We start from the raw sequence: 230,148 nt of genomic DNA on the forward strand, positions 1-230,148 counted from the left end.
CCTGCGCGACGGACGGGACCGCGGCCGCCGGTACGGCCACGATCACGAGGTCGGGTGTCCGGGGCAGGGCCGCGACGGAGGGATGCGACGGAACACCGAGGACCGAGGTGACGCTGGGGTTCACCGCGAACAGGTGGCGTGTGAAGCCGCCCGTGTGCAGCTGGTGGAGGACGGCTCGGCCCACCGATCCAGGCCTGCGTCCGGCGCCGACCACGGCGACCGTGGTCGGCCGCAGGAGCGGTTCGAGGCTGGCCACGTCGGCGGAGCGGCCGCGGGCCTCGACGGCCGACAAGTAGGTGTCGTCCTCATCGAGGCGAATGGTGCAATGCACCTCCGGACCCTCGAAGCGGCGAGCGGTGCGCAGGCCCAAGTCGGTGAAGAGGCGGAGCACTTCGTGGTTCTCACTGAGGGCATCGGCCGTGAAGGTGGTGATGCCCTCCGCCCGTGCCGCCGAGATCAGGTGCTCGACGAGGAGCGTGCCCACGCCCCGGTGGTGCAGGCCGTCGGCGACGGTGATGGCGATCTCCGCGCCGTCCTTCTCCCCTCCGGTGTCGTACTCGGCAAGCCCGATCACCCCGCCGTTCGCCTCCGCCAACAAGGCTCGGTAGCCGGGGCGGGCCGTGCCGCATGCCCGGTCGGCGGCAGAGGCGGCCGAGCGCCGGCTCGCCGTGAAGAACCGCAGTCGGAGGTTCTCCGGCGACATCTCCTCGTAGAGCCCTTGCAGTTGCTCGTGGTCACTCGGCAGCGCCGGCCGGATGCACACGGTGCTGCCGTCCCTGAGCAGAGCATGGACCGGGGGGCGGTCGTTCAGGTCGTCCGTCATCGCAGATCTCCTCCTCCATGGCTCTCGGCAGTTCGATCGTCCGGCGGAGCGGTGGACGGCCCCAGGGGCTGTCCGGGGGTGGAGCGGGGGCCGATCGGCCCAGCGGGCCGCTGCGGGTCCCTGCCCGCGGCACCCGGGTGGCAGGGGGTTCCGCGGGCCTCTCCGTCCGCGTCAGCCGTCCGACGCCGACCCCGTGGAGTCCATGAACCGGGCGGTGCAGCCACACTCCTTGTCGTGGCAGCCGAGGATCTCGGCGGGCGGACGGGGCGGGGCCGAGGCCGGTGATCTGCCGAACTCTGCCCCCGCTCCGTACGAGGAAGGATGCCGAAGGGCCGTGTCTCCCTCTCACGTCCGCTCGGGTACGACCGCGACGGCGCAAGCCGCGTGGTGCAGCACCCCATGGGCGGCTCGCCCCATCTGAAGACCGAGGTGCCCGGAGCGGCGCCGGGCACCGACGACCAGCAGGTCGGCGCCTTGCGAGGCGGCCAAGAGCACCCTGCGCGTGGGGCCCTCCACCGTGCGTCGGCTCGATTCCACGTCCCCCGGCACGGCCTTCAGCGCCTCGTCGAGAACCTCTACTGCATGCCGTTCGTGCAGTCGGGCGGGTTCGCCGGCGAGCAAGGGATGGTCGGTGGTCTCGTGCGCGGGGCACCGCCAGGCTCGCACGACGTCCAAGGTCGCGCCGCGCAGGCGCGCCTCCTCGGCTGCGAAGCGCAGTGCGGCGGAGCTCGTGCCCTTCTCGCCGACACCCACGACGACCCGCCCCTGCTTCCCGGCCCGGACCTGGTTGTCGTGGCTGCCACGCAACACGATGACCGGGCAGTCCGCGCGCCCGGCGACGCTCAGGCTGACCGAGCCGAGCAGCATCTCGACGATCCCGCTGCGACCCCGGGTACCGAGCACCAGCACGGCGGCGGCGCGTCCCGAGCGAACGAGCGCGTACTCGGGTTCCTCGGGCAGGACGTCGGTGGAGATCTCGACGTCCTTCTGGCGAAGGCGGGCCCGCTGTCCGGCGGCCTGCACGATGTCCTCGGCGATCACCTGCCCGGACTCCTTGCCGAGGTCCTCCGCGAGCGCGTCCCCCTCGTAGCGCTCCCAGAGGGAGGCGTACACCACCCGCAGCGGCGCCCCGCGCAGGGCGGCCTCGTCGGCCGCCCAGTCGACCGCTCGCAGGCTGGGCTCGGAGCCGTCCACCCCGACGACGACCGGAAGATTCATCGTCCTCACCGTCCAGTGCCGGGGTCGAGGACGATCCGGGCTGTGACCTCGCCGCGCAGCACCTCGCCGACGGATGCGTCGAAGGACTCGATCAGGGCATCGTCAGGGCGCTCGACATCGAGACCGAGAATGCCGGGCCGGAACGGGGTGGCGGCGGACGCAATGCCCAACGGCTCACTGCGATGTTCTTCAGCGGCTTCACGAGCCGCCCATTCGGCGGCGCGGCTCTCGGCCGAGCCGTCGAGACCCACGGTGACGGTGCGGAGCATGATCCCTACCTCCTGAGGACGATTCGGTTCCAGCCTCGAATCCGGGAGATTCGTTGTGCAGGGGCCACTGGTCCCGATCCGGGCCGACCGGCCCCCGCACGGTGCGGCGCGCTGGGCGAGTGGGTGGCCCACCGCTGTGCGGACTCAGCGGAGCCGGGCGTGGTCGCGGACGAACGGCAGCTTGGCCCAGAACCTGCCCACGAGGTTCGCGGCCACGGGGCTCAACGTCTCCACCCGCAAGGCCTGTTGGGCCTGTGCAGGCCATGCAGGCCGCCGTCCGGCCGGTCAGCACCGACTGTACGCACAGGCCCGTCCAGGATTCCTTCGACCAGGTCCCGCTGGAAGAGGACGCCGGGGAAGGTCGAGGTCCGGCCGCGTCCGTAGGCTCAGTACCGGGCCGAGCACACCGCTGTGCTCTCCGGCCCCGGCCGAAGGGCCACGCCCGGGTCGGTCCCTGTACCGGCAGCTCAGCCGGCTGAGAGATCCGGGCGGATCAAGGTGCCCGACCTGCCGTGCACAATCTCGTGCGCCGCGTCCAGCGAACCTATGGCGGCGAGTCCTCCCGTCCGTTCGACGAAGCGGGCAACGGCCTCGACCTTGGGTCCCATGGAGCCGTCCGGGAAGCTCATGCGGCGCAGTTGCGCCGGCGTGGCGTCCAGGAGGGGCCGTTGCGCGGGTGCTCCGAAGTCCTCGTACACGCACGGCACGTCGGTGAGGATCAGCAGGAAGTCCGCCTTGAGATCCTCGGCCAGCAGCGCGGCCGTGAGGTCCTTGTTGATGACGGCGTCCATCGCCGTCAAAGCCCCGGTGACGCGGTCCGCGGTGACGGGCACGCCTCCGCCGCCTGCGCAGATCACGAGGGCCCCACCGTCCAACAGGACACGGACCGTTTCGGATTCGAGGATCCGTTCCGGTGCCGGCGAGGGCACTGCACGACGCCAGCCGGTGGTGTCCTGCGCCACCTGCCAGCCGCGCCTGCGGGCGAGGGAGCGCGCCACCTCGCGGGGGTAGACCTGACCGACGAACTTGGTGGGCCGTGCGAATGCGGGGTCTCCGGCCCGTACGAGCGTGTGGGTGACGAGGGTGGCGATGTGGACGCCGGGCAGGGCGTTGTGCAGTGTGCAGGCCAACAGGGAACCGATCATCCCCTGGGTCTGGGCACCGAGCAGATACAGCGGGTAAGGGGCGCTGAGAGCAGGGTCGGCGACACTCTCCGCGGCGAGCAGGCCGATCTGGGGGCCATTGCCGTAGGTGACGACCACCTCGTGTTCATGGGCGAGGGCGGCCAGGGCGGTCGCCACGCGATCGATGTTGGCCTGCTGTACGGCGGCCTCGGGGCGTTCGCCACGGTGCAGCAGGGCGTTCCCGCCGAGGGCGACGACTATGCGCATGACTACAGTCCTCCAGGCTTGCCACACCCACGGCCATGACGCTGGGCAGCCGGGACGCCGCGAGGTCGAAGTCGAGCGACGCGGGCGGGAGGAAGGCCATGCCGGTTCTCTGCGGTCCGCCCTGGTCATGGGCGTCGAAGAGACGCCCGCCCAAGAACGTGCGGCGGTCGTACAGGTCCGGGCCGGCGATGCGTCCTCCGTGCACACGTCGCCGCGGATGGATCGGTCCGCACAGCAATGCTGCTGTGTCGTGCGGCATCGGGGCAGCGGGCCGGACGGCCCGCGAAGGTACCGAAGGTCCCGGGACAAGGCGTCCGCCCGGCTCGGGAGGGCGTCAGGCACAAGCGAGGCAGCACCGCTCAGAGCTCCCGTCGGGTTTCCGACGCGGACAGGCATGGATCCGGCAAACGGTCGGCTGTGGCGCTGCCGCAGCCCTCTTCGTGCCGAATGGCTCGGCCACTGGACCGGGCAGCCCATGCACTGCCCCGAGGACCCGGTACACGCTGGAGGTGGACGGCCGACAATCCGGCGCGCCGGGACGACCACGTCGCCCGAGGGCTACATCCGCAGGTTCTTCTCGTCCCGCTCGCGCACGGTCGGATCGACGACGAAGGACGAGCACAAACGGCGGCGATCACCATGTCCCAAGTCACTACCACCGATCTCTACGAAGTGACCATGGCCCTGTCCTACCTCCGGGAGAACATGCGGGCCCCGGCCACGTTCAGTCTCTTCGTCCGCGACCTCCCGCCCGGCCGGGGCTTCCTGGTAGCCGCGGGGCTGGAGCCCGCCCTGGACTTCCTGGCCGACTACCGCGTGGAGCAGGAGGACCTCGAGGAATTCGCGGATGTCCTGCACCGCCCGGTCAGGGACCTCGAACCGCTCCGCGGCCTTGCCTTCGAAGGCGAGGTGCGCGCCGTCCCGGAGGGCCGTGCGGTGTTCTCCGGCGAACCACTGCTCGAAGTGACCGCCCCGCTTCCGCAGGCCCAGCTCGTCGAGACGTATCTGCTGAACCAGGTCTGCCACCAGACGGTGGTGGCATCGAAGGCGGCCCGCTGCGTCCTGGCGGCCGCCGGACGACCCGTGGTCGACTTCTCACTGCGCCGCGCCCACGGCCCCTGGGCCGGCCACCAGGCGGCCCGGCTGGGCGCCCTGGTGGGCTTCGCCGGCACCAGCAATGTCGCCGCTGCCGCCGGCCTGGGCATCCCGGCCTCGGGCACCATGGCACATTCCTACGTCGAGGCGTTCCCCAGCGAGGAAGAAGCGTTCCGAGCCTTCGCCCGAGCTCATCCCGGCCCGGTGACCTTCCTCGTCGACACCTACGACACCGAGGAGGGCGTGCGCATCGCGGCCCGAGTACTGAAAGATCTGGACCGCGGTCCCGGCTGCGCGATCCGGCTGGACAGCGGCGACCTGGACGCCCTCGCCCGTCGGGCACGCGCCCTGCTGGACGCCACAGGGCTGAACGATGTACGCATCGTGGCCAGCGGCGGACTCGACGAACACAGCGTCGACCGGCTGGTGCGCGCCGATGCCCCGATCGACGTGTACGCGGTGGGAACGCGTGTCGGAGTGGCTGCGGACGCCCCGTACCTGGACGCGGCGTACAAGCTCGTCGAATACGCCGGCCGTGCAGTGATGAAGCTGTCCTCGGCAAAGATCACGGCCCCGGGCCGCAAGCAGGTCTTCCGCCGCACCCCGCAACCCGACGTCATCGCCCTGCGGCAGGAGGAACCGCCGGACTCGGCGCATCCACTGCTTCACACCCTGATGCGAGACGGCCGCCGGACAGGGCCGCCGGACCGCTGGCAGAACGCCCGCGAGAGGTTCCGCCAGGACATTGCCGGCTTGCCCGGCCCCGCACTTCGCATCGAGGACCCCGAACCGGTCCGACCTGTCCGGTCCCGAGCCCTGGAGGAGCTGACGGCCGCGGTGCGCGCGGGCATCGAGGCAACGATCCGCCCGGAGCGTCTCGCCGCAGCCTCCCGATCCGCTGTGCTGCCGACGGACGCGTCAGAGGCGACCTCGTGATGGGGCCGACCAGGACGGGCCGAGGACCTATGGCCCCTGGAACCTCGACCGCACCAGGTCTTGCATGAGATCGGCGGCGCTGTCCAGCGTCCCCCAGGGAGGAGGCGAGCGAGATGTCCGCTCCCGCACCGGCAGAGAACAACGACCGGACCGTACCGAGGACGGGACCTGAGGCGACCGGTGCCTCGATGCACGCCCGGGTCGGCGACGAGATCGTCGTACGGGGCACCACGGCCGGAGTCGTCGCACGGGACGGGGAGATCGTGGGGCTCCACCATCCGGACGGCAGCCCGCCGTACGACATCCGCTGGGCCGAGGACGGACGGGTGACCCTGTACTTCCCCGGCCCCGACGCCTGCGTCAGGCATCTGACGTCCGAGCCGCATCCGCCGAACGCGGACGCATCGTCGACTCTCGGCGAGCCCACGGCCGGCAGCCGTCAACCCGCACCCCGCTGATCGCCCGATCGCCGCCCACCTGACGGAAAGCCGTGCCCGGCTGGATGCCGGCGTCGAGGAGTTGGTCGTATGAAGGTCTCCGACGTCATGACCGCCCCACCGGTGTCGATCACGCCTCAGGCTTCCCTGCTCGATGTGACCCGACGGATGAACGAGTGCGCCGTCGGCTCCGTTCTCGTCGTCGAAGGCGGAGAGCTGCGAGGCATCGTCACCGATCGCGACCTCGCGATACGCGGCCTGGGCACGGACCTGGGCCCGGGGACGCCGGTCGATGCGATGATGTCGGCCGTCGTGGTCACGGTCGACGCGGACGCCGACCTCGAGACGGCCTACCGAACATTCCGCCGCACCGGCGTACGCCGTCTGCCGGTCCTCGACGGGAGCCGTGTGGTGGGGATGCTGACCATCGACGACCTGCTCCTGGACGTGTTCCGGCGGCTGGCCGACCTGCTCGGACCAGTCGCTTGGAGCGTGCTCAAGGAGCCACCCGGGCCGCCCCCGGCTACGGGAGCCGGCTGTGCGTCCTGAGCCGGCCGAGCGGAGAGGGATCCCACGTCGCTCGCCCGGGACGACGGCCCTGTGCGCCGACGACCCGTCAGCGGACGCCGGGGCGGCATCGGTCGTCGACCCGCCCCGTGGCGCAGCTGCCCCGTCCGTCCTGCCCCTCCCGGTCTCGGACGTCTTCGCCGCTCTGGACGGTTCCCCGAGCGGTCTCACGGCCGCCGAAGCCGCCGCACGGCTCGCCCGTTACGGCCCCAACGAGCTGCCCAGTGCGAGCCACCCCCATGTGTGGAGGCGTCTGGGGAGCCAATTCACCGACCTCTTTGCAGTGGTGCTGCTGGTGTCGTCGGCGATCACCTTCCTGGCCTACGGACTGCAGCAGCCCCGGGATTCGACAACCCTTCAACTGGCACTGGCGATCCTCGGCGTGGTCCTCTTGAACGCAGGCATCGGCTTCGCGCAGGAATACTCGGCCGAACGCACGGCGGAGTCGTTGCAGGCGATGGTGCCCCGCACCTGCCGGGTGTTGCGCGACGGGGATCCACGAGAACTGCCCGCTCAGGAACTGGTTCCCGGGGATGTCGTGCTCATGGAGGCCGGAGACGCGGTGCCGGCCGATTGCCGACTGGTCGAGGCGCACGACGTTACCGTCAACAATGCCGCACTCACGGGTGAGAGCGATGCCGTGGCCCGGGTCGCCGGGCCAGTGCCGACGGGGCCGCCGCTGCAGGCGCGCAACTGTGTGTTCATGGGCACCGACGTAGTGGCGGGCACAGGCAAGGCGGTGGTGTCCGCAACCGGGACCGCCACCGAGTTCGGGAGAATCTTCCGCCTCACTGCTGCGGCACCACGGCAGAAGACCCCGTTGCAGCGCCAGGTCGCGGTCATGGCGCGCCGAGTGGCCGGCGTCGCGCTCGCGACCGGGGCCGCAGTGTTCGCGGTGCGTGCACCCAGCGGGCAGCCGTTCGTCGACACGTTCGTGTTCTCGCTCGGGGTCATGGTCGCCCTCGTCCCGGAGGGCCTGCCGGCCACCCTCTCGGTGTCCCTGGCGATCGGTGTGCGCCGTATGGCCCGGCGCCACGCACTGGTCAAACAGTTGCTGGCGGTGGAGGCACTCGGCTCGACAAGCGTGGTGTGCACCGACAAGACAGGAACCCTCACAGAGGCCGAGATGACCGTCGTACGCGTGTGGGCGAACGGCGTGTCCCACACCGTGGCGGGAGTGGGCTATGCGCCCGTCGGAGAGGTGACCGAGGCACGTCCCGTGCGGGAGCTGCTGCGGACGGCGGCCCTGTGCAGCAACGCCAGGCTGGTGCCGCCCAGCGGACATGACAGTTGGCGGGTGCTCGGCGACACCACTGAGGGAGCGCTCCTGGTGGCCGCTTCGAAAGCAGGCATGGATCCCTCCGTGGAAGAGGCCCGCACACCACGAGTGGCGGAGTATCCCTTCGACTCCGTACGCAAGGTGATGAGCACCGTGCACCGCGACGAGAACGGCGGCTACTACGCGTGTGCCAAAGGTGCGCCCCTGGAGCTTCTCGCCCATTGCGACTTCATGGACCGGGACGGCACACGCACGCCGCTCACCGACAGCGGTCGGGCCGAGGTGGTCGCGATCGCGGACGACATGGCCGGGCAGGGCCTGCGCGTGCTGGCGGTCGCCCGACGGAAGGTGATGAGCCCTCGTCCGCCGCTCGGTGACGTCGAATCAGGCCTCACCCTGCTGGGGCTCGCCGGGATGTACGACCCGCCACGCCCGGAGGTCCGGGACGCCGTGGACGCGTGCCGGCGGGCCGGGATCCGCATTGTCATGGTCACCGGCGACCATCCTCTGACAGCCGAGGCTGTCGCCCGCCGCGTCGGCATCGTCCGGGGGCCGTCCCCAGCCGTTGTGACGGGCACCCAGGTGGACGCACTGGACGACGGCGGACTGGACGCGCTGCTGGCGGGCTCCACAGAACTGCTCATGTGCCGGGTCAGCCCCGAGCACAAGATGCGCGTGGTCACAGCGTTGCAGCGGCGCGGTGAGGTCGTCGCCGTCACCGGGGACGGGGCCAACGACGCGCCCGCGCTCAAACACGCGGACATCGGCGTCGCCATGGGCGCCTCGGGCACGGATGTCGCCCGTGAGGCGGCAGTGATGGTGTTGCTCGACGACTCGTTCGCCTCCATCACCGCTGCGGTAGGGCTGGGGCGATCCGTCTACCGCAACATCCGCAAGTTCCTGATCTATCTGTTCAGCCACAACATCGCCGAACTGGTGCCCATCCTGGCGGCCACCTTCGCCGGGTTCCCGCTGGTGCCGATCACCGCTGTGCAGATTCTCGCCATCGACCTGGGTTCCGACGTACTGCCCGCTCTCGCGCTGGGCGCCGAGCCGACGGAATCCGACGTCATGGACAGCCCACCGCGCTCTCGCCGAGAGCGGCTCTTCTCCACGGCCGTAATGGGCCGGATCCTCTTTCTCGGCGGTATCCAGGCACTCGGCGTGTGTGCCGTGTTCTTCTGGCACATCCACGCCTCCGGCATCCCCTACGCGGAATTCACCAGAGACGATCCCGTCTACCGGGAAGCGATCACCATGGTGCAGGCCGGGATCGTCGTCAGTCAGTTCTTCAACGCCCTCGCAGTACGCACCGACCGGCAGAGCGTCTTCCGGGCAGGGCTCCTGTCCAACCCATGGCTGATCGGCGCAGGTTGCGTCGGCATCGCTCTGATGGCTGCCATCAGTTACGCGCCGCCGTTGCAGGCGATCTTCAACACCGCGCCGCTGGCACCCGCCGACTGGGCGGTTCTCGCCGGGTTCGGTGCACTGCTGCTGGCCGCCGAGGAAGTCCGTAAGTGGGCTCTCCGACACGGGAAGACGCCTCGGAAGGGAGGGGCACCATGAGAGTGGTCATCGTCGGCTGCGGCCGGGTCGGTTCCACCCTCGCAGCGCAGCTTGTCACCGAGGGCCACGATGTGCGCGTCGTCGACCGGCAGCCCCATGCGGAAAAGCTGCTGCCGCCGAACTTCCCCGGTGTCTTCCACGTGGGCAACGGCTTCAGCCGCTCCGCACTCGAAGCAGCCGGAATCGTCCACGCGGACGCGTGCGTCGCGGTCACCTCGGGAGACAACAGCAACATCGTCAGCGCCCGGACCGCCAAGGAGACGTACCGGGTTCCCGTCGTCCTCGCCCGCATCCACGACCCGAGCCGCGCCGACATCTACAGCGACCTGGGCATCCCGACGATCTCCAGCGTCCGCTGGGCTGTCGGCCGCATTCACCAGATGCTGCTGCACCGGCACCTGACGCCGGAGCTCTCCTTCGGGAACGGCGAGACACTCCTGGTCCGCTCCCAGCTGCCGCGCTATCTCACCGGACACCGGCTGACGGAGTTCGACGTCGACGGGGAGATCCGCGTCGTGGAGATCACCCGCGCCGGACGGTCACTGCTGCCGGCTCATGGTGTCCTGGTCGAATCCGGCGACCTGGTCACCTTCGCCGTCGCCGCGACCGCGCTGGGACGCCTGCGCGGCTTCCTCGACAAGGAGCTGGGAACGTGAAGGTCCTGATCGCGGGCGCGGGCCGCCTCGGTACTCAGTTCGCCCAAGTGCTCTCCGCCGCACGCAACGACGTCACTCTCATCGAGCACGACGAGAGCCGATGCGCGGAGCTCGCGGCCATGCCGTCCGTACACCTCGTGGCCGGGGACGCCTGCGAGCCGGCAGTACTGGAGTGCGCGGGTGCGATGACCTGCGACCTCGTCGTGGCGGCCACCGGCAGGGACGAGGACAACCTCGTCATCAGCCTGCTCGCCAAGCGCCAGTTCGGCGTCGGGCGGGTGGCCGCCCGCGTCAACGAAGCGGAGAACGCCTGGCTCTTCGGCCCGCAGTGGGGCGTGGACGTACCGGTGCCCGCGACCACGCCGCTGATCTCCCTCATCGAGGAGGCCACCGGTGCCACCGACACGGTGGCATTGCTGCGGCTGAGCAAGGCGGGTGTCGAAGTCATCGAGACCGCGATCACCGAGGACTCCCGGGCCGCAGGCCACCTGCTCGGTGAGATCACGCTGCCCGCCGGCACCGTCGTCGCCACCGTCGTCCGCGACGGACGTCCCACGGTGCCGAGCCCCGATGAGCGGCTGCTTCCTGGGGACGAACTCCTACTCGTCTCGCACGAGGCCACCGAACAGGAGATTCATGGGGCCTTCCACTGACCGCCCCACCCGGCAGACCGACACCTGGCCTCTCCGGCGCGACTGCGGATCTGCCGTACGGACGCTCATGGGGCTTGATGGCCGCACGCAGGGGCCGTTCGACCCAGTGCGTGCGGGGCGACACCGACAGATGGTCGAAGAGGGGCCGCGGGAAGGTGGCTGGCCATGCGATGGGAGACGATCCGTAAGACCTCACCGCCGCGCGTCCGGCCGAATCTGGACAACTACGAAAAGGTATGTGCCGCCTTCACCTGGCCGCAGGCGCGCACATCGCTCGTGGGACTGCCCGGTGGGCGGGGACTGAACATCGCGCACGAAGCCGTGGACCGGCATGCGGCTTCGGATCACTCCGCGGCCGTCGCATTGCGCTGTGTCGGGCGGGACGACTCGGTGACCTGTGTGACCTACGGGCAGCTTGCCCGCACCACGGCACGGTTCGCCAACGTGCTCCGGACCCTCGGCATCGGTCACGGCGACCGGGTGGTGACGCTGCTGGGCCGCTGCCCCGAGCTGTACACCGTAGTCCTCGGCACGCTCAAGAACACCAGTGTCCTGTGCCCTCTGTTCTCCGCTTTCGGACCTGACCCGGTCGCGCAGCGACTCACGCTCAGTGACGCGCAGGTACTGGTCACCACGGCTGAGCTGTACCGCAGGAAGGTCGCTGCGCAACGAGAGAGACTGGCTGCCCTGCGTCACGTGCTGATCGTCGGCGAGGGCGCGGACGAACTGCCCGGTACCGCATCTCTCGAAGCCTTGATGGCCGAGGCGTCCGACCACTTCACCATTCCGCCGACCTCGCCCCACGACATGGCCCTGTTGCACTTCACGAGCGGCACGACGGGCTCACCGAAAGGCGCCGTCCACGTGCACGAGGCGGCCGTCGCCCACTACGTGACCGCGCTGTACGCCCTGGATCTCCACGAGAACGACGTGTACTGGTGCACGGCAGATCCGGGCTGGGTCACCGGCATGTCCTACGGCATCGTCGCACCGCTCATGCACGGGGTGACGGTCGTGGTGGACGAGGGTGACTACGACGCCCGCCGCTGGTATCGGATCCTCGCCGAGCAACGCGTCAATGTCTGGTACACAGCGCCGACGGCGCTGCGGATGCTCATGCGGACGACTCCGCGCTCGGGTCCGTACGACCTGCCGCGCTCGTTCGACCTCAGCGCACTCCGGTTCATCGCTTCCGTCGGTGAGCCGCTCAATCCGGAGGCTGTGGTCTGGGGACAGGACGTCCTCGGACTGCCTGTGCACGACAACTGGTGGCAGACCGAGACCGGCGCCATCATGATCGCGAACTTTGCCGCCTGCGAGATCCGTCCCGGGTCGATGGGGCGCCCGCTCCCCGGCGTGGAGGCAGCCGTGCTGCAGCGCGGTGAGAGCGGCCGGGCCCTGACGACCGAGGGCCACGTCACGGTTCTGGAGGAGCCCGGAGTGGAGGGTGAGTTGGCTCTCCGCACCGGCTGGCCGTCCATGTTCCACGGCTATCTGCACGACGAGACGCGCACTGAGGCTGCCTTCGCGGAGGGCTGGTACCTCACCGGCGACCTGGTGCGACGCGACGCGGACGGGTGGTACTGGTTCGTCGGGCGTGCCGACGACGTCATCAAGTCGGCGGGACACCTGATCGGACCGTTCGAGGTCGAGAGCGCTCTGATGGAGCACCCGGCAGTCGCCGAGGCAGGGGTGATCGGCCGGCCCGATCCCGTCGCCGGGAACACGGTCAAGGCGTTCGTCAGCCTACGGCCGGGCTTCGAGGACGACGTGCAGACCCGGCAGGAACTGCTGGCCTTCGCGCGGCGCCGGCTCGGCCCAGCCGTGGCACCACGAGAGATCGCCTTCGAACAGCATTTGCCCCACACTCGAAGTGGGAAGGTCATGCGCCGCCTGCTGCGAGCGCGTGAGCTGGGCCTGCCCGAAGGCGACATCTCCACTCTGGAGAGGGATCTGTCGTTCCGGGACTCCACGGAGGCCTCGACATGAGCACCACCCGCACCCCGCGCAGCACCCGGTCCTCGGCCAGGTCCCACCATCGGGCCGCGCACCGGCTGGCTCTGCTGGAGTCCATGCTGCGCGTCCGCAGGTTCGAAGAACGCTGCGTGGAGCTGTACAGCGCGGCCCGCATCCGCGGTTTCATGCACCTCTACATCGGTGAGGAAGCCGTGGCCGTCGGCGTCAACGAGGCCCTCACGGACGACGACGCCGTCGTATCGACGTACCGTGAACACGGCCATGCCCTCGCTCGCGGGGTCCCGGCCGGGGCAATCATGGCGGAGATGTTCGGCAAGGTCACCGGGTGCAGCCGGGGCCGCGGCGGCTCCATGCACCTCTTCGACACCAGTCGCCGCTTCTACGGCGGCAACGCGATCGTGGGCGGCGGGCTGCCGCTCGCAGCCGGCTTGGCCCTCGCGGACCGTATGAGCGGACGCAATCGGATCACCTGCTGTTTCTTCGGCGATGGCGCCTTCGCCGAGGGCGAGTTCCACGAGACCGCCAATCTGGCGGCTCTGTGGAGACTTCCCCTGTTGCTGGTCTGCGAGAACAACCTGTACGCGATGGGCACGGCCCTTGCCCGTCACCAGGCCCAGACCGACCTCGCGCTGCGTGCCGCCGCGTACGGCATGGTGTCCTGGGCCGTCGACGGCATGGACGTCTCCGCGGTGGAGGACGCTGCCCGGCGAGCGGCCGAAGGTGTGCGTGCCGGGAACGGGCCGCACTTTCTGGAGATGCGCACCTATCGCTTCCGCGCCCACTCGATGTACGACTCCGACCGTTACCGCGAGAAGGCCGAGATCGAGCACTGGAAGGAGCGCGACCCGGTCGAAGGGCTCGCCCGACAGTTGCGGGAGGCCAAAGAGCTCACCGACAAGGCCCTCACCGCCCTGGAGGACCGTCTGGCCGCCGAGATCGACGACGCCGTCGAGGCCGCCGAGCGGGCTCCCGAAGAGCCCGTCGAGGATCTTCTGAAGTACGTCACGAGTCCGGTGGAGGCGATCCGGCCATGACCCCCACCCACACCCCCACCGCCGCGTCCTCCGCGTCCTCCGCGTCCTCCGCGTCCTCCGGCCAGAAGACCACCTACAGAGAGGCACTGCGCGAGGCCTTGCGCGAAGCCCTGCGGACCGACGACCGCGTCTTTCTGATGGGTGAAGACGTGGGCCGCTACGGCGGCTGTTTCGGCGTCAGCCTCGGGCTGCTGGAGGAGTTCGGGCCCGAACGTATCCGCGACGCCCCGTTGTCGGAGTCCGCCTTCGTCGGCGCCGGCATCGGCGCGGCGCTGGCGGGCATGCGACCGATCGTCGAGATCATGACGGTCAACTTCAGCCTGCTGGCCATGGACCAGATCCTCAACAACGCCGCGACCTTGCTGCACATGTCGGGCGGGCAGCTGGCGGTCCCGATCGTCATCCGGATGACCACCGGCGCCGGACGGCAGCTGGCCGCGCAGCACTCACACAGTCTGGAGGGCTGGTACGCGCACATCCCGGGACTGCGCGTACTCGCCCCTGCCACGATCACGGACGCCCGCCACATGCTCGCCCCGGCGCTGGCCGACCCCGACCCAGTCCTGATCTTCGAGCACGGCAGCCTGTACAACGCCTCAGGCGACCTGTCCCCCCACGCGGGCCCCGTCGACATCGACCACGCCGCCATCCGACGGACCGGCACGGACGTCTCGGTGATCACCTATGGCGGCTCGCTGCACAAAGCGCTGACCGCCGCCGAGGACCTGGCGAGCACCGGCATCGACGCGGAGGTCGTGGACCTGCGCACCCTCCGCCCCCTGGACGAGGTGACGGTCGGCGACTCGGTCGCTCGTACGCACCGCGCCGTCGTCGTCGACGAAGGCTGGCGCAGCGGCAGTCTCGCAGCGGAGATATCGGCCCGCCTCGTCGAACGGCACTTCTACGACCTCGATGCCCCCATAGAGCGGGTGTGCAGCGCCGAAGTTCCCATGCCCTACGCGCGCCGGCTGGAAGCGGCCGCGTTGCCGCAACCCGCCAAAATCGTCGCGGCGGTACGCCGAGTGGTCGGCGATCCCGTGCCGAAGGGTGCGGCAGAGGTGACGGACGCCGGGAGGTCGAGCTGAGATGGCCGAGTTCACCATGCCCTCGCTCGGCGCGGACATGGCTGAGGGCCTGCTGCGGGAATGGCTTGTAAGTCCCGGGGACCGGGTACACAAGGGCGACGTCGTCGCCGTCGTGGAAACCGACAAGGCGGCCATCGAAGTGGAGTGCTTCGAGTCCGGCACCGTGGGCCGACTGCTCGTCCAGCCCGGGAATCGGGTGCCGGTGGGGACGCCACTCGCGTTGATCGAGGGCGAGGGCGCGCGCGTGCTCGCCGAGGCCGAGCCGGGACCGGCTGCACCGGGTGAACCAGCGCCGCCCCGGCGAACTGCTCACCATGGGCCGAGGTCTGCCCAGAAATCGACAGACACGCGATCCGGGGACAGCAGCGCCGTGCAACCCATTCACTTCTCAGGCACCCCCGCTCGGCGTCAGCCGAGGCCGGAGCCGGAGACCACCCCCTCGGCGACCGGCACAGGACCGCTGGTGCGTCACCTGGCGCTGCAGCGGGGCGTCGACCTGGCCGGTGTACACGGCACCGGACGGGGCGGACGGATCACCCGGGCCGATGTGCAGCACGCCGCGCCCGGCCCAGGGCCGAGGGTGCGGGCCACCCCGTACGCCCGGCGGCTCGCTCGGGATCTGGGCATCGACCTGACGACGGTCCGGGGCACCGGGGACGACGGAGCGGTGCGCGCGGCGGACGTGCACGTGGCCAGGCGTGCCCCCGCCGAGCGGCCCGAACGGGAGTGGGCCGGTGCGCGCCGACGGAACGACGAGCCGCGCGGTCCCGCTGCCGCACCGACGGACAGCACCGAGGACCGACGTACGGACGCCATGCGCCGTGCCATCGCCGACCTCATGAGCCGCTCGAAGCGAGAGATCCCGCACTACTACCTGTCCTCCACCATCGATTTCTCGGCGGCACAGGAGTGGCTGCGGCGGTTCAACCGCGGCAGAACACCCACCGACCGGCTCGTGCCCGCCGCACTCCTGCTGAAGGCCGCCGCCACCGCGGCGCGCGAGGTCCCGCGCCTCAACGGCTACTGGCAGAAGGATCAGTTCGTCCCGGGCTCCGCCGTCAACCTGGGGGTCGCGGTGTCGCTCCGGCGGGGCGGACTGCTCGCGCCGGTCATCCACGACGCCGACACACTGTCACCCGAAGACCTCATGGCCGACCTCAAAAACCTGGTCGAGCGCGCTCGCCGAGGCCGGCTGCGGGGCAGTGAGGTCTCCGGCGCCACCCTGACCGTCACCAACCTGGGCGACCAAGGCGTGGAGACCGTGTTCGGTGTCATCCATCCACCCCAGGTGGCCCTGGTGGGCTTCGGCGCGGTCGTCGAACGACCGTGGGCCAGAAGCGGCATGCTCGGTGTCCGCCCGGTGGTGACCGCAACCTTGGCAGCCGACCACCGTGCCACGGACGGTGCCGTGGGGGCGCGTTACCTGACGGCGGTCGGCCGACTGCTGCAGAAACCCGAGGAGTTGTGAATCGGATGAAACCCCTGGACGAGGCGGCAGCCATGTCGGTGGTCAAGGAGTCCATCACTTTGATCGTCCCCGACGCGGACTTCACACGGGTCGAACCTGACGACAAGTTCCGCGATGTGCTGGAACTCGATTCGCTCGACTTCCTCAGACTCGTGGAACTGCTCTCCGAACGCACCGGAATCCGTGTGGACGAAGAGGATTATCCCGAACTGACCACGCTGTCCGACACCGTGCGGTTCCTGGTCGGCAGGTCGAAGGACGGGACCGGTCTCACGGCGTGATCCTGCCAGACCCATCCGGCCTCCCGCCGAGCGGACTGATGTTCAGCTTGCACGGGCCTGCAACCGGGCCTGCAAGCATGAGTTACTGCATCAGGTTCCTGGAAGCAACGAGGGTGTCGCATGCCTGACTGGACGTGGGAGTGGACGGGCTACGACCCGGTGGGCGAGCAGTTGCGTGAATCACTGTGCACACTCGGAAACGGCTACTTCGCCACCAGGGGCGCGGTGCCCGAGTGCCGGGCGGGGCTGGTGCACTGCCCGGGTACCTATGTCGCCGGCTGCTACAACCGCCTGGAGTCAACCGTCGCGGGACGGCAGGTGGTGAACGAGGATCTGGTCAATCTCCCGAACTGGCTGCTTCTCCGGTTCCGTCTGCGCCGTGCCGGCGAAGCGTGGGGCCCATGGTTCTCCCCCGACCTTCACGCCCTCCAGGACCATCGGCACACCCTGGATCTGCGCCGCGCCACGCTCACGCGCTCCTTCCGGCACCACAACGACGCGGTGGGCGTGTTGTGCGTCGAGCAGACCCGCCTGGTGCACATGGCAGACCCTCATCTTGCCGCACTGCGGACAGTCTTCACCGCCGAGGACTGGTCGGGAGAGATAGAGATCGAGTCCGGACTCGACGGTGAGGTCATCAACGGCAACGTGCACCGCTACCGCGCCCTCAATCGCCGCCATGTGACCCGCGTGCGGACCGGTGCGCGGGAACCTCGCACCGTCTGGCTGAGCTGCCGGACCACCACATCCGACATCGCCGTCGCCATGGCCGCGCGAACGACGGTCGCAGCCGGCCCGGTTGCGGTCTCGTCAGTACTTCGTCCAGCACGCCACCGCGCTGTCCACCGTCTGGTGATTCCGGTCGCCCCCGGCCGGCCCGTCACCGTGGACAAGACCGTGGCGCTTCACACCTCACGTGACACGGCGATCAGCGACCCGCTCGGCGAGGCGCTCGACCGGGTCTCCGCGGCCGCGGATTTCCCAGGCCTGCAAGGATTGCATGTCACTGCGTGGGAGCGGCTGTGGCGGCGCGCCGACATCCAAGTGCCCGGCGAGGCCGGTCGCATCCTGCGCCTCCACCTCTTCCACGTACTGCAGACAGTGTCACCGCACACCGCAGACCTGGACGTGGGTGTCCCGGCACGGGGACTGCACGGTGAGGCGTATCGCGGTCACATCTTCTGGGACGAACTGTTCGTCCTGCCCTATCTCAACCTCCGCTTTCCTGAGGTGTCCCGTGGGCTGCTGAACTATCGCCACCGGCGCCTTCCACGGGCCTGCGAGGCGGCAGCCGCGGCGGGCCGGGCGGGGGCGATGTATCCCTGGCAGAGTGGCAGCAACGGCCGCGAGGAGTCCCAGGAGTGGCACCTCAACCCCCGTTCGGGGCGCTGGCTGCCCGACCACTCCCGGCTCCAGCACCACGTCGGCTCGGCGATCGCCTACAACGTGTGGCAGTACTGCGAGACCACCGGCGATACGGAGTACCTCCACACCAAGGGCGCGGAGATGCTGCTGCAGATCGCCCGCTTCTGGGCGGACCTGGCCGTTTTCGACCCTGGCTCGGGACGTTACCGGATACGCGGTGTCGTCGGGCCGGACGAATACCACGACAGCTATCCGGGTGCCGCCGTGGCGGGACTGGACGACAACGCGTACACCAATGTCACCGCCTCCTGGGTCCTCACCCGCACCTTGGATCTCCTGCGGCGCCTGCCCGTGTGGCGACGGGAGGAACTCTTCGAACGCGTGGGGCTGGACAGCGCCGAACTTCCCGCATGGGACGAGATCTCACGTCGGCTGCGAGTGCCGTTCCACGAGGGAGTCATCAGCCAGTTCGAGGGCTACGGTGCCCTCGCCGAGATCGACTGGGACGCCTACCGGACGCGCTACGGCACCATCCGCCGGCTGGACCGGATCCTCGAGGCCGAGGGCGACACAGTCAACCGCTACAAAGCGTCCAAACAAGCAGACGTCCTCATGCTGGGATACCTGTTCTCGCCCGCAGAGCTGAGGCAACTGTTCCTGCGCCTCGGATACGACCTGGACGACGAGGTCTGGCGCAGAACCGTCGACTACTACTTGCAGCGCACCAGCCATGGCTCCACACTCAGTGAGCTCGTCCACGGCCTCGTTCTCGCGAGGGCCAGGCGAGCCGAGGCTTGGCAGTACGTCCAGGAGGCACTGGAGGCGGATATCGCCGACGTCCAAGGCGGCACCACCGGTGAGGGCATCCACCTCGGAGCCATGGCCGGCACGCTCGACCTGGTCCAGCGAGGCCTGACAGGGCTGGAGACGCGCGAGGACTCCCTGTGGCTGGACCCGGTGCCCCTTCCTGCCCTGTCCGAGTACGGATTCGCCCTGCGCTACCGCGGTCACTGGGGTGTCAGCCTACGCCGCAGAAGTCGACAGTTGGAGATCGGTGTGCCGGACTCGGAAGAGTCACCGATCCGCGTGGTGCTGGGGGACCGTACGGTGACCATCGCACCCGGGGAGACCTGTCGGCTGACATTGCCGGAGGGGTGATCTCCTGCGCCACGTTTCCGTCGAGGAAGTGCCGGATCACCGGCCTCCCTGGCCACTGGGGCCATGGAGAGATGCTCTCGCCTGGCGCTCCGGCCACAACCGTGCCTGCACGCGCATCACCACGTGCCCAAGTCCGGACAGGGCACAGGCAATGGCAAGATCGCCAGGCGAAAGCGGTTCGGTGCCCAGCAGGTCCCGCAGGGCGGGCAGGTAGACACCGGCCGCCTGAAGTGCCAGAGCCACGCCCACAGCGATCAGCAGGAACGGATTGGCCAGGCTCCGCGGGCGCGCACGGGAACCGAGCGCCACGCCGAGCTGAGTCGCACCCAGAACCAGGAACATCATCGACTGCCACGGGCGTCCCGTCTCCCGGGCCCACACCCCGGCCACCAGAGTCACCGTGGCCAGGAAGGCCCCCATGAACAGGATCCGCGGCCACAGGCCGGCGCCCAGAACGCTCTCCTCTGGAGGTCGCGGCGAACGACGCATCGTGTCCGGTGCGACAGGTTCCGCGCCGAGTGCCACGCCGGGCAGGCCGTGCGTGAGCAGATTGATCCAGAGGATCTGCGCCGGCAACAGCGGCAGCGGCATCCCGAGGAATGGACCGACGAGCATGACCCAGATCTCGGCGGTGCCGCCTGCGAGCGCGTAGAGCAGAAAGCGGCGCACATTCGCATAGACCCTGCGTCCCTCTTCCACGGCTGACACGATCGTGGCCGGGTTGTCGTCGGCAAGGACGAGATCGGCAGCCTGGCGGGCCACCTCAGTGCCGCGCCGCCCCATGGCGACGCCGATGTCGGCGTGGCGCAGCGCCGGACCGTCATTGACACCGTCCCCCGTCATCGCCACCACATGTCCGGCGCCGCGCCAGGCCTGGACGATGTCCAGCTTCTGCTCAGGGGTGGTGCGGGCATACACCCGCACGTCGGTCAGCTCGCCCGCCGTGTTCTCCCGGATCCTCTCCCCCGTGGTGACGTCCTCCTCCCGGGCGGCGATCCCCAGACGCCCGGCCACGGCACGCGCCGTCATGGGATGATCGCCGGTGATCAACACAGGGACGATCCCGGCTCGCTTGCAGGCCGCGATGGTCGCCTCCGACGCGCTGCGCAGTGGGTCCAGGATGCCGACAAGGCCCAGCAGCGACAGGCCCGACTCCCACGTCCCCCGCGGTTCCACCGCCTCTTCGTGGTCTGCCGAAGCAAGTGCGAGCACCCGGTACCCCTCGCGGGCCAGCACCGCTGCCTGCGCCACCGCGCGGCGGACCAGGCCCGGCGGATCGGCCAGCATCCGAGGCCGGAGCAATGATTCCGGGGCCCCTTTGCAGGCGACCCGCACTCCTCCCCCGGGACGCCGATGCACGGTCGTCATCAGCTTTCTGCCGCTGTCGAACGGAATCTCAGCGACCCGGGGCAGTTCGCGGTCGAGCGCCGTCCGGTCCAACCCGAGGCGGGCTCCGGCCACGAGAAGAGCGGCCTCCGTGGGATCCCCCAGGGCGCGACTCTCCTTGGAGCGGTCCGACGGAGGTTCCAACGCCGCGTCGTTGCACAGCATCGCGACACGAAGCAAGGCCGCCAGATCAGGCGCATCGCCTTGTGCGACCGTCTCGCCACCGCGGATCACACAACCCTCGGGTTCGTAACCCGTCCCTTGGACGACGGCCTCCCCGCACGGTGTCCACAGTCGTTCGGCGGCCATCCGTCCTTCGGTCAGGGTGCCGGTCTTGTCAGTGGCGATCACAGTGACGGAACCCAAAGTCTCCACCGCCGGCAGCCTGCGAACAATGGCGTGCCGGTCCGCCATCCGCCGTGCCCCCAGTGCCAGAGCGAGGGTCACCACCGCAGGAAGTGACTCCGGCACGGCAGCGACCGCAAGGCTGATCGCCGCGACGATCATGAGCTCCACCGGCTGCCCACGCGCCAACCCCAGAGCGAGGACGACGGCACTCAACACGACGATGACGACGGCCAGAACCCTGCCGAAGTTCGCCAGGCGACGCTGCAACGGTGTCATGCCCGGTGCCGCGCCCATGAGGGATGCGATCTGTCCGAGCGCGCTGTCCGCCCCCGTGGCAGTGACCACCACGGTGCCCCGGCCTCGGACGATGACGGTGCCTGCCGACACCCCGGCACGGGACGGATCGCGGTCGGGCGCCTTGTCCACGGGAACGGACTCACCTGTGAGCGAGGCTTCGTCCGCCAGCAACATCGCTGCGGACACTACGTGTCCGTCCGCCGGGACGATGTCGCCCTCGCCGATCACGACCAGGTCCCCGGGCACCACATCCGCGGCCGGAATCGAGCTTTCCTGTCCGTCCCGCACCACCCTGGCGGAGGGAGCACTCATCTCGGACAGTGCCAGGACCGCTTGTTCCGCCCGTACCTCTTGCACCACCCCGACCACGGTGTTCACGACGATCACGAGAAGGATGACAGCGGCGTCGGAGAGATCACCGGTGGCGATCGTCAGAACCGCGGCCACCAACAGCACAAGGATCAGCGGATCGCGCAACTGCTGCCCGATCCGTCGCCACACCGAGGCCCGCGGGGCGGGGGGAACCTCATTGCGCCCGTAGCACGTCAGGCGACGCGCGGCCTCGGCCGCTGACAACCCGGCCGGAGGAAGTGTCGTCTCCGAAGGTTCGCCGGTGTCCGCATCAGGCTGTCCCCGCCCCCGCCGTTGCTCGCTCACGCGCCCGGGGGAGCTTGTCCGCTGTATGCCATCGACCACTCCTGTCACGCACAGACACCATCGACCGTTGACAGCCCTCACTCGCCAGGGTGCCACCGCGCGCCACGAGCGGTGGGGCTACGGCGCCGGCACGGGTTACGGACGGCGCCGCAGGACCGCGCCCGAAGGCAGACCGCTTGACTCGCTCTCCGTCACAGCACGGGGCGCGTGCGTGAACCGACTGTCGGTCTCAGTCTCCCTGCGGCACGACGGCCACTGGGCACGCGGCGTGATGGAGCAGGACATGGGCGACCTCACCGAGTTGGAGACCGAGGTGACCGTGCTTTCTCACCGCACCCACGACGACGACGTCGGCGTCGGACGAGGCGTCCAGGAGCACCTTGTGGGCGGGACCCTCGATCGTGTGGCGCTCCACGTCGACCTGCGGATGCTTCTCCACGGCCTCACGCAACGCTTGGTCGAGGAGTGTGGAGGCCCGCTCCTCGGGGGCGGGCACACCCTCGTCCACGTCCAGGGGACTGTCCACGTGCTCGTGGGCGGGGCGGCGCCAGGCCCGTACGGCGTGCAGGGCACAGCCGCGCACCTCAGCCTCGCGGAAGGCGAACCGCACGGCGGCCGAGCCCTCCGTGGAATCGCCGACGCCGACCACCACCCGCCCCGAAGAGCCCTGCCGATTCTGCTCCGCGCCGCGGACAACGATGACCGGGCACACCGAACGCCCGGCCACTTTGAGGCTGACGGAGCCCAGCAGGAGCCCGGCGACCTCGCCGCGTCCGCGGGAGCCGGTGACCAGAGCGGAGGATTCATGAGCCTCGTGCAGCAGCGCGCTCACGGCGTCCTCGGGCAGCGTCTCGCCGGAGACCTTCACCTCGGGGTTACGCAGCCCGGCACGTTCTACGCCGGACGCGATGATGTGCTCGGCCAGGACCTCTTCGGCCGGACGGTCGGTACGGAACGAGGGGCGACTTCCCTCGTACCGTTCCCACAGGGAGGCGTAGACGAGTCGCAAAGGCAGACCGCAGCGCGCCGCCTCGTCCACCGCCCAGTCCACGGCCTGGAGGCTGGATTCAGATCCGTCGAGACCCACCACCAGCGGGAGCTCCATGGTCTGTACCGCCCTTCTCCCCGGAACCCGCGAGAACCCTCTGGGAATACCGTCGCATCGCCCTGGAGCCATCGCGACATGTGGACGGAACCTCGGAAGAAGGTCCCGGCCCAGGTTGCGCAGTACCCGTTCACGACGATCGTGGAGTCATGCGGCCCGAACACCGCGATGCGTGTCGGCGCACAGCACCACCCATTCGCCCGGGTCCGGCGCTTCTGCCGGCGACATCCGGCTCACCGTCCGCGGGTACTCGACGGCCCGTCCGGGACCGACGCCACTCGCCACTGTTCGCCCCCGGAAGGGAGAGGCGTCATGCACCACCGTACGGTCGGAGAGCTCATGACCAGGGATGTCGTGCGAGCACGGCGTGACATGCCGTTCAAGGAGATCGTGAGGCTGCTCGCGGAGAACGACGTGACGGCCGTACCCGTGGTCGACGAACTCGATCGCCCCATCGGCCTGGTGTCCGAAGCCGACCTGCTTCGCAAGTCCTCCGGCCAGACCGATCTGCCGGGCCTGGCACCGATTCCGCATCCCGAGGCATGGGAACGTGCCAAGGCCGAGGGCGCCAGGGCCGAGGAAGTGATGTCAGCGCCGTGCGTGTGCGCCCGTCCGGACTGGACCGTCGTCGAGGCGGCTCGCCTGATGGAGGTCCACGGAGTCAAGCGACTGCCGGTCGTGGACGAGGCGGACCGATTGCAGGGGATTGTCAGCCGAGGCGACCTGCTCAGGATCTTCCTGCGCGACGATGACGCCATTCGCGACGAGATCACCCAGATCGTCCTGCGCGCAACACTGGGTCCCGCTGCTGCGGATGTAACAGCCGAGGTAACGGAGGGGCAAGTGAGACTCGGAGGATCCGTCGGGACGAAGACGCTCATCCCGGTGATCGAGCGCCTGTGCCAGAGCGTTGACGGCGTGGTCTCCGTCGCCCAGCACATCGTTGCGCGATCAGAGGATTCCCCGGACCCCGCCGCCGGCCGGTGACGGCTTGGCAGGGATCCCGGACAGGAGCAGGAGGTCTCACGCGGCCCTGCTGCCACGAGGGTGCCCACGTGGTCGAGCCGCGCGAAGGCCCCTCGAAGCGCTGCGACGGGCTGCTCAGTCGTGGGGAACCACGGCGACCGGGCAATGTCCATGATGGACGGCGGCCTGCGCCACTGGACCGAGATGGGGCGCCAGACCGGCACGGTGCCGGCGTCGGCCCACGACCAGCAGTGAGGCGCCCTCAGCAGCCTCCACGACAGCCTTGGCGGGGTTCTGCAGACGGAAGCTGTCCACCACTTCCACCCGCGGGTACTTCTCCTGCCACGGGTGCAGCGCTCTGCTCAACTGCTCGTGCACGTCCCGGGTCGTCTCCTCGCTGAAGCGGTGGTCCACTCCCCCAGGCGTGCGTACGCGAAGCGGCACGCTACGGCCGTGGACGGCGAGGACGGGAACGTCCCTGGCGACAGCGGTATGAAAGGCGAAATCGAGTAGGTCGTCCGACGATCCATGCAGTTTCAAGGCCACGACGACACGACTCGCGGCCGTGGCTGGTCTGCCCTCGTCCCGCGGTTCGGCGCGCACCAGCACCACGGGCCGCTGGGCCCGGGCCGCGACGGGCATGCTGACATCGCCGAGGAAGTAGCTGTCGACGGACTCGAGTCCCCCGGAACCCAGCACGACCATCTCCGACTCGGAGGCCGCTTGGAGCAAGGCGTGCTGGGCATCGTCGGCGACCAGACTCATGCCGATGACCAGGCCCGGGTGGCTTCTCCGGAGTTCTGCCTGCACTGTGTCGACAAGAAGCTTCGCCCAGTAGTTCTGTTCGACTTCTGCGGGGAGACGCGCCGGTTCCGGAACAAGCGTCGACCGCGCGTGCAGCAACCGGAGAGTGAGCTTTCGCCTCCCGGCCTCGTCGGCGGCCCAGCGTGCAGCGGCCAGACTCGCGGACGAGCCGTCGAGGCCCACGGTGACGACTGGTTGCATGACGGCGGTTCTCCGTCTCGTAAGAAGCGGCAGCAGACGGCGAATGAGTCCGATCTCGTATGGGCGGTCCTGACGTCGCCTCCGTACGAGGAGCGACGAATTTCTCCCCTTCGAGGATCTCCCGTTGCACGCGACGGCGCATGTGGGCCCAGGGGCGAGCGCGAAAGCGGGGCGAGCGGCAGGAATGGTGGCGAGCGCGGTGACGATCCCCGCGCCGTGGGGCCGAGTTCGGTTGCCGGGCCCTGGAGGCGGTGATCTACTCGGACTGGTAGGTCCGGCCGTGTGGAGCAACCGGCCCGACAGCCGTCGAGGCACGGCGAACGGTGCAGCCTGTCGGCCCCCAGAAGGAGGAGCCGGGAGCACTTGCCGACGCTCGTCTTCCGCGCGACCGGGGATGTGGGTTTCCGTGCTGGAAAGGAACGCGGCAATGGCCACTGCAGCCACCAACAACCGTCCCGGGCAGCGTCTGCGTGATCAAGTCACCGGTGTGGCGTCGACGATCGGCAAAGCCGCAATGGCGACAGGCAAGGTCACCGCAGACGCCGTGCGCCACCCGGGAGCAACGGCCGAGCGCGCCCGAAAGACATCGCAGGCGCTGCCCCTGATGTGGCGATCGGTCAAGCCTGTGTTGACCGGCCACGTGAGCGACTGGCGCCGGGAATACGCCTACACGCTCGGAGAGCAGGCCTTCGTCTACGGGTTCCCTTACATCTACAATGCCAGGCTCCGCCACCGGTGGGTGACCCGGGAGCCCGACACCGATGCGACGCCGTACGCCCCCGTCAACCATTTCTGGCACGCCCGGACGCTCTTCGACGCCTCCGACCGGCAGGGTCTGTGCCCCAACACCGACACGCTGTACTCGTTCGCCTGGGTGGACCTGAGCGAGGAACCCGTCATCCTCTCGCACCCGGACATGGGGAATCGGTACTTCACCTTCGAACTGGTGGGCATCACCTCCGACAACTACGACTACGTGGGCGGGCGCGCCACTGGCCCGAACGCCGGTGATTTCGCCCTCCTCGGGCCTGGATGGAGCGGAGACCTCCCCGAAGGGGTGCGACGCACGGCGACCGCACCCAGTCCCTGGATCCTCATCGTCGGCCGGACCCTCATCGAAGGTGAGCAGGACCTCTCCAACGTCCATGCACTTCAGGATCAGTACCGATTGGTCCCCCTCCACCTGTTCGGCACCAAGGGGGCACAGGTGCCGGCCCGGCGGGACGTGCTGGAACCGATCGACGCGGCACAAGACCGTCTCGGGCCGTGGAAGACCCTGAATGCCATGCTGGCCGAGAATCCGCCACCGCGACACCACGAGGTCCTGCTCAAGCAGTTCGCGGAGATCGGCATCGGGCCCGGGATCGACGTCGAAGCGCAGCCCGAATCCGTCAAGCAGAGCCTGATCCGAGCCTCGGCCACCGGTGCAGCCATGCTCGAACGGCAATTGCTCAGTGGGGACTGGGCTCATCTCGTCAACGCCTGGCGCTACCCGCCACCGCAAATGGGACGGTTCGGGGACGATTTCCTGCGGCGAGCCGCGGAGCAGTCCCTGGTAGGTGTCGCCGCCAACGATCCCGAGGAAGCCGTTTACCTCGCCGCCTTCGACGACTCGGACGGCGCGACATTGTCCGTGGGCCGCTACGAACTGCGCTTCGAGCCGGACGGTCTCCCTCCGGTCGACGCGTTCTGGTCCCTCACCGTCTACGGCGAGGACAGGAACCTTGTCGCCAACCCGATCGACCGATACTCCATCGGCGACCGCACCCCCGGACTGATCACCGACGCGGAGGGAACGCTGACCATCCGTCTGCAGCCCGACTCTCCGGGATCGGCCGAGGAGCCCAACTGGCTGCCCACACCGGCCCAGGGCACCTGGTTCGCCGCATTGCGCATGTACCTGCCACGACATGAAGTCATCGACACACGCTGGGAGTGTCCTCCGATCAACCGCGTCGCCTGACGACATGCGGAGCGACGCCCTGCCTGCGGTACATGGCGACTGTGCGCTGCGTCGGAGTTTCCCGATGCAGCGCAGTCTCCCTGCCGAATCGCCCTGTCGTGGGCAGGGTCAAAGGTCCCGGCGTCGTGCACCGGTCTGGAACCTGGTCCTCACCTGTGAGCGGAGGGATCGGGCCGTGTCCCGGTCGAAGGGTTCGGTGCTGGGGATGAGCATCGCTGCCGCTGCTGCGGCCACCCCCAGCGCGCAGGCGCTGACGGGATCCTCTCCCGCGGCCAGCCGCGTGGTGAGGGCGGCGACCATGCTGTCTCCCGCCCCGGCGTCGCTCAGTGGCTCGCCGGGCAGCGGCGGCGCGTAGAGCTCGGTGTGGCCGAGGCCGGTCGAGCACAGTGCGCCCAGCGCTCCGAGGGTGGTGACGGCGATCTCGGCGGCCCCTGTGGTGAGCAGGTGCTCGTTGAGGGCTCGGGCGTCGTCGAAGCCGCTGATGGCCCGGCCGGTCAGGCTCTCGGCCTCTGTCCGGTTGCATCTGAGCAGGAACACGCCCTCAGCGAGTGCGCCGCGCAGCGCCGGCCCGGAGGTGTCGAGGATCAGCCGGGATCCGGCTTCCTTGACACGGCGGGCGACGGCCGCGTAGAAGTCGTCGCGCAAGCCGCCGGGCAGGCTGCCGCTGGCCACGACGTACGGGCAGCTGCCGACGGCCCGCTCCAGCACTTCCAGGCACCGCCGCCCCTCACGGTCGTGCAGTTGCGGACCGGGAGGCACAAGGTGATAGCTGCGGCGCGACCTGGCCTCGAACAGCACGAGTGCCTCGCGGGTTTCGTCGTGGATGTCGACGGCGACATGGTCGACGCCTTCTTCGTCCAGCAGCCGGTTCAGGCGCAGGCCGACCTCGCCTCCGGCGGTGTGGACGGCGATGGCCTGTCCTCCGAGCCGCACGACATGACGGGCGACGTTGATCCCTCCGCCCCCGGCGGCCACGGACCTGACCCGGGCACGGTTCTTGCCGATGTCCTCCAGGTACCCGACCTCCCAGCAGAGATCGACCGCGGGATTCATCGTCAAGGTCAGGATCGACGGCCCGGCGGTACTCCCCGATCCCCCTGCAGCGTCGGCAGTCCCGGCTGTGGCGGGGTCCGGCACCGCGGCCCTGCTCATCGCGGTGCCCCGGTGGTCGCGCTGACCCCTGACCGGCGCACCGCCCGCCGGGGACCGCCCCGCTCGTGGCAGCCTGAGGAGATCGGGCCCTGCTCCCACACGCCGCGGTCGATTCCGATCCGGGCCACTGCCGGCGCCGGCTTCGGCTCCTGACCACCGTGCCGGGCTTCGAACGTGTGAGGCCCGGCGACGCCCGCTGTTCTCTCGTGCGGGGTCACGGAGGCCGTTCTCCGCCCCGGGCCGTGGCTGCCCGGGCGGAGGAAATGGTGACCGTGAGCGCTGCGTCGGCCACAGCTGCCCCGGCGTCCTCGGTCTTCGCTCCCAAGGCACTCGTGAGCTGGCACCTCGATCGACCAGAACGGCGTGTGCCGCGACCACGACACACGGAGGAATCGGTGCGCACGGCTGCAGACCTCGTCCAACTCCACTGGCCCACCGGTCCGTCGCCGCAGGGGAAGCGTCATCGCGCTCACCTCCGTGGACAGCGACACGTCCGACCGACTTCCATAGTGAAACAGTCCGACGTCACGTGCATGCCGGCTCACGGCTGGGCCTGCTTTCCGGCATGCCGACCGACCAAGAGCCCCTTGGGTGGCCGTGACACCGGGTTCCGGCGCCGCCGTCTCAGCGGCGAATCAGTTCCAGGACCTCGTCCCGTACCCGGGTGAGTGTGTCCGTGTCCACCGCCTCCACGTTGAGGCGCAGCATCGGTTCGGTGTTGGAGGGGCGCAGGTTGAACCACCAGTCGGCGGCGGAGACGGTCAGGCCGTCGAGCTCGTCGCTGGTCACCCCGGTTCGGGCGGTGAAGGCGTCGCGTACGGCCCCGATGGTGGACTTCTGGTCCTGGACGGTGCTGTTGATCTCCCCCGACGCCGCGTAGCGCTGGTAGCGGCGCACCAGGCGGGACAAGGGTTCCTGCTGTGTGCCGAGCGTGGCGATCACGTGCAGGGCGGCCAGCATGCCGGTGTCGGCGTTCCAGAAGTCACGGAAGTAGTAGTGCGCCGAGTGCTCACCGCCGAACACTGCGCCCGTGCGCGTCATCTCGGCCTTGATGAAGGAGTGGCCCACCCGTGTACGGACCGGTGTTCCGCCGAGTTCGCGGACCACTTCGGGCACGGTCCGGGACGTGATCAGGTTGTGCAGGACGGTGCTCCCCGGGTGCGCGGCCAGCAGCCGGGCGGCGATCAGCGCGGTCACGGCGGAGGGGGCGACGGCCTCGCCGCGTTCGTCGACCACGAAGCAGCGGTCGGCGTCGCCGTCGAAGGCCAGGCCGAGGTCGGCCTCGCTCTCGCGTACCGCGCGCTGCAGGTCGACGATGTTGGCGGGGTCGAGCGGGTTGGCCTCGTGGTTGGGGAAGGTCCCGTCGAGTTCGAAGTACAGGGGGACGATCTCCACCGGCACGTCGCGGAAGACGGCGGGCACGGTCAGGCCGCTCATGCCGTTGCCGGCGTCCACCACGATCTTGAGCGGGCGGACGGTGCCGACGTCGACGAGGCCCAGCAGGTGAGCCGCGTAGTCGGCGAGCATGTCGCGCCGGGTGACGGAACCGGTCGTGCGGCCCGGGGACGGGAGGGGCTCGCCCGCCGCCCAGGACTCCACGAGCGTGCGGATGTCACGCAGGCCCGTGTCCTGGCCGATCGGTGCCGCACCGGCCCGGCACATCTTGATGCCGTTGTAGCGGGCGGGGTTGTGGCTGGCGGTGAACATCGCGCCGGCCCGGTCGAGGTGGCCGCTGGCGAAGTACAGCTCGTCCGTGGAGCACAGACCGATCTCGGTGACGTCGGCCCCCTGCCCGGCGGCACCCTGTGCGAAGGCTCGCGCCAGAGCGGGTGAGCTGGGGCGCATGTCGTGCCCGGTCACGATGGCGGTGGCGCCGGTCGTCTCGACGAATGCGGCGCCGAACATCCGGGCGAGGTCCTCGTCGAGCTGATCGGGGACGATGCCGCGGACGTCGTACGCCTTCACCAGTGCGGACAGGTCGACGCCTGGGCCCTTGTTCACTGTTGGTACTCCTTGTAGGTGATCCAGACCGCGGTGTCCTGGGGGACGGCGCGTCCTTCGAGCGGTGCGCTGGACAGCAGTACCTCGGCGTGATCGTCCAGGGGGACGGGCCGCGGTGCGAAGTTGACCAGGCAGTGCAACCCGGGCGCCCGTTCGAAGGCGAACCACTCGCCGTTCTCGGGGCCCTGGATCCGCAGTGCGGTGTCATGTGCGGGATGGGCGCGGCGCAGGCGCAGTGCTGCCCGGTACAGGGCGAGCATGGATCGATCGTCCTCGCGTTGTGCCGCGACGGTGAGTTGCGCCCAGTCGGCGGGCTGCGGGAACCAGCAGTTCTCCGCGGCGGCGTCGCTGAAGCCGTACGGAGGGCCGTTCCCCGCCCAGGGCAGCGGTACGCGGCAGCCGTCGCGCCCCCGTTGGAGGTGCTCGGAGCGTATCCACAGCGGGTCGCGGATCCGGTCGTCGGGGACGAGAGCCTGGGGCAGGCCCAGTTCCTCGCCCTGGTAGATGTACGCCGCGCCCGGCAGGCCCAGCATCAGCAGCGCCGCCGCGCGGGCGCGTCGTCCGCCGAGCCGGCCGCCCCCGTAGCGGCTGACCGGACGGATCGCGTCGTGGCTGGAGAGCACCCAGGTGACGGGAGCGCCCACGGCCTGCATGGCGCGTGCGGACTGCTCGACGACCTCCCGCATCGCGGGTCCGTCCCAAGGGCATTCCAGGAAGGCGAAGTTGAACGTCTGCTGCATCTCCCCCGGGGCGACGTAGCGGGCCAGGCGTTCACGGTCGAAGATGCCTGCCTCGGCCACCATCAGGCGCTCGGGCGGGGCCACCGCCCCGGCGGGGGCGGGATGCCGGTCCAGCAGGGCACGCCAGTCACGGAACAGCGGGTGCAGTTCCTCCTGGTCGTAGTAGGGCATCAGGTGGTTGCGGTGGACGTCCTGGTGCTGGCCGGGGCCGGCGTCGGGCAGGCCCTCGGCCTTGAACAGGGTGTGGGCGACATCGACGCGGAAGCCGTCGACACCGCGGTCCAGCCAGTGTTTGAGGATGCGCTCGAACTCGGCTACCACCTCGGTGTGGCGCCAGTCGAGGTCGGGCTGCTCCGGTGCGTGCAGGTGCAGGTACCACTGTCCGGGGCGGCCGTCCGCCTCGTCGATTCTGGTCCAGGCGGGGCCGCCGAACGCGGACTGCCAGTCGTTGGGAGGCAGTTCGCCCTTCTCGCCGCGGCCTTCGCGGAAGATGTAGCGCGCTCTGGCCGGGGAGCCGGGGCCGGCGGCGAGCGCGTCCTGGAACCAGGGATGCCGGTGGGAGGTGTGATTGGGTACGACGTCGACCAGGACCTTGATGCCCAGCGCGTGCGCCTTCGTCACCAGGGCGTCGAAGTCGGCGGGTGTCCCGAGGTCGGGCGCGACGCCGGTGTGGTCGCAGATGTCGTAGCCGCCGTCCGCCAGCGGCGAAGGGTAGAACGGGGTGATCCACACCGCGTCGACGCCCAGGTCCGCCAGGTGGTCCAGGCGGGCGGTGGCTCCGGGCAGGTCGCCGGTGCCGTCGCCGTCGCCGTCGGCGAAGGCACGCGGGTGGATCTCGTAGCAGACGGCCTCCCTCCACCACACGGGGTGGCCGTCGTCGAGGAGCAGGTCGGGCAGCGTCATCCGATGCCTCCGGCCGGGGCGGCGGTGAGGGCGACGGTCCGACCGCTGTGCGCGGACGTGGTGGCGGCCCGCGCCACGGCCACGGCCGTCAGCCCGGCGCGGGCGTCGGCCTGTGGTGTGCCGCCGTGTGCCGCGCAGTGCAGGAGGTCCGTCATGGCCGCTCGCACGCTCTCGGCGTACACGTGCGGTTTGCGGTCCTCGCCGCCCAGGTCGACGACGCAGTCGACCCGGTGCGGGACGCTGCGCGTGATCCCTCTGCCGCGGGCCGGCCGGGAGGAGCCGGCGCCGCGTGCCACGGACACCGTGACGCGTTCCTCGCCGTGCGGGCGCAGGCCGGGAACCGCGAGGAGTTCGCCGGCCCGTGCGGGCAGCGCCTCCCAGCGGGCCGCGCCCGCCTCGTCGGTCCACACGGTGAGCGTCGCGTACGTCGGGATCCAGCCGGTGACCCGGGCTTCGGCGAATCCGTAGTCCAGTCGCATCAACTGCCGCTCGGCGCGGTGCGCGTGGGTGAAGGAGTGGGTGTGGGTGGCGACGGCGCCGCCGGGATGGACGGCCGTGGCCACCACGATGTCCACCGGGCCGTCCGGGCGCCGCACCTCGGTTCCCTGGACTTGGAGCGGGCCACTGCCCATCAGGGCGTTCGCGGCGTCGAAGAAGTGCACACCGTGCTCGACGTGGATGCCGCCGCTGTGCCTCGGATCCCAGAACCAGTGGTCCGGGCCGAGGTCCTCGTCGGAGGCGTCGTTCTCGAAGGCGAACCGGCGCAGCGGGTCCAGCAGTTGTTCCTGCCCGAGCCGTTGGAGCAGCCGCAGGAGGGGGTTGTAGCGCAGCACGTGGTCGACGACGAACACCCCTGGCGAGGTGCGGCTCACCGCCTCGACGCGCGCGGCGTCCTCGACGGTGAGCGCCATCGGCTTCTCGCAGAAGAGGTGTTTGCCCGCCCGCAGGGCGGCCACCGCGCCGTCCGCGTGAGCGGCCGGCGGGGTGGCCAGGACGACCACGTCGACGTCGGGGAGGGCGGCTACGTCCTCCACCCGTGCGTGGGCGGTGGTGCCGTGGCGGGCCGCGAGTTCCTCGGCCCGGCCCCGGTCGGCGTCCGCGCACGCGATGACCCGGAGCGAGGGGATGTCGCGTATCGCGTCCAGCACGAACGAGCCGAAGGCGCCGCAGCCGACCAGTGCGACGCCGTGCCCTGCGGGGCTCGGGCTCACTGGGATCGGTCCAGGCGGGCCACGCCGATGTGCGCGTCGGCCATCCCGTAGAACACGTAGCGCACGCCGTCGATCTCCTCGATCGCGGTGGGGAAGACCACGTTGGGGACGGTGCCGGAGCGCTCCTCCTCGGTCTCCGGGGCCATGAGCGGTTCGGCGGTGCGGGCGATGACGCGGGCCGGGTCGGCGGGGTCGAGGATCATGGCGCCGGCCGCGTAGTTGACCGTCTGCACCTGCGCGAACGGGTCCTCGATCGTGCCGGACACGCCATGGTGGATGAGCAGCCAGCCTTCGTCGACCCGGATGGGGGCCGGACCGGCGCCGATCTTGAGGTCTTCCCAGGGGTGTTCCGACAGCGCGACCAGACGGTGGTGGCGCGGGCGGGTCAGGGCGCTCAGGTCCTGCTTCACCTCGTCGACGGGCACGTACGAGATCCAGATGCCGGGGCGCTCGTCGGTCACGCCGGCGGGCAGGTGCACACCCTCGCCCGGCCGGAACCAGCCGAGGTCCCACATCGGGCGGTGCAGCATGGCGTAGCAGAGCGCGCCGTCCGGGCCCGGCACGGGCTCGGGGAAGTGCACGACGTCCTTGTTGGGGAAGAGGTTGAGGTCGGTGTCCAGGTCCGCCTGGTAGGCGAACTGGATGGGGCCGAGGCGTTCCCAGTCGAGGAGGTCCTCGGAGACGGCGAGGGCGGGCTTGGGGCCGAGCGGTCCGTAGGCCACATATGACATGACGTACCGGCCCAGATCCTCGATCCAGGTGGTGCGGGGGTCCTCCACGCCGGCGTTGTTCTTGCCGCGCTCCCAGCCGGCGTCGGGTGCGAGCACCACGCCGCGGCGCTCCACTCCCGTGGGGACACCGTCCTCGAGGGTGACTTCGGCGAGACCGACGCGAGAGACGTTGCCCTCGGAGACCAGGCGCGGCAGCAGGTGCAGCGTGCCGTCGGGGGTGCGGCCGGAGGCCGGGTTGAGAACGCCCTCGGCCTCGTTGGCCTCGCCGGGCAGCGGGGACATCACGACGCCGACACGGGTGAGGGTGTATGGGACAGAGGGGGTGGTGCTGTGAGACACGGAGTTTCAGCCCTTCGTTGCTGAGTCGATGTCGGTGGAGGTGAAACGGCTCTGGAAGATGACGTAGAGGGCCACGGCCGGTGCGGCGAGCACGCACGCCCCGGCGAGGATGGCGCCGAAGGGGTTGGCGGAGGCGGAGGCGACGGTGCTGATGTAGTTCGCCAGGGAGACCGCCAGGGGTTGCATGTCCTGCTGCTTGGTGACGAGGAACGGCCAGAGGAATTCGTTCCAGGGCCCGGTGAAGCTGAGCAGCACGACCGACAGCAGGGCCGGCTTGCACAGCGGCAGCGCGATGCGGAAGAGGATCTGCAGCTCGCCGGCGCCGTCGAGGCGGGCCGCCTCGAACAGTGCGGGCGGCAGTTGCAGGAAGAACTGGCGGAAGATGAAGACGGCACTCGTGTTGATCGCGAAGGGCAGGATCATGCCGAGGTAGGAGTCGGCGAGACCGTAGTCGCGCACGATGAGCACGTACAGCGGGATCAGCAGCAGTTGGAAGGGCACGACCTGGACCAGCAGCACCAGGGCGAAGGTCGAGCCACGGCCGCGGAAGTGCAGCCGGGCCAGGGCGTAGCCCGCGAGCAGACCGAACACGGTGGTGCAGATGATGACCCCGCCGGTGAAGATGCCGGAGTTCACCAGGGAGCGTCCCAGAGAGATCGCCGAGTTGATCGCCGCGTAGTTCTGCAGGCTCAGGTTCGCCGGGTTCGGGAACGCGCCGGACGGGCTGGAGTCGGGCTCCTTCTGCAGGGAGCCGATGATCATGTAGTAGAAGGGGAAGAGGAAGGCGAACGCGCCGATGAGCAGGGCGATCCGTGATCCGATCGACCGCGGACGGGTTCGCGGGGTGTGCTGAGTGGGGTGCTGCTCGTCGATGGGACGAGGCGCTCTGTCGGCGGTCATCTCAGTCCCTCTCCACGAGCCGTCGGTACACGAGTGAGATCGCGGTGACCAGGATGACCAGGATCACGCCGATGGCCGCCGCCTCGTCCGGGTGTCCCTGCTGCAGTCCCCGTTGGTACATCAGCAGCACGGGCGAGGTGGTCGCGCCGTCGGGTCCGCCGCCGCTGGTCAGCAGGTAGGGCTCGGTGAACAGGTTGGCGCCGGTCACGGTGGCGAGGATCAGGACCAGGAGTGTGGCCGGGCGCACCGCCGGGACCGTGATGGAGCGGAAGGTGCGCAGGCGTCCGGCGCCGTCGAGGGCCGCCGACTCGTAGAGCTCCTGGGGCACGTTCTGCAGTGCCGACAGGTACAGCACCACGAAGAAGCCCAGTTGCTTCCAGGCCACGAAGACCGCCACGAGCGGCATGGCGAGGTGCGAGTTCACCAGCCAGGACGGATGCGGCGCCAGCGATCCCAGTGCGTTGTTGACCAGGCCGTCGGAGTTGAACAGGAACAACCACACACCGACGACCGCGACACTGGCGGTGACGTAGGGGATGTAGTACGCCGTGCGGAAGAACGACCGGAAGGGCAGCTTCTTGTTCAGCGCGCTCGCCAGGACAAGGGACGCGACCACGGTCAGTGGCACGTTGATGACCAGGAAGACGGCGATGTTGTAGAAGGAGCGCCACACCGCAGGGTCGGTCAGCACCGTCGTGTAGTTGTCCAGTCCCACGAAGGGCCGGTCGACCTGGACGCCGGGGGCCGCGAAGAAGTAGTCGTGGAAGGACATCCACACGGCGAAGCCGAGGGGATACACGAAGATCGCGGCGAGATAGAGCACGTACGGGGAGACGAAGAGCATGCCGATGGGCTGATGGCCGCCGAGCCGCAACCGCCACGGCTGCCTGGGCCCCGGCTTCCTGCTCCCGGTCCCGGCGGCGTGCCGGGACCCGTGAGTGTCAGAGGCAGTGGACATGGCGGGTGCTCACTGGCCTTCCGCGAGCTTGTCCACCTTGGCCGCGGCGCCCTTGAACGCGGAGTCGAGGTCACCCTTGCCGAAGATGACAGCCTTGGTGTACGCGTCGCGGAACGTCTGCCACACCTCGACGGAGTTGGGCACGTTGGGTGCCTCGACGGTGTGCTCGGCCTGCTGTGCGAAGACCTCGTACTCCTTGTGCGACGCGAAGTAGGCCGGGTAGGCAGCCGCCAGATCGGCGCGCATCGGCATCTGGCCGGTCGCTTCGAGCAGCTTGCCGTCCTGCTCCTTGCCGGTGGCGAACTTCATGACGTCCCAGGCCGTCCCGCGGTTCTTGCAGGAGGTGTACATGCCGATGGACTTCTCGTCGCTGAAGGTGCCCTTGCCGGGGGTGCCCTCGGCGGTGGGCACCGGCACGGCACCCCAGTTGACCTTGTCGCCGTAGACGGAGACCGCCCACGGACCCACGGTGGCCATGGCGGCCTTGCCCTCGGCGAAAGCGTCGCCGTTGTAGGTCTCCTTGGGCGCCAGGCCGTCGGCGTACATGGTCTTCCACATCTGGGCGGCCTTGATGCCATCGGGCGAAGCGAACTGCGCCTTGCCGTCCTCGACCAGTTGCTTGCCGGTCTGCGCCGCGAACATCGGGTAGTAGTCGAACCAGGACTGGTAGAACTCCGACGTCGGAGCCGGCCAGATCGCGGCCTTGGCGGCCTTGCTGTCGACGAGCTTGCGCGACGTCGCGAGGAAGTCCTTGTAGCTGGACAGCTTGGGGTGCTTCGGGTCGAGCCCGGCCTTCTTGAACAGGTCCTTGTTGTAGAAGATCATCACCGGGTTGCTCTTCCACGGCATCTGGTAGTACTTGCCGTCCGGCGACGCGTACTGGGAGAGCCTGTCGCCGACCCGCTCCTGCAGGTACTTCTTGCCGTCGGGGAACTCGTCGAGCGACACGAGGCCGCCCTGCTTCTGGAATCCGGGCACGGCGGCCGGAGCGGTGTTGAGGACCAGACACGGCGCGTTGCCGGCGGTGATCGCCGCTCCGATGACCTCCTCGGAGCTCTTGCCCGCGGGGATCTCCTGAGCGGTGACCTTCTCCTTGGGATGGGCGGCGTTCCAGTCCGCGACCATCTTCTTGCCCCACGCGACTTCCTGCGCGTTGTTGGAGTACCAGATCGTGATCGGACCGTGCGCGTCGTTCGAAGCGCTGGAGTCCGAACCGCCGCCGCCGCACGCGGAGAGGGCGAGGGCGGCCACGGGCAGCATGGCGAGGAGGGCCTTCTTCATTGGAGGTTCCGTTTCTAGCTGAATGAATCTTGCGGAGCGGGACAGCCGGTGCTCGACTGCCCCGTCCCGGGGGCAGAGAGAGTCCGGCCGAGCCGCTGGGTCATACGGCTTTGCGGTCCGGTACGGGTCCGGTGGAGCCACGCACCACCAGGGCGGCCGGCTCCAGTTCCATGTCGGCGGTGGTGCCGGTCTCGATCAGTTCCACCAATGCCTGTGCGGACGCCCGGCCCCAGGAGAACGGGTTCGCACGGCACGTGGTCAGCGGAGGGTTGGTGTAGGAGGCCAGCGGCACATCGTCGAAGCCGACCACCGAGAGGTCTTCGGGCAGCCGCAGTCCGCTGTCCTGGGCGACCGCCATGCCCGCCGTGGCGGACAAGTCGTTGCCATACACAATGGCCGTCGGCGGGGTGGGCTGGTCGAGGAGCATGCGGGTGGCCCGTGCTCCGCCCTCGGCGGTGAAGCCCCCGGGCAGGAGCGTCCCCTCTCGCAGGCCTGCTTCGGCGAGTGCGTCCGCCCAGGCCTGGCGGCGGCGCCGGGCGTGCACGAACTCGTCGGGTCCTGCGACGTAGGCGATGTCCCGGTGCCCCAGACCGACCAGGTGTCGCACGGCATCGCGTACGGCGGGGCGGTCGTCGAGGTTGATCGCCGGCAGTCCCGCGCCCGCCTCGACCGACCCGACCGCCACGGCCGGGAGGCCCAGCTCGGCCACCAGCGCCGGACGGGAGTCGTCGACGCGCAGGTCTGTGAGGAAAACACCGTCCACGCGCCGGTCGGACGAGAGCCTGCGATACGTGTCCACTTCGCTTCCGGGCCGGCTCATCTGCAGCATCAGACCGTTGCCGGTCTCGGAGATGACTGCCTCGATGCCCGCCATGAAGGCCGGATAGAAGGGATCGGTGCCGATGAGTTCGGGTTCGCGGGCGAGGACGAGGCCCACTGCGCGGGCGCGCCCGGTGGACAGTGCGCGTGCGCTGCGGCTCGGCGTCCATCCCAGTTCCCCGACCGCGGAGCGGACGCGCTCCTGCGTCTCCTGAGCCACGCCGGGACGATTGTTGAGGACGAACGAAACGGTCGCGCGGGACACTCCGGCCAACTTCGCCACATCGGCGATGGTCGGACGACGGGACATGTGCGTACCGCTTTCTTCAGACGGGACTGTCACCACGCGCTCCCCGAGCCGAACGGCCCGACACTCGTCGACCTCGACCGACGAGGTCTGTTGCAGGACCTCACGATGAGGCGGAACCTCATGGAAGGAGAGCGGCGCGCCGGCGTTTAAACCGGTTTGAATGGCTGCCCCGTAGCTTCGGCCCAGGAACCGCGAGAAGTCAATAGGTCGAGGGAAAGAATAGTGCTTGCGTCATTTGCCGCTTTTGCCCCTCGCGGACTTCACTTTGACCGGCCGGGCGACGGCAACATCGGTGTGAGTGGGGGTCCGACCTCGACAGTCGCCCTGCAGTCGAAGGCCGCACGATCCCAGTCCGTGCCTTTTGTCACACTTATGATGGCCCTGGATCGGGTGGCTGCTACGTCCGTCGACGCTCATCGGGCGTGGTGCCTCTCCCCCGCTGTTCAGCCTCGACAGCCCGGGCTTGAACGATAAAATCCATCCGTCCGGCATGCGGGGCGCCGATCTCCGTTCATGCACATACGTAGGGGTCGACCAGCGGGGGATGCACATGACGGCCGGTTCCCATGGCCCACGGCCGACTCCAGGGCCATCCGTGACCATCTCGGACGTCGCCGAGGCGGCAGGAGTGTCACGGCAGACGGTGTCCAACGTGCTCAACGCGCCCGACCGGGTCCGTGCCGAGACGCGGGAACGGGTCAATCGGGCCGTCTCCGACCTCGGTTACCACCCCAACCGGGCGGCACGCTCGCTCAGGGCCAGCTCTCCCCGCATGGTGGGGTGCAGGATCCTGCCGGTCCATGCGGAGACGGTGGCCTCCATCCAGGACCGCTTCCTTCACGCGCTCGCCGAGGCGGGCCAGGCATGCGACCACCACGTGCTGCTGTTCACGGCGCCCGATGCCGATGAGGAGACCGAGCGGTGCACGGCGCTGTGGCGCGCCGGGGCCGTGAGCGCGGTGGTGCTCTACGACGTCACTCCGCACGACCCGCGTCCACGGCAACTGGAGGCAGCCGGAGTCCCGTTCGCCGCGTTCGGGCGTACGGCGAGCGGTGCCGACGGCTACAGCTGGGCCGACGTCGACAACACGGCCGGGACGGCCTCGGCGGTCGATCACCTGGTTGCCGCCGGCCACCGGCGCATCGGATTCCTGGGCTGGCCCGAGGGCTCCAGTGTCGGCGACGCCCGGGCTCACGGCTGGCTGGCGGCCATGGACCGGCACGGCCTGCTCGCCGAAAGCCACCGGCTCGACGTGCGGGGCGACGACACCATGTCGGGTGGTACGCGGCTCATGGCGGAGCTCCTGGACCGGCCGGCGCCCCCGACCGCTGTCGTCGCGGCGACCGACACCCTCGGAGTCGGCGCGCTGCACGCGGTGCGCCACCACGGACTGCGCCCCGGCGAGGACGTCGCGGTGGTGGGATTCGACGACACCCCGGCCGCAGCGGCGATGGGACTGTCGAGTGTCCGTCAGCCGATAGAGGAGGTCGGCCGGTTGATCATGGCCGAGCTGCTGCGGCTCATCGGCCGGAGCGCGGACAAGGACGTCGACGGCGCCGCCGAGTCTCTGCACCGGCTGCTGGTTCCGGAGTTGGTCGTGCGCGCGAGCTCGGCTCCGCTGCGCCGCGCGCACGGCGGCTGATCCAGCCGCGCGCCTCTGCCTTTGCCCCTGCCCCTGCCCCTGCCCCTGCCCCTGCCCCTGCCCAACGGTTACCGGTCTGCCACTGGTGTGCGTGTAGTGAGCCTGACCTCTCCCCCGGCTGGGACGTGATGGAGCTGTCCCGCGGCCTCCACCGGGAGCGCTTCGCCCGCGTGCAGCCGTACCGTCGTGGCGTCGTGCCGGATGTCGATGTCGAAGACGCGGCCCCTCCAGCGCAGCCGTCGCAGAGCGATGCCGTCCAGCGGGTCGGGCAGGATCGGTGCGAGGACGATACGGTCCGCGCGCCAGCGCAGTCCCGAGTAGCCGTAAAGGAACTCCTGCAGGAAGCCGCCATGACCGGTGAGGAAGGTGAAGGCTCCCCCGGTGCGGGTCTCGGCGAACTGCTCGAAGGGCGGCCGGAGGAAGGGCTCGACGCTGCGCCGGGTGTGCTCGAACGCGGCCTTGGCGTCGCCGAGTTCGGCGTAGACGACGGAGTGCACCGAGTCGGTCATCGACGGGCCGTCCTCGTGCGTACGGGGCACGTAGTACTCGAGGTCGGCCCGGGAGACCTCAGCGGGCTGCGGGTTCTCCCACGGGTAGGCGAGCATCACCACGTCGGCCTGTTTGATCTGTTGGCCTTCGTATCCGGTGAACTCCGGGTGGATGCCGAGGGCTTGATCGAACGGGACGACAATCCGGTCCGCGACGTCCGTCCAGCGCGGATCGGCCGGCTGCCCCGACGCCTCTGCGGCCCGGGCGGCGAAGCGAAGTGCGGCCCGGGCGGCGACGTTCGTGTAGACGGAGTCGTCGTGCGGCCCCTCCGCGTACTCGTCCGGCGGAATCACCCCGTTGATGTGACAGCGGCCCTCGGCGTCGGCGGTGACCCGGCTCGTCCAGAAGTCCGCGACCGCGCTCAGCACGGGCAGCCCCGACGTACGCAGCCATCGCTCGTCGCCGGTGACCAGCCAGTGCTGCCAGAAGGCCAGCGCGACATCGGAGCTGACGTGTTGTTCCAGACGGCCGCACGGAGCCCACACCGGGGTGTCCTCGTCGCCCGTGAGACCGCTCTCCCAGGGGAAGCGGGCGCCCCGGTATCCGCCGTCGGCGGCATAGGCGCGGGCCGCGTCGAGCCGCCGGACCCGGTAGTCGAGGACGCTCTCGGCGATCTGCGGGTGCTGGGCCAGGAGGCTGGGCAGCATCCAGGTCTCGGTGTCCCAGAAGACATGGCCGTTGTAACTGTCGCTGGAGAGCCCGGCGGGTGAGAGCGACCACGGCGAGTCCTCGCGCACGCTGGTCAGGAGGTAGAACTTCGAGGCCCGCACCTGGCGTTGCAGGCGTGCGTCGCCGCGGACGACGATGTCGCCCTGCCACTCCCGTGCCCAGGCCCGGTGGTTGTCGTCGGCGAGCCTGCCGTATCCCTCGAGGGCGGCCGCGTCGGCGTGGGCTCGGGCGGCGGCATACGGGTCGTCGGCGTCGTGCGAGGTCACGACGGACACGTACTTGGTGAAGGTGTGGGGGTGACCCGGCAGCGCTCGCACCGTGACCGTCTGCGCGGCCGTCTCCTCCCCCGATGGACACGACGGCTCGGCGCCCTCGGCGTCGAGAACGGAGACGGTCGCGGCCGCGATGCCGCTTCCCTCGGCCTCCGTGACGGTCCAGATCCGTCCCGCGCCGGCCCCCTGCCGGACCGGCGTCGCTCGGGAAGCCGCCCGGTCGTCGAGGGTGTCGACGACGACGAGCGTCCCCTCGAAGTGCGGGGTGACCGTCACGGTCACGGCGGCCACGTGCGGTCGGGACCGGTCGGTGAGCACTTGGTAGCGCACGTCGGTGGCCCGGCCCGCCGGCGAGGTCCAGCGGGCCTCCGTGGTGATCACTCCCGTACGCAGGTCGAGGGACTGCCGATACCGCTCGATGCCGCGAGCGGCTCCGGCTTCCGGGCGTGTCACTGCTGCCCAGTCGCCTCCGACGAGTTCCTCCGCCGTTGCGCGTACGGAGCTGAAGGCGTCGTTGAACGAGCCGCTGCCGTCGCTCACGTCGAGCGTCGTCCAGGCAGGCAGGGACGCCTTGCGGGACCATCCGCCGCGGCGGCCGGTGTAGAAGCCGGCGACATGGAACTGGGTGCTCACGGGAGCGTCGGCGAAGCCGTTGCCGGCTGCCGGCACACGCGCGGCCAGCCGGCCGTTGCCGGTGAAGGCGGGGTGGTAGTCGGTCAGCGGATCGTCGGTGCTCAGCACCCACTCGTCCGAGGCGGCGGACACCCCGCCGGCCGGGGCGCTTGCTCGGGCCGGCTCTCCCGCCGTGTGGGCGTCCACTATTTCAGTCCTCCTGCCGTGAGACCGTCCACGATCCGCCGCTGGAAGAACAACACGGCGACGACGAGCGGCAGGGTCACCACGACGCCGGCCGCCATCTGTGTGCCGAACGGCTGGTCGTACCTGTACTGGCCGGTGAAGAGCGACACGATCACGTTCGCGGTCATCATGTGACGGTCGTTCACCACACTGACCGCGATGAGGAATTCGTTCCAGGCGCAGATGAAGACGAGGATCGCCGTGGTGAAGACGCCCGGTGCGGCGAGCGGGAGCACGACCTTGCGGAACGCCTGCGCGGGTGTGCACCCGTCGACCTGGGCGGCCTTCTCGAGCTCCGCGGGCATCTGGCGGAAGAACGCGGTGAGGTTCCAGACGGCCAGCGGCAGGGCGAAGCTCATGCTCGGGACGATCATCGCCTGGTAGGTGTTGATCCAGCCCGCGTCCGTGAAGAGGTCGAGCAGCGGCACCACCAGGATGATCGGCGGGAACATCGAGGCCGCGATGATCAGCGTCAGGATCAGTGTCTTGCCGCGGAACCGCAGCCGTGCCAGCGCGTATCCGGCGAAGATGGCGACGACCAGTGTGACGGCGGTGGTGACACCGGCCACGACAAGGCTGTTGACCAGGGCCCGGCCGAATCCGTTGCGCGCGTCGAAGGCCGCGGAGTAGTTGTCGAAGGAGACCGGCGCGGGCAGCGGCGCGTTGGAGAACTGGTCGGCCGGTCTGCGCAGGCTGGAGACGACCATCCAGTAGAAGGGCGCGAGGCAGTAGGCCACGACCGCCGCGATACCGAGGCGGCGGGCCCAGGCGGTGCCGCGCCCGGCGCGCTTCGTGCCACGCCGTACGGAGGTGACCCGTCGAAGCCTGAAGGTCGTCGTACTCATGTCTCACTCCCGGTGCCCCGGCCGATCAGATCGGCTCCGAACAGCTTCACGAACGCCAGGGCGACCACGGCGACGTACGCGAACAGGACGGTCGCGTACGCGGCCGCGGTCCCGAAGCGCAGATTGGTCATCTCCTCGAAGGCGATCATCGAGAGTGTTTCGACCGAGTCCTTTCGCGGCCCCACCAGGACGTACGGCAGGTCGAACATGCGCAGGACGTCCAGGAGGCGGAAGAGGACAGCGACCACGAGGGCGGGGCGGACCAGGGGCAGGGTGATCCGCCAGAACACACGCCATGGAGAAGCGCCGTCGACGCGGGCCGCCTCGTACAACTCGCCGGGGATGATCTGCAGTCCGGCGAGGACGAGCAGCCCGATGAACGGCGCGGTCTTCCAGGTGTCGGCGATGACCACGGAGAGCCAGGCCTGGAATCCGTCGCTGCTCCACAGCACTTGGGTGCCGAGAATCTCGTTGGCGACCCCTTGGCTGTTGAAGATCCACTTCCAGAGCATGCCGGAGATCGCGGTGGGGATGGCCCAGGGCACGAGGACGGCGGCCCGGACGAAGGCCCGGCCGCGGAAGGCCCGGTGCATCACCAGGGCCATGGAGACACCGAGCAGGACCTCGAGGGCGACCGAGGCCAGGGCGAACGACGTGGTGTTCCACCAGGGCCTCAGCAGCCGGTCGTCGGAGAAGACGGACGTGTAGTTCTCGGCGCCGTAGGAAGTGGCGGTCACCCTGAAACCGGTGTGCGGGTCGATGGACTCGCTGGACACCTGGAAGGACAGCCGCAGGGCCGCCACCACGGGGTATCCGATGACCAGGACGAGGACCAGCAACGTCGGTGAGAGCAGGGCCGCGGCCAGACCGGCCGTCCCGGCCCGGCGCGACGAGCGCACGGGCCGGGAGGCCGCGGTCTTGCGAACGGGCGTCGGTGTCGTGACGGACACGTGGGCGGCCCGTCTACTTCGCAGCGATGGCGGCGGAGAGATTCTTCTGCATGTCGGCCAAGGCCTCGTCGACCGACTTGGAGCCGCTCAGTGCGGCCGCGGCACTCTCCTGGATGGCGGCCGTGGCATCGCCGTAGTGCACGACCACGGGCCGGGGCGTCGCCGTGTCCAGCGACTCCTTGAGTGTGGCCAGGTACGGGAACTGCTTGCGCAGCGCCGGGTCGTCGTAGAGGCCGGTGTAAGGCGGGGCCGCCGAGGTGACCTTGAGGTTGGTCCTGGCGTTGGCCTCACTGGAGAAGAATTTGATGAAGTCGAGAGCGGTCGCCTTGTTCTTGGCGAACTTGCTGATGGCCAGGTCGAGTCCGCCGAGACTGGACTTGCCGGGGCCGTCGAGGCCGGGCAGCGCGGCGACGCCGAACTTCCCCGCCACCTTGCTCGACCCGTCCTTGGCGTTCGCGAGAGCCCACTGGTAGGGCCACTGCCGGTGGAAGAGGAGCTTGCCCGCCTGGAAGGCTCGGCGGCCGTCCTCCTCCTTGTAGGTGGAGGCCTGCTTGGCAATGGTGCCGTCCTTGAACCCGTCGGCGAGGAACCGCAGACCCTTCTTCGCGGCCTCGGTGTCGACGGTGGCCTTGCCCTTGTCGTCGACGACGCTGCCGCCGGCGGAGGCCACGGCCTCGGCGAAGTTGACGGTCAGCCCCTCGTACTTGTCGAACTGCCCGGCGTAGCAGTCGACGCCCTTGCCTTCAGGGAGCTTTTGCACCTTCACGCAGTCCTGCTTCAACTCGGCCCAGGTGGTGGGTGGTTGGGCACCGATCCGGTCGAGAAGGTCCTTGCGGTAGAAGAGCAGACCCGCGTTGGTGTTGAAGGGGACGGCGTACTGCTTGCCGAAGTACTCGCCGGTCTTCACGACGGCGGGGATCATCCTGTCGAGCGGGAACTCCTTGGCGGGGAGCTCGTCGATCCACTGGTTGGCCGCGAACTCGGCGACCCAGATCGGGTCGAGGTTGAGCACGCTGTAGGTGTCGGACTTGGTCTGAGCGTTCTGGATGAACTGCTGGCGCTGCTGATCGGCGCTCTCGGGGAGCTCGACGAGAGTGACCTTCTGATCGGGGTGCTGCTTGTTCCAGCGTTCGAGCTGGCCCTGCAACGTGCCCGTGGTGTCCTTGCCGGTGGCCAAGGCGATCGGGCCGCGGTCCTGCGACTTCTCCGGCCCTCCGGAGTCCGTGTCGGAGGAGCCCGAGCCACCGCATCCGCTGAGCACCGAGGCGCACATCAGCGCCGCCACCACCGCGGCTGCCCGCCGCACCGGCCTCACGCCCGGGGGCTTCGGCCGGCCCAGTCCCGCGCCAACGGCTATCCGCGAAGACCCCACGGTGTCCTCCTCGTTGCTCACCGGCGGATGCAGATGCTGCGTCGACCGGTTCATGGCAGCGGCCCTGCCAACGGCTGAATTTGATCGTTCAAGATGCCGTCGATGCGTCCTCCCGTCAACCCCTGCGGCATCCACTGTGCTCGTTGTCTTCTCGCAGCCCTCACCAGGGAGTTGGTGCCACAGTCGGCCGGGACGACTGTCTCCGGATGGAGACATTTGATCGTTCATATTCGAGAAGGCGCCTGTGCGGCTCCCACCCCGGAAGGCGGGACACCTCACGTCGTGTTCGCTCTCACTCGGTCCAGGGGAAGCGACTACCGGCCCAGCGCGGGGTGTTGTCTGCGGTACTCACGCGGGCCGACTCCCTTCCACCGGCGAAACGCCTGGGAGAAGCTGGAGACCTCGACGTAGCCCAGCCTCCGCGCGATCTGTTCGACCGGAAGGCCGGCAGTGATCAGGAGTTCCTCGGCCATGTGCTCCCGGACCTCCGAGAGCAGCGCACGGTGGGACGTGTCTTCCGCGGCGAGCCGGTGCCGCAGCGTTCTGCTGCCGAGGTGGAGCAGGTCGGCCACCTCGTCCGCGTCCGGAGGATCGGACAGCCGGGCGACGAGAACATCCCTGACGCGGCCCGCCAAACCGGTCCGGGCCCGTCTCCGGGCCAGCAACTCCCGGCACTGCACGAGGGCGAGGGCGGCAGTGTGCTCGTTGGCCTGGGGCAGCGGGAGGTCCAGGAGACCCGGGTCGAGCCCTATGACGGTTTGCTGGGCGTCGAAGGCAGGGGCGACTCCGAAGACTCCGCTGCAGAGGCCGACGCCGTCCGCCGGGGGCGGGAAGGCGAAGTCCACTCGTCGGAACGGAACGGGTGAGGCGAAGAGTTCTCGCTGGATCGTCATGATCCCCGCGGCGTCGCGCTCGACGAAGAACCGCCGTGCGGAGGGCGGGACGTCGGGTGCGTCCAGTACGAGTTCTACGTTGCCCGCTTCTTCGCGCCGCTTGATGTTCCCCAGGGAGAACGACAGGTCGACGAAGCGGAGCGCCCAGGGATGCCGGAACGAGCAACTCTCAGGCCTCACAGTACCGGCGCAACCGTCCTCGTCAGCCCCACCCCATCCATCACTTTGTGTTATCGAAGGCGGCGCGCGCATTGCCGGATCGAGTAGCTCTTCGGCCGCTGAGGACCGGTTCCGGCGCGGCAGTCCTTCCCAAGGTGGACGGCGCGAAGGGAGCTACCGGATGGAACCGGGCAGGACCAGCTACTGCAGGAATCAGCAGGTCAACAGCGTGGCGATTGATCTGCCGGAGCGTCTCCCCGGCGAGTTCACGGTGCTGTTCACGACGCAGCCCGTGCCGACGGTGGCAGAGCGGACCGGTGAGTCCACGGCGTCGCTCCTCACGCTGTGCAACAGAGCGCTGTGGCAACCCTTGGACGGCGCTACGGCTTCGAGCAGGCTGCCGTACCGGCACGAGCTTCCCCTTCTTCTCGCACACCCCCGTCCGATGAAGCCGGCGACGCCGCGGGCGGCGGGCGACAACCTGCGGTCGGGCATGCCCACGCGCCCCTCGGCGAGGCCCTCAAGGGGGCCGGGCACGGACTCGCGGGCCACAGGGTCAACAGGTGAAGCCCCTTGGCCGCTCCCGCCTTCCACCGCCACCCTGCCTGATCGTGGTCAGGCCACACGAAAGAGCATCACCATGAACAAGGCCCCGGCCTCCACCCTGTAAACGCGACCAGCGGGCCTGGCGCGAGCTGCAGCAGTTCCTGCCCGAACGGCTCCGCCTGACCCGGACCACCGCGCCCGCCGAGGAGTTCTGGCGCTGGCAGGGCCACCGCGTCCACCTCGACCGCTACCCGAACCCCACCGCCAAGGCCAAGGTCGTCCTGCACCACGGCGTGGGCACCAATGGACGCCAGATGTCGCTCATCCTCGGCGCCCCGCTCGCCCGGCGCGGTTTTCGAGACCGTCGCCCTCGACAACCTCGGCTACGGCCTCACCCAGGTCCGCCGTGGCGCCACCCCCAGCTATGACGACTGGGTCGATCTCGTCGTCGACTACCTCGCCCACGAGCGGTCTCGCGACGACCGCCCGATCGTGCTCTACGGGCTGAGCGCCGGCGGCATGCTCGCCTACGACGTCGCGACAAAGGCGCCTCGCGGGACGCTGCGCGGCATCGTCGGCATGACCTTCCCGGACCAGCGCGATCAGCGGGTCCGCGACGAGACATCCCACGACACCCCTTTCCTGTCCCGCATCACGCGGGTACCGGTCAGCACCGTCATGCTCGACGGCGCGGGCCACTACCCCCTCGAAGAGCCCGGCCTGACACAGATGCAGGACGTCATCGCCGACTTCGTCACCCGGCGCACTTCCTGAACATGCCCTCTCAAGAACGGCCCTCGGGTCTCCGTCGCGGTCGCCGCCGCGAGCTCCGAGGGCCGGCCGAGGGTGGCGCAGACTCCGGCGGCTGCTCAGCGAGCCTCTCGCTGCTCCCCGGTGTCCGCTTGTGCACCCGCCACGGGCAACGCCTGCAGCACCAGGATCGAGAGGTCGTCCTCGACAGGGCTGGGGCCGAAACAATGCGCTGTCTGACGGATACGCTCGGCCACGGCTTTCGCACCCAGCCCGGTGCATTCGCGGAGCACCGCGGACAGGCCGTCGCCGTCATCCAGCTGCCGGTTCCCCCTTCGGCGCTCCGTGACGCCGTCGGTCACGCACAGCAACGTCTCACCTGGCGCGAGGCTGAAGGAGCGGGACTTGAAATCAGCGCCGTTGTCGATGCCGAGCAGCATCTTGGGTTCCGCCGCGGCCACGACCGATCCATCGGTCAAGAGGCGCAGGGGCAACGGGTGTCCCGCACTGGCGATCGTGCAGAGGGGGCCGTCGCCGCCCGGGCCGAGCTGCAGCTCCCCGTACAGCATGCTGAAGAACCGCCGGCGGGCCTGTTCGCCGCCGGTCGCGACGGCTCCCGCGCTCTCCTCCACCATGGCGGTGTTCAGCCTCCGGAGCACCGACTCGACGCCGTGGCCCTCGCGCGCCAGCAGTCTGACCAGGTACCTCGCGAGTCCGGTGACGGACATCGCCTCCGCATCCTTGCCCTGTACGTCGCCGAGCAGGAAACCCCAACGGCCCTCGCCCATCGGGAACAGGTCGTAGAAGTCGCCACCGACCGTCTGGCCCTCGCCGTGCGGCTCGTAGACGATGGCCGTTTCGACGCCCGGAATGCTGGCCAGGAACTCGGGCAGCTGGTTGCGCTGAAGAGCCCGGCTGATCGTCTTCTGCCGGGTGTAGCGGCGGGCGGTGATCAACGACTGCGCGATACGCCGCGCCACGTCCTGCACCACGTTCTCCAGACTGCCGGTCATGCGGAGCTGCCCGGACTTGCCCAGGAGGAGAACGCCCTGGCAGGCGCCGTCCGCGACCAGGGGAAACGCGAGCGCCGAGCCCCGCGTACCCGCGTCCCCGGCGGTCTCCGGCCAGGGCCAAGGGATGCTCGCCCTGCTCAGAACGGTGGGCGGCCGTTCTCTCTCCAGCTCGTGGCGCAGCGCGTCGATGCGCCATTCCTCGGCGTGCCAGACCTGGGACAGGCGCAGACGGCCGCCTTCCGCGGCCAGCCATACGCCGCACCAGTCGGCGAGCCTGGGCACGAGCAGTTGTCCCGCGAGTGCGGCGACCAGGTCCTCGTCGAGCTGGCCCGCGAGAAGTTCGCTTCCCTCGGCGAGGAAGGTGGGACCCGCGGGGTCGGGCCATTCGGCAATGAGCCCGTCACCGCCGCCGACCGATGCCGATGCGCCTGTCCCGGAGTCCCCCTGGACGCGCCGCGGGCACGCCGTGGGCTCGGGTGCCCCGCGCCGCTCCTGCCCCGCGGCCTCCAGGCGGAACCACACCGACTTCTTGTCCTGGCCGTAGGTCACGCCCCATGACGTGGCCAGCGCGCCCACGATCCGCAGCCCGAGGCCCCGCGGGCCGGGCAGGTCCTCGTGGGCGCGCAGTGCCCGTGTGGGGTGTCGGTCGGCCACCTCGATGATCACGGCGACGGGGGCGTCCTTGTCGTCCGCGGGTGCCGAGGCACCGGTCTCCTCCCGCGCGCCCGAACGGCTCCCGCCCCCTTCCATCGAGCAAATGACGTCGAAGTCCGTACCGGCGTGCATGACGGCGTTGGTGGCGAGTTCGCTGACGAGCAGCTCGGCATCCCCTCTGACCTCGTCGAACTCGTCCGCGACTGCCTGGGACCCGGTACCGACCACGGCGGCCTGCTCAGCGAGGGTGGCGTGCACGAACGCGCGCGCCTCGGAGGCCGCCCGCTGGTTCGCCTGCAGCGTCGTCCGTGATACGCACCTGTCAGGTTGCGAGATCAGAACCGATCCAGAGGGCAGAACCGACCGAGGAGGCATAGCGATCATTTATGTCCTAAAGAGACCTTCATCACATTTTTCCCTTACCGCCTATAGTGTGACGTATCTGCCCAGGTTGACGACAGGGGGTGGACTGCCATGGCGCTCGAACCGGTTTCGGCCGACGCGCGCAGCACGGCCGCGGACCCGCCCGAGGCCACGGAACCCGCTCCGTCCCCCGCGCCCCCGGGTGACGCATGGGTGCGCAGCAGCGACTTGCGTCCGGTGCTCACCGCTCTGCAATCACTGCGCGACGGTGACTTCACCGTGCGCGTCGACGGTGCGGAGGAGGGCGTCCTGGCGGAGGTGGCCGGCATCGTCAATCAGATCGCCGGGCGCAACGAGCATCTGGTCAGCGAACTGCAGCGGGTCCGCCGCGAGGTCGTACGGCACGGCAGACTGGACGAGCGCCTCTCGGCGAGCCCTGGGCAGGGCTCGTGGGTGACGGGCGTGGAATCCGCGAACACCCTCCTCGAGGCCTTGGTGGCTCCGGTGTCGAACGCCACGCGTGTACTGGACGCGGTGGCGGTCGGGGAGCTGACGCAGCGCGTCGACCTGCACGACGGCAGCCGCGAGCTCCGGGGCGATCTACGACGTCTGGCACGCTGCGTGAACCGCACGGTCGACCAGCTCTCCCTGTTCACCGGTGAGGTCACGCGGGTGGCGCGCGAGGTCGGCACCGAAGGCCGGCTGGGCGGGCGCGCCCACGTACGTGGTCTTTCCGGCGACTGGCGCCGGGTGATCGAGGCGGTCAACACGATGGCGTCCCGGCTCACGTCGCAGGTCCGGGACATCGCCGTCGTCACGACGGCGGTGGCACGCGGCGACCTCACCCAGCATGTGACGGTGGAGGCCACTGGTGAGGTGCTGGAACTGAAGCTCACGGTCAACACGATGGTCGACCAGCTGCGGGCGTTCGCCGACGAGGTGACACGCGTGGCCCGCGAGGTCGGCACCGAAGGACAACTCGGCGGCCAGGCACACGTCGGGGACGTCTCCGGGGTCTGGCGGGACCTCACGGACAACGTCAACTTCATGGCGTCCAACCTCACCTCCCAGGTCCGCAACATCGCCCAGGTCACCACCGCCGTCGCCACCGGCGACCTGAGCCAGAAGATCACGGTGGACGCGAAGGGCGAGATCCTGGAACTGAAGTCGACGATCAACACGATGGTCGACCAGCTGTCGGCGTTCGCCGACGAGGTCACCCGCGTCGCCCGCGAGGTCGGCACCGAAGGACAACTCGGCGGCCAGGCACACGTCCGCGGCGTCTCCGGCGTCTGGAAGGACCTCACCGACAACGTCAACTTCATGGCGTCCAACCTCACCTCCCAGGTCCGCAACATCGCCCAGGTGGCCACCGCCGTCGCCCAGGGCGATCTCGGAAAGACGATCACCGTGGAGGCGAAGGGCGAGATCCTGGAACTGAAGTCGACCATCAACACGATGGTCGACCAACTGTCGGCGTTCGCCGACGAGGTCACCCGCGTCGCCCGCGAGGTCGGCACCGAAGGACAACTCGGCGGCCAGGCACACGTCCGCGGCGTCTCCGGCGTCTGGAAGGACCTCACCGACAACGTCAACTTCATGGCGTCCAACCTCACCTCCCAGGTCCGCAACATCGCCCAGGTCACCACCGCCGTCGCCGACGGTGACCTCTCGAAGAAGATCACGGTGGACGCCCGCGGCGAGATCCTCGAGCTGAAGGACACCGTCAACACGATGGTCGACCAGCTACGGGCGTTCGCCGACGAGGTGACACGCGTGGCCCGCGAAGTCGGTACCGAAGGACAACTGGGCGGGCGCGCTCAGGTCGGCGGCGTCTCCGGCGTGTGGAAGGACCTCACCGACAACGTCAACTTCATGGCGGACAACCTCACCTCCCAGGTCCGCAACATCGCCCAGGTGGCCACCGCCGTCGCCCAGGGCGACCTGTCCAAGAAGATCGACGTCGACGCCCGCGGCGAGATCCTCGAACTCAAGACGACCATCAACACCATGGTCGACACACTGTCCTCGTTCTCCGCCGAGGTCACGCGCGTGGCCCGCGAGGTCGGCAGCGAAGGCCAACTGGGCGGCCAGGCACGGGTCGAGGGTGTCTACGGCACCTGGAAGCGGCTGACGACGAACGTCAACGAACTCGCCCTCAACCTGACCACGCAGGTACGCGCCATCGCCGAGGTCGCCAGCTCAGTGGCCCAGGGTGACCTCACCGGCTCGATCGCGGTCGAGGCCAGCGGCGAGGTCAACGAGCTGAAGAACAACGTCAATCTGATGGTCTCCACCCTCCGCGAAACCACCCGGGCCAAGGACTGGCTGGAGTCGAACCTCACCCGTATCGCCGGACTCATGCAGGGCCACCGCGACCTTGTCGAGGTCGCGGACCTGATCCTGCGTGAGCTCACCCCACTGGTCAACGCCCAGTTCGGGGCGTTCTTCCTGGCGGAGGCGGGTGCCGAACCCGGCCGGGGCCTGCAGTTCATCGCCGATTACGGCAGCGCCGAAGGCCCGGACGACAGCACCCACCCCGACACCAGGAAGCCGGTGCGGGGACTGATCGCCCAGGCCGCTCTGGAGAAGAAGCGCATCCTCGTCGACGCGGTTCCGCCGGGATACATCAGCATCGAGTCCGGGCTCGGCTCGGCGCCGCCGACCAGCATCGTCGTCCTTCCGATCCTGTTCGAGGGCGAGGTGCTCGGAGTCATCGAACTCGCCTCGTTCAGCAGGTTCAACGAGGTCCACCTGGCCTTCATCGACCAGTTCGTGAACACCATCGGCGTCTCGATCAACACGATTCTCTCCAACGCGCGCACCGAGGCCCTGCTGTCGGAGTCGCAGCGGCTCACCACGGAGCTGCGCCGTTCCAACGCGGAGCTGGAGGACAAGGCCGCCCTGCTGGCCAGCTCGTCGCAGTACAAGTCGGAGTTCCTGGCCAACATGTCGCACGAGCTGCGCACCCCGCTGAACTCGCTGCTGATCCTGGCCCGGCTGCTGGCGGACAACCCCGACGGGCATCTCAACGAACAGGAGGTGGACTTCGCGGCCACCATTCACCGGTCGGGATCGGACCTGCTCCAGCTGATCAACGACATCCTGGACCTGTCGAAGATCGAGGCGGGCCGGATGGACGTCCATCCCAGGAAGCTGCCGCTGACCAAGCTGCTGAACTACGTACATGCCATGTTCCGGCCGCTCGCGAGCGAGCGCGGACTGTCCTTCGACGTCACGATCGGGGACGGCGTGCCGAGCGAGCTGCATTCCGACGAGCAGCGGCTCCAGCAGATTCTGCGGAACCTGCTGTCCAACGCGGTGAAGTTCACGTCCTCGGGCAGCGTGGAGCTGCGGGTCGAGCGGGCAACGGGCCAGGAGATCGAGCGGGAGGGACTGCCGACGAGCGAACCGATCCTCGCGTTCCGTGTCGAGGACACCGGCATCGGCATCCCGCGGGAGAAACTGCCCGTCATCTTCGAAGCTTTCCAGCAGTCCGACGGCACCACCAGCCGCAAGTACGGCGGCACCGGGCTCGGACTCTCCATCAGCAGGGAGATCGCCGGCATGCTGGGCGGCCGGATCGTCGCCGACAGCGAACCCGGCGTCGGCTCCCGGTTCACGCTGTACGTGCCCGCGCGCTACAGCGCAGAAACCGCGCCCATGACCGAACCCATGAAGATCCCCGCGAGCCCGGGGGCGGAGACCATGCCGCCCGTCCCCCTTCTGTCGGCCGGGCCGCTCGCCGCTCCCTCGCCGGCGCGGACGACGAGCGTCCCGGAGCTACCCGTCGGCATGGCGGCAGCGGCCACCGGCCGGGACACATCGAGCTGGCCGGAAACCACGCGGCTCAAGGAGTGGATCACCGGTCGGCCACACAAGGTGCTGGCCGGGCGCACCGTCCTCATCGTGGACGACGACATCCGTAACGTCTTCGCGCTCATGCATGTGCTCGGCCGGGTGGGCATCACCGCCAAGTACGCCGAGAACGGACGCGAAGGTCTCGAGATGCTGGACCGCGTGCCCGCCATCTCGCTGATTCTGATGGACATCATGATGCCCGAGATGGATGGGTACGAGACCATCGCCGCCGTGCGCCGGTCCTCCCGCTTCGCCGATGTACCGATCATCGCGCTGACCGCCAAGGCCATGCCGGGAGACCGGGAGAAGGCCCTCGAAGCGGGCGCTTCGGAGTACGTTCCGAAACCCGTGGACGTGGACCACCTGCTGTCCGTGGCCTGCGATCTGCTCGACCCGCCGGGTCAGTCCGCGAGTCCGCGGCCCGAGCAGGCGCAGGATGTCGCCGAAGACGACGTGGATCCGTCGAGGCAGGGGTCATGACTACACACGCGACCGAGAAGTGCAACATCCTGATTGTCGACGACATCGAAGAGAACCTGATCGCGCTCGAGGCCCTGCTCGGCCCGCTCGGCCAGAAGTTGGTGCGCGCCCACTCCGGTGAGGAAGCGCTGAAAGCCATGCTGCGAGAGGACTTCGCCGTCGTGCTGCTCGACGTCCTCATGCCCGGAATGGACGGCTTCGAGACCGCCGCGAACATCAAGCGTCTGGACCAGACCAAGGATGTGCCGGTCATCCTCCTGACCGGGGCCGAGGTCGAGGCGGACTATGCCTACCGCGGATATTCGATCGGTGTTGCGGACTTCCTCACGAAGCCGTTCGACCCGTGGCTGCTGCGTACCAAGGTCAGCATCTTCCTCGACCTGTATCGGAAGAACCGCCAACTGGCCGCCCAGGCGGAACAGTTGCGCCGCCTCTTCGCCGAGGCCGGGACCGCCACGACCCTCAGGGACCGTACAGGGGCGGCCGAGGACCAGACCCCCGCCGAGCGCAGCGAGAATCGACCGCCGTCACCGGAGACCGCACCAAGTCCCACGACTGCATGGCCGGAGGAACGACTGGCGGAGATCGGCGAGCAGCTGGCACAGGTCGAACTCCTGCTGCGCGACACCAAAGGCTCTGAGGCCCCCACCCTGGCCAACCGCGTGGCCGAACTCGAACGAGCGGTCGGCGGTCTGCTCCTGCGACCCGAGTGACGGCAGGGGCCCGTCACCGGGATGGGCCGTCCACCGGCGCCGCCCTGACACCTGCCATCGACCTCCGGCGGCCCGCGCCAGGGCTCAGGGACCCGAGGCGGCCTTACCGGCGCACGGCACCCACCACGTGTCCAGAGCCTCGCCCCGCCCACCTGCCGGCGGGCGACCTCCGGGCCCGACGAGGCGAGGGCATGGCGTTTGTGCTTCACGCGATACGGGTCGATCCTTGAGACAGCGGGCGGGCCCGCCCGGCGACCGGGGTGGCGAAGGGCTGACGTGCCATGACCACACCATCGAGTGGTCCCGAGGCGGTCGGCCTCGGCGACAAGCAGAAGAGCTTCGAGACCGCCGCCGTCATGTTGGACCGGCAGGGAGTGGTGACCGGCTGGAGTCCGGAGGCCGAGCAGTTGCTCGGCTACGGCGCGCAGGAAGTGCTCGGGCACTCGATCGATACGCTGACGGCACAGGCCGAGGGGCAGGAGCCGACGGCATGGCTCACTCAGCAGCCGGCCTCCCGGTGTCGCCCCGACCTCACCTTCCGTCACCGCTGCGGCCACCTGCTGCGAGCCGCGGTGGTCCGCCACCGCGTTGCCGACACGGTCGCGGGTCCGGTGTTCCTGTTGTTCCTCACGGATGCCGAGGACTTCAGGGCCTGGCAGACCCAGCAGGCCGTGCTGCACGGCATCACGACGCAGTCCCCGGTGGGCATGACGATCTACGGCCCCGACCTGAGGGTGGCCTGGGCGAACGCCGCCGCCCGGCAGGAGCTGCCCGGGCCCTTCGCCGACTATCTGGGACGCAGCGAAGACGAGCTGTATCCGGGAAGCCAGGTGCTGTCCGCGCAGCACCCCACCACGGTCACCCAGATCATGAGCAGGGTGCTCAGCACCGGCCAGACCGTGGTGGGACTGCACTACCGGGGCCGCCCTCCCTCCGATCCGGACCACGAGCATGTGTGGTCGCTGTCCTACTACCGGCTGCAGGACGACGAAGGCCGGCCCCTGGGTGTGTGCGAGGAGTCGGTGGACGTCACCGACCTGTACCAGGCACAACGGCGCCTGGCCCTGCTCAACGAGGCCAGCGTCCTGATCGGCAGCACGCTCGACCTCGACCGGACCGTCCAGGAACTGGCCGAGGTGCTGGTGCCGCAGGTCGCCGACTTCGCCGCCGTCGACCTGCTCGCAGATGTACTGGACGACAGGGAACCCGACGCACGGTGCCCCGGCCGTAACGGCGCCATGCGCAGGGCGGTCCATCGCTCCGTGCGCGAAGACCTGCCCGAAGCCGTCGTCACACCCGGCCGGCCGGTCGGCTACCCGGAAGGTTCCCCTCAGAGGCACTGCCTCGCCACCGGCCACCCCGTCCTCAACACCGTCCTGGATCTCTCCAGCCCATGGCTGCTTCAGGACAGCGCGCGCAGCGCCCGCCTGCGCACCCTCGGTGTCCATTCACACCTGGTCGTTCCGCTGCGCGCACGAGGGATCACCATGGGGGTGGCCACCCTCATGCGCTGGCGCACCCCGGATGCCTTCGCCTCCGACGACCTGCTGCTCGTCGAGGAACTCGCCGCACGCGCCGCCGTCTGCATCGACAACGCGCGCCGCTACACCCGCGAGCACCTGTCCGCGCTCGCGCTGCAGCGCAGCCTCCTCCCGCACGAGCTGCAACCCCACCTGGCCGTCGAGGCCGCGTACCGGTATCTGCCTGCCGACACCGAGGCGGGGGTCGGCGGCGACTGGTTCGATGTCCTGCCCCTGGCCTGCGCCCGCGTGGGACTGGTCGTCGGAGACGTCATCGGCCACGGCATCCATGCCGCGGCGACCATGGGCCGGCTCCGCACCGCCGTCCACACGCTGGCCGACATCGACCTGCCGCCCGACGAGCTGCTCACGCACCTCGACGACCTCGTCCGGCGCCTGGCCGAAGAGGCCGACGCGGCACACCCCACCGGAGTCGAGGGCGTGGTCGGCGCCAGCTGCCTGTACTGCATCTACGATCCCGTCACGCGCCGCGCCACCGTCGCCCGCGCCGGCCACCCGCCGCCCGCCCTCGCCCACCCGGACAAGGCGGTGGAGTTCCCCGACATCCCCGTGGGTCCCCCGCTGGGTATCGGGGGCCTGCCGTTCGAGTCGGCCGAGGTGGACGTCCCGGACGGCTGTGTCCTTGCCCTGTACACGGACGGCCTGTTCACGGCAGCCGACGGTGACGCGGACACCGGACTGGAACGCATCAGCTTCGCTCTCGCCCACCCCGACAGGCCTCTGGAGGAAATCTGTGACACCATCGAGCAAGCTCTGCTGCCGGAACGTTCGCCGGACGACGTCGCCTTCCTCGTCGCGCGACCCCGCCCGATCGCCACCGAGAACGTCGACACCCTCAGCCTCCCCTTCGATCCCGCCTCGGTGGGACAGGCGCGCAAACTGACCAACGACTGCCTGGCACAGTGGCGGCTCGAGGATCTGTCGTTCTCCGCGGAGCTGATCGTCAGCGAACTGGTCACCAACGCCATCCGCCATGCCCAGGCCCCCATCGAGCTCCGCCTGATCCGCACCGAGAACAAGCTCATATGCGCCGTCTCCGACCACAGCAGCACCTCTCCGCACATGCGACGGGCCAGGCTGGGTGACGAAGGAGGCAGAGGACTGTTCCTCGTCGCCCAGTTCGCCCTGCGCTGGGGCACCCGCTCCACCGAGGACGGCAAGGTCATCTGGGCGGAACTCTCCCTCCCCGGGCCGGCCGGGCAGCGGTCCGCCTGACCCGTCACACGTTCCGGCAGCCGCACGGCGTGTGTGCCGACGCGCCCCACACCTGGCGCGGTGGGTGGGCGGGCATCGGTGCGGCGGCAGGGCCTGAGAGCCACGCTTGCGGACCCGCCTCCGCAGGTGGGCGACGGACGCCCGCATCGAGCGGATGCCCAAGACCTCCCAGCGTCCGGATCATCCGCAGGACAGCAAGCCTGCCTTCTGCTTGGCGTTCAGGACGCGATGCACGCTGGCATCCACTTGCCCGCGGAAGGTCGCGCTTTGCGTCATGCGACTCTGTACTGCCTGGGCCATGGCCGGGATCAGCTTCGGTTCGACCGTGAGGACCAAGTCGCCGCCGGCAGACAGGAACTTCACCGCCCGGTCGCCCGCGGGTACGGCCTTCACCGCCACCGCGTTGCCGAGATCGTCCGATACGACCACGCCCTTGAAGCCCAGAGTCTTGCGCAGCAGTCCTTGAATCACCGTCGACGAGAACGCGGCCCGATGAGTCGAGTCGATCTTGCTGTAGGTGGCGGACGAGATCATGACGAACGGCGCTCCGGCTTTGATCCCGGACTCGAACGTCGTGATGCTCGAACTTTCGCTCGTCGTCACGGTATCCACGACGTTGGCCGTGGTGTCGGTGTTGTCTCGTACGTAGCCGAGACCCGGAAAATGCTTGAGCGTGGCCAGCACGCCGGACTCGGCGGATCCCGCAAGAAACGCGTCGCTGTGGGGGGCCACGGTCGCAGCGGTGTACCCGAACTCGCGGTCGTACCGGCCGATCGGAGCGTTGGCCCTGCCCAGGCTTTCAGGTACGACGTCCGCAACGGGAGCCAGGTTCAGATTCACACCGGCTGCCTTGAGCTCCTTGGCCCAAACGGCGGCTTCGCTGCGCAACTTCGTCGTCGTCCAGCTTCCCTGCGTCAAAGCACTCGGGATGGTCGAGAACCCGGGCCCGCTCAGCACCTGCACCTGTCCACCCTCCTGGTCCGTCGACACCAGAAGGCCCACGCGGTGCCCCGCCGCGCTGTCAGCCTTGGCCTGCAGACCCTGGACAAGGGTGTTGGTCGCCGTGGTTCCGGCACTGCTCCGGCCGGCCAGGAACACCGAGCCGACGTGGTACTTGCGCATGAGGTCGATGCGCGTGCTGTCCGGAGCGGACGGCGTGACCGATCCCATGAAGAGCTGACCGACACGCTGCGGCACCGTCAATGCCCTGAAGGTCCTGTCGGCACACGTATTCGCCGCCAGGTTCTTGGGCGTCCCGGACGGGTCGACGATGGCGGCCTGCGAGATCTGCACGCCCGTCACTCCCGCCACCGCGAGCGACAGCGCCAGCGAGGACGCGAACCACACGGAACGCTTGGTGCCGAAGGGGTGGGCGAGCGACCGGTGCAATGCCATGAAGGGACTCCGAGTGTGCCTGCGACGGGCCGCTCGGATCATGAGCGGGTGGTCGGTTGCCGTAGGCATCGTATCAACGCGTGGGGAATCCGCCGCTGGAATGCAAGAGCCTTTCCCGTGTCGGCGGACCCCCGGATCACCCACGCCCGAAACGACGACGGCACCCGCTACAGCGCTGGAGAGATCGGCTGGATGACCGTGGAACCGACGCTGCCCAGGGGGAGGGAGTTGCGATGCTCGGGAGACGTGTCGTCAGTCGTGGGGCACGACGGCGACGGGGGCGGTGGCGTGGTGGAGGACGACGTGGGCGACCGGGCCGATGTGGGCGCCGAGCGGGCTTCGGCGAATCCTGCGGCCCACCACGACCAGGGACGCGTCGCGGGAGGCGTCCACGAGGTGCTCGCCAGGGGTGCCGAAGTAGCACTCCTCGGTGACCTCGACGTCCGGGTGCTTCTCGCGCCACGGGCTCAGGAGCTCGGTCAGAGCAACGGCCTCGCGGTGAGCGAGGGCACGGTGGAGTTCGACGTCGACGGAGAGGCCGTAGGCGTAGTAGGGAGGCGGGTTCCAGCCGTGCACGACCCTCAGGGACGTACCGCGGCGGGCCGCCACCGCGAAGGCGAACTCCATCAACCCCTCGTCCAGGCTCTCGATGTCGACGCCGAGGACGACGGGCAGGAACGTGGACGCGGCGGACGGGATACCGGCCGGGTCCCCCTCGTGTTCGTCAGCGGCCTGCTCCCCGGCCCGGACCAGGACGACCGGCCGCTCGCTGTGCGCCACGACGGAGAGCCCGACCGAGCCGACCATGAAGCCTCCGACGCCGCTCAGTCCGCGCGAGCCCAGCGCCAGCAGTTCGACGTCCTTCGCCACGTCCGCCAAGACGTCGGCGGCGTGTCCGGACCGTTGCTCGGTGGTGACGTCGAGACCGGGGTGTCGCAGTCGAATGCCTTCGGCCGCCACGCGCGGAATTCGCTCGGCCCAGTGCTGCTGCGTCTCCCCGCCGAGCAGCGGGGCCTCCGCCATCGGAGCGGGAACCGGCTCCCACACATGCACCAGTTTCAGCGGCAGGCCCAGCAACGCGGCCTCGCGGGCCGCCCATTCGGCGGCGGCCAGGCTCTCGTTCGAACCGTCGACGCCGACGGTGATGGTGCGGGTCATGATTTCCACCTCTTGAATCGGGGGCTCTGCTGCGAGCCTCGTCTCCGCGCAAGCCCCCGGGCAGGGGCCGCAGGTCCCAGCCCGGAGGCCAACCGGCCCAACCTGCAGGCGTTTTCGGTGCGGCGGACCCGCCGACCCCGCCCGCCCTTACGCCCCCCGGCTTCACGGCTTCCGACGCCTGGTGATGTCCCAGGGATGACGAGCTGACCTGGACGTGGACCTTCTGAAGCGGAAGGCGTGCTGCTCAGGGCTCAGTTCGTGACGTCCCATTCGTCCGACGTCATCGGTTCGGCATCCGGGTAGTGCTGTTGGATCTCGCTCAGCACCCACTCGTCCGCCGTGCGGACGTCCCAGCTTGAACTGTCGAACTCCCTCAGGGTCAGCACCAGTTCGCCGCCCTCATACCCTTCAAAGTCTGCGTCCACTGCTTGCAGGTGGGGCGCGTCCATGGCCAGCAGCTCAAGCGTGGGGATTCCCTCGCCGGATGAAGCCCTGATCAGGTCAGCGAAGCCGGGGTGTGGGTGATCACCGGAGAACCGAGCGCGCCAGGTGAGAGCGAGCCCGTAACTCCCCAGACGTACCAGGAGCTCCGCCAGGGTGACGTAGTGCCGATCGGCAGGGTTGCCCGCATGAGGAGCGCGGTTCCGCCAAGCCGCGAAGGAGACCATGCGCGGCGTGGATGGCGTTCGGGGCACAGGTTCACCAGCCTGCTCGGTTCTCGGAGAATCCCTGAATCAGAGAGTCGCCTGTCCACGTCACTCACCAGGCGTCAACCCTATGGCACGTGTGCGCGGTTGAGGTTCTGCATGGTAGCTTCGCAGCGCCGTGCACCACTACGAGCTTCGGAGGTGAGACCGATCAACGCTGTGACAGGTCGGGGCTCCCTCTCTCGCATGGTCTAGGGAGCGCCCGCAGAAGGCATCCTGAAAGGCCGGAATGGCTATGCGCTTCAGCTCTGCGACGTCGAGTGACGGCGTCCGCGAACAGCTCTTCACCCTCGGCGAGATACCCGGTGTGCTCTGGACCCCGGAAGCCGCCGTCGGCACCCGGCCCCTCGTCCTGATGGGACACGGGGGCGGCCGGCACAAGAAGGCTCCTGACATCCTTTCCCTGGCCCACCCGTTGGTGGCCACGTACGGATTCGCGGCGGTGGCCGTGGACGTGCCCGGCCACGGTGACCGGCCCACGGACGAGACCTACGACCGGATCGCGACCGAAAACCAGGCGCGCGTGACGGCCGGCGAGGAGCTGGCCCCGTTGATGGCCGACTTCCAGGCACTCGTGGCGCGCCGGACCGTCCCGGAATGGCAAACGGTTCTGGATGCGGTTCAGCAACTCGACCACGTCGGCGCCGGCCCCGTGGGCTACTGGGGCGTGTCGCTGGGGTGTGGACTCGGCGTACCGTTCGTCGCCGCCGAATCCCGTGTGCGCGCAGCGGTACTGGGACTCGGCGGAGCGCTGGCAGCAGCCGAGCCTGCCGGGCGCATCACCGTTCCTGTGCAGTTCCTGCTGCAGTGGGACGATGAGCGGGTGCCGCGAGACCAAGGCCTGGCCCTGTTCGACGCCTTGGCCTCGGCCGACAAGACCCTGCACGCCAACCCGGGCAGGCACGGCGAGGTTCCGGCCCACGAGCTGAAGAGCACCCTTCGGTTCTTTGCCAGGCACCTCGGCTGACACGTCCGGCCGCAGTCGATGACGTGCCGATCGGGACCAGGATCCCGATCGGCACGGTCAGCGCCCGAGGAACGCAGCGCCTCCGCCGCAAGGGGGTGCGGATCCGCGCGGCCCTTACGCCCTGCCGCACTCAGCCCAGGGACTCTCCTCAGACCTTGCGCTCCGCTGCGCGCTTTCGCGCCTCTTCGAGCGCGGCTCCCCATCGCCGGTTCACCTCATCGGGCCGCTGGTGCCCGCACTCGACGATATGGCCCGCCCGGTCGACGACCTCCGCGTAGCAGTCACCGGCCTCGATCCAGACGGCGACGTTCTCGATCCCTGCAGACCGGTCGTCGTCGTCCACCCAAAAGACCACAGAGAACGCCAACTCATCGCCGCTGTAGTCGGATCGGACTCGGAACGTCTCGTCAGGCCTGAGCCATCGATCCTCGCCGAGTGGCTCGAGCCACATCGTGAGCCAGCCTTTTGAATCGTTGCGGACTTCCATGACAGCCATGCCGGCACCCTAGCCGCGCCTCGATGAACCCACCTCGCGGTCCTCGACTGCCTCTCCTCCGCATCGCCTTCGCGGCGTCCGGCACGCGCGTACTGTTCGGTCATTGTTCGTACTCTGTACGTCTCTTCCGTGTGTCATGGCAGACGGTCGTGAACGAGGCGGGTGCAATCCGATGTTTGGGTGCGATGCTGGGTGTTCACTTCCGTCTCACTCTGGGTTGCACGCCCGGCGGCCCGAGATGACAACGTTGTCAACACGATGGGGTCGACCCGAGCGTGCGAAGAGCAACGCTGGAGAGGTTACGTGCCCATCAGATCCCATCCCCCCTTCCCTCGCGTGATCCCTGTGAGAGCCGCCGGCAGGCGTCGCCGGCCGGCGCGCGCGGCCATCGCGGCGCTGCTCACCGGAGCGCTCGGCGTCGCCGCGCTGGCGGGTGGCGGCGCGGCCGTGGCAGTGCCCGTCGCAGCCACGGCCGCGGGGTCCGGCGGGACGGACTACACGAGACTTGTCGACCCGTTCGTGTCGACCGCGGGCGATGACGGCAACGACCTGCCAGGCGCTCAGGCCCCCCACGGACTGGCCAAGGTCAACCCGCTGACCACGCCGGACCGCAATCACACCGGGTACGACCACAACGAGGACCACATCGCCGGGTTCACCGCGACCAACCTCGACGGTGTCGGCGGCTCGGGAGGCGGTGGCGACCTGCTCGTCGTCCCGACCTCCGTGCAGTACGACAAGCGGCCCGCCCCCAGCACGTACGCCCACGCGTACAGCCACGACGACGAGACCGCGACGCCCGGCTACTACCAGGTGGGCCTCGGGGCCATCTCCGGGACCGGGTCGTCGGTGAAGCAGGACTCCGGCACCATCAAGGCCGAGACGGCCGCGACGACGCGCACGGCGCTGCAGCGGTACAGCTTCCCCGCCGGGTCGGACCCGGAGCTCGTCCTCGACCTCGCGAACAACTTCACCAGCCGCACCCGCTCGACCATGAAGGCGACGACGCTCCCGGACGGGACCACGTCGATCACCGGGCTCATCGCGGGCTCGTTCAACGGCGCCTCGTACAAGCTGTACTACGACGCCACCACGAACGTCCCCGTCACCTCCCTGAAGAGCTGGGGCAGCGACGGCAGGCTGAGCGACGCGACCGCGCAGGACGGCTCCGACACCGGCGCCGTCCTCGGGTTCGACAAGTCCCACGGGGACGACGTCGAACTGCGCATCACGCTGTCGCCGATCAGCGCGGAGCAGGCCGCGACCGACCAGCACAGCGAGGTGGGCGACCTCACCTTCGACCAGGCCCGCGCGCAGACGAAGGCGGAGTGGAACAGCGCGCTCGGCGCCGTCGACGTGCGCTCCTCGGCGAAGTCCGACCCCGGGTCGACGCTCACCAAGGAGTTCTACACGCACCTGTACCGCATGTACGCACTGCCGGTGAACGCCACCAGCACCAGCGGTACGTACCGCGGCGCCGACGGCGCGGTGCACAAGGCGAACGGCTTCACGTACTACGACGGCTGGTCCACCTGGGACGACTTCCGCAAGTACTCCGTCGAGGCGTACATCGACCCGGCCACCTACCGGGACATGGTGCAGTCGCTGATCGTGCTCTTCGCCGACACGCGCACCTCGGGCAAGAGCCTGGGCAGCCTCACCCACTCGGTTCCGACCGTGCGCTGGGAGCGTTCGGCCGTGCTGGTCGCCGACGCACTGTCGAAGGGCTTCAAGAACTTCGACCGGCTCGACGAGGCGTACCCGGCGCTGCTGTCGTATTCCGGGTACTACACGGGAGCACAGCTGCGGCAGGGCTACGTCACCGGGGATCCCGGTACGACCGTCCAGCGCGGCTACGACCAGTGGGCCCTGTCCGTCATCGCCGACGCGCTCGGCAAGGACGCGGACGCGAAGAAGCTGCGTACCCGGTCGACCATGGCGATCGACAACCTCGTGAAGTCAGGTGCCTGGACCGCGTCCGACGGCACCAAGGTCGGTCTGCTCACCCCGCGCGCCGCGAACGGCGACTGGCAGAGCGCCGATTACGAGAAGTTCGAGGCGGCCGGCCTCTACCAGGGCACGCTGTGGCAGTACCACTGGTACGACGCGTACGACATGGGCGGCCTCATCAAGGCCATGGGCGGCGAGAAGGCCGGCAAGGCCGCGGTCAGGCACATGTTCGGCGAGGACTCCAGCGTCGACGACGGCTCGACCATGCTGCACTCCAACGCCAACGAGATCGACCTGCAGGCCCCGTACCTCTTCAACTACGTCGGCGAGCCGAGCCTGACGCAGAAGTGGGTGCGCGCCATCTACACCGGCACGACCTGGAACCGTTACATCGCGACGGGCTCGACGAACGAAGCCCCCAGCTCCGGCGGCCAGTTCACCCCTCCGGTCAGGACCCAGGTCTACAAGCTCTCCCCGAACGGCTTCCTGCCGACCATGGACAACGACGCCGGCACCATGTCGACCATGTTCGTCGGCGCCGCCCTGGGCCTGTTCCCGGTGACCGCCGGGTCCAGCCAGTTCCAGATCGGCAGCCCGTTCTTCGACTCCACGACGATCAGCTACGCCAATGGCTCCCGGTTCACGGTGAAGGCCGACGGCGTGTCGCCGAGCGACTACTACGTGCAGAGCGCGACCCTCAACGGCAAGCGGTTCGACAACACGTGGCTCGACTACTCGCAGATCATCTCCGGCGGAACCCTGGACTTCACCATGGGTTCCAAGCCCTCCCAGTGGGGCGCCCGCACCGAGCCCGCGTACTCGCTCGACACCGACTCCGGCGACACGGGTGACGGCGGCGCCGGAACGGGCAAGGGCGACACCATCGTCTCCGCCCGTCCGGGCACCGTCGACACCGACGCGGACGGCACCGTCGACGGCGCCGTGAAGCTCACCCTGTCCGGACCGGCGTCGTTCGCCGCCCGCAAGGGAACCAGCCTGACCAGGACCGGAGCGGCGACCGTGACCGGCCTGCCGGGCGGTGTCACGGCGGATCTCCGCGTCACCGGCTCGCGCACGGCGACGCTGTCGTTCACCGGCGCCACGCAGGTCGACGCGCACATCGGCATCACGTTCCACGACGAGTCCTTCGCCCACGGCGTACCGGCCTCGACGGTGCGTGGCACCGGGATATCCCCGACCGACCCGCTCGTCGTCTCCGCCGCCGCGGTGCACCGCAAGACCCTTCGGGCACTCGTCGACCAGGCGTCCCTGGTGCGCAGCGGCCACTACTCCGCCGGCTCCTGGACACTGTTCCGTTCGGCGCTCGAACGCGCGCGGACCGTCCTCGCGGACACCGACTCCGTGACGGGCACGATCATGGCCGCGGACGACGCGCTGCAGTCGGCCGTCGACACCCTCACCATCGACGAGGGCGGCTACGCCGTCCTGCAGGCCGAGTCCCCCGACCAGAAGGAAGGCCCCAGCCTCACCAGCGAGAAGAACAACTCGGACGGCAATCTCGGTGGCGTCACCGAGGGTTCGTGGGAGCGCTTCACCGAACTGGACTTCGGCGGGGTCGCCCCGCGGACCATCTCGGTCCGCTACGCGAACTCGCAGGCGCCCAACGCGAAGCCGAGCAGTGTCGACATCCATGCGGGCGCTGCCGACGGGCCCCTCGTCGCCACCGTCCAGCTTCCCGGAACCGGCGGCTGGCAGTACTACAGCACGGTGCAGGCGGCCGTCACCGACCCGGACGCCCTGATGGGTGCGTCCAGCGCGACGTTCGTGTTCCACGCCCCGGCCGGCCAGCAGTGGGTCTCGAACTTCGACTGGTACCAGTTCTCGCCGTACGAGGTCTCCACGTCCCCCGCGACCACACTCGCCACGCTGACCGCGGTCAACAGCACCACGACCGGCGGCGGTTCGGCTCCGCTCAACCTCTCGAACGGCATCTTCGAGAACGTCACGAACGGCGCGTGGGCGGAATGGAAGGACACCGACCTGCGCGACGGCGCCGACACCGTCACCGTCCGCTATGACAAACCTCAGTCGCGTGCGGCGTCGGACTCACACATCGAACTGCACCTCGGTTCGAAGGACGGCCCGAAGACCGTGAACGCCCCCCTCGACTACAGCGGTTCGGGCTGGGGAACCATCGCCACCACAAGTGTGCATCTCGACCCGAGCGTCTTCACCGGCGTCCAGGACGTGTACGCCGACTTCGTCTCCAGCACACAGTCGTCCTCCCAGCCCTACGTGGGGAACATCTACTCCCTGACCCTGACGCAGGACGCCGACGCCCCCGTCGGCTTCGACGCCACCGCGTTCCGCTCGAACAGCGGCGGCGGGCTCAAGAGCGAGCCGGTCGGCTGGACCGGCGCAGGTTCCACCACCGACCTCGGCGGCACCTACGACGGAGCCTGGCTCGACTACGGGGACATCGACTTCGGCAGCTCCTCGAAGAGCACCGTCACCATCACCTACGTCAACAACTCCGCCCGTTGCGGCACCGGTTCCGCCGTCCAGCTCTACCTCGACTCCTTCGACGCGGCCGACCCCGGCACGCCGTACGCGACCGTGCCGCTGCCGGTCACGGGAGCCGCGTGGTCGTCCGGAGGGACGACGAGCCTGACGCTGCCCAAGGCGATCACGGGCACGCACACCGTCTACCTGCGGCTGACGACGAACCCGGATTCCTCGCACCCGTACGTCGCGAACCTGGGCCGGGTCACCTTCGACCACGTCGAGACGCCCGCCGTCACGGACAGGTCCGCCCTGCGCAAGGCGATCGGGCAGTACGAGGGGCTCTCCGCCGACGCGGCGCGCTACGACACGATCGACTTCGGTGTGTACCGGCGCGAACTCGCCGCCGCCCGCACCCTCGTCGACGCCGACGCCACGACCCAGCTCGAAGTCGACACCCGGACCCGCAGCCTCACCCTCGCCGCCAAACAGTTGATGCCGTTGCCCAGGCTGCGACTGGAGGACCTGGTCACGACCGCTTCGGCCCTCGACAACGCGCGCTACACGGACGCCTCGTGGACGGCGTTCACCAAGGCACTCGCCGAGGCGAAGACCGCGCTGGTGAGCGACACGGCGACGGACGCGAGCCTGACGGCAGGGTACGACGCGCTCCAGCACGCCATGTCCGCACTCGCCACGAAGCCCAAGACGGTGCCCGCCGCGCCTGACGCGGTGTCGGCGACGTCGTCCGGCACGAGTGTGAGCGTCGCCTGGCCGGCGCCGAAAGACACCGGCGGCTCCCCGATCACCGGCTACAGGGTGACCCTGGACGACGGTCACGAGGTCGAGATCCGCGATCCGAACAGCCGGAGCACGACGTTCACCTGGCTGCGGACGGGCAAGCCGTACACGGCGCGCGTCCGTGCGGTGAACGACCTCGGCGCCTCGCAGCCGAGCGCGGCCACCGCACCCGTGGTGACCGACAGCGGCAAGCCGCAGAAGCCGACTGTCACGGGTGTGATCACCGACGGCGGACTGGTCCGTGTGACCTGGCGGCCGGCCGGCGACGGCGGGTTCCCGAACATCGGCTACACCGTCGCCCTCGGCGACGGCACCACGACACACGTCTCCGCCACGACGCACACGGCGCTGCTCGCGGCCGCGGGCAAGGCGAAGGCGCACACCGCGACCGTCACCGCGCTCACCCTGGCCGGAAGTTCGGACGACTCCCCCGCGACCACGCCGGCGCACACCTCCGCCGCAACCGTCTCGGCGGACGCCTCCGACCCGACGTACGTGCCGTCCCCCTTCCCGGACGACACACTGAACGCGACCTACGCGTCGGACAAGTGGCCGGGGGCCGGCGACGGGACCGACTACTTCTACGACCTGCTCAACGGTATCGACGACCTCGACTCCGACATCCTCGGCGCCAACACCAAGGTGTCTCAGGGCACCCGGCCGACCGCTGAGAACGACCGGATCGCCGTACGCATCAACAACGCGGCGACGCAGAAGGAGGTCGACCGGGCCGAGGTCGACGCGACCAACAGCTCCACCGTCACGATGGCCGACGGCCTCGGCTCCCGGCTCGGCCAGATCTACAGCGATGCCCTGAAGGGCGGCCGACTGCCGAAGACCAGCGCCCTGTTCTCCCGCGTCACGAAGAGCCTCGACAAGGGCGACGCGGCGAAGAACCACTACGGCTACCTGCGCCCGTATGTACGACTCGGGTTCGTCGGCGACGGCGGCCTCGTCTACGAATCGCAGGACGGCTCGTACGGAAGCCTCACCACCAGCGGCTCGTACCCGAGCGGCCACACCTACGGCGGCTACGAGGCAGGCACCATCCTCGCCACGCTCCTGCCGGAGCTCGCACCGTCGATCCTCGCGCGCACCTCGGAGTACGGGAACAACCGCATCGTCCTCGGGTTCCACTACCCGCTGGACGTCATGGGCGGCCGGATCTCCGGACAGGCCACCGTCGCGCACCGCTGGGCGGATCCCGAGTTCGCTGATCTGCTGATGCAGGCCCACACCGAGATGGAGAACGTACTGCTTGCGCAGTGCGAGCAGCAGGGATACGGCGACACCCTCGAGGCCTGCGAGGGCGACGCCTACGCCGGCCTGAGCAAGGCACAGGACGTCGACCTGTACACGCGGCGCCTGACCTACGGCTTCTCCCAGGTCGGGAAGGCCGGGCAGGCTCTCAAGGCGCCGTCCGACGCGGCGGCACTGCTGCTCACGTCCTTCCCCGACCTCACCGCGGAACAGCGCACCCAGATCCTGGAGCAGACCGCCACGGATTCCGGGTACCCGCTCGACCTCACCCGGGACGGCCGGGCCGGCTGGCAGCGGATCAACCTGGCGGCGGCGATGGCGGCCGAGGTGGTCGTGGGCGCCGACGGGTCGGTCACGGTGAAGAACTTCTCGGACGCCACCAAAGCCAGTGTCGCCGACGCCAGGTCGATCACCGTCGGAGGTGTCGCGATCGACGGGTTCGATCCGAACGTGTCCACGTATGTCGTCGACTGGCCGAAGAACAAGAGGATCCCGGCCGTGTCCGCCACTCCGGCCCAGTCCGGCGCTCGGGTCAAGGTCACCGACGGCAGTCCGGTCCTCTCGTCGGCCGGCTCCCGGTTCTCCACCCGCACCATCAAGGTGACCTCGGCCAACGGTTCGATCACCAGGACCTACACGGTCGGGTTCCAGCCCACGGACCGCGATGACCGGCCGGTCGCGGCCGGAGGCAACGGCGGTGACCGCGACGCCGGTGCATCCAGCCTGTGGAACCCCGCAGGCAACGGAGCAGGCTCCGCCGACGGCACCGGACTCTGGTCGCCGGCGGCGGAGTGGGCGGAGCCCCTCAGGACCCGCGGCGCCGGCGGCACGCGGTGATCCCGCGACCAGCCGGACGTCGTGGAGCGGCGCCAGGGTCCTGCTGATCCTCGCGCAGCGACGCCGGTAGCGATCGGCCCCTTTGGATGCACCACGGTGGTTCATCCAAAGGGGCCGCCGGCGTCGTGTCACCGCTGTCCACGGGCCCGTTCGGCGCTTTCGACACGCCGACCGGCCTGCCGGTCACCCGTCACTTCTCCGACCGGATCGGATCACCGCCGCACTCAGAATGGTCTCCACGGCGAGTACCGGGTTGAGAGGCTCCACGAGTTCCTTGGTGGCGACGGCCGCGAGGTGCGCGGGTGCCTCACCGTCCAGCAACGCGTTGACGTACTCGATGGCTTCCGCGGGCGAGAGCGAGGGCAGCCTCTGGCGCAGTGTCCGCACAGCGTGCATGCGTCCGCGCTCCGCGACGGTTTCGTGCAGCGCATCGTGCAGCTCGTCCACTGCGGTACGCACCGGCAGACCGCGTATCCGGGCTCGGTAGTCGGCCTCCCACTCCCCGGTCATCGCGGAGACGACGCCGATCTGGTGCAGTCCCCCGTCGACGCGGTCGACCAGGTACGGCCCATTGCCGGCCAGCATGTACTCAGGGTTCCGAGTGCGTACGAACTCCTCGGACTGCCAGGAGACGATCCAGACCAGCTCATGCTCTTCGACGTCGACCACGGCCATGCGCATCGCGTCCACGCTCACAGCCCGCCACTGCCGGTAGTCGCGTTCCAGCTGTGCTTCGACCGTCCGAACGGCGGCTTCTCGCTCGATCACGCGTGCAGCATCCCCTGAGCCCCGCTCGCGGGGCCAGCGAATTCGCACGGCTCAGAACCACGTGCGATGGGCCTGACGGACCTACGTGCTCAGGAATGCGACAGCCACGGCACAAGTGCGCTGCATCAGTACCGGTCTCGCCCGGCATGTGCCTTCTCCGAACTACTCGGGTTGTCCCGTCAGAGGGCGACCGGATCGTCAGTCCCCGGGAGAGGGGGTCGGCGTGGCGCCGGGGAACAGCCTCGCGAACTGCTGTGCACGGCGCGGATGTTAGCTTCTTTCCCGTGGTGGAACACCAGGACGAAACCAGGGCGGCCTACGACGGTGTCGTCGAGCTCTATGCGTCGATGTTCGCCGACCGGCTGGAGACTCAGCCGTTCGCGCGGGCCATGGTCGGCACCTTCGCCGAGTTGGTGCGCGAGACGGGGAACCTGCGGGCAGCCGATGTCGGGTGCGGGCCCGGACATGTGACAGCCATGCTGCACGACTTGGGGCTGGACGCCTTCGGGCTCGACCTCTCCCCCGCCATGGTCGACCACGCTCGGCGGGCCCATCCGGCGCTGCGGTTCGACGAGGCGCGAATGGAGGCCCTGCCGGTCGAGGACCGCGCGCTCGGCGGGGTCCTGGCCCGCTACTCGATGATCCATACGCCACCCGGCGAACTCCCCGCACTGCTCGCCGAGCAGGTGCGTGTCCTGGCGCCAGGGGGCCTGCTCCTGGTCTCGCTCTTCGGGACCGAGGGACCGGAGCCGGTCCGCTTCGACCACAAGGTGGCACCCGCCTACAGCTGGCCGGTGGACCGGTTCGCCGAGTTGCTGACCGGGGCCGGGCTCCTCACGGTCGCCCGGCTGCTCCACGACCCGGCCTCGGAGCGTGGCTTCCTCGACACCCATGTGCTGGCCCGCCGCCCTTAGTGGTCGGCGCTCGAAGTTCTTCGGGGGTTGATCAAGCCGCCAGTGCGACGGAGGATTCTTCCTGGTGATCGGCGGTGTGCCGGTCGAGTCTGGCCAGCAGATCGTCCAGGTCGGAGGTGGTGAACTTCCACTGGAACGGCTGTGCCGTGGCGTTGTAGCGGTCTTCGAAGGCTCGGAGCCGGTCCCCGACCTGGGTAAGGTCGGTGAAGTCGTTGGGCGAGACCACCTTGCGCTGGACGACGGAGAAGTAGATCTCCACCTGGTTCAACCACGAGGCGTGCACCGGGGTATGGACGAGCACCGCGTTGGGGAACGCCGCGGTCAGCCGCTCGGCGGCCTTCTTGCCGCGGTGGAGGAGCCGTTGTCGACGATCCAGAACACGCGCTTGGCACTGGCGTAGGGCTCGTTGCTCATGACCTGGGCGACCAGGTTCATGAACGGCTTGATGCCGGTTTTCGGCTCGGTGCGGCCGAACACCGTCGCGCTGTGGACGTCGTAGGCGGCCAGGTAGGCGAGGGCGCCGCCGCGTCCGTAGGTGTGGTTGACGCGCATGGTGCGGGCTTTTCCGGGGGCGAGGGTCGGGTGGCAGCGGCAGCGCGCCTGGATGGAGGTCTTCTCGTCGGCGCTGATGGCGTACTCGTCCGGTCCGAGCGGCCGGCCTTGCCAGGTGCGGGCGTAGAGGTCCAGCACGCGGGTCGCCTTGGGTCCGAAATCGGGGTCGGTGATGAAGATCCAGGACCGGTGCTGCCAGGGCTTGAGTGCGTCCTGGGCGGTGGCGGCTGACACGGACGGGGCGATGTCCCGCTGCACGGCCCCGCGGGCCAGCTCCGGGCACGACCAGCGCGAGACGGGACGCCGGTCTCGGCGGGCAGTTGGCAGGCCAGTGCCTTGACCTTGGCGGCCTGCAGTGCGGTGAACGAGGGTGGCCGGCCGGGGCGACGACGGTCGGCCATCCCGGCCATGCCCTCTTGGCCGAACCGGCCCCGCCAGGTTCGTACGGTGTCCACGTGCAGACCCGTCTCACGGGCGATGCGCGCGTTGGAGCGGCCCAGTGCCGCGTGGAGCACGATGTGCGCGCATTCGGCTCTGGTGGGCAGTCTTGTGACCGTAGGCCATCTTCTTCAGCCGGTGCCTCTGCGAGGCGGTCAGCGATATCGGGCAGGCAACAGCAACGGGCAAGGCAGGCAGGCCGATCAGCAGAAGTGGATCTTACCGACTGGAGCCTGCCGCACCACTGACACGGGCGACCAGGCAGGATGACCCCATGCCCATCGTGCCGGAGTCGACCAAAACCTCTCTCGCCCAGAAGCTGCCCGCGCGAGCCCGTACCGCCTGGCCCAAGCTCGCTGGCCTGGACGTCCGTTACCGCGGTCAGTTCGCTTACGTCGACGGCGAAGGGGCCGATGGCGAGTCCATCAAACTCATGCGTCTGCGCTATGGCGGCTCCGCCAGCACCTGGGGCTTCGCCCTCTACCTCGCCAGCACCGACACGTACGAAGACACCATCCTGCCCACCGGCAGCTTCGCCGGCACCCCCGAAGAAGCCTTCGACTGTGCCTGCGGCCTCTACCTCACCGCCCCCGGCATCTGGGCCCAGATCCACCATCGTTGATTTCGACTACGCCGACAGGAGCACACCTGTGACAGACGCGATGTCCTTCCTGCTCGAACGCCTGCATGCGGCCGGCCTGACCGACGTCGTCGCGGCCGAGCCAGCCGCTGGAGGCCTCGCCGCTACCGCGGGGCTCGCGCGCCGTGGTGACGGCACGCCGGTGTTCGTCAAGGCGTTCAGCGAGCCGCCGTCGGACAACGCCTTCGTCGCGGAAGCCGAAGGGCTCACCATGCTGCGCGAGGCGGGCGGCGTCGCCACGCCCGAGATCATCCTCGCGGACCACGACTTGCTCGTATTGTCCGTGCTGCAGCCCCGACCGGGCACCGAATCCTTCTGGGAGCAGTTCGCGCATGCACTCGCCCACCTGCACACCACCACGCGGTACCCCCGATTCGGGTGGCACCAGGACAACTGGCTGGGCCGTCGTCTGCAGGTCAACACCTGGGATGACGACGGGTTCGAGTTCTTCGCCCAGCACCGTCTGCTGCGCTGGCTCGGCGAGCCTCGCGTCCAGGAGGCGCTCGACGCTGCCAACCGGGCGGCGCTGGAGCGGCTGTGCGACCGGCTGCCCGAGCTGCTGCCAGTCAGGCCCGCGTGCCTGACGCACGGCGACCTGTGGGCGCAGAACGTCATGGCCACCCCCGACGGGCGGCCCGCGCTGATCGACCCGGCTGTGTCGTACACGTGGGCCGAGGTCGACCTGGCCCACCTGTGGACGACGGCGCCGCCGCCCGAGGCACACGTGTTCTTCAAACTGTACGCCGAGCTGACCGGGCTCGACCGCAACTGGCGTGAACGCATGCCGATCCTCCAGCTACGCCAGCACCTGGCCGTGATCGCCCAGTTCGACCCCGACTGGGGCGCCGCCGATCTCGTGCGCGCCACGCTCGCCCCGTTCCGGCAGCGGCCCTGAACTCAGCTGCGTAGACGCCAGACACGACACCGGCGCCGGAGTCAACCCCCGAAGGACTTCCGGAGCCGACCACTTAGAGCGTGCCCCGTGGCCTGGGGCCGGCCTGCGTGAGGGCGAACTCGGCCTGGCGAGCATCGCCCGGAGCGTCCGCTACAGCTCGCCGTACGCATTCACGGCCGCGTTCCGCCGCCACCACGGCGGACCACCCGGACCACCCTGAAGGGGGCCGAGCCATTGCCGGTGCCCCGCTGTCCCGCGCACCCGCGCGAACGCCGCGTCTCGGCTCCTTCTTCACGGTCGTGCTCAGCCGGCCGCATCCTCGGACAGCACCCACTCCAACTGAACGTCGCTCAGACCTGGTTCGAACCCGTCCGGGAACATCAGCATCACCGGCTGTGGCCACATGTTCTCAGGCCCGTGGTCTTCGCAGTGCAAGGCCAACAGGTGCGGCCCCTCCCCGCAGTGCTCGTGCCGGTGGACGCGGTCATGGGACCGGCAGAAGTACCGGAAGGTCGTGCAGTCGTCCTCGTCCGCCGGCTCGTAGAAGTCGGGGTCGCGAACGATCTGCGTCACCGGCTCCTGCTTGTTGAACCGGGGAATGGGACGGGGATCGGTCCACAGCAGGCGAGGAGGAAGCATTCGATCATTCTGCCTCCAGGACGCATTCGGGGCGCTGATCTGCACGATCGTCCTCTCACGAGTGAAGGCCCCAGTCACCCATCGCACGGTCGGAGCGGCGCGCATGGGCGTCATGGACCGCGACTACGGCCTGGAACTGCTCGCGTGCCTCACGGATGCGGCCCGTCGCCAGGTAGACGCGACCCAACCGGGAACGGATGTCCATTTCCAGCCAGTCGTAGCCGGGTTCCGTGAGCGGGGACAGCAAGTGATGCTGCAGGAGTGCCTGATGGTGGAGGGCTATGGCCGCGCTCGGGTCTCCCTCGCCCTGTTCGGCCGTGCCCAGCCGTGTCAGACAGCGCGCGCCGAAGTAGACGTCCCCCACCTGCTCGACGAGGTGGACCACCTCGCGGAGCAGGGTCTTGGCCGCACCGTACTGGCTGAGGCGGAGGTGGATGTCGGCCGCGCAGCTCAAGACCCTGCCGAGCGTGCGCGGTCTGCCGCCCTTCTCGGCGTGGGTCCGGGCGTCGGCGAAGCAGACGAGCGCCTCCTCGTTCCGTCCCGCGAATTGGTGGACGAGGCCGAGGGTGAGAAGTGCTATCGCCGCGACCCAGTCGTCGCACTGCCTCCGGGCCAAGTCCACGGCCGCGGTGAGATGGGAGGCCGCCCGGTCGCCCTCGCCCACGCTCAGGTCGACGGAACCCAGCCCGGCGAGGGCACGAGCCTCCTCACCCGGGTGGGGACGGAGCCGGCTGAGGTGCAGCGCCTCGGTGAAGAAGGTGCGCGCCTGTCCGTATCGGCGCTGATGCAGGCCGGTGTAGGCCAGACAGTTCCGCAGGGCGAGGGCCATCCGCTGGTCGGTGGCCTCGTCGACGTGCGCGAGTGCGATCTCCAGAGCGGCCCGGGACTCGTCGTAGCGGCCCTGCCGTATGAAGTAGTCGCACAGGGCCTCGGCGATCCAGCAAGCGTGGTCTATCTCGCCGAGCGCGGCGGCGAACCCGACGACGTCGACGAGCTCTCCACCGGCCGCTTCCAACCAGGCATCCGCGTCCCGCCAGTTCGCGAAGGGTACGTCGCCGGGTCGGGGTCCGGTCGGGAATCCGCATGAGCCCCAGTCGCTGGCGAGCCGGGCCGCGTTCAGGAACAGGCGGAGGACGGCCGTGCGGGCGGCCGCTGCCTCGGCGGGCGTAGTCTCCGCGAGGCGCCGTGCGTACATGCGCACCAGGTCGTGCAGTCGGTAGCGGCTCGGCTGCGGCTCCTGCAGAAGACTCGCGTCGACCAGACTCTCCAGAATCCGCTCAGCGTCGTGCAGCGGCCGATCGAGCATCGTTGCCAACGTCAGTACGTCGAACTCGACCGTCGGCACCAGGCCCAGAGCGCGGAATGCGCGCTGTTGCTCGGCGGCGAGCTGGTCGTACGACAGCAGGAAGGCCGCTTCCACGCTGCGGTCCCCGACACTCAGTTCACCCAGCCGGCAGTCGTCCCCCGTGATGCGGCCCACCAGGTACGCCACAGTCCAGGTGTGCCGGTTCTGCAACCGCGACCCGGCGATGCGCAGGGCCAGCGGCAGTCCGTCGCAGAGCTCGGCCAGCCGATGCGTCGCCAGCGGCTCCCTGCCCGCACGCTCCGCTCCGACGATGTGCGAGAGCAGTGACACGGCGTCCCCGCTCCTGAGGGGTTCCAGGGTGACTCGTCGGTCGGCGTCCAATCCCGCCAGCCGTCGCCGTCCAGCCACCAGCACCCGGCTTCCTCCTCCCGCCGGCAGCAGCGGTCGGACTTGATCGGCGTCCAGGGCGTCGTCCAGCACCAGGAGCAGTCGTAACGGGTTGGTCGCCGCGCGCCAGGCGGCGGTGAGTTCCTCCAGGTCGCTCGGCAGCTCTCCGTTGGTCTCGCCGAGTGACCGCAGCAGGCGTTGCAGCACCTGCTCCGGTGACTGCCGCCGCCGCGTGCTGTGTGCGCGCAGGTCCACGAAGAGGCAGCCGTCGGGGTAGCGGTCGTTGAGCTCACGGGCCGCGCGTACGACGAGCGCGGTCTTGCCGACTCCGGCCGTACCGTCCACGGTCACGATCGTCACCGACCCCGGTGCGGACGACGGATCGATCAGCCGCGCCAGCTCCGCGTCGCGCCCGATCAAGCGGCCGGCGTCGCCGGGCAGGTCATTGACCGTGCGGCGGGTCGGCCGGGGGTGAGCGGCGGAGCGAGCCGGGACCGGACCGAGCAGGCGTTCGTCGTCCTGGTGCAGGACCGCGGCATACGTCTGCCGGAGTCCTTCGCCGGGATCGACGCCGAGCTCGTCACTCAGACGCTTGCGCATGTCCTGAAAGGCGTTCAGGGCCTCCGCCTGGCGTCCGCTGCCGTACAGGGCACGCATGCGCAACGCGAGCACCGACTCGTCGAGGGGAGCGGACGCGGACAGCGCGGCAAGCTCGTCCAGGGTGTCGGCGGAGCGGCCGAGAAGGACCAGGCATTCCAGCTGCTCCTGCTGCACGGTGCGTCTGCGCTCCGCCAGCCGCTCCCGTTCGACTCGTGCGAAGGGGCCCGGCAGCCCGGCCAGGGGCTCGCCGCGGAACAGGGCGAGCGCCTCGGTGTACCGGTCCAGCGCGGTGGCCGGGTCACCGGACACCTTCGCATGGTGCGCCGCATCGGCCAGCCCGGCCAGCTCGGCGACATCGAGATGGAGATCGTCGGCGACGAAGAGATAGCCGTCCGTTCCCGTGCGGATCGCCGAGTGCTCCGGCCCGGAGCCCATCTCGTCGAGAGCCTTCCGCAACTCATAGACGTAGGGCGCCAGGACCTTTCGGCCGGAGTCCGGCGGCTGCTCCGCCCACACCCCGTCGAGCAGTTGCTCGCGGCTCACCAGCGTGCCGGCGCGAAGCACCAACGCGGCCAGCACCGCACGACGTCGAGGCGGGCCCAGATCCACAGGCCTCGTACCGTGCCAGGCCAGGACAGGACCGAGTAACGCGATCCGAAGCCGCTGCGTCTGCTGAGGAGATGCCCCGCCCACACCGAACCTCCACTCCCGTGCACGAGCTGAACTTCAGCACCGTTGCAGCACCGCGGCCATGGTGACGGACAGGACTCCGCCCGACCCGCAAAAGCCGAAGAAGGTGCCTGGTGACCGAAGTGGCGTCGGTGACCGTCGTATTGGCGCGCCAGTCTTCTCCGAGGACTGGGCCCGCGCAACATGAGGCAGAGCGGTGTCCGGGGTGGCAACAGAGGTTCGTCGGAGGGGAGAGCCGCCGTTGCGACGGGCGGGAACGACCGCGTCGACGGCGGTGTCGGCACCGACTCCAATGACGGCGGCGGAGCGGTGGCATGGTGCTGTGCGAGCACCAGCCGACGACGAGGAGTGGTGGCCGAGCTGTGAGTCTCTTCCCCGCGGATGTGTGAACGGATCGGCCTAGACCGTGATGATCACGTCATCGCCCCACGGCAGCCGGTTCCGGATCCGCCCGCTGGTAGCCTCTGCACGCGCTGACCAGCGCAGCCGTCCTGGAATCGATCCTGCGGCTCGGTTCTTCGAAAGAGTGACGTGATCAAGCGGGTGCACATGACCGCCGGAGTGGTTCTGGCGGCAGTCATAGGTTTGTCCGGATGCGGTGCCACAAAGTCGGGCGAAGCCACTCCGCAGCCCGCGCAAACAGCAAGGTCTGGCAGCACAGTCGGCGTCACCGGTGGCGACTCCGGGTCGGGTACCGGTGGAAGCGGCGACACACAGCGTTCGCGGCCGACCGACCGTTCCACCCCCACTGCGTCCCCCTCCGTCGCTACCGCCCGGCCCCTGAAGGACGGCACCGCCGTGCTCACACACTGCGCGAACACGGACGACCCCTACACGACCGTCAAGGTCGGGAATCCGAACGGGCGCGAGGGCCTCTTCGCCGTGAGGATCAGCTACAAGGACGCGCGCGGCTTCACCATGAGCGAGACCTACGATCAGGTGTTGGTGTCCGCGAAGAGCGAGACGAGAGTCCGGGTGGCCGCTGCCAGTGCGGGACCCGTGGACAAGATCGATCGCTGTGAGGTCAATCCACGGGCCACTGCCGTACGGTGACGGCCCACGGAGCTCACCTCGTCCGAAAATGGCGTGCACGGCGCACGCCAGTGGTGCGGCTGCGACACCCGTCTCAGCAGGATCGACCAGCAGGTTCGACCGCTGGAACTCGTCGAGGCGGCCGTCACGGGCGGGCATGTCTCCTTGGGGCGAGGCCGGCTGCGCCGGAGGTACCGGGCTACCGCTGCTGTCGCCGGTCGTCGCGCTGATCAAGGCGACCGAGGTGCCGCTCGCGACCGTGCGATGGCCCGGTCCCGGTCGGCACCGCCGGCCGCCGGCTGCGGGACCGTACAATTTGGATCCGAACGACATTCGAGATCCGACATGCCCCCGCGGCATCAAGGAGTGTGCCCGTGCCCGGCCAACGATCGATCACACAAGCCGAGAAGCTGGCGGAGGCCAAGCTCGGCGGTATCCCGATCCACCGTGAGCAGATGGCCGTCGTGGCCAACATCTACCGTGCCGCCTCCGCGGTCCGGCAGCACCTGGAGAACTCCGTGCTGCGCAGCGCGGACCTGACCTGGACGGCGTTCGTCGTCCTGTGGGTGGTCTGGGTGTGGGGCGAGTCGGAGACCCGGCACGTGGCGGAGGAGGCGGGTATCTCCAAGGGGACGCTCACCGGAGTATCGCGGACCCTGGAGAAGCGCGGGCTCGTGCAGCGGGCCGCTCACCCCACCGACGGCAGGCTGGTGCTGCTCAGCCTCACCGACGAGGGCGAGGAGCTGATGCGGCGGCTCTTCCCCGCGTTCAACCAGGAAGAGGCCTTCGTGGCCGCGCGGCTCAGCGACGACGAGTGCCGCGGCATCGCGCAGGCGCTGCGGCAGGTCGTGCTCCAGGTCGAGGAGAACGGGGAGGAGCGCCGGCTCTCCCTGCTCGACGGCGCCCCTCCGGCCCCGCGCCGCAGCGGACGCCGCGCACAAGCCTGAGCCGGACCGGGGCGGCCCCGGTCCGGCGGCAGCTCGTAGGAGCGAGTCGGTTCAGCCCCGCTCGCCGGCGGCCCGCACGAGCGCGTCGAAGAGGCCCTGCTGGGCCGGGTCCTCGTGGGCGGTGTCCTCCGGGTGCCACTGCACCGCGGTGAACCATCCACGGGCGCCCGGCAGTTCGAGCCCTTCCACGGTGCCGTCGGCCGCGCGTGCGGTGACCGTGAGTCCCGCGCCGGTGCGGCTGATCCGCTGGTGGTGGTAGCAGGACGCCTCCACCTTCTCCGCGCCCGTCGCCCGCTCCAGCAGGGTGCCGCGCCGGATCGCCACCGGGTGCACGAGGTGGCGGTGCTCGCTCTCCGGGCCGCCCATGTCCTGCTCCAGGGTGCCGCCGAGAGCGACGTCGACGACCTGGAGTCCGCGGCAGATCGCCAGCAGGGGCACGCCCGAGTCGATGGCCTGCCGGGCGAGTTCGAGGTCGAAGTCGTCCTGGAGGTCGTCGACGTCGTAGACGCTGTCGTGGGTGTCGGTGGCGCCGTAGCGGTGCGGGGCGAGGTCCCCGCCGCCGGGGAGCAGGACGCCGTCGAAGCGGGCGAGACGTCCGGCCACGTCGTCGGGGGCGGGATGGATGCTCGCCGGTTCGCCGCCGGCCCGCCACACCGCCTCGATCAGCGCACGGGCGTTGACCTCGGCGGCGTACCGCAGCGCGGAGGTGGTGGCGGCGAAGCGGGCGGGGATCGCGATCAGGGGACGGGTCACAGCTGGATCCAGGTGGTCTTCAGTTCGGTGTACTTCTCGAGAGCGTGTACGGACTTGTCGCGGCCGTTGCCGGACTGCTTCATGCCACCGAAGGGGACGGTCAGGTCGCCCTCCTCGTAGCAGTTGACCCAGACCGTGCCGGCCTTCAGGGCCCGGGAGACCCGGTGGGCGGTGGACAGGTCCGAGGTCCACAGGCCGGCCGCGAGGCCGTACTCGGTGGCGTTGGCGAGGCGGACCGCCTCGTCCAGGTCGTCGAAGGTGAGGACGGACAGGACCGGGCCGAAGATCTCCTCGCGGGCCATCCGCATGCCCGGGTCCACCTGGTCGAAGACGGTGGGCTGCAGGAAGCTGCCGCCGGTCTCGCCGGCCGTGCGGTCGCCGCCGGCGCGCAGGCGGGCGCCCTCCTCCAGGCCGGTGCCGATGTGGCCGAGGACCCGTTCCAGATGACTCTCGCCGACCATGGCGCCCATCTCGGTCGCCGGGTCGAGCGGGTCGCCGACCCTCAGCTCATGGGCCCGCCGCACGATCGCCTCGGTGACCTGTTCGGCTACCGAGGAGTGCACCAGCAGCCGGGACGGGGCGGTGCACATCTCGCCCTGGTTGAAGAAGATGCCCCAGGCGGCGGTGGCGGCGGCCTTCTCCAGGTCCGGGGCGTCCGGCAGGACGATGTTGGGCGACTTGCCGCCGAGTTCGAGCCAGACCCGCTTGAGGTTGGAGTCGGCGGAGTAGTGCAGGAAGTGGCGGCCGACGGCGGTGGAGCCCGTGAAGGCCAGGACGTCCACGCCGGGATGGAGACCGAGGGCGCGCCCGGCCACCGGCCCGTCGCCGTTCACCACGTTCAGCACGCCCGGCGGCAGTCCGGCCTCGGTGGCGATCCGGCCGAGCAGCAGAGCCGACAGGGGTGAGTTCTCCGACGGCTTCAGTACGACGGTGCAGCCCGCGGCGAGCGCCGGGGCTATCTTCCAGCCGGCCAGCGTCAGGGGGAAGTTCCACGGCACGACCGCACCGACGACGCCTGCCGGCTCCCGGGTGACCAGCGCGAGGGCGTCCGGGGCGGTGTGGGGGGACTCGTCGTGCAGCTTGTCGGCCAGCTGCCCGTACCAGCGGAATGTGGTGATCACGGCCCGCAGTTCGATGTCGTACGCGTCCGTGATCGGCTTGCCCATCTCCAGGCTGACGGTCAACGCCAGCTCCGCGCGCCGCTCTTCGAGCAGATCGGCGATGCGCAGCAGCATCCGGCCGCGGTCGGCGGGTGCGAGCCGCGGCCAGGGTCCGCAGTCGAAGGCGCGGCGGGCGGCGGCCACGGCCGCGTCCACCTCTTTCGCGCCCCCGTCGGCGACCTGGGTCAGCACCTGGCCGTCACGGGGCGAGACGGCGGCGAAGACGTCCCCTCCCCCGCCCTCGTCGGCGCCGTCGATGTGATGCGGGCCGGACAGGTCCAGTGCCTGGGCCCGGCGCAGCCACTCCGAGTGCGTGATGTCCGGCATGCGGAACCTCCAGAGAGTTTATTTGATTCCAAACGATATGGTGTGGGGAGAGCCATCACAAGAGTTCACGGACCGCTGCGGCGGATCCGCGAACCCCCGGGAAGGAACCCGCCGTGCGCGCACTCGTCATCCAGCACGACCATGTGACCGACCCCGGCCCGGTCGGGGCCCGACTCGTGGAGCGCGGCTACGACCTGACCGTCGTGACCGTCGTGCCCGAACACCGCCACCACACGCCGCAGGTGAGCTTCGACTTCCCCGCGGCCGACGACTGGGACCTGATCGTGTCGCTCGGCGCCCCCTGGTCGGTGTACGACGAGACGGCCGTCGGCCCCTGGATCGGCGGCGAACTGGCCCTGCTGCGCAAGGCCCATCACCTCGGCGTCCCGGTGCTCGGCGTCTGCTTCGGCGCGCAGGCGCTGACCACCGCGCTCGGCGGTTCGGTCGAGACGTCGCCGCGCGCGGAGATCGGCTGGGTCGAGGTCGGCACCGATGATCCCTCACTGATCGGCCCCGGGCCCTGGTTCCAGTGGCACTACGACCGCTGCCTGCTGCCGCCGGGGGCGAAGGAGCTGGCCCGCAACGCGGTGTGCACACAGGCGTTCCGGCTCGGACGCAGCCTGGGCGTGCAGTTCCACCCGGAGATCACCGCCACGACGGTGCGCCGGTATCTCGACAACGGCGGCACGGAGCAGTGCCTGCAGCACGGCGTGGACCCCGGCGACCTGCTCGCCCGGACCGAGGAGCTGGAGCGGACGAGCCGGGCGAACGCCCGCCACCTGGTCGACGCGTTCCTCGACCGGGTGGCGGGCGCGACTGCCGGCTGACGCGTTCCTCACGGCCGAGCGGGCCGGTCCGAGCCCGACGAACGGGAACCCGGACCGGCCGCACCGCGGGGAGGCAGCGGCCTGCTCAGGCGGCCTCGGCAGCCTGGGCGGACTCCACCGGCGTCCTGTTGCGCGTCACCTGGTCCGCGACGACGCCGAGACCCAGTACCACCGGCACCATGAGGCCGAGCCAGGTCGCCGTTGCCGAGTCCCCGCCGATGAGGGTCGTGAAGTTGGCGAGGATCAGCCAGATCGCGCCGGCGATGCCGAGCGCGCCCAGCACGGGGGCGATCAGGGTGTTCCAGGGGCGGGTGTCCAGCCGCTCGCGGCGGAAGAACGCGACCACGGACACAGAGGTCAGGAAGTACAGGAGCATGATCGCCAGCACGGCGACTCCGCTGAACCACGAGAACAGGGTCAGCACCGGGTCCTTGCCCAGCAGGGCGAACGGCATGACGAGCAGCACGGCGACCACGGACTGCACCACGCCGGCCGTCCACGGGGAGTGCCGCTTGTTCAGCTTGCACAGCCCGCGGGGCAGCAGACCGTCCCGGCCGAGCGAGAAGAGATAGCGGTTGGCGGAGTTGTGGAAGGCGAGGATGCCGGCGAAGAGGGAGGTCGCCAGCAGGATCGGCAGGACGTCGCCCACCCAGCCGCCGAACTGCGCGGTGATCGGCGCGAAGACCCATCCGGAGGCGTCACCGCCGCTCAGCGCCTTGCCGGCGTCGGCGGTGGCCTGCGAGGCGCCGTGGGCGGAGACCAGCATCCACGAGGTGAAGGCGAAGAAGCCGCTGATCACGACGACGGAGAGATAGGTGGCCCGGGGCACGGTCTTGCGGGGCTCGCGCGCCTCCTCGCCGTAGATGGCGGTGGCCTCGAAGCCGAACATCGACGCCACGGCGAACATCAGCGCCACACCGGGTGCGCCCTGGAGGGCGGCACCGGGCGAGAAGCTGTCGGTGAAGTCCAGTCCCTGGGGGCCGCCGCCCTTGAAGAAGGTGACCAGGGCGAAGACGAACAGGATGCTGAACTCCGCCAGCACGAACACGGCCAGCAGCTTGGCACCCATCTCGATCCCGGCGGCGCCGAGGACCTGGACGATCGCCATGGTCACCAGGACGAAGACCCACCATGTGATGTGCACATGCGCGTACTGCTGGACCAGGCCGCTGACGATGTTGCCGTACAGCCCGTACATCGCGGCCTGGATCGCACAGTAGGCGAAGAGCGCGACACCGGCGCTGCCAGAGCCGACGCGACGGCCGAGCCCCTTGCCGATGTAGGTGTAGAACGCGCCGGCATCCACGACATGCCGCCCCATGGCGACGAAGCCGACGGAGAACAGCAGAATGACGAGGCCGGCCACGACGTACGCGGCGGGCACTCCCGCGCCGTTGCCGATGGCGACGGCGATCGGCACCGCCCCGGCGATGCCGGTCAGCGGCGCCTGCGCGGAGAGGACGAAGAAGAGGATGCCCAGCACACCGAGTGAGTTGGGTTTGAGCCGGCCTGTCACGGAGTCGTCCTGCATCGTCTGACTCCTCTGGACCGTTTGACTGTCCACGCGGATCACCTGCCTGGGGACGTGGAAGGAGGATTATTTAGAGCCAAACGAGTTGCCTCATACTGAGCTGGAACTATCCAGATGACAAGGGGGTCGGGCGATGTTTTTTGCCGTGACGGCAGGGGCAACGCCCAGTGCACCCGCTCCCCGGACGGGAACGACGAAAGGCCCCGGACGCGAAACGTCCGGGGCCCTGCATTGCGCGGCACGTCAGCTCGTCACGAGCCGCCTCTGTCGCCGGGGTCGTCGCCCTCGCCGTCGTCGTGCAGGAGCCGCAGAAGGGACCGCAGTTCCTCCAGGGCAGCGACCGTGACTTCGGGCTCGCCGAAGACGAGCTGGTGCAGCACGAGGCCGTCGAGAGCGGCGAAGACCAGCCGGGTCAGCGCCTCGTCCGCGCCGGCGGGCAGCATGCGGCTCAATTCGCGCCGTGTGGCGTCGAAGTACTCGTCGTACAGCTCGCGCAGCGGTGGCAGCAGCTCCGGCCTGCGGCGTGCCTCCAGCAGGAGCTCGTACTGGAAGGCCTGGAGGTCGGGGTCCGCCGTGACCATCTCGGAGACCCCGGCCGCGAAGTCCGCGACCTCGCCGGTGCCGGGTTCGAGCGCGCTGGTGGTCAGCGAGGTGCGGATCGTGTGGGCGAGGGTCGCCTCGATCAGCGCGTCGCGCGAGCCGAAGTGGTGCACGACGAGGCCGTGGGTGACCCCGGCCTCCTGCGCGACGGCCCGGTAGGTGAGCTTGCGCAGGCCGCCACGGGCCACCACCCGGACCGCGGCGTTGAGCAGGGCCTCGCGGCCCTCGCCGTAGTGCAGGCGTTTGCGTGGCTTGCGGCTCTGGGGCGCGTCGGCGGACTCGGTCATGCGAGCGACCCTACCTGCGCGGACCCTCGCACCGGGCGGCTCGGTCGCGGGGCCGCCACGAGGCCGTCTCGTGGCCGGGGTCACCGCCGGGGCGGGCGGATGCCGCGGAACTCCCAGTCGCCGCCGAGCGCGGTGGACAGCACCTCCTCGGACTCGGTGGGCTGGGCGCCGACGTCGGTACGGACGGCGGTGGGGCCGGTGACGATGTGGTTGGTGAGCCGGCCCAGGCCCTCGACCTCGACCTCGACCACGTCGCCGGGCCGGACCGGGCGGGAGTTGGCCGGGGTGCCGGACAGCAGCACGTCGCCGGGGTACAGGGTGATGGTGCGGGCGATGTCGGCGACGAGGTAGTGCATGTCCCACTGCATCTCGTCGGTCGAACCGTCCTGCACCACCTCGCCGTTGACATATGTCCGCAGGCTCTTGCCGTGGAAGTCCCAGTCGGTGACCAGGCCGGGGCCGAGCGGGCAGAGGGTGTCGGAGCCTTTCACGCGGAGCATGGAGCCGGCGTCCGTGTCACGGAAGTCGTGCAGGCCGTAGTCGTTGGCGACGGTGTAGCCCGCGATGTACTCCCCCGCCTCCGCCGGCGAGATGTTCCGCGCGGTCTTCCCGATGACGATGGCGACCTCGCCCTCGTAGTTGAGCCACTTGCAGCCCTCTGGGCGGACGATGGCGCCCTTGTGGGAGTTGAGGGCCGAGGTCGGCTTGTGGAAGTAGGTCGGGGTGTCCGGCAGGCCGATCTGGAACTCGTCCACGCGGCTGCGGTGGTTGAGGTGGACGGCGATCACCTTGGAGGGCACGACCGGCGGCAGGTGCTGGGCCTGTTCGGTCTTGACGCGGCGGCCGTCCCCGGCGACGAGTTCGTCCCCGTCGACGGTGACCTGGACGGCGGCGCCGTCGAGGAGGATGCGGCGGTATTCGGGCATGACAGCCTTCCTAGAAGCGACGGTGCGGGTTGTGGGGTGCGGCGGGCACGGATGCGGACGCTTCCGTGCCGGTCCAGCCGTCGGCCGGGCGGTCGAACCAGAGGTGGACCTGGCCGGTGCCGATGGAGTTCTCGTACTCGCCGTACTGCCGGGCCTTGGCCGTGCAGGCCTGCTCGCCGAGGGCGCCGGCCATCATCAGGTAGTGGAAGAACTTCGCCTCGGGCTTGTACTTCCAGAACTCGTCCATGGTGTCGAGGACCTTGTCGTGGCGGCCCTCCTTGAACCAGGCGATCCGCTCGTGGTCCGCCTCGCGGGCCTCGGGCGTGAAGATGTGCGCGGTGTCGCTGGACTCGTGGTCGCGCAGCTCGCGCAGCGGCCAGAAGGTGTGCGAGAGGGCGCCGGAGGCGATGAGCAGGACGCGGCGGCCGGGGGTGGCGGCGATGCCGTCGGCGAGCGCCCGCCCGAGCCGCAGATGGTCCTCCATGTCGCCGGTCTGACAGACGCCGATGGTCACCCACCGCTTGGCGGGAAGGCCCTCTCCGAGGAACTTCCAGAGGTTGATGGTGGCGTAGTAGATCGGCAGATGGTCGTCCTCGATCGCGGTGATCCAGGTGCCGTGCTTGCCCGCGAACTTCTCGATGTTCTGGGCGAGTTCGGGATCTCCCGGGAAGTCGTACGGCATCCGGCACATGCCGCGCGGCAGCTCCTCGGAGGTGAAGAGCCCGGACCGGCGCTGCTGTGCGGTGACGACGAACTCGACGGTGGTCGCCCAGTGGGAGTCGAGGACCACGACGGTGTCGTAGTCGTCCCGCTCGAAGACGTCCTTGCGCAGTTGCTCGAGGCCGGTGACAAGGGTGATCTCCTTGCCCTCGTTCAGTTCCAGCCGTACGGCCTCGGGCAGCACGATGGTGGGGACATGGGCGAGCAGGCCCGCCCCGACGATCTCACCCATGGTCCTTCCATCCCTTCGGGGCGGTGACGGTGTTCTTCAGGTCGCAGTAGAAGTCGAAGCTCCAGTTGCCGCCCTCGCGCCCGACGCCGGAGTGGCGGGAGCCGCCGAAGGGCGCCTGGAGGTCGCGTACGAAGAAGCAGTTGACCCAGACGGTGCCCGCGACGAGTTGTGCGGTGACGCGCCCGGCGCGCTGCTTGTCGCCGGTGGCGACGGTGGCGGCGAGCCCGAAGCGGGTGTCGTTGGCCAGGCGTACGGCCTCGTCCTCGGTGGCGAAGGTCTGGAGGGTCAGGACGGGACCGAAGACCTCCTCCTGGACGATCTCGCTGTCCTGCGCCACATCGGTGAGCAGGGTCGGCGCGTAGTACTGGCCGTCCTTGCGGTGCCCGCCGATGACGGCGCGGGCGCCGGCCGCGATCGCCCGCTGCACGAAGCCGTCGATCTTCTCCAGCTGGCGGGGGTGGATGTTGGGGCCGATGTCGGTGGTCTCGTCGCGCGGGTCGCCCTGCACGATGCCGGCCGCCTTCTCGGTGAAGCGCCGGGTGAACTCCTCGGCGATCGACTCCTCGACCAGGATGCGGGTGGCGGCCAGGCAGACCTGCCCCGCGTTGTCGTACTGCTCCACCGCGAGGTCCACGGCGAGGTCGAGGTCGGCGTCGGCGAACACCAGCAGCGGGGACTTGCCGCCGAGTTCGAGGCTGAGCGGGGTGAGGTTGGCGGCCGCCGACGCCGAGATCCGCTTGGCGGTGGGCACCGAGCCGGTGAAGCTGATGCGGCGCACGTCCGGGTCCGAGGTGAGGGCGTCGCCGATCTCGGAGCCGTAGCCCTGGACGATGTTGAGCACGCCGGCGGGCAGCCCGGCCTCGGCGGCGATGTCCGCGAGGAGCGAGGCGGTCAGCGGGGTCCACTCGGCGGGCTTGAGCACCACGGTGTTGCCGGCCGCGAGGGCCGGGGCGATCTTCCAGGTCGAGAGCATCAGCGGGGCGTTCCACGGTGTGATCAGCACGCTGGGTCCGGCCGGGTCCCAGTCGACGTGGTTGGTGTGCCCGCGGGTGTCGAAGTCCTCGTGCTCCAGCGTCAGCAGCCAGTCGGCGAAGAAGCGGAAGTTGTGCGCGACGCGCGGCATGACGCCGCGGCGGTGCGAGCGCAGCAGGGCGCCGTTGTCGGTGGTCTCGACGACGGCGAGCTCTTCGATCCGCTTCTCGACCCCGTCGGCGACGGCGTGCAGGAGGCGGGCGCGTTCGGCGCGGGGGGTGGCGGCCCAGGCCGGGAAGGCGGCCTTCGCGGCGGCGACGGCGGCCGCGGCCTCCGTGGCGGTGCCGCGGGCGATCTCACCGATCACGCTGCCGTCGATCGGTGAGACGTCGGTGAAGGTGCCGGCGGAGGCGACGCGCTCGCCGCCGATCCAGTGCCGGGTGTCGACGGCGACTCCGGCGACAGTGATCTTGTCAGTCATGAGAACGGCTCCTGTTGAACGGGGAGGGAGTGCAGCCCACCTAGGGGCGCGGGGAACTGCGCGACCGGCCACAGCGGACCCGCGGCCGGTCGCCGACCTCACCCCGCAGACGCTTCCGACGTGCCGGACTCCAGCAGGCGGCCGCCGTCCCACACCACCCCGACCTGGCGGTGGTACGCGGCGATCGGCTCACGGATCTCCAGCCGGGCCAGCTCCTCTGTGGGCGCCTCGAACAGCTCCAGCTCGGCGTCGCCGACCCACGGCTGGCCACCCTCGAAGGACGCGGCGCCGGACTCGATCAGCTCGTCCAGGGCGAGCCCCTTGCCCTTCTCGATCGAGGGCAGCCAGCGGTGGTGGGCCATGGGGTGGCCGTTGACGAAGCCGTTCGTCTCCGAGGGCTCCCGCAGGGTCACCACGGCCTGGGCCAGACGCCGGTCGGCGGCGGCGAGGGTCGCGCCGAAGCGGGCGCCGGCCTCGATCCGCGGGGCGGGCCCGTACGGGTGCGGGCGCGTCTGGTGGATGGAGCCGAGCTTCTTCGGATAGCCCTGGTGCAGCCCGCGCGCGATCGCGAAGTCCTTGTCGACCCAGATGTACACGCAGCGGGTGTAGGTCTGCCCCTTGTACTTGCAGCGGACGACCGCGAAGGCCTCCTTGTACTGGGAGAGCACCGGGTCCAGCAGTTCGTCGCCGGAGGCGGAGCAGGACTGCCAGTCGGCCCAGATCAGCGCGACCGCGCCCGGGTCCTCGTCGGCCAACTCCAGCGGCTGGGGCAGCAGTTCACGCACACGCGCGGGGTCGGTGCGGTACTCGACGGTGAGCAGGTCGCCCGAGTAGCGCCACGGCGGGGACGGGATCAGCGACGAGGCGCCCGTCGCCGTCTTGGGGTGGAAGTAGCCACGGACAGCAGACATGAGGGAGGGTTCCTTACGCGGTGAGGGACGCGGTGAGAGCGGGCTGCTTCAGCAGTTGGGCGCGGTAGCGGGCGGCACCCATGGCGGCTGCCTGGCCGCCGAGCGCGACGACGCCGACGAGCCGGCCGTCGCGGTGGTAGCCGACGAGGACGTCGCCTCCCGGGTCGCCGTCCAGGATCCGTACGTCGTCCTTGCCGAGGACCGGGGCCCCGAAGGACTGCAGCCGGAACTCGTGCTGGTCGCTCCAGAAGGTGGGCAGTGGCGCGAAGGGCGCCAACTCTCCATCCTTGCCGGTGAGATGGGCGACGAGCGCCTTCGCGGCGTGCTTGGCCGTGTCCGTGGGGATCGACCAGTGCTCGACGCGGCGGGGCACGCCGTCGTAGCGGGCGTTGGGGAAGCGGGCGACGTCGCCCACCGCGACGACCTCGGGCCGGCCGCCGACCCGCAGCTGCTCGCAGGTGAGCACGCCGTCGCTGAGGTCGAGGCCGTTGCCCTGAAGCCACTCGACGTTGGCGACCGAGCCGACCGACTCCACGACCACGTCGGCGGGCAGCACGGTGCCGTCGCCGAGGACGACGCCGGTGACGCGGTCCTCGCCCTCGAACCCGGCGACTCCCGCCCCGAGTTCGAAGCGCACCCCGCGCTCCTCGTGCCGCTCGAGCAGGGCCTGGCCGAGGAGTTCGCCGAGCGGTCCGACCATGGGCAGGGGGAGCGGGTCGACGACGGTGACCTCACGGACGCCGAGTCCCACGGCGGTGGCCGCGACCTCGCAGCCGATGAATCCGGCGCCGACCACGACGACACGGGCGCCGGGGCGGGTCAGCTCCTCGCGCAGGCCTTGGGCGTCGGCGAGGGTGCGGACGGTGTGCCGGCCGGTGAGCGGACCCGGGCAGTGCAGCCGCCGGGGCCGCATGCCGGTGGCGACGACCAGTCCGTCGTAGGAGAGCCGCGAGCCGTCGTCGAGCACGACCGTGCGCTCGTCGAACCGGGCCTCGACGACCTTCGCGCCGAGCCGCCACTCCACATCGGCGGCGGCGGCCTTCGGGGTGAAGGCCAGTGACTCGAAGGGGGCCTTGCCGGCCAGGACCTCCTTGGACAGCGGAGGCCGGTTGTAGGGCATGTGGGGCTCGTCGCCGACGACCGTGATCGCCCCGGTCCAGCCGGCCGCACGGAGCTGCTCGGCGGCCCGGAGGCCACCCATCGAGGCGCCGGCGACCACGATACGGCCGCTCATGTCAGGCCTCGATCCGGATGGCCTGCAGCGGGCACACGTCCGCGGCCTCTTCGACCTCGTCGCGCAGCGCGTCGTCCGGGTCGGACACGTACGCCAGGTGGCCGGCCTCGTCCATCGAGAAGACGTCGGGGGCCGCGAAGACGCACTGGCCGTGGTCCTGGCACTTGTTCATGTCGACGACGACCTTCATGGCGGTCCTCCTGAGGGTGAGGGCGTCGGGCAGTGGAGAGGAAAGGGGGGCCCGACCCGGATGGGACGGGCCCCTCGGCCACAGGGGGACGGATTCCGTGGAAGCCGTCGCCCTGACTCGTTTGGCTTCAAACAACATAGGAACCCTCGGGACCCTGGTCAATACCTGTCCAGATGGATAAATTCTTTGGACCACCCTCTTGCGGGGCGGCGACTCCCTCCATACCGTTCGGGTTCAAACGACTAGCTCCGGGATACGTCCGTAGGCCCGGAGTACGCCTGGGAGTCCCCCACTCTTCCGCCAAGGAGACACCGGTGAGCGCATCCGACACCCCAGACATCCGCCGGCACATGGAGCGGCTCGCCGCCGAGGGCGTCGACGTGGTCAGGGTGGTCTACCCCGATCTGATCGGCACCGACCGCGCCCGCGACGTCCTGCTGGACCACCTGCCTTCGGCCTGCGATCACGGCCTCGCCTTCTGCCGGGCCGTCTACCACACCAGCCCGCAGGGCGATGTGGCCGCCGTCGCGGGCGGTCTGGACGCCGGGCTGCCGGACGTGACCGTGCGCCCCGACCTGTCCACCCTGGCCGTCCTGCCCTGGGAGCCCGGCGTCGCCGCCTGTCTCGGCGAGGTCACCGACCCGGCGACCGGGGCCCCGGCGCCCGAGTCGCCCCGCGACCTGCTGCGCACGGTCCTGGCCCGGGCCACCGAGCAGGGGCTGCGCCCCGTCGTCGGCCCCGAACTGGAGTACTTCCTGCTGGAGCCCGCCCCCGGCACCCCCACCGGCTGGCGCCGCTCGCCGGAGACCACCGGCTCCGTCTACACCGCCGGCCTGCGCGCCGACCCCGGCAACCACCTCCTGCGGACCCTGCGCCACCTGCGCGACCTGGGGCTCGGCGTGATCACCGGCAACCACGAGTTCGACGGCGGACAGTACGAGATCAACCTGACCCACTCCGCCGCCCTGGACGCCGCCGACCGTGCCTTCCGCTTCAAGGCGGCCGTGAAGGAACTGGCCCGCCAGGAGGGCAACATGGCCACCTTCATGGCCAAGCCCTTCGGCGACGCGGGCGGCTCCGGCTTCCATCTGCACCTGTCCTGCAACGACGCCGAGGGCCGCAACGCCTTCGACGACCCGGCGGGCCCCTACGGCCTCTCCGCCACCGCCCGGCACGCCGTGGCCGGCATCCTCGCCCATGCCCCGGCGCTCGCGGCGCTGGCCAACCCGACCGTGAACTCGTACAAACGCTTCGGTCCCGACACCCTCGCGCCCTGGCTGATCGACTGGGGGCTCGACAACCGCAGCGCCATGGTCCGCATCCCGCCGGAGCGCGGCAGCGGGGCCCGGCTGGAGCTGCGCCTCGGCGACGCCAGCGCCAACCCGTACCTGCTGATCGCCGGCACGATCGCGGCGGCCCTGCTCGGTGTCCAGGCCGGCGAGGAACCCTCGGCCCCCCTGGAGGGCTACGGCTACGACACAGCCCGTTCCGCCCTGCTCCCGCAGACCCTGTCCGCCGCGCTCGACGCACTGGAGGCGGACACCGCCCTGACCGAGGTGCTCGGCAAGGCCTTCACCACTTCCTTCCTCACGTACAAGCGCGACGAACTCGCACGCTTCGGCCGGCACGTCACGGACTGGGAGTTCACCGAGTACGCCTACCACCTGTAATCGGCGGCGCCCCCGAATCCGCCGCCCCGAAGCCTCGTTCAGGAGATCCACCGCCATGACCAGCCCCACCGTTCCCCCCGTTCCCACCACCCGCGCCGAGCTGCGCGCCGCCCTCGCCGAGCCCCTGCCCATCGAGCAGGTGGACCTCGCCGACCTCGACAACTTCGCCGACGGCATCACCCCGTGGCGGATGTTCCACACCCTGCGCCACGAGGACCCGGTGCACTGGCAGCCCGAGGAAGCCCCCAACTCCGGATTCTGGGCCGTCACCCGGCACGCCGACATCGCCACCGTCGACCGCGACCCCGAGACCTTCACCTCGACGAAGTTCGTCAACCTCGAGGAGGTCGACGAGGACCAGATCAAGAAGCGCGCCTCGATCCTGGAGATGGACGGAGTCCGCCACCGCGCGCTGCGCAGCGTGATCCAGCGCCAGTTCGGCGCGAGCGTCATCAACAGCTACAGCGACTTCCTGCGCGGCCTGACCGCGAAGACGCTGGACGCGGCGCTCGCCAAGGGCAGCTTCGACTTCGTGGCCGACGTCTCCGCGGACTTCCCCATCAACGTCCTCGCCCGTCTGCTGGACGTACCCACCGAGGACAACCAGCAGCTCATCGACTGGGGCAACCGCATCATCGGCAACACCGACCCCGACTACGCGGACGTGCTGCTGCACAGCGAGGAGAGCGAGAAGTACCGCGACCTGCCCTTCCGCTCCCCGGCGTCGATCGAGGTGTTCGAGTACGGCCGCGAGCTGGCGCGTCAGCGGCGCGGCGGCGACGGCACGGACCTGGTCTCGAAGCTGGTCAACACCATGCCGCGCGACGGAGTGCCGCTGTCCGCGCAGGACTTCGACAACTACTTCCTGCTCCTGGTGGTGGCCGGCAACGAGACCACCCGCCACACCATCACCCACTCCATGCTGGCCCTGCTCCAGCACCCCGAGCAGCTGGCCCGCCTCAAGGACGACCCGTCCCTGATCCCCACGGCGGTCGAGGAGTTCCTGCGCTGGGCCTCCCCCGTCTACCACTTCCGCCGCACCGCGACCCGTGACGTCGAACTCGGCGGCAGGCAGGTCAAGGAGGGCGACAAGGTCGTCATGTGGTACGCCTCCGGCAACCGCGACGAGCAGGTCTTCGGCAACCCCTACGACTTCGACGTCGCCCGCGAGAACAACGACCACGTCACCTTCGGCAAGGGCAGCCCGCACCTGTGCCTGGGCAACCTGCTCGCGCGCACCGAGATCCGCATCATGTTCGAGGAGCTCATCCCGCGCATCGCGGACATCCGCCTGGCCGGCGACGTCCCGCGCGTCCGCTCCAACTTCGTCAACGGCATCAAGAAGCTGCCGGTGGAGGTGACGCTCGCCTGACCTGGGCGAGTCCCTCTCTCCCGTCCGGGACCGCTCCCGGGCACCAGGTCCTCCCCACCTCACCTGACGGTTTCCCGCCGGGCCGCCCTTCGGGCGACGGCGGGAACGGTCAGGCACGTCCCGGCTGTATCGATCACGAGCGTGACTGACATTGACGGGGCTTGATCATGACGGAGACCTGCGGTGTGGTGGAGCCGTCCAGGACTGCACCGCACCGCACACCGACCACCTGTCACCCGCACAGCCCCGACCGGCTCCTGCGCTCGTCGCGGCCGTCCACCAGGTTCAGTCCATGGCGACCAGCACCTCTCCATCGTCGTCTCGCCGGCCGATGCTCACCGCGCCGTCGCAGTGGGGATGCTGGAGCCGCGACCACGTCTCAAGCCCACACCGCCCTGACCACGGCGTGGCCTGCTGCAGCCGCCCGCCCGTAGAACCCTTGGAGGTTCCTGTGATGTTCGAGGAACCTCTGCCTGACCTCCGCCTCGTCCCAGCCGGACCAGACGAGCTGGGCACCGGCGACCTTCCACAGCTCGTCGAAAGAGACACTCGCGAGGAAGCCTGCGGCTTGTGACACCCCAGGCGGCTCCAGAATCCCCAGGGGTGGGTGGGAGGGATCGGCATCAGCGCTGTGCGCCACGGGGCGCCCGCCGTAGATCGGCAACGTCCGGAGCTCGTCGGCATCCGCATCGAGGACATCGGCAGCGGCATAGAGGTCATTGACGGCATCCCAGACCTTGTCGAGCGAGACGGCGATGCCCGCTGTGTACTCGCCGGGGTGGTTCTCCCAGGCCTCCCACATGAACGCCGCGAGCCAGGTGTGGTCGTCCCTGATCGCGGATTCCGCGACGGCGCGCAGGTGCATGTGGATGCTCACAGCGACGTTTCCTCCAGCTCGGCGGCCCGCCTGTCAGGCCGAACGCACAGAACCTACTCGACGACACTGACGGCGAGACCTCCCCTCTCCTGACGCGGGATCCCAGGCGCTGCGAAGACGCCCTCCGGCACCCGAGCGCCGTGTGTCGTCGACACCAACCGCTGCGGACAAGCCGTCCGACCGGACTCTCGCAACGGGCCCTGATGGGCCCCGTTCCGGCGAGGCATCCGTCGATGGGGTCGGGCCGGTAACGGGACTTGGCGAAGGCCCTGTCGCAGGGTGTCCAGCGGGTGGGTGGGGTCGGTGAGGGCGGCTCAGTGACAACGAGCCGGCCCGCAACCAGCCGACCCAGATCGCCAGGGCCGCCGCCGCGTTCCTCAGGAGGATCGTCGGCTGCGTGCGTCTCGAAGGACCTGCAGTGCCGCCAGCCGTCCGGAGGCCGCGTTGTTGCCCGCCCCCGGCCAGGTCGCCGCGCCGGTGAGATAGAGACGGCGAACCGCTGTGCGGTAGCCGTTGTGTCCGCTGCCCAGCGGGCGGAACAGGAAGTTCTGCGGCAGGTGATGGCTGCCCGCAGTGCTGTCGCCACCGACCAGGTTGGGGTTGGCTGATTCGAGGTCCTGCGGCGTGCGGACGGCGCGGCCGGCGATCCGGGAAGAAGCGCCGGGCGCGTAACGCTCGAGCTTGCTCAGCACCCGATCCCCCATCGCTTCCGCGATCTCGGACCACGCCGTTGCCTTGATGGTGCCCGCGGCGTCACCGCGGACGACGGCGGGCACGGTTCGTACCTGGATCCACGCGATGTGCTTTCCAGCGGGGGCGCGTGTCGGATCGATCGCCGTCGTCTGACCGACCACCAGCAGCGGGTCGGTGGGGAGGAGCCCGGCCTGGGCCTCCGCGTAGGTCCGCGCGAGGTCGTCGACGTACGGTGCGACGTGCACGTATCCGAACTCGCCGAGGTCCTCGCCCCCGGACCACGGCAGCGGCCCGTCGAGTGCGAGATGGACCATCAGGGTGCCCGGGCCGTATCGAAAAGCGCGTGCCCGGCGTCGCACGTCGGCGGAGACGTCCTCCGGTTCGAGGAGTCGTTCGTACAGTGCGCCGGGACCCGTGTTGGCGATGACCGCACGGCGTGCATGCAGTCGGGTGCCGTCCACTGTCCGCACGCCGACCGCGCGGCCGCCCTGGCACAGCACCCGGTCCACTTCTGCTCCGGTGTGGACCTCACCGCCCTTCTCGGTGAGCAGAGCCGCGAGGGTGTCGGGCAGTCGTTGTGCGCCGCCTTCGACGACGGACATGCCGTTCTCCATGTCGGCGAACAGCTCGAGCAGCGGGAACATCGCTCCGCCGGCCACATCGGGAGCAAAATCGAGGTGCATGCCCCAGCAGGCTGCCATGGCTTGCGCCTCGCGGCTGGCGAACCAAGTCTCCCCCAGTTCCCGGGTGCTCATGAGGAGTGTCCGGACGAGATCCAGAGCACCGCCCTTCCCCTGCCTGCGCAGCAGACGGACGACCTCGCGGGTGGCGGCCCATGACGGAAGTGCGGAGCCGTACAGTGCGAACAAGTAGGGGGCGTAGCGCTGGTAGACCGCGTACAGGCGGTCGAACCCGTCGGCGTCCTCAGGGTCATGGGCCACGAGCGTGTCGCGGGTTCTCGCGTAGTCCTGGTGGACCCGCAGGCTCCGACCGTCGGGAAAGACATTGGCGTACGGGGAAGTTGTGACACGGAACTTGAGGCCCAAGCGCGTGAGGTCGGACCCGAAATCCGCGTAGGCGGCCGACCCCAGGAACAGGTTCTGGTTCGTCGAGTACAGGTCGTGGACGAAGCCCGGCAAGGTGACCTCGCCGCTTGCGATCGCGCCGCCCACGACGTCGTTGCGCTCCAGAACCGCCACCGACCAGCCGGAACGGGCGAGATACAGCGCCGCGACGAGGCCGTTGTGGCCTCCACCGACGACGATCGCGTCGTAAGTGGTCATCGTCCCGGTACCGCCCGTGCCTTGCCGGCCTCGGGTCGCCGCTCGACGTCGGCTCCACGGTGCCTGGCCTGGCCCTGCCCCTGCCCGGTCAGGGTCCGGATCCGGCCGAAGGTCGTCTCGACCCGCCGAGGGTCGGCCATCAGCTCCTCGAACACATTTCCGCCATGTCCCATCGCACGTGTGCCTCTCACTGGACCTCTCGGGGCGGGTCTGTTCCCGCCCGCACAGACAGTGATCCCCCTCCCGCCGGGGCCTCGTAAGGCGCCAGACATGCGCCTCACCCCTTTGGAGGCAGCGTTGGGCCTCCGCCACTTCGGTGGGCCGGGCCCAGGACAGGCGTCATGACCTCACCACCTCAACCTGGCACCATGACCGCCCGGCCAGTCACCAACGGCCCACGATCCGCGGTGTCGTCAGGACCGCCATGAGGCCGCATGCCGCCTCGCCCGGTCCGCGGCGGCAAGGATCTCGAACAACTCCTCGCACTGCCGGGCGACCTCGGCCGGCCGCGTCACCGACGTGTCCGAACGGCAGGCCTAGTGCGGTACGCGGTAGCGGAGGTAGACGACGCCTGAGTCGAAGATTCGGGTCTGGACGAGTTCGAGATCCACCTGGCGCTCGTGCTGGGGAAAGAACGGAATGCCGCCGCCGACCAGCACCGGATAGACCCTGGCCCGGTACTCGTCGATCAGACCCGACGCGGCCGCCTCTGCGGCGAGAGTCGCGCCGCCGATCGCGATGTCGCCCTCCGCCGGCTCGGCTCGCAGCCGCTCGACCTCCTCCGCCAGACTGCCGGAGGCCAGGCGGGCACTGCCCTGTACCGCGGACAGTGTGTTGGAGAACACCACCTTGGGAAGCGGGTTCCAGAGCCCGGCCCACTCCAGCTTCGAGTCGTCGAGCGAAGGATCCTCGTCGGCGGTCTCCCAGTACAGCATCGTCTCGTACAGCCGTCGTCCCAACAGGTGAACGCCGACCTCTCGGATCTCGTCGATCCAGGAGCGAAAGACCTCCTCGTCGGGTTCCGTCCAGTCGAAGTCGCCGTTCGGCCCGACGATGTAGCCGTCGAGCGAGACGTTCATCGAGTAGGTCACGCTGCGCATCACAAGCCCTCCTCGGTTACGGGTTCGACAGTACGACCGCCGGACACCGCAGGACTCATCGCGGCTCGCGGTATCCCCTCGGATCTCCCCGCTCCGGGCGGCCACCGTCGCCAAGGGCCGCGCCGCTTTCACAGCACGGCCTGGTCGGGTTTGCGGGACACTGCACGAAGTCGAGCGCCCTCACCACCACCTGCCGCGTGTCACCACCACTCACGACGGCAGGTGGCATCTCACCCGCCCGTGCCGACCATCGGTCCGCTACTTCAGTTCACCCTCGGTGTAGTAGCCGCTCGCCACCAGCACACGCCGGTAGTTGGTCTTGTCGACGCCCTCCGGCTGGAGCAGATACGCGGGTACGACCTTGGAACCGTTGTTGTAGGTGCTGGTGTCGTTCACGTTCGGCTCCCGGTCGTGGAGCAGGTCGTCGGCCATCGCCACGGCCACCTCCGCCAGGTGCCGAAGGTCCTTGTAGACGGTCTGCGACTGCCGGCCCGCGATGATGGACTTCACCGAGGCCAGCTCCGCGTCCTGACCGGTGACGACCGGAAGGGGCTTGGCAGCGGAGCCGTAGCCGTCCGACTCGAACGCGGCCAGGACACCGATGGAGATGCCGTCGTACGGCGACAGGACTGCGTCGACCCTGCTTCCGCCGTACGACTCGGCGAGGATGCGGCCCATACGCTTCCGTGCGGTGGCGCCGTCCCAGCGCAGGGTGGTGACCTCATCCAGTTTCGTCTGCCCGGACCGGACGACCAGCAGCTTCTTGTCCATGTACGGCCGAAGGAGCTGCATCGCTCCGTCGAAGAAGTACTTGGTGTTGTTGTCGTCCTTGGACCCCGCGAACAGCTCGATGTTGAACGGACCCTTGCCGTCCTCGATGCCGAGCTTCTCGATGATGTAGCGGGCCTGGAGCCGGCCGACCTGTTCGTTGTCGAAGGAGGCGTAGTAATCGACGTTCTTCGTGCCGAGGATGAGCCTGTCGTAGGAGATCACCGGTATCTCCGCGTCGGCCGCCTGCTGAAGCACCTTCCTCAGCGACCTGTTGTCGATGGCCGCGACGATGAGGGCGTCGACGTGCTGATCAATCAGATCCTGGATCTGCTCGACCTGCTGCGCCGGGTCGTCGTCCCCGTAGACCAGCCGAGTCTTGTACCCGTTGCCCTTCAGGTCCCTGACGATGGTGTTGCCGTCCGTGATCCAGCGCTCGGACGCCCGGGTGGGCATGGCGATGCCCACGGTGTCCCCCTTCGCTGAGTCCTCCGGATCACTCTTGCCGCAAGCTGACAGAGCAAGGGACACGGAGGTGGCCCCGGCGACGACCAGGAAGACGGTTCTTCGGTTGTGCACGGTGATCGTTCCTTGTTCTTCTCGTCGTTGAGAAAACTGACAGACAATCAGGACGGCGGTGCGCAAGGCGGGAAGGGGCAGAAAGGGGCGGTAAGCGGGTACGGACTCAAAGCCGGTCGGCCGTACCCGTATCCCTGGCTCCGATCCCGGAGTCGCGGCGCAGATCGTTCTACGGCGTTTCCCCCAGTCGGGACCTCGACCAGGGCGGCATTCGCGCCTCGGGCGGCTCGGCGGTCCCACCCGTCCGTACGCCTGCCGAGATCGTCAGGATCTTGGTGCACTGCACTGCGGGAGCCGACCCCTATTCACGTCAACTGTGTTGCCACACCAGGCTGTTGCTCAATCGATGTTCGAAATTTCGTCATACGTTCGAATCGCTGGCGTGACCTTAGGAGTCCGGGTGCAGGGTGTCAACTACGGTGACAGACAGCAGCTTTCGCCCGCCCCGGCGCCTTCGGCTCTTCCACGATCGGGGTATGGCACCCGGCCGGGCTGAGCAGTTGAGCTGCGACGTCGTCGAAGGCCGACGCCGCCTTGGTCCGGAGAGTCAGGCCGAAGGCCTCTTGATCAGCCGTTCGCTCAGCTCCCACAGACGCTGGGCGGACCGGGGGTCAATGGAGTGTGGCACGACGTCGGCCGGGACCTCGGTGTCGGGATCGGTGAGATCGATGGGTTTCGGGTCCTCGTCCAGCGGTGAGATGTCGCTGTTGTTGAGGTAGACGCCACCGATGTCGGCGAGCAAGGGGCTGGTGGCCGCGAACACGATGGTCGCGGCGCCCTGCTCCGGCGTCTTCTTTCCACGGTCCGGGTCGATGATCGGCTCACCGGATTCGTCGATGAGGCCCATGGCGCGCTGTGCCTCCTCGCCCACCGACCTGTTGAAGGCAGTGGCGGGCACGATGCCCGGGTGGGGGGCATAGGCACGGATTCCGTCGGCGGCCCAGCGGTGGTCCAACTCGACCGTGAACAGCACGTTGGCGGTCTTCGACTGGGGATAGGTGAGGCTGGGGTCGTACCGGCCGGTGGTGAAATGCGGGTCGTCCCACAGGATGTCGGACATTCGCTGGGCGCCTGACGTGGTGTTGACGACCCGGGCGCCGCCGGCTGCACGCAGTGCGGGGTACAAGCCCAGCGTCAGCTGAAAGTGGCCGAGGTGGTTGGCCGCGAACTGCGCCTCGTAGCCGCGCGCGTCGTGCACGATCCCGCCCGAGCCCGGGAAGCCCGCGTTGTTGATCAGGATGTGGAGGGGCCGGCCGGAGTCGAGGTGGCGGGCGACGAAGGCGTCGATCGAAGCCGGTTCGAGCAAGTCCAGCTGACGGACCTCGATGTCCGCGATTCCGGCGACCGCCTTCTCGGCACGGTCGGTGTTGCGGGAGCCGACGGTGACCGTGGCACCGGCCTCGGCCAGCGCGCGTGTGGCCACCAGCCCGAGCCCGGAGTGACCGCCGGTGATGATCACGTTCTTGCCCGTGAGGTCGATGCCCTTCATGACGTCGTCGACCGTCGACGCGGGAGTGAAGCCGGATCCGATGGGGCGCTGATCGTGCGTGGTGCTTGGTGTCATACCTTCAGCCTGCGCCGCGGCGCGTGGATTCTGAATGCTTGTCGATCCGCATTTCTTTCGCAACAGTACGGAGATGGACAAAGATCAGCTCTCCGAGGTGTTCGACCTCATCGAGGTCCGCGGTGTGCTCTCCGGCGGGTTCGCGGCACGCGGCCCGTGGGTCTCGCGCGGGTCGCTCGGGACCCCGTTGAAGTTCTTCGCACTGGTGAGTGGTTGTGCACGGCTGTCCACGGACGGCGTCGACGCGTCGGTCGAGCTCGAGCCGGGCGACGTCGTCGTGCTGAACAACCGGTCGTGGCTGGAGCTCGAAGGTGGCACCGGCGGCGCGCCGCGCCGCGAGATCCTGCCCGAGGAAGACGACCTCTCGGCCGATCTCCTCGGTGCCGACTTCGACACCGACGACGTCGTGGTCGGTGGCCGAGTCGAGCTCAACCCGACCGGTCAGGCACTGCTGCAGCAGGCGCTCCCACCGGTCGCGCACGTCCGGGGATCAGCCGCCACCGCGAACAACCTGCGCGGCACCATCCATCGACTGTTCGACGAGGTGAGCACACGCCGGATCGGCGCAGAGTTCGCGATCCGCCAGCACGTACAGCTCTTGGTGCTGGAGATGGTGCGTGCCTATGCCTGCCAGGCCGAACTGTCCCCGGGCTGGCTGCGACTGCTGACCGACGAGCGGTTGCGCCCGGCGATCGAGCTCATGCACGCCGATCCCGGAAAGCCCTGGGGCTTGGACGAGCTGGCCCGCGCCGCGGCGATGTCACGCACCTCATTCGCCGACCGCTTCCGGACCGTGGCGGGCGTCCCGCCCTTGGCCTACCTCGGCCGCTGGCGGATGCTGCTCGCGCAGCAGGCACTGCGCGACGGCGACGTCCGGGTCGGAGCCCTTGCCTCGAAGCTGGGATACACGTCCGAGAGTGCGTTCAGCACCGCGTTCAAACGTCAGGTCGGACTGTCGCCCCTGCGATATCGGCAGCGCCTACGCACGCAACAACTCGCGGGTCCGCGATACACCGGATCGTAGGAGGGCCCACGGCACCGGCGCGCGCAAACCAGCGAACTGCCCCGCCCGCCCCATCAGACGATCAAGAACACGCACAGCCGCCTGGCAAGAGCGCGAGCGCGGATCTCCCCATCACGCCGGACGCCTCAACCTGCAACTTCAGGACAGACAAGGCTCACAGAGCAAGTCAGCTGATCCACAACTCGCGACGATCACTCGACTCCGCCGACCTCACCCTTACTCTGCCGGAGGCATCTCCCGAGGCCCCCAGACATGACCCAGCCCGATCAGCACCAGGCCACTCAGCCCGATGGCGGTCCGGACGCCGAAGGGCACGAGATGTGCCGTCGCGAGTGTCGCCGCCAGCAGCAAGGCACCAATACCCCATACGCCCGGTCGCCTCACTTTCCCGCGCAGCCAGGGAAACGCCACACGTCCATGCGCCAGGGCAAACACACCTGCCACGCCCATCGTCAGCGCCATCGCGTCGCCGACCACAACAGCCACCATCAACACGACCCCGCCCTCGCGTCTTCCCCAAGCCACCCGTCGGCATGGTCCCCGTACTCACGGAGGGATCACAAAGCCGGAATCCGGCAATGTCCGCCTCACCCAGATGAGCATCTCGCCAGCCATCGCACTTCGGCAACGCTCCCGGGATACCGTGCCGTTGGCAGATCAGACGGGGAGGACGACTTGGACGCGGGGAGCGAGACCGACGACTCGATCGAGGCCGCCTGGGACTTTCGGGCGCGTGCGGCCGAAGCCTGGGACGAGCGGTCCCGATCCTCCACCACTACGTGGGTTCCGCCCATCTTGGCGGCCCTGGTCCACAGGGCGCGGAACAGCGCGCTGGGGCGGTTCTACCCGTACACCAGCCATGCAGCGCTTGCGTTCAGCACCGGACCTCGTCACTGGCTCGGCGAGGGTGAGGTCCTGCCGGTGGCCATCGAACTCGTTCCCGAAGGTCTCTATGTCGTGCGTACCCGCTCAGCCGGCATGGTGCTCGAAACGGCCAGCGCTGATGAGGCAGTGACCGAAGCGGAGCGGCTGGTCGAGCGTCTGACGGGCGACGGCCAGGCCTCGGCTCGGGGAGTCTCGGGGCCGTCCAACGGCGACCGACGATGACGGACGCAGACAGCCGTTGACGGCTCGGTCGCAGGTCATGGGCAACACATGCACGACTTGGTCAGCGCACTCGTCCGGGCCGACGACATCTCCCGTCCGTGGCCGCGCAGTTGGAGCACGGACCCGACATGATCTTCTGCAAGTCGCGCTGGACAGCGATCACAGGTCCAGCTCATGGCGTCGGGAAAGTTGGGGACCGGAGGCGGTGAGTTCAAGACTGACGACACTGCGTCCGCAGCGTGATGGAATCGCGGCCAGGGTCCCGAAACTCTGCTGACTGCCGCGCGCCCACCAGGCTAGGGTCCAGCCATGTCCAGCGATGCGCCTGATCCCTTCAAGGAGGTCATGACGCGAGAGTCTCTCGCCGCCGTGATCCGCAACCTCTGCGACGACTTTCACCGACGGGGCGAGGAGTGGGAGAACCGCACCGTAGAGGACTACCTCGGTGCACTGGCCGCGTGGATCACGGACTCGCCCGGTTCGTACCGATACCTGGGCGAAGAGATGCCACCGGAGGGCGACTGGACGTTTTTTGCGCGAGCACTCAGCGCGGCCGTGGTCTACGAGTAGCCGGAGGACAGCCACCGGTGCTGCAAGCCAGGGGGACGCACAGCTTGCAACCGGCCCGCGGCGGCCGACATCAACGGTTGACGCCAATAGATGCGGACAGCGACGACCGAGGCCGGACCTCGGCGGAGGATCGACCTGGGCGCAGGGTCCGTTGGTAGACGCCGACAGTCCTCCTGTGATCGACCGGATAAAGATGGGGTCATGTCTCAGGACTTGCCCCTTTCGCGAGGCGCCATGGCACCGGATGCATATTCCGGGTCAAGGCAGAACCAGAGAGCAAGCGGAATGACCTCATTGCTGTGCGAAGCCACTCGCTGGGCGCTCGATGACGACGACGACTTCTACCCTGGATGGGTCGAGGTGCGCCTGACCGACGCCCATGGCCGGCAATGGGTCTTCTTCGACAAGCCGCCGATCTTCGGTGGTGGTGATGCGCTGGGCCCCAAAGCCACGTACCCCATCGCGGTGACGATGGGCTGCGTGATCTTGAGTCGCACCTCAGATCCGGACGGCAACGAGGTCGTCACGATCTCTACGGGCGGACGGCCGGAAGCCACAGAAGGCGACCGGAGCGAGTTCGACGTTCGACCCGATCAGCTGGTGGAGCCGTGACCCCGAGAGGAAGGCACGGCGCGACCTGCGGGTCGTGTCACTCTCGCGCCAGAACGGGCGGGGAATCACAGGGAACTGAAGCGCGGAGCGGGCAGCGCAGCCGCACTGCGCCCAGCCAGTAAGCCCGCAGCGGGGGCCCGCGATCGCCCAACCTCGCTCCACAAGCGGGGGGAGCAGTTCGCAGACTCCTCCCGTCGCAATCATTGCCGGGCGGCGTCACTCATCCTTTCCCGGAGCGAATCAAGGGCGCAGGCGCCAGTCGCGCAACAGAGGAAACCACCCCTGGTATGAGGAACCATGCCGGGCCGGCATTCCGACGGTGAGCACCACTACGGACAGCAGCAGTTGCATCCCTGCCACGAAGCGGCCGAACGACCGGTTCGGAGGCAGCCAGGGCAGCGCGGCCCAAGCAACGGGCAGCAAGAGCCATAGAACGAGCGCGACAACCATCAGCACCTTCTGTCTAGTCACTCACCGGCTTGGCGGCTCCGCAGAGTTCGGAGTCACTCGCGACCTCTCGCATGGGCTGCCGACACCGAGCGCGTTGACCATATACACCTCGGTGCTACTGAACTTGAATGAGTGATGTCGGGACGGCGCCCGGCCGACTGGTGATGACGGCTCGGCTTCCACAGACTTAGCCGAACAGGTCGTCGGGGAAGCCTGCGGCCTGTAGTAGCGCGTCCTTGGTCATCCACAGCGACACAGTGTCCATCGCGAGCGTCCTGTCGATGAAGCAGTCGCTCGGGATCTCCAGCTGGTCGTCAAAGCGAACCCTCCGCAGACTTCGCTCCGGGCTTCGCGGACCTCGCGTCACGGTCTGCCAGAACTCGTCATCGGTGTGGATGACGGCCCAGCGCGTTGGGCCGATGGCGAGGCTGAGCGAGTTCTCGGGGATGTCGGCACCCCGCCACAGAGATACGCCGGCTGGGCAATCGACCCCTGCTGCCAGATAGATCTGCGCGGCCTGGTCAGCGTGCGCGACGACTTCGGCGACGCCAGCCACGTGGCATCCGGTCTCCACCTGGGCGGTGGCCTGCCCGTACCTGAGGTAAAAGGCTCCTGTGGTCCCTTGGTCGGTCATGCCGCCTCCGTTCAGGGCTCTTCCTCCCCCAGCAGCAGACGGCTCCGGGCGGGTGCTGCTATTTGAGCACGGGTCTGTGCAGGCGCGACCAGATGGTCAGGCGTCCTGCGACAGGCCGGTGCCTGTCAGGAGCCGTCGATGACATCTGGACGGTACTGGAGGCCTTTGAGCTTGCGTTTCACGGCACGGGTGACTTCACCGAGGTTGGCGGCAGCGAGGTTGCAACGTCTTCACCCGTGCCGGCGTCCACCGCTGATCCGCCCAGCCGTGCACCAGCGACCCCCGCTCCAACTCCCCTGCCAGACGGACGATCTGGACATCGGACAGCCGAGGCCGGCCAGGCGAGCCCTTCGAGATCACCCCAGCCTCACCCTGCTCCCGCCAAGCCCGGCGCCACCGCTCCACGGACCGATCGCTCACCCGTAACGCGTCAGCGATCTCTCGATTCTTCTGACCGCTCTCGAAGCGTTCCACGGACTGCAGCCGCACCCGCTCTCTCGCGGCCCTCCCCGCGTCGGACAGCCCTCCGCCCTGCGCGTACCTCACACCAGAGACCTACCGGACCAGCCCAACTCCCTTCAGTCGACGTTCCACTCACCCGGCAGGACCTCGTCACAGAAGACGCAGACGAAGTCCTCCTCGCGCACAATGTTGAGCTGTCGGCAGGTGGGGCAGCGTCGGAACACCACCTCGTGCGAGAAACCGGACGGGCGAACGATCCCCGCCCGGTCCAGGGCCTCGGCAACGGCCGACCACGAGCTCACATCCGGGCAGTAGCCGGTCGATTGATTGCTGATCTCGTCGACCGCCCACCGCCCGGACTCCTCGCGGAAGCTGATCTCGCCGGCGCCCAGGACCGCTTCTCCACCAGCACACACCACGTGTTCTCTACGACGGGGCGCAAGACGCAGGACCCCAGCCGGATCCACAACGAAGGTGAAGGGCTCGGCCAACTCCTCAGCCGTCCGAGCCCGGACCCACTCGTCGAAGTCCTCCGGCGAACGCATGCTCTGACCCTCGCCATCCGGTCGGACGAGGCCTCTCAACTCGGCCGGTCCGACGTAGCCATAGCTCCACCCAGGCATGGTCATGCTCGCCAACCTAGACCCGCGCCCCGCCATGGACTGGGGAATTACGTGACTGCAGGGGTACGGTCAGCGGATCTGAGCCACCGCAGCGTGGTTGTGGCCGTTGGCCGAAGGCATGACCTCAGGTCGACTTCACCGCCGACTTCACGCTGCTGTCCGAAGAGCAGGGCAGCGTGGAGATCGTCTCCGGCGATCGCCTCCCCCCCCTGCTGCAGGGAGGCGCACCTCCTGCCGAAGCCAGGGTGCTCCGAAGCCCCACGAGGCTCGCCGACGACTGGGCCGTCCATGGATGGCCGGCGCGGACTGCCGTGGATTCGCCTACTTGCCGGCGCGGGCCATGAGGAGCGGCTGGAAGAAGCCGGTCTCCTGGGGGAGCCGCCACTCCGCGTCGACGAAGCCGGCCTCGGCCGCGAGGGACGTCAGCCGGTCCCGGCCGAGCGCCCAGTAAGTGGTCCGGCGGACCTGCACACGCCATTCTCCGCCCGTCGGGAGGAGTTGGAAGTGTTCCAAGTCGTAGTGCTCACCGTCGTTGTGCCAGTGCCAGAGCTGGAAGGTGACGGTTCGCTCCTCGCCGTCGGCGCCGTCGGCGCGCCCGTGAACTTGTGGTGGCATCGAAGCGGGGCGCTCGCGCCGCAGATCGTCGTAGGGACGTGTGCTGACCAGCAGCAGGCCTCCTGGACGCAGCACGCGACGCATCTCGGCCAGGGCAGCGTGCACGTCCCGCTCTGTCAGCAGGTGAGGCAGGGCGTTGTCGGCGCAGACGACAGCGTCGAACCGGCCGTCGGGAAACGGCAGGTATCGCATGTCGGCGACGGCGGTGCGCAGGCTCAGGTTCCGGTCGGCGGCCTCGCGGACAGCACGGGCGGCGGCTCGGGGGCTGAGGTCGGTCCCCGTGACACGGTGCCCGCGCAGCGCCAGGCCGATGGCCTGCGTGCCGATGCCGCAGGAGCAGTCGAGCACCTGCGCGTGCTCCCTACCGATCAGGGCGTCCAGAGCCTCTCCCTGCCGGCGGGCGCTCGCGTCCCAGTCCGGGTAGATCAGGTGGTAGTCGTCTGCCAGTTCGTCGTAGAAGCGCGCCACCGATTTCTCGGGCATGGCGCGAGATTATCGTGCGTGATTCCCCGTGGGCGGTCGCCACCATTGCGGGCCTCCTCCATGCCTGCAACCACCGTCGCTGCCACACCGCAACCAGGAATGGCGCACCCGGGTGCGGAGTGGGGAGGGATCGCCCGCGCACAGGACCTCAAGGAAGCATGTCGCCGCGGTTCACGCAGTTGTACGAGCCGTCGTCATTGCGCCCCACGCTGTCGTACGACCAGCAGTGAAGGGCTGGCGCGAGCGTCCACATCCGAAGTGCCATGAGTACGCCGATGCAGGCGACGGCCGCCCAGCCCGCATGGGACCGCCATCCGGAGAGCGCCTGTCCGCCGACGGTCACCAGAGCTGCGAACCCCAGCATGTAGACGATCAACGGCCCCATGTTCTCCCGCAGCCCGGGAAAGGACTCCATCTCGATGGTCCCCCCGAAGCTGATCAAAACCACGAGCACGGCACACGCGAATACGAGGGCCGCTGTGCAGCCACGGGCTGCACGCGCGTATGGCCCGGGCGTGTACTCGCCTTGTTCCAACGGCTGTTCCTCGTTCAAGGCCATTCCTCATCTTCGCGTGGGCCGTGATCGTAACGGGACGACCGAGCGGGACGAGAGACGGTGGGGCGTACTGCCCCAGGGTGCTACGGCTCTGCCGCACGCCCGGCCCCGCAAGGCCGGCATGGTGCAACCCCGGTGCAAAAGCCGCGGGGACGCTGTAGTCCGGGGTCATTTCCGTATGGCCGGTGTCAGGCGACGTCTGCGACACCGGACGGGCCGAAGTGATGTCCGCCTGCCTTCACGGCACGAGACAGCGCCCCCTCATTTCAAGGTCTGATCAGTCACATCACTGCGGCTGCTGCCGGACCGGGTCCATGACGGAGCCCGCCGCCTTGGGTCCGCACAGCTGCGAGGAGTTCGAGATGCGCAAACTTTCGTCACTGTCCATGGCCACCGCCCTCGTCGTCGCAGTAGGTGCGACGGTCTTCGCCGTACCGGCCCAAGCGGCGACCACGCCGCGCGGGACCACACTCGCCGGCGCTTCCGCAGGGGCGTCAGAGCCTGCCTCGCAGGACACGGTGAAGCTCATTCAGGGCTTCTACGCCGCCTTCGCCAAGGGAGACATTCCCACCGCGCAGAAGTTCGTGACCGACGACTTCATCATGCATGTGCCGGGGAAGGGCCTCAACGCCGGGGAGTACTGGGGCAAGGAGGGGCTTCGCGAGTTCATGGGCCGCATCCTCGGCTACAACGGCGGCACCTTCGAACTGAAGGTGCCGCACTTCGCGGTGAACGGCGACACCGCCTTCACCCGCGAGATCGTGACGCTCAACCGCAAGAAGGATCCGGCGAAGATCTGGACGCTGCGCTTCACCATGCAGTACAAGATCAAGAACGGCCGCGTCTCGGAGGCATGGACCATGCCCGAGGAACAGGACGTCTACGACGCCTACTGGACACCGTCGCTCGACACGCCCCGCGGCACACCGGCTTCCTCCCAGCCGGCGCCGTCCCTGCCCGACGCCGCGCACGCCGTCTCCCCCAAGAACACGGGCTTCCTGAACACCTTCTACAACACGTTCTGGAGCGGGGACCTCGACGGGGTCCATCGCATGGTCTCGGACGACGTCGAAGTGCGCATCCCCGGGCACTCCGACATCTCCGGCGTCTACAAGGGATGGGACGGCTTCCTCACATTCCGCGAGCGGGTGATGGCCACCGTCGGCAGCCGGTACAAACTGGATGTGTCCGCGATGGCGGGCGACAGTGCCGGGGGCTTCGCGCGTGAGTTCATCCGGATGAACCGCCCCTGGGATCCGGCAGTCAAGTCGATCGACGTGACCATGTACTACACCGTCCGCCACGGAAAGATCGTGAAGATGGAGGACGTTCCGGTGGACACCAACGCCTGGCAGGACTTCTTCACGAACCCGCACAAGGGAAGGTAGCCGCCCACCGCGCAGTGTCCGGGGCCGGCAACACCGTTGCCGGTCCCGGACGTTGACGGCCGAAGAGGGCCTGCCGCGGCGGGGGCACATCGACGTGGCGGTGGTGCTTCTTGCGGCCGACCGGGCAGCCGCCGCGCCCGCGGGCAGGAGTGTCGGCCTGGCCGCACGACCGGGTCCCGATATGTGGCACGTATGGCCGCTTCAGGCAGCGACCGTGCGAGGTCTGCGAGCTAGATTCGGCGGTACACCGTCCCAAGGCGGTACCGGCCGATGACCCCCCGCGGGTACGGGCGGACGCATCAACGGCTGCCCGGCCGCTGCCCAGCCTCGGTCATGCCCTTGGACCCCGCCCGCATGCCGGGGTTCTGCCCGGCAGAAACACCCAAGTCACCTCTCCCAGCAAGACGCCGTAGCTGTCGACGCCGTCCGCACCGTACATACGAAGGACCCGCTATGCCCGCCGTAACCGTCGAGGATCTCCTGGTCCTCCCCCGCCTCCCGCACCCCGAAGCGACCGCCGCCGACCGCCCCGTCCGTCACGTGGTCACCGCGCCCCAACAGCAGGAGGGGGCCGGCTTCATGGTGCGCCGCCCGTTCCCGAGCGCTGCTTTGCACGACGCGGACCCGTTCCTGCTGCTCGACCACGTCGGTGAGACCGTCTACCAGCCCTACGAGGCCAAGGGCGCTCCCTGGCACCCTCACCGCGGATTCGAAACGGTCACCTACGTCATCGACGGCACGGTGGTGCACCACGATTCCAACGGTGGCGGAGGCGTCATATCGGATGGGGACACGCAGTGGATGACCGCGGGGTCGGGGATCCTGCACGACGAAGTCCCCAGCGAGGAGGTCCTGGCCAAGGGCGGCCTCAGTCACGGCATCCAGCTGTGGGTGAACCTGCCCCGCGCCCGCAAGTGGGCGCAGCCGCGCTACCAGGACGTCCGGGCGGACCGACTCCGACTGCTCACCTCCGATGACGGCGGGGCGCTGGTACGCCTGATCGCCGGTGGTCTCGGCGGCTACCAGGGACCGGGTGTGACCTACACCCCGATCGTCTATGCGCACGCGAGTCTGCTTCCCCAGGCGCGGTTGCGGACGGGGTGGGATCCGCAGTTCAGCGCGATGGTCTACGTCCTGCAAGGAGCGGGGAGCGTGGGCCCGGACAGGCGCCCCGTGCGGGAGGGGCAACTGGCGGTGTTCGGTGCGGGCGATGTCATCACTGTGCAGGCGGGGCCCCATCAGCGCGGCCGCACCGGCCGCTTCGAGGTGCTCATGCTGGGCGGCGTGCCGCTGAGGGAACCGATCGCCCGCTACGGCCCGTTCGTGATGAACACCGAGGCGGAGATCCGGCAGGCCGTCGAGGACTATCAGCAGGGCAGGATGGGCCACATTCCCGCAGCCCACCTGGGAACGCCGTAAGGATGCGGCAAGGGGGCCGCGGTTGACTACGCCTGGGTCGACGCGGGCGCCGTCGTTCGATGGGGGCAAGGGCAGCGCCCGCCGGAGATGAGGGAACGGCGGGCGCCGCTGGGGGTGTTGTCGCCGTCAGCGGGAGCGGACGTAGGCGGCGAGGCCGGCGCGCAAGGGGGCGGGCACCGCGCGATACAGGGCGGTGTGGAGCAGCTCGCCGACGAAGGCGAGAGCGTCGCCGTCGGCTGTCAGGAGGCCGACGCGGAGGGCTTGTTCGACCTGCTGGGCTGTTCTCCAGCCGTCGGTGCCCGCGGCTTTGAGCAGCTGCTCGAAGGGAAAGGTGGGGCCGATGAGAGCCGCGGTGCGCAGCAGGTGCGTCATCGGCTCCCCCACGTGGTCGACCAGGTCGAGCGCCGCATTGATCAGTGTGTCGGGCAGGTGGTCCGGGTCGTCCAGGGGTGCGCCCGCGCGAGCGGCTCGCAGGGCCGCCAGGACCAGGGCGGGGCGGCCGGCGGTGAGCTGGTGGACGCGGTGGGCTGCTTGTGGCACGTCGTGGCGGGCGGCCAGCTCGGCGACGACGTGGGGCCCAAGCGGTTCAAGAGGCAGCTGGGTGGAGTGGGGCAGATGTCGTGCGATGCGGTCGGCGCCGTCGTCCCGCGCGCCGAGAACCACCATCACCCGGTGGCCGGCGGCGTCCTGGGACAGGTGGTGGAGGGTTTCCAGGGTGCGCGCGTCCGCGCAGTGGGCGTCGTCGACAGCCAGCAGCACGGGGTGGTCGGTGGAGAGTCCGCGCAGGAAGATCGCGGCTGCGTCGGCGTGTCCGTGCGCCGGCGGCCTGGCGCGCTCGTCGCCGCGGCGGTCGGGCCCGGTGATCGCGTCGATGTGCGTCATGACGGCCTGCGGCCGGTCGGCGATGCCGTCGGCCGCGCGGGTGACCTCTTCGGGCCGCGCGGTGCGGCAGAAGTCCTCGATGGTCTGCTCAAGTACGGGGGTGTCCAGGAGACGTTCGGGACCGGGGCAGCGTGCGGCAAGGACGGTGGCACCGTGGTGGTGGACCTGGCCGCGCAGTGCGGACAGCACGGCGGAGATGCCGACTCCGGCCCCGCCACGCAGCACGACGGTGGTGGGGTGCCCGGTCAGCGCCAGCCGCCACCCTGCCCGCAGTCGGTCGAGTTCTTCGTCCCTGCCGGTGAGGTGCTGGTGGGGTGCGTCGACCGGTGCTGCGGGCCGCGGCTGCGCGGGCGTGAGGGTGGGCCGGCCCTGGAGAATGGCCCCGTGCAGGGCCTCGGTGCGCGGGTCGGGGTCGGTTCCCAACTCGGTACGCAGGGTGCGGCGCAGCCGGCTGAAGGTGTGCAGGGCGGCGGCGGCCGAACCGAGACGGTACTGAGCGGCCATCAGGGCACGCCACGCCGGCTCGTCGTAGGGGTCGTCGTGCGCGGCTGCCGCGGCCAGGTTCGCGGCCTGCCGGTGGTCGTGCAGATGTTCCGCGGCCTGCCAGGCGGCTTCGCGGGCACGGCGCAACAGCCGTCGCAGTGTCCGGTCGAGGTCCGCGCTCCAGTCGGCGGGCTGGAACTCCTCGACCGCGCGGCCCGCACCGAGCAGGCCCAGTGCTCGGCGCGCGGCGACATCCGCGAACGCGGGTTCGCCGGCGTGCAGATGCCGCTCGGCCGCCCGGGTCAGGCGGGCCGCCTCGTCCACGTCGACCTGCCAGCCCTTGGTGTTGAGCCGATATCCGGAACCGGCGCGCTCCAGGCAGGTGCCGACCACTTTGCGCAGCCGGCTGACGAGGGAGGCGACCGTCTGCGTGGCGGTGGGCGGGGCGTGGTCGGGCCAGAGCGTCTCGATGATGGTGTCCTTGCTGACGACCCGGTTGCGGTGGACGGCCAGCAACGCGAACAGCAGGACCGCGCGTCCCCTGGGGAGGCCGGGCGGGTTCTCGGACTGTGCCCCCGTCAGCTCCAGGGGCCCGATGAGCCGCAGATGGACGGGGTCCCCCAGGACGAATGCGTTGGTGCAGGACGGCATGCAGGTGGTGCTCTTTCGTGGTGCGGGGCAATGACTGGCATCCAGCCTCGCCGCACCGCCCTCCTGCCCGCCAGCGGGCGGCGGGACGACAACCCCTCGGTTCCGGCCTGTGCCCTCGCCGCTCTCGCTGCTGGTGGGCGGCGTTTCAGCGCCGGTTGTGCAGCGCGTGGTGGACCACGGCGCGCAGGGCCGTGAAGGAGTCGGCGAAGCGCTCCAGCCCTTCCTTCTCCAGGGCGGCCATGACCTCGTCGTAGGCGATGCCGGCGGCCTGCAGCCGGTGCAGGACCTCGGTGGAGTCCTCGTAGGTGCCGCGCACGCTTCCGGGCGGGAAGGCGGCGTGATCTGCGACCGCGTCGAGTGTGTTGCGGGGCATGGTGGTGATGGTCCCCGGTGCGAGGAGTCCGGTCACATAGCGGGTGTCGCTGTAGTGGGGGTTCTTGGTGGCGGTGGAGGCCCACAGCGGTCGCTGCGGGCGGGCGCCCGCGTCGTGCAGGCGCCGCCAGCGCCGTGTGGAGAACTCCTTCTCGTACAGGTGGTGGGCCAGGCGGGCGTTGGCGAGCGCGGCCCGCCCCTGCAGTGCGGCCCGGGTGGGGCCGCCCTGTTGGGCGAGGCGGGCGTCGACGGCAGTGTCGACGCGGGAGACGAAGAAGGAAGCGACCGAGGCGATCGGGGCAAGGGGGCGTCCCTGCGCCCGGGCACGCTCCAGTCCGGTGAAGTAGGCGTGGATGACCTCGCGGTAGCGGCGCAGGCTGAACAGCAGCGTCATGTTGACGCTGATCCCTTCCGCGAGGAGCAGGGTCAGGGCGTGTGTCCCTTCCACCGTGGCCGGTACTTTGATCAGGACGTTGGGCCGGTCGACGAGCCGGCGCAGTCGGCGTGCCTCGGTGAGAGTGGCGGCGCTGTCGTGGGCCACCAGGGGGGAGACCTCCACGGACACATACCCCTCGATGCCGTCGGAGGCCTCGTAGGTGGGGCGCAGCAGGTCACAGGCCTGCCGCACGTCGTGCGTCGTCAGGGCCTGCAGCGCCTCGTCCACGTCCGCGCCTGCGCGCCGCAGTTCCTCGAGTTGCCCGCGGTAGGGGCCGCTGCCGTCGCCGATGGCCGCTTGGAAGATCGTGGGGTTGCTGGTGATGCCGGTGACTTTCCCGGCCTGGATGAGGCAGGACAGTTCGCCCGACTCCAGGTCGCGCCGGTTGAGATCGTCCAGCCACACGGCCACATCGTGCGCGGTCAGGTGGGCGAGAGGGTCGCTCATGGGTGTCGCTCCTTCTTTCCGGGGCCGGCGTGCCGCAGGCCACCTGGGTGTGCGGTGAGCCTGAAGGCCGGCGTTGCAGCCGGATTGCACTGCGCGGACGGGCGGGTGGTGGCCGGCCGTGCAAGAACGGTGCAAGGCGCCGCGTCAGTGTGGGCAGCGCGTCTTCATCCCGGGCGGACTCGTCGTGGCTGCCGGTCGCCGACACACCGTCGGTACCGGGGGCACGAACGTCCTGCACCGGCGGCCGTGGCCTGATGGGTGGGTCACGTGGCCGTGCGCGCAGACATGCCGCCGACCGGGGCGCGGGTTGACCCCCACACAACCACCCGCCCCGGGCCGCCCGGTGCCCTCGTGGGAGAGGGCCGCCCGGGGCCGCGGACGGGACGCACGGACAGCCGGCGAGGCCCGTGCCGAGGCCGGGTGTCCCGTCGGTACGCGTGTGGTCACGCGGTGATCAGGAGGATGGTGTGGGAACACAGAGTCGGCGCAGCCGCAGCCGGCACAACTGGCCTGCGTGGCTGAGCGAGTTCGTCTCGACCGCGATCCTGCTGCTGGTGATGGTCACCCTGTTCAGGCACCTGTTCGGCGCCGAGGGTCTGCTGGAACGCGCCCTGCCCTCGCAGGAGGGCCGGCTGGTCGCGGACGCCGTGGTCAGCGGTACCACGGTCGGCCTGCTGATCGTCTCGCCGTTCGGGCGGCGTTCGGGCGGCCACATGAACCCGGCCGTCTCGCTGGCGTTCTGGCTGATGGGAGCCCTCCCGGGACGGGATGCGGCGGCATACGTCGCCGCCCAACTGGCCGGTTCCGTCGCGGGGGTGGCGGTGGGCCGGCTGGTGTGGGGCGAGCCGACGGCCGGTCGCGCCGTCGGTCACGCCGTCATCCGGGCAACCGAGAACATCCCGTGGGCTGCCGTGTTCGCCTCCGAGGCCGCGGCGACCGCCGTGATGCTCGCCGCGGTGACCTTCGTGGCGGCGCGGCCCCGCCTGGCCTTCCTGCTGCCGGCGGTCGCGGCGTCGGTGATCGCCGCGCTGATCCTGCTGACCGGCCGATGGACGGGCGGAAGTTTCAACCCGGCCCGGCAGTTCGGGCCGGAGCTGTTCTCCCACGACCTGGCGTGGCTGTGGGTGTACCTGATCGCCCCGCTGGTGGGCGGCGGGCTCTTCGGCCTGGTGCGCAGGCGCCTGCCGCACGCGCCTGCGCTGCCCGCCTCACCACCGCCGCCACCGCCGGCGCCAGCGCCAGCGCCGCCAACGCCACCGCTGGCTCCGGCTCCGGCTCCGGGAGAGGGCTGCCGGCCGCACGCGGGCATGTGCGATGGCCCGATCCGTGGGGACCACGGCCCAGAGGCCGGACATGGCAACCCGCACAGCACGGGTTGAAGACCCGTGAAGGCGCTGCTCAAGCGCCGTGATCCTGACATCCGGATCGTTCGAGAAAGGCCCTGTGATGATCGACTCGACTGCCTCGGAGCGTGTGCGATGACCGCCTCATCGTCTCTGGCCGCCAAGCAGCGGCCGGAGTTTCTGGTTGCGTTGGCGTTGGCGGCCGGCCCGGTGGTGGCGCTGGGATTCACCCGCTTCGCGTACGCGCTGCTGCTGCCGGCCATGCGCGAGAAGCTGCACTGGAGTTATGCGGCGGCCGGCGGGATGAACACCGCCAACGCGCTGGGCTACATCATCGGAGCCGCCACCGCGGCCTGGTGGTCGCGCCGCTTCGGCTCCGGGAAGGCGTTCGTGTGGGGCATCGTCATCAGTGCGCTCACCCTGCTCGCCTCCGGGACGACCGACAACTTCGCCGGCCTGACCGTCCTGCGGTTCATCGGCGGCCTGAGCACCGCGGTGACCTTCGTGGTCGGTTCGGCTCTCGCCTCCCGCGTCCACAGCGGCGGCCAACAGGCCCGCTCGGCCTCCCTGGTGGGGATGTACATGGCCGGAGTCGGCATCGGCGTGGTGCTCTCCGGCGTGGTCGTCCCCGCGGCGCTCACCGCCTGGGGCGCGTCCGGCTGGCAGGCCGGTTGGCTGCTGATGGGGCTGCTCGCCCTCCTCGCCATCGGACCCGCCTCCTGGGCCGCACGCCAGGTCCCCGAGCAGGCCGGCAGCGGTGCCGCCCACAGCGGCCGGGCCGGCCTCAAGCCGCTGACGCCCCTCTTCGTCTGGTACGTGCTGTTCGGCGCCGGCTACGTGTCCTACATGACCTTCGTCATCGCCCTGCTGCACAGCCAAGGCATGAAGGTCTGGGGCACCGGCACGTTCTTCATCGTGCTGGGCGCAGCCTCCGCGGCCGCGACGCTGCTGGTGTGGGGCCGGGTGATCGGCCGACTGCGCGGCGGCACGGCCCCCGCGCTGGTCTCGGCCGTCGTGCTGATCGGCGTGCTGCCCGTGCTGTTGTGGCACGGGATGGGCGCCGCGATCGCCTCGGCGATCATCTTCGGCGGCTCGTTCATGGCCGGGCCCACCGCCGTGACCGTCCTGGCCCGCCGGATGCTGCCCGCGCACGCCTGGACCTTGGGCATCGCCCTGCTGACGGTCGCCTTCAGCGTCGGCCAGGCCGTCGGTCCCCTGATCTCCGGCCTGCTGTCCGACTCCTCCGGAGGCATCGCCAAGGGCCTGTGGCTGTCCGTCGTCCTGCTCGCCGTCTCCGCCGCCGTCGCCCTCGTCCAGCGCGAACGGACGGCAGAGCACCACCACCAGGAAGCGCCGGCGGCCGCCCCCGCCCCGAGCGGCATCCAGCGCTGACCCCACCCCCCTCAAGGAGCACGACCCCCATGTTTCACCGCATCCTGATCGCCGTCGACGGCAGCCCCGCCGCGCACGGCGCGATCCGCACCACCGCCGAACTGGCCTTCCTGACCGGCGCGCAGGTCCGTGTGCTGCACATCGACACCTCCGAGGTGGTGTACGACACCGTCGTCGGCCTGGAGGACGATCCCACCGCCCACCGGGTCCTGGACTCGGCCGTGGCGACCCTGCGGCAGGCCGGCGTCCAAGCCGACGGCGAACTGCTGGACGGGCTGGTGTCGGACGTGGCGCAAGCCGTGCGGGAGGCCGCCGAGGCCTTCGACGCCGACCTGATCGTCGTCAGCCCGCATCACCGCGGTCGTCTCGCGGGCTGGTTCTCCCCCAGTGTCAGCACCGCGATCGCCCACAACAGCCGCACCGCCGTGCTCCTGGCTCCCGAGCAGGGCTGAGATGTCCCACGGCACGGTGCACGTCACCGATCAGGCGGGCCAAGCCCGCCTGATCGCTGTCGGGGCCGACCCGTCCCTCACCACGGTGCAGGTCGAACAACCAGTCGTCGGCGGCGGCGCCGGCTCCTGACAAGCAAGGCGGCCCCGGCGCCCCTCGGCCCTCCCGGGCCGGCAGGCGCCGGGGCCGCGAGAAAGGCATCATGGCAGTGCCCCAGCAACAGATCATTCTCGTCCGGCACGCGGAGACGGCCTGGAACCGTTCCCGCCGCTACTACACGGGGCAGGACGATCCCGACCTGACCGCCGCAGGCAGGCGCGAGGCCGGCTTGCTCCTGCCGCATCTCGAGGCCTACCAGGACGCCCATGTGCTGTGCAGTCCAGCACTGCGAGCCCGCCGCACCGCACAACTGGCGGGCCTGACCGCTGAGATCGACCCCGGCCTGCGGGAGTGGAGCTACCAGCTGCCCGACGGCCACACGGTGGACGAGCGCTGCGGAAGCGAACCGTGCCGCCACGACATCTGGGACGACGCGCTGCACACGGAAGCGTGCAGGGGCGAATGCCTGCCAGAGGTGACAGCCCGGGCGGACCATGTGCTCGACTGCGCCCGCCGCCTCACCGCCACGGGCAGACCCGTCGTCCTCGTCTCGCACGGCAATCTCATACGGCTGATGACCGCCCGCTGGCTCGGCCTGTCCGCCGCGGCCGGGGCACACCTGGCGCTGCGCACCGCCTCCATAGGACGCCTGGCCCCCTACGACGGACGTCCCAGTCTGCTGGGCTGGAACTTCAGCCCGCCCTTCGACGACCGGTTGCTCGCCCGGCCTCCGGCAGCCGTCGACGCCCCACGGCATCGCCCGTGAACCCCACTCCTCTGCCCCCTCTCCTGGAGGATTCGTTGGACACCCACCCGCCCGTACACCTGGATCCGTATGCCGAGCGCTTCCTGACACAGCTGGCGGCGGCCGACGCGCCGCCGCTCGAAAGCCAGTCACCCCCCGAGGCTCGGGCCGACGCCCTGGCGTCCCAGCGCGCGGCCCAGGCGGTGCTCCAGCCCGTCCACATCCACGAGCAACACCTGCCCATCGGGCCCCGCGGCACGGTGCTGGTGCGGATCGTGCGGCCGGAAGGCTCCTCGGGCGTGCTGCCGGCGGTGATGTACTGCCACGGCGGCGGCTGGGTGCTGGGCGACCGCTTCTCCTACGACCGCACCACCCGCGACCTGGCCCACACCGGTGGCGTCGCCGTGGTGTTCGTGGAGTACACCCGCTCACCGGAGGCCCGTTACCCTGTCGCGCTCGAAGAGGTCTACGCGGCCACCGCCTGGATCGCCGAGCACGGGCAGGAGCTCGGCCTGGACGGGTCCCGGCTGGCGGTGGCCGGGGACAGCGCGGGCGGCAATCTGGCCACCGCCGCCGCCCTGCTGGCCAAGCGCCGGGGCGGCCCCCACCTGCTGCAGCAGGTGCTGTTCTACCCGGCATTGGACGCCGGTTTCGACACGCCGTCGTACGAGCAGTTCGCGGACGGCTTCTTCCTCACCCGCGCGCAGATGCGATGGTTCTGGGACCACTACGCCCCCGACCGCTCGGTGCGCACCGAACCGACCGCCGCACCGTTGCGGGCCACCGCACAGGAGCTGGCCGGGATGCCGCCGGCCCTGGTGATCACGGCCGAGGCGGACGTGCTGCGTGACGAGGGCGAGGCGTATGCCCGCAGGCTCACGCAGGCAGGTGTGCCGGTGGTCGCGGTCCGCTACCTGGGGGCGGTCCATTCGTTCACCGCGCAGGACGCACTGGCGGCCTCTCCCCTCACCCAGGCCGCGATGAACCAGGCCGGGCAGGCACTGCGGCATGCTCTGGCCGCACCCCGAGCCGAGACGGGGGGCCGCTGATGTCGACGGCCCTGGTGCTCGGTGGGGGCGGCGTGACGGGGATCGCCTGGGAGCTGGGGGTGCTCCAGGCCCTGCAGGAAGCGGGCGTGGACCTCACGGGCGCCGACCTGGTGGTCGGCACCTCGGCCGGATCGGTCGTGGCCGTCCAGGCCACCAGTGGCATCGACCTGCACCGCCTCCTCGCCGACCAACTGGCGCCCGCCGGCACCTCACAGGAGGTGAAGGCCGTCTTCGACCCGCAGGACACGGCGGCCGCCCTCACCAAGCTGACAGAGGGCGCCCACGACGAGCGGGAGACGAGGGCTCGGATCGGTGCCATGGCCCTTGCGGCACACACCGTCTCGGAGGCCGAGCGGATGCGGACCATCCGAGCCCGACTCCCCGTCGACACCTGGCCCGCCCGCCGGCTGCTCATCACGGCGGTGGACGCGCACACGGGCGATCTTGCCGTGTGGGACGGCACCTCGGGCGTCCCGCTGGCATCCGCCGTGGCGGCCAGCTGCGCCGTGCCCGGCGTCTGGCCGCCCGCCACCGTCGCCCGACGGCGCTATGTCGACGGCAGCGTCCGCTCCGCGACCAACGCCGACCTCGCCCTGGGCCACGACGTGGTGGTCGTCCTCGCGCCCGACACCGGCCCCGGCCTCAACCCCGCATCGCAGGGACTGGCCGGCGAGATGCCGCTGCTGCGCCCGCACAGCCAGGTCCTGGTCATCACACCTGACGACGCCGCACTCGACGCGATCGGCCCCAATCCGCTGGACCCCGCCCGGCGGCCCGCCTCCGCCCGCCACGGCCGGCGGCAGGGACAGGCGCTGACCGGCACTGTGCGAAAGATCTGGCCCGCTGCCACCGCCCGATAGGCCGCACGCGATGCCCGGGCCGGCCGTCGGCGGTCTCGCTACCCGTGCGGCCGCCCCGCGACGTACCGTCGAAAGGTGCTCCGGGAAGAAGCCACCGGCTCCGCCACCGCGCCTTCGGATCGCCGCCCGCTGTATGGGCTTGTCGACGCGGCTTGGGAGTTCGTACTGACTTCGGTCCTGCTGTACTGCGTGGTCACCGCCGCCCGCTGGCTGACATCCCCGGACTCGCCGCTCGCCGTGAGCAGCCCCCGTGCGGCGACAGCCGTCGTGGGGGTGGTGGTCGGCATCCTCCTCGTGGTGCTGATCACCTCCCCGCCGGGGCGCTGCTCCGGCGCCCACATGAACCCCGCGATCAGCGTCGCGCTGTGGCTGATGGGTGCCTTCCCCGGGCGCTATGTGCCCGTCTACGCCGCCGCGCAGTTGGCAGGCTCGGTGGCGGGCACCGCGCTGGGGCGGTTGTGCTGGGGTCCGGTGGTGTCCCGGCCCTCGCTGCGCTACGCCGCCGTGCACCCCAGCCCGGCGTGGAGCACAGCCGCGCTGGTGGTCACGGAGGCCGGCTGCCTCATCCTCGTGGTCGTGATGGTGGGGTTCTTCCTGACCCGCCCCTCCATCAGCCGCTGGCTGCCCTACGCCGTCGGCGCGGTGACGGCCCTGATCATCGCCGTGCTGGGGCAACTCAGCGGAGGTTCGGCGAACCCGGCACGCCAGCTGGGTCCCGCGCTGCTGTCCGGTGGCACCCGACTACTGTGGGTCTACCTGGCCGCCCCGCTGGTCGGCGCATCGATCGGGGCCGCGGTCCACTGCCTGTTCCAGCGTCGCCTGGGCGCCCCCACACTGTGCACCTACCGGCTGTGCGGGAGCGACGCCGCCGTGCGAAAACGGGCCCGTCAAGTGGCCTGAGGTGGGTACGCGACGGGTCGGTCGGCCCAGCCGTCACCGCTCGCTGTCATCCTGCGGATCGTTCCTTTCGGCCGCGGCGACCTCAGGCCCTAGGGGTCGAGCGGGACAGGCGGATCGCCGAGACGAGGAAGAAGATCCCGCCGAGCGTGGCGTAGCCGGCGAGGGTGGTCAGCGAGGGGTCGTCCTGTGTGGCGCTTCGGATGAAGGTCCCGCCGGCGAGGACGGAGATGCCGCCGCTGAGGATCATGGCCCACTGGCCGCCCATCGGCCGGCGCGCGACGCCCACGAGGAGCTGGATGAGGCCGGAGACGATCGCCCACGCGCCCCAGACGCGCAGCACGTCGGCGACGCCCGAGGTGCCGGCGATCGCGACACCGACGGCGGCGAGCACGCTCGTGGCCATGTTGGCGTAGAGGCCCTTGACCGGCCCGGTGGCGCGCGCCGACCTGGCGTCGACGACGGCCGCGGCCACGTCGAAGGCGGGATAGAGGACCAGCAGCAGCTTGGCCCCGACGGTGAGCTCTGAGCCGAACAGCAGCAGGAGCGCGGCCCACGCGGCGGCGAAGACGAAGCGGATGACGTACAGCCGGCGCAGGGCAGACGTGGCGCCGATGGGCTCGGCGGAGGCAATGGTTGCCATGGGGGTCCTCCAGTGACTTCGTAGTAGAGAGAACGATCTTTCTTGCTTGAAGCCTGGCACACCGGCTCCGCGAAAACAAGAGAGAGCGTTCTACCCGCTAGGATGGGCGGCATGACGAAGACGGAAACCGGCACAGGCACCGGCAGGCGAGTCTCCGAGGCCCGGGAACGACTCCTGAGGACCGCCGGGCAGCTCTTCTACGCGGAGGGCATCCACACGGTGGGCGTCGACCGTCTGGTCGCCGAGTCGAAGGTCACCAACGCCACCTTCTACCGGCACTTCCGCAGCAAGGAAGATCTTGCCGTCGCCTACATCGAAAGCGTCGACCAGGCGATCCGCACCCAGATCGCCTCGCTGACGGCCGCGGACGTGCCGGCCGACGGCATCCTGCGGGGAATCGGTGCGTCCCTGGTCGAGCAGATCCGCTCGCCCGGATACCGCGGATGCGCCTTCCTCAACGCGGCAGCGGAATTCCCCGATCCCGAGCACCCGGTGCACCGTGCCGTCGTGCAACACCGCGAATGGTTCCTTCAGACGATCACCGCGCTGTTCGCCGAGATCACGACCGCACAGGCCGAGCACGCCGGGCGGCACTTCACCATGCTCCGCGACGGTGCGATGAGCGCCGGCTATCTCGGCGACCCCGTCCTGGCCGGCGAGACCTTGCTGCGCGGCATCGAAGGACTGCTGCGGATCCACACCGCCCGTGGGCTCGACGAGCGCGCCGCCTCCGAACCCGGCCAGGCCCCCTCGGCGGCCACGGCGGTCTCCGACATCGACTGCTCGCCGCCCAGCGCGTAACCGCGGTCGGGGCGTGACCGGCCGCGTTGCGCGCCCGGCGGGCCGAGGCGCGGTCCACTGCCGCAGTGGCGCGCAAGAATCCCAGGGCCGCGGTGCGGACCGCAGGGGCCGGTCGGGCGGGCCCCACACGAAACGGCGCCGGGCACTGAGCTTGACGTTTGTCGTCCAGCGTCGAGTACGGAGCCTGGCTCGGGCATCAGTCCCACGCGTTGAAGAGCACTCCGCCCAAGGTGGTGATGCCGTAGAGGCGAACCACGCGCCACTCGCTCTGGGTCAGGACCGAGGTGTCGACGTCCGAGAGCGGCAGAGTGAGTTGGACGCGATCGAGCACTGCGAACCCCAGGTCGGCGAAGGCATGGGCCCACGGCGGCGGTGCGCAAAACTCCTCGGTGTACCAGTCCCGGCGTTCCCGGGCGAATGCGATCCAGGGGTGGTGGGCGTGACACAGGATGACGTACTCGCCGGTGGCCTCGACGACCGTTGCGGTGTGGAACGTACGCGGGTACGTCTGGTCCTCCAGCTCGCCCACACGGCCCTTGGCCGCCCGGGCGGCTGCATACAGCGCCGCGCGGAACGTCCGCTGGTCGGTTTCCGGTAGCGGCCCGTTCTTCGGCTGGAAGAAACCCGTGGCGCCTCGCGGAAGTGTGAACGCCGCGTCCTTGTCTACGCCCATGGGGCTCATTCTGCCGAAGAGGCCGGACGCGGCCTCAGCCGTTCTCCCCCCCCACCCGACGAAGTGAGGGCCGAAAGCGTGGAAAGCAGGTCCGAAAGCACGGCCATGTCCGCACAGCCGCACCCGGTTGTCCCCGGTGTAGCGACGGATCCTCCGTCACACCGGCACCCTCGGAGATCGCCATGCTGTCCCGTCCGCGTCATCCACTGCCAGCACGTCCCCAGGCCGTACGGGCCGTAGAGGCCCCGCGCCGGACGACGTCGCCCGGGACAGGTGCCGCTCGGACGGCTGTGCTGGCGCTGCCCGCAGAGCCGGCCAGCGTGAGCGTGGCCCGTCACTGGACCACCGACCTGCTCACCCGGTGGGGAGTGAGTGCGGACGACCTCGATGCGGCCGCACTGGTCATCAGCGAACTGGCCGCCAACACCGTCCGTTACGGTCACGCGGAGATGACCATCCGCCTCCTCCAGCATGCGGACCGGCTGTACCTGTGTGTGACGGACTCCGGAGTTCCTTTGGTGGCCCACCGTCTTGTCGTCCCGCAGGAACTGGCCGAGCACGGTCGCGGCCTGGCCATCGTCGAGGCACTGGCCGAAACGATCGAGGTGACCCGCGAGCCGGAGGGATGGCGTGTGGGTGCGGTGCTGCGTGTGACGACGGCCGGGAAACCGACGGCGCAGTCCGCCGCCGACGTGGCCGGACGGTAGAAGGAAGCAGACCGGGGCGATGGCCGCCCTCGTACACAGTGCGGCCTTGGGGTACGAGAGACGGTGCCGTCGGCAGATGGATGGCCGGCTGTCCCACTCCGCGGTCCCACCGCTGCCCTCGTGCCCCGACGCCGCACGCCAGGCCCCGGCTGCGCTCCCTCACAGCGGCTTGGGGCCGTCGACGAACCGACCGTCGTCGTCATCCACGTACGGGTTGGCCGTGCCCCGCCGAGCCCCTTGATCTGCTGCGTGATCACCGGAGCCGGCAGGCCAAGCCTTGTCGCGTGGCCGACTCCGCAACATGCGAGCACAAGACGGTCAGAATCCCATCGCGGGCTCGGCGCCGCATGCCGCGAGTGTCTCCCCGTCACCGACGGGTGGCGTGCCGTCGGACGGCCGCCAGCCGGCGTCGATGGGGTGGGAGGAGGTCATGGGACACTCCGGCTGTGTACTGCGAAAGCGTGCGCGGTAGGCGCCGGGAGTGATCCCCAGCTCGCGCTGAAAGACACGGCGAAGCGTTTCCGCCGATCCCAGTCCGCTCCTGCGGGCGACCATGTCCAAGGGGTCGGTGCCCGATTCGAGCATGCTCTGCGCCGCTTCCAGACGGATCTGCTCGACGAACCGGGCGGCCGTGGTGCCGGTCTCCTGGCGGATCAGTCGGGTGAGGTGACGCACGCTCACCCCCGCCCGCGCCGCCAGCGCGGGCAGTTTGTGGTCCGCCTGGGGAGCGGCCGTCACGGCGTCCAGTACCGCCCGCACGCCGGCGCTGCGGCAATACCGTGCGCGCAGCCGGACACTGAACTGGGACTGCCCGCCCGGCCGGGCCATGAAGACCACCAGGTCCTTCGCCGCAGCGCGCGCCACCTCCGGGCCCAGGTCCTCCTCCACCAGCGACAGCGTCAGGTCGATGCCCGCGGTCACGCCCGCCGAGGTGATGATCCGTCCGTCACGGATGAACAACGCGTCACGGTCGACATGCACCGACGGGAAGCGGGCGGCCAGCTGGTCGGCCTGCCGCCAGTGGGTGGCCACGCGGCAACCGTCGAGCAGACCCGCGGCCGCGAGCGGGAAGGCCCCGGCGCACAGGGAGGCCACCCGACCCGCCGAGCGCGCCAACCGCGTCAACTCCCCGATCAGCCCGTGGTCTTCCACCGGCACGTGCCAGTTGGGGCTGCCGGGAACCATGAGCGTCCCGATCCGCCCGTGCCACTCCTCAAGCCTCCCATCGGCAGCAAGCCGCAACCCGGACGTGGTCCGCACCTCCTTGCCACCGGGAGACAGCGCGACAACCCGGTAGCGGCCCCCGTGGTCGTTGGCGGCCGCCAGGACGTCCAGCGGTCCGGTGACGTCCAGCGCCTGCACCCCGTCGTAGAGGACCATCACGACGAGGTGGGTGCGCGGACGCCTGTCAGCGGCGGCCTGACGGTTCGAGGTGACCATGACTGCCAGGGTCGGGCCAGGCCCCACGGCGGGGCAAGGACCGATACCCCTCGCATCCGGCCATCGCCGAGAGGACGGCCCTGACGGGTCCCGGCCGGGCAGCCTGCGGGCATCGGCTGGTCGGACCGCCTGGCGCGGCATCACCGCCGCCCCGACCGCGACATCGGCTGCCACGGCCGTCCAGGCGGCAGACCCGCGCCGGCTCGGTGACCCCACGGCGGGACACCATTGCCTCGCTCCGGGCCGTCCCTGTCCTGCCGACAGGCCAATTCCCGGGCAGGAGACCTCTCTTCGCCGGTCAGGGCCGGTGCCTGCCCCTGCCTCTCCCCCGCCTGCCGCCGCGGGTGGGGGGCCGGGTCCCCCGGCGTACGTGACCCGCCGCGGGTGGACCTCCGGTCTCGTCCGGCAGACGCAGGCGCACCCCGTCCTCCCCCGCAAGGCGGGGCCCGAGGGTGGTCCAAGGGACGGACGTCTTTCGCCCCGGCGGCATCGAGGCTGGTGACGCGCCCATCCCCCTGCGCAACCATCCTTCCTCCTGGAGCCCCCATGACCCGTGACACCGCCACCCCTGTCCGCCCGACACGCCATCGCGGCAGGTGGATGGCCGCCCTCCTGTGCGCCACGAGCGTGGCCGGAGCCGTCCTTGCCCCCAGCGCCACGGCTTCCGGCCGCGGCCACGGCTCGACGCCCTCCCCCACGTCGGTCCACCACACGGCCACATCGGTCCACCACACGGCACCGGCCCACCCCTGGGCCACCGAGCGCGCCGCCCGGCAGGCCGTCCGCCGGGTGACCAGGGCGGGACTGCCCGGGGCGATCGCTCTCGTCCGCGACCACGGCCGCACCGCGATCGCCGCGGCCGGCTACGCCGATGTCGCCACCAAGCGGCCCATGAGGAGCTCCGACCATCTGCGGATCGGCAGCAACACGAAGGTGTTCACCGCCACCGTGGTGCTGCAACTGGTTGCCGAGCACCGGCTGAGTCTGGACGACACCGTGCAGCATGTTCTGCCCGGCATCATCCACGGCGGCGGCCGCATCACCGTGCGCCAGCTGCTCAACCACACCAGCGGGCTCCCCGGCTTCGAACAGGATCCGGCCTCAATGGCCCCCTACCTGCGGGGGGACGCCGGATACTACTGGTCGCCGCGCAAGCTGGTGGCCCTGGCCGACAGCCATGCACGGCTGTTCGCACCCGGCACGAAGTTCTCCTACTCCAACACCAACTACTTCCTGCTCGGCCTGATCATCGAGAAGGTCACCCACCGCGCCTACGAGCAGGAACTCAACCGCCGCATCATCATCCCTCTCGGACTGCACGACACCCGGCTCCCCCTCCGCACCCTGAAGATCCAGAACCCGGCCGTGCACGGGTACATGCTGGGCCGGCCGGGCCACGCACCCCGGGACATCACTTTCGGCATCAGCCCCTCCACCACCTGGGCGGCGGGCGCGCTGACCTCGACCGTCAACGACCTGGCCCGCTTCGACAAGGCCCTGATCACCGGCAGGCTCCTGCCGAAAACGCAGCTGGCCGAGATGACCAAGCCCGGGCCCTTCACGGTCGATCCGGCCGATCGGACCAAGGGTTACGGACTGGGCCTGGAGAAGTTGACGCTGTGCGGCGTCACCATGTGGGGGCACACCGGAACCGTTCTGGGCACCCAGACCAATGCCTTCATCAGCGCCGACGGCACCCGTCAGCTCGTGCTGGCCACCAACGCCGACCCTGACACCTGGAGCGCCGACCAGATCTCTGCCTGGCTCACCGCCTCACGCACGACCCTTTGCGTCCCGTAGGCCACACGGCTCGAAGAGCGGGATCGGCCCCTTCCGCAGGCGGCTGCGCGGCGGCCGGACTGTGGCACCGGCCCCGGCACCGGCCCCAGCCCCAGCCCCAGCCCCAGCCCCAGCCCCAGCCCCAGCCCCAGCCCCAGCCCCAAGAACGATGCACTCCAGGTGCCCCGGCCCGCATCGGGTCGGGGCACCTCGGCGTGACGGACCCGACCGCCTGGCCGGGGATGAGAGCGGCGCTGTCTCCTCCCTGCGGCGGAGGGTGGAAACCGCCCGTGAGACAGAGGGAAGGACCGCCGGGCGAAACCACCATGGAAAGCGAAGCCGGACGGGCCGCAAGGGGCCCGTCCGCACGTTGAAAGGGCGCAGCATGCCTCACAGTTCATCGACCGGCGACCGCGTTCGGCCCGTCACCCGGCGTCGGACGCTCGCCGTGATCGGGGCGGCGCTGGCCGCCGGCACGGTGGTGGCGACCGGTACAGGAGTCCAGGCCTTCACCGGCGACCCTTCCCCGGCGCACAGGACCGTTTCGAGGCAGCCGGTGATGCGGACGCTGACGCCGCAGGTCCGCGCCCAGCTCGACCGCGCCGTCCAGCACGTCCTGAGGACCACGCACACCCCCGGGGTGACGGTGGGCCTGTGGGCGCCGGGCAAGGGCAGCTACGTCAGGGCTTTCGGCACCGCCGACAAGGCGACGAAGCAGCCGATGTCCCCCGGCTTCAACATGCGCATCGGCAGCGTCACCAAGACCTTCACGGTCACGGCGCTGCTGCGTCTGGTCGACCAGAAGCAGGTGAACCTGGACGATCCGATCTCCAAGTACGTTCGTGGCGTCCCGAACGGCCGTCACATCACGCTGCGTCACCTCGCGGGCATGCGCAGCGGCCTGTTCGAGGCCCTGGACGACGACGCCTTCGCCAAGGCCTACTTGGCCGACACCAGCCGCACGTTCACCAACAAGGAACTGCTGGCCTACGCCTTCAAGCACCCGGTCGCCTTCCCGGCGGGCAGCCGGTACCAGTACAGCAACACCAACAGCATCCTCTTGTCGATGGTCGTGGAGAAGGTGACCGGGCAGCCCTTCGACCGTTACCTGAACCGGCATGTGCTCAAGCCGGCCCACCTGAAGTACACCTTCATGCCCAAGGGCACCGAATTCCCCGCCCCCCACGCCCACGGGTACACCGACCAGGCGTCGAACGACGGCTCGATCACGGACGCGACGAACTGGGCCCCGCCTGGCGGCGCGTCCGGGGTGATGATCTCGAACCTGCACGATCTGCGGTCCTGGGCATCCACCCTTGCCGACGGGAAGCTGCTGTCCAGGGCGACGCAGGCAGAACGGCTGAAGATGCTGCCGACGGGCCGGAAGGGCCTGGGTTACGGCCTCGGCATCTTCGACATCAACGGGTGGATCGGGCACAACGGCTCGCTGCCCGGCTACCAGACGGTGATGGTCCATCTGCCCAAGGCCGACGCCACACTCGTGGTGCACACCACGAGCGACATCGCAGTCCAAGGCAAGTCGCTCACCACCAAGTTCGCCCATGCGGTCACCACCATCGTGACCCCGAAGAACGTCTACGGCATCCCCACCTCCTAGCCGGTGTCTCACCGCCCCCCGATGGTGTGCCCGGCCCGCGACAGCGGACCGGGCACACCCATGAACGTCACACCGGATCGGGCTGCACGACGCGCGTGCCGTCGACGCCGTCCGCCCGAGGAACGCGGTGTCCCGGCGGGACCGGAGGCGACCGCCCGAGCCTCCGCCCGCTGATCCGTCCTCTTGGGGTCCGGCGACGAATGCGAGGTGCCCATCTGGTGCTCAGCGACGAAGACGGCCGAGGTGCGCCGGCTGGATGCTCCTCCGCATCCGCCACGGTGTGCTGCTGGAGGCTTCTCATGAGACTGCACGGATCCAAGACAGCGATGATGTGTGTGATCGCGCTCGCCGCCACGGCCTGCTCCACAGGAGCCTCGGGCTCAGGCGCCGAGGGGCAGGGCGCCTATGTCCGCAACGGCACCTTCACGTCGACCCTGTCACAGGACCCGGGCAAGCTCGATCCGTACCACACCGTCGTCGCCGCGGCCAACAACCTCCTGTCCTTCGCCTACGACCCGCTGGTCACCCTGGACGCCGAGGGAAACCCGATCCCAGGCATCACGACCAAGTGGGACGTCACCCCCTCGTCGGTCACCCTGACCCTCCGCAAGGGCGTCACATGCTCCGACGGCTCGGCGGTGACTCCGAGCGTCGTCAGCAAGGACCTGGACTATCTCAAGGACCCCAAGGCCTCCTCGCCGCTGCTCGGCATCGTGCTGCCGGGCCCGGACTTCACCACCAAGGCCGACGACGCCGCGGGCACCGTCACCATCACCACCGGCAAACCCGATGGCCTGCTGCTCCAGTCACTGGCCGCCTTCTTCGTGGTGTGCGGCCGCGGCACCGCCGACCCCACGGCACTCGCCAGGACCACCAGTGGATCGGGCCCGTACGAGCTGACCGAGGCCGTCCCCGGCGACCACTACACGCTGGTCCGCCGCGACGAATACGCCTGGGGGCCCGACGGCGCGAGGATCGACGTGCCCGGAGCCCCGCAGAAGATCGTCCTGAAGATCGTCAACAACGACACCACCGCGGCCAACCTCCTCACCAGCGGCAGCCTCAACGGCAGCATCGTCAACGGACCCGACCGGGAGCGGCTGGCGGGCAGCATGAAGGAGTACCGCTTCGAGGACGGCGGGACACTGGCGGTGTTCAACCAACACCCGGGCCATCCCGGTGCCGACCCCGTGGTCCGCAAGGCGCTCACACAGGCCCTGGACCGCAAACAGATCGCTGATGTGCTCACCGACCGGCAGGGCAAGATCGGTAACACAACGATGGGCGTGCCGCCGCAGATCTGCGACGACTCCGGCGCTGCGGCGGGAATCCCCGCGTTCGACCAGGCGGCGGCCGCCGCCGCGCTGGACGAGGCGGGCTGGCGCAAAGGCTCGGACGGGACCAGGTCGAAGGGTGGCAAGCGCCTGGAGCTGACCGCGATGTACTCCTCCGAGCGGCCGAACGCGTCGGCGGGCATGGAGCTGTTCTCGGCCGCGTGGCAGAAGCTCGGGATCGACGTGAAGGTCAAGAGCCTGAACTCGGCCGCCTTCCTCAAGGCGGTCTTCCAGAGTGACAACTGGGACGTCGCCCCGGAGATCAATCTGGCCACCCAACTGCCGTCACAGAGCGTCAGCTTCTTCTCGGGTCCCGGCGCTCCCAAGGGATCCAACTTCGCAGGCATCCACAACACCGCCTACGAACAGTTGGTCTCCGAGGCGGTGCAGACCCCCGGCCGGCCCGGCTGCCAGTTGTGGACCGAGGCCGAGAAGGCGCTCTTCGCCCGAACCGACGTCGTGCCCATCGCCCAGCGGTACGTCAGCTACTTCGGGCGCGGCGCGACGTTCGAGATCTCCGGCGAGATGCCGCTCCCGACCAGCATCCGTCTGCACGCCAACTGAGGAGACGTCACCTCATGGCTCAGCCATCCCCGGCCCCCGTGACGGTCCCGAATGACGGTTCCCGGGCATTCGTCGCCGGCGAGGGGCGCCAGGGGGAGGACGTCCGGCGCTCCTCCCCCTGGGCACGGTTCTTGATCAGACGGGCGGTACGCCTGGCGGTCTCGCTCTTCGTGGTCGTCACGGCCTCGTTCCTGCTCGTCCATCTGGTCCCCGGGGATCCGGTGCGCGCCGCTCTGGGCGCCACGGCCGACCCCGCTGTGGTGGCGGCCCGCCGGGCCGAGCTCGGCCTGGACGAGCCCTTGCTGACGCAGTACCTGAACTACCTGGGGGGCGTCTTCAGCGGAAACCTCGGTACCTCGCTCATCAGCGGCGATCCGGTGTCGTCGGTCATCGCCACCCGGCTGCCGGCGACCGCGGAGCTGGCAGGTCTGGCGTTCCTGCTCACCGCGCTGGTGGCTGTCCCCGTCGGTATGTGGGTGGCCGTGGCGACGTACGGCGGGCGCCGCCGCGGCACGGATCTCGCCTTCACCAGCGTGACCGGGATATGCACCACCGTCCCCGACTTTCTGATCGGCGTGGGCCTGGTCTTCGTCTTCGCGGTGACCCTCCCCTGGCTGCCACCCGCCGGCGCCGACACACCCGCCTCCTACCTTCTGCCCGCGCTCGCTCTGGCGCTCGGTCCGAGCTGCCAGCTCGCCCGCATCATCCGCACCGAGACCACCCGTGTCCTCGGTCAGGACCACCTGCGGGTCGCCCGCAGCAAGCGCCTGCCCGCGCGACTGCTGTACCTGCGCCATGCACTGCCCAATGTGCTCACCGCGGGGCTCACCGTCGGCGGCATCCTGTTCGCCTCGCTGGTCGGAGGCAGCGTCCTGGTCGAGAACGTCTTCGCCTGGCCAGGACTCGGCAGCACCGTGGTGGGCGCGATCGTCGCCCAGGACTATCCGTTGGTGCAGGCGATCGTCCTGCTCCTGGGGGCGGTGGTGCTGGTGGTGAACCTCTTCGTCGATCTGGCCCTCGGTCTGCTCGACCCCCGCTCGACCCTCACGAGGAGCTGAGGAACGGTGACCAAGCAAGGCAACCGGTACGCCTCCCGGATCGGCCCCACAGCAATGATGGGCGCACTCGGCCTGCTTCTCCTGCTCTTCCTGGCGGCCTGCGGCCCCGTCGTCTGGGGCGCCGACGCCTCGCACCTGGATGTGGCCGCGGCCCGGCAGGGACCCTCCGCGCGGCACCTGCTCGGCACCGACAGTCTGGGCCGGGACATGTTCGCCCGGGTGATGGCGGGGGCCCGTCTTTCCTTGATCCTCGCGGCGCTGGCGACCGCCCTGGGTTCGGCGGCCGGCGTGCTGCTCGGCGCGTTCCCCACCGTCCTCGGCCGCCGCGGCCGGCGGGCATGGGAGTCGGCGATGAACACCGCGATCGCGTTTCCCGCGCTGCTGCTGGCGTTGTGCGTCGCGACCGTGGCGGGTGTCGGCGCCAAAGGGGCGGTTGTGGCCCTCGGTGTCGCGACCGCACCCAATTACGCACGCCTGACGTACACCCTCGCCTCGTCGGTGTCCGGTTCGGACTACGTCTCCGCCGCACGGATGCTCGGCGTGCCCCGATCACGCCTGATGCTGCGTCATGTCCTGCCCAACATCGCGGAACCGCTGATCGTGACCACGACCCTGCAGGTCGGTGGCATGCTCATCGCCCTGTCCGGGCTGAGCTTCCTCGGGCTGGGCGTCCAGCCGCCCTCCTACGACTGGGGCCGTCTGCTCAGCGAGAACGTCAACCGCATCTACACCGCCCCCGCTGCGGCCCTCGGGCCCGGCGTCGCCATCGTCATCGCCGGCCTGGTCTTCAATGCTCTCGGCGAGACCGCGGCCGCGCTCGTCCGTGACGACGCGGTCGCCTCCGCCCGGGACGCCCGTCCGCGCTGGTTCGGTGGGGCACGGAGCCGCACCGCCGCGGGCCTGCCGCAGGCGGGGACGGCCGGGCAGGAGACGGCCGTGCCCGTGGCCGACGCCGACGCGTACGCCCTGCGCGTGCACGGGCTTCGGGTCGTCTTCCCCGGACCGGCGGGGCCGGTGCACACCGTCCGGGGCGTCGCCCTGGACGTCCGGCGCGGTGAGACGGTCGGCATCGTCGGCGAGTCGGGCAGTGGCAAGACGCTCACGGCCATGGCGATCGCCGGGCTCGTTCCGGAGCCTGGCCAGGTCATCGCCGGCCGGCTGGAGATCGCCGGACGGGACCCCTCGGCGTTGCGCGCACCCGAGCGGCGCAGACTGCTGGGTTCGACGACCGCTGTGGTCTTCCAGGACCCGCTGAGTTCGTTCAACCCCGCGCTGAGGATGGGACGTCAGCTCACCGAGGCCAGCGAGGTCCATCTGGGTCTGCCGCACGCGGAGGCGATGCGGCTCGCACAGGACCGGCTGACCCAGGTACGTGTGCCCAGCCCCGCCATCAGGATGGCCCAGTACCCGCACGAGTTGTCCGGCGGCATGCGACAGCGCGCCATGATCGCCATGGGGCTGATGGGGAGACCCGAACTGATCATCGCCGACGAGCCGACCACCGCGCTCGACGTGACCGTGCAGGAACAGATCGTGCGGCTCCTGGGCAGGATCAACGAGGACACCGGAGCGGCGGTCCTGATGATCTCGCACGACATATCGGTCGTGACCTCGTTGTGCCGGCGGGTGGTGGTGATGTACGCAGGCCGGATCGTCGAGGACGTCGGCGTCGGCTCTCTGCTCGACGGCCCCGCCCATCCCTACACCGAGGCGCTCCTGGCTGCCGTGCCCCACATGGGCAGCGACCGGGATCAGCCGCTGGCCACCATCCCCGGGCGGCCCCCGCAGTTCTTGGAGCTGCCGCCCGGCTGCGCCTTCGCGCCGCGCTGCCGCTTCGCGTCGGACAAGTGCCATGGCGAGCAGCCGCCATTGGAGTTCCGGGACGGTCGGCGGGTCGCCTGCTGGCATCCGCGTCCTCCTTCTCCGGCGGACCGTATCGATGCGACGACCACCAAGGCGGGGCCGGCATGACCGGATTGCGGATCGAGGGACTGACTGTACGGTTCGGGCGGGGTCGCCGAGCCATGACAGCGGTCGACGGCGTGAGTCTCACCGTGCCCCCGGGAAAGATCGTCAGCCTGGTGGGCGAGTCGGGCTCGGGCAAGTCGACCGTCGCCCGCGCCGTCGTCGGACTCGTTCCCGTCACCGCGGGCCAAGTCCTGCTGGACGGCGAGGACATCGCATCGGACACGGCCCGCCGACGGCGGATCCAGATGGTCTTCCAGGACCCGTACGCCTCGCTCGATCCGCGGATGACGGTAGGGGCGACCCTGGACGAGGCCCTACGGGCGCGCGCCGGTACGTGCCCGACCCGCGAGCAGCGCCGCCAGGAGGTCGGCCGGCTGCTGGATCTGGTCGCGCTGTCCCCGGAGCACGCGGGCATCCTCCCCCGGCGCCTGTCGGGCGGCCAGCGGCAGCGGGTGGCGCTCGCGCGGGCGCTCGCGGTGCGCCCCGACGTCATCATCGCCGACGAGATCACCAGTGCCCTCGACGTCTCCGTACAGGGCGCGGTGCTCAACCTCGTCCGCGACATCCAGGCCCGCTCCGGCACCTCGATGCTCTTCATCTCGCACAACCTCGAAGTGGTCCGGTACGTCAGCGACTTCATCGCCGTGATGTACCTGGGCCGCATCGTGGAGGCCGCGCCCGGGGAGGAGCTCCTCGCCCGGCCCCGCCACCCCTACACACGGGCCCTGCTGGCAGCCGTGCCCCGGCTGGGCCGGTCCTGGCGCGAGATCGACACGCCGTCCGGGGACCTGGACGCCCCCGATCCCCACCACCCTCCACAAGGCTGCCGCTTCCACCCCCGCTGTCCCGTCGGGCCGCGCGCGAACGCCTCCCGTTCGGTGTGCCTGACCCTGGACCCGCAGCTCGGCGCCGCCGGGCGGCCCCACCGGGCCGCCTGCCACTTCGCCGAAGGACCCGACGGCCCGTCGAACGGCGAGCACGCCTCGCCCGCCGCGGTGGCCATCACCGATGACAAGTCCGCTACGAAGGAGCGACGTTGACACTGGACCAGGCAGAACTGGGACGACGACTCGAAGAGCTCGCACGTGAGTACCGCGTGCCCGGCGCCTCCCTGGCCGTCCACGCCGGTGGCCGGACCGTTCTCGCGGCGGCGGGCGTGCTCAACCGGGGTACGGGAGTGGAGACCACGACCGACTCGCTGTTCCAGATCGGTTCCATCACCAAGACGCTGACCACCACCCTTGTGATGCAGCTGGTGGACGAGGGACTGCTCGATCTCGACGAGCCGGTGGTGAAGGTGCTGCCGGAGTTCAAGGTGGCCGACCCGGACGTGACCGCGTCGGTGACGATGCGCCACCTGCTCACCCACACCAGCGGCATCCAGGGCGACGTCTTCACCGACGTCGGCCGCGGGGACGACGTGCTGGAGCGGTTCGTGGCCCGGTGCGCGGATCTCGGCCAGTCGCACCCCATCGGTGCCACCCAGTCGTACTGCAACACCGGCTTCGGCGTCGCCGGCCGGGTCATCGAGGTCCTCACCGGCAAAGTGTGGGACACCGCCCTGCGCGAGCGTCTCCTCGCCCCTGTGGGCATGGACCGCACCTTCACCCTGCCCGAGGACGTGTTGCGCTTCCGGGCGGCCATGGGACACCTGCCGGTGCCGGACGGCGGAGCCGACGACTGGCCGCGACCCGCGCCACGCTGGGACGTCCCGCGCTCGGCCGGACCGGCGGGCATCGTCGTCGCCACCGCCGAGGACCTCGTCGCCTTCGCGCGTATGCACCTCGCCGACGGCGCGGCAGCGGACGGCACCCGCGTGCTGTCGGCCACTTCCGCACGCACGATGCGCGAGCCGCAGGTGACGGTGCCGGACCGCTGGACCATCGCCGGCCACTGGGGCCTGGGCTGGTTCCTGCCGACCTGGGAGGGCCGTGCCCTGTACGGGCACGACGGCGGCACCATCGGACAGAGCGCCTTCCTGCGCGTCCTCCCCGACCGGGACGTCGTCATCGTCCTGCTCACCAACGGCGGACGCACCCGTGAGCTCTTCCGGGCGGTCGCGAACGAGGTGCTCCCCGAGACCGCCGGGCTGCGCGTGCCCGGTCCGCCGCAGCCGCCCGCGGAGCCCCTCCCCGTGGATCTCGCCGACTGGTACGGGAGCTACGAGCGACACCACGTGCGCATGGACCTCGCCCCTTCCGAGGACGGCACGCCGGAACTCACCGTGACCGTCACCGAGGGACTGGCCGGCCTCGACGAGCCACCGCACCGGATGCCGCTGACCGCCGTCGATCCGGACGCCGGCCTCTTCGTCACCCGGGAGCAGGACTTCGCCGCGTGGACGCCCGTCGTTCTCTACACCCTGGCCGACAGCTCCCGCTACATCCACTTCGGTGGTCGTGCCACGCCGAAGACCGGCTGAGCGCACGGCTCCTGTGCCGGTTCCCGAGCCGAGGGCGGACAGTTGCTCAGCCGGTGCCGAGCAGCCGTCCGACGAGCGCCGCCATGAGCGCCGCCCGCTGCGGCATCGCGGACAAGTCGGCGTACTCGCCCGGGGCGTGAGCATGATCCCCGACCGCGCCCAGCCCGTCCAGGGTGGGCACCCCGAGCCCGGCGGTGATGTTGCCGTCCGAGCCGCCGCCGACCGCAACGCCGCGCAGGGGGGCCAGCCCGAGCGCCCGGGCCTCCTGCGCGGCCGCGGCGAACAGGTCCGCCGAATGGGAGGCCTCCAGCGCGTACCGGTTGACGCCACCGTCCAGTTCCATGGCGGCGCCGGCGACCACGGGCTCGAGCCCGCGCAGGACGGTGTCCACCCGTGCCAGCTCGGCCGCGGTCCATGCCCGCACGTCCACCTGCACCGAGGCCCGCTCGGGAACCGTGTTCATGGAGGAGCCGCCCGACAGCACGGTCGGGGTCACGCTGGTGCCCACGGTGGAGTCGCCCAGCGCGGCGATGCGCAGCACTTGGTGGGCGACCTCCACGGTCGCGTTGATGCCCTTCTCCGGCTCAAGTCCCGCGTGCGCCGCCCGCCCGCGGACGTCCAGCCGGTAGGTGCCGATGCCCTTGCGCGCGGTCTTCAGCGCCCCGGCCGCGCTCGGTTCCGGCACGAGCACGGCCCGGCAGCCGCGGGCGGTGTCCTCGATCAGCTGCCGCGAGGACGGGGCGCCGATCTCCTCGTCGCCGGTGAGCAGGACGGCGACGCCCTCAGCCGACGGCAGCAGCCGCAGGGCCGCGAACATCTGCACGATGCCGGCCTTCATGTCGAAGACACCGGGGCCGGTCGCCAGATCACCGTCCATCGTGAACGGCCAACCGGCAAGCGTGCCCGTCGGCCACACCGTGTCGAAGTGGCCGAGCACGAGCACGTCGCCGTCACCCGAACCCGGCCACAGCAGATGAGGCCGGCCTCCCAGCTCCAGCCGCCTGGGCGCGCTTCCCAGCGCCTGTGCGCCGAGTTCCGCGACCAGGTCCGCGCACGCGTGCAGGGCCGGCAGGTCCGAGGAGAAGGACTCCTGCTCCACCAGTTCGGCGAGCTGGGCCCGCATCCGTGGCGCCTGTGCGGCGGCCGCGGCGAGCAGCGCGGCGTGTGTCATCCCGCCACCGCCGCTCCGGCGGCTCGCTCGCCATGGCCGGCCCGCAGCACGCGACCTCGCCGCTCACCGGTGAACTCCCCGGAGTCCACCACGACGTCCCCGGCCAGCACCACGTACGGGATGCCCGTCGGCCTGGCGTCGGGCGCGGCGTAGGTGCCGTCATGGCCGACCTTCTCCGGGTCGATGACGCACAGGTCGGCGATGGCGCCGGGCCCCAGCCAGCCCCGTGCGGCGAGACCGAACTGGGCGGCGCTCGCCGAGGTCGCCTTGCGGACGGCCTCCGGCCAGTCCACCACTGCCTCGTCCCGCACGTAGCGGCCGAGGAAGCGTGGGAAGCAGCCCCAGGTGCGCGGATGATCCAGCCCGGTGGGCATGCCATTGTCCGAACCGATGCCGATGAGCGGATCGGCCATCATCGTCCGCATGTCCGACTCGGCCATCATGGTCGGCACGATCATCGCGTTCACGTCGGCCGTGATCAGCGCGCACAGGGTCTCCCACGCGTCGCCCTCTCCGCCGACCTCCTCCAGGGTCCGACCGGCGGCCCCGGTGTCCCGGTGACGGGTGATCAGTACGTCGGCGGGCGTCACCTGGCGCCAGAGCCCCGCCGCCATCGCCCGCGCCGGGTCCTCGGCCCTGGCGCGCAGCCGAGCCCGCTCGGCCGGGTCGGTCATCCGGGCCAGCAGCGCCTCGGCGCCTCCGGCGAGCGCCTCGGGGGGCAGCAGCGCGTGGAGCATGGTGCCTCCGGCGAGGTAGGGGTACAGGTCGCCGCGGACGTCGACGCCGGCCACCCGCGCCGCGTGCAGCTTCCCCAGCAGCATCGAGGACTTGCCGTGGTTGGGCCGGCCGGCCGCCTTGCAATGGGAGATCTGCACCGGGATGCGTGCTCGCCGGCCGATCTCGACCGCCTCGTCCAGTGCGGCCTCCAGGGCGTCGCTCTCGTCCCGCATATGGGTCGCGTACGGGCGTCCCCACCGGTGGGCGACCTTGCCGAGTGCCACCAGTTCCTCGACGTCGGCGTACGCCCCGGGTGTGTAGATCAGACCGCTGGAGAAGCCGACGGCTCCCGCGGCGAATGCCTCGTCCGCCAGCGTGCACATGGCTGCCAGCGCCTCGGGGGCCAGCTGCCGGCGCATGCCGTTGGCGGTCAGCCGCAGCGTGTGGTGCCCGACCATCACGGCCATGTGGTTCGTGGGGCCGACGGCCTCGATGTCATCCAGGTACGCGCCGAAGGAGCGTGCTGTGTACGCGGCCCCGGCCGCGAGGTCGCCGAACAACGCCTGGGCCTCCTTCGCGGCCGCGCCGTCCATCGGGGCGGCGGAGTAGCCGCAGTTGCCGACGATCTCGGTGGTCACGCCCTGGAACAGCTTGAAGGGCTGCGGATCGGACATCATCGGGACCATGTCCGAATGGCTGTGGGGGTCGATGAACCCCGGCGCGACCGCCATCCCCGCGACGTCGATCTCCCGGCGGGCGGGCCCCAGATCGCGGCCGACCGCCATCACACGGTCGCCCGTCACGGCGACGTCCGCCCGCACGCCAGGAGAGCCCAGGCCGTCGTAGACGGTGCCTCCGCGCAACTTCAGCTCGTACACGCCATGTCTCCTCACTGTGGTTGCCTGCGCACGGCAGTCTCGCCGGAGGTCCGCACCCTCACCTCGTCCTCCGCGACCAATCCGGTGCGGCGATCATGTGCCCCCGCACATGTGCCCGCCGGGTGCGGCGTGCGATCGTGAGCGGCATTGGAAGGACGGAACGTGACGACCCCTTACGCACATCCCTCCCTTGCGCGGATAGTCGACCTGCTCGGGACATCCGCCGCCCGCCTGCTCGCCGCGCCGGCGGGATGCGACAACCCGGTGACCGGGCACAGCATCCTGGACGTCACCGAGGAGGAGGGTGCGGCCCACCAAGGGACGATCCTGCTGGCCGTCGGTATGCGTCCCGACGCCGCGGCCCTCCTCGACGCCCTGCCCGCGCTCGGCCGGGCAGGCGCCGCGGCGATAGCTCTCAAGACCCGCGGGGCGGACACCGGCCCGCTGGTGGATGCCGCCGACGCCGCCGGGGTCGCGGTGCTCGCCGTCGCCGACGTCATTCCCTGGCGGCATGTCGACGCGCTGCTCGCCGCCGCCGCGGGCAACTCCGGGCAGGACGCGCCGGGTTTTCCCTCGGCCGCCGCGGTAGGCGACCTGTTCGCCCTGGCCAACGCCGTGGCGGCGACGGTGGGCGGCGCCATCACCGTCGAGGACCCCCAGCAGCGGGTCCTCGCCTACTCCAACCTCCCCGGTCAGCCGATCGACGACGCGCGCCGTGACACGATCCTCGGACGCCAGGTACCTCTGGACGACCACTACATGCGGATCTACCGGCGGCTGTGGCGCGCGCCCGGCGCCATCCGGATCGGCGACGCCTCGCCGCTGGCCCGTCTCGCGGTGGCGGTCCGGGCGGGTTCCGAACTCCTCGGCTCCATCTGGGCGGTGGAGTCGGGCACCCCGTTCCCTCCCGAGGCCGAGCAGGCACTCACCGAAGCCGCCGGGGTGGCCGCGCTCCACCTGCTCAGGCTGCGCCGTGCCACGGAGCTGGAGCGCCGGGCCCGCGGCGAACTCCTTCGCTCCCTGCTCGCCGGCAGGACCCCCTCCGCGGCCAGGTTCGGCATCGACTCCGGCCGGATGACCGTTCTCGCCCTCGAACTGCCCTCCTCGTCCGGCACGCCGGCCGACGTCCTGGGGCTGCAGGTCGTGGACCTGGTGACCGCCTGCGCCGAGACGTTGACCTCCTCCGCCTCCTGTGTGGTCGAGGGACAGGTCGTCTACGCCCTGCTCCCCCTTCCGGAGGAGGTGCCGCAGGCACGGGTGGCGTCCCTGGCCGAGACCGTCATCACCCGCTCCGAGGAGTCGCTGCACACCCGGCTGCGGGCCGGCATCGGATCCGCGGTGGCAGACTTCGCGGACGTGCCGCGCTCGCGCCAGGAGGCCGACCGGGTCCTGGCGGTGCTCGCCGCCGAACCACATCGCGCCCACGTCGCTTCCATCGAGGACGTACGCTGCCAGGCGATCCTGCTGGAACTCGAAGAGACCATCGCCGACAACCCGCGGATCCGACTCGCCTCCGTCACCGCCATGCTGAACCACGACGCCGAGAGGGGGACCCGGTACGCCGAGACTCTCCTGGCGTACCTCGACGCCTTCGGTGACACCACCGTCGCGGCGGACCGCCTGCACATCCACCAGAACACCTTCCGGTACCGCATCCGCCGAGTCGGGGAGCTGTTCGGCGTGGACCTGGGGGACGCTGACGAACGCCTGGTGCTCTGGCTGCAGTTGCGGCTGACGGCCGCCGAGGGAAGAACAGCGCCGACCGTAGCCGGACGCCTCAACGTCGTCGGCCCCCACCAAGTCCCCGGCCGGGATTGATCTGCTGCGACGAAGCACTTGCCCGAGGATGCAAACAGAGTGAAGGGGTGGCTACTTCACCCTCGGCCGCCCTCACGGGCGCCGCACCCGACGCGCCGGACCGGGCGGCGGCCGCCGCGACGGCCGCCCAGGCCCGTGCCCGAGTAGTGGTGCGCGAACTCACCGACATCCCTGCGCTGAGAAGCGCGGCCCTCCTGTTCGCGGACATCTGGAACACCGACCGGCCGCCGATCAACACCGACGTCCTGCGGGCGCTCGCCCACGCCGGCAACTACGTGGTGGGCGCCTTCGACGGCGACGAACTTCTCGGCGCCTCCGTCGCCTTCCTCGGTCTGCGCGACCGGCCGACCCTGCACTCCCACATCAGCGGCGTCCACACCGGCGCCCAGGGCCGCAGCATCGGCTACGCGCTCAAACTCCACCAGCGTGCCTGGGCGACCCGCCGTGGGATCGAGAGCGTGACCTGGACCTTCGACCCGCTGATACGGCGCAACGCCTATTTCAACCTCGTCAAACTCGGCGCCCGGGCGACCGAGTACCTGACGGACTTCTACGGCGACATGACCGACGGAATCAACGCAGGCCAGCAGAGCGACCGGCTCCACCTCACCTGGCCCCTGCTCGACCCCCACGTCATCGATCTGCTCGACGGCATGCCGAGCAGCCGCGCCGCGGAACCCGATGCCGCCCACGCCGCGCCGCGGCTGGTGCAGGGCCCGGCCGGCGCCCCCGAGCCGCACCCCACCGACGCCGAGGCCCAACTGTGCTGGATCCCCCCGGACATCGAGGCCGTGCGCCGCGAGGACCCCGCCCGTGCCGCGCAGTGGCGGCTCGCGCTGCGCACCGCCCTCACCGGCGCCCTCGCCGAGGGCTACGAAATCCGGACCTGCACCCGGTCCGGGCACTATCTCCTGACTCGGAGGAACCCTTCGTGAAGATCACCGGATGCGAACTGCGACGCGTACGGCTGCCGCTCGTCGAGCCGTTCCGCACCTCGTTCGGTACCGCGCACGCCCGCGAGTTGCTGCTGCTGCGCATGGTCACCCCCGACGCGGAGGGCTGGGGCGAGTGCGTGGCGATGAGCGACCCGCTGTACTCGGCCGAGTACAGCGACGGTGCCGAGCACGTCGTCAAGCACTTCCTCCTGCCCAGACTCGCCGCCGTTCCCGAGGTGTCGGCCGCCCATGTCGCCCCGTTGCTCGCACCGGTCAAGGACCATCGCATGGCGAAGGCGGCCGTGGAGATGGCCGTTCTCGACGCCGAACTGCGTGTCGCGGGCATGCCCTTCGCCCGCTACCTGGGCGCGGTGCACGACAAGGTACCGGCCGGCGTCTCGGTCGGAATCATGGACTCGACCGACCGGTTGCTCGACGCCGTGGCCCGCTACCTGGAAGCCGGGTACTTGCGCATCAAGCTGAAGATCCAGCCCGGCTGGGACGTGGAACCCGTCCGGGCCGTGCGGGAGCGCTTCGGCGACGAACTGCTCCTCCAAGTGGACGCCAACACCGCGTACACCGTCGCCGACGCACCCAGGCTCGCCCAACTTGACCCGTTCGGGCTGCTGTTGATCGAGCAGCCGCTCGCCGAGGACGACGTGCGCGGCCACGCCGAACTGGCCAGGCGCATCCGCACACCCGTCTGCCTGGACGAGTCGATCACCTCGGCGCGCGCCGCGGCCGACGCGCTGGCCATCGGGGCCTGCTCCATCGTCAACATCAAGCCCGGTCGTGTCGGCGGCTACCTGGAGGCCCGGCGCATCCACGACGTCTGCGCCGCCATGGGCGTCCCGGTGTGGTGCGGCGGCATGCTCGAGACAGGCATCGGCAGGGCCGCCAACGTGGCGCTCGCCGCGCTTCCCGGCTTCGTCCTGCCGGGCGACACGTCTGCATCGGCGCGTTACTACGCCCAGGACATCACCGCGCCCTTCGTCCTGTCCGACGGGCACCTGCGGGTGCCTGACGCACCCGGTCTCGGTGTCGAGGTCCAGCCCGACGTGCTGGAGGAGGTCACGGTCTCGCGCGAGTACGTGAACCTGGAGTCCGTGCGTTAGGCCCCGGGATGCGGGCCCGAACGCCGTCGGCAGCCGGATCCCGGGGATCCGGCTGCCGACGGTGTTCGCCACGGGTCGGTGCGCGACCGCACCCGGGCGTCGAGCGACGCCCGGGGAGATCAGTCGGTCGGCTGCGCCGCCCGGATGCAGTCGACGGCGGCGCGGGCCACGGTGCCGATGACGGCGTCGGCCGGAGGGTTCGCGTAGGCCAGCGCATCGGGGCATGTGAAGACGGCGACGGCGTACCGGCCGCCGTCCGGGTACTCCACCACGCCGACCTCGTTGCGGACGAAGGGCAGGGTCCCGGTCTTTCCCGCGACGGCCACCTTGTCGTCCGGGAAACCGCTGCGCAGCCGGTGCGGCCAGACCTGCAGTCCGAGGGTGCGGCGCATCGCCGCACAGGCCTCGGGCGACGCCGCGCGGTCCCGCCAGATCATCGAGAGGAGGGTGGTGATCGAGCGGGGTGTCCCGCGGGTGGCGGTCGGGACGTGCAGCACGCGGGAGGCTCGCAGCCGCGCGACCTCCGTATCACTCAGGTCGAGCACGTCGGCGCCGCCGAGTTCTTCGTCGATCGCGTCGTAGACGTCCCGGCACGTTCCTTCCAGCCGGACCTCCTTCAGTCCCAGGCCGCTCATCCTGGCGTTGACGGCGTCGAGGCCGAGCAGGTCGCACAGGACGTCCGTCGCCGCGTTGTCGCTCACGCTGATCATCCAGTAGGCCAGGTCACGCAGGGAGAGGTCGACCGGGTCGAGCATGACCGACAACCCGGTCGGTCCGGGCGACCGGCCGGTGGCCCGGACATGCACGCGACTGCTCAGATCGACCGTGCCCTCGTCGGACCGGGCGTACAGCTCGACCAGCACCGGGATCTTGCAGACACTGGCCAGCGCCACCGGGTCGTCCGCCCCGTACTCGAACTGCACGCCGCTGTCGATGTCGACGGCGTGGACGACGCCGCCGGATCCGGCCGCCGCGAACGCTGCGGCAACGGTGCGCCGCACCTGCTCGGGTTCGGCTTGTGTCCTGTCGCCTCCGCCGGGCGGGCTGCCGACCTTCGACCCGCTCTCCTCCATGACCGTGACCCCTTCCAGAATGTCGAATTCGCTCCGAGGCACCCCACCCATGTCATCCGTACCGGAAACGAGCAGAAGGAGGGCGCGGAAGCAGCATGGGCACCGAGGGAGGGCCGCGTCTTCGTCGGCGGCGACAAGGTCGGCGGTCGCGATGCGGTGGGTCGGCCCATGGCGCATGTGGCGTCCGCAGGGACAGGTGGGGAGTGAAGGTGTCGATCCGGCTTTGTGCGCGGGCAACGCCGGCACCGCGCAGGTTCGTCGGGTCAAGGTCTGGCCCTGCTCCAGGAAACGGAGCGCGCATGTCGCGGAGCCTTGGGACGGTGATGTGCGGGTGTCACCGAGAGTCGGGCGACACCTGCCGCCGGGAAAGGGCCAGCCTGCGCCGCTTTCGGTCGACCTCCGTGACCACGACCGTCACCTCGTCGCCGACCTCGACGACATCCTGTGGACTTGCCACCGGCGTCCAGGCGAGCTCCTCAAGATGGACCAGCCCCTCGATGCCCTCGGCGACCCGGACGAAGACGCCGAACGGGACCAGCTTGGTGACCTGTCCCCGCACGGATTGACCAACCGTCAATGCCTGCCACGGATCGGGCTGTGTCCCTTTCAGGGACAGTCTGGCCTCGCCGTTCCATGTGTCGAACTGGAGGAACTCGCACGAGACGCGCTGCCCGACCTGAACGACGTCCGAGACCGCTTCGATGTGGCGCCAGGACAGTTCAGGAATCGTGATGAACCCGACGCCGGGGAAGACCGGATGCTCGGGGCCGTCGTCCAGCGCCACGAACACACCGAACCGCTCGACGGCCGTGACCGTGCCGGAAAGAATCTCGCCGCGCTGACGTGCTTTCAGAAAAGCCCACAGTTCCGGGTTCTCGGCGGCGGTCATCGCCAGCCGGACATGGCCCTCGTCCAGATCAAGGGCGATCACCTCGGCGCTGATCCGCTGACCTACCTTCACGGCCACCGACTGATTCCAACTCCACGAGACGTCCAAAGGCCAGACGACCCCCAGCGGGCGTGCCGAGTATCCGTCCAGGGTGACCGTCACCCCCTGAGACCGCGTCACCTCTGCGACGGTCCCGCTGCAGAGATCGCCGATGCGGATTCCCGCCAAGAACTCCCGACAACCCGGATCATCCGATGCCGCCCCCATGCCGTCCAGCCTCTCATGAAGAATTGTGCGCCGGCTCGGCGATGGTGTTGTCGTCAGGGTGCCACCGGGTGCCCGTCGCACCGGTTCGCCGCAAACCGCGACGGGTCATGCGCCCGCCGTGAACCAGTACGAAGACGGCCGGGGCTGCCGATCGTCCGCTCCCTCGCCCGATTCACCGCGTTCAGTCGGAGCCGCGCGCCAGAGCTCAGCCGACGAGAGCGCGCAGGCGCAGGATGACGCCGGTGGGGCCGGCCACGGCCGCCCGTGCAAGCCGTGTGCAAGGACTCCTCGGAACCTGCTCGACGGGTCTTCCGACCGGGCCGTCAAGGAAACCTCATGAGCGGCCCGGCCCGGTCGGAACACCCGTACCCGGCCTGCCTCCGGGGCCCCGTGAGCACGAGCGATGCGCGCCGCCGTCCTCGACCCGAGTGGACTGCACGTGGCCGTGGGGCCGTCCGACGGCACCGCTCGTCTGAGCGGGGATCTTCGCCCTGCTGCGGTCCCGGGTGCGGACGGCACCTCCGCCGACCTGCCCGCTGTGCGAGCGGCGCTCCTGTCGGGTCCCGGTCCGCCCGACGGCGGCGCAGTCGTCGCCGCGTCCCCGCGCCGACCCCCGGAGCCGACCCCCGGAGCCGATGGCCGGAGCCGAGGGCTCCATGGCCCGTCGACCAGCCATCGGTGCCCACGACAGGGCGGTTCGTACTGATCGTGCGCGCCGGGAACCGATTCCGGTCCGGGTGCGAACGGTCCACACGTCCGAACGTCCGAGAAAGGCCTACTGCGATGTCCGACTCGACTTCTCTGAATCTCCGGGAGCCCGCGACGGCCTCCGCCTCCACTCCGGCGGCGAAGTCTCGGCCGGAGTTCCTGATCGCGCTGGGCCTGGCCGCCGGTCCTGTGGTCGCGCTGGGCTTCACCCGGTTCGCGTACGCGCTCCTGCTGCCCGCCATGCGCGAGAAGCTGCACTGGAGCTACGCCTCCGCGGGCGGCATGAACACCGCCAACGCCCTGGGCTACATCATCGGCGCCGCCACCGCGGCGTGGTGGTCCCGTCGCTTCGGCGCTCGGGCCGTGTTCCTGTGGTCCATGGTGATCAGCGCCCTGGCCCTGCTGGCCTCGGCGTCCACCGGGGACCTCGCCGGACTGGCCGTCCTGCGGTTCGTCGGGGGCCTGAGCACAGCGATCACCTTCGTGGTCGGCTCGGCGCTCGCCTCCCGCGTCCACAGCGGTGGCCACCAGTCCCACTCCGCGGCACTGGTGGGCGTGTACATGACGGGCGTGGGCATCGGTGTGGTCCTCTCCGGTGTCGTGGTGCCCGCGGCTCTCACGGCCTGGGGCGTCTCCGGCTGGCAGGCAGGATGGCTGCTGATGGGCGTACTCGCGCTCGCGGCCGTCGGCCCCGCCGTCTGGGCCTCACGCCACGTGCCCGAGGCGACCGGCGCGGCGGCCGCTCAGCGCGGCAGGGCCGGCCTGAAGCTGCTCGCACCGACCTTCGCCTGGTACGTCCTGTTCGGCGCCGGCTACGTCTCGTACATGACCTTCGTCATCGCCCTGCTGCACGGCCAGGGCATGAAGACCTGGGGTACGGCGATGTTCTTCATCGTGCTGGGGGCCGCTTCCGCGGTCGCGACCCTGCTGGTGTGGGGCCGGCTCATCGGCCGGCTGCGCGGCGGCACGGCACCGGCGCTGGTGTCCGTCGTCGTCCTGGTCGGTGTGCTGCCGGTGCTGCTGTGGCACGGCACGGTCGCCGCGATCGTCTCGGCGGTCGTCTTCGGCGGCTCGTTCATGGCCGGACCCACCGCCGTCACGGTGCTCGCCCGCCGGATGCTGCCCCAGCACGCCTGGACCTCCGGCATCGCACTGCTGACCGTCGCCTTCAGCGTCGGCCAGGCGGTCGGCCCGCTGATCTCCGGCCTGCTGTCGGACTCCTCCGGCGGCATCGCCAAGGGCCTGTGGCTCTCCGTCGTCCTGCTGGCCGTCTCCGCCGCCGTCGCCCTCGCCCAGCGCGAGCGCGGTGGCGCCGAGCACCGGCACCAGGACGCCCCGACCCTCGTTCCCGTTCCCGTCGGCCGGTCCGCCGCAGAGCGCTGACCGGTCCACAGATCCAAGGAGTCACCGCCATGTTCCACCGCATCCTCGTCGCCGTGGACGGCACCGCTGCGTGCCACGGTGCCGTCGAGACCACCGCCGAACTCGCTTCGCTGACCGGCGCGACCGTACGGGTCCTGCACATCGACACCTCCGACGTGGTCTACGACACCGTGGTCGAGCTGGAGGACGACCCGACCGCGCACCGGACCCTGCAGGACGCCGTTTCGACCCTGCAGCAGGCGGGTGTCGAGGCGGACGGCGAACTGCTCGACGGGCTGGTGTCCGACGTGGCACCCGCCATCGAGGAGGCCGCGCAGCGCTTCGAGGCCGACCTGATCGTCGTCAGTCCGCACCACCGTGGCCGCCTCGCGTCCTGGTTCGCGCCGAGCGTCAGCGACGCCATAGCCCACTCCAGTGGGACGGCCGTACTCCTCGCTCCTGGAAGGAACTGAGATGCCCGCCCGCCATGTGCTGGTCACCGAGCGGGCGGGCATGGCCCGCTCGGTCGCCGTCGGCCCGCACCGGATCGCCGCGGACGAGCCGGTGCCGGTCGGCGGCGACGCCGGTCCGAACCCCTTCGAGTTCGTCCTCGCCGGCCTGGGGACGTGCACCTCGATGACGCTGCGGATGTACGCGGACCGTCATGGGTGGCCGCTGCGCGACGTCCGGGTACGGCTGCGGTTCGACGATCCGGCCGTAGTGCGGGAGATCTTCCTGGAGGGGGACCTCGACGACGAGCAGCGACGCAGGCTCATGTCCGTGGCAGAGCGCTGTCCCGTCCACCGGATGCTCAGCGCGGCGCTGCCGATCACCACCGTGGCCGCCGAGATCGGCGGGCAGACCCCCGAAGCAGCGGACACCGTGCAGAAGTAGCAGAAGTAGTGGCAGGCGGCCCGGTGTTCCGAGGGGCCGCCCGGCCGCACCCCCTGAATGGCCGACGCCACGATGCGCCAGATCGTCCTCGTCCGGCACGCGGAGACCCGCGAGGAACCGGTCTCGGCGTCACTGCACCGGGCAGGACGACCCGCCCTGAAGCCCGCGGGCGGGAGCGAGGCCACCCGAGGCCACCGCACGGGCTGACCATCGTGCTCGCCTGAGCTCGTTGCCTGCTCACGGGAAGCAACGACCTGGTGCTGTGGTGCTGGTGACCCACGGCAACCTCATCGAATCCTGACTGACGCCCCGTGACTCGGCTCGCCCGCCGCCGCGGGCACACACCTGGCTCCGCGCACCGTCAGAGGCCGTCATCGGCACCGGCCGTGCCCGAGTCGCTCTGCCCGCTCCTGTTCCGCTCCCAGCGCGTCGCCGCGCCGACGAGTGCCGACGGCGTGGGTGAACGCCCCGGGGAATTCGGCGAGTTGCACCCGTCAGCCGGATCTCCTCGACGTAGAGGCCCACGAGGTCGGCGTACAGAAGCGACTCGCCGAAGGCGTACCCGGTCTGTTCCAGGCGACCGCAGGGGGCGAGTACGGCCGCGTGGGGATGCCGCAGAGGTTGAACGTGCCCTCGCTGCCGCGCACTCCGTCGACGTACGAAGGGGCATCAGGAAGGCTTCCGTCTCCTCGACGACACCCAGGGCGAGCAGCGCTCCCGACGGTGTCCCGGAACCGGCCGTAGTAGTAGTCCCGGTCGCCCTCGCCCCCGATCCGCTCGGGCAGGACCGTGGTGGCCGCTGCCACCGTGGCGCCGGTTGGCGCGTAGGCCGGGAGCTTGAGGGCCGTCGCCGAGCGGTCGCGCTAGTCCGCGCGGTGCGGGCGGGCATCCGCGTCGCCGAGCAGCCGGTCTGCCAGCCCGGTGAGGGTGACGACGCGGCGTACCGCGACACTCGCCGGTGCCACGCGGAAATCCCGTCCCTGCCGGTGGCAGAGCGCTTGCGCGTCCGCCAGCGGGCGGACTCCTGCCGCGTCGATGAAGGCAAGCCCGGCCGCGTCCACCGTGATGCATCCGGGCTGCCCGACGCACAGTGCCAGCACGGACGTCAGGGCGGGAGCCCCGGCGATGTCGAGCTCTCCCTCGAGCCGGACGAGGGCACCGCTGCTGCCGCTCGACAGGGTGATCCGCAAATGGTCCGGGATCTGGACCGGGACCGGCGACGACTTTCCGTGCACCGGGTGTGAGGGGTGCGGAAAGGCCGGGAGCGGGCCGGGGAAAGCGTCGATCGCGGTGGGACTCACGGATTTCCTCTGGGTAGTTCGGCATGGTCGGCGGCGCTCTCGGGTGTGACCGCTCACCCTTCCCAGCCTCCGTGCTCTCCGACCGCCAGGCATCGGCCGCTCCGCTGATTCGTCCGTTCACTCGCGAGGATGAGGCCCGTTCAGCGCCTCCGCCGCAGTGTCCTGCCGCACCGTCATCCCATGACGACGCGTTCCGTCAGGGGAAGCCCCGCGCGCACGACGAAGCCTCCTTCGGGACGTGGGCCGACCTGCAGGGTGCCGCCCACTGCGGCGACGCGCTCGCGCATCCCCGCCAGGCCGTGCCTCCCGCCGACCGGCAGTACGGTCGTCTCGCCACCGACGGGTCGCCCGTCGTCGCGCACGGTCACCGTCAGCTCCTCGTCCCCCCAGCAGAGGGCAACGGCCACGCGGGTGAACCCTGCGTGCTTGAGGCTGTTGGTCAAAGCCTCCTGCACTATCCGGTAGGCGGTGAGCCCGGTTCCCGCCGACACCGGACGGGGTGTGCCGGCCGAAGTCCACTCCACGCGCAGTCCGGCCGCACGCACGGCGCCCAGCAGACAGGGAATGTCCGCGATCCCGGGTTCCGGTGTCTCCTCCGGTCCGGGACTCTCCTCGGCACGAAGAACATCCAGAGGATGAGGCCCGTTCAGCGCCTCCGCCGCAGTGTCCTGCCGCACCGTCATCCCATGACGACGCGTTCCGTCAGGGGAAGCCCCGCGCGCACGACGAAGCCTCCTTCGGGACGTGGGCCGACCTGCAGGGTGCCGCCCACTGCGGCGACGCGCTCGCGCATCCCCGCCAGGCCGTGCCTCCCGCCGACCGGCAGTACGGTCGTCTCGCCACCGACGGGTCGCCCGTCGTCGCGCACGGTCACCGTCAGCTCCTCGTCCCCCCAGCAGAGGGCAACGGCCACGCGGGTGAACCCTGCGTGCTTGAGGCTGTTGGTCAAAGCCTCCTGCACTATCCGGTAGGCGGTGAGCCCGGTTCCCGCCGACACCGGACGGGGTGTGCCGGCCGAAGTCCACTCCACGCGCAGTCCGGCCGCACGCACGGCGCCCAGCAGACAGGGAATGTCCGCGATCCCGGGTTCCGGTGTCTCCTCCGGTCCGGGACTCTCCTCGGCACGAAGAACATCCAGCAGACGGCGAAGTTCGACGACGGTGGACCGGCCTGTCTCCTCGATGGTTTCGTGCAGAGCGCGGATCTTGCCCGAGTCGCGCTCCCGGACGCGCCGCGCGGCCGCGGCCTGGATCACGATGAGGCTGACGTTGTGGGCGACGATGTCGTGCAGCTCTCGGGCGATCCGGGCGCGCTCCTGCGTGACGGCCGTGCGCGTCCTCGCCCGATGCTCCCGTTCGGCGGCGGCGTACGCGAGCGTCCCCGCCGTCGTGGCCCGGCGCACCCGCAGGGGACATCCCGTGGCCCATCCGATCGCCGCCGCACCCAAAGCCGTGACGATGAGGCCCAGAGACGTGGTGGCGCCTCCGAACGGTCGAGACAGCAGGAGCACGGCGGCAGCGCCCGCCAGGGACAGGGCGAGCAGTGCGGCGACCGTGGGAGGGAGCACGCGCCACCCTGCGAACGCGGGTCGGCCACCGGTCTGGTCCGTCACAGCGTCAGTCTTGGAGTCGGCCGTGGAGTCCGCCATGGAGTCGGTCATGGTGACAGTTCCTTCCCGCGCCGAAGCTTGTCCCGGTCGAATTCCGGGCAACGTGTCACACCGCTCGGCGCTGTTCGGGAAAGGCCTCGGCGGACCCCGCACATTTCCGGACGGAGACGTCTCTACCGGATCCGAGGCAACCACGGCCGGATACGCGTGGCGGGCGCCGACCGTCAGCCTCCGGCCCCGGTCACGCGCTCCACGGTGTGGGCGCTGCGTGTGGTGCGGAACCGCGCACGGTAGGCGCCAGGGGTGACGCCGAGCCCGCGCTGGAATGCGCGGCGCAAGGTCTCCTCGGAACCGAAGCCGGAGCGCCGGGCGACGACGTCCAGAGGGTCGCTGCCGGACTCGAGCAGCGCCTGGGCCGCCTCGATCCTGATCTGCTCCACGAAGTGAGTGGCGGTCGTGCCGAGTTCACTACGGAAGAGGCGGGTGAGCTGGCGCACGCTCACTCCCGTCCGACGGGCCAGGGCGTCCAGGCTGTGGTCGCCGGCCGGGTCGGCGGCGACCGCGTCCAGAGCCGCCCGCAGCGTCTCGTGCCGGGGCTGCCGCGCCGCTTGGCGGACGCTGAACTGCGACTGCCCTCCGGGGCGCGCCATGAAGACGACCAGATACTTCGCCGCCGCGCGTGCCACCACGGGCCCGAAGTCCTCCTCGACGAGGGAGAGGGTGAGATCGATGCCGGAGGTGACGCCTGCGGACGTGATGGTCTTGCCGTCCCGGACGAAGATCGAATCGCGATCGACGTCGATCGCGGGGAAGCGTTCCGCGAGGTCCGACGCGAGGCACCAGTGCGTGGCCGCCCGGCGTCCGTCGAGCGCTCCGGTGGCGGCGAGCGGGAACGCGCCGGCGCACACCGAAGCGACCCTGCGGGAGGGCTGCAGCAGACGGCCGATCCCGGCGATGAGCTCACGATCGGCCACGGCCGCCCGCCAATCGAACCGCCCCGGGACGATCAGCGTGCCGATCCGGCCGGAGACCTCTTCGAGGGCCGTGTCCGCGACGAGCCTGGCCCCGGCCGTGGTGTGCACGTCCCTGCCGCGGCAGGAGGCGGTGAGCAGCCGGTAGTCGGCGCCGTGATCGTTGGCCGAGGCGTACACCTCCAGGGGGCCGGTGACGTCCAGCAGCTGGACCCCGTCGAAGAGCACCATCACCACCGGGTGCGGACGACGCCGTCCCGTCCGACCTTCCATGACCACAGCCTCCGCCCGCTGACTCCTCGGGGCAAGGCGGGCACGACTGCCGTGGCCGGGCGTGCCGTCGCCGGCCGTCAGGAACCAGCCGCCGGGCGTGCCAGGCCGGTGTCGTAGGCGAGGATCACCGCCTGTACCCGGTCGCGCAGTTGGTACTTGTCGAGGATGTGCGCGACATGCGTTTTCACGGTGGCCTCGCTGACGTGCAGTTCCCGGGCGACCTCGGCGTTCGACAATCCCCTGCTGAGTGCGCGCAGCACGTCCAGTTCCCGGGCGGTCAGCGCGTCGAGGGTGGGCGGAACGGCGGGCGGGGACTGGTCGGCGAGCCGCGAGAAACGGTCGAGCAGTCTGCGGGTGACCCGCGGGGAGATCACCGCGTCGCCCCGGGCGACCGTACGGATCGCCTCCACCAGGGAATCGGCGGGACCGTCCTTGACGAGGAAGCCGCTCGCACCCGCCCGCAGAGCGTCGTGAACGTGTTCGTCGAGGTCGAACGTGGTGAGGATGATGACGCGGCTGGCCGAACCCGATTCGACGATGAGCTCGGTCGCCTCGACACCGTCCAGACGCGGCATGCGGATGTCCATCAGTACGACGTCGGGCTGAAGCGCGCGAGTGTCCTCGACACCGGCCTGTCCGTCCCCTGCCTCCCCTACGACGATCATGTCGGGTTCGGCTTCGATGATGAGCCGGAAGCCGGTCCGGATCATGGGCTGATCGTCGACGAGAAGCACGCGGATGGCGGTCATGGGGCCTGTTCTCCTTCAGTCGTGCCACAGTCGCCCTCGGCGGGCACCGGAACGGTGGCGTGAACGCAGAATCCACCGCCGGGGCGCGGTCCGATGTGCAAGGCGCCACCGACGGCGGCGATACGTTCCCGCATGCCCACCAGTCCGTGTCCGGCGCCTTTGACCGCCGCTCTGGGAGTCGGCAGGGTATTGCCCGGCTGCCGGCCCTCGTCGCACACGCGCACGGTCAGCGTCCGGTCCGGCCCCCAGTCCAGGCTGAGGCGCGCGTGGGTGTGCCCCGCATGCCGGAGTGTGTTGGTCAGCGCCTCCTGGGCGACACGGTAGACGGCGAGCTCGGAGCCGGCGGGCAACTGAGCCGGCTCACCCGTGGACACGAAGTCGATGTCGAGCCCGGCCGTGCGCACAGACTCCACCAGCCGGGGGATCTCCCGCAGCGTGGGCTGCGGAAGCTGCCGGCTCGGGGCGCCGTCCTCGTTCTCGTCCGCCCTCAGCACGTGCAGCAACTGGCGCAGCTCCCCCACGGCCGCCCGCCCCGTCTGTTCGATGATGTGGTGCAGCTCGTGGGTCTTGGCGGCGTCCCGGTCCTGCACCCGGTCCGCTGCGATGGTCTGCACGATCATGAGGCTGACGTTGTGGGCGACGATGTCGTGGAGTTCACGGGCGATACGACCACGCTCCTGAGCCACGGCGGCGCGGGCGTTCGCATGCTGTTCCCGCTCCAGGGCGGCGGCCTTCTGCACCGCGTCCTGGGCCAGCGCCTTCCGGGCCCCGGACAGCCGGCCGAGTGCCCAGGCCGCGACCAGCAAGATCGTCATGGTGGCGGCGTTGGCCGTGCGGAAGCCGGGCTCCATCAGCGCTTCGGCAACGGCTACGGCGGGGATCACGGCCGTGACGACGACCGTGGCGACGCGGTGCGAGGACCGAACGGCGGTCAGGAAGACGGCTGCGGCCGCGCCCAGGTAAGGAACCCCGATCGAGGTGCCCGTCGGCCCCACCAGCGGGGGAAAGTAGTAGCAGGCCTGAAGGGCCGCGACGGCCGCGACGACGCTCAGCAGCACGGGCAGCGGCCACTTGCGGTGCACGGCCAGCGGGAGCCCCGACAGCAGCGCCAGCAGCAGCAGTCGTGTGTCGGGGGCTGTCAGCGGCGGTCCGGCCGGGGGCCGCTCCGGGACGGCCAGTGCCCCGACCGAGACCAGCAGGGCCAGGACCTTGTCGACGACGGCCTGCGGCACTCGGCGCCGCGCCATCGAATCGAGATAGGTCATGTATGTCACCGTAGACGCGCTTCGTCCCCACGCCCTCTACCACGAGAGCGACCCCTGAGCGGCCTTCTCGTCCTTGTGGCTGTCATCCCGGATGAGGAGCTCCTCCGCTGTCGCGACGGCGCTGACCGGCGAGTCCTCGGCCCACCGGCCGATGCACGCGCGACGGCTCCTTCCATCGGCGGATCCGCTGTGTCGCCGCCTCGGCCGAGGTATCGGTGATCCGTCCGGCATCCACTGGGAGAGCGGTCCCGCGCCGGCGCCCGACCGCCTCCCGACCGGATGAGGAGACGTCCACATGATCGGCTGGAAACGACAGCTGCACAGCGCCGCGGGTGGCACCGCCACGGCGGTTCGGCTGCACGAGGTCACCAAGCGCTACGGGAAGGGTCCACAGGCGGTCCTGGCCCTGGACCGGGTCAGCACGGACATCGCACGCGGCACCTTCACCGCGGTCATGGGACCCTCCGGGTCCGGCAAGAGCACCTTCCTGCACTGCGCGGCCGGGCTCGACCGGCCCACCAGCGGCTCGGTGCGGCTGGGTGGCACGGAACTCGCCCGGCTCAACGAGGCGCCGCTGACGCGGCTGCGCCGCAGCAGCATGGGGTTCGTCTTCCAGGCCTTCAACCTCGTGCCGTCGCTCACCGTGGAGCAGAACATCACCCTGCCGCTGCGGCTCCAGGGCCGCAGGGCCGATCGGGCGTGGTTCGGGGAGATCGTCGCCAGGGTGGGCCTGGCCGACCGTCTGCGTCATGTGCCCTCGCAACTGTCCGGCGGTCAGCAGCAGCGTGTCGCGATCGCCCGCGCCCTGGTGAACCGCCCCGAGGTGATCTTCGCCGACGAGCCGACGGGCAGCCTGGACCCCGACACCGCGAACGACATCCTCGGACTGCTGCGCCAGGCCGTCACGGACCTGCACCAGACCGTGGTGATGGTGACCCATGACCCGGTCGCCGCGGCCCACGCCGATCGGGCCGTGTTCCTCGCGAGCGGGCGCATCGCGTCCGGCATGACCTCCCCGACCGTGGAGCGCGTCACGGCCGCCATTGCCGGGCTGCGCGGGGCTGCCTGATGCTGCGCCTTGCCCTCCAGACCCTGACGGCGCGCAAGGGCGGCTTCGTGGGTACCTTCGTGGCCCTGCTCCTGGGCTCCGCCGTCCTCAGCGTGTGCGGTGTTCTCCTGGAGTCGGGGCTGCGTGCGTCCCGGCCGCCCGAGAGGTACGCGTCCGCGGACGTCGTCGTCTCCGGCCACCAGCAGGCCAGGAGTTCGGGCGGCATCCGGGGGGCGACGGCCGCTCTTCCGCAGCCGCTCGTCGAGCGCGTGCCGGTGCCGGCGGACGTCGAAGGTCGTATCACCGCGGTGGACGGTGTCGCCGCCGTAGTCGCCGACATCGGCGTGCCCGCGCAGGTGATCGGTCCGAACGGGCGCCCACTGCCCGGTGCTCACGGCGTCCCGTCCACGGGGCACAACTGGTCCGGCACCCGCATGGGCGCCTACCGGCTCGCCGAGGGCCGCGCGCCGACCGGGCATCGAGAGGTGGTGCTGGACGCAGGTCTCGCCGCGCGAGCCCGGGCGACGGTCGGCGACTCCGTGTCGCTGACGACCGGATCGTCCCCCGAACGCTTCCGCGTCGCGGGGGTGGTCGCCCTTCCAGGAAACCCGTCGCCACGCCGGTCGGTGGCCTTCTTCTCGGACGAGCTGACCCGCACCATGGCGGCGCGGGACGGTGCCGTCGACGCCCTCGGCGTCCTGGCGGATCCCGGAACCGACACGAGGAAGCTGGCCCGGGACGTCGCACGAGCGCTCGGGGAGCCGGGACTGGACGTGCGCACGGGTGACGGCCGGGGCGAGGCCGAGTTCCTCGACGTGGCCGCATCGGGCTCCACGCTGCTCCTCCTGGCGTCGGCGGTCGCCGGGAACGTCCTGCTGGTGAACGTCTTCGTCGTCGCGAGCACCATGTCGCTCGCCGTCTCACAGCGACGGCGCGAGACGGCGCTCCTGCGCGCCGTCGGGGCCACCCCGGGCCAGGTGCGTCGCATGCTGACGGTGGAAGCCCTGACGGTGTCCCTCATCGGTGGAGCGCTCGGCTGGCCACTGGGTGTGGTGGTTGCACGCGCGTTGAAGGACCGGCTGGCGGGCTACGGTCTCGTCCCGGCCGACTTCCAGCCGTCGATCGGGCCGCTGCCCGCGGCCGCCGCCGTGCTGACCGCTGTGCTCACCGCCTACACGGCCGCTCTCGTCTCGGCCCGCCGCGCGAACCGGATCAGGCCGACCGAGGCACTCGGCGAGGCCGCCGACGAACGCACCGCACCCGGCCGGGGACGCCTGATCACCGGAATCCTCCTCGCGCTGGCGGTGGCCGGCATGTTCGCCACGGGCCTGACGCAGGACGGTGACATCGCCGTCCTGACAGGGCTCGCCAATACCCTCGTGCTCGTGACCGTGATCGCCGTGGCCGTTCTGGGCCCGCTGCTGTCACGGCCGGCGATGCGCGTGCTGGGACCCCTGCTGCGTACGTCGCGGGTCACCGGATACCTGGCCGCGGCCAACCACACCGCACACCCCCGCCGCCTCGCCGCCGCGGTCACTCCGCTGATCCTCGCCGTGTCCTTCGCCGCGACCGTGGTCTTCGCCCAGACCACGCTTCAGCGTGCTTCCGAGGACCAGATGCACCAGGGCCTCAGGGCCGACCACGTCCTTTCGGCGGCGGGGGGCCTGGCTCCGGGCGTCGCCGCGGAGGTCCGCGGCCTGAAGGAGGTGCGGGAGGCAACCGGCGTGGTCACATCCACCGTCATCGGCATGGCCGGCACCGACGGGGCCGGCCACGAACAACTGGTGTCCCTCAGCGCTCAGGGCGTGGAACCCCGGCGTCTGGACGACGTCATGGATCTGAAGCCCTCCCGAGGCAGCCTGGCGCGTCTCGGGGCGGACACCGTGGCACTCAGCTCCGGCGCGGCGTCCCGACTGGGGCGCGGGCCCGGCGACACCGTACGTCTGCGCCTGGGGGACGGAACTCCGGTCACCGCGACCGTCGTGGCCGTCTACGAACGGGGCCTGGGATTCGCGGACGTCACCTTCGAGCACCGCATGCTGCTCGCGCACACGACCTCACGTCTGGACACATCCGTCCTCGTCCGCACGGCGCCGGGGGCGGTGGGCACCGACGCGGCGCTGAAGGAGCTGGCCCGGCGCCATCCCGGGGCGGTGCTGCAGGGCCGGGCAACCAGCGGACCGCACCGACAGCAAGAGGCCAACGCCTGGGTCAACTACCTGCTGGCCGGCCTGATCCTGGCGTACGCCGGGGTGACGGTCGCAACCACGCAGGCGATGAACACCACCGCCCGGCGCAGGGAGTTCGCTCTGCTCCGGCTGGCGGGCACGACGCCGGCCCAGGTGATGCGGATGATGCGCTGGGAGAGCCTGGCGGTGGTCATCGCCGGAGTGGGCGGCGGCCTGCTGGCCTCGGCGCCGGCCCTCGTCCTGGTGTCCTTGGCCGTGACCGGAAGTCCCTGGCCGACTGTTCCGCCCCTCGTCTTCCTGGCGTTCGCGGGGGCCGCGGCGGCGCTCGCGGCGCTGGCAGCACTGGTTCCGGCACGGGTCGTGCTGCGCACCCGTCCGGTCGAGGCGATCGGCGACAGGCAGTAACACTCAGCGGCCACGGTTCGGCGGCGGACAAGCTCCCCACCGAACCGTGGCCGACGCATGCGGTCAGGCGCGAGCGGACATCCGCCGCATTCGGTCAAGCGCAAGCGGACATCCGCCGCGAGATCCCGTCACCTGCCCCCAGGCCCATGCAACAGGCGCACGTGAAGGCCTGTCGGAAGCGATTCCGCACGCCTCACCGACCGGAATCCCCACACCCTCCACCGGATCCGGCGAGCTGCTGCCACGACGACGTCCGTCGTTCCACCGCGACACGGCCGCAAGACGAGTTGTCCTGCGCGAGGTTGCCGGTTCGTCGTGGACACCGAGAGCGGCCTCTACGGCGCAGTGGCTTCGGGCCGCATCTCACCCCTGCCGACCGCGCACCCCGCTGAGGTCGGTCGTGCACCGGAAAGAAGGCGCAGGACAGCGGGATCCAGGCCCGGCCAAGGGGGAAAGAGCCGTGCGCGGCAGCCACCTCGAACGGTGGAGCCCGGCTCCCTCGGTGAGGGAGCCGGGCTCGGTCGCGAGGTGCCGAACGGCTCATGTCACCTGCGGACGGACTCGTCGTATCGGCCTTGTCCCGGAAGGCAGTTCACCACCGTGGGACCGGCGCTCTCGCTTGCCCCGTGCAGCTTGCGGCCCTCGACATCGACATCGGGCAGAACCCTGCGCAGCCACGCCGGCAGCCACCAGGCCGCCTCTCCGAGCAGCGCCAGCACAGCGGGCACGATCGCCATACGAACGACGAAGGCGTCCAGGAGTACGGCGACCGCGAGTCCCAGACCGATCATCTTGACCGAATCCTCGCCTGCCGCGATGAAACTGCCGAAGACCACCGTCATGATCACCGCGGCCGCGGTCACCACGCGCCCGCCGTGGTGGAATCCGGCGACGATCGCCTCGCGTGCTGTCTGCCCCGCCGCATGAGCCTCGCGCATCCGTGTCACCAGGAAGACCTCGTAGTCCATGGCGAGACCGAAGACGATGCCCACCATGAAGATCGGCATGGTGCTCGCGATGGGCCCGGTCTGCTCCACACCCAGGGCGTCGGACAGCCAGCCCCACTGGAAGACGGCGACGACCGTGCCGAGTGCGGCCCCGATGGACAGGAGGAATCCGAGGGCTGCCTTGAGCGGGACGAGTACGGACCGGAACACCAACATCAACAGCAGGAACGCCAGGCCGACCGTGATGCCCAGGTAGGGCAGCAGGGCCCCGTTGATCTTCGTGGAGAAGTCGACCTTCATGCCCGTCTGTCCCGTGACGAGGACCGGGGCGCCCGTGGCGTCGCTCAACTCCGTTCCCACGTCGCGGATCCGGTGGACCAGGCTCTCGGTCATGGCGCTGCCCGGCTTGGTGCTCGGCACGACCGTGATCACCGCAGTGTCGTGGGCCGGGTTGAAGGTGGCCCTGCCCACTGTGGCCACACCGTCCAGGTCCCGCACCGTGGACCTGACCTGCCGTGCGGCTGCGTCGGCATGACGGCCGCGGTGGGCGTCGACGACCACCGTCAGAGGGCCGTTGACCCCGGGTCCGAATCCTTCGGAGATCAGGTCGTAGGCCTTGCGCTGCGTGCTGGCGACCGGCATGGCACCCTCGTCGGGCAGGCCGAGCTTGAGGGAAGCGGCCGGTACGGCGAGCGCGCCGAGTCCGATGACCGATACGACCAGCACCGCTACCGGCCGCCGCAGCACGAACCTCGCCCAGCGAGCACCGACGGTCGACCGGCCACCCGACTGCTTCGCCGGTGCCCGGTGGCCCGACTGCTGCGCCAGGACCCGGCGGCCCCGCCGGCCGACTATCCGCTTGCCCGCGATCGCCAGCAGTGCCGGGAGCAGGGTGAGCGCGACGATCACGGCGAGGGCGACCGTACCGGCCGCCGCCAGACCCATCTTGGTGAGAACCGGGATACCGACCACGGACAGGGCCGCCAGGGCGATCACCACGGTGAGGCCGGCGAACACGACCGCGGAGCCGGCTGTTCCCGTGGCACGGCCGGCGGCCTCCTGCCGGTCCCGCCCTTCGGCCAGTTCGGCCCGGTAACGAGTGACGATGAACAGCGCGTAGTCGATGCCGACCGCCAGGCCCAGCATCATCGCCAGGGTGGAGGTGGTATCGCCGAGATCGAGGGTGTGGGCGAGCGCACTGATCGTGGAGACGCCGATCCCCACGCCCAGCAGCGCGGTGAGCAAGGGCAGACCGGCAGCCACCAGCGACCCGAAGGTGAGGACCAGGACGACGGCGGCGATCGCGATACCCATGATCTCCGCCCCCGAGTCCTCCTCGTCCTGCTGCACGGCGCTGCCTCCCACCTCGACGGTCAGCCCGTCGGTACGGGCTTTTTGCACCGTGCTCAGCAGCGCTTCCTTGGCCGTCTCGCTCAGAGCGGCGGCGCCGACCCTGTAGGTGACCGGCGCATAGGCGGTGGACCGGTCCTCACTCACGGTTCCGGCTCGGAACGGGTCGGCGACACCCGCCACTTGAGGGGAACTCCGCTTCACCGCGGCGAGGGTCTTCTCGATGGCTGCCCGGCTGCTTGGTTCGGTGACCTTGTGGCCGCCCGGCGCCTTGAAGACCACGCGGGCCGTCGCGCTGTCGGCTCTGGCATCGGGAAAGCGCTCCTTGAGCAGATCGACGGCCCGCTGGGCCTCTGTCCCGGGCATGGAGACCGAGCTCGGGGTGGGGGGCGTCGCCGCGGACGCCCCGAGGCCGCCCAGGACGAGAAGGGCGATCCAGGCCACGACCACGCCGTACCGGTGCCGGAAGGCGAATCTGCCCACTCTGTAGAGAAATGTAGCCACGCGGCTGTGCTCCGCTCGCAGTCGATGTGCTCAGGAAGGGGAAGTGCCCGCTGGTCAGGGCACTCGTTCAGTCTTGGGCGACTGGTCACCCGGTCCTTCCGCACTCACGACGAACTTCGCGCTCAGCCTTGGGAATGAGCTGCCTTCGAGGTCATCCACGAGGCCGACACGATCCCCGGCAGTCGCAGGTCAGCGACAAACGCCCACGCTCCACCGACAGCGGTGCGAGGACTGCGCAGGGGACGCGGGACCGAACTCCTGAAACGGTGGTCGGCAGGGCGTGGCGCGGGTGTGCGTGCCTGACTGCCTGCAGATGGACGCGACCACACAACTCGGGTCGGCCAGGCAGAAGTTGCCAGCTTGGAGTCAGGCGGGCCGTCCGCTTCGCCGGCCTCACAGGATCGGGCCGTGCCCGTCGGCCTCACCGGTCGCGCTGAGGCCCGTGTGCTCACGGATGACGCCCTCCACGGCGTCGGGATCGTCCGGGGTGATGAACGGACGCACGCCCCAGCCGATGTCGAGGATGAGTCCAATGCTCTTTTCCGGCCTGTGCGGATCCAGGCTCGCCCAGTACAGCGGGTTCGCTGTCCCCCAGATGCGCCCCCTTCCTGTGAAGGCGCTCATCGCGACGCGCCGGACCGAGCGGATTCTCGGGTAGGGGATGTACTTCGTCCCCCAGGGGAAGTAGTAGCCGCGGATCCGAAGGGCCTCGGCCGTGCATTCGATCCAGCGATCCTGGTACGTACGAGGCATGATCTTCTCCGGTTGCAGAACGTGATGGGCCGGTGCGAGTGAGCCGCATGCTCCGCGGAAGCCCGTGTCTCAAGTAGGCCGTGGCCGATGCGTGGCGTCATGACACTGCAGTTCGTGGCTTGACACCTGCACGGCCGCGACCCTCGCTTCGGGAGACTGCCGCGCGATCGCACGTCAGCGGCCCGCTCGCCGCTCCACAGCACCTGGATCGCCGAACTGGCATCACCGGCTGACGCCAATCACGGTGAACAGCAGCGAGTCCAGGCGACCAGGGCTGGATCCGCAGGCGACCACGGGCGCGCCAGCAACCATGCGGCAGGCGCCTCATGCATCCGCATTTAATGCTCACGCATTAGATGCACTTGCATTTCATTTACGAGCATGTCAGCGTATCGACATGAGCCCAACCGTGCCATCGCCTTTGCCGACGTCCCCGCTCAGCTGGAACACGCGGCAGTGGGGAATCCTGCTCACCGTTTCGATCGTCGGGTTCCTCGACCCGCTGGACGTGAACATGGTGGGTGTCGCCCTGCCCTCGATCCAGGCCGACGTCGGCCTGTCCACAAGCGCCCTGCAGTGGATCGTCAGCGGCTACGTCCTCGGCTACGGCGGCTTTCTGCTGCTGGGCGGACGCGCCGCCGACATCCTCGGCCGCCGCCGCGTCTTCCTGGTGGCGGTCGCCGTCTTCAGTCTGACCTCGCTCGTCGGCGGCCTGGTCGACGACGGGACCCTTCTGATCGTCACTCGTTTCCTGAAGGGCGTGTCGGCGGCGTTCACGCTTCCCGCGGCACTGTCGATCATCACGACCACGTTCGCCGAGGGGCCGGCCCGCAACAAGGCGATCGGGATCTTCACGCTCATGGGTGCCAGCGGCTTCTCAAGCGGCCTGGTGCTGTCGGGTGCACTGACCGAGCTCGGCTGGCGCTGGACATTCCTGGTGCCGGTCCCCGTGGCACTGGTCGCCCTGGCAGCGGCCGTCCGCATCCTGCCGAAGGACGGCCCGCGCGCAGTCGGCGGCTACGACCTGCCCGGCGCACTCACCCTGGTCGGCGGAATGCTGCTGCTCGTCTACACCGTGGTCGAAGTGCCGCAGAAGGGCTGGGTCGCGGCGAGCACGCTGGTGCAGTTCGGGCTCGCTGCCGCACTGCTGGCCGTGTTCGTCGTGGTCGAGCTCCGTGGCGCCCATCCGCTGATCCGTCTGGGCATCCTGCGCTCAAGCTCCCTGGTGCGCGCCAACGTGGGCCTGTCGGTGTTCTTCGGCGCCTACGTGGGCTTCCAGTTCGTGGCGACGCTGTACTTCCAGCAGGTGCTGCAGTGGTCGGCGCTGCAGACCGCGCTCGGCTTCCTTCCTGCCGCCGCCATCGTCACCGTCGCGTCGCCGCGCATCCCCTACCTGATCGCACGATTCGGCACCTCGCGCACCATCGTCGCCGGCGTCAGCACGCACGTGGCCGCCTACGCGCTCTTCCTGGCCATCGCCCGGGACAACCCCTACGTCATGGGTGTGCTACCCACCATGCTCCTGCTCAGCATCGGCATGACACTGGCGTTCGCACCCTTCCAGATCGAGGGCACCTCGGGAATCCCTGACCACGAACAAGGCCTGGCCGGCGGCCTGCTGAACTCCTCCATGCAGGTCGGCGGCGCGGTCGGCCTCGCCGTCGTCACCGCGGTCCTGACCTCAGGAGGCGAAGGCAGGAGCGGGCCCGACGCCCTGCTCGCCGGTTTCACCCCCGCCATGATCACCGTCACCGTGCTCGCGGCCATCGGCCTGCTCACCGCTCTGTCCGGCGCACTGGGACGCCGCCCGGCGCCCGTGCAGACGGACGGAAACACCGACCAACTGAAGCTCGACAAGGTCACTGACGTCACCGGGTGACGGGCCGATCGCTGGGCCTGAACTGCCACATCCGACCCTGATTCGAAAGGCAAGACCATTCTCATGAGCAAGATCGTCCGTCTTCACGCCGCCGGTGGGCCCGAGGTCCTGACACTGGAGGACGTCGAGGTCCGCGAACCCGGACCGGGCGAGGTCCGCATCCGCACCCGGGCTCTCGGGGTGAACCGCGCGGATGCCATGCTCCGCAGCGGCCACCTCGCGGAGTTCCCCGCCGGTATCGGCTGGGAGGCCTCTGGTGAGGTCGACACCATCGGCCCTGATGTCGACGGGTTCACCGTCGGCGATGCCGTCAGCCTCATCCCCTCCTTCAGGCCCACCGATTACCCCATTCACGGCGAGCTGGCCGTCGCACCGGCCACCGCGGTGGTCAAGCACCCCGGCACACTGTCCTGGGAGCAGGCCGCGGCCCTGTGGGGGCAATACCTGACCGCCTACGGCGCCCTCATTGAGACCGCGGGCCTGAAGACCGGGGAAACGGTGCTCATCCCGGCCGCCTCCAGCAGTGTCGGCCTGGCAGCGATCCAGATCGCCCGGAGTGTGGGGGCCCGGCCGCTGGCATTGACCCGCAGCAGCGCCAAGCGCCGACGGCTCCTGGACGAAGGCGCCGAGGCAGTGGTCGTCACGGGCGAGGAGAACGTGGTCACCCGCCTGGAAGAGCTCACCGGCGGCCAGGGCGCGCGCGTCATCTTCGACCCCGTGGGAGGGCCTGCTCTGGCGGACTTGATCCGTGCCGCCACGCCCGGCGGGACCGTGATCCTCTACGGTGCGCTGAGCAGCGAGGTCACGGCGCTGCCCGTGCTGCAGACGATCGGCCGGAGCCTGACCATCCGTGGATACAAGGTCTTCGACATCACCACCGACGTCGAACGCCGCAAGGTCGCCGTCGACTGGATCGTCGACGGTGTCGCCCGCAAGGTCCTGCGGCCGGTCATCGACAGCGTCTACCCGCTGGAGGACATCGTCGAGGCCCACCGTCGTCTCGAGTCAGGATCCCAGGTCGGCAAGATCGTCGTGACCGTCCCCCGCTGACCCGACACACCTCACGGGCACCAAGAACCGCGTCCACACCTGCACAACGCGAGTGCCTCGCCTTACTCGTTCTACTCGCCTTAGGGAGATGTCCACCCATGCGATACACCACCTTCGGGCGCAACAACGGCCTGCGCGTGTCCGAGTACGGCCTCGGCACCGCCAATTTCGGCACCGGCTGGAGCGCTGGTGGCGGCTGGGGCCCCGGCGCCGAGCCCGCCGAGGCCCACAAGATCTTCGACCGGTTCGCCGAAGCCGGCGGCACGCTCATCGACACCGCCGAGAACTACCAGGCCGGCGAATCCGAGCAGCTGCTCGGCGAGTTCCTGGGCACCGACCGGGACCACTTCGTGCTGGCGGGCAAATACGGCATGAACGGCGTCGGACCGCAGACCGTCTCCAACACCGGCAACAGCCGCCGGTACATGATCCAGGCCCTTGAGACCAGCCTGCGTCGCCTGAACACCGATCATCTGGACATGTACTGGGTGCACGCTCCTGACGGACTGACCCCGATGGAGGAGATCCTGCGCGGCCTGGTCGACCTGGTCACCGCCGGAAAGATCCGCTATTTCGGACTGTCGAACTTCCCGGCCTGGCGGGTGTCACGCGCCGCCGCCGTCGCCGAGCTGCGCGGCTGGCCCCCGGTCACCGGTATCCAGGTCGAGTACAGCCTGGTCGACCGCACCGCCGAGCGGGAGCTGCTGCCCATGGCACAGGCGCTCGGCCTGGGCGCGACGCTGTGGAGCCCGCTCGGCGGCGGTCTGCTGACCGGCAAGTACCGCCAGGGCGCCACCGGTCGAATCAGCGACCTCAAGGCCGTCGGGTTCTTCGAGGACACCGAGCGGAAGACCGCCATCGTCGACGCCGTCCTCGAGGTCGCGGACGAGCTCGGCGTGCCGGCCTCCCATGTCGCCATCGCCTGGATGCGCGAGCAGGGAGCGCGCGCGGCCACGGCATACGTGCCGATCGTCGGGCCGCGCAGCGTCGCGCAGCTCGACGACTACATGGGCGCACTGGACGTGACGCTGTCCTCGGCGCAGTTCGCCCGGCTCGACGAGGTGAGCGCCATCAGGCTCGGGACCCCGCACGAACTGAACGCGTGGAGCGTGGGCCCCATCCGCGGCGGTGACGCAAGCGTGATCGACGAGCCCGCGATCCCGGTAGCGTGACGTCAGGCGGCGGACCAGCTTCGAGGACATGGAGTGGCCCGGTCGCGCACTGCGCGGAGTACGACGGCCTACTCACACACGTTCCGCGACGGCGGACGCCGATCACGGCCGCCATGCTCGTTGTGCCTCACCTGGCACCACCTTTCAGTGGCATGGTCGGCTCTCTATGTCCTCGACCATGCCGATAGCGAAGGGGAACGACTCCGGGAACTCCCGCCGCGCGGGATGCCCCTCCGCTTCGGCCAAGCCTGCCAGTACCTGCAAGAGTCGTTCGCGTTGGCCTGAGGGCAGTTGCAGCAGCACCCCGCCCACGCTCTCCGTCGTCTTCGCCGTGGAGCCGGGATCTACTTCCTCGTCCCCACAGTTCGCCAACCACCGAACGGCGTCGACGAGTAGGCCGGTGAGTGTCAGGCCGATGACAACGCCCATACACAGCGGCGGAATGTCGTGCTCCGCCTGCCCCGGCGTGCCTCTCGGCCTCGCGTGCACCGCAACGTGCTGCAATGAGGCATGGCATCGTCCTGGACTGGTAGACGGGTACGCCTGCGCGCCATCGAACCCGACGACTGGACAGCGTTCGCGCGCTTCGCCGGCGAGGACGGGCGGCGAGGGCGCCGGCTGGATCTACCGCGGTCCGCCGAGAGTTACCGCGCCTGGGCGAAGGAGCAAGCCGTGGCCAAGTGCGATGACGACCGCTTCCGGTTGGCCGTCGAATCGACGGACACGGGGGAGCTGGTCGGCACGATCGGCTCCCATCGCACCGGCGCTCGATCGGGCTGGTTCGAGTTCGATGTCACGATCGGCGCCGACCACCGGCGCAAGGGCTACGCGACAGAAGCCCTCGTGCTGCTGCTGCGCTTCATGTTCGCCGAGCGGCGCTATCACAAATGCCTGGCAGTGATCCTCGCCCACAACGAGGCATCGTTGGCCCTTACTCGTCGGCTCGGCTTCACCGAGGAGGGGCGCTTGCGGGAACACGTGTTCTTCGCCGGCCGGCACCACGACCTCGTCATGATGGGCATGCTCACCGACGAGTTCGACCAGAGACACGCGATCAGCGGACCATGAGCTGGTCGTCCGAGCTTGTGCGGAACGGCACTTGAACTTGATCGGTGTTCGCTGTTCGCGGGTGGCGGAGACCCGTCACGGACGGCTGGGCTGCCCTCAGCTGCGCACGGTGGCACGCAGGCGCAAGCCGGCAGTTGTGAGACCTTCGAAGGTGGTGACCTGGAAGCTGGGGTCCGGCCCGGGCGGCTCGCTCAAGCGGTAGCGGCGGGCGGTCTGCGCGGTCAGGAGTGTCAGCATCGCCATGGCCAGAGCTACACCCTCGCACCCATGCGGCCCGGTACCGAAGGAGAGGAAGGCCCCGGGTTTCGCCGGCGAACCCGAGTCGTCGAGCCAGCGCTCGGGCTGGAACCGGTCCGGCTCGGAATGCTCCCGTGCGTCGCGGTGGGCGGTGTAGGGGCAGACGAGAACGGTGGAACCGGCGTCGATGGTGTAGCCGGCGAGCTCGGTCTCTTGCGCGGCGCGCCGGGTCAGCAGCCAGCTCGGGGGGTGCAGTCGGAGCACCTCGCGTACCAGTGCCTGGGTGTACTGGAGGCTTTCGAGGTGGGCGTTGGTCGTCGCGGCCGGGTCCGCGGGCAGCGAGGCAGCCTCGGCCGAGACGCGGTCCGCCGCCTGGGGGTGCCGGGCCAGGTAGAGCAGGATCCATCCGGCTGCCCGGGAAGGTGTCTCGAAGGTGGCGACGGTGATTCCCGGCAGAACGTCGAGGACGGCCTCATCCGACAGGAGGCCATAACGGGAGGTGGGCCGGAGCATCTGTCCCAGCAGGTCGTCACCGAGCCGCCCCGATGAGCGGCGCCGGCGGACGATGGGCCGCAAAGCGTTCGTGAAGGCGACTTGCTGCCGTGTGCGGAACCGCCGTGCCGGTGTGGGGATCCAGCGCGGCAATATCCAGCGCGAGGGGCGTACGAGCACTTCCCGGGCCAGGAAAAGCCGTGAGGCGAAGGGCAGCAGGGTGGGAGCGTCTTCGGAGAAGAGGTAGTGCACGCCGATCTCCGCCAGGGCTTGCCTGACCAGGGGCAGAATCTCGACGTCCTCACCCGTGGGCCAGTGGTCGGCGAATCGAGCGGCACTGGGCGCGATCTCACCGATCCGGGCGGCAACCGCATGCGCCCGCAGCCCACGCATGCGGGCGGCGTGAGCGTGGGCACGCTCCTCGCGCGTCGGTGCTCCGCTCGACCGCTTCAGCGGCGGGAACAGAGGCGAGGGTGCCTTGGGGAACTCCTCCGCGTTGCGCAGGACCTCTTCACACGGCCCGGCCGCCGCGGCTACGTAGACACCCGGCTCCAGCTGCCAGACGTCACCGCACTCGTCAGCGCCACGGCGCGCCACGGCCAGCCGGTCGCGGCTCCAAGCCGCGAAGCCGCCTTCGGGCAACCGCGGCGGCTCGTTCGTTCGGCCCATGAGATCGTCCCTGGCTCTCGTACCTGTCCAGGCCGATGTCGTCGGCAGTGAGGCTGGGAGTCGGCGGGCGCCCGAGGGCTCCCGCCGGCAGCGTGGTCAGGCCGAGTCGGCGCCGGCGTACGCGTCCCATTCGTGCTCGCCGTACGCACCGTAGTGGCGGGTGAAGGACAGTTTTCCGAGCAGCTTGGCGATCATGATGTACTCCTCTCGCCTGTTTGAGATCTCCCCGCTGAGGGTTCGCTGACGAAGCTCCCATCAGCATTAAATGCCACGCATTCCATGGTGCCACATCTGTCAATTCGACCTACTCGGACTCTCCGTCACGCGCATGGATATAAGGCGCGTACTTTCGGGCCCACCGCCCGCGGTGAAGATGTCGCCGCTGCGCCGGAGAACGTGAAGACGCACGGGCCTGACGGCATGAGGCACCGGCCGCTCCACGCGCAGTCACCGTGAAGATTCGAACCCTTAGTTCAATGCCGAACGTTCAAATTTCGACCATGCACGGCCGGGATTTTGCGGCGAAATTACACATAGCTCATTCGGTGAGGCACAGGCTGTCTTTGCGCGATATTTACTCATCGGTTGGCCGCAAAGAATTGGTCAAGGATGTGTCAACGTCCGCCGCCCTCAGGCTCTACGTTTCTCCGTGACCAGTCGGCGACGCTCAACCAGTCACCTTTCGCCCTTCCTCGGAGAAGGAGATATTCGTGGAACGTCGCGACGCCGCCGGAGCGTGGCCCGCCTGCCGCCTCGGGTGGGAACAACCGCGACCGCGTCGGCGCCGTAGTGGGCGTCGGCGCGGTCGCGTGTACGAGGCGGTCAGCGGGACGCGGGGAAGCCCAGGTCCGGCCCCGCCGCCACTTCGGCGGGGTCCGGCCAGCGGCTCGTGACGACCTTGCCGCGTGTGTAGAAGTGGACGGCTTCGCTGCCGTACATGCGGTGGTCACCGAAGGCCGAGTCCTTCCAGCCACCGAAGGAGTGGTAGCCCACCGGCACCGGCATCGGCACGTTCACGCCGACCATGCCCGTCTCGACCTCCAGCTGGAACCGGCGGGCCGCGCCGCCGTCGCGGGTGAAGATCGAGCCGGCATTGCCGAACGGAGAGCCGTTGATGATGCGCATCGCCTCCTCGTAGGTCCCCGCACGGACCACACACAGAACGGGGCCGAAGATCTCGTTCCGGTAGGCGTCCGAGTCGGTGCTGACCTTGTCGAGGAGAGAGACACCCATCCAGTGCCCGTTCTCGAAGCCCTCGACGGTGAAGTCCCTGCCGTCGAGCACGACGTCGGCCCCTTGGACTGCGGCGCGCGCGACGTAGCTCGCGACTTCGTCCCGGTGCGCCTTGGTGACGAGCGGACCCATCTCGGACGCCGGGTCGTCGCCCGGTCCGATCGTGACCTTCGTGGCCCGCTCGGCGATCCGGGACACCAGCGCGTCGCCCGCCGAGCCGACTGCGACGACCACGGAGACGGCCATGCAGCGCTGCCCCGCGGAGCCGTAGGCGGCGGTCACGGCGGCCTCCGCGGCCGCGTCCAGGTCGGCGTCGGGCAGAACCAGCATGTGGTTCTTCGCTCCACCGAGGGCCTGGACGCGCTTGCCGCCGGCGGATGCCCTGCTGTACACGTGGCGGGCGACCGGCGTGGAGCCCACGAACGACACGGCCGCCACGTCCGGGTGGTCGAGGAGCGCGTTCACCGCGACCTCGTCGCCGTGCACGATGTTGAGCACGCCATCGGGCACGCCGGCCTCGGCCGCGAGTTCCGCGAGCAGCATGGACGCGGACGGGGCCTTGCTGCTCGGCTTGTGGACGAAGGTGTTCCCGCAGGCGATCGCCATGGGGAACATCCACATGCTGATCATCGCGGGGAAGTTGAACGGCGAAATTCCGACGATCACCCCCAGCGGCTGGCGGATCGTCGCCACGTCGACGTGGCTCGACACCTCCGTGGAGGTGTCGCCCTTGAGCGCCATGCCGAGCCCACAGGCCAGTTCGACGATCTCCAGGCCCCGGGCCACCTCACCGAGGGCGTCCGCGTGCACCTTGCCCTGCTCAGCGGTGATCAGCGCGGCGAGATCGTCGCGACGCGCGTTCAGCAGCTCTCGGTAGCGGAAGAGGATCGCTGTCCGCTGCGCGAGCGGGGACGTACGCCATGTGGCATAAGCCTCCTTCGCCGCGCCGACCGCGGCGTCGACCTCGTCGGCGCCGGCCATCGCGACCCGTGTGGTGACCTCTCCGGTCGCGGGGTCGGTCACGGGGCCCCAGACACCGGGGTCGCTCGAAGCGTCCCCGAAGGGCTTGCCGCCGATCCAGTGGGTGACGGTCTTCATGGGTGGAACTCCTTCGAAGGTGACGGCGGCGCCGAGGTTCCTGTCGTTCACCTCACGGGCCTTGACTGCAGCAGCCGGACGGACCGCGGTCCAGGCCACGGAAACGCCCCCACACGCCCGGAAGAGCGGGACTGCCGACATCGAAGCTACGTCCCTGATCTGCGCGTTCAGGCACTTCGGAACCTGGCGGCCCGAAGTGCCGTCCTTGGGTCCCACACTGTGGTGGGGCGGATCACTGACATGCCGAGCGCCGCGCTCGCCTTGAGATCGATCCCGCCGCTGCCGGTTCGCTCGGACACGGAGCGCGACCCGACAGTCCCGACGTTCAGGCGCCGTGACGGGCACGAGCTTCGCTGCCGCGGACGTTCATACGAGCCGACCGACAGGACGGAGACCGCCCCGGCTCCTGATGATCCTGGTCGTCGGATCAGCCTCGCGGCCCTCGCGTCCGCGGAGGCGTCCAGGTCCAGCACCTAAAATGCATTTGTGTGGGGATTTACCGGGTGAATCCATCCGCCCTCATCAGCCGCTGGCCGCCGCTTCGCCTTCCCACCCCACTCCTCGCGAGGACCCTGACCGGCTTCATCAACGCCCTGGCGGCGATGCGATCAGTTTGGGACGGCAGAAGCTCGGCGGATCTGCTGCGGGCGACCGTCGACACCCTGCTCCACGGGGCGGCCGCCCCACATCGCACCGGCATCGACGACGAACGACTCGGAGCGCTCATTCCGGCGGACCGTGACGACGACGAGGAGGTGAGCCCATGACCGGGGCAGACGGCAGGGTGGCTCTGGTGACAGGGGCCAGCAGCGGAATCGGCGCGGCCACCGCACACGTTCTGGCCGAGCGAGGTATGCGGGTGGTGGTCAACTACCTCAGCAGCAGCAAGGCAGCCCAGGAGGTCGTGGCCGACATCCAGGCCGCCGGCGGTCAGGCCATGGCCGTACAGGCCGACGTACGCGAAGTATCGGCCGTCGACAGCATGGTCGAGCAGGTGCGGGCGTCGTGGGACGGCGTCGACGTGCTCGTGCACAACGCGCTCATCCCGTATGCCGTCAAGTCGTTCAAGGACATGACGTGGGACGAACTGGGCGGCAAAATCGAAGCCGAGATGCACGCGGCGTTCGCGCTCACCAAAGCCGTCCTGCCCGACATGACCGCACAGAGCTGGGGACGCATCATCTATCTCGGCACCGGCCTCAGCCGCCGGCCCCGCGCGGGCATGATCGCACTCGGGACGGCCAAGGCCGCACTGGAACAGTTCGCCCGGTACCTCGCCCAGGAACTGGGCCCACAGGGCATCACAGTCAACGTCGTGGCGCCCGGACCGGTCGAGTCCCGCATCGCCAAGGACGTGCTCGACGACGAGACGAAGCAGCGACAGGTGGCGGCCACCCCACTGGGCCGCCTGGCCCATCCCGCCGACGTCGCCCAAGCGGTCGCCTTCTACGCCGGCGAGGACAACTCCTTCATGACCGGCACCACCGCCGCGGTCAACGGCGGAATGGCCATGTACTGACGCCTCGCCGTCCCCGGCGCACGCCGAACCGTCCCCGTCCGGCCGACAGCCTGACCGCATCCGGCACACCGTCACCCTGAGCATCATGCGCCGCGGCACCTGTGACCGCCATGGGCATGCAGACGTTTCTCGGTGGACACACCCCGGACGAAATCCGGGCGCACTACGAGGCGTTCATCGCACCCCACTTCACCGCCGACGGCCAGGTCGACCTCGCGATCGGTGACGCCGCGATCCACGCGGTGGCAGCCGAACTCGGCGTCCCCGCCACCGTCACCGCGGCCGAGTTCTACCGCACCGCAGGCTGAAATGTGCCCCGGGCAGTCGGCGCACGTCCAGCGCGAACACGTCCAGTCGGTCGTCATCGCCCGCAGCACGCGGGAGCCGATGGTCAACCGCCTCAGCCGTACGCGCTGCGGGCCGAAGAGCCCTGACGGCACGGTGGTCTGACCACCTGTTAGCGTGCATGGATGGAAGATCTGGGACCCGTGGCCTGGCCGCCGGAGCCGATCAGGACCGCGAGGCTCGTGCTCCGTGAGCCCGAGGCCCGGGACCGTGCGGCGTTCATCGAACTGCTCGCCTCGCCGGAGGTGCACACCTACCTCGGCGGCCCCCGACCGCGTGACGAGCTCGAGCACGAGACGCCTGAGGTGCCCGAGCGGTGGCCCGGGAGCTTCGTCGTCGATCTCGACGGGTCGATGATCGGCCAGATCCTGCTGAGGAGAGCAACCGGGCACCGTCGCCCGGCTGCCGCGGGGAAGGCCGACCTCGGCTACCTGTTCCTGCCGCGGGCGTGGGGACGCGGGTACGCCGCCGAGGCGTGCACGGCGGCGCTCGACTGGCTCACCGGTGCGCTCCCTGGCGAACCGGTGGTGCTCACGACCCAGACGGCCAACGCCGGCTCGATGCGCCTCGCGGCGAAGCTGGGGTTCACCGAGGTGGAGCGGTTCGAGGCCTGGGGCGCCGAACAGTGGCTCGGTATGTGGTCGCGGGTCACGCCGTCCGGTTGACTTCGCGACGGAGCTGTCGGGGCTCCGGGCATCCACACGCCGGCGCCCTGCAACCGCGACGTGCCCGCACGCATGCCGGGCATACCTCTGCCCAGGTCCTTGCCGCACGCCCCCCTCCAAGGTCGTCGCCGCCGCCGTCACCAACTCCGACCTCGACTGCGTCGGCTACGTCCCGATGCCGACCCACCAGACCACCCTGCGCACGACGGAGGCGCCGAGGGCCGGCCCGTTCTGAAGTCAGTGGTGGAGTTGTCCGAGCCTGCGGTCGAACAAGTGCCGCGGGGCTCGGGCACGCCGGTCTCCGGCCCTCGCATCGGCGTCGTAGTGGGCGTCGGCGCCGACGCGGGCCCCGCTACTCGGGCCAGTCGGAGTTCTTGATGACCTCCACGAAGTCGCCGCGTACGAAGCCGGGGGAAAAGTGGGCCAGCACGTCGGCCTTGACGTTGCCGAACGTCGTCGCGGGGCGATCCTTGATGCCGTCGGTGAAGGCGGCGAGGATCCGGTTCTTGAAATCCGGGCGGGGGTGGGCCGCAACGACGGCCGCACGTTGTTCGTCGGAGATGGCGTGGTAGCCGATGCCCAGGACGTCCAGTTCCACACCACGGGTGACCAGGGCCACTTCGGGTGCCATGTGCAAGGGGATCTCCGGGGTGGTGTGCAGGGCGACAGCCGCCCAGACCCGGTCGGCCGGCTCGCCGGTGATGCCGTGGGCGTGCAGGAAGCGGCGGGCCTCGTCGGCACCGTCGATCTCGAAACGCTGGTCGGTACGGCGGAAGCGCTCGGTCAGTCCCAGGTCGTGGAACATCGCGCCCACGTACAGCAGCTCGGGGTCGAAGTGCAGCCCCTCTTCCCGGCCGCGGAGGGCCCCGAACAGGAACACCCGCCGGGAGTGGTCGAACAGCAGTGGCGAGGCGACATCCCGTACCAGCTCGGTCGCCTCCCGCGTCAGCGCACTGTCCGGGATCCGCACGCTCGCAATCGATTCACCCATGGTGACCGCCTTCCTCTCCGTTCTCGATCAGTGACCTCCTACAGCTTCGTCGCGTGCCCTAGGCTGAAGCCATGTCCTTCCTGCCACACAAGCCACAGATTCAGACATGACGCACCGTGTCGCCTTCTTGGTGTTCGACGGTGTGACCCTGCTCGACGTCAGCGGTCCCTCGGAGGTGCTGCATCAGGCGGCACGCCTCGGCCACCCCTACACGCCCGTCCTGGTCTCCCCTCGCGGCGGTGACGTCACGACCGCGTCGGGCCTGGCGCTCGCCCGGACCGTGGCGGCGGTCGACGTCGGGCCGGTCGACACGTTGGTGGTCGCCGGAGCCGACCGGCTCGCCGAGCAGCCCTCGGGGGAGGAACTGCTGGAGGCGGCAGCCACCCTCGCCGAAGGGACCCCTCGGGTCGCGTCGGTCTGCAGCGGTGCGTTCGTCCTCGCCGAGCTGGGCCTGCTCGACGGACGCAGGGCGACCACACACTGGCGGCATGCCGAGACGCTCGCCCGCCGCTACCCCCGGGTCCATGTCGAGCCGGACGCCCTCCACATCCGGGACGGCCGGTACGTCACCTCCGCAGGTATCAGCGCGGGCATCGATCTGGCACTCGCACTGGTCGAGGACGACCACGGAGCGGCCGCGGCCCGGGAGGCCGCCCGCGAACTGGTCGTCTTCATGCAGCGGCCGGGCGGGCAGTCGCAGTTCTCCACGGCTCTGGCGACCCCACCGGCCCGCAGCGACCTGCTGGGCTCGCTGACCGCGTCCGTGCTCGCCGACCCGGCCGCCGATCACAGCCTGCCCGCCATGGCCGTATCCGCCGCCGTCAGCACGCGGCACCTGACCCGGCTGTTCCAGACCGAACTGAACACCACACCCGCGCGATGGGTCGAGCGGGTCCGCCTCGACCGCGCGCAGCAGCTGCTCCTCGACGGGCACAGCGTGACCTCGGCCGCGCAGCGCAGCGGGCTCGGCAGCGACGAGACCCTTCGCCGCGCCTTCGCCCGCCACCTCGGCACCACCCCGACCGAATACCGCAGGCGCTTCACCACCACACGTCCGCAAGGTTCTCCGGAGTGAGTCGCACCCAGTGGTGCATGACCCCGCGCTGCGTCTGCCTTCGGCGGAAGCCGACGCGGGACCGCTCCTCTGCACATCGAGCACTCGCCCCTCGCGCACTCACGCACTCACGCACTCGCACAGGACACCGCTGACCTCGGCCCCAAGGTGCGGCGCGAGCGCCGCCCGTGTTGCTTCGTCAGGTCCATGCTTGCTCGTGCTCGCTGTCCAGCCATAGGCCGGCTGGGCGTCCGCGAGGCGGGTGGTAGGAATCGCGAAGATTCCAAGCCCGTCGCGTCGCGGACTCCGCACAGCGCGACCGGTTCGATACTGATCGGCATGCGCGTCGAATACGACCCCGAGGCCATGGACAGGGCGGTCTTCTACAGGTTTCTGACGTCCGTCGTCGTTCCTCGCCCGATCGCCTGGGTCTCCACGATCACCTCGGACGGAAGCACCGAGAACCTCGCCCCGCACTCCTTCTTCAGTATCGCCAGCACCGACCCCCCGATCGTCCAGTTCACCTCGATCGGGCGCAAGGACTCCCTGCGCAACGTGGAGGACACCGGAGAGTTCGTCGTCAATTTCTCGTCCGAGCCGCTCCTGGACATGATCAACGCCACCGCCATCGACTTCCCCCGGTCCGTCAGCGAATTCGACACCGCCGGCATCCAGCGCGAAGCCAGCAGGTGCGTGCGGCCACCCAGGGTGGCCGCATCTCATGTGGTCCTGGAGTGCCGCTCGCACACCACCTTGCGGATGGGCAACTCCACTCTCGTCTTCGGACGCGTGGTCCACGCTGCGGCGGACCGGGACTTCCTCGCCGACGACCGTCCCAGCAGCACCCTGTTGCGCCCTCTCACCAAGCTGGGCGGCGACGAGTGGGGCACCCTGGGCGAGGTCATCCACCTGAGCCGGATTCCGTACGAGGAGCCCGACTCCGAGTGATCCCGCAGCCGTACGGGGCGGTCTGTGTCTGACCCTGCGTTCAGGCAGTGGCTGCGGACGCGTGGTCCAGCATGTCTTGGGTGGTGTCGGCGGCCACGACGACGACCGGATCATGGGTGGCGACGAGGGTGACGCAGCCGCGTTCGTGGGTCGTGCGGGCGATGAGCGCGATCAGGTCTTCGGCGCGAGTGCGGTCGACGACGGCGGTCGGCTCGTCGACGAGGAGGAGTTCGGGCCGGGTGAGCAGGGCGCGTGCCAGGGCCACGCGTTGGCGTTCGCCGCCGGAGAGCTGGTCGGGGCGATGACGAAGCCTGTGGTCGAGTCCGACCTCGGCGAGCAGTTCGCGGGCCTGACTGCGAAGGGTGCGGGGTTTGTGCCCGGCCAAGGAGGCGGCGGCGAGGAGTTGTTCCTCGGTGGTGAGGCCGGTCAACAGGTTTCCGCTCTGGAACATGTAGCCGATGCGGGTGCGGCGGGCGTGGGCGCGTTGCCGGTCCGTGAGGGCGGCCAGGTCGGTGCCGTCGAGGAGGGCCTGTCCCCGGTCCGGGCGGAGCAGTGCGCCGGCGACGGCCAGCAGAGTGGACTTGCCGGAACCGGAGGGACCGACGAGGGCGGTGAGGTCGCCCTGCCGGAAGGAGGCGGTCAGGCCTTGGAGGGCGGTGGTGCGGGATGCGCCGCGGCCGAGGGTGACGGTGATGTCTTTCAGGTGGAGGGTCATCGTGCGGCTCCCAGCATGGTCATCGGATCGACGGTGGTGACACGCCGCAGGGTGAGGGCGGCCCCTCCGAGGCCGACCAGGACCACGGCGGCCATGGTCGTGGTGAGGGTGGACGCGGGCAGGCTGAAGGGCACCTGCTCGCCGACGAGGAGGCCGACCGCGGCGGCGAGTGCGGCTCCGAGGGCAGTACCGGCGGCGACGACCACGGCGGCCTGGGTGAGGGTGTGGCCCAGGAGGCGGCGGCGGGATGCGCCCATGGCGCGGAGCAGGGCGAGTTCCGGTGTGCGCTGGACGGTCCAGATGGCGAAGAAGGCGCCGACGACGAGCGGGGCGATGAGGAAGAGGAACGTCTGGATGGAGGTCATGGTCAGGCGCTCCCCCTTGTAACCGGGGGCGGCGGCGAAGGCGCCTTCGAGCGGGACGGTCGCGGTGCCGTGGCGGCGGTCGGCCTCGGCGAGCGCCTCGTCACCGAGGTCGGCACGGGCCTTGAGAGCCATCGCGCTGTACTGGGCGGGGAGGTCTGGGGACGTGGTGTGCGCACCGGGGGTGGTGAAGCGGATGCGGCGCCAGGTGTCGGTGCTCATGTAGGCGACCGGGACGTGGCCGTAGGAGGACCGGCCCGTGGTGCCGACGACCTTCAGGTCGATGCCGAGCCGGTCGATGGTCAGGGTGTCGCCGATGCGAACTCCGTCGTTCACGAGCTGTCGGGAGACGACGATGCCCTGGGGCGTGGCCGTGTCGAGGTGGTGGCCGTCATCGGCGCCGGGATCGGTGAAGGCTCCGGGTTCCACACCGAGGGCGGCGAGGTCGATCTCGACATCGCGGTCGGTGGTACCGCGGGTGATGGCGATGCCGATCGGCGTGGCCTCGATGTCCTTCTCCCCCGTCCAGCCGGTGGCGGTGCGCTGGTCGATCAGGCCGCGCGCGAACTGGTCCGACTTGGTGCCTTCGGCGAAGGCGACGTGGGTGGCATGCAGCTTGCGCAGAGCGGACACGGTGTCGTCGCCGAGGCCGGTGGTGAAACCGGAGACGATGCCGACGAGCGCGGCGACGAGGACGACGACGCTGCCCATCAGCAGGAAGCGGCCTCTGGCCGCTTTCAGTTCCAGCAGGGCGAGGTACATGGGCACTCTCCAAAGATAGGGACAGAGCGTCCCTAAATTTAGATGATGGCGACGCGGCGTCCCTAAGTGGGATGGGGTTCTAGACTGACCGGGTGCCCAAGATCCATGCCGCTTCAGTCGCCGATCACCGTGCCCAGCAGCGCGCCACCCTTCTCGACGCGGCATACGAGCTCCTCGCCGAGGGCGATGCGGCCGAGGTGACGTTCGCGGCGGTCGCCCGCCGCACCGGGCTGGCCCGCAACAGCGTCTACAAGTACTTCGCCAACCGCGGCGAGCTGCTGACCGAGGTGGTACGGCAGGCCGCGCCACGCTGGACCGAGCGCATCCGTGCTGCCCTCGCCGCCGCCGGCGACACCCCCGAAAGGCGCGTCGCCGCCTATGTCAGGGTGCAGTTGGAGATGGTGCGCGACGGCGAGCACCGCATCGCCCGGGCCACCGCCGACAGCCAGGACGCCGCGGCCTTGCGCGCAGGCGCCGACGCGGCACACCGGGCCCTGCTCGACCCGCTCGTGGACGCCCTGAGCGACCTCGGCGACGACGCCCCCCTGCGCACCGCCCGACTGCTGCAAGGAGTCGTCAACGCCGCGACCACAGCGCTGGAAGCAGGAGACGACTACGCCGCGGTCACGGATCGCGCGGTACGGCTGACCGTCGCCGCCCTCGCGGGCCTGACGACCGATCCGCTGCCCGGCGAGCCGAGAGACGACCAGTCCCCGCCCGCCTGACGCCCCGATGCGTCCGTGAACTGCCGGTACCGGCCGTGCTCCGGTGTCGGAGAAGCCGGAGAGCTGGACCTATGCGCCCGCAGGCGGACACGTGGCCTGGCCCGCGCCCACTTCGCGCACCCTCCCGGCACGGCGTCGCCACGAGGTCGTCACCAGGACCGCCCTCCGGCGTATGTACGCCAGGCGGATCAGGGGCATGACCACCGAGCTTTCGGCGCCTTCGGGCGGTGCGGGCCGCAGGAGCACGGGGCGGCGTCGGGCCCGGCGCCGCCCCGTGCCTTCAGCGATGGCGCGGAGGTGTCTGCGTCGTGCACGTCAGCGGCTCGTCGGTCGGGACGAGCCGCTCGACCGATCCCGGACGCCCGTGCGTCACCTGCAGTTGTTCGGCGTCCAGGTAGCCGATGAACAGTTGCTTGCCCTTCGGCATGGCCGAGGGCGTGAACACGAAGGTGACGCGGCCGTCGCCGGCGCGTTCTCCTCGCATCACCTTGTCGACGCCCGGTCCCACGCCGCTGGGGTCCAACTCCCCGTCGTGCGGCCCCCGGCAGAACTCACCGACCTTGATCAGTACGGGGAATCGGGCCTGGTTCAGGGCGCGTTCGAGGCCCGCGTGATCGGCGAAGTAGCGGCCCTTGTCCCAGGTCACGTGGATGGTGCCGTCCGTCTTGGTGTCCACGGAGTAAGCGGCGGTGCGGACGTGGACCGCGCCCGCACCGGTGCTGTCGCCGGCCTGCGTCGGCGGGGCGGTACCGCCGCCGGCTCCCGGCACGGCGAATGCCAGAGCCGCCACCGCCGCGCAGGCGCCCGCTGTCGTCACGACGCGACGCCGGGCACGCCTGTTCCGCCCCCTGGCTTCGATCTCCTCCACGGAAACGTCCAGACGCACCTGGCCGAACGCTTCCTGCAGCACGCCTCGGACGTCGCTCAGATCGTCCCTCATTGTTCGCCCTCCTCAGCAGTCACGAGATGTCCGCGCAACGTGGTGACGGCTCGCGACAAATGGGCGGTGACGGTCCCCTCGGCGATCCCGAGTGCCTTCGCGGTCGCCCGGGTGTCCAAGTCGAGCAGGAACCGCAGGGCAACAACCTCCCGTTGTCGCTGCGGCAGCTCGCGCAGCACGGCGAGGAGCATGGGGTCGAGTCCTCCCGAGGCCGCCGGGTCCGTTACGGCGGCGGTCTCCGCGACACCGTCGACGACGACCTCGCGGCGACGCCGACGCCACCACGACACTCGTGTGTTGAGCGCCGTCCGCACGATCCACGCCCGCGGTGCAGGATGCCGGGACACCCTCGCCCAGGACACCCAGGCCTTCGTGTACGCGTCGGCCACCAGGTCCTCGGCGAGCTGCCGGTCCCCGACACACGCGAGTACGGTCCGCAGACACTCGCCCTGACTGGCACGGTAGAAATCCCTGAACTCCAGCTGCTCCACGCCCTCTCCACGCCTGGGAGCGCCGGCTCACTTACCCGGCCCGCCAGAAATCCGCTTCCCGCACCAGAGTGCCTCCGTCGGCGGCAGTCGCGGGACACGACCAGGGGGACGGGCGTCGGGTGAGAGCGGGGCGGGCGATGCGTGCTGATCGTTCTGCGTCAAAGCCCACCGGTGGCACCGCCCGTCTCGGACGCTCAGCCGTCCACCCCGGCCTCCCGCTTGCGCACGCGCAGCACATGGTCGCTGAAGAGGTGCCGGCTCCGGTCGAGGAGTTCCCCCACCTCCGCGTCGCCGCGCCGTACGTCCGCCGACGGATGCCAGCGCTGCACGGATTGCCCGGCCCAGGTACGCAGCTTTGCATCCGGGTCCTCCAACAGGCCGACGGCCGCCCGGAGCGCGACGATGCCGCCACGCGCGTCGAGGAGCCGGAATGCGCCCACGCGGACGTGCCGCGGCCGGTCGGAGCGGGTGCGCTCCAGCAGCCGGTCGGCGGGCAGTTCCTTGGCCGAGGGCAGCAGGGCCACGGCTGTCTCGCGGACGACACCGGCGGCGGGGTCGTCGAGGAGCGGCCACAACCGTTTCGCGTCCACGCAGTCCAGTGCCCTCAGTCCGGCCACCGCCCGCGCCCGCACCCCGGGTGCCGGATGCGCGAGCAACGGCCGCAGCAGCCCGGTGTCCGCACGGTTCCCGCACTCGGCCAGCCCGATCACCGCACCGGGCGGCAACTCGGGATCGTCCGGTGCCCTGCACCGCTCTCGGTACCAGGCCGCCGGATCGCCTCCCAACTGCCGCAGGACATACCGGGCGCAGGCGCGTACGAGGGCGGACCGGTCGCCGAGATACGACTCCGCCTGCTCCGACCGCCCCGCGCGCCGCAACGCGGTGACCCCGGCCGCACGGGTGCCCGGGTTGCGCGCGGCCAGCAGTGGAGACAGCACATCCTCGTCCGCCTGCTCATCCCCCAGAGCCGCGAGCGCCGCTGTGGCACACAGGTCCTGGACCACAGTGTCCTCGTCCCGGGCGGCAGTGCGGGCCAGCTCGGCAGGACGGAACAGACGGCCCTCGACGGCCAGCCGGTACGCGAACCGACGGACGTAGCGGTCCGGAGCAGCCAGGAGAGGAGCAAGCCGACCAGCAGATGCCCCCCGCAGGACCTGGCCGAGCACATCGACGCCGAAGGCGCCTCTGTCGCGGCGGCCGACACGGAGGATGAGCGGCGCGAGGTCGACCGCCGCGTCCACATCCAAGACCGCGCGCAGCAGTTCCCGGGCACGCTCGCGCACGGGGCCGACCCAGTCGGCACAGCGGATCACGATCAACGGCAGCAGACCGGGGTGACGCACCGCCGAGCGCAGCGCCGCCTGACGGATCCGCCCGTCGCGGTGGCAGAGCGCGAGCGCGAGCCGGGGCTCGTCCAGCCGAGTCGGATCCACGGGCAGCGGGGCGCCGCGCTCCCACTCCGGCAAGAATGGCGAGTGACGCCAGGCCACCTCACGCACACCTGCGTCCAGCGCCAGCCAGTCACCCGGGTCGGCGACAACAAGCGTGCTCCGAAGCGGCGCCCCTCCCGCAAGCAACACCACTGCTGACGCCGCGCCCTCGATGTCCTCGATCATTCCCCACTCCCCCCAGCCGTACTGGGTGATCGTAGAGCGCGGAGCCCGCTCGCGCTCCGGGCGCGTACCGCCACCGGGAGCGTGTCGACGTGCTCGTGGTCGTATGTGCCGTTGGCGATGCTCCGTGCCCTGTTACGTCGGTCGTGGGTGACGAGGTGTCGGTTGGATCGTGCGGATCCGTGGGGTTGGAGAGTGGGATGCCCGGCGGGTCTGTGCCTCGCATGGTCGATGGGGCTGAGGGCGGAGCCTGTCCCCGTTCGAGGCGATGTGCGGCAGCGGCAGGAGCCGGTGCCCGGCATCAACTACTCCTCGTCGACCGGCCGGTGGTCACCCTCAATCACCTGCGGCACGACCGTCCGCACTCGAAGCCGGGGCGCTCCTCGACGGGACACACCGACCTCGCGACCCGGTCGGTGCCAGGCCGTCAGCCCGCTCCGAGCGGACCCTGCGGGGAGATCAGGCCGCTCTCGTAGGCGAGTACGACGGCCTGTACGCGGTCCCTCAGATCGAGCTTCGACAGGATGCGGCCGACATGCGTCTTGACCGTGGTCGGGCTGAGGCAGAGGCGGTCCGCGAGTTCGGCGTTGCTGAGGCCGGTCGCCAGCAGGCGCAGCACTTCCAGTTCGCGCGGGGTCAGCCCGGACAGGTCGGGGTGGACGCGGACCCGCGGGGACTCCTGGCGGTGGGCGAAGCGCTCGATCAGCCTGCGGGTGATCGTGGGTGCGAGCAGGGCGTCGCCGGAGCGCACGAGGCGCACGGCGGCCACCAGGTGCTCGGGGGTGACGTCCTTGAGCAGGAAGCCGCTCGCTCCGGCGGTGAGCGCCGCGTACACGTAGTGGTCGAGGTCGTAGGTGGTGAGGATGATGACCCGGGTGCGGTCGAAACCGTCGAGGCCGCTGCCGAGAATGCGGCGGGTGGCCTCGATGCCGTCCATCCGCGGCATCCGGATGTCCATGAGGACGACGTCGGGCCGGGTGCGCCTGACGGCCTCGACCGCCTCGGCGCCGTCCGCCGCCTCGGCCGTCACCTCGATGCCGTCGGCGGCCAGGATCATCCCGAAGCCCGTGCGGACCAGGGCCTGGTCGTCCGCGATGACGGCGCGCAGGGCAGGCGCGTTCACACCGCCTCCCACGGGATGCGGGCCGTGACCCGGTAGCCACCGGTGGGCGTCGGTCCGGCGGTGAGCTCGCCGCCGTAGAGCGCGAGCCGCTCGCGCAGCCCGATCAGTCCCCGGCCGTTGCCGTCCACGGCTGGCGAGTCGCGCACGGCTCCCGTGTCGGTGACCTCGATCTCGAGCCAGGAGCCGGCGAAGCCGATAGCCACGGTCGCACCGGCGCCCGCCGCATGCTTGATCGTGTTGGTGAGCGCCTCCTGGACCACGCGGTACGCCGTGAGTTCCATCCCGGGGGGCAGCGGTCCGGCAGGCAGCGACACGGTCAGGTCCACGGGTGTGCCGGCGGCCCGTACTCGTTCGGCGAGGGCATCGAGTTGCCCGAGGCCGGGCTGTGGTTCCAGACCGTCGGCGGGGGTGTCGGCGCCCGTGGCCGGGCTCGCGAGCAGGCCCATCACATGACGGAGTTCGGCCATGGCGGCGCGGCCCCCGGCCTCCACCGCCAGCAGTGCCTGCTTGGACCGCTCCGGGGCCGCGTCCATCACCTTGCGCGCCGCGCCCGCCTGAATGACCATCACGCTCACATTGTGGGTGACGACGTCGTGGAGTTCGGCGGCTATCCGGGCGCGCTCCTCCTCGACGGCCCGGCGCATGGCCTTCTCCTGGGCCTCTTGCAGGTCCGTGAAACGTTTTCGGCTGGCCTCCAGGCGCAGGCGCCCGAACCGGACGAGGCTGGCCAGCACCCCGACGACCAGGAGCACGACGGCGGGGCTGGACCAGCCGGGGAGCACGGGGTCCGAATCCCGGAACGCGACACCGGCCAGCACGGCGGCGACGATCAGCGCTGCCATCGCCCGCGTCCGGTAACGGCTGTGCGCGACGGCCCCGTACGCGCCGATACTGCAGGTCAGCACGTTGATCCAGGAGACGCGGTCGCCTATGGCCAGAGCGGCGGCGGCGACCACCCCGAACGCGAGCAGCGGATACCTGCGCCTGGCCACGAGCGGCAGCGCCGACAGCACGACCAGGGCCCAGGGCGCGGAGCGCTCCGGCTCGTACACGACCCCTGGACGGGGAATGGCCGGCGGGGACGGGATCGTGCCCCGGTTCTCGACGACGGCCTTGGAGCTGATGCGTACCGGCCCGTCGCCGGGATAGCGCGCGGCCACGATCAGCGCGACGACGGTCAGCAGAACCGCCAGCACCACGTCCACGCGCATTGCCCGCCGCGACAGTTGGGCGGGCTCCCCCTCGGGCCGTGTCGCGTCGCGGACGTGTGCCCACCACGTGCCCGGCCGCAGCACGTCACCGGCCCGCTCTCGCCATGAGCCCGCCCACAACGCCTCGCGCGGCCGCCCGCACGGCTCCTCCTTCTCCATGCGCACATTGTGTGGCCCCGCTGCGCGCCTCCGCGTCCACCTGCGTGACCGGCGCACCTGTCCGCCAGGAGTACTCCTCGAGGATGACCCCGTGGCCGGGTCCTCCGCGGGGAGGGCCGTATGTCGGTGCCACGGCCGACGCGCCGCCGAGACGTCCGCCCGTACGTTCACCGGGCCCGCACAGGGCATCGGCTTCCCGACCACGAAGGACGGACCCACTCATGACTCAGGTGATCGAACTGGAGGGCGTCGCGAAGCGGTACGGCGGCGCCGACGCCGCGGCGCTCGGACCGGTCGACCTCGCGGTGGCCGAGGGCGAGGCTCTCGCCGTGACGGGTCCGTCGGGCAGCGGCAAGTCCACGCTGCTCAACCTCGTCGCCGGTCTGGACCGGCCGACCGAGGGCACGGTGACGGTGGCCGGGCAGCGCATCGACCGGCTGAGCGAGCACGCGCTGGCCCGGTTCCGCCGCGAACGGATCGGTATGGTCTTCCAGTTCTTCAATCTGCTCGACGACCTCACCGTCGCCGACAACATCCAGCTTCCCGCCCAGTTGACCGGGACCGCCCGGCGGGCGGCGGCATCCCGTGCCGGGGAGCTGATGGACGTGCTGGGAATCCAGAAGCACGCCCGCGCCTACCCGGGACGACTGTCCGGTGGCGAGCGCCAACGGGTCGCGGTGGCACGGGCCTTGGTGAACCGGCCCGCTCTGCTGCTCGCCGACGAACCGACCGGCGCGCTGGACAGCGCCTCGGGTCAGGAGGTACGTGAGTTGCTCGTCGACCTGCACCGCGGCGGCCAGACCGTCGTCCTCGTCACGCACGACCTGGAGTTGGCCCGGGCGTGTGCGCGGCGCACGATCCATCTCGTCGACGGCCGCGTCGCGGTCGACACGCACGCGGAGGCTGTCCGATGAGGCGGTTCGGCAGCGGTGCCCTGGGGCGTGTCGTGCGTTCCGGGGTCGGCAGGCGACGCGTCCAGACGCTGGTGATCGCCGTGGCGACGATGATGGCGGTGGCCTCGGCCGTGGTCGCCGGGTCCCTGATGGTCGCCACGAACGCTCCCTTCGACCATGCCTTCGCGCGGCAGCACGGGGCGCACCTCACCGCGGAGTTCGACCCGGACCGGGTGAGCGCGGCACAGCTGGCGAGCACCCGCCGCGTGGAGGGGGTCACGGCGAGCGCGGGACCGTTCCCGTCCACGACGATCAGACCGGTGGGCCCGGACGGCGGACACCTTCCCGCGCTGACGCTGGTCGGACGGCCCGGCCCGGGAAAGGACGTGGACGAACTGGACCTGAAGTCGGGCCGGTGGGCGCGTAAGCCCGGCGAGATCGTGTTGTCCTCCGACTTCTCCGGCCAGTTCCTCGAGCTCGGTTCGACGCTGAAGAGTTCCGACGCCGCAAGCGCGCGGACGCTGACCGTCGTCGGCTTCGCGCTGTCGGCCGGCGACAGCGCCGAGGTCTGGGCGACCCCCGCCCAGGTCAGGTCCCTGGCGACCGGGGACACCGGCCTCACCGGCCAGATGCTCTACCGCTTCGGCTCCGCGGCGACGAAGTCCCAGATCGCGGACGACCGCAGGAAGCTCACCACCGCCCTGCCCAAGGGGTCGCTGATCGGTACGCAGTCGTGGCTGGACACCAAGCGCGCCGCCGATCAGGGCGCGGCAGCGACGATCCCCTTCCTGTTCGCCTTCGGAGTGCTCGGCATCGTCATGTCGGTGATCATCGTCGGTAGCGTGATCAGCGGCACGGTGGGCACGAGCCTGCGCCGGATCGGCATCCTCAAGGCCATCGGGTTCACCCCGGGTGAGGTCGTACGGGCTTACGTGGCACAGGCGTTGATCCCGGCCGCGGCCGGCATCGCGCTGGGGGTCGCCCTCGGCAACCTGCTGGCCGTGCCGCTGCTGGCGGACACCGAGTCCGTGTACGGAACGGTGTCGCTCTCGGTGGCCTGGTGGGTCGATGTCGTGGTGCCCGCCTGCGCGCTGCTCGTGGTCGGGGTCGCGGCGCTGGTGCCCGCGCTGCGGGCCGGGAGGCTGCGTACGGTCGAGGCGATCGCCGTCGGCAGGGCGCCGCGCACCGCGCGGGGTCAGTGGGCGCATCGCGCGGCCGGGCGGCTCCCGCTGCCCAGGCCGCTGACATACGGTCTCGCGAGCCCCTTCGCCCACCCCGTGCGCGCCCTCGCGATGGTGCTGGCGGTGACGTTCGGGACGGTGGCCGCGACGTTCGCGGTGGGACTGACCCAGTCCCTCAACGCGGTGGCCGGCGCGCAGGATCCCGAGAACCGCGCCGATGTCACCGCCATCAGCGGCGGACCCGACTCGGGTCCCGGGCCGCGCCCGGTGGAGAAGAAGCAGAAGCCGCCGGCGGCCGGCGCCGAGCGCGCGCCCGCCGCCGCGGGGGCGAACCAGGGGCAGTCGTCGGCCGATCCGGACGCGGTGCGTGCCGCGATCGCGGCGCAGCCCGGCACCGCCTCGTACTACGGCACGGCGATGGGGGACGCCAGGGTGTCCGGGATCTCCGGCACCGTCCGCGCCATGCTCTACCAGGGCGATTCCCGTCCGGGCAGCTACGAGATGATCCATGGGCACTGGCTCTCCGGGCGGGGCCAGGTCGTGGTGCCCACCCGCTTCCTGGAGAGGACGGGCACCAGGATCGGCGAGACGGTGCGCGTGACGTTCGAGAAGGAGACCGTGAGCCTGCGGATCGTCGGCGAGGCATTCGACACGTCGGACGACGGCATGCGGGTCCACGCGGATCTCGACAGCTTCGCCAAGGCGCAGCCGGAGGCCTTCCACATCGAGGTCGAGTCGGGGATCTCCCCCGCCGGCTACGCGCAGAAGCTCGGCCAGGTGGTCGAGCCACTGGGCGGCGACGCCTTCGCCGAATCCGCCCCGGAGGGAGAGAACATGATCGTGCTCCTGGAGGCGATGGCCGCGCTGCTCACCCTGATGCTGGTCTCCGTGGCAGGCCTCGGAGTGCTCAACTCCGTGGTGCTGGACACCCGCGAGCGCGTCCACGACCTGGGTGTGTGCAAGGCCCTCGGCATGTCTCCGCGTCAGACGGTCGGGCTCGTACTCGCCTCGGTGGCCGGGATCGGTGTCGTCGGCGGGCTGATCGGCGTCCCGGCCGGGTTCGCGCTGCACGGCTACGTGCTGCCGGTCATGGGAGAAGCCGCGGGCACCGGCCTGCCGCCCTCGGTCCTCGATGTGTACGACCTCCCGCAACTGCTGCTGCTCGGCCTGGCCGGCGTGCTCGTCGCACTGTTGGGCGCGATGGTCCCGGCGGGCTGGGCTGCCGAGGTCCGCACGGCCACAGCACTGCGCACCGAGTGACCGACAGGCGGTCGGCACCGTGCGGTGCGCGCCGAGACGTGCTGGGGGGCCGCATCGTGCGGCGCCCGCCGGACGCCGCCGTCCGGACCGGGCCGGCGTTGTTGTCCGTACCTCCGGCTACGACCGGCCTCGATGGGCCGGACGCGGATCGATCGTGAGGGACTCGCGGTCATGGGGGGGGTGGGTCGTACAGGCCCCGGCACCCGGTTCGGGACTGAGGGTATTTCGCCGTGTCCTCACCCCTCGACTCGGCGCGCTGGTCGAGGACATGTCGAGAGAAGCGCGGTTGACCCCGTGGCCGGCTGCGAACGCCCGGGGAAACGCGCGCGTGGCGGATCAGCCGCCGCGGATCACCCTGCTCCCCCGCCCACACCCGGGGCGGACACGGCCACGCGGAGGGTTTCGTAACGCGCTCGATCCGTGGGTCGTCCGACCGATCCCGTCGATCGCCGCACGCGCCATCGTGGCGGCATGACTGATACCCCCCACCACGACCCCGCCGAGCAGGCCGGCGCCACCCGCAGATCCGTCATCGCCACCCTGGGCGGCGCGACTCTCGGCGTGGCAGCCCTCGGATTCGCGGCTTCGCAGGCGGCCGCCGAGGACCGAGGCGGCACCCCTCGAGCCACCGCCGCGCCGGCCGCTGCCTGTGTCCTGACGCCCGAACAGACCGAAGGGCCCTACTATCTGGATCTGGAGACGGTCCGCAAGAACATCACCGAGGGCAAGGCTGGTGTGCCGCTCACCCTCCGCGTGACGGTCGTCGACATCGCGACCTGCTTCCCGTTGCCCAACACGGCGGTCGACATCTGGCACTGCGACGCGCTCGGCGTGTATTCCGGCTATGTCGCGGGCGGCTCCACCCCGGACACCACCTTCCTGCGGGGCGTGCAGCTGACCGACTCCACCGGCGTCGCCGAGTTCACCACCGTCTACCCCGGCTGGTACGTCGGCCGCGCGCTCCACATCCACGTCAAGACCCATGCCGGCGGCACCGTCTCCAACGGGACGTACCACGGAGGCCACGTCTCCCACACGGGCCAGCTCTACTTCCCCGAGACCTACAACACGAAGATCGCCGCCCTGACGCCCTACCGGAACAACACGGCCGGCCGAACCCTCAACGCGAGGGACGGCATATACCGCAACGGCGGATCCTCAACCGTGCTCACCGTCACACAGGCCGGCAGCGACGTCGGCAAGGGAGTGACGGGCGCCGTCGTACTCGGGGTCGATCCCGCCGCAACGCCCTGAGGCACGCACACCCCACCAGGGCGGCCGGCCGATGCGGCCGGAGGGTTTCGCCCAGGGAGCCCGCGGCCAGGAATCGGGAATGACCCGGCATCGAACATGTGAGTCATGCGGGGCGGCGCTGGCCGCCGGACCACACAGCGGCAGGCCGGCCAGGTACTGCTCCAACGCATGCCGGCAACGGGCGTTCCGACAGCGTTCGACGCGCGCGGGTTCCGGGAGGCAGCGGCCGACCACGCCCGCTGCCTCCCCACCGGATCCGGGCCGTGGGCTGCCGTCGGCGCTCGACTCCTTCGTGGGGCGTCGAAAGGAATTGTCCGACCTGCGCGCCCTGCTGAGGACGTCGCGTCTGCTCACGCTGACCGGCGCCGGCGGCGTCGGCAAGACACGGCTGGCGCTGGAGTTCGCCAAAGGGCTGCACCGGCGCCACGCTCGGGTGGATGTGGTCGAACTCGACTCGCTGCACGACAGCGCCCCACTCGCGCTGTCCGTGGCCACCGCGTTGGGTGTGGGCGAGCGGGCCGGGCGATCCGGCACCGACGCCCTGGCCCGCGCGATCGACGGCACCTCGCGCCTGTTGATCCTCGACAATTGCGAGCATCTGGCCGAGCCGTGCGCACAGCTCGCCGCGACCCTGCTGAGCCGCTGCCCCCGGTTGCGGATCCTGGCCACCAGCCGGGAGGCGCTGCGGGTTCCCGGCGAGACCGTGTTCCGGGTCGAGGAACTGTCCCTGCCACCGACCGGCACCGAGGACGACCCTGCCACCCTTCTGCGCTTCGATGCCGTCCGGCTGTTCGTCGAGCGCGCCACCAGCCGCGCACCCGGCTTCACGCTCCAGGCGGGCAACGGTGCGACCGTCGCCGAGATATGCCGCCGACTCGACGGTCTGACCCTGGCCGTCGAACTCGCGGCGCGCCGCGTCGGCACGCTCCCACTGGGCGACATCCTCGACGGGCTGGACGACCGGCTCTTCCAGCTGTCGCTCCTGACCGACGGCAGCAGGACCGGCCCCCGTCGCCACGACGGACTGACCGCCGCCATCGACTGGAGCCATCGCCTGCTCGAACCGGCGGAACAGGCGGTCTTCCGGCGTCTCGCGGTACTCGTCGGCGGATTCGACACGGGGGCGGCGCAGGCTGTCTGCACCGGCGACGGTGTCGTGCCCCGCCACATTCTGCGCGTCCTGTGTGCGCTTGAGGCCAAGTCGCTGATCGTGCGGCTGCCCGGCGACGCACATCCCGCGCGGTTCCGTCAGCTGAGCGCCGTGCGTGCCTGCGCCATGGAACGTCTGGTGGCGTCCGGTGAGCTGGACGCAGTACGGGGACGGGCCCTGGAGTGGCTGAATGGTCTCGCGGAACGCACCGGTGGCGAGGTGTTCGCCGACCAGGCCGGCGGACTGCTCACCGCCGAACGGGACAATCTCGCGGCGGCTTTGGCCGACACCGGTTGCCGCGACGGCGCCTTGCGCGACCGGCTGGCCCTGGAACTGGCCCGCGTGCACTACCAGCAGGAGCAGCCTTCGGCGGCCCGCCCGCTGCTGGACGGACTTGTGCGGGACCCTTCCGAACCCGTCCTCGGCGGCGCGGTGGCGGCGCTCGCCACGCGCGTGGCCTGTCAACAGGCCGACCTGGCAGGAGCGTTGCGCCTGGGTGAGCAGGCGGTACGCCAGGAACGCATGCGCGACCACCCCGCCGGTCTCGCGAACGCCCTGGACGCGCGGGCGGCGGCACGACTGTGCCGCGGCGAGTTCCCTGCCGCCGTCGCGGACCTGCGCGAGTGCCTGCGTGTCGTCTCCGCGCTCGGCCGACCGCAGGACACCGCATGGTGCACCCATCACCTCGCCTGGGCCCTGCTCCAGGCCGGCGATGAGGCCGAGGCCGACGTGCTCATGGCTCGCTGTCTTCCGGTACTCAGGTCACAGGCGCACTGGAGCCGGACCGCTGCCGCGCTGCACACCGCCGGTGCCGTACGGCTGTCCCTGGGGCGGCTGGACAGTGCCGAGGCACTGTTCGACGAGGTGCTCCGGATCGTCCCCGAGGCGAGTTTCCACGCGCTGTACCCGATCGAGGGCCTGGCCCTCGTGGCCGCCGAGAGCGGTGACATGCGGCGAGCCCTGCGGTTGTACGAGGCGAGCGCGCAGGCCCGCAGCCGGCTGGACACCGAGCCGGAGGACCCATGGCGCAGACGGGTGGAACTGACGGCGGCTCGTGCGCGGACCCGGCTGTCATCGACCGCGCGGGACGCGGCTGTCAGCAGTGGTCGCCAGTTGCGCGGGGACCGGCTCGTCGCGTACGCCCTACGGACGGGAAGCGGCGACCGTCGTGCGGCGACGGACGTCACGGCCGTCGCCGTGGACCAGTCCCCTCTCACCGCAAGGGAGTTCAGGGTCGCCGAACTCGTCGCCGAAGGGCTGACCAATCGCCGGATCGCGGAGTGCCTCGGTCTTTCGGAACGCACCGTCGCCACCCACCTGGACAAGGTCCGCGACAAACTGGGCCTGCGCTCACGCACCCGGATCGCCCTGTGGACGGCCGCACGGACCCGCAGCAGATCCTGACGACGCGAGGCTCAAGGTCACGCCGGTTCGGCCCCGGGCTCACCTGCGGGTCGGAGCGGTTCCCGGACGGCCTTCGCCCTCGGCGTGAACGCCGGAGCGCCGGCCGTGATCAAAGGTCGAAGCACAGCGGGTCACCCTACGGAGCAGTCCTCTGCGACAAGGCAGCGGATGCCTTCTGCCGGTGAGGCTCGGGTCGCCGCCACGTCTCGGCCGTCATCGGGGCAACGCGATCGAGGCGAGGAAGTCGTCGAGGATCGTGACCTGTACGTCCTCGGGGAATCTGCCCGGGTCGAAGAGGGCCTGGACGACCAGTCCGTGCGTGAAGGCGACGGCGGCGGCCGCGAGTTGTTCCGGGTCGGCGGTCGCGGGGAGTTCGCCGAGATCACGTGCTGCTTCCATGTGCGGGCGGATCGTCGAGCGCAGCCGGGTGTAGCGGTCGGCCTGTTGCGTGGTCAGCTCGCCGTCGGCGAGGGAAAGGTCCCAGGAGCTGACCCAGATGCGGTTGCGGGCGATGTCGCCCGGCGTCAGCGGCAGGATGTCCAGGAGCATGGCGCGCACGGTGGCGAGGCCCGCGCCGGGACGCGCGCGGCGGGGCCTCTCCGCGGTGCGCTGCTCCAGCAGGTCCAAGGCGTGCGTGATCAGGGCTCGTTTGGTCGGGAAGTAGTGCATGAGCATCCCGGTCGAGACACCCATGACCGTGGCGACGGCACGCAGGGTCAGCCCGCCGAACCCCTTGTCGGCGAGGACGTGCCACACGGCCTCGGATACGTCTTTGCGGCGGGCTTCACGGTCTCCGGGCGCGGGTGGCATGGTGCTAGCTTACGTACCGAACGCTTGTTATGCACCCACAGAAGGGACTCCCATGTTCATCCAGCCGCTCGGCACCCATGCCCAGCTCCGTCCCCTGGAGCCTTGGCAGGCGCAGGAGTTCCTCGCCCACATCGATCGCGCCCGGGTCACGGTGGACCCGTGGATCCCCTGGGCGACGTTCAGCACCGACCTCGAATCGGCCACGGCCACCCTGCAGCGCTACGCCGACCGTCTGGCCGCGGACACCGGCCGGATCTACGGCATATGGCTGGACGGCGACCTGGTCGGCGGCGTCATGTTCACTCGATTCGACAGCGCCGCCGGCGTCTGCGAGATCGGATGCTGGCTGGAGCAGGCCGGGGAGGGACGAGGCCTGGTGACCCGAGCCTGCCGGATGCTGATCGACTGGGCCTTCCGGGAACGCGGAATGAGCCGCGTCGAATGGTGGGCGGCGGCAGGCAACACCCGCAGCACCGACGTCGCACGCCGATTGGGCATGACCCGCGACGGCGTGCTCCGGCAGCGCTATCCGTATCAAGGGGTGCGACAGGACAGCGAGGTCTGGTCGGTCCTTTCGGAGGAATGGCCGTCTGTCCAGGAAGAGTCCAAGTCCGCCGTCCTGGCCGAGCTCGACCGGCTGATGGACGTGTTCGTCGGCGCCTTCACCAACACCGGCGACCGCCACCCCGACCTCAGCGTCATCCGCGACGTCTTCATCCCGCAGGGAAGGATCATCGCGAACGTCGGGGACGAACCCGTGGTCTACGACCTCGACGCGTTCATCGAGCCACGGCAGAAGATGCTCACCGACGGGACACTCACCGAGTTCACCGAACGGGAGGTTTCCGAGCGGACCGAGATCTTCGGATCGATCGCGCACCGGTTCAGCGAATACCGCAAGTCCGGCTACCGGCACGGCAAGCGGTTCGAGGGCGGGGGCTGCAAGACCACGCAGTTCCTCCGCACGCCGTCAGGATGGAAGATGTCCTCGCTGGCCTGGGACGACGAACCCACCGCCGTCACGGAATGACCGGTCGCTCATCACCCTGGCCGGGCGGCCGCCCCGGCCTCAACGACCGTGTGAGGAAGGTGAGATGGGAGGTTCGGACGGTGGGGTGAGCCGTATCGTGCCGCCTGGGTCGGTGCAGCCGTGCGCACCGGAGGTAAGGATGGTGCAGGCTCTTGCGTCGGACGGCGTGTCGGCCGCGACCATGGGGCTGTAGACGTCGGTGTCATAGTGCACCGTGTCCTGCTGCGTCGCGCCTTTCGTGGGCACGACACGTGCTATGTCGCCCACGCCTCCCCAACTGATGCGTGCCCAGGCGGCCTTGCAGGAGTCGCTGTAGCGCAACTCGACGTAGACGCCGTGGACCTTGGTGAGGGCGGAGGTCCAGGGGTCGCCGCATCCCTCCGTCTTCGGGTCCTTGCCGGTACAGCTCTGCTCGAAGCAAGTGATGTCGAGCCGGTTCCTGCCGGAACCGCCCGTGGGGGAAGACCGCTGGGTCTCGCCCGAACTCCTGGGAGGGTGTGTCGCCCGCAGCGCGATGGTGGCCCCGCCGATGACGAGCACCATAGCGGCGGCCAGTACGATCCAGCGGCGGGCGGCCCAGTCGGTCCACGGCTTGTCGGGGAGTGTTCTGCGCGGCAGGCCCGTGATCGTGTCGGCCGGCAACCGTGGGTCATCGGTCTCCGCCGGGGTCTCGGAGGACGGACCCGCCGCTGCGGGCTGAGGAGAGGCGACATGCTCGGCGGCCGCGGCGGGCTTGGGTGGAGCGGCGGGATCTGGCCGTTCCCGCCGCTCCGGCGAGCCCTGTCGGCTCCAGGCCCGTGCCGCCAGCTCCCACAGCGCAGCGAGCCGCGCCGGGTCCGCGCCGACCATTCGTGCCAACGCGTCCGCGGCCTGCCGGGGAGGCAGTGACTTGCCGTTCAGATACCGCTCCCATGACGACTTGCTGTGCAGCGTGCGCTCGGCCAGCGCGGCCAGGCTCAGGCCGCTGCGGTCCTTGAGCCGTCGCAACTGCTCCACGAGGGCGCGCAGGTCAGGTTCGAGCGTGTCGGGAAGCGGTTTCCAGTCAGCCATGTTCCACCTCGGTGGCTCTCATCCGTCATAGCTCCCCACCCTTCTGGAAGCGCAGTCCCGAGCAGGCCCCCTGTGGGGCGGATCGAGCCAAAGCGATGACGGAGTGTCGGGGACCGGGGTATGACGGTGCTATGAACTCGCATGGCGGCGTCGGCCGACGGGCGGCCCTGTCGGCCGCCGTCTGCTCGGTCGTCTTCGCTGCGACCTGCGCCGCGAGCGCGCCATCCGCCGATCACGCGACGTATGTGACCGGTTCCGGTGCCTTCGCCGACGACTGGAGCGAGGAACCGCTCTTGGAGGAGGGCCGGATACCGCGCAGCGATCTGGTCGGGCTGTGGCAGGCGATCTTGTGGGCGGACGGTTACCTGCCCAGCTCGGGGATCACTTGCGCGTTCGATGCCGCCACGAGCAGGGCGACCCGGACGTGGCAGACCAACCATGGCCTCGGCGCCGACGGGATCGTCGGGTCGGCCACCTTCGGCTTCGCGGCCCGAAGGCTCGTATCGGCGCCGCCGTGGACGGCGTACCGCGGTGAGACGTACACCCTGCCCCTGCTCCGTGGCCGCGGTGGGGTGTACGAGGTGTATGACGCGGGTCTCCTCCGCGGGCTACGGACGAACGAGGTCACCCTGACGAGCTGCCGCCGCTGACCGGTTCCACCCAGCTGTCGTGCTCCGTCACACAGAGCTGGTGATCGAGGGACTGATCGGCCCCGCCGTCCGAGCGGTCCGAGCGGTGTTCTCCATGCGAGACCACGACGCAGGCCAGCGCTCCCCGCGGAGTTGCGACCGTCATCGCCGTGCGCGAGGCTTCGGGACGCGCGTGCTGGGTCGCGGCGCCCTGGGCGGCGACGAGCAGCCGCTCCGTTCCCCGGGCCGGTCCCGCCTCGGCCCAGACCGCGTGGCAGGCCGGGCTGTACCGGAGGGTGAGGACGGTCCCGTTGGTGCGCAGCGCGTGCACGACCGTGCTGAAGCGGTCGCACCTCTCTCGGTAGGGGTCCTGTCCCTGGCAGGCGTGACCGCGGCAGCCCACTCCCGCAGCCCCTGCGTCCGACGAACGCAGCGGCCACGGCCACGTCGGTGCACCCGGCGGTGCCCCACGCGGCACGACCGGTCTGCCGGGGCCACCGGTCCAGGGGTGGACGAGGGCCAGGACGGCGCACAGGGCGCCGGCTCCGACGACGGCACCGACAGACACCCTTCTTCGGCTGACGACAGCGGCGACCGCCCTCCCGAGACCGCTTTCGGGGGGAGGGATGGATTCGGCCGGGCCAGGCGGTGCCGGGGCTCCCTTCGTCGGCCCGGGAGAAGGCACGTCCTCCCCTGCACCGGACCCGGCGAGTCCGGTGGTCCCGTCCTGCCAGGCCACCGCAGCCGACTCCCACAGGACGCGTAACCGCCCCTCGTCCGCGTCGGCCAGCTGGCCGAGCAGCTTGACCGCCCGCCACGGGGGCAGCTTGCGTCCGTTGAGGTAGCGGTGCCAAGACGTAGTGCTGTAAGCGGTCTTGGTGGCGAGCGAGGCCAGGCTCAGCCCCGCACGGTCCTTGTACAGCCGCAGCTCTTCGACCAACCGGCTCACCTGACGAGGGAGTTCGACCCGTAAAGGCCGCCATCGGCTCATCAGCATCCCTCGCCCCGGCCTCGTCTTCCCTGGCTGGCCAATGTCTCACCGCGTGTCCCGCGCCGTCCCGGCACCGTGCCAGACCGCACCGTCCTTTCACAGGTCAGCGTGTCGGACGTCCCGGCCTTTTCCCCGCTGCCCGGCCTCTCTTGCGAGATCGAAGGCCGGCCCGGCACGGTCGATGACGCAAGAACACGAGCCGGGCGGCACGGCGCACGCCTGACACGGCACACGCCGGACCCGCCTGCCGACACGGGGAGGTAGGCACCAACATGTACGCACGAAGCAGCACCGCACGAAAGCGAGTCGTCCTTGCCGCAGCCGCCGCTGCGCTCGGCGCCGGCCTGGCCGTCGCGCCCTCAGCGAGCGCCTCGACGGCCGGCATGAATCCGCACGCCGCTCCGCTCAGCGGGCCGTTCAAGGCGTGGACCGCCTCGCACCACGCGTCGGACATCGCGGGAGCGTGGGCGCACGGCCACAGGGGTGCCCTCGACAACGGCCGGATCATGGTGGACGGAACGCTGTACGACACCAAGTACGACCACAAGGCGGCCTGCGTGCAGATCCACGCCAAGTACGCCGACGGCGGCACTCGCGACGAGTGGGTGTACACGAGCAGCAAGAACGGGAAGTCCATCGGTCCCGGTGGCGGCTACACCTTCGCGTCGAGTGTACGGACGATCTGGGTGCGCGAGGGCCTCGGCAACGGAGGTCACTGCACGAGGATGGCCAGGGGCGTGCACACCATCTATCAGCGCTGAGGACTCAGCACTCAATGCTGAGTGCGGCGCGCCGCCGGGCCGAGGCGACGGGCCGCCGGGAACTCTCAGGTGATCGAGCCGGGAGTGCGGAACGGGGCTCGCGGTGGAGGGGGAATCCGCGAGTCCCGTTCTTCGCAGCGTCCGGATGCGTCGGCCCTCGTCGGCCACGAGGGCCGGGTACCGCCGAGTTCGGTGAACCGGAGAGGGGCCGGAGGCGTCCATCTCGGCCTCGGCGGACGAGAGTTGCCGGCTCCACCCGACGGAGTCCCAGTGCCGTCTCCATCGTCGTCGGCGTACTCTGCTTGGCAGTGGGTGCCGGGGTCCGAGAGCATCGACGGTGATCAGTGACCGGGGGCGATCATGAACGTCGGGTCCGAGCAGCGGCCTCTGCGTGTTGCCGTCATCGGAGTGGGCGTCCTCGGAGCCTGTGTGGGCTGGAACTTGTCGCGGCACGGGGCCGATGTGGTCTTCGTCGACGCGGGCCTGCCGGGCGAAGGGGTCACCAACTGGTCCTTCTCATGGGTCAACGCCAGCAACAAGACCGTGCGCAGGTCCTACTTCGATCTGAACGTCGCGGGCATGGCGGCTCACCGTGAGCTTGCGGAGACCATCGGGCCGGACTCGTGGTGGCATCCCGGCGGCCATCTGCGCTGGGCCGGCGATCCCGCGGCTGAGGCGAAGTTCCTGGAAACAGCCGAGCTGCTGGCCAGTTGGGACTACAGGGTCGAGGTGCACACGGGAGACGAGGTGCGCCGTCGCCTCGAACCTGCTCTCACCGTGCCCGGCAGGACTCCGGTGCTGTTCTACCCCGACGAAGCGTGGGTGCACGGCCGCCATCTCGTCGGCCGCCTGGTCGACCGAGCCGTCGAGTCCGGTGCCGAACGCCGGTTCGGCACCGCGGTCCGTGACATCGGCATCGCCACTGACGGGGGCGTCCGGACAGTGACTCTGTCGGACGGGAGCCGTCTCGACGTCGACGCCGTCGTGAACTCAGCAGGACCCAGCGCCTCCCGGGTCGCCGGGCTCATCACACGGCACCTGCCGATGCGCCGGGAACCCGGCGTCGTCACCCGTATCGGCTGTGCTCAGGTCCCGGTTCACCGGGCCATGCACGCGCCGCACATCGAGATCCGTCCTGACGGAGATGCGTCCATGGTCCTCCACAGCCGTGAAATCGACGCACTCATCGACACAGGTGAAGAGCCGACGGAACTTGCGCGGCTGCTCCACGAATCGGCGCGGCGCGTCATTCCCGAACTCGGCAACTCCCGCATCGCGCAGACACGGGTGGCCCACCGACCCATTCCAGCCGACGGATTCCCCTCGGTGGGAGCGGTGCCGTCCGTGCCGGGCTACTACGAGGCGGTCTCCCACAGCGGCATCACGCTCGGGCCGGTGATCGGTCGACTGCTCGCTTCGGAGATCCTCACCGGGAAGAGGGACGGGTTGCTCGCGGACTTCCGCCCGGAGCGGTTTCCCCAGTGACAGCGTTCCTGTCCCGGCCGTCCGAGAAGAGGACGACCCGCACCCGCCACGCCCTCGGTCACTGAGGACCTCGGTCCTCGGCTCACCGTGGACGCACCCGATGGAACAGGACCGCGATCGGCGTGCGGCGCGCTACGGCCGGAAGCCGTCGATCGCCAGTTCCATCAGGCGGCCGGCCTGGGCGATGCCCTCCGGACTGTTCGGCGTACGCCACAGGCAGCTCATGAGCATGATGGCGTCGACCGGGTCGATGCCGGGGCGTACCTCACCGGCCTGTTCGCAGGCCTCGAGGAGTTGTCGGACGGCGGCGGTCACGGGGGCCAGGAGTCGCTGATGACGGCTCGGGCGAGGAGATCCTCGGACGCGCTCTGAAGGATTTCGCGAACCGTGACGACGTCGTCATCACCACCAAGATCCGTCACTCCATGCGCCCCGGCAGCCCCAACGGCGGCGGCCTGTCCCGCAAGGCGATCATGGCTGAGATCGACAACAGCCTGGGCCGCCTGGGCACCGACACGTCGACGTCTACATGATCCACCGCCTCGACAACGAGACGCCGCTGGAGGAGACGCTGGAGGCGCTCCACGACGTGGTGAAGGCCGGCAAGGCCCGCTACACACCGCGCCACGACTTCCAGTGCGTCTCCGACGAACGCGAAATGGAGCGCATCAAGGCCGGCATCCCCGGCTACGCCAACATCTGACGCCACACCGGCCGCGCCGGGACCTCGCCCCGGCGCGGCGCAGGGCCGGGACCGCGCGACGACCCATCGATTCCACGTTTGCCCGACACTGATCTCCTGCACCTGCATGCTGGTGCAGGCCGACAGAAACAGGGGGGTTCAGTGGAAGCAAGCACGACCCGCAGCGTGGCGCGTGCGCGAATGGGATCGGCTCTGGCGGTCGCGCTCCTTCTGCTGCCCTTGGGCAGCTACGGACTCGCCCGGATCGGGGCAGCGCCTGAAGGCACACCGATCGTGCTCGGCCTGTTGGCCGGGATCGGCGGCTTCGTCATGCTTCCCACCCTGTGCGAGGAACAAGCCCCGTTCAGGCACACGTCGTCACGTCTGACCGCGCGCACCCTGACCGGCGAACGGTCCGTCGACCTGAACCGGATCGCCAGTGTCCGACTGCTGACGACCTTTTCCTACGGCAGGGCGTACCGCACCCTCGTGGTGCGTGACAGCCACGGTGTTCGCCTGGGCATCACGACCGAGAGAAGCCGGCGGAAGCTTCGCCGAGCGGTCGAGAAGGCTGACGCCCACTCCCGGCCCGGTGCCCCCGGACCCCGAGTGAGCCGTGCGGCCCGGACGTATCTGGGCCTCGCTCCCGAGCAAGGGCTCACGGTCCATACGGTTCTCGCCTTCTTGCTCGTGACGACGTCCGCGAGCCTGTACGTGATCGCCGCGCTTCGACTCGGCGGACAGTGAGGCTTCTGCGGCACAGAGGCAGCGGGCCGACGATGCGGTCGGCCGTGAGGAAACGGCCCTCGAGGCAGGCTGGATGAAGCACTGGAGCGGCTCCCGCACAGCCCTCGCGCAGGTCTGCAGATGCGCGCGACCAGGCCACTCGGCAATTGAATCGCCCCTCCCCGATGAGGGTTGCGAGGCAAGGGGCCCAGCTCAACCCTTCGCTTGCAGCACGTTTCGCGGCGAAGCCTGAAGCACCATCGCGGCGAGCTCCTTCGCGAGCCCGACCGCCCCTGGGTGTGCGTCGTGCTGCGCGTTGGCAACTGCACCGTCGTACAGCAGTCGCAGCCGGTCCGCCGTGTCGGCGGGGTCGACGAACCCGGCTTCCTCGGCGAGCGCACGGAACATGTCGGCGAGCCAGTCCCGGAAGGTGCGCAGCGCCTGGGCCTCTACGCTGCCGGGGGCCGCCTCGGCGTTCGCGTTCGCGAACGGGCAGCCGTTGTATCCGGGTGCACTGACCACGTCCTGCAGTGCGTCGAACACCGCGAGAATCTTCCCGACCGGATCGCCAAGCCCTTCCAGGTGTCGCGCCACCCGCTTCCGGCGACTCTCGTCGCGACCGGCGAGGTACGCGGCCACCAGGCCGTCCTTGTTCGAGAAGTTGTAGAAGAGCGAGCCCTTGGCCACCCCGGCTTCCTCGATCACCCGGTCGATGCCGACCGTGTGAACGCCCTCGGCATAGAAGAGCCGGTCGGCGGTTTCGAGGAGCCGCTGTCGGGCGGGCGTGCGCTTCGCGGTCACCCTTCGAGCGTATCAGACCGATCTGTCTAAATGAGGTTGGCATTCTTTGAACAGACCTGTCTAAACTGCCAGCCGGTTAGACGGATCTGTCTAAAGGAAGACTTGATGTCACGCACACTCTCGCCCACCACAGCGTTCGCCGGAGTCACCGCCGTCTTCGCGGCGTTTTTCCTCGCCGCCGGCGCCCCGACCCCCCTCCTCTCCCTTCGTCAGCAGGAGTGGGGCTTCTCAGCCGGCACGCTGACGTTCGCCTTCTCCGTGTACGCCATCGGCCTGCTCGCAGCGCTCTTGATCGGAGGCTCCCTGTCCGACCACGTCGGCCGACGCCCCGTCCTGCTCGCCGCGCTCTACGGAGAACTCGCGTCGATGATCGTCTTCCTGGTAGCGCCGGACATCACCTGGGTCATCGTCGCCCGTCTCGTCCAAGGGCTGGCCACGGGCCTCGCCACCAGCGCCTTCAGTGCGGCCATCGTCGAGCACGCCCCCGCTCACCGAAAGAAGCTCGCCGGAGGCCTCGCGGCCGCGTCCGTGGCTGGAGGCCTCGGCGTCGGCGCACTGCTGACCGGAGTGGCTGTCCAGTTCACCCGGTTCGCGAACACGCTCGTCTTCGGCATTCTCGCCGGGATCATGCTTCTCGCAATCGGCTTCGTGAGCTTCACCAGCGAGACGGCCACCAAGCGGCCGGGCGTCGGCCGCTCGCTCATACCGCGCATCAGCCTGCCGTCCCACATTCGCCGCGAGTTCTTCGGAGGGATCCCGGTCCACATCGCGGGCTGGATGTTCCCGGCGTTCTTCCTCGGCCTCTCGCCGGCCGTGCTCCGGCTCCACTTCGGGCTCCACGGCGGACTGGTCACCGGTTTCACGGCCTTCCTCGGCCCGTTCACCGCCGCGCTCTCAGGCTTCCTGTTCGGTCGCCATGCCCCACGCCGGAGCACGCTGACCGGCGTGAGCCTGGTGCTCGCCGGAATGGTCGTGGTGCTCGTCGGAGTCACGGGCACCTGGCTCCCGATCCTCTGGATCGGCGCCGTCGTCGGAGGCTTCGGCTTCGGCGGGGCCTTCGGCGGCAATGTGCGCCTGATCGCCCCGCACGTCCAGCCGCAGGAGCGTGCAGGAGTCTTCGCCGGCATCTACACCGTGGCGTATCTGTCCTTCGGGATCCCGGTCATCATCGCTGGTCAGCTCGCGCCGCGATGGGGACTCATCCGCACCTTCGAGTCGTATGCGGGTGTGGTGATCGCATTGGCCGCGATCAGCATCGTGGTTCAGGCCGCGCTCGCGCGGCGAGACGCCGCCACGCACCTCCAGGCACCGGTCGGCGCCTCCGTGCAGGAGCCAGTCCGCGGGTGAACGAACGCCGCGCCCGGGGCTTGTCCTCCGGGCATCGGGCGGGGAACGGATCGCCGTCAGGCGAGGCCTTCAGGTCAGACTGAGCTTCTTCGAGTCGGCCACTGGTCGGACGACGGACGAGGGCGCATGACGAACAAGGCTCCCGGACAGTCGAGCGAGAGATCTCACGTCTCAACTCGTCTGCCGAGGAGCCTTGTCGGTCACGGCCGGCGATCATCCCTGGCGCCGCCCACCGGGCGGCGGAGCAGGCTCCGCGGGCAATGCTGTCGACGCTGACGGAGTTCCTGGCCCGGTATCGCGCAGGTGCTGCGTCTTGTTCTCCTCGGTAGAGAGCGTGGCCCACACCATCGGGCTCTCGTGGCGCGATCCGAGATGAGCTCTTGAGCTCGTTCCGACAGCCAAAGCCCGTCAGCGAAGTTCCGACAGATCGCCGGCTTCCGCCCCGATCTCGAAAGCCCCGACTTCGGACGTCCTGCCCGCCGGGAACCCGGCGGGCAGGACCGGGACGAACCTCACGCTCCAGGCCCGCTGTGCGGCTGAAAGCAGATGGTGGCCGTGGCGTGTCCGGTGCACATCGTCGCGGGTGCCGGCACTCAGCCCAGGTAGAAATCGCGTCGGGCGGCCACATACGCCTCAATGGTCTGAGCAGGCACGCCGGTCACACGCTCGACGTCGCCAGAGATGCGGTCGTAGCGGTTTTCCTGGTGCAGTCGCCCCATCGTGAGAACGTGCTCTTCGATGTGTGCCGGCAGGCCGAGCTTGGAGAGCCCCTCGGCTCGCCACTTCTCCAATGACACGTCCACGTACGAGACGGGGCGCCCCAGTGCTCGCGTGAAGATCTCGGCCATCTCTGTCATGTCGACGGAGCGCGGCCCCGTCAGCTCGTACACCTTCCCGATGTGCGGTGCCGGTGCGGCGAGGACGGTCGCAACCACTCGGGCAACGTCGTGAACGGCGACGGGCGAGGTACGTCCGCTGCCGAACGGCAGAGCGATCGTGCCGTTCTCGCGGATCGACCGTGCCGCGATCGAGGTGAAGAGCGGATTGTCCAGGAACGAGGTCGGGCGGACATGCACCACGGGCAGCCCCGACCAGTTCAGCACCTGCTCTGCCAGCCAGTGCAGCCGCTGCTGGTGCGACTCCTCAGTGCTGGTCACCGTCATCTGCGACACAGTCATCTGTGACAAAGCCACCAGGGCGTCCAGCTCGCCGTGCTCCTTCGCCACGCTGGCCACCACAGTCGTGGCCAGCAGGTGGTCCTGTGACACGGGCATCGCGAAGTACATCCTGTCGACGCCTTCCAGCGCCGCCGCAACACTCTCCGGCCGGGTCAGGTCGCCCACGACGACCTCCGCCCCCAACTCGCGCAGCTCAGTCGCTCGATCACCGTCCCGGCGCACCATCACGCGCACCGGCACATCATCCGACCGCAACTGCTCAAGAACGGTACTACCCACACCGCCGGCGTTGGCGATGAGAACAAGCTTGCTGGAGCCCACTGATCAATCTCCTTGTGAGACAACGGAGGAAAGGCGTGAACGCATGTGATCCCGCCCTCCTGGCAGGGGAACGTCGAATGACCGACCTCGTCCGGACGGACCCGCTGCCGACCCGTTCCTGATCCCATGGAGCCCAGCAGGTTGTGGAGCGAAGCGGCCGAAAGTACCGCTGCCTCGTATCCGACGAGCACCGACCGGGACCTCGGCTCTTTACGCGGTGGCGTGCCAAGACATGCGGTTCGAGGTCCGCGTTCCCAGTTAGGAGTATATGCTCGTATTTGAAGTCTGCAACGGCTTCGCGAGACGAACACGGACCACCCCGTCGACCGGGCCGTCGATCACCGGCAAGTCCGCCTGAGCCGGCAGCCGGCACGTGACCCCCGAGAGCCCCGTCGACGCCGAACCGTGGACCTGCACAGCCCTCGCGCCCGGCGATCCACTATCGGATAATTACATATCACCCAATTCGCCTCAGATCGTCACCGGCTGTACCGCTCCTCATGCCGGAGGGAGCCGTTCCGTGACCCGCATCAGTTCAGCCGAGAGCCGACCATCAGCAGCTGGCGCAGGCCCTGACACGAGCTTGGCGGAATTGCTGCACGCCGCGGTCCGGGAAGCCTTGGCGCGGCTGGAGGCTGTGGCAGCCGCGATCTACTTCCTGGACAAGGAGCGCAACGAACTCACCCTCGCGATGGTCGCCGGCAGCCCCCCGTCCCTGTTCACCGTTCCGGGGCGCATATGTATGGATACTTCAGCTGCCTCTACGCGTGCGGTCGTCTCGGGAAAGGCGGCCGAGAACTTGGGAGCTCCGGAGCCCGGCGATCCTGATTCTGACGATGCAGACCAGGAGTACGTGCTGCCCTACCCGTATGCCGCCCTGTCGGCCCCTGCTACGGCCGGCAGTGCCCGCTTCGGCGCCATCACGGTCCTGCGCCTCGAGACCCGTCGCCCCTACGACGGGGGTGACCGCACCGAGCTTGAAGGCATCGCCTCCAGGCTGGCCGGGGCGCTCGCCGAACTCGTGGACACCCCGGCTCTCGCAGCCAGAGCGTTTCGCGGACGCCCTCTGTTCCTATCGCAAGGCCGGCCGTCGGATGCCGGATCAGATGCGTTCGACGGACCAGTTGCGGCTGAGGCCTACCTTCCTCTGCCAGGAACCAAAGAGCTCTTCAGCATCCCGGTCAGCCCGAGCACCCACGTCATCGGCGTCTGCTGTCTGCAGTTCCCCGGCCCTCGGGACTTCCCGCCCGAGGAAAGGGCAGTGCTGAGCATGATGGCCGGACTGCTGGGAGCCGCAGTGGAGCGAGTCGAGCTGGGGGCAAAGCAGCGTGAAATCGCCGAGTACCTCCAAACGGGACTCCTGCCATCGGCCCTGCCGGAGACGGAACGCCTGACCACCGCGGCCCGCTACCGGCCGGCCACGGCCACGTCCAAGGTGGGGGGTGACTGGTACGACGTGATCAGGCTGTCGGATGAACGGACCGTGCTGGTCGTCGGAGACGTAGAAGGTCATGCTCTGGAGAGCGCCGCCGTCATGGGTCAGGTACGCACCGCGGTGACCGCCTACGCGACTGAACGTCACCGCCCTGCGGTGGTACTCGACCGTGCCGGCCGGCTGCTTGCGCAGTTGGGTACGCATCTGATCGTGACCTGCTGTGTTGTCGCTCTGGACACGGTGGACGGTGCCGCAGAGGTGGCTTTGGCGGGTCACCCCGCCCCGCTGGTTCATCTGCCCGGCGGCAGCGTCGGCGCCCTGGACGCACCGGCCAACCTCCCCTTGGGTGTTTCCGCGCCGGACGGCTACCAAGGGCGCGAACACTCCGTCGAGCCCGGTTCCGTCCTGATGCTGTACTCCAACGGCCTGATCGACTGGAATTCGGACGACCCGGAGATCCGCGCACAGGCTCTGCTCGCCGCCGACAACGGAAAAGCCGACTCCGATCTTCAACGACTGGCCGACCGCATGCTCGCGGAAGGCTCCGCCACCCAGGAACGTCGCGATGACGCGGTCCTGCTCCTCGCCCGCTACGAGGGCGCCGGTACCGCCGACACGTCGCGGACGGGAAGCCTGCACATCCACCGTCGCGACCTGCAGGGTGTCAGGACGGCACGAACTTTCGTGGACCACCATCTGTCGTCCTGGGGTCTGGCAGAGCTGACAGACCCCCTTCAGCTGGTGATCTCCGAGATCGTCACCAACGCCCTCATCCACGCAGGCAGCGACGTTGACGTCCGCCTGCGAGCGTACGCGGATCACGTCCGGCTGGAAGTACGGGACTCCGACAGCAACCCACCGGTCCCTTCACCTCTCGCCTCCTCCGAGGAGTCCAACGCGGAAGCCGAACACGGCCGGGGCCTGCTCATCGTGGAGGCACTGGCCGAACCGTGGGACAGCTCCCCCAACGGACGGGGCAAGACGGTCTCTCTGAACATGCCGATTCCAGTGGATGAGCTCTGACGCCCACCCCACCGGCGGCCGGACCGTGCACGGCTGCCCGCGACCAAGCTGCACCACGAAGCCCTCGGCACGTCCGGTCGGCTCGATGACGAAGAGCTGATGGACCAGCTCGGCCACGATGTGGCCCGCAGCTACCTCAGTCCTGCCGGCCCACGCCCACTTCGCCGTGCCCGGCTGCCGATGCAACCCGTCACCGCCGTCCCGGTGTTGGGCCACTGCACACGGCACCGCATGCAACGCTGCCGGGCGACTCGGACGACATACACATGCGCATACACGTGAACGACAGTCGACGGTACACATGGACGACAGTCGACGCCCATACATTCATGACAGGTCACCGAAAACCGGGCCGGGTCGCATCAAGTCGGTTCCGTATGGGACCTGCATCGCAGGCAAGGAACGTGTGCGCGGGTCACCTCAAGCACACGTGCACCAAGAGGAGCAAGCAACGTGGATTCCTGCACGATACGTGCGGCGTCGATGTTCGACGGTCACAACATGTCCGGACCCACCACCGTCACCGTCACCGACGGCGTCATCAGGAATGTGGACACCACCGGCGCGCCACCCCCGTCGACCGACACCGTTGTTGATCTCGGCCCGGACTCCTGCCTTCTGCCTGGCCTCATAGACAGCCACGTACACCTCGCCTTCAACGCCGGCCCGGACCCCGTCTCCGCACTCGGAGAGACCGACGACGCCGAGCTGCTGACACAGATGAGGGCCGCCGCCCACTCCGCATTGCGCGCCGGAATCACGACCGTCAGAGACCTCGGCGACCGCAGCTACCTGGCTGTCGCTCTCGGCGAGGAATTCAGGCAGCAGCCCCACCTCGGGCCCGAGATCCTGGCCGCCGGACCTCCGCTCACCACACCCCTCGGCCACTGTCACTTCTTCGGCGGCGAGGTCGAGGGCACCGAAGCGCTTCGTCAGGCGGTACGCGAGCGGCACGCGCGTGGGTGCGCTGTCGTCAAGATCATGGCCAGCGGCGGGAACATGACCCCGGAATCGGCCGCACCGCACGTCTCGCAGTACAGCCTCGACGACCTACGCGTGGTGGTACAAGAAGCACACCGGCTGGGCCTGCGCGTGGCGGCCCACGCGCACGGCGTGACGGCCATCATGGAAGCCGTGGAGGCCGGCGTCGACACTCTCGAGCACGTGTCGTTCTTGACGGCCGCCGGGAGCAGGCCCGAGCCGGATTCGCTCGCGGCCGTCGCCGACAGCCAGAGTTTCGTCAGCCTGACCCTGGGGCGCGACCCGCGCCACCCCCTGCCGAACCATCCCGCCATGCTGTCCCAGATCGAGGTCCTCCTCGGCGCCTTCCGCGACCTGTACAAGCTGGGCGCCAAGATTGTCTTCGGCTCGGATGCCGGCATCGGCCCCTTCAAGCCGCACGACGTGCTTCCGTATGCCGTTGCGGATGCGGTTGATCTGGGGTTCTCTCCCCTCGACGCGCTTGCCTCCGTGACGAGCGTCGCGGCCGACGCCTGTGGGCTCGAGGGCCGGAAGGGACAGATCGCGATCGGCTCCGATGCCGACCTCCTGGCGGTGAGCGGCAACCCCGCCGTGGACCCGGCTTCGCTGCGCAACGTCCAGGCGGTCTTCCGTGCTGGTGTCCGAGTGCGCTGAACACCGCCCGCGACACCACGTCCCGTAGCGGCCGGCAGGAGGACGCGAGAGGCGGACACCCACCGATCACCCGCGTCAACAACCCTTCAGGTCAATACGTCCAGCGGCCGTCCCCCTGTCGTCCTGTTCCTCAGAATGTCGCCAGAACCGGTGGGTTACCATCACGCTCTTGAGGACCCGTCAGCAGCGGCCCGACCTCGCCGGTCAGCTGCGGGCCCTCGGCCTGCCAAGTTCCCACCGGTCACAACTGCGCTCTTCGCGAGCGGAGTTGCACCGCATTTCGCACAGCCCACGGGTGTGACCTGAGTCACGGAGATCTCGGGGAACCCGGTGTCGCGCGCGGACAGGATCAGATGTGGAACTTTCCCTGCGCGCCCGGCTGCGCTCCGGTGATCCGGACGCCTTCGGGTCGATATTCGACGAACATGCTCGGACGGTGCACCGGTACGCGGTCCGGGTCACCGGGAACTGGGCGACGGCCGAGGACGTGGTGTCGCTGACCTTCCTGGAGGCCTGGCGGCTGCGCGAGACGGTGCGGCCCGAAGGCGACGGCCTGCTCCCGTGGCTGCTGGGCATCGCCACCAATGTGCTGCGCAACATCACGCGGGCCGCTCGCCGTTACCAGGCCGCCCTCAGCCGTGTCCCGCCGCACGACGCCGCCCCGGACTTCGCCGACGAGGTCGTCGAGCGGATGGAGGACGCAGGGCGACTGGCCGCGGCGCAGCGGGCCCTGCGGCGGCTGCGGCGCAGCGAGCGGGAGGTGTTCGCGCTGTGCGTGTGGGCCGGCCTCGACTACACGGCGGCGGCCGAGGCACTGGACGTGCCGATCGGCACGATCCGCTCGCGCCTCTCCCGCGCCCGGCGCCGGTTGCGGCAATTGACCGACGAAGAGCTCGCTTCCGACAGGACGGAACCGGCGTCCCGTCCCGGACAGCAACAGGGTGGCCGCGAGATCGCGGCCCGGTCGATCCAGGAGCAGATCCGATGAACGCCAAGACGCCTCACGACGACGGCTTCGACGCAACAGAGTCCGCTGAGCGCGCGGACGCGGCCCGGCTGCTGCCGGTCCCAGGTGCCCGGGATCTGCCCGATGACCGCCTGCGCGTCCTCAAGGAGCACCTGATGAGCGAGATCCATACGTCAGTACCCGGGGTCGGCCCCGAGGCGGACGCCGTGGTGGCGCGGAAACGTCGAAGGAGGCGCTGGGTGCAGATCGTCGCTCCGCTTGCCGCGGCCGCCGTCGCGGCCGTGGTGCTCACCGCCGGCGTCGACCACCACGACCGGCACGCCGGCGCCGCGCAGCCGGCCCGCTCCAAGGCGTCGATGCTCCTGGAGAACGCCGCCGCCGTGGTCTCCCGCGACCCGGCCGTCGAGGTCGGCCACCACCAGTACGTGTACATCCGCAGCGTGTCCGCCGGGAGGGACAACCCCCTCCAGGCGAAGTGGACCGACAAGCACGGCCATGTGCACAAGCAGTACTCCAAGGTCGCTGGAAAACTCACGAAGTTGCAGACTCTTCGGGAGTGGATTCCGTGGTCGCGCAGCCAGGGCGGCGCCCAGGCGTACGGCGACGCGGCCCCCGAGCGCTTCGAGTTTCCCGGCCCCGGCGAGGGGACCGTCGGAGGCCCCGGGCACACGCAGAGCCCCTTCGAGGACCTGGCAGCCCTTCCGCGCGACCCGGCCGCGGCGCTTCGGGCGATCGAGGCCGACTGGCGAAGGCAGATGGACAACGCGGAGAACACCAAGGGGAACACGCGCCCCACCGTGAGCATGCCGTGGGTCTTCGAGTATCTCGGCGGAATGCTCCAGGAGTCCGTGGACCCGCAGACCACGGCGTTCCTCTACCGTGTCGCCGCCCAGATCCCCGGCACCACGGTGATCCCCGACGCGGTGGACGCCGTAGGCCGGCACGGTGTCGCGATCACCCTCGACGGTCAGGCCGAAGACCGGCAGGAGTGGATCTTCGACAAGTCCACGTACGCCTTCCTCGGCTTCCGCGATGTCACAAAGGAGGACACGGTGATCGGCAGGGCCGGCAGCGTGATCCAGACCACCGCGGTACTCCAGCGCGCCGTGGTGGACCGTGTGGGCGAAGAACCCCACAAGAGGCCCTGAGGAAATTCCTGGGCGATGTCGATGCAGGCGTCAACGGGGTCAATGTGCAGTGACGAGCCACGTGCACTGAGGCGTCGCTACACGGAGAACTACAGCCCGCTGGGTATGTGGTCGGTCCGGTTCAGGTCGTACGTCGCGACAATCGGGCGCGTCGTCGCAGTCGGGCCGAACTGGCTGTGGCCCCTGGGCTCGACCTTCATGGAGGCCGTGGCCTACGTGGTGGACGGCGATGGCGGCGCCGATCGTGCAGAACAGGCGGACTGGCTCACCAACTGGCTCCCCGGCAGGTGAGACGATCTTGCGGTGGCCGGTGTGATCACGGCGTCGGAACCGCCCTGACCGGCGGTGCTCCTGCCCCGGCGGGCCGAAGGTTCGGATCTTCAAGGCCATGAGGTCCGGACACTTGAAGATCCGCCGTGTACCGCGTCGACGCCCCATCCGACCAGGACTGCCCGTCCGGTACCTCTTCGGTACCGGCACCCTGGCGGCGGGGCGATCGGCCCCCTCATGGGACGGAACCGAAGAGGGCCGGAGTCACCCTCCGGCCCCGCTCCCGCCTGTCAGAGCTTTCCGCCGATCTCACATGCCTGGCACGGCGGCCGGCCGCAGGTGCACTGCGTGATGGCCTCGAGGACCTCACGGTCGTGGTACAGGCACTCGTCCTTGCAGGTGTGGCGCGGGATGAATCCCGCCGGGATCTCACCGGGCCACGGCTCGTGACCGTCCCTGCAGCGGACGAACCGCTCGGGATCGTTGGAGTGCAGGTCGTGCATGCTCGACCGCGCCTCGTCCTCCAGCTCCCGCACTCGCTCCACCAGGCTCTTCAGCTCGGCGGCGATGCTGGAGTACCGGTCGGCGCCGGTCCGAACGTGTGCGGCACGCAGTGCCATGGCTGCGTTGCCCAAAAATCGGCCGGCATCCTGAAGATCGGTCACGTGATGCATCTGAATGCCGTTCACGCCCCGTACCCACACGGCGTCCATGCTGCTCACTGATCCACCTTCCCGGCATTCGCCTTGGTCAACGTGCGAAACAGTATGCGCGGCGCCAGCGCCTCCGCATAGGAAAATCTGTCCATTAAGCACGCTAAAGGTCCCGATCGCTCCTAGCCAGCAGAATCGGAGTGAATCGGGTCACGAAAGGCATGGGCTCTCATCAGGCATGACACAGCCGAAGACCCATTGCGCCACGCATGGATCTTCGGCTGAATCTTCCAATGGATCTTCTGTTGATTTCTTGTCCACTGTCCGCCGACTGCTACCAGCCGGAATTGTTGGATTGCCGTCAGTCAGGAGCGGGACGAGCTGTCGCCGTCGCCCGGCGGTGACTGCGCCGTACCGACTCGCACCCGCTATCCGGCGACCGTGTAGGAGCGTGCTCCCGTTCCGGCAAGCCCTCCGCCGTCGACGATGAGGTACTCCGGGCGGATGGGGCGCCCGTCGAACCAGCATTCCAGGATCTCGCGGGTTCCGGCCGCGTACCGGGCCTGCGCGGAGAGCGTCGAACCGGATACGTGCGGAGTCATCGCCTCGAACGGCATGGTGCGCCAAGGATGATCGGGCGGTGGCGGCTGCGGGTACCAGACGTCGCCCGCGTAGCCGGCCAGCTGACCGCTGTTGAGGGCCGCCACCACGGCGTCCCGGTCGACGATGAGCGCGCGTGCGGTGTTGACGATGTACGAACCGCGCCTCATGACCCCGATCATCTCTTCGTCGAAGAGGTTCTGCGTCTGCGGGTGCAATGGCGCGTGGATCGACAGCACGTCGACCGAGGCCGCCAGCGAACGCGCGTCAGGATGCCAGGTCAGCCCGAGTTCTTCCTCGACCTCCCGAGGCAGCCGGTGCACGTCGGAGTAGTGCAGGTTCACCTCGAAGGGCTTGAGGCGGCGCAACACCGCCTGGCCGATGCGGCCGGAGCCGAGGACACCGACGTCCATGCCTTCGAGGTCGTAGGCGCGCGAGACGCTGTCGGCGATGTTCCAGCCCTTCTTGCCGGTCACCCAGTCGTGGGCGGGCACGAAGTTGTGCACCAGGATGAGGATCTGCATGACGGCGTGTTCGGACACGCTGATGCTGTTGCTGAAGGTCACCTCCGCCACGGTCATGCCGTGGGCGATCGCGCTCGGCAGGTCGACGTGGTCCGACCCGATCCCCGCGGTGATCGCGAGTTTGAGCCGGGGAGCGGAGGCGATCCGCTCGGCGGTCAGATAGGCGGGCCAGAAGGGCTGCGAGATGACCACATCGCTGTCGGGCAGCTCGCGGTCCAAAGTGGAGTCCGGTGGTTCCTTGTCACTGGTGACGACATAGGTGTCGCCTCGGTCTTCCAGGAAGCGTCGCAGTCCCAGTTCTCCCGAGACGCTGCCGAGGAGCTGCCCCGGAGTGAAATCCAGGCCTTGTGGGGTCGGCGTCGCCTGACCTCCCGGATAGCCGGTGATGGCCGGAATTTCGTCGCGGGCGTAGTCCGGAGGATAACCGTCCACGGGGTCGGGATAGAGCACCGCAAGGATCTTTGCCATGGTCGTCCTCCATCGGTGGTTCCGTTGTTCCGGCGAAACCGGTCGGGTACCGATGATCTTCAATTTTAATTGAGTCGACGGCTGTGTCGCAATCCCCGCACTCGTCGGGCGGTTGAGCCAATGGATAGGGATGCAGTCATTTCGATGAGGCCTGCGTCAGACGATCGGGCGACGGCGTCCGCAGAGCCGAACTCACCTGAGGGAGAGCCGAACCCGGCGGCAGAGCTGACGTTGTGCGCACGGATGGCGCCGGCCTGTGCCGGCCCTGCTGTCGCACCCGTCCGTGGGGTCGCCCGGAGTCTGCGCATCTCCGTGGGCACGGTCGGCAACGGCGGCGGCCGGTCTTGGTCGCGGCCCGACGGCTCGGTCGAGCGGCTCGACAGCTTGGCCGGTGAGGGGCGTTGCTCGCCGGGCGCCTACGCGGCCGGGCTGTCCGGAACGACCTGCCAGGCTCAACGACCCCGCCCCACCAGCAGTTGTCGCTTGTGAGAGCTCGTCAGGCGACTGAGCGGAGCGAAGTCACTACAGCCGATCAAGGGCCGGAAGCCGATCAGAGGCTTGCGGACACCTTCCCGGACTTGACACGCGGAATTGCGAGACGAATCCTTGAAGTTAGGAATCATGCTGTGGCATACGCCCGTCAGGGCGCGCCGCAACACACCAAGGTTGGCTGGCGTCCACCGAAACCCGGAGGCTGCTGATGGCCACCTACGAATATCTATGCAGCCGTTGCGGGCCGTTCGATGTGAAGCTGGAGATCGGGACGGCTCCCAAAGGTTACGGCTGCCCTGTCTGCGCCGCCATCGCGAGACGCGTGTTTTCCTCGCCCGGCCTCTCTCTGACCTCGAAGACGGTCGCCGCCCTCCATGTGCAGGAGGAGCAGGCGCGCGAGGCCCCGGCAGTAGTCTCCGAAGTGCCGCCACGCACGAAAGTGCCACGGCGCCCTCACCCCGCACTCTCGCGGTTGCCGCGTCCCTGAGGGCGGTGGTGGACAAGGCAGAACGTCTCGCACGACATCGAAACGACGTCGTCCCGTAGTGGTGCGCAGAATGCGGAATCACCTCACGCGGGCTCACAGCTGAGGCACATACGCGGCAGCTCATCAGCAGCCCGCAACGCAACAACTACGCGATTCCGCCCCGCCCACGCGGACCTAGGAGGTGCGTCCCCGTGGGAAACGTGGGACTGCTCTTTGTCGGTGCGGTGCTCTTCATGAACGGTTTGCTGCTCCTCGGGAAGGTGGATGCCCGGTCGGGAGCAGTGTTCAACCTCTTCGTAGGCGCACTGCAGGTACTGACGCCGACCTACCTCATCTTCACCGCGAACAACGACAACATGAAGATCCTGGCGGCATCCGGCATCTTCCTGTTCGGCTTCACCTACCTCTACGTAGGTATCGGCCTGCTCATCGGTCTCGACAGCAGCGGTGTCGGCTACTACTCGCTGTTCGTGGCGATTGTCGCCCTGGGGTACTCGTACGTCAGTTTCCGGCTCTTCAAGGACTACCCCTTCGGGGTCATCTGGCTCTACTGGGCCTTCCTGTGGTTCCTGTTCTTCTTGCTGCTCGGTCTCAAGATGGACAGCCTCAAGGTCTATACCGGTTGGGTCACGGCGATCGAAGGCTGGGTCACCGGCGTGATCCCGGCGGGCCTGCTGCTCTCCGGCTACTGGAAGCACCCCGACGAGACCGCCATCGCACTGGGCGCCTTCGGCGTGGTCGTGTTCGCGGCCCTGTGGCCTCTCACCCGGAAGACGCCCCGCGCCACCTCGCCCGCCCCGCCGGCCGGAAGCGTGGGCGCACCGACGTGACCGGATCAAAAGAATGAGGAGTTCTCATGCCTGAAATTCTTTTCAGCGTGGACCATTCCAAGTCGATGCGTGACCAGGATGTGCCCGGCCACAACAGGTGGCACCCGGACGTCCCGACCGTCGCCATGGTGAAGCCAGGCGCAGAGTTCCGCATGGAGTGCCGCGACTGGACCGACTGCCAGGTCGGCAACAACGACACCGCGAACGACGTACGCGACATCGACCTGACCATCCCCCACATGCTCAGCGGCCCGATAGGCGTGGAGGGCGCCGAACCCGGCGACCTGCTCGTCGTCGACATCCTCGACCTCGGCCCCGTGCCGCAGCAGACCGGGGACGCGGCAGGACAGGGCTGGGGCTATACCGGCATCTTCGCCAAGGCCAACGGCGGAGGCTTCCTGACTGACTACTTCCCGGACGCCTACAAGGCGATATGGGACTTCCACGGGCAGCAGGCCGTCTCCCGCCACCTTCCCGGGATCAGCTTCACCGGAATCACCCACCCCGGGTTGTTCGGAACCGCCCCGTCCGCCGAGATGCTCGCCCGCTGGAACGCCCGCGAGAAGGCACTCATCGACACGGACCCCAACCGTGTCCCGCCCCTGGCCGTACCGCCGGACAGCACCAACGCCCTCGCCGGCACGGCCACCGGAGACCTCGCACAGCGCATCGGCGCGGAAGGCGCGCGCACGGTGCCGGCCCGCGAGAACGGAGGCAACCACGACATCAAGAACTTCACGAGGGGATCGAGGGTCTTCTACCCCGTGCACGTGAAGGACGCCAAGCTCTCCGGAGGCGACCTGCACTTCAGCCAGGGCGACGGAGAGATCACCTTCTGCGGCGCCATCGAGATGGGCGGCTTCATCGACTTCCACGTCGACCTGATCAAGGGCGGCATGGAGACGTACGGCATCTCCACCAACCCGGTGTTCATTCCGGGCAACGTCGAGCCGAGGTACACGGAGTTCATGACGTTCATCGGGATCTCCGTCGACCACGACACGGACACGAACTACTACCTCGACGCGACGCTGGCCTACCGCCGGGCCTGCCTCAACGCCGTCGAGTACTTCAAGAAGTTCGGCTACAGCGGAGAGCAGGCGTACCTGCTGCTCGGCTCCTCCCCGATCGAGGGACGTATCAGCGGCATCGTCGACATCCCCAACGCCTGCTGCTCGCTCTACGTACCCACCGCCATGTTCGACTTCGACGTCCGTCCGACCGCCGCAGGCCCGATGAAGGCCGACCGCGGCCAAGCCGCGTTGACCACTGCCTGAACCCGACAACGAGGGGTGCGCGAAGGCACATCTGCCGATCGGCACAGGGGCGTCACCGAAACTCTCGGTGGCGCCTCCTCTCTTGCCCTGGTGGACGCGGCCTCTCCGGCTCCAGTGGACGCGGCGCGCTCTAGTGCACGCGGCGCGCCTTGTGGCTGCCGACGTCGAGACGAGCTCGGACAGGCAGGTGGGTCACTCCGGTGCAGTCGCGTGCGCGCGCGACCGGGCCCTGACACAGCGCCTCCAGGACGGAGGCGGGTGTGCCGTGCTCGGTCAGTGTGAGGGCCGCTCGGAGGCGCGGGTGCGCCGGTCGTCCGCTGATGTGGACCTGCGCGTGCCCGACGTCGGTCAGAGCACGTGTTTCGGTGGTGATCGCCTGGCCGAGGGCGCCGGCTCGCAGTTCGACGTTGTCGGGTGGTGGCGTGCCGCCCAGGTCCACCGAATCGGGACGGTGGCGACGCAGTTGGGCGAGCAGCCAGAGGAGGGCCAGGACGACGGTCAGGACGAGGCCGGCGATGACAGCGGGCCACCACCAGCCCTGGTCGCTCCAGCGGGTGCGGTCGGCCCTGCTGAGCAGGACGTCGTGTGGCACGGCCAACGGCCAGTCGGCGGGCGGCGCCACGTGAAGCCGACGGTAGAGGTCGAGGCCGGCTGCCAGGACCAGCAGGCCGCCACCGAGCAGCACCAGGCCGCTGACGGTCAGGAGGAGACGGTTGAGTGTGGATCGACCGTTCATGGCACGCTTCCGGAGGGGCTCAACGGGTGGGATGACGTGTGCGGACCGCCAGCCGCGGCGTGTGTGCCAGAGCGAGCTGACGGCACTGTTCGTGCAACGCTTGGACGAGTTCTCCGCGGACGGTCTCGGCGTCGCGGAAGCGGACGTCCGCGCGGGCGCTGACGCGGTGGCGGCCGACCCGGACACGGGCCCGGCTGACGCCCGGGACCCGCAACGCCGCATCCCGCAGCAGCAATTCGGCGCCCCGCCGATTCAGCCACGCCCCCACCTCCGTGCACCCCTCAGGCGTCCGGAGCGGCAGCAGGCGTCGCATGCCGGGGGTGACGGCGAGGACGAGCAGCCACAGACCGAGCAACGCGGCGACGGCGCCGCCGATCAGCAGCCAAGGGTCGTCCACCGGCCGGGTGGCCAACTCGTCGGCGAGACGGGTGCGCCACGCCCCGCCACGCTGTCCGGAGCGCACCGCGATCACGTCGTACAGAAGCGCCCCCGAGGCGCAGAGCGTCACCACAGCGACCAGGGCTGCCGGGACGCGGCGCGACGACCACAGGCGCGGTGACCTCGTACCCCCGTCGTCAGCCGGCGGGGGCTGCGCCTCGGGAGCGCGCCTGCCCCGCCGTTCGGTGTCGGCAGCCCCTTGCGCGTCGAGTGTCATGACGACCCTCCTTTGCCGGTCCTGTGGCGCTCGGACGGCGGTGTCATCGGACGCGGCCCGGCCGGTCGGTGGTGGCCAGCCGCCGAATGATCACCGTGACGTCACTGATGTCCATGCCTGTCAACTGGGCCACCCGGTCCGCTACTTCGCGTTGCAGGTGCCGACAGGCGTCTGCGATGTCCGTGGGGTACGGAAGGTCCACCGACAGCGACACGTGCGCCGTCCCCTCGTGCGTGCTCACGCGAACACCGGGTGCGGCGAGATCCGTGAGCGGCTCTCGCGGCCCGCCGAGCCGGTGCAGTTCCGTACTCGCGACACGAGCGGCGATACGGGCCACGACCCGATCCGGTATCACCGTCGCGCCACGCTCGGCAGGCGGCAAGGGCCGTCGGGCGTCGGGCGCATGCGTGCCCCGCGCGTGCTGCGGTGAGCCGGCGGCCGGGACGGCGCTCACCCTTGCCGCCGGGTGGACATGTCTCGTTGCCGCCGGGTGAACACGTCCGTGTCGCCCTGCACCACGAGACCGACGACCAGGCCCACCGCGCCCAGGGCGGCCACCAGGAGGAAAGCCCAGAAGCCGCCGAAGTAACCCGCGAAACCCAGTGACATTCCGGCTGCCAGACCGACTGTTGCTGTATTCATCGCTCACTCACCTGTCCTCACCTGTCCCACCGACGGGTCATAGGACGCGTCCCTGAGCCGACTCGGTCTCTTCTTCCTCGTCGGGAAGCTTCACGTCGTCGATGACGAGGTTGACCTCGACGACCTCCAGGCCGGTCATGCGTTCCACGGCGGAGATGACGTTGACGCGGACCTCGGCCGCCACGTCGACGATGGCGTAGCCGTACTCCACGACGACATCGAGGTCCACAGCGGCCTGGCTTTCGCCCACCTCGACCTTCACGCCGCGGCTGACACCGCCGCTCCCGCCGCCGGGGACGCGCTCGCGCATGGCGCCGATGGCACGGGCCATGCCCGCACCGAGGTTGTGGATACCGGGTGCTTCACGGGCCGCCAGCCCCGCGATCTTGGCCACGACGCCGTCGGCGATGGTCGTTCTGCCCCGCGTCTCGGGTGAGGTGCCGGCGCCGGTGGGCCCCTTCAGCATGGTCACGGCCCCACGGGAGCCGTCCTGCCCGGTGGAGGGCCGGTCGGTGGTGTCCGTCATGACAGTCGCCTCGATCCATCGCTGCGGGCGCCGGCACAGCGCCCGTCACATGGTTGGACACACCCACCGGACAAATCGTCACGAACTCGAATCACATTCCTCAACACGGGAACACGTAACAACGCCAGAAGGAGGTGCAGACGTGACACACAACGCCAGCGCCTCCCCGCGCCGAACGGAAACCCCTGCCCGTCCCGGACAACCCTCTCGGCCCCCTCCCCCGAGCCCGACCGACAGGCTGCTCGGCACGCCGGACGACATACTGGCGACCCGGGCCGGCGAAGGCGACGAGGAAGCCTTCGCCACTTTGGTACGCCGCCACAGCCGCCCCTTGCTCGCCATGGCCTTCCACACGCTCGGCAACGCCCAGGACGCCGAGGACGCCGTGCAGGACGCATTCATCAGCGCCTGGCGGCGCCTGCCCGAGTTCCGTCACGCCTCGGCCTTCAGCACCTGGATGTACCGCATCACCGTCAACCGCTGCCTCAACTCCCTGCGCCACCGGCCGGCCCCGGTACCGTTGGACTCAGTGGCCGCACTCGCCGCCCCCGGCATACGCAGCTCCCCCGTCCGGTCAGCCGAACAGGACGCACTCACCGACGACCTGGTCCACGCACTCGCCGCCCTGGAACCGCAGCAGCGGCTCTGCTGGACCCTGCGGGAACTGCACGGACTGTCCTACGCGCAGATCGCCCAGGTGACCGGCACCACCGAGCAGACGGTCCGCGGAAGACTGTTCCGAGCGCGGCGATCGCTGAAGGAGGCACTGAGCTCATGGCGCTAGGCGATCGTCCCCCTCAGCCTCTGGAACCCGCACGTCGACGGAGGCCGCCGCACGACACGCCCCTCGACGAGATCGGCCGGCACGCCGACGACGACGTGCTCACCTGCGGGCAACGCCTCAGCCGCGCCTGGGAGCAGGCCCGCGACGACGTCGCGCCCGCCGACGCGCACCTGGCCGAGTGCCCCTACTGCCACGCTGCCGTCCAAGGACTGGCCGCGCTGAACGCCGCGACGACGGCCCTTCGCAAGCGCACGCCCCCCAGCACGCAGCACCTCATCGCCCGCGTCATGGACATCGTCCGGCACGAGGTACGGCTGGGGCCGACGCTTCCGCCGGCCGACCCCACACGCGGCCTGCAGATCACCGAACACAGCGCCGCCAAGGTGCTGCGCAGCGCGGCGGACGCGATACCGGGTGTCACCGCCGCGAGCTGCCGCATCACGCACGCCGGCCCTGACGTGGGCGTTCGCGTGAGCATCACTCTCTCCGCAGGCCTGGACCGGCCTCTGCCCGAGACGGCCGAACGGGTGCGCCGCTCGCTGAGGGACGCCGCCGAGCAGACCCTGGGGCTGGCGGTGACGGCGGTCGACTGCACAGTGATCGACGTGCAGGCCACGACAGCACCGCCTGAGCGTGCAGACACCATTCCCGGTGGGCCGGACAGCCCACCATGACCGCGTGCGCCCGTCGATGATGGCGGTCGAAGGACGGTACCGGTTCACCTGCCCCTCGCCGTCTCCCTCAGCGTGCGCCGGTCGGCCTCACGAGGGTTCCGCCGACGAAAGTGTGCGTGGGGTCGAGGCCGCGCAGGACGTCGCCGCGGCAGTGCGCCGGGTCCTGGTCCCAGACCGTGAGGTCGGCCAGCCGGCCGGGGCGAGGGCCCACGCAGGTGTTCCTCGCCGGTGAGGAGGGCGGCCTGCTTGGTGCGCAGGGCGAGCGCTGCTCACGACGCTGAGCAAGGACGGACGCGCCACCTGCACCGACCTGGCTCGGGGCGCCGGCACCACCGCGCATACCTGTGTCCGGCTTCACCTTCCACGAGGCAAGGCGTACTTCGACGTGGTCACCGCCTGACACGGCGGCGGTGGTCCCCGCCAGTCGTCCAGCCCGACTTCGTGGTCGTGTCAGTGGCCCCCTTTACGGTGGCGGCCATGGGATATGACGTACACATCACCAGGCGTACGCCCTGGTGGGCGGAAGAGGGCGAGCGGATCACGACGCAGGAGTGGTCGGCGGTGGTCGCTGCCGACCCGGACCTGGAGATGGTTCAGGTGGCCCGGGCTTCTCCACGCGGCGAGGACGCGGTGCTGGAGTACCGGCACGCATGGCTCGCGCAGATGGTCACTCACCCCGAACTGGGCACCGCCGGCGCCTGGTCGGACTGGCGCGACGGGCGGATCGTGGTGAAGAACCCGGATGAGCCGCTCCTCACGAAGATGCGGGAGATCGCTTCGGTGCTGGGGGCGCACGTCCAGGGCGACGACGATGAGTACCACGACAAGTGAACGCCGGTCCCCCGCAGCAGGAACAGGCACCACGCGCCGGAGGACTCGCCCGCCGAGCAGAACCATCCCCGGTACGGGTGCTTGCGAGACGCCTTGCGGACTGTGTGCGACCGTTCCGCCAAGGCGCCGGACCCGTACGAACACTCCCAGGCGTTGGACTTGCCCGAGTGCGCTGACACGTGGACAACTGGCCGGGTCCGATGCGGCAGGCAGCGAGTACGAAGGCGGGGGCGTCCCAGCGATGAGTCTGCCGACGCCCGCGGGTCTACATTGCGACCGAGACGACCAACTCATCAGGGGCACGCCATGGGTCTCATCCACATCGAACTGTTCACAACCCTCGACCTCGTCGGACAGGCACCCGGCGGCCCCGACGAGGACCCGGTGGGGTTCCCGTTCGGCGGCTGGCAGGCCCCGCTGCTGAACGAGGTCACCGGGGCGCAGATCAGTGCCGCGTACGAGGGTACGGACGCACTCCTCCTCGGCCGGCGGACGTACGACATCTTCGCCGCCTACTGGCCGTACCAGGAGAGCGGCAAGGGCAACGAGATCGCCACGCTCTTCAACAGCGTCCCGAAGTACGTGGCCTCCCGCGGCAAGGCCGACCTCTCGTGGGCCAGGTCCACGCAGCTCGGCCCGGATCTGGCCGGCGCGGTGCGCGAGATCCGTGACCGGCACGAGCACGTCAAGGTCGTCGGGAGCCTGGACCTGGTGCAGACCCTCCTGCGCGAGAAGCTCTTCGACCGACTCGACCTCTGGGTGCACCCGATCATGCTCGGTGTCGGGAAGAAGGTGTTCGACGGCGGCGCGGTGCCCACGAATGTCACACTCCTCGAACCGCCGGTGTCCGGTCCCCAAGGCACCGTGTACCTGCGCTACGCACTCGCCGAAGGCACGCCCGCCACAGGGGACATGAGCTAGGGAGCTTCGTTCGGCCCAGCTCGGGTCAGGCCGCGTGTCATCGGCGGTGATCCACGAAGGCCGCGGAGGCACGGCGCGAGGTGCTCGGCTGTCGTGCCGGGCCCGACGGGTGCGGTTTGTACTGGCACTTGGTCGTCTCGGGACGGCACCGGGGCCACATCTGGATGATCTGCGACATTGGCGCCGCTCCGTTCGGAGCGGAGTAAGGATCCACCCCCGCTGAACCCGGCTTCGCCGGCTGGGTTCGCCACTGGGCAGCCGACAAGACCTGGTGCGGCGCTGAGTGTTGACCGATCGCGGTGCCGAGCACGTAGGTTGAGCGGATGTCCACGCCGCCGGTGATTCTTCTCCTCTCGGGAAGTCTGCGAGCCCTCTCCACCAACGAGACCGTGCTGCGCACGGCGAAGGCCGTGGCGCCGTCCGCGGGAGTGCGCGCTGTCCGGTACGAGGGGCTGACGACACTCCCGCACTTCAACCCCGATGACGACGCCGACCCGCTGCCTGCGCCCGTGACCAGGCTCCGGGCAGCCATCGACCAGGCAGCTGGAATTCTGATCTGCACCCCGGAGTACGCAGGCACACTGCCGGGCTCCTTCAAGAACCTGCTGGACTGGACTGTCGGCGGCACCGAGATCGGTGACAAGCCGGTCGCCTGGGTCAACGCGGCCGCCCCTGGGCGTGGTCGGGGGGCCGAGGCCACGCTGAGGACGGTACTGGGCTACACCGGCGCCGGCATCGTGGAGTCGGCCTGCGTGCAGCTGCCGGTGGACCGGGGGACGGTCGGCGCGGACGGGCTCATCACCGACCCGGAGATCCGTCGGCAACTCGGCGAGGTGCTCGCCCTGTTGGCGACGTCCGGCGAGCGGGCCGCTCCGAAGCAGGCAAGCACGGGACGGTCAGGCACGTGATCCGAGTGCCTGACCGCACGGCATCCGCGAGGTACGACCGGACCTGGTCGCACCGACCTCCGCAATCTGCGCGAGTTGTGGCTCCGGGGCAACGCGATCACGCCTCTGCCGCCGTCCACGACCGGCCTCCCCGAAACTGCGTCACCTGGATCCGCGGGAGAGCGCCCTGACCGAACTGCCCGATTCCCGGACCGACTTGCCCCGCCTCCGCCAGCCGGACGTGAGGAGCAACCGCCTCACGCAGCTACCGGACCGGGTCGTCGACATGCCCTCGCTTGAGAAGCTGGACCTGCGCTGGAACGCCTGCGAACCCTCCTCGTCGCTACCGACCGAGCTGGAGCGGCGAGGCTGCCTCGTCCTGATCCAGGGCTTCGGCGCAGCGGCCCTCCGCTTGTACTCCCCCGCAGGTCGGCTCGGCATCCGCCCGGGCACCAAGACTCATGTCGTATTCGGTTGGCTTCAGCCGGGTTGGAAGAACGCGAGCATTTTCCGGCCGGCATCGGGCGACGCCAGGATGTCCTGGATGTGCGCGGACTGCCGGCCGGCGACGCTGGTGCGTTCGAACATCTCGGCTTCGTATTCCTTGACGGCGGCGGGAAAGTCGTCCGGCTGCGCGGCCAGCGCGAGGCCGAGCAGGGCTCCGTCGAGCAGCGCCATGTTGGCACCCTGCCCCACCGGCGGCATCAGGTGCGCGGCGTCGCCGAGCAGTGTGACGTCCGGTCTCGACGGCCAGGTCAGTCCGACCGGGAGGGTGCTGATCGACCGCGGCAGGACCGTGTCGTCGCAGGCCGCGATCAGTGCGATGAACCGTGAGTCCCAGCCGGTGAACAGGTCGATCAGCCGCGCCCGGGCGGCGGCTGGGTCACCGAACGGGGCCCCGCTGGTCGCGAACCAGTCCTCGGCGACGTTGTAGAAGCTCAGGTAGATGCGTACGCGGCCGTCTCCGTTGCGCTGCGCCGACAGTGATTGTCCGTTGCCGAGCGCCCAGTAGTTGCCGCGTCCGACCATCGCCGCGAGGTCGGGGTGGGTGCGGTCGATGTCGGGAATGCCGAGCTCGACGACGTTCTGGCCGGTGTGCGCCGGCCGGGCGTCGGTGAGCAGCGCGCGGATCCGGGAGTCCGCGCCGTCGGCTCCGACCAGCAGGTCGTACGTCGCACTGCTGCCGCCGGCGAAGTGCAGCAGACCGTGATCGGCGGATTCGATTGCGTGTCCCCAGCGCACCACGTGATCGGGGAGAGAGTCCAGCAACACGTTGCGCAGATCGGCCCGGTCGACCTCAGGGCGCTCGAGCGGAGCGTCGTCGGGCGTGTCCTCCTGCAGCAGCAGGGTGCCGTCCGGCTCGAGAAGACTCAGGTCCTGGCCTGCGCGACGGGCGATTGCGTGGAACCGGTCGATCAGGCCGGCCTCGCGCATCGCCCGCTGCCCGGTCCCGGAGTGCAGATCGAGCATGCCGCCCTGACCGCGCGCGTCGCGCGACGCCTCACGTTCGTACACGACGGAGTCGATGCCGTGCACGTGCAGCACACGGGCCAGGGCCAGGCCGCCCAAGCCGGCTCCGACGATGGTGATGGTCGCGCTCGTCGAGCCCCGGTCCTCGCCTGTCCCACCGTCAGATCCGGGCCCGCCGATCAGCCGGTTCACCGGCGGAGCCGGGGTGCGAGCACCGTACGCACGGCCTTGGCCACCTTGCTCGTGGCAGAGCCGTCTTCTTCTTCGGGCTCCGGTTCCAGCACACGTTGGATCTGCAGCAGCAGTTGGTTGGCCGACCGCCAGAGCGGCACGAACATGCCGGCGACCGGTCCGACACCCTGGATCGGGCCATTGGACAGCTCGGTGACCTTCTTGGCGATCGTGACCGTCGCCGGGTCCCGCAGGATCAGGTGCACCTCCTCGTCGACCACCCGGATCTCCATCCTGCGCGCGGCGGACTCCTCCGGGTTCGCGTCCGTGGTGGTCTCCGGATCCAGCTCGTCGATCTTGGCGGCGACCGCGTCCGGGTCGACCCCGAGTTCGCGCAGCGCCCTGGCCGCCATGCTGTTCTCCGCCCGCAGCAACGCCTCGAGCAGGTGATGGCTGCCGACCGGTGCGCCTCCGGCCAGGGCGCCGGCGGTGGACATGGTGTCCTCGGTCGCAGGTGTGCCGGCCGGCCATGGGCCGGCCGCGACGTCCTGTGATCCCTCCAGCGCTGCCAGCACCGCGGCACGGATCTTGCTGATCGGATCGATCCGCTCGGCCAGCACCTTCGCGCCGACGGTCTCGTCCTCCCTCACCAGGGCGAGCAGGATGTGTTCCGTACCGATGTCGTTGTGGTGCAGCTGCTGCGCCTCGCGCAGGGCGAGTTCCAGCGTCCTCTTCGCGGCCGACGCGAACGGGATGTGGCCGCTCAGTTCCCCCGTGCCGGGCTCGACCACCGCGGCGATGTCGCCTTGTGCCGTCTCCTTGTCGTACCCGAGCCGGTGCAGAACTCTCGCCGCCGTGCTGTCCGGCACATCGAGCAGCCCCAACAGGATGTGCTCCGTGCCGATCTGATGGTGCTTGAGCAGCCTCGCCTGCTCCTGGGCCGCGACGACCGACCGGCGGGCCTTCACTGAGAACCTCTCAAAAGTCATGGCTCCATGGTCCCAACCCTGTCAATACACTGCTATTGACAGGGTCACCGTGCTGAAGGGAGGGTGTGATGGAAACACCGTCGCACTGGGAGGACCGGCTCGCGCGCTGGCAGAGCGAGCTGGAGCTGTTCGAGCAGTTGGACGAGACACCCTGGGTCACACTGGCCAAGGCGGAAGCCGAGACCGGCGTTTCCCGCTCGGCCCTGCGATCCTGGTACCGCAACGGCGAGATCCAGTCCCGGCTGGTGGACGGCCCGAACGGGCCGCAGCGCCTGGTCCGGCTGGACGCGGTGATCGAGCGCGCCGCCGCGTCACCGCGTATTCAGCGCAGGGCGGAGCGAGAAGTCAGCCTGGAAGCCCAGGTCACCCTGCTTCGGCACCGGGTCGACCAGCTCGAACTGCGGCTGGCGGCACTGGAACGGAAGTGACCGGCGCGAGCAGCGCCGTGCCGTCAAGCCGGACCGTGCCACCACTCCCCCGCGGTGACAGCGCAGTTGGATCCGATGGGCAGCCCCCTTTCGTGCCCCGGGCAGGTCCGCCGTCTGCATGCCACGGGCAGCCGCTCAAGGCGACGTGACGGCGTGGCCGGATCGGGTCGGTGGGGAGTGCCGGGTGAGTGAAGGCTGTGGTCCCGGCGGGTGATCGGGGTGCAGGCCGTGTGGTTGTCCGGCCTGTTCGGGCTAGGGAACGTGGGCTGTGTGAGTCGAGTGAGGGGCTGGCCCGTCCATGTTCAAGACCGCGCTGCGGATCGCTTCCGCTGCCTCCCTTGTTGTCACTTCGTTGACGTTCGTCTCGTCCGCGGGTGCGGCGGCAGATCCGTACCCGGGAACCCCGGAGCAGATCCGTGACACCGGACCGTGCGGCCCGACAGGTGGCTACCGGTCGTCGGAGTGGACGCAGACGACGACGAACCGTGGTCTGCGTTCGCAGGTCGATGTGGCTGCGGTGCGCGAGGGCTGGTATTGGCGCAACGACGTGAACACGTTGTGGCGCGGCGACACCCGGCCGGACCCGCGGGCGATCTTCCGCAGCGGCTTCACACCGTTGGGGACGGACCTGACCCCGTTGAACAAGTGGATCACCGGCGGGGGTGGCCAGAACTCCGCCCATGTGAGCACGACGTGCGACCGGTGGGTGGCGCAGGGCTTCGCCACGGGGGGCGGGAAGGACGGCTGGGTGTATGCGATCCAGGCGCCGGGTGGGATCGATGTGAACGCCACCGCACGGATGACCGGCATCCAGTCGCAGTACCTGTGGAACAAGGAGATCGACTTCCCCGGCGGGGTGCAGGGCAGGTTCATCGAGGGGGCGTGCCAGTACCACTGGGCCGGCCAGGACCCGCAGACGAACGTGAACATCTATCAGAACCTGGGCTGCGTCACGAACCCGGATTTCCGTCCCTTCGACACCCGCCGGCAGGTCCCGCCCGCACGGTCCCACTGAGCGCCGAGGGTTCTGTCGACGACGGCCGCCCCGACACGGGCCCGCCCGCTAGGCGCGGATCGCTTGTCCGGGGTCAAGGTCCGCCGGGTCACGGGTCTGTCCCAGCGGGTGGCGGCCGCGGGCAGGTGTGGGAACGGCGGTGGGAGCCGGTGCCTCGGTCCGTCGACGGCATTCCCCTGCGCGCGGTGTTCGGGCCCCGTTCCCCACGCCGGACTGCGGCAGGGGAAGCGTCTACGGGGCCGGATGCAGGGCCAGGCGCGGCCGGGGTGTGACCGGTGGTGGTGCGCGCTGCGCCAGGCTCGGCGTGTAACAGGGATGTATTACGGGATGGTTGGGCGGAACGGTCTGCCGGGACGAGCGGCTCTTGGTGATCAGAAACGCTCGCTCGCACCGAGCAGCCGGAACCCCCCATCGACACCGAGGAAGAAGCGATGCGCGTTCACAAGGTCACCTTCGCCGCCCTGGCCGTTGCCGCGAGTCTCGCGCTCACGGCCTGCCAGAACGACAAGGACGGCACCGCGACGAGCGAACCGTCCAACGCGTCCAGCACGTCTTCCTCGTCCGGCGGCTCGGACGCGGGCAGTTCGGATCAGGACAGCGGGAAGGACTCCGCCGGGAAGAGCTCCGGCGGGCAGGGCACGGCCGCCGGGACCGGCTCGAACGAGGACGGCAAGGTCGCCAAGTGCCGCACCGACGAGCTGGAGATCACGGCGAAGGACAACACCATCGACGGCGCCCCCGAGGGCACCGTCGCGGTGCAGCTGACGAACCGCGGGGGCCGGGACTGCTCGATCTCCGGGTACGCGGGCGTCGACCTGAAGACCAGCGCGGGGTCGCTGTCCGCGAAGCGCACCGGTCAGCAGGCCGACCCGACGGTCCTCAAGGACGGGGCGTCGACGGCCTTCGGCATCACCTACCCGCTCAACACGTCGGCGGGCTCCGGCGTGCGCGTGACCGGGCTGCTGGTGACCCCGCCGGACGAGACGAAGACGGTCACCCTCGACTGGCCGGGCGCCGGCACACTGCCCGTCACGGACAGTCCCGGCTCCCCGGTGAAGGTCGGCCCGGTCGGAAGCGCCGGCCAGGGTGGCTGACCTCGCCGCACGCACGGCGCCGTTGGGCTGCCCACGCAGGGCGGCGGTCACGACCTGTGGGGGCCGGCCGCGCCGACCCAGCGATGGTAGGCGTCCACGTCGACATTGCTGCCACACACGATGGTGACGACGTGCCGGCCGGCGAAGCGGTCGCGGTCTTCGAGGATCGCCGCGATGCCGAGCGCGGCCGACGGTTCGACGACGAGGCCCGCGTGGTCGAGGAGCATCCGCATGGCGGTGGTGATCGACTTCTCCTGGACCAGGACGGCGTCGTCGGCGGTCAGGAGGAGGTCGTCCAGGACGGCCGGGATGGGGAGTCGGCCGGCGACGCCGTCAGCGATGGTGTCCGTCGAGCCGGTGGTGACGACGCGCCTCTCGTGCCACGAGAGGGTCATCGCGGGTGCGCCCTGCGGCTGGACGCAGATCACCTCGACCTGGGGTGCCAAGGCCTTCATCACATGCCCCACGCCGGTGGCCAGCGCCCCGCCACCGAGGGCGATCAGGACCGTGTCGAACGACGGCATGGCGTCCACCAGTTCCAGGCCGATGGTCGCCGCGCCCTCGCAGGTCTCGATGTCCAGGCTGTCTTCGACGAGACGGATACCGTCGCGCTGCGCGACGGCCGCCGCCCGTTCGCGAGCCACCTCGTGGTCGCCGTCCACCAGTTCCAGCCTGGGACCCAGCGCGCGGATGCGGTCCAGCTTGGCCACCGTCGCGCATCGGGACGCCACTACGGTCACGTCGAGCCCTCGGCCGCGACCGGACCAGGCGAGGGCCTGCCCCAGGTTTCCGGCGCTCGCGCACACCACGGCTCGCGCACCACGGTCGGCGAGCAGGCTCGCCACCACCTCGGTGCCGCGGGCCTTGAAGCTGCGGACCGGGTTGGCCGTTTCGAGCTTGATGCTCACGGCGCACCCGAGATGCGGCTCCAGTGCCTCGCAGCGGTACAGCGGGCTGTCGAGAAAGATCGGGTCGATCACCCGGCGGGCCAAGCGGATCCGAGCAGTGTCCAGGCGCGTCTGCTGCACGACAGGGGAGCATAGCGCCGCTCGCCCAGGGCCGGGCTGATCCCGCTGCGCCGGGGGCGTGCTGGTGGCGCGAACAGCGGCGGGCGCGGCGAGTGGCGCGCCGACTCACTGCCGTACGTATGCGTAAAGGCGACCGCTCCGACGCGCTAGGAGCGTGTCTCAATAACGTCGGTAGGCATAGCCGACAGGCTTACACCCTGTTTGCCGCACCCGTCGTTGGGCGGGCCAGCCACGTCCTGGCAGGATCGGGGTCGTGATCGACGTTCCCGCAGATTTCGCAACGGCGGCGGTGAACCGTGCGGGCCAGCGCGGAAAGGAGTGGGTCGACTCCTTGCCCGCACTGGTGGAGAGCCTCTGTGCACGGTGGGACTTGGCGGTGGACGGCGCGCCGCTCCACGGCCACTTGGGCCTGGTCGTCCCGGTGCAGCGTGGCGAAGAGCCCTGCGCGCTCAAGGTGTCCTGGCAGGACGCCACGACGCAGCATGAGGCGCTGGCTCTCGCCGCCTGGGACGGACAGGGGACCGTGCTGCTGCTTGACCACGAACCGGCCGCGGGAGCCATGCTGTTGGAGCGGCTCGACGCTGGCCGCACCCTCTCCGACATAGACGTCGACGAGGCGGTCACCGCCGCCGGGCTCCTGCTGCGGCGCCTGTCCGTCCCGGCCCCGCAGGGCTTTGCTTGCTTGCGAGATCTCGCCGCCCGGCTCCCCGCCCGCTTGAACCTTCAATGGGAGCAACTCGGTCGTCCCTTCTCCCGGCGCCTGGTCGATGCGGCAGCCAGCCTCGCTGCCGAGTACGGTCCCACGACGGCTGGTCAGTTGGTCAACGGTGACTTGCACTACGAGAACGTGCTGGCCGGCTACCGCGAGCCGTGGCTGGCCATCGACCCCAAGCCGCTCAGCGGCGATCCCGAGTACGCGGTGGCGCCTTTGCTCTGGCGGCGGTTCGCGGAAATGGAGGGGGTTGCCGGCATCCGAACCCGCCTGGCTGCCATTGCCGAGGTGGCCGACCTTGATGCCGACCGGGTACGCGCCTGGACGCTGGTGCGCACGGTGGACTACTGGCTGTGGGCCCTGGGGATCGGCCTGACCGAGGATCCGCAGATGTGTCGGACCGTCGCCGGTGCTCTCTCCCCCACCTTCCGCTGATCTATGAGAACCGCTCAACCGAGGCCGTAGTCCGGAACGGATCAGATCGGCTCCGGAGCCGGGGAGGACGCCGCACAGGCGTGGTGTGCGCCGAACCGGCATGCGGTCGACAGGCAGCCTCCCTCGCATTGATCACTTTGGGTATCCCTAGGGGTGCGTCTCGGTAACCGACAACCCGCCAACGGTTCGTGATCATTCATACGGGATGATCACGTCATGCATGGGTGGTGATGGGCTGTTCGAGGTCGAGCCGGTCGGGAAAAAGTGGCCGCAGGGTCGTCCGGCAGCGGTGGACAAGACGTTTCGGGCGTTCGATCCGCATCAGGTCCTGCTACTGCCGCCGTCGCTGGACGACTGGCTACCCGAGGGCCACCTGGCCCGGTTCGTCGCGGACCTGGTCGACGAGGTGCTCGACCTCGGGCCCGTCATGGCGGGCTACACCGAAAAGCGCGGCTACCCGCCTTACGACCCCCGGCTGATGGTGCGGCTGCTGATCTACGGCTACACCACCGGAGTGCGCTCCTCACGGGCAATCGAGCGCCGACTGTCCGACGACGTCGCCTTCCGGTTCCTGGCTGCCGGCCAGGAACCGGACTTCCGCTCGATCGCCCGGTTCCGCCGCCGCCACCTGGAGGCACTGGCCGGTCTGTTCACCCAGTCCCTGCGCCTCGCGCAGAAGCTCGGCATGGTCAGGATGGGACGCGTCGCCCTGGACGGCACGAAACTGGAGGCCCGCGTCTCCAAGCACAAGGCGATGAGCTACGGCCGCCTGATCGACGAGGAAGAGCAGATCGAGGCCGGGATCGCCCAGCGGGAAGCGAAGGCCAAGGGCCTGCTGGCCGACACGGAGGTCACCGACGAAGCCGAGGATGAGACCTTCGGCCCCGATGGCAATGAGATGGATCTGCCCGCCGAACTGGACCGGCGTGAGAAGCGCCTGGCCAGGCTGCAGGCCGCCCGCGCGCAGATCGAGGCCGAGGCCGCCGACAAGGCCCGCGCCCACGCCGAGGACAAGGAACGCCACCGCCAGGAACGTGTCGGCAGCAGCGACGAGCAAGCCGTCACCGACGCCGGGGAAGGGGCCGCCGCGAAGGCGCGTCCCAAGCCCAAGGCGCAGGCCAACTTCACCGACCCCGAATCGCGGATCATAAAGAACGGCGACGGCGCCTACATCCAGGCATACAACGCCCAGGCCGTCGTCGACGAGGAACACCAGGTCATCACCGCCGCCGACGTGACGACCAACCCCTCCGACGCACTGAACTACACCACGATGCTCGACCAGTCCGCCCACAACACCGGCGTCCACCCCAGGCAGGCCCTGGTCGACGCCGGGTACTGCTCTGAGAACAACCTTGAGGCCGTGCGAGAGCGCCAACTTGGCTGCGGTATCGACACGTTCATGGCCACCGGCCGACTCGCCCACGACGAGCAGGTCCCGCCCGGACCACGCGGACGCATCCCCAAGGACGCCACACTGAAGGAGCGCATGGCCCGCAAACTGCGGACCAAGCCCGGCCGGAAGGCATACAGCCGCCGCAATGCCATCGTCGAACCCGTCTTCGGACAGATCATGACCTGCCAGAACGGCCGCCAACTCCTCCTCCGCGGCGAGGACGGCGCCCGCGGCGAGTGGCGCCTGCTCGCCGCCTGCCACAACCTCCGCAAGATCTTCCGACACGCCTGGCTCGCCGCCCTGACCGGCTGACCAGCCAGACCGCCTGGCCCACGCCACGAGCCCTACCAGCCGAACACCTGCCGGGCAGCACCCAGCCACGGCCTCACAGGTGCCCACGGGACGGCCGCGACTGATCCCACCGATCGCGGCCAGCGGGCCCCTTGCTCGTTACCGGGACACGCTCCTAGCCGGAGCCGGCTCCTTGCCGTGGCAGACGCAGGGTGAACCTGGTCGCGCCTGGTTCGCTCGCCACGACGACGGTGCCGCCGTGGGCGGCGGCGACCGCGGCGACGATGGACAGGCCGAGTCCCGTGCCACCCCCGTCGTCGCGGCGTGGACCGTCGCCGTGCACGAACCGTTCGAAGAGG

The 230,148-nt window shown here is 69.9% G+C and carries 196 protein-coding genes and 3 pseudogenes (2 of these 199 running past the window's edge); 101 read left to right on the forward strand and 98 right to left on the reverse strand.

All coding sequences use genetic code 11. The features are described 5' to 3' along the window. The 4 genes from ACZ4IF_RS13795 to ACZ4IF_RS13810 form a co-directional block, all read right to left on the reverse strand. Positions 1-823, reverse strand: the 5' end (the start) of a protein-coding gene (locus ACZ4IF_RS13795; protein WP_467562442.1) for a bifunctional acetate--CoA ligase family protein/GNAT family N-acetyltransferase. It extends 1,871 nt beyond the left edge of the window; 823 of the gene's 2,694 nt are visible here — the first part of the coding sequence; it begins with the start codon at positions 821-823; its stop codon lies beyond the left edge, outside the window. Between the two features lie 345 nt (positions 824-1,168). Continuing rightward, positions 1,169-2,041, reverse strand: coding sequence for a universal stress protein (locus ACZ4IF_RS13800; protein WP_467562444.1), 873 nt, complete (start codon positions 2,039-2,041; stop codon positions 1,169-1,171). A 5-nt stretch (positions 2,042-2,046) separates the two neighbouring features. Continuing rightward, entirely contained in the window at positions 2,047-2,310 is a 264-nt protein-coding gene (locus ACZ4IF_RS13805; protein WP_467563049.1) for a hypothetical protein, read from the reverse strand. A gap of 467 nt (positions 2,311-2,777) precedes the next feature. After that, positions 2,778-3,701: a carbamate kinase gene (locus ACZ4IF_RS13810; protein WP_467562446.1), complete on the reverse strand. Its 924-nt coding sequence runs from the start codon at positions 3,699-3,701 to the stop codon at positions 2,778-2,780. Positions 3,702-4,340: 639 nt separating this feature from the next. On the opposite strand from ACZ4IF_RS13810, the gene ACZ4IF_RS13815 reads away from it, so the two are divergent. The 12 genes from ACZ4IF_RS13815 to ACZ4IF_RS13870 all read left to right on the forward strand — a co-directional run bounded on the left by ACZ4IF_RS13815 (position 4,341) and on the right by ACZ4IF_RS13870 (position 19,258). Then, positions 4,341-5,732: a nicotinate phosphoribosyltransferase gene (locus ACZ4IF_RS13815; RefSeq protein WP_467562448.1), complete on the forward strand. Its 1,392-nt coding sequence runs from the start codon at positions 4,341-4,343 to the stop codon at positions 5,730-5,732. Between the two features lie 113 nt (positions 5,733-5,845). Then, positions 5,846-6,190: a DUF1918 domain-containing protein gene (locus ACZ4IF_RS13820; RefSeq protein WP_467562450.1), complete on the forward strand. Its 345-nt coding sequence runs from the start codon at positions 5,846-5,848 to the stop codon at positions 6,188-6,190. 69 nt (positions 6,191-6,259) lie between these two features. Continuing rightward, entirely contained in the window at positions 6,260-6,718 is a 459-nt protein-coding gene (locus ACZ4IF_RS13825; protein ID WP_467562452.1) for a CBS domain-containing protein, read from the forward strand. After that, complete coding sequence (locus ACZ4IF_RS13830) at positions 6,708-9,581, forward strand: cation-translocating P-type ATPase (RefSeq protein ID WP_467562454.1); 2,874 nt, start codon at positions 6,708-6,710, stop codon at positions 9,579-9,581. Before ACZ4IF_RS13825 ends, ACZ4IF_RS13830 begins: the two co-directional genes overlap by 11 nt. After that, the gene (locus ACZ4IF_RS13835; RefSeq protein ID WP_467562456.1) at positions 9,578-10,237 is read left to right on the forward strand and encodes a potassium channel family protein; all 660 of its coding nucleotides are present in this window, start codon (positions 9,578-9,580) and stop codon (positions 10,235-10,237) included. The genes ACZ4IF_RS13830 and ACZ4IF_RS13835 overlap by 4 nt, the downstream gene beginning before the upstream one ends. Beyond that, positions 10,234-10,890, forward strand: coding sequence for a potassium channel family protein (locus ACZ4IF_RS13840; RefSeq protein WP_467562458.1), 657 nt, complete (start codon positions 10,234-10,236; stop codon positions 10,888-10,890). The genes ACZ4IF_RS13835 and ACZ4IF_RS13840 overlap by 4 nt, the downstream gene beginning before the upstream one ends. A 165-nt stretch (positions 10,891-11,055) precedes the next feature. Next, complete coding sequence (gene acsA, locus ACZ4IF_RS13845) at positions 11,056-12,879, forward strand: acetate--CoA ligase (protein ID WP_467562460.1); 1,824 nt, start codon at positions 11,056-11,058, stop codon at positions 12,877-12,879. After that, the gene (pdhA, locus tag ACZ4IF_RS13850) at positions 12,876-13,901 is read left to right on the forward strand and encodes a pyruvate dehydrogenase (acetyl-transferring) E1 component subunit alpha (protein ID WP_467562462.1); all 1,026 of its coding nucleotides are present in this window, start codon (positions 12,876-12,878) and stop codon (positions 13,899-13,901) included. Before acsA ends, pdhA begins: the two co-directional genes overlap by 4 nt. Further along, entirely contained in the window at positions 13,898-14,986 is a 1,089-nt protein-coding gene (locus ACZ4IF_RS13855) for an alpha-ketoacid dehydrogenase subunit beta (protein WP_467562464.1), read from the forward strand. Before pdhA ends, ACZ4IF_RS13855 begins: the two co-directional genes overlap by 4 nt. Before the next feature lies 1 nt (position 14,987). Continuing rightward, complete coding sequence (locus ACZ4IF_RS13860) at positions 14,988-16,454, forward strand: dihydrolipoamide acetyltransferase family protein (protein WP_467562466.1); 1,467 nt, start codon at positions 14,988-14,990, stop codon at positions 16,452-16,454. A gap of 5 nt (positions 16,455-16,459) precedes the next feature. Beyond that, positions 16,460-16,735 carry an acyl carrier protein gene (locus ACZ4IF_RS13865; RefSeq protein ID WP_467562468.1) on the forward strand — a complete coding sequence of 92 codons (276 nt, stop codon included), beginning with the start codon at positions 16,460-16,462 and terminating at the stop codon, positions 16,733-16,735. Positions 16,736-16,855: 120 nt separating this feature from the next. Further along, positions 16,856-19,258: a glycoside hydrolase family 65 protein gene (locus ACZ4IF_RS13870; protein ID WP_467562470.1), complete on the forward strand. Its 2,403-nt coding sequence runs from the start codon at positions 16,856-16,858 to the stop codon at positions 19,256-19,258. A 36-nt stretch (positions 19,259-19,294) separates the two neighbouring features. Here the strand turns inward: ACZ4IF_RS13870 and ACZ4IF_RS13875 are convergent, their stop codons facing one another. Continuing rightward, complete coding sequence (locus ACZ4IF_RS13875) at positions 19,295-21,946, reverse strand: cation-translocating P-type ATPase (RefSeq protein ID WP_467562472.1); 2,652 nt, start codon at positions 21,944-21,946, stop codon at positions 19,295-19,297. Positions 21,947-22,175: 229 nt separating this feature from the next. Then, positions 22,176-23,051 carry a universal stress protein gene (locus ACZ4IF_RS13880; protein WP_467562474.1) on the reverse strand — a complete coding sequence of 292 codons (876 nt, stop codon included), beginning with the start codon at positions 23,049-23,051 and terminating at the stop codon, positions 22,176-22,178. A 312-nt stretch (positions 23,052-23,363) separates the two neighbouring features. On the opposite strand from ACZ4IF_RS13880, the gene ACZ4IF_RS13885 reads away from it, so the two are divergent. Then, positions 23,364-24,038, forward strand: coding sequence for a CBS domain-containing protein (locus tag ACZ4IF_RS13885; protein WP_467562476.1), 675 nt, complete (start codon positions 23,364-23,366; stop codon positions 24,036-24,038). A 114-nt stretch (positions 24,039-24,152) separates the two neighbouring features. On the opposite strand, the gene ACZ4IF_RS13890 is transcribed toward ACZ4IF_RS13885, so the two are convergent. Beyond that, positions 24,153-25,022 carry a universal stress protein gene (locus tag ACZ4IF_RS13890; RefSeq protein ID WP_467562478.1) on the reverse strand — a complete coding sequence of 290 codons (870 nt, stop codon included), beginning with the start codon at positions 25,020-25,022 and terminating at the stop codon, positions 24,153-24,155. Between the two features lie 406 nt (positions 25,023-25,428). Here ACZ4IF_RS13890 and ACZ4IF_RS13895 point away from each other — a divergent pair, with 406 nt between their 5' ends. Further along, positions 25,429-26,985 carry a DUF1254 domain-containing protein gene (locus ACZ4IF_RS13895; protein WP_467562480.1) on the forward strand — a complete coding sequence of 519 codons (1,557 nt, stop codon included), beginning with the start codon at positions 25,429-25,431 and terminating at the stop codon, positions 26,983-26,985. A gap of 108 nt (positions 26,986-27,093) precedes the next feature. Here the strand turns inward: ACZ4IF_RS13895 and ACZ4IF_RS13900 are convergent, their stop codons facing one another. The 9 genes from ACZ4IF_RS13900 to ACZ4IF_RS13940 form a co-directional block, all read right to left on the reverse strand. Beyond that, positions 27,094-28,044 carry a 1-phosphofructokinase family hexose kinase gene (locus ACZ4IF_RS13900; RefSeq protein WP_467562482.1) on the reverse strand — a complete coding sequence of 317 codons (951 nt, stop codon included), beginning with the start codon at positions 28,042-28,044 and terminating at the stop codon, positions 27,094-27,096. A gap of 717 nt (positions 28,045-28,761) precedes the next feature. Continuing rightward, the gene (locus ACZ4IF_RS13905; protein ID WP_467562484.1) at positions 28,762-30,138 is read right to left on the reverse strand and encodes a phosphomannomutase/phosphoglucomutase; all 1,377 of its coding nucleotides are present in this window, start codon (positions 30,136-30,138) and stop codon (positions 28,762-28,764) included. Then, complete coding sequence (locus tag ACZ4IF_RS13910; protein ID WP_467562486.1) at positions 30,135-31,781, reverse strand: glycoside hydrolase family 13 protein; 1,647 nt, start codon at positions 31,779-31,781, stop codon at positions 30,135-30,137. The genes ACZ4IF_RS13905 and ACZ4IF_RS13910 overlap by 4 nt, the downstream gene beginning before the upstream one ends. Further along, on the reverse strand, positions 31,778-32,992 hold the full coding sequence (locus ACZ4IF_RS13915) for a Gfo/Idh/MocA family protein (protein ID WP_467562488.1): 1,215 nt from the start codon (positions 32,990-32,992) through the stop codon (positions 31,778-31,780). The genes ACZ4IF_RS13910 and ACZ4IF_RS13915 overlap by 4 nt, the downstream gene beginning before the upstream one ends. Continuing rightward, positions 32,989-34,005: a glycoside hydrolase family 130 protein gene (locus ACZ4IF_RS13920; protein ID WP_467563033.1), complete on the reverse strand. Its 1,017-nt coding sequence runs from the start codon at positions 34,003-34,005 to the stop codon at positions 32,989-32,991. The genes ACZ4IF_RS13915 and ACZ4IF_RS13920 overlap by 4 nt, the downstream gene beginning before the upstream one ends. A gap of 63 nt (positions 34,006-34,068) precedes the next feature. Continuing rightward, positions 34,069-34,962: a carbohydrate ABC transporter permease gene (locus tag ACZ4IF_RS13925; RefSeq protein ID WP_467562490.1), complete on the reverse strand. Its 894-nt coding sequence runs from the start codon at positions 34,960-34,962 to the stop codon at positions 34,069-34,071. 1 nt (position 34,963) lies between these two features. Beyond that, entirely contained in the window at positions 34,964-35,920 is a 957-nt protein-coding gene (locus ACZ4IF_RS13930; protein WP_467562492.1) for a carbohydrate ABC transporter permease, read from the reverse strand. Positions 35,921-35,929: 9 nt separating this feature from the next. After that, on the reverse strand, positions 35,930-37,201 hold the full coding sequence (locus ACZ4IF_RS13935; protein WP_467562493.1) for an extracellular solute-binding protein: 1,272 nt from the start codon (positions 37,199-37,201) through the stop codon (positions 35,930-35,932). Positions 37,202-37,301: 100 nt separating this feature from the next. Next, positions 37,302-38,330, reverse strand: coding sequence for a LacI family DNA-binding transcriptional regulator (locus tag ACZ4IF_RS13940; RefSeq protein ID WP_467562495.1), 1,029 nt, complete (start codon positions 38,328-38,330; stop codon positions 37,302-37,304). A gap of 595 nt (positions 38,331-38,925) precedes the next feature. On the opposite strand from ACZ4IF_RS13940, the gene ACZ4IF_RS13945 reads away from it, so the two are divergent. Continuing rightward, positions 38,926-39,972, forward strand: a complete 1,047-nt coding sequence (locus tag ACZ4IF_RS13945; protein WP_467562497.1) for a LacI family DNA-binding transcriptional regulator — start codon at positions 38,926-38,928, stop codon at positions 39,970-39,972. A gap of 68 nt (positions 39,973-40,040) precedes the next feature. On the opposite strand, the gene ACZ4IF_RS13950 is transcribed toward ACZ4IF_RS13945, so the two are convergent. The 5 genes from ACZ4IF_RS13950 to ACZ4IF_RS13970 all read right to left on the reverse strand — a co-directional run bounded on the left by ACZ4IF_RS13950 (position 40,041) and on the right by ACZ4IF_RS13970 (position 46,560). Then, a complete protein-coding gene (locus ACZ4IF_RS13950; RefSeq protein WP_467562499.1) occupies positions 40,041-42,281 on the reverse strand; it encodes a glycosyl hydrolase family 65 domain-containing protein in 2,241 nt (746 codons plus the stop codon). Next, complete coding sequence (locus tag ACZ4IF_RS13955; protein ID WP_467562501.1) at positions 42,281-43,165, reverse strand: carbohydrate ABC transporter permease; 885 nt, start codon at positions 43,163-43,165, stop codon at positions 42,281-42,283. The genes ACZ4IF_RS13950 and ACZ4IF_RS13955 overlap by 1 nt, the downstream gene beginning before the upstream one ends. Beyond that, positions 43,162-44,115 carry a carbohydrate ABC transporter permease gene (locus tag ACZ4IF_RS13960; protein ID WP_467562503.1) on the reverse strand — a complete coding sequence of 318 codons (954 nt, stop codon included), beginning with the start codon at positions 44,113-44,115 and terminating at the stop codon, positions 43,162-43,164. The genes ACZ4IF_RS13955 and ACZ4IF_RS13960 overlap by 4 nt, the downstream gene beginning before the upstream one ends. A gap of 13 nt (positions 44,116-44,128) precedes the next feature. Further along, positions 44,129-45,541 carry an ABC transporter substrate-binding protein gene (locus ACZ4IF_RS13965; protein ID WP_467562505.1) on the reverse strand — a complete coding sequence of 471 codons (1,413 nt, stop codon included), beginning with the start codon at positions 45,539-45,541 and terminating at the stop codon, positions 44,129-44,131. Between the two features lie 260 nt (positions 45,542-45,801). Beyond that, entirely contained in the window at positions 45,802-46,560 is a 759-nt protein-coding gene (locus ACZ4IF_RS13970; protein ID WP_467562507.1) for a helix-turn-helix transcriptional regulator, read from the reverse strand. Positions 46,561-47,388: 828 nt separating this feature from the next. On the opposite strand from ACZ4IF_RS13970, the gene ACZ4IF_RS13975 reads away from it, so the two are divergent. After that, a complete protein-coding gene (locus tag ACZ4IF_RS13975; protein ID WP_467562509.1) occupies positions 47,389-47,859 on the forward strand; it encodes an alpha/beta hydrolase in 471 nt (156 codons plus the stop codon). 95 nt (positions 47,860-47,954) lie between these two features. Here the strand turns inward: ACZ4IF_RS13975 and ACZ4IF_RS13980 are convergent, their stop codons facing one another. Beyond that, entirely contained in the window at positions 47,955-49,760 is a 1,806-nt protein-coding gene (locus ACZ4IF_RS13980; protein WP_467562511.1) for a SpoIIE family protein phosphatase, read from the reverse strand. Positions 49,761-49,976: 216 nt separating this feature from the next. Between ACZ4IF_RS13980 and ACZ4IF_RS13985 the strand changes: the two genes are divergently transcribed. The 3 genes from ACZ4IF_RS13985 to ACZ4IF_RS13995 all read left to right on the forward strand — a co-directional run bounded on the left by ACZ4IF_RS13985 (position 49,977) and on the right by ACZ4IF_RS13995 (position 57,675). Then, positions 49,977-54,206 (forward strand): HAMP domain-containing protein, encoded by a 4,230-nt coding sequence (locus ACZ4IF_RS13985; protein ID WP_467562513.1) that lies wholly within the window; start codon positions 49,977-49,979, stop codon positions 54,204-54,206. Beyond that, entirely contained in the window at positions 54,203-54,919 is a 717-nt protein-coding gene (locus ACZ4IF_RS13990; protein ID WP_467562515.1) for a response regulator, read from the forward strand. The genes ACZ4IF_RS13985 and ACZ4IF_RS13990 overlap by 4 nt, the downstream gene beginning before the upstream one ends. A 281-nt stretch (positions 54,920-55,200) precedes the next feature. Then, on the forward strand, positions 55,201-57,675 hold the full coding sequence (locus tag ACZ4IF_RS13995; protein ID WP_467562517.1) for a SpoIIE family protein phosphatase: 2,475 nt from the start codon (positions 55,201-55,203) through the stop codon (positions 57,673-57,675). A gap of 180 nt (positions 57,676-57,855) precedes the next feature. Here the strand turns inward: ACZ4IF_RS13995 and ACZ4IF_RS14000 are convergent, their stop codons facing one another. The 3 genes from ACZ4IF_RS14000 to ACZ4IF_RS14010 all read right to left on the reverse strand — a co-directional run bounded on the left by ACZ4IF_RS14000 (position 57,856) and on the right by ACZ4IF_RS14010 (position 60,896). Beyond that, positions 57,856-59,070 (reverse strand): glycoside hydrolase family 3 N-terminal domain-containing protein, encoded by a 1,215-nt coding sequence (locus tag ACZ4IF_RS14000; protein ID WP_467562519.1) that lies wholly within the window; start codon positions 59,068-59,070, stop codon positions 57,856-57,858. A 252-nt stretch (positions 59,071-59,322) separates the two neighbouring features. Further along, a complete protein-coding gene (locus ACZ4IF_RS14005; RefSeq protein WP_467562521.1) occupies positions 59,323-60,228 on the reverse strand; it encodes a universal stress protein in 906 nt (301 codons plus the stop codon). Positions 60,229-60,479: 251 nt separating this feature from the next. Continuing rightward, positions 60,480-60,896, reverse strand: coding sequence for a hypothetical protein (locus ACZ4IF_RS14010; RefSeq protein ID WP_467562523.1), 417 nt, complete (start codon positions 60,894-60,896; stop codon positions 60,480-60,482). A gap of 274 nt (positions 60,897-61,170) precedes the next feature. Here ACZ4IF_RS14010 and ACZ4IF_RS14015 point away from each other — a divergent pair, with 274 nt between their 5' ends. Beyond that, the gene (locus ACZ4IF_RS14015; protein ID WP_467562525.1) at positions 61,171-61,902 is read left to right on the forward strand and encodes a dienelactone hydrolase family protein; all 732 of its coding nucleotides are present in this window, start codon (positions 61,171-61,173) and stop codon (positions 61,900-61,902) included. A 148-nt stretch (positions 61,903-62,050) separates the two neighbouring features. On the opposite strand, the gene ACZ4IF_RS14020 is transcribed toward ACZ4IF_RS14015, so the two are convergent. Next, complete coding sequence (locus ACZ4IF_RS14020; RefSeq protein ID WP_467562527.1) at positions 62,051-62,398, reverse strand: hypothetical protein; 348 nt, start codon at positions 62,396-62,398, stop codon at positions 62,051-62,053. 258 nt (positions 62,399-62,656) lie between these two features. Here ACZ4IF_RS14020 and ACZ4IF_RS14025 point away from each other — a divergent pair, with 258 nt between their 5' ends. Further along, a complete protein-coding gene (locus ACZ4IF_RS14025; RefSeq protein WP_467562529.1) occupies positions 62,657-69,709 on the forward strand; it encodes a glycoside hydrolase domain-containing protein in 7,053 nt (2,350 codons plus the stop codon). 183 nt (positions 69,710-69,892) lie between these two features. Here ACZ4IF_RS14025 and ACZ4IF_RS14030 read toward each other — a convergent pair whose 3' ends face one another. Next, positions 69,893-70,477, reverse strand: coding sequence for a YrhB family protein (locus tag ACZ4IF_RS14030; protein WP_467562531.1), 585 nt, complete (start codon positions 70,475-70,477; stop codon positions 69,893-69,895). A 284-nt stretch (positions 70,478-70,761) separates the two neighbouring features. Here ACZ4IF_RS14030 and ACZ4IF_RS14035 point away from each other — a divergent pair, with 284 nt between their 5' ends. Next, positions 70,762-71,391: a class I SAM-dependent methyltransferase gene (locus ACZ4IF_RS14035; RefSeq protein ID WP_467562533.1), complete on the forward strand. Its 630-nt coding sequence runs from the start codon at positions 70,762-70,764 to the stop codon at positions 71,389-71,391. A 31-nt stretch (positions 71,392-71,422) separates the two neighbouring features. On the opposite strand, the gene ACZ4IF_RS14040 is transcribed toward ACZ4IF_RS14035, so the two are convergent. From ACZ4IF_RS14040 to ACZ4IF_RS14050, 3 genes and pseudogenes are all read right to left on the reverse strand, one after another. Beyond that, positions 71,423-71,659, reverse strand: a complete 237-nt coding sequence (locus ACZ4IF_RS14040; RefSeq protein WP_467562535.1) for a hypothetical protein — start codon at positions 71,657-71,659, stop codon at positions 71,423-71,425. A gap of 53 nt (positions 71,660-71,712) precedes the next feature. Continuing rightward, complete coding sequence (locus ACZ4IF_RS14045) at positions 71,713-72,177, reverse strand: transposase (RefSeq protein WP_467562537.1); 465 nt, start codon at positions 72,175-72,177, stop codon at positions 71,713-71,715. Positions 72,178-72,263: 86 nt separating this feature from the next. Next, positions 72,264-72,458: pseudogene (locus ACZ4IF_RS14050) on the reverse strand (helix-turn-helix domain-containing protein); the annotation flags it as partial. A gap of 197 nt (positions 72,459-72,655) precedes the next feature. Between ACZ4IF_RS14050 and ACZ4IF_RS14055 the strand changes: the two are divergent. Then, positions 72,656-73,003: a hypothetical protein gene (locus tag ACZ4IF_RS14055; RefSeq protein WP_467562539.1), complete on the forward strand. Its 348-nt coding sequence runs from the start codon at positions 72,656-72,658 to the stop codon at positions 73,001-73,003. Positions 73,004-73,031: 28 nt separating this feature from the next. Next, the gene (locus ACZ4IF_RS14060; RefSeq protein WP_467562541.1) at positions 73,032-73,916 is read left to right on the forward strand and encodes a fructosamine kinase family protein; all 885 of its coding nucleotides are present in this window, start codon (positions 73,032-73,034) and stop codon (positions 73,914-73,916) included. A gap of 303 nt (positions 73,917-74,219) precedes the next feature. On the opposite strand, the gene ACZ4IF_RS14065 is transcribed toward ACZ4IF_RS14060, so the two are convergent. Both ACZ4IF_RS14065 and ACZ4IF_RS14070 read right to left on the reverse strand, forming a co-directional pair. Next, positions 74,220-74,555: a hypothetical protein gene (locus tag ACZ4IF_RS14065; protein ID WP_467562542.1), complete on the reverse strand. Its 336-nt coding sequence runs from the start codon at positions 74,553-74,555 to the stop codon at positions 74,220-74,222. Between the two features lie 55 nt (positions 74,556-74,610). Next, positions 74,611-77,541, reverse strand: coding sequence for an AfsR/SARP family transcriptional regulator (locus ACZ4IF_RS14070; protein WP_467562543.1), 2,931 nt, complete (start codon positions 77,539-77,541; stop codon positions 74,611-74,613). Between the two features lie 795 nt (positions 77,542-78,336). Here ACZ4IF_RS14070 and ACZ4IF_RS14075 point away from each other — a divergent pair. Further along, positions 78,337-78,591, forward strand: coding sequence for a hypothetical protein (locus ACZ4IF_RS14075; protein ID WP_467562545.1), 255 nt, complete (start codon positions 78,337-78,339; stop codon positions 78,589-78,591). Between the two features lie 353 nt (positions 78,592-78,944). After that, positions 78,945-79,517 (forward strand): MarR family winged helix-turn-helix transcriptional regulator, encoded by a 573-nt coding sequence (locus ACZ4IF_RS14080; protein WP_467562547.1) that lies wholly within the window; start codon positions 78,945-78,947, stop codon positions 79,515-79,517. A 51-nt stretch (positions 79,518-79,568) separates the two neighbouring features. On the opposite strand, the gene ACZ4IF_RS14085 is transcribed toward ACZ4IF_RS14080, so the two are convergent. Continuing rightward, a complete protein-coding gene (locus ACZ4IF_RS14085; RefSeq protein ID WP_467562549.1) occupies positions 79,569-80,270 on the reverse strand; it encodes a gamma-glutamyl-gamma-aminobutyrate hydrolase family protein in 702 nt (233 codons plus the stop codon). Next, on the reverse strand, positions 80,267-81,757 hold the full coding sequence (locus ACZ4IF_RS14090) for an aldehyde dehydrogenase (protein ID WP_467562551.1): 1,491 nt from the start codon (positions 81,755-81,757) through the stop codon (positions 80,267-80,269). The genes ACZ4IF_RS14085 and ACZ4IF_RS14090 overlap by 4 nt, the downstream gene beginning before the upstream one ends. A gap of 113 nt (positions 81,758-81,870) precedes the next feature. Between ACZ4IF_RS14090 and ACZ4IF_RS14095 the strand changes: the two genes are divergently transcribed. Next, positions 81,871-82,584, forward strand: coding sequence for a type 1 glutamine amidotransferase (locus ACZ4IF_RS14095; RefSeq protein WP_467562553.1), 714 nt, complete (start codon positions 81,871-81,873; stop codon positions 82,582-82,584). Between the two features lie 85 nt (positions 82,585-82,669). Here ACZ4IF_RS14095 and ACZ4IF_RS14100 read toward each other — a convergent pair whose 3' ends face one another. The 8 genes from ACZ4IF_RS14100 to ACZ4IF_RS14135 all read right to left on the reverse strand — a co-directional run bounded on the left by ACZ4IF_RS14100 (position 82,670) and on the right by ACZ4IF_RS14135 (position 90,668). Beyond that, positions 82,670-84,148: an APC family permease gene (locus tag ACZ4IF_RS14100; RefSeq protein WP_467562555.1), complete on the reverse strand. Its 1,479-nt coding sequence runs from the start codon at positions 84,146-84,148 to the stop codon at positions 82,670-82,672. A 218-nt stretch (positions 84,149-84,366) separates the two neighbouring features. Next, a complete protein-coding gene (locus ACZ4IF_RS14105; protein WP_467562557.1) occupies positions 84,367-85,002 on the reverse strand; it encodes a TetR/AcrR family transcriptional regulator in 636 nt (211 codons plus the stop codon). Positions 85,003-85,082: 80 nt separating this feature from the next. Next, complete coding sequence (locus ACZ4IF_RS14110; protein ID WP_467562559.1) at positions 85,083-85,928, reverse strand: fumarylacetoacetate hydrolase family protein; 846 nt, start codon at positions 85,926-85,928, stop codon at positions 85,083-85,085. A gap of 10 nt (positions 85,929-85,938) precedes the next feature. Then, positions 85,939-86,880, reverse strand: a complete 942-nt coding sequence (locus ACZ4IF_RS14115) for a 3,4-dihydroxyphenylacetate 2,3-dioxygenase (protein WP_467562561.1) — start codon at positions 86,878-86,880, stop codon at positions 85,939-85,941. Continuing rightward, the gene (locus ACZ4IF_RS14120; RefSeq protein ID WP_467562563.1) at positions 86,873-88,333 is read right to left on the reverse strand and encodes an aldehyde dehydrogenase; all 1,461 of its coding nucleotides are present in this window, start codon (positions 88,331-88,333) and stop codon (positions 86,873-86,875) included. Before ACZ4IF_RS14120 ends, ACZ4IF_RS14115 begins: the two co-directional genes overlap by 8 nt. Before the next feature lie 98 nt (positions 88,334-88,431). After that, the gene (locus tag ACZ4IF_RS14125) at positions 88,432-89,244 is read right to left on the reverse strand and encodes an acetoacetate decarboxylase family protein (RefSeq protein ID WP_467562565.1); all 813 of its coding nucleotides are present in this window, start codon (positions 89,242-89,244) and stop codon (positions 88,432-88,434) included. 13 nt (positions 89,245-89,257) lie between these two features. Then, positions 89,258-90,478: an NAD(P)/FAD-dependent oxidoreductase gene (locus ACZ4IF_RS14130; RefSeq protein ID WP_467562567.1), complete on the reverse strand. Its 1,221-nt coding sequence runs from the start codon at positions 90,476-90,478 to the stop codon at positions 89,258-89,260. Between the two features lies 1 nt (position 90,479). After that, positions 90,480-90,668: a ferredoxin gene (locus ACZ4IF_RS14135; RefSeq protein WP_359498288.1), complete on the reverse strand. Its 189-nt coding sequence runs from the start codon at positions 90,666-90,668 to the stop codon at positions 90,480-90,482. Between the two features lie 314 nt (positions 90,669-90,982). Here ACZ4IF_RS14135 and ACZ4IF_RS14140 point away from each other — a divergent pair, with 314 nt between their 5' ends. Together ACZ4IF_RS14140 and ACZ4IF_RS14145 are read left to right on the forward strand one after the other, a co-directional pair. Beyond that, complete coding sequence (locus ACZ4IF_RS14140; protein ID WP_467562569.1) at positions 90,983-92,338, forward strand: glutamine synthetase family protein; 1,356 nt, start codon at positions 90,983-90,985, stop codon at positions 92,336-92,338. A 55-nt stretch (positions 92,339-92,393) separates the two neighbouring features. Then, entirely contained in the window at positions 92,394-93,710 is a 1,317-nt protein-coding gene (locus ACZ4IF_RS14145; RefSeq protein ID WP_467562571.1) for a cytochrome P450, read from the forward strand. Between the two features lie 379 nt (positions 93,711-94,089). Here ACZ4IF_RS14145 and ACZ4IF_RS14150 read toward each other — a convergent pair whose 3' ends face one another. The 5 genes from ACZ4IF_RS14150 to ACZ4IF_RS14170 all read right to left on the reverse strand — a co-directional run bounded on the left by ACZ4IF_RS14150 (position 94,090) and on the right by ACZ4IF_RS14170 (position 100,574). Then, entirely contained in the window at positions 94,090-94,587 is a 498-nt protein-coding gene (locus tag ACZ4IF_RS14150) for a DUF1877 family protein (RefSeq protein ID WP_467562573.1), read from the reverse strand. A 377-nt stretch (positions 94,588-94,964) separates the two neighbouring features. Further along, entirely contained in the window at positions 94,965-96,563 is a 1,599-nt protein-coding gene (locus ACZ4IF_RS14155) for a phytoene desaturase family protein (protein WP_467562575.1), read from the reverse strand. Positions 96,564-97,099: 536 nt separating this feature from the next. Then, a complete protein-coding gene (locus ACZ4IF_RS14160; protein WP_467562577.1) occupies positions 97,100-97,663 on the reverse strand; it encodes a dihydrofolate reductase family protein in 564 nt (187 codons plus the stop codon). Positions 97,664-97,921: 258 nt separating this feature from the next. Continuing rightward, on the reverse strand, positions 97,922-99,010 hold the full coding sequence (gene chvE / locus ACZ4IF_RS14165; RefSeq protein ID WP_467562579.1) for a multiple monosaccharide ABC transporter substrate-binding protein: 1,089 nt from the start codon (positions 99,008-99,010) through the stop codon (positions 97,922-97,924). A gap of 547 nt (positions 99,011-99,557) precedes the next feature. Then, positions 99,558-100,574 (reverse strand): SDR family NAD(P)-dependent oxidoreductase, encoded by a 1,017-nt coding sequence (locus tag ACZ4IF_RS14170; protein ID WP_467562581.1) that lies wholly within the window; start codon positions 100,572-100,574, stop codon positions 99,558-99,560. 34 nt (positions 100,575-100,608) lie between these two features. On the opposite strand from ACZ4IF_RS14170, the gene ACZ4IF_RS14175 reads away from it, so the two are divergent. After that, positions 100,609-101,598, forward strand: a complete 990-nt coding sequence (locus ACZ4IF_RS14175) for an AraC family transcriptional regulator (protein ID WP_467562583.1) — start codon at positions 100,609-100,611, stop codon at positions 101,596-101,598. 216 nt (positions 101,599-101,814) lie between these two features. On the opposite strand, the gene ACZ4IF_RS14180 is transcribed toward ACZ4IF_RS14175, so the two are convergent. Beyond that, positions 101,815-102,093, reverse strand: a complete 279-nt coding sequence (locus ACZ4IF_RS14180; RefSeq protein ID WP_467562585.1) for a hypothetical protein — start codon at positions 102,091-102,093, stop codon at positions 101,815-101,817. 180 nt (positions 102,094-102,273) lie between these two features. On the opposite strand from ACZ4IF_RS14180, the gene ACZ4IF_RS14185 reads away from it, so the two are divergent. The 3 genes from ACZ4IF_RS14185 to ACZ4IF_RS14195 all read left to right on the forward strand — a co-directional run bounded on the left by ACZ4IF_RS14185 (position 102,274) and on the right by ACZ4IF_RS14195 (position 103,887). Then, on the forward strand, positions 102,274-102,705 hold the full coding sequence (locus ACZ4IF_RS14185; RefSeq protein WP_467562587.1) for a DUF6193 family natural product biosynthesis protein: 432 nt from the start codon (positions 102,274-102,276) through the stop codon (positions 102,703-102,705). A 345-nt stretch (positions 102,706-103,050) separates the two neighbouring features. Continuing rightward, positions 103,051-103,275: a DUF7660 family protein gene (locus ACZ4IF_RS14190; RefSeq protein ID WP_467562589.1), complete on the forward strand. Its 225-nt coding sequence runs from the start codon at positions 103,051-103,053 to the stop codon at positions 103,273-103,275. Between the two features lie 285 nt (positions 103,276-103,560). Then, positions 103,561-103,887, forward strand: a complete 327-nt coding sequence (locus ACZ4IF_RS14195) for a hypothetical protein (protein WP_467562591.1) — start codon at positions 103,561-103,563, stop codon at positions 103,885-103,887. Between the two features lie 637 nt (positions 103,888-104,524). On the opposite strand, the gene ACZ4IF_RS14200 is transcribed toward ACZ4IF_RS14195, so the two are convergent. From ACZ4IF_RS14200 to ACZ4IF_RS14220, 5 genes and pseudogenes are all read right to left on the reverse strand, one after another. Further along, complete coding sequence (locus ACZ4IF_RS14200; protein WP_467562593.1) at positions 104,525-104,971, reverse strand: hypothetical protein; 447 nt, start codon at positions 104,969-104,971, stop codon at positions 104,525-104,527. Between the two features lie 222 nt (positions 104,972-105,193). Further along, positions 105,194-105,517, reverse strand: a pseudogene (locus ACZ4IF_RS14205) (helix-turn-helix domain-containing protein); the annotation flags it as partial. Positions 105,518-105,549: 32 nt separating this feature from the next. After that, positions 105,550-106,062 (reverse strand): hypothetical protein, encoded by a 513-nt coding sequence (locus tag ACZ4IF_RS14210; protein WP_467562595.1) that lies wholly within the window; start codon positions 106,060-106,062, stop codon positions 105,550-105,552. 315 nt (positions 106,063-106,377) lie between these two features. Continuing rightward, positions 106,378-107,154: a class I SAM-dependent methyltransferase gene (locus ACZ4IF_RS14215; RefSeq protein ID WP_467562597.1), complete on the reverse strand. Its 777-nt coding sequence runs from the start codon at positions 107,152-107,154 to the stop codon at positions 106,378-106,380. Positions 107,155-107,302: 148 nt separating this feature from the next. After that, complete coding sequence (locus ACZ4IF_RS14220; protein WP_467562599.1) at positions 107,303-107,569, reverse strand: hypothetical protein; 267 nt, start codon at positions 107,567-107,569, stop codon at positions 107,303-107,305. 503 nt (positions 107,570-108,072) lie between these two features. Between ACZ4IF_RS14220 and ACZ4IF_RS14225 the strand changes: the two genes are divergently transcribed. After that, on the forward strand, positions 108,073-109,098 hold the full coding sequence (locus ACZ4IF_RS14225) for a nuclear transport factor 2 family protein (RefSeq protein ID WP_467562601.1): 1,026 nt from the start codon (positions 108,073-108,075) through the stop codon (positions 109,096-109,098). Positions 109,099-109,551: 453 nt separating this feature from the next. After that, entirely contained in the window at positions 109,552-110,517 is a 966-nt protein-coding gene (locus tag ACZ4IF_RS14230; protein WP_467562603.1) for a pirin family protein, read from the forward strand. Between the two features lie 126 nt (positions 110,518-110,643). Here the strand turns inward: ACZ4IF_RS14230 and ACZ4IF_RS14235 are convergent, their stop codons facing one another. After that, on the reverse strand, positions 110,644-112,533 hold the full coding sequence (locus ACZ4IF_RS14235; protein ID WP_467562605.1) for a BTAD domain-containing putative transcriptional regulator: 1,890 nt from the start codon (positions 112,531-112,533) through the stop codon (positions 110,644-110,646). Positions 112,534-112,678: 145 nt separating this feature from the next. Next, positions 112,679-113,788 carry a transaldolase gene (tal, locus tag ACZ4IF_RS14240; RefSeq protein ID WP_467562607.1) on the reverse strand — a complete coding sequence of 370 codons (1,110 nt, stop codon included), beginning with the start codon at positions 113,786-113,788 and terminating at the stop codon, positions 112,679-112,681. 467 nt (positions 113,789-114,255) lie between these two features. Between tal and ACZ4IF_RS14245 the strand changes: the two genes are divergently transcribed. The 8 genes from ACZ4IF_RS14245 to ACZ4IF_RS14280 all read left to right on the forward strand — a co-directional run bounded on the left by ACZ4IF_RS14245 (position 114,256) and on the right by ACZ4IF_RS14280 (position 120,626). Continuing rightward, positions 114,256-115,167, forward strand: coding sequence for an aquaporin (locus ACZ4IF_RS14245; RefSeq protein ID WP_467562609.1), 912 nt, complete (start codon positions 114,256-114,258; stop codon positions 115,165-115,167). A 99-nt stretch (positions 115,168-115,266) separates the two neighbouring features. Continuing rightward, positions 115,267-116,523 (forward strand): YbfB/YjiJ family MFS transporter, encoded by a 1,257-nt coding sequence (locus ACZ4IF_RS14250; RefSeq protein WP_467562611.1) that lies wholly within the window; start codon positions 115,267-115,269, stop codon positions 116,521-116,523. Between the two features lie 29 nt (positions 116,524-116,552). Further along, positions 116,553-116,975 carry a universal stress protein gene (locus ACZ4IF_RS14255; protein WP_467562613.1) on the forward strand — a complete coding sequence of 141 codons (423 nt, stop codon included), beginning with the start codon at positions 116,553-116,555 and terminating at the stop codon, positions 116,973-116,975. 1 nt (position 116,976) lies between these two features. Further along, complete coding sequence (locus ACZ4IF_RS14260; protein WP_467562615.1) at positions 116,977-117,105, forward strand: hypothetical protein; 129 nt, start codon at positions 116,977-116,979, stop codon at positions 117,103-117,105. A gap of 70 nt (positions 117,106-117,175) precedes the next feature. Then, positions 117,176-117,838, forward strand: a complete 663-nt coding sequence (locus ACZ4IF_RS14265; protein ID WP_467562617.1) for a histidine phosphatase family protein — start codon at positions 117,176-117,178, stop codon at positions 117,836-117,838. 35 nt (positions 117,839-117,873) lie between these two features. Then, complete coding sequence (locus ACZ4IF_RS14270; RefSeq protein WP_467562619.1) at positions 117,874-118,866, forward strand: alpha/beta hydrolase; 993 nt, start codon at positions 117,874-117,876, stop codon at positions 118,864-118,866. Next, entirely contained in the window at positions 118,866-119,726 is an 861-nt protein-coding gene (locus ACZ4IF_RS14275) for a patatin-like phospholipase family protein (protein WP_467562621.1), read from the forward strand. Before ACZ4IF_RS14270 ends, ACZ4IF_RS14275 begins: the two co-directional genes overlap by 1 nt. A 75-nt stretch (positions 119,727-119,801) precedes the next feature. Beyond that, on the forward strand, positions 119,802-120,626 hold the full coding sequence (locus tag ACZ4IF_RS14280; RefSeq protein ID WP_467562623.1) for an MIP/aquaporin family protein: 825 nt from the start codon (positions 119,802-119,804) through the stop codon (positions 120,624-120,626). Between the two features lie 82 nt (positions 120,627-120,708). On the opposite strand, the gene ACZ4IF_RS14285 is transcribed toward ACZ4IF_RS14280, so the two are convergent. Then, positions 120,709-121,266: a hypothetical protein gene (locus ACZ4IF_RS14285; RefSeq protein ID WP_467562625.1), complete on the reverse strand. Its 558-nt coding sequence runs from the start codon at positions 121,264-121,266 to the stop codon at positions 120,709-120,711. 102 nt (positions 121,267-121,368) lie between these two features. On the opposite strand from ACZ4IF_RS14285, the gene ACZ4IF_RS14290 reads away from it, so the two are divergent. Next, positions 121,369-122,067 (forward strand): TetR/AcrR family transcriptional regulator, encoded by a 699-nt coding sequence (locus ACZ4IF_RS14290; RefSeq protein ID WP_467562627.1) that lies wholly within the window; start codon positions 121,369-121,371, stop codon positions 122,065-122,067. A 196-nt stretch (positions 122,068-122,263) separates the two neighbouring features. Here ACZ4IF_RS14290 and ACZ4IF_RS14295 read toward each other — a convergent pair whose 3' ends face one another. After that, positions 122,264-122,740, reverse strand: a complete 477-nt coding sequence (locus ACZ4IF_RS14295; protein WP_467562629.1) for a hypothetical protein — start codon at positions 122,738-122,740, stop codon at positions 122,264-122,266. A gap of 182 nt (positions 122,741-122,922) precedes the next feature. Here ACZ4IF_RS14295 and ACZ4IF_RS14300 point away from each other — a divergent pair, with 182 nt between their 5' ends. After that, positions 122,923-123,447: an ATP-binding protein gene (locus tag ACZ4IF_RS14300; RefSeq protein WP_467562631.1), complete on the forward strand. Its 525-nt coding sequence runs from the start codon at positions 122,923-122,925 to the stop codon at positions 123,445-123,447. Between the two features lie 318 nt (positions 123,448-123,765). Here the strand turns inward: ACZ4IF_RS14300 and ACZ4IF_RS14305 are convergent, their stop codons facing one another. Then, positions 123,766-124,887, reverse strand: a complete 1,122-nt coding sequence (locus ACZ4IF_RS14305; protein ID WP_467562633.1) for a GlxA family transcriptional regulator — start codon at positions 124,885-124,887, stop codon at positions 123,766-123,768. Between the two features lie 546 nt (positions 124,888-125,433). On the opposite strand from ACZ4IF_RS14305, the gene ACZ4IF_RS14310 reads away from it, so the two are divergent. The 7 genes from ACZ4IF_RS14310 (at position 125,434) to ACZ4IF_RS14340 (ending at position 135,630) form a co-directional block, all read left to right on the forward strand. Beyond that, the gene (locus ACZ4IF_RS14310) at positions 125,434-126,687 is read left to right on the forward strand and encodes a serine hydrolase domain-containing protein (RefSeq protein ID WP_467562635.1); all 1,254 of its coding nucleotides are present in this window, start codon (positions 125,434-125,436) and stop codon (positions 126,685-126,687) included. Between the two features lie 364 nt (positions 126,688-127,051). After that, positions 127,052-128,284 (forward strand): serine hydrolase domain-containing protein, encoded by a 1,233-nt coding sequence (locus ACZ4IF_RS14315; RefSeq protein WP_467562637.1) that lies wholly within the window; start codon positions 127,052-127,054, stop codon positions 128,282-128,284. A gap of 299 nt (positions 128,285-128,583) precedes the next feature. Next, positions 128,584-130,182 carry an ABC transporter substrate-binding protein gene (locus tag ACZ4IF_RS14320; protein ID WP_467562639.1) on the forward strand — a complete coding sequence of 533 codons (1,599 nt, stop codon included), beginning with the start codon at positions 128,584-128,586 and terminating at the stop codon, positions 130,180-130,182. 14 nt (positions 130,183-130,196) lie between these two features. Then, complete coding sequence (locus ACZ4IF_RS14325) at positions 130,197-131,240, forward strand: ABC transporter permease (RefSeq protein WP_467562641.1); 1,044 nt, start codon at positions 130,197-130,199, stop codon at positions 131,238-131,240. Between the two features lie 6 nt (positions 131,241-131,246). Then, complete coding sequence (locus ACZ4IF_RS14330; RefSeq protein WP_467562643.1) at positions 131,247-133,211, forward strand: dipeptide/oligopeptide/nickel ABC transporter permease/ATP-binding protein; 1,965 nt, start codon at positions 131,247-131,249, stop codon at positions 133,209-133,211. Positions 133,212-133,264: 53 nt separating this feature from the next. After that, the gene (locus tag ACZ4IF_RS14335; protein ID WP_467562645.1) at positions 133,265-134,248 is read left to right on the forward strand and encodes an oligopeptide/dipeptide ABC transporter ATP-binding protein; all 984 of its coding nucleotides are present in this window, start codon (positions 133,265-133,267) and stop codon (positions 134,246-134,248) included. Then, a complete protein-coding gene (locus ACZ4IF_RS14340) occupies positions 134,245-135,630 on the forward strand; it encodes a serine hydrolase domain-containing protein (RefSeq protein ID WP_467562647.1) in 1,386 nt (461 codons plus the stop codon). Before ACZ4IF_RS14335 ends, ACZ4IF_RS14340 begins: the two co-directional genes overlap by 4 nt. A 46-nt stretch (positions 135,631-135,676) precedes the next feature. Here the strand turns inward: ACZ4IF_RS14340 and ACZ4IF_RS14345 are convergent, their stop codons facing one another. Continuing rightward, entirely contained in the window at positions 135,677-136,801 is a 1,125-nt protein-coding gene (locus tag ACZ4IF_RS14345) for a M20 family metallopeptidase (RefSeq protein ID WP_467562649.1), read from the reverse strand. Then, positions 136,798-138,396, reverse strand: coding sequence for an N-acyl-D-amino-acid deacylase family protein (locus ACZ4IF_RS14350; RefSeq protein ID WP_467562651.1), 1,599 nt, complete (start codon positions 138,394-138,396; stop codon positions 136,798-136,800). Before ACZ4IF_RS14350 ends, ACZ4IF_RS14345 begins: the two co-directional genes overlap by 4 nt. Before the next feature lie 162 nt (positions 138,397-138,558). On the opposite strand from ACZ4IF_RS14350, the gene ACZ4IF_RS14355 reads away from it, so the two are divergent. From ACZ4IF_RS14355 to menC, 3 genes are read left to right on the forward strand one after another with little or no spacing between them, the layout of a single operon-like run. Continuing rightward, positions 138,559-140,214, forward strand: coding sequence for a PucR family transcriptional regulator (locus ACZ4IF_RS14355; protein WP_467562653.1), 1,656 nt, complete (start codon positions 138,559-138,561; stop codon positions 140,212-140,214). Between the two features lie 47 nt (positions 140,215-140,261). Beyond that, positions 140,262-141,149 (forward strand): GNAT family N-acetyltransferase, encoded by an 888-nt coding sequence (locus ACZ4IF_RS14360; RefSeq protein ID WP_467562655.1) that lies wholly within the window; start codon positions 140,262-140,264, stop codon positions 141,147-141,149. Continuing rightward, positions 141,146-142,264, forward strand: coding sequence for an o-succinylbenzoate synthase (gene menC / locus ACZ4IF_RS14365; RefSeq protein WP_467562657.1), 1,119 nt, complete (start codon positions 141,146-141,148; stop codon positions 142,262-142,264). The genes ACZ4IF_RS14360 and menC overlap by 4 nt, the downstream gene beginning before the upstream one ends. 119 nt (positions 142,265-142,383) lie before the next feature. Here the strand turns inward: menC and ACZ4IF_RS14370 are convergent, their stop codons facing one another. Both ACZ4IF_RS14370 and ACZ4IF_RS14375 read right to left on the reverse strand, forming a co-directional pair. Further along, a complete protein-coding gene (locus ACZ4IF_RS14370; RefSeq protein ID WP_467562659.1) occupies positions 142,384-143,337 on the reverse strand; it encodes a serine hydrolase in 954 nt (317 codons plus the stop codon). 334 nt (positions 143,338-143,671) lie between these two features. Beyond that, the gene (locus ACZ4IF_RS14375; RefSeq protein WP_467562661.1) at positions 143,672-144,304 is read right to left on the reverse strand and encodes a S1 RNA-binding domain-containing protein; all 633 of its coding nucleotides are present in this window, start codon (positions 144,302-144,304) and stop codon (positions 143,672-143,674) included. A gap of 972 nt (positions 144,305-145,276) precedes the next feature. Here ACZ4IF_RS14375 and ACZ4IF_RS14380 point away from each other — a divergent pair. From ACZ4IF_RS14380 to ACZ4IF_RS14395, 4 genes are read left to right on the forward strand one after another with little or no spacing between them, the layout of a single operon-like run. After that, entirely contained in the window at positions 145,277-146,584 is a 1,308-nt protein-coding gene (locus ACZ4IF_RS14380) for a YbfB/YjiJ family MFS transporter (protein WP_467562663.1), read from the forward strand. A 29-nt stretch (positions 146,585-146,613) separates the two neighbouring features. Further along, a complete protein-coding gene (locus ACZ4IF_RS14385) occupies positions 146,614-147,036 on the forward strand; it encodes a universal stress protein (protein ID WP_467562665.1) in 423 nt (140 codons plus the stop codon). A gap of 1 nt (position 147,037) precedes the next feature. Beyond that, positions 147,038-147,457 carry an OsmC family protein gene (locus ACZ4IF_RS14390; protein ID WP_467562667.1) on the forward strand — a complete coding sequence of 140 codons (420 nt, stop codon included), beginning with the start codon at positions 147,038-147,040 and terminating at the stop codon, positions 147,455-147,457. A gap of 57 nt (positions 147,458-147,514) precedes the next feature. After that, positions 147,515-147,664, forward strand: coding sequence for a hypothetical protein (locus ACZ4IF_RS14395; protein WP_467562669.1), 150 nt, complete (start codon positions 147,515-147,517; stop codon positions 147,662-147,664). A 656-nt stretch (positions 147,665-148,320) separates the two neighbouring features. On the opposite strand, the gene ACZ4IF_RS14400 is transcribed toward ACZ4IF_RS14395, so the two are convergent. The 6 genes from ACZ4IF_RS14400 to ACZ4IF_RS14425 form a co-directional block, all read right to left on the reverse strand. Continuing rightward, positions 148,321-148,758, reverse strand: coding sequence for an STAS domain-containing protein (locus tag ACZ4IF_RS14400; RefSeq protein WP_467562671.1), 438 nt, complete (start codon positions 148,756-148,758; stop codon positions 148,321-148,323). Between the two features lie 173 nt (positions 148,759-148,931). Next, the gene (locus ACZ4IF_RS14405) at positions 148,932-149,441 is read right to left on the reverse strand and encodes a sensor histidine kinase (protein ID WP_467562673.1); all 510 of its coding nucleotides are present in this window, start codon (positions 149,439-149,441) and stop codon (positions 148,932-148,934) included. Continuing rightward, positions 149,438-150,418 (reverse strand): sensor histidine kinase, encoded by a 981-nt coding sequence (locus ACZ4IF_RS14410; RefSeq protein WP_467562675.1) that lies wholly within the window; start codon positions 150,416-150,418, stop codon positions 149,438-149,440. The genes ACZ4IF_RS14405 and ACZ4IF_RS14410 overlap by 4 nt, the downstream gene beginning before the upstream one ends. 173 nt (positions 150,419-150,591) lie before the next feature. After that, on the reverse strand, positions 150,592-151,611 hold the full coding sequence (locus ACZ4IF_RS14415) for a GlxA family transcriptional regulator (RefSeq protein WP_467562677.1): 1,020 nt from the start codon (positions 151,609-151,611) through the stop codon (positions 150,592-150,594). A 77-nt stretch (positions 151,612-151,688) separates the two neighbouring features. Beyond that, positions 151,689-152,360: a response regulator transcription factor gene (locus ACZ4IF_RS14420; protein ID WP_359502768.1), complete on the reverse strand. Its 672-nt coding sequence runs from the start codon at positions 152,358-152,360 to the stop codon at positions 151,689-151,691. Beyond that, positions 152,357-153,625 carry a sensor histidine kinase gene (locus tag ACZ4IF_RS14425; RefSeq protein WP_467562679.1) on the reverse strand — a complete coding sequence of 423 codons (1,269 nt, stop codon included), beginning with the start codon at positions 153,623-153,625 and terminating at the stop codon, positions 152,357-152,359. Before ACZ4IF_RS14425 ends, ACZ4IF_RS14420 begins: the two co-directional genes overlap by 4 nt. A 295-nt stretch (positions 153,626-153,920) precedes the next feature. Between ACZ4IF_RS14425 and ACZ4IF_RS14430 the strand changes: the two genes are divergently transcribed. Both ACZ4IF_RS14430 and ACZ4IF_RS14435 read left to right on the forward strand, forming a co-directional pair. Beyond that, positions 153,921-154,694: an ABC transporter ATP-binding protein gene (locus tag ACZ4IF_RS14430; protein WP_467562681.1), complete on the forward strand. Its 774-nt coding sequence runs from the start codon at positions 153,921-153,923 to the stop codon at positions 154,692-154,694. After that, positions 154,694-157,267, forward strand: coding sequence for an FtsX-like permease family protein (locus ACZ4IF_RS14435; protein ID WP_467562683.1), 2,574 nt, complete (start codon positions 154,694-154,696; stop codon positions 157,265-157,267). Before ACZ4IF_RS14430 ends, ACZ4IF_RS14435 begins: the two co-directional genes overlap by 1 nt. A gap of 545 nt (positions 157,268-157,812) precedes the next feature. Here ACZ4IF_RS14435 and ACZ4IF_RS14440 read toward each other — a convergent pair. Together ACZ4IF_RS14440 and ACZ4IF_RS14445 are read right to left on the reverse strand one after the other, a co-directional pair. Beyond that, positions 157,813-160,068 carry an MMPL family transporter gene (locus ACZ4IF_RS14440; protein WP_467562685.1) on the reverse strand — a complete coding sequence of 752 codons (2,256 nt, stop codon included), beginning with the start codon at positions 160,066-160,068 and terminating at the stop codon, positions 157,813-157,815. 393 nt (positions 160,069-160,461) lie between these two features. After that, positions 160,462-160,821 carry a PH domain-containing protein gene (locus tag ACZ4IF_RS14445; protein ID WP_467562687.1) on the reverse strand — a complete coding sequence of 120 codons (360 nt, stop codon included), beginning with the start codon at positions 160,819-160,821 and terminating at the stop codon, positions 160,462-160,464. A gap of 397 nt (positions 160,822-161,218) precedes the next feature. Between ACZ4IF_RS14445 and ACZ4IF_RS14450 the strand changes: the two genes are divergently transcribed. The 4 genes from ACZ4IF_RS14450 (at position 161,219) to ACZ4IF_RS14465 (ending at position 165,990) form a co-directional block, all read left to right on the forward strand. Further along, a complete protein-coding gene (locus ACZ4IF_RS14450) occupies positions 161,219-162,700 on the forward strand; it encodes an MFS transporter (RefSeq protein ID WP_467562689.1) in 1,482 nt (493 codons plus the stop codon). A 63-nt stretch (positions 162,701-162,763) separates the two neighbouring features. Beyond that, positions 162,764-163,750 carry a zinc-dependent alcohol dehydrogenase family protein gene (locus ACZ4IF_RS14455; RefSeq protein ID WP_467562691.1) on the forward strand — a complete coding sequence of 329 codons (987 nt, stop codon included), beginning with the start codon at positions 162,764-162,766 and terminating at the stop codon, positions 163,748-163,750. Between the two features lie 98 nt (positions 163,751-163,848). Continuing rightward, on the forward strand, positions 163,849-164,922 hold the full coding sequence (locus tag ACZ4IF_RS14460; RefSeq protein WP_467562693.1) for an aldo/keto reductase: 1,074 nt from the start codon (positions 163,849-163,851) through the stop codon (positions 164,920-164,922). A 510-nt stretch (positions 164,923-165,432) separates the two neighbouring features. Next, positions 165,433-165,990, forward strand: a complete 558-nt coding sequence (locus ACZ4IF_RS14465; protein ID WP_467562695.1) for a GNAT family N-acetyltransferase — start codon at positions 165,433-165,435, stop codon at positions 165,988-165,990. A gap of 96 nt (positions 165,991-166,086) precedes the next feature. Here ACZ4IF_RS14465 and ACZ4IF_RS14470 read toward each other — a convergent pair whose 3' ends face one another. Both ACZ4IF_RS14470 and ACZ4IF_RS14475 read right to left on the reverse strand, forming a co-directional pair. After that, positions 166,087-167,388, reverse strand: a complete 1,302-nt coding sequence (locus tag ACZ4IF_RS14470; protein WP_467562697.1) for a cytochrome P450 — start codon at positions 167,386-167,388, stop codon at positions 166,087-166,089. Positions 167,389-168,210: 822 nt separating this feature from the next. Then, the gene (locus ACZ4IF_RS14475; RefSeq protein WP_467562699.1) at positions 168,211-169,719 is read right to left on the reverse strand and encodes a CoA-acylating methylmalonate-semialdehyde dehydrogenase; all 1,509 of its coding nucleotides are present in this window, start codon (positions 169,717-169,719) and stop codon (positions 168,211-168,213) included. 503 nt (positions 169,720-170,222) lie between these two features. Here ACZ4IF_RS14475 and ACZ4IF_RS14480 point away from each other — a divergent pair. From ACZ4IF_RS14480 to ACZ4IF_RS14495, 4 genes are all read left to right on the forward strand, one after another. Next, complete coding sequence (locus ACZ4IF_RS14480; RefSeq protein WP_467562701.1) at positions 170,223-170,486, forward strand: hypothetical protein; 264 nt, start codon at positions 170,223-170,225, stop codon at positions 170,484-170,486. Next, entirely contained in the window at positions 170,483-171,238 is a 756-nt protein-coding gene (locus ACZ4IF_RS14485) for an SDR family NAD(P)-dependent oxidoreductase (protein ID WP_467562703.1), read from the forward strand. The genes ACZ4IF_RS14480 and ACZ4IF_RS14485 overlap by 4 nt, the downstream gene beginning before the upstream one ends. A gap of 116 nt (positions 171,239-171,354) precedes the next feature. Next, positions 171,355-171,546, forward strand: a complete 192-nt coding sequence (locus tag ACZ4IF_RS14490) for a hypothetical protein (RefSeq protein ID WP_467562705.1) — start codon at positions 171,355-171,357, stop codon at positions 171,544-171,546. A gap of 162 nt (positions 171,547-171,708) precedes the next feature. Then, positions 171,709-172,248: a GNAT family N-acetyltransferase gene (locus tag ACZ4IF_RS14495; RefSeq protein WP_467562707.1), complete on the forward strand. Its 540-nt coding sequence runs from the start codon at positions 171,709-171,711 to the stop codon at positions 172,246-172,248. Positions 172,249-172,600: 352 nt separating this feature from the next. On the opposite strand, the gene ACZ4IF_RS14500 is transcribed toward ACZ4IF_RS14495, so the two are convergent. Next, entirely contained in the window at positions 172,601-173,239 is a 639-nt protein-coding gene (locus ACZ4IF_RS14500) for an HD domain-containing protein (RefSeq protein WP_467562709.1), read from the reverse strand. Between the two features lie 106 nt (positions 173,240-173,345). Here ACZ4IF_RS14500 and ACZ4IF_RS14505 point away from each other — a divergent pair, with 106 nt between their 5' ends. Beyond that, complete coding sequence (locus ACZ4IF_RS14505; RefSeq protein ID WP_467562711.1) at positions 173,346-174,314, forward strand: GlxA family transcriptional regulator; 969 nt, start codon at positions 173,346-173,348, stop codon at positions 174,312-174,314. 318 nt (positions 174,315-174,632) lie between these two features. Further along, complete coding sequence (locus ACZ4IF_RS14510; protein ID WP_345656968.1) at positions 174,633-175,241, forward strand: flavin reductase family protein; 609 nt, start codon at positions 174,633-174,635, stop codon at positions 175,239-175,241. A 40-nt stretch (positions 175,242-175,281) separates the two neighbouring features. Here the strand turns inward: ACZ4IF_RS14510 and ACZ4IF_RS14515 are convergent, their stop codons facing one another. Continuing rightward, entirely contained in the window at positions 175,282-175,956 is a 675-nt protein-coding gene (locus ACZ4IF_RS14515; RefSeq protein WP_467562713.1) for an ABC transporter ATP-binding protein, read from the reverse strand. Beyond that, complete coding sequence (locus ACZ4IF_RS14520) at positions 175,953-177,080, reverse strand: ABC transporter permease (RefSeq protein ID WP_467563035.1); 1,128 nt, start codon at positions 177,078-177,080, stop codon at positions 175,953-175,955. Before ACZ4IF_RS14520 ends, ACZ4IF_RS14515 begins: the two co-directional genes overlap by 4 nt. A 92-nt stretch (positions 177,081-177,172) precedes the next feature. Between ACZ4IF_RS14520 and ACZ4IF_RS14525 the strand changes: the two genes are divergently transcribed. Beyond that, positions 177,173-177,805, forward strand: a complete 633-nt coding sequence (locus ACZ4IF_RS14525; protein ID WP_467562715.1) for a TetR/AcrR family transcriptional regulator — start codon at positions 177,173-177,175, stop codon at positions 177,803-177,805. Positions 177,806-178,085: 280 nt separating this feature from the next. Here the strand turns inward: ACZ4IF_RS14525 and ACZ4IF_RS14530 are convergent, their stop codons facing one another. The 5 genes from ACZ4IF_RS14530 to ACZ4IF_RS14550 form a co-directional block, all read right to left on the reverse strand. Continuing rightward, positions 178,086-178,745: a hypothetical protein gene (locus tag ACZ4IF_RS14530; protein ID WP_467562717.1), complete on the reverse strand. Its 660-nt coding sequence runs from the start codon at positions 178,743-178,745 to the stop codon at positions 178,086-178,088. Next, complete coding sequence (locus ACZ4IF_RS14535; RefSeq protein WP_467562719.1) at positions 178,742-179,236, reverse strand: sigma-70 family RNA polymerase sigma factor; 495 nt, start codon at positions 179,234-179,236, stop codon at positions 178,742-178,744. Before ACZ4IF_RS14535 ends, ACZ4IF_RS14530 begins: the two co-directional genes overlap by 4 nt. A gap of 194 nt (positions 179,237-179,430) precedes the next feature. After that, positions 179,431-180,852: a hypothetical protein gene (locus tag ACZ4IF_RS14540; protein WP_467562721.1), complete on the reverse strand. Its 1,422-nt coding sequence runs from the start codon at positions 180,850-180,852 to the stop codon at positions 179,431-179,433. 424 nt (positions 180,853-181,276) lie between these two features. After that, a complete protein-coding gene (locus tag ACZ4IF_RS14545; protein ID WP_467562723.1) occupies positions 181,277-181,972 on the reverse strand; it encodes a response regulator in 696 nt (231 codons plus the stop codon). After that, positions 181,969-183,342: a sensor histidine kinase gene (locus tag ACZ4IF_RS14550; RefSeq protein ID WP_467562725.1), complete on the reverse strand. Its 1,374-nt coding sequence runs from the start codon at positions 183,340-183,342 to the stop codon at positions 181,969-181,971. Before ACZ4IF_RS14550 ends, ACZ4IF_RS14545 begins: the two co-directional genes overlap by 4 nt. A gap of 221 nt (positions 183,343-183,563) precedes the next feature. Here ACZ4IF_RS14550 and ACZ4IF_RS14555 point away from each other — a divergent pair, with 221 nt between their 5' ends. The 4 genes from ACZ4IF_RS14555 (at position 183,564) to ACZ4IF_RS14570 (ending at position 190,484) form a co-directional block, all read left to right on the forward strand. Continuing rightward, a complete protein-coding gene (locus ACZ4IF_RS14555) occupies positions 183,564-184,256 on the forward strand; it encodes an ABC transporter ATP-binding protein (protein ID WP_467562727.1) in 693 nt (230 codons plus the stop codon). Next, positions 184,253-186,676: an ABC transporter permease gene (locus ACZ4IF_RS14560; RefSeq protein WP_467562729.1), complete on the forward strand. Its 2,424-nt coding sequence runs from the start codon at positions 184,253-184,255 to the stop codon at positions 186,674-186,676. Before ACZ4IF_RS14555 ends, ACZ4IF_RS14560 begins: the two co-directional genes overlap by 4 nt. 471 nt (positions 186,677-187,147) lie before the next feature. Continuing rightward, the gene (locus ACZ4IF_RS14565; protein ID WP_467562731.1) at positions 187,148-187,930 is read left to right on the forward strand and encodes an intradiol ring-cleavage dioxygenase; all 783 of its coding nucleotides are present in this window, start codon (positions 187,148-187,150) and stop codon (positions 187,928-187,930) included. A gap of 310 nt (positions 187,931-188,240) precedes the next feature. Further along, positions 188,241-190,484 (forward strand): ATP-binding protein, encoded by a 2,244-nt coding sequence (locus tag ACZ4IF_RS14570; RefSeq protein WP_467562733.1) that lies wholly within the window; start codon positions 188,241-188,243, stop codon positions 190,482-190,484. A 213-nt stretch (positions 190,485-190,697) separates the two neighbouring features. Here the strand turns inward: ACZ4IF_RS14570 and ACZ4IF_RS14575 are convergent, their stop codons facing one another. After that, positions 190,698-191,294: a TetR/AcrR family transcriptional regulator gene (locus ACZ4IF_RS14575; protein WP_467562735.1), complete on the reverse strand. Its 597-nt coding sequence runs from the start codon at positions 191,292-191,294 to the stop codon at positions 190,698-190,700. A gap of 52 nt (positions 191,295-191,346) precedes the next feature. Between ACZ4IF_RS14575 and ACZ4IF_RS14580 the strand changes: the two genes are divergently transcribed. Beyond that, positions 191,347-192,324 carry a GNAT family N-acetyltransferase gene (locus ACZ4IF_RS14580; RefSeq protein WP_467562737.1) on the forward strand — a complete coding sequence of 326 codons (978 nt, stop codon included), beginning with the start codon at positions 191,347-191,349 and terminating at the stop codon, positions 192,322-192,324. Between the two features lie 39 nt (positions 192,325-192,363). Here the strand turns inward: ACZ4IF_RS14580 and ACZ4IF_RS14585 are convergent, their stop codons facing one another. After that, complete coding sequence (locus ACZ4IF_RS14585) at positions 192,364-193,374, reverse strand: helix-turn-helix domain-containing protein (protein ID WP_467562739.1); 1,011 nt, start codon at positions 193,372-193,374, stop codon at positions 192,364-192,366. A 131-nt stretch (positions 193,375-193,505) separates the two neighbouring features. Here ACZ4IF_RS14585 and ACZ4IF_RS14590 point away from each other — a divergent pair, with 131 nt between their 5' ends. Further along, positions 193,506-194,024 carry a peptidoglycan-binding domain-containing protein gene (locus ACZ4IF_RS14590; RefSeq protein WP_467562741.1) on the forward strand — a complete coding sequence of 173 codons (519 nt, stop codon included), beginning with the start codon at positions 193,506-193,508 and terminating at the stop codon, positions 194,022-194,024. On the opposite strand, the gene ACZ4IF_RS14595 is transcribed toward ACZ4IF_RS14590, so the two are convergent. After that, positions 193,999-194,952 carry a helix-turn-helix domain-containing protein gene (locus tag ACZ4IF_RS14595; protein ID WP_467562743.1) on the reverse strand — a complete coding sequence of 318 codons (954 nt, stop codon included), beginning with the start codon at positions 194,950-194,952 and terminating at the stop codon, positions 193,999-194,001. The genes ACZ4IF_RS14590 and ACZ4IF_RS14595 overlap by 26 nt on opposite strands. Before the next feature lie 314 nt (positions 194,953-195,266). Between ACZ4IF_RS14595 and ACZ4IF_RS14600 the strand changes: the two genes are divergently transcribed. Both ACZ4IF_RS14600 and ACZ4IF_RS14605 read left to right on the forward strand, forming a co-directional pair. Next, complete coding sequence (locus tag ACZ4IF_RS14600; protein WP_467562745.1) at positions 195,267-195,755, forward strand: hypothetical protein; 489 nt, start codon at positions 195,267-195,269, stop codon at positions 195,753-195,755. A gap of 360 nt (positions 195,756-196,115) precedes the next feature. Then, positions 196,116-197,240 carry an NAD(P)/FAD-dependent oxidoreductase gene (locus ACZ4IF_RS14605; RefSeq protein WP_467562747.1) on the forward strand — a complete coding sequence of 375 codons (1,125 nt, stop codon included), beginning with the start codon at positions 196,116-196,118 and terminating at the stop codon, positions 197,238-197,240. Positions 197,241-197,372: 132 nt separating this feature from the next. On the opposite strand, the gene ACZ4IF_RS14610 is transcribed toward ACZ4IF_RS14605, so the two are convergent. Beyond that, positions 197,373-197,555: an SbtR family transcriptional regulator gene (locus ACZ4IF_RS14610; RefSeq protein WP_467562749.1), complete on the reverse strand. Its 183-nt coding sequence runs from the start codon at positions 197,553-197,555 to the stop codon at positions 197,373-197,375. Between the two features lie 20 nt (positions 197,556-197,575). On the opposite strand from ACZ4IF_RS14610, the pseudogene ACZ4IF_RS14615 reads away from it, so the two are divergent. Both ACZ4IF_RS14615 and ACZ4IF_RS14620 read left to right on the forward strand, forming a co-directional pair. Then, positions 197,576-197,856 (forward strand): annotated as a pseudogene (locus tag ACZ4IF_RS14615) (aldo/keto reductase); the annotation flags it as partial. Between the two features lie 267 nt (positions 197,857-198,123). Further along, the gene (locus tag ACZ4IF_RS14620) at positions 198,124-198,669 is read left to right on the forward strand and encodes a hypothetical protein (protein WP_467562751.1); all 546 of its coding nucleotides are present in this window, start codon (positions 198,124-198,126) and stop codon (positions 198,667-198,669) included. A gap of 192 nt (positions 198,670-198,861) precedes the next feature. Here ACZ4IF_RS14620 and ACZ4IF_RS14625 read toward each other — a convergent pair whose 3' ends face one another. Beyond that, positions 198,862-199,449, reverse strand: a complete 588-nt coding sequence (locus tag ACZ4IF_RS14625; RefSeq protein ID WP_467562753.1) for a TetR/AcrR family transcriptional regulator — start codon at positions 199,447-199,449, stop codon at positions 198,862-198,864. A gap of 36 nt (positions 199,450-199,485) precedes the next feature. On the opposite strand from ACZ4IF_RS14625, the gene ACZ4IF_RS14630 reads away from it, so the two are divergent. Then, positions 199,486-200,796, forward strand: coding sequence for an MFS transporter (locus ACZ4IF_RS14630; protein WP_467562755.1), 1,311 nt, complete (start codon positions 199,486-199,488; stop codon positions 200,794-200,796). A 593-nt stretch (positions 200,797-201,389) separates the two neighbouring features. Here ACZ4IF_RS14630 and ACZ4IF_RS14635 read toward each other — a convergent pair. Next, complete coding sequence (locus tag ACZ4IF_RS14635) at positions 201,390-202,295, reverse strand: NmrA family NAD(P)-binding protein (protein WP_467562757.1); 906 nt, start codon at positions 202,293-202,295, stop codon at positions 201,390-201,392. Positions 202,296-202,815: 520 nt separating this feature from the next. Here ACZ4IF_RS14635 and ACZ4IF_RS14640 point away from each other — a divergent pair. The 5 genes from ACZ4IF_RS14640 (at position 202,816) to ACZ4IF_RS14660 (ending at position 208,794) form a co-directional block, all read left to right on the forward strand. After that, positions 202,816-204,753 (forward strand): ATP-binding SpoIIE family protein phosphatase, encoded by a 1,938-nt coding sequence (locus ACZ4IF_RS14640; RefSeq protein ID WP_467562759.1) that lies wholly within the window; start codon positions 202,816-202,818, stop codon positions 204,751-204,753. 453 nt (positions 204,754-205,206) lie between these two features. Beyond that, the gene (locus tag ACZ4IF_RS14645) at positions 205,207-206,388 is read left to right on the forward strand and encodes an amidohydrolase family protein (RefSeq protein ID WP_467562761.1); all 1,182 of its coding nucleotides are present in this window, start codon (positions 205,207-205,209) and stop codon (positions 206,386-206,388) included. A 355-nt stretch (positions 206,389-206,743) separates the two neighbouring features. Continuing rightward, the gene (locus ACZ4IF_RS14650; protein WP_467562763.1) at positions 206,744-207,376 is read left to right on the forward strand and encodes an RNA polymerase sigma factor; all 633 of its coding nucleotides are present in this window, start codon (positions 206,744-206,746) and stop codon (positions 207,374-207,376) included. Beyond that, on the forward strand, positions 207,373-208,503 hold the full coding sequence (locus tag ACZ4IF_RS14655) for a CU044_5270 family protein (protein WP_467562765.1): 1,131 nt from the start codon (positions 207,373-207,375) through the stop codon (positions 208,501-208,503). Before ACZ4IF_RS14650 ends, ACZ4IF_RS14655 begins: the two co-directional genes overlap by 4 nt. 15 nt (positions 208,504-208,518) lie before the next feature. Beyond that, positions 208,519-208,794, forward strand: coding sequence for a hypothetical protein (locus ACZ4IF_RS14660; RefSeq protein ID WP_467562767.1), 276 nt, complete (start codon positions 208,519-208,521; stop codon positions 208,792-208,794). Positions 208,795-209,063: 269 nt separating this feature from the next. On the opposite strand, the gene ACZ4IF_RS14665 is transcribed toward ACZ4IF_RS14660, so the two are convergent. After that, entirely contained in the window at positions 209,064-209,486 is a 423-nt protein-coding gene (locus tag ACZ4IF_RS14665; protein WP_359497702.1) for a hypothetical protein, read from the reverse strand. Positions 209,487-209,854: 368 nt separating this feature from the next. Next, the gene (locus ACZ4IF_RS14670; RefSeq protein ID WP_467562769.1) at positions 209,855-211,018 is read right to left on the reverse strand and encodes an NAD-dependent formate dehydrogenase; all 1,164 of its coding nucleotides are present in this window, start codon (positions 211,016-211,018) and stop codon (positions 209,855-209,857) included. 700 nt (positions 211,019-211,718) lie between these two features. Here ACZ4IF_RS14670 and ACZ4IF_RS14675 point away from each other — a divergent pair. The 3 genes from ACZ4IF_RS14675 (at position 211,719) to fmdA (ending at position 214,104) form a co-directional block, all read left to right on the forward strand. After that, entirely contained in the window at positions 211,719-211,997 is a 279-nt protein-coding gene (locus tag ACZ4IF_RS14675) for an FmdB family zinc ribbon protein (protein WP_467562771.1), read from the forward strand. Between the two features lie 191 nt (positions 211,998-212,188). After that, positions 212,189-212,827 (forward strand): AmiS/UreI family transporter, encoded by a 639-nt coding sequence (locus tag ACZ4IF_RS14680; protein ID WP_467562773.1) that lies wholly within the window; start codon positions 212,189-212,191, stop codon positions 212,825-212,827. A 26-nt stretch (positions 212,828-212,853) separates the two neighbouring features. Beyond that, complete coding sequence (gene fmdA / locus ACZ4IF_RS14685; protein WP_467562775.1) at positions 212,854-214,104, forward strand: formamidase; 1,251 nt, start codon at positions 212,854-212,856, stop codon at positions 214,102-214,104. Between the two features lie 130 nt (positions 214,105-214,234). On the opposite strand, the gene ACZ4IF_RS14690 is transcribed toward fmdA, so the two are convergent. From ACZ4IF_RS14690 to ACZ4IF_RS14710, 5 genes are read right to left on the reverse strand one after another with little or no spacing between them, the layout of a single operon-like run. Next, positions 214,235-214,840 carry an alkaline shock response membrane anchor protein AmaP gene (locus ACZ4IF_RS14690; RefSeq protein ID WP_467562777.1) on the reverse strand — a complete coding sequence of 202 codons (606 nt, stop codon included), beginning with the start codon at positions 214,838-214,840 and terminating at the stop codon, positions 214,235-214,237. A 19-nt stretch (positions 214,841-214,859) separates the two neighbouring features. Beyond that, positions 214,860-215,495, reverse strand: coding sequence for a DUF6286 domain-containing protein (locus tag ACZ4IF_RS14695; protein ID WP_467562779.1), 636 nt, complete (start codon positions 215,493-215,495; stop codon positions 214,860-214,862). Between the two features lie 43 nt (positions 215,496-215,538). Beyond that, positions 215,539-215,949, reverse strand: coding sequence for an Asp23/Gls24 family envelope stress response protein (locus tag ACZ4IF_RS14700; RefSeq protein WP_467562781.1), 411 nt, complete (start codon positions 215,947-215,949; stop codon positions 215,539-215,541). Further along, the gene (locus ACZ4IF_RS14705) at positions 215,946-216,137 is read right to left on the reverse strand and encodes a hypothetical protein (protein ID WP_467562783.1); all 192 of its coding nucleotides are present in this window, start codon (positions 216,135-216,137) and stop codon (positions 215,946-215,948) included. The genes ACZ4IF_RS14700 and ACZ4IF_RS14705 overlap by 4 nt, the downstream gene beginning before the upstream one ends. Before the next feature lie 37 nt (positions 216,138-216,174). Next, entirely contained in the window at positions 216,175-216,663 is a 489-nt protein-coding gene (locus ACZ4IF_RS14710; RefSeq protein ID WP_467562785.1) for an Asp23/Gls24 family envelope stress response protein, read from the reverse strand. A 238-nt stretch (positions 216,664-216,901) separates the two neighbouring features. On the opposite strand from ACZ4IF_RS14710, the gene ACZ4IF_RS14715 reads away from it, so the two are divergent. Together ACZ4IF_RS14715 and ACZ4IF_RS14720 are read left to right on the forward strand one after the other, a co-directional pair. After that, complete coding sequence (locus ACZ4IF_RS14715; protein ID WP_467563037.1) at positions 216,902-217,447, forward strand: RNA polymerase sigma factor; 546 nt, start codon at positions 216,902-216,904, stop codon at positions 217,445-217,447. Beyond that, positions 217,438-218,121, forward strand: coding sequence for an Asp23/Gls24 family envelope stress response protein (locus ACZ4IF_RS14720; RefSeq protein WP_467562787.1), 684 nt, complete (start codon positions 217,438-217,440; stop codon positions 218,119-218,121). The genes ACZ4IF_RS14715 and ACZ4IF_RS14720 overlap by 10 nt, the downstream gene beginning before the upstream one ends. A gap of 67 nt (positions 218,122-218,188) precedes the next feature. Here the strand turns inward: ACZ4IF_RS14720 and ACZ4IF_RS14725 are convergent, their stop codons facing one another. Further along, positions 218,189-218,332, reverse strand: coding sequence for a hypothetical protein (locus ACZ4IF_RS14725; RefSeq protein ID WP_467562789.1), 144 nt, complete (start codon positions 218,330-218,332; stop codon positions 218,189-218,191). Positions 218,333-218,598: 266 nt separating this feature from the next. On the opposite strand from ACZ4IF_RS14725, the gene ACZ4IF_RS14730 reads away from it, so the two are divergent. From ACZ4IF_RS14730 to ACZ4IF_RS14740, 3 genes are all read left to right on the forward strand, one after another. Further along, positions 218,599-218,952 carry a hypothetical protein gene (locus tag ACZ4IF_RS14730; RefSeq protein WP_467562791.1) on the forward strand — a complete coding sequence of 118 codons (354 nt, stop codon included), beginning with the start codon at positions 218,599-218,601 and terminating at the stop codon, positions 218,950-218,952. A gap of 306 nt (positions 218,953-219,258) precedes the next feature. After that, positions 219,259-219,873 carry a dihydrofolate reductase family protein gene (locus ACZ4IF_RS14735; RefSeq protein WP_467562793.1) on the forward strand — a complete coding sequence of 205 codons (615 nt, stop codon included), beginning with the start codon at positions 219,259-219,261 and terminating at the stop codon, positions 219,871-219,873. 323 nt (positions 219,874-220,196) lie between these two features. Further along, positions 220,197-220,781: an NADPH-dependent FMN reductase gene (locus tag ACZ4IF_RS14740; RefSeq protein WP_467562795.1), complete on the forward strand. Its 585-nt coding sequence runs from the start codon at positions 220,197-220,199 to the stop codon at positions 220,779-220,781. Between the two features lie 459 nt (positions 220,782-221,240). Here ACZ4IF_RS14740 and ACZ4IF_RS14745 read toward each other — a convergent pair whose 3' ends face one another. Continuing rightward, positions 221,241-222,413 (reverse strand): FAD-dependent oxidoreductase, encoded by a 1,173-nt coding sequence (locus tag ACZ4IF_RS14745; RefSeq protein ID WP_467563039.1) that lies wholly within the window; start codon positions 222,411-222,413, stop codon positions 221,241-221,243. A gap of 5 nt (positions 222,414-222,418) precedes the next feature. Beyond that, positions 222,419-223,390, reverse strand: a complete 972-nt coding sequence (locus ACZ4IF_RS14750) for a Clp protease N-terminal domain-containing protein (RefSeq protein ID WP_467562797.1) — start codon at positions 223,388-223,390, stop codon at positions 222,419-222,421. A 68-nt stretch (positions 223,391-223,458) separates the two neighbouring features. Between ACZ4IF_RS14750 and ACZ4IF_RS14755 the strand changes: the two genes are divergently transcribed. From ACZ4IF_RS14755 to ACZ4IF_RS14765, 3 genes are all read left to right on the forward strand, one after another. Next, positions 223,459-223,818 (forward strand): excisionase, encoded by a 360-nt coding sequence (locus tag ACZ4IF_RS14755; protein WP_467562799.1) that lies wholly within the window; start codon positions 223,459-223,461, stop codon positions 223,816-223,818. A 298-nt stretch (positions 223,819-224,116) separates the two neighbouring features. Further along, entirely contained in the window at positions 224,117-224,833 is a 717-nt protein-coding gene (locus ACZ4IF_RS14760; protein WP_467562801.1) for a scabin-related ADP-ribosyltransferase, read from the forward strand. Positions 224,834-225,264: 431 nt separating this feature from the next. Further along, the gene (locus tag ACZ4IF_RS14765; protein WP_467562803.1) at positions 225,265-225,927 is read left to right on the forward strand and encodes a DUF4232 domain-containing protein; all 663 of its coding nucleotides are present in this window, start codon (positions 225,265-225,267) and stop codon (positions 225,925-225,927) included. A gap of 47 nt (positions 225,928-225,974) precedes the next feature. On the opposite strand, the gene ACZ4IF_RS14770 is transcribed toward ACZ4IF_RS14765, so the two are convergent. Beyond that, on the reverse strand, positions 225,975-226,955 hold the full coding sequence (locus tag ACZ4IF_RS14770; RefSeq protein ID WP_467562805.1) for a threonine ammonia-lyase: 981 nt from the start codon (positions 226,953-226,955) through the stop codon (positions 225,975-225,977). Between the two features lie 253 nt (positions 226,956-227,208). On the opposite strand from ACZ4IF_RS14770, the gene ACZ4IF_RS14775 reads away from it, so the two are divergent. Next, complete coding sequence (locus ACZ4IF_RS14775) at positions 227,209-228,102, forward strand: aminoglycoside phosphotransferase family protein (RefSeq protein ID WP_467562807.1); 894 nt, start codon at positions 227,209-227,211, stop codon at positions 228,100-228,102. Between the two features lie 289 nt (positions 228,103-228,391). Next, entirely contained in the window at positions 228,392-229,810 is a 1,419-nt protein-coding gene (locus ACZ4IF_RS14780; protein WP_467562809.1) for an IS1182 family transposase, read from the forward strand. 154 nt (positions 229,811-229,964) lie between these two features. Here the strand turns inward: ACZ4IF_RS14780 and ACZ4IF_RS14785 are convergent, their stop codons facing one another. Continuing rightward, on the reverse strand, positions 229,965-230,148 hold the 3' portion of the coding sequence (locus ACZ4IF_RS14785; protein WP_467562811.1) for a sensor histidine kinase. It continues 1,286 nt past the right edge of the window; only the last 184 of its 1,470 coding nucleotides appear in the window; its start codon lies off the right edge, out of view — the gene reads right to left on this strand; it ends in the stop codon at positions 229,965-229,967.

Source organism: Streptomyces sp. NPDC025784, from assembly GCF_055558435.1.

Coding starts and splice junctions, on each gene's coding strand:
- ACZ4IF_RS14430 (WP_467562681.1), top strand. CDS start 153,921: ATGATCGGCTGGAAACGACAGCTGCACAGCGCCGCGGGTGGCACCGCC.
- acsA (WP_467562460.1), top strand. CDS start 11,056: ATGCGATGGGAGACGATCCGTAAGACCTCACCGCCGCGCGTCCGGCCG.
- ACZ4IF_RS14195 (WP_467562591.1), top strand. CDS start 103,561: ATGACCTCATTGCTGTGCGAAGCCACTCGCTGGGCGCTCGATGACGAC.
- ACZ4IF_RS14105 (WP_467562557.1), bottom strand. CDS start 85,002: ATGACCGAGTCCGCCGACGCGCCCCAGAGCCGCAAGCCACGCAAACGC.
- ACZ4IF_RS14315 (WP_467562637.1), top strand. CDS start 127,052: ATGCCTCACAGTTCATCGACCGGCGACCGCGTTCGGCCCGTCACCCGG.
- ACZ4IF_RS14695 (WP_467562779.1), bottom strand. CDS start 215,495: ATGACACTCGACGCGCAAGGGGCTGCCGACACCGAACGGCGGGGCAGG.
- ACZ4IF_RS14065 (WP_467562542.1), bottom strand. CDS start 74,555: ATGCTTCCTCCTCGCCTGCTGTGGACCGATCCCCGTCCCATTCCCCGG.
- ACZ4IF_RS13855 (WP_467562464.1), top strand. CDS start 13,898: ATGACCCCCACCCACACCCCCACCGCCGCGTCCTCCGCGTCCTCCGCG.
- ACZ4IF_RS14135 (WP_359498288.1), bottom strand. CDS start 90,668: ATGAAGGTCGTCGTCGACATGAACAAGTGCCAGGACCACGGCCAGTGC.
- ACZ4IF_RS14555 (WP_467562727.1), top strand. CDS start 183,564: ATGACTCAGGTGATCGAACTGGAGGGCGTCGCGAAGCGGTACGGCGGC.
- fmdA (WP_467562775.1), top strand. CDS start 212,854: ATGCCTGAAATTCTTTTCAGCGTGGACCATTCCAAGTCGATGCGTGAC.
- ACZ4IF_RS13935 (WP_467562493.1), bottom strand. CDS start 37,201: ATGAAGAAGGCCCTCCTCGCCATGCTGCCCGTGGCCGCCCTCGCCCTC.
- ACZ4IF_RS14110 (WP_467562559.1), bottom strand. CDS start 85,928: ATGCCCGAATACCGCCGCATCCTCCTCGACGGCGCCGCCGTCCAGGTC.
- ACZ4IF_RS14320 (WP_467562639.1), top strand. CDS start 128,584: ATGAGACTGCACGGATCCAAGACAGCGATGATGTGTGTGATCGCGCTC.
- ACZ4IF_RS14120 (WP_467562563.1), bottom strand. CDS start 88,333: ATGACTGACAAGATCACTGTCGCCGGAGTCGCCGTCGACACCCGGCAC.
- ACZ4IF_RS14765 (WP_467562803.1), top strand. CDS start 225,265: ATGCGCGTTCACAAGGTCACCTTCGCCGCCCTGGCCGTTGCCGCGAGT.
- ACZ4IF_RS13920 (WP_467563033.1), bottom strand. CDS start 34,005: ATGTCCCCGCTGCCCGGCGAGGCCAACGAGGCCGAGGGCGTTCTCAAC.
- ACZ4IF_RS14010 (WP_467562523.1), bottom strand. CDS start 60,896: ATGGTCTCCTTCGCGGCTTGGCGGAACCGCGCTCCTCATGCGGGCAAC.
- ACZ4IF_RS13885 (WP_467562476.1), top strand. CDS start 23,364: ATGCACCACCGTACGGTCGGAGAGCTCATGACCAGGGATGTCGTGCGA.
- ACZ4IF_RS14335 (WP_467562645.1), top strand. CDS start 133,265: ATGACAGCGGTCGACGGCGTGAGTCTCACCGTGCCCCCGGGAAAGATC.
- ACZ4IF_RS14220 (WP_467562599.1), bottom strand. CDS start 107,569: ATGGAGTCCTTTCCCGGGCTGCGGGAGAACATGGGGCCGTTGATCGTC.
- ACZ4IF_RS13825 (WP_467562452.1), top strand. CDS start 6,260: ATGAAGGTCTCCGACGTCATGACCGCCCCACCGGTGTCGATCACGCCT.
- ACZ4IF_RS13805 (WP_467563049.1), bottom strand. CDS start 2,310: ATGCTCCGCACCGTCACCGTGGGTCTCGACGGCTCGGCCGAGAGCCGC.
- ACZ4IF_RS14300 (WP_467562631.1), top strand. CDS start 122,923: ATGCTGTCCCGTCCGCGTCATCCACTGCCAGCACGTCCCCAGGCCGTA.
- ACZ4IF_RS14515 (WP_467562713.1), bottom strand. CDS start 175,956: ATGACCCTCCACCTGAAAGACATCACCGTCACCCTCGGCCGCGGCGCA.
- ACZ4IF_RS14435 (WP_467562683.1), top strand. CDS start 154,694: ATGCTGCGCCTTGCCCTCCAGACCCTGACGGCGCGCAAGGGCGGCTTC.
- ACZ4IF_RS14455 (WP_467562691.1), top strand. CDS start 162,764: ATGAGCAAGATCGTCCGTCTTCACGCCGCCGGTGGGCCCGAGGTCCTG.
- ACZ4IF_RS13860 (WP_467562466.1), top strand. CDS start 14,988: ATGGCCGAGTTCACCATGCCCTCGCTCGGCGCGGACATGGCTGAGGGC.
- ACZ4IF_RS13835 (WP_467562456.1), top strand. CDS start 9,578: ATGAGAGTGGTCATCGTCGGCTGCGGCCGGGTCGGTTCCACCCTCGCA.
- ACZ4IF_RS14370 (WP_467562659.1), bottom strand. CDS start 143,337: ATGGAGGAGAGCGGGTCGAAGGTCGGCAGCCCGCCCGGCGGAGGCGAC.
- ACZ4IF_RS14230 (WP_467562603.1), top strand. CDS start 109,552: ATGCCCGCCGTAACCGTCGAGGATCTCCTGGTCCTCCCCCGCCTCCCG.
- ACZ4IF_RS14255 (WP_467562613.1), top strand. CDS start 116,553: ATGTTTCACCGCATCCTGATCGCCGTCGACGGCAGCCCCGCCGCGCAC.
- ACZ4IF_RS13965 (WP_467562505.1), bottom strand. CDS start 45,541: ATGAACCGGTCGACGCAGCATCTGCATCCGCCGGTGAGCAACGAGGAG.
- ACZ4IF_RS14225 (WP_467562601.1), top strand. CDS start 108,073: ATGCGCAAACTTTCGTCACTGTCCATGGCCACCGCCCTCGTCGTCGCA.
- ACZ4IF_RS13975 (WP_467562509.1), top strand. CDS start 47,389: ATGGACGCCAGATGTCGCTCATCCTCGGCGCCCCGCTCGCCCGGCGCG.
- ACZ4IF_RS14485 (WP_467562703.1), top strand. CDS start 170,483: ATGACCGGGGCAGACGGCAGGGTGGCTCTGGTGACAGGGGCCAGCAGC.
- ACZ4IF_RS14160 (WP_467562577.1), bottom strand. CDS start 97,663: ATGCGCAGCGTGACCTACTCGATGAACGTCTCGCTCGACGGCTACATC.
- ACZ4IF_RS13890 (WP_467562478.1), bottom strand. CDS start 25,022: ATGCAACCAGTCGTCACCGTGGGCCTCGACGGCTCGTCCGCGAGTCTG.
- ACZ4IF_RS14130 (WP_467562567.1), bottom strand. CDS start 90,478: ATGAGCGGCCGTATCGTGGTCGCCGGCGCCTCGATGGGTGGCCTCCGG.
- ACZ4IF_RS14495 (WP_467562707.1), top strand. CDS start 171,709: ATGGAAGATCTGGGACCCGTGGCCTGGCCGCCGGAGCCGATCAGGACC.
- ACZ4IF_RS14475 (WP_467562699.1), bottom strand. CDS start 169,719: ATGAAGACCGTCACCCACTGGATCGGCGGCAAGCCCTTCGGGGACGCT.
- ACZ4IF_RS14285 (WP_467562625.1), bottom strand. CDS start 121,266: ATGGCAACCATTGCCTCCGCCGAGCCCATCGGCGCCACGTCTGCCCTG.
- ACZ4IF_RS14170 (WP_467562581.1), bottom strand. CDS start 100,574: ATGACACCAAGCACCACGCACGATCAGCGCCCCATCGGATCCGGCTTC.
- ACZ4IF_RS14115 (WP_467562561.1), bottom strand. CDS start 86,880: ATGGGTGAGATCGTCGGGGCGGGCCTGCTCGCCCATGTCCCCACCATC.
- ACZ4IF_RS14760 (WP_467562801.1), top strand. CDS start 224,117: ATGTTCAAGACCGCGCTGCGGATCGCTTCCGCTGCCTCCCTTGTTGTC.
- ACZ4IF_RS14735 (WP_467562793.1), top strand. CDS start 219,259: ATGGGTCTCATCCACATCGAACTGTTCACAACCCTCGACCTCGTCGGA.
- ACZ4IF_RS13955 (WP_467562501.1), bottom strand. CDS start 43,165: ATGAGTACGACGACCTTCAGGCTTCGACGGGTCACCTCCGTACGGCGT.
- ACZ4IF_RS14275 (WP_467562621.1), top strand. CDS start 118,866: ATGTCGACGGCCCTGGTGCTCGGTGGGGGCGGCGTGACGGGGATCGCC.
- pdhA (WP_467562462.1), top strand. CDS start 12,876: ATGAGCACCACCCGCACCCCGCGCAGCACCCGGTCCTCGGCCAGGTCC.
- ACZ4IF_RS14055 (WP_467562539.1), top strand. CDS start 72,656: ATGCCCATCGTGCCGGAGTCGACCAAAACCTCTCTCGCCCAGAAGCTG.
- ACZ4IF_RS14460 (WP_467562693.1), top strand. CDS start 163,849: ATGCGATACACCACCTTCGGGCGCAACAACGGCCTGCGCGTGTCCGAG.
- ACZ4IF_RS14575 (WP_467562735.1), bottom strand. CDS start 191,294: ATGCCACCCGCGCCCGGAGACCGTGAAGCCCGCCGCAAAGACGTATCC.
- ACZ4IF_RS14380 (WP_467562663.1), top strand. CDS start 145,277: ATGTCCGACTCGACTTCTCTGAATCTCCGGGAGCCCGCGACGGCCTCC.
- ACZ4IF_RS14015 (WP_467562525.1), top strand. CDS start 61,171: ATGCGCTTCAGCTCTGCGACGTCGAGTGACGGCGTCCGCGAACAGCTC.
- ACZ4IF_RS14025 (WP_467562529.1), top strand. CDS start 62,657: ATGGGGTCGACCCGAGCGTGCGAAGAGCAACGCTGGAGAGGTTACGTG.
- ACZ4IF_RS14670 (WP_467562769.1), bottom strand. CDS start 211,018: ATGGCAAAGATCCTTGCGGTGCTCTATCCCGACCCCGTGGACGGTTAT.
- ACZ4IF_RS14265 (WP_467562617.1), top strand. CDS start 117,176: ATGGCAGTGCCCCAGCAACAGATCATTCTCGTCCGGCACGCGGAGACG.
- ACZ4IF_RS14390 (WP_467562667.1), top strand. CDS start 147,038: ATGCCCGCCCGCCATGTGCTGGTCACCGAGCGGGCGGGCATGGCCCGC.
- ACZ4IF_RS14005 (WP_467562521.1), bottom strand. CDS start 60,228: ATGACCCGCACCATCACCGTCGGCGTCGACGGTTCGAACGAGAGCCTG.
- ACZ4IF_RS14750 (WP_467562797.1), bottom strand. CDS start 223,390: ATGACTTTTGAGAGGTTCTCAGTGAAGGCCCGCCGGTCGGTCGTCGCG.
- ACZ4IF_RS14090 (WP_467562551.1), bottom strand. CDS start 81,757: ATGCCGGACATCACGCACTCGGAGTGGCTGCGCCGGGCCCAGGCACTG.
- ACZ4IF_RS14145 (WP_467562571.1), top strand. CDS start 92,394: ATGACCAGCCCCACCGTTCCCCCCGTTCCCACCACCCGCGCCGAGCTG.
- ACZ4IF_RS14395 (WP_467562669.1), top strand. CDS start 147,515: ATGGCCGACGCCACGATGCGCCAGATCGTCCTCGTCCGGCACGCGGAG.
- ACZ4IF_RS14580 (WP_467562737.1), top strand. CDS start 191,347: ATGTTCATCCAGCCGCTCGGCACCCATGCCCAGCTCCGTCCCCTGGAG.
- ACZ4IF_RS14445 (WP_467562687.1), bottom strand. CDS start 160,821: ATGCCTCGTACGTACCAGGATCGCTGGATCGAATGCACGGCCGAGGCC.
- tal (WP_467562607.1), bottom strand. CDS start 113,788: ATGAGCGACCCTCTCGCCCACCTGACCGCGCACGATGTGGCCGTGTGG.
- ACZ4IF_RS14410 (WP_467562675.1), bottom strand. CDS start 150,418: ATGACCGACTCCATGGCGGACTCCACGGCCGACTCCAAGACTGACGCT.
- ACZ4IF_RS14200 (WP_467562593.1), bottom strand. CDS start 104,971: ATGACCGACCAAGGGACCACAGGAGCCTTTTACCTCAGGTACGGGCAG.
- ACZ4IF_RS14540 (WP_467562721.1), bottom strand. CDS start 180,852: ATGATCGAGGACATCGAGGGCGCGGCGTCAGCAGTGGTGTTGCTTGCG.
- ACZ4IF_RS14500 (WP_467562709.1), bottom strand. CDS start 173,239: ATGGGTGAATCGATTGCGAGCGTGCGGATCCCGGACAGTGCGCTGACG.
- ACZ4IF_RS13985 (WP_467562513.1), top strand. CDS start 49,977: ATGGCGCTCGAACCGGTTTCGGCCGACGCGCGCAGCACGGCCGCGGAC.
- ACZ4IF_RS14705 (WP_467562783.1), bottom strand. CDS start 216,137: ATGAATACAGCAACAGTCGGTCTGGCAGCCGGAATGTCACTGGGTTTC.
- ACZ4IF_RS14600 (WP_467562745.1), top strand. CDS start 195,267: ATGTACGCACGAAGCAGCACCGCACGAAAGCGAGTCGTCCTTGCCGCA.
- ACZ4IF_RS14415 (WP_467562677.1), bottom strand. CDS start 151,611: ATGGAAGGTCGGACGGGACGGCGTCGTCCGCACCCGGTGGTGATGGTG.
- ACZ4IF_RS13880 (WP_467562474.1), bottom strand. CDS start 23,051: ATGGAGCTCCCGCTGGTGGTGGGTCTCGACGGATCTGAATCCAGCCTC.
- ACZ4IF_RS13815 (WP_467562448.1), top strand. CDS start 4,341: ATGTCCCAAGTCACTACCACCGATCTCTACGAAGTGACCATGGCCCTG.
- ACZ4IF_RS14305 (WP_467562633.1), bottom strand. CDS start 124,887: ATGGTCACCTCGAACCGTCAGGCCGCCGCTGACAGGCGTCCGCGCACC.
- ACZ4IF_RS14755 (WP_467562799.1), top strand. CDS start 223,459: ATGGAAACACCGTCGCACTGGGAGGACCGGCTCGCGCGCTGGCAGAGC.
- ACZ4IF_RS14665 (WP_359497702.1), bottom strand. CDS start 209,486: ATGGACGCCGTGTGGGTACGGGGCGTGAACGGCATTCAGATGCATCAC.
- ACZ4IF_RS14720 (WP_467562787.1), top strand. CDS start 217,438: ATGGCGCTAGGCGATCGTCCCCCTCAGCCTCTGGAACCCGCACGTCGA.
- ACZ4IF_RS14125 (WP_467562565.1), bottom strand. CDS start 89,244: ATGTCTGCTGTCCGTGGCTACTTCCACCCCAAGACGGCGACGGGCGCC.
- ACZ4IF_RS14425 (WP_467562679.1), bottom strand. CDS start 153,625: ATGACCTATCTCGATTCGATGGCGCGGCGCCGAGTGCCGCAGGCCGTC.
- ACZ4IF_RS14660 (WP_467562767.1), top strand. CDS start 208,519: ATGTCGATGCAGGCGTCAACGGGGTCAATGTGCAGTGACGAGCCACGT.
- ACZ4IF_RS14530 (WP_467562717.1), bottom strand. CDS start 178,745: ATGAGGGACGATCTGAGCGACGTCCGAGGCGTGCTGCAGGAAGCGTTC.
- ACZ4IF_RS14215 (WP_467562597.1), bottom strand. CDS start 107,154: ATGCCCGAGAAATCGGTGGCGCGCTTCTACGACGAACTGGCAGACGAC.
- ACZ4IF_RS14020 (WP_467562527.1), bottom strand. CDS start 62,398: ATGGCTGTCATGGAAGTCCGCAACGATTCAAAAGGCTGGCTCACGATG.
- ACZ4IF_RS14260 (WP_467562615.1), top strand. CDS start 116,977: ATGTCCCACGGCACGGTGCACGTCACCGATCAGGCGGGCCAAGCCCGC.
- ACZ4IF_RS14420 (WP_359502768.1), bottom strand. CDS start 152,360: ATGACCGCCATCCGCGTGCTTCTCGTCGACGATCAGCCCATGATCCGG.
- ACZ4IF_RS13800 (WP_467562444.1), bottom strand. CDS start 2,041: ATGAATCTTCCGGTCGTCGTCGGGGTGGACGGCTCCGAGCCCAGCCTG.
- ACZ4IF_RS14385 (WP_467562665.1), top strand. CDS start 146,614: ATGTTCCACCGCATCCTCGTCGCCGTGGACGGCACCGCTGCGTGCCAC.
- ACZ4IF_RS14520 (WP_467563035.1), bottom strand. CDS start 177,080: ATGTACCTCGCCCTGCTGGAACTGAAAGCGGCCAGAGGCCGCTTCCTG.
- ACZ4IF_RS13990 (WP_467562515.1), top strand. CDS start 54,203: ATGACTACACACGCGACCGAGAAGTGCAACATCCTGATTGTCGACGAC.
- ACZ4IF_RS14605 (WP_467562747.1), top strand. CDS start 196,116: ATGAACGTCGGGTCCGAGCAGCGGCCTCTGCGTGTTGCCGTCATCGGA.
- ACZ4IF_RS14585 (WP_467562739.1), bottom strand. CDS start 193,374: ATGGCTGACTGGAAACCGCTTCCCGACACGCTCGAACCTGACCTGCGC.
- ACZ4IF_RS14505 (WP_467562711.1), top strand. CDS start 173,346: ATGACGCACCGTGTCGCCTTCTTGGTGTTCGACGGTGTGACCCTGCTC.
- ACZ4IF_RS13930 (WP_467562492.1), bottom strand. CDS start 35,920: ATGTCCACTGCCTCTGACACTCACGGGTCCCGGCACGCCGCCGGGACC.
- ACZ4IF_RS14325 (WP_467562641.1), top strand. CDS start 130,197: ATGGCTCAGCCATCCCCGGCCCCCGTGACGGTCCCGAATGACGGTTCC.
- ACZ4IF_RS13820 (WP_467562450.1), top strand. CDS start 5,846: ATGTCCGCTCCCGCACCGGCAGAGAACAACGACCGGACCGTACCGAGG.
- ACZ4IF_RS14655 (WP_467562765.1), top strand. CDS start 207,373: ATGAACGCCAAGACGCCTCACGACGACGGCTTCGACGCAACAGAGTCC.
- ACZ4IF_RS14710 (WP_467562785.1), bottom strand. CDS start 216,663: ATGACGGACACCACCGACCGGCCCTCCACCGGGCAGGACGGCTCCCGT.
- ACZ4IF_RS13910 (WP_467562486.1), bottom strand. CDS start 31,781: ATGACGCTGCCCGACCTGCTCCTCGACGACGGCCACCCCGTGTGGTGG.
- ACZ4IF_RS14510 (WP_345656968.1), top strand. CDS start 174,633: ATGCGCGTCGAATACGACCCCGAGGCCATGGACAGGGCGGTCTTCTAC.
- ACZ4IF_RS14345 (WP_467562649.1), bottom strand. CDS start 136,801: ATGACACACGCCGCGCTGCTCGCCGCGGCCGCCGCACAGGCGCCACGG.
- ACZ4IF_RS14310 (WP_467562635.1), top strand. CDS start 125,434: ATGACCCGTGACACCGCCACCCCTGTCCGCCCGACACGCCATCGCGGC.
- ACZ4IF_RS14295 (WP_467562629.1), bottom strand. CDS start 122,740: ATGGGCGTAGACAAGGACGCGGCGTTCACACTTCCGCGAGGCGCCACG.
- ACZ4IF_RS14690 (WP_467562777.1), bottom strand. CDS start 214,840: ATGAACGGTCGATCCACACTCAACCGTCTCCTCCTGACCGTCAGCGGC.
- ACZ4IF_RS13810 (WP_467562446.1), bottom strand. CDS start 3,701: ATGCGCATAGTCGTCGCCCTCGGCGGGAACGCCCTGCTGCACCGTGGC.
- ACZ4IF_RS13870 (WP_467562470.1), top strand. CDS start 16,856: ATGCCTGACTGGACGTGGGAGTGGACGGGCTACGACCCGGTGGGCGAG.
- ACZ4IF_RS14235 (WP_467562605.1), bottom strand. CDS start 112,533: ATGCCGTCCTGCACCAACGCATTCGTCCTGGGGGACCCCGTCCATCTG.
- ACZ4IF_RS14590 (WP_467562741.1), top strand. CDS start 193,506: ATGAACTCGCATGGCGGCGTCGGCCGACGGGCGGCCCTGTCGGCCGCC.
- ACZ4IF_RS14560 (WP_467562729.1), top strand. CDS start 184,253: ATGAGGCGGTTCGGCAGCGGTGCCCTGGGGCGTGTCGTGCGTTCCGGG.
- ACZ4IF_RS14550 (WP_467562725.1), bottom strand. CDS start 183,342: ATGGAGAAGGAGGAGCCGTGCGGGCGGCCGCGCGAGGCGTTGTGGGCG.
- ACZ4IF_RS14620 (WP_467562751.1), top strand. CDS start 198,124: ATGGGATCGGCTCTGGCGGTCGCGCTCCTTCTGCTGCCCTTGGGCAGC.
- ACZ4IF_RS14290 (WP_467562627.1), top strand. CDS start 121,369: ATGGGCGGCATGACGAAGACGGAAACCGGCACAGGCACCGGCAGGCGA.
- ACZ4IF_RS13925 (WP_467562490.1), bottom strand. CDS start 34,962: ATGACCGCCGACAGAGCGCCTCGTCCCATCGACGAGCAGCACCCCACT.
- ACZ4IF_RS14470 (WP_467562697.1), bottom strand. CDS start 167,388: ATGGGCCGAACGAACGAGCCGCCGCGGTTGCCCGAAGGCGGCTTCGCG.
- ACZ4IF_RS14490 (WP_467562705.1), top strand. CDS start 171,355: ATGCAGACGTTTCTCGGTGGACACACCCCGGACGAAATCCGGGCGCAC.
- ACZ4IF_RS14250 (WP_467562611.1), top strand. CDS start 115,267: ATGACCGCCTCATCGTCTCTGGCCGCCAAGCAGCGGCCGGAGTTTCTG.
- ACZ4IF_RS14675 (WP_467562771.1), top strand. CDS start 211,719: ATGGCCACCTACGAATATCTATGCAGCCGTTGCGGGCCGTTCGATGTG.
- ACZ4IF_RS14740 (WP_467562795.1), top strand. CDS start 220,197: ATGTCCACGCCGCCGGTGATTCTTCTCCTCTCGGGAAGTCTGCGAGCC.
- ACZ4IF_RS13995 (WP_467562517.1), top strand. CDS start 55,201: ATGACCACACCATCGAGTGGTCCCGAGGCGGTCGGCCTCGGCGACAAG.
- ACZ4IF_RS14405 (WP_467562673.1), bottom strand. CDS start 149,441: ATGACGGTGCGGCAGGACACTGCGGCGGAGGCGCTGAACGGGCCTCAT.
- ACZ4IF_RS14175 (WP_467562583.1), top strand. CDS start 100,609: ATGCTTGTCGATCCGCATTTCTTTCGCAACAGTACGGAGATGGACAAA.
- ACZ4IF_RS13865 (WP_467562468.1), top strand. CDS start 16,460: ATGAAACCCCTGGACGAGGCGGCAGCCATGTCGGTGGTCAAGGAGTCC.
- ACZ4IF_RS14565 (WP_467562731.1), top strand. CDS start 187,148: ATGACTGATACCCCCCACCACGACCCCGCCGAGCAGGCCGGCGCCACC.
- ACZ4IF_RS14465 (WP_467562695.1), top strand. CDS start 165,433: ATGGCATCGTCCTGGACTGGTAGACGGGTACGCCTGCGCGCCATCGAA.
- ACZ4IF_RS13940 (WP_467562495.1), bottom strand. CDS start 38,330: ATGTCCCGTCGTCCGACCATCGCCGATGTGGCGAAGTTGGCCGGAGTG.
- ACZ4IF_RS14155 (WP_467562575.1), bottom strand. CDS start 96,563: ATGACCACTTACGACGCGATCGTCGTCGGTGGAGGCCACAACGGCCTC.
- ACZ4IF_RS14000 (WP_467562519.1), bottom strand. CDS start 59,070: ATGGCATTGCACCGGTCGCTCGCCCACCCCTTCGGCACCAAGCGTTCC.
- ACZ4IF_RS14210 (WP_467562595.1), bottom strand. CDS start 106,062: ATGACCATGCCTGGGTGGAGCTATGGCTACGTCGGACCGGCCGAGTTG.
- ACZ4IF_RS14190 (WP_467562589.1), top strand. CDS start 103,051: ATGACGCGAGAGTCTCTCGCCGCCGTGATCCGCAACCTCTGCGACGAC.
- ACZ4IF_RS14450 (WP_467562689.1), top strand. CDS start 161,219: ATGAGCCCAACCGTGCCATCGCCTTTGCCGACGTCCCCGCTCAGCTGG.
- ACZ4IF_RS14730 (WP_467562791.1), top strand. CDS start 218,599: ATGGGATATGACGTACACATCACCAGGCGTACGCCCTGGTGGGCGGAA.